General features: G+C 37.3%; 173 protein-coding genes, 3 tRNA genes, 3 rRNA genes and 1 pseudogene (2 of these 180 running past the window's edge). 125 read left to right on the plus strand and 55 right to left on the minus strand.

The window, feature by feature from the left end; translation table 11 throughout:
* Positions 1 to 88, minus strand: partial view of a hypothetical protein gene (locus SOLCA_RS23725; protein WP_014679401.1) — the 5' portion only. It extends 47 nt beyond the left edge of the window; 88 of the gene's 135 nt are visible here — the first part of the coding sequence; the start codon lies at positions 86 to 88; its stop codon lies beyond the left edge, outside the window.
* Positions 89 to 142: 54 nt separating this feature from the next.
* On the opposite strand from SOLCA_RS23725, the gene SOLCA_RS05215 reads away from it, so the two are divergent.
* Both SOLCA_RS05215 and treF read left to right on the plus strand, forming a co-directional pair.
* Positions 143 to 1,432 carry a DEAD/DEAH box helicase gene (locus tag SOLCA_RS05215; RefSeq protein WP_014679402.1) on the plus strand — a complete coding sequence of 430 codons (1,290 nt, stop codon included), beginning with the start codon at positions 143 to 145 and terminating at the stop codon, positions 1,430 to 1,432.
* A 332-nt stretch (positions 1,433 to 1,764) separates the two neighbouring features.
* Positions 1,765 to 3,324, plus strand: a complete 1,560-nt coding sequence (treF, locus tag SOLCA_RS05220; protein ID WP_157604670.1) for an alpha,alpha-trehalase TreF — start codon at positions 1,765 to 1,767, stop codon at positions 3,322 to 3,324.
* 42 nt (positions 3,325 to 3,366) lie between these two features.
* On the opposite strand, the gene SOLCA_RS05225 is transcribed toward treF, so the two are convergent.
* Positions 3,367 to 4,719, minus strand: a complete 1,353-nt coding sequence (locus SOLCA_RS05225; protein ID WP_014679404.1) for a neutral/alkaline non-lysosomal ceramidase N-terminal domain-containing protein — start codon at positions 4,717 to 4,719, stop codon at positions 3,367 to 3,369.
* Between the two features lie 362 nt (positions 4,720 to 5,081).
* On the opposite strand from SOLCA_RS05225, the gene SOLCA_RS05230 reads away from it, so the two are divergent.
* The 12 genes from SOLCA_RS05230 to SOLCA_RS05285 all read left to right on the plus strand — a co-directional run bounded on the left by SOLCA_RS05230 (position 5,082) and on the right by SOLCA_RS05285 (position 22,247).
* On the plus strand, positions 5,082 to 5,645 hold the full coding sequence (locus SOLCA_RS05230) for a GNAT family N-acetyltransferase (RefSeq protein WP_014679405.1): 564 nt from the start codon (positions 5,082 to 5,084) through the stop codon (positions 5,643 to 5,645).
* Between the two features lie 578 nt (positions 5,646 to 6,223).
* A complete protein-coding gene (locus SOLCA_RS05235) occupies positions 6,224 to 7,669 on the plus strand; it encodes a glycoside hydrolase family 30 protein (protein WP_157604515.1) in 1,446 nt (481 codons plus the stop codon).
* Positions 7,670 to 7,757: 88 nt separating this feature from the next.
* Positions 7,758 to 9,161, plus strand: a complete 1,404-nt coding sequence (locus tag SOLCA_RS05240; protein ID WP_014679407.1) for a glycoside hydrolase family 30 protein — start codon at positions 7,758 to 7,760, stop codon at positions 9,159 to 9,161.
* A gap of 6 nt (positions 9,162 to 9,167) precedes the next feature.
* Complete coding sequence (locus tag SOLCA_RS05245; RefSeq protein WP_245536752.1) at positions 9,168 to 10,934, plus strand: cellulase family glycosylhydrolase; 1,767 nt, start codon at positions 9,168 to 9,170, stop codon at positions 10,932 to 10,934.
* 360 nt (positions 10,935 to 11,294) lie between these two features.
* The gene (locus SOLCA_RS05250) at positions 11,295 to 11,498 is read left to right on the plus strand and encodes a hypothetical protein (protein ID WP_042479350.1); all 204 of its coding nucleotides are present in this window, start codon (positions 11,295 to 11,297) and stop codon (positions 11,496 to 11,498) included.
* A gap of 136 nt (positions 11,499 to 11,634) precedes the next feature.
* Positions 11,635 to 16,728: a translocation/assembly module TamB domain-containing protein gene (locus SOLCA_RS05255; RefSeq protein WP_014679409.1), complete on the plus strand. Its 5,094-nt coding sequence runs from the start codon at positions 11,635 to 11,637 to the stop codon at positions 16,726 to 16,728.
* On the plus strand, positions 16,728 to 19,040 hold the full coding sequence (tamL, locus tag SOLCA_RS05260) for a translocation and assembly module lipoprotein TamL (protein WP_014679410.1): 2,313 nt from the start codon (positions 16,728 to 16,730) through the stop codon (positions 19,038 to 19,040). Before SOLCA_RS05255 ends, tamL begins: the two co-directional genes overlap by 1 nt.
* A 70-nt stretch (positions 19,041 to 19,110) precedes the next feature.
* Positions 19,111 to 19,929 (plus strand): MlaE family ABC transporter permease, encoded by an 819-nt coding sequence (locus SOLCA_RS05265; RefSeq protein WP_014679411.1) that lies wholly within the window; start codon positions 19,111 to 19,113, stop codon positions 19,927 to 19,929.
* Positions 19,929 to 20,732, plus strand: coding sequence for an ABC transporter ATP-binding protein (locus SOLCA_RS05270; protein WP_014679412.1), 804 nt, complete (start codon positions 19,929 to 19,931; stop codon positions 20,730 to 20,732). The genes SOLCA_RS05265 and SOLCA_RS05270 overlap by 1 nt, the downstream gene beginning before the upstream one ends.
* Positions 20,725 to 21,465, plus strand: a complete 741-nt coding sequence (locus SOLCA_RS05275; RefSeq protein WP_014679413.1) for an MlaD family protein — start codon at positions 20,725 to 20,727, stop codon at positions 21,463 to 21,465. Before SOLCA_RS05270 ends, SOLCA_RS05275 begins: the two co-directional genes overlap by 8 nt.
* Positions 21,466 to 21,556: 91 nt before the next feature.
* Positions 21,557 to 21,931 carry a phage holin family protein gene (locus SOLCA_RS05280; protein ID WP_014679414.1) on the plus strand — a complete coding sequence of 125 codons (375 nt, stop codon included), beginning with the start codon at positions 21,557 to 21,559 and terminating at the stop codon, positions 21,929 to 21,931.
* A complete protein-coding gene (locus SOLCA_RS05285; protein WP_157604517.1) occupies positions 21,906 to 22,247 on the plus strand; it encodes a hypothetical protein in 342 nt (113 codons plus the stop codon). Before SOLCA_RS05280 ends, SOLCA_RS05285 begins: the two co-directional genes overlap by 26 nt.
* 250 nt (positions 22,248 to 22,497) lie before the next feature.
* On the opposite strand, the gene SOLCA_RS23045 is transcribed toward SOLCA_RS05285, so the two are convergent.
* Positions 22,498 to 22,647 carry a lmo0937 family membrane protein gene (locus SOLCA_RS23045; RefSeq protein WP_014679416.1) on the minus strand — a complete coding sequence of 50 codons (150 nt, stop codon included), beginning with the start codon at positions 22,645 to 22,647 and terminating at the stop codon, positions 22,498 to 22,500.
* A gap of 226 nt (positions 22,648 to 22,873) precedes the next feature.
* Between SOLCA_RS23045 and SOLCA_RS05290 the strand changes: the two genes are divergently transcribed.
* The 9 genes from SOLCA_RS05290 (at position 22,874) to SOLCA_RS23060 (ending at position 33,520) form a co-directional block, all read left to right on the plus strand.
* A complete protein-coding gene (locus SOLCA_RS05290) occupies positions 22,874 to 23,905 on the plus strand; it encodes a ligase-associated DNA damage response exonuclease (protein ID WP_014679417.1) in 1,032 nt (343 codons plus the stop codon).
* Positions 23,902 to 25,497, plus strand: coding sequence for an ATP-dependent DNA ligase (locus tag SOLCA_RS05295; RefSeq protein WP_014679418.1), 1,596 nt, complete (start codon positions 23,902 to 23,904; stop codon positions 25,495 to 25,497). The genes SOLCA_RS05290 and SOLCA_RS05295 overlap by 4 nt, the downstream gene beginning before the upstream one ends.
* Before the next feature lie 409 nt (positions 25,498 to 25,906).
* Positions 25,907 to 28,381 carry a ligase-associated DNA damage response DEXH box helicase gene (locus SOLCA_RS05300; RefSeq protein ID WP_014679419.1) on the plus strand — a complete coding sequence of 825 codons (2,475 nt, stop codon included), beginning with the start codon at positions 25,907 to 25,909 and terminating at the stop codon, positions 28,379 to 28,381.
* Positions 28,359 to 29,009: a ligase-associated DNA damage response endonuclease PdeM gene (pdeM, locus tag SOLCA_RS05305; protein ID WP_014679420.1), complete on the plus strand. Its 651-nt coding sequence runs from the start codon at positions 28,359 to 28,361 to the stop codon at positions 29,007 to 29,009. Before SOLCA_RS05300 ends, pdeM begins: the two co-directional genes overlap by 23 nt.
* Positions 29,010 to 29,292: 283 nt before the next feature.
* The gene (locus tag SOLCA_RS23050; RefSeq protein ID WP_157604518.1) at positions 29,293 to 29,448 is read left to right on the plus strand and encodes a lmo0937 family membrane protein; all 156 of its coding nucleotides are present in this window, start codon (positions 29,293 to 29,295) and stop codon (positions 29,446 to 29,448) included.
* A gap of 18 nt (positions 29,449 to 29,466) precedes the next feature.
* Entirely contained in the window at positions 29,467 to 29,640 is a 174-nt protein-coding gene (locus tag SOLCA_RS23055; RefSeq protein WP_014679422.1) for a hypothetical protein, read from the plus strand.
* Between the two features lie 156 nt (positions 29,641 to 29,796).
* On the plus strand, positions 29,797 to 30,894 hold the full coding sequence (locus SOLCA_RS05310) for a glycosyltransferase family 4 protein (protein WP_042479355.1): 1,098 nt from the start codon (positions 29,797 to 29,799) through the stop codon (positions 30,892 to 30,894).
* Between the two features lie 74 nt (positions 30,895 to 30,968).
* Positions 30,969 to 33,158, plus strand: coding sequence for an amylo-alpha-1,6-glucosidase (locus tag SOLCA_RS05315; RefSeq protein ID WP_014679424.1), 2,190 nt, complete (start codon positions 30,969 to 30,971; stop codon positions 33,156 to 33,158).
* Between the two features lie 218 nt (positions 33,159 to 33,376).
* Positions 33,377 to 33,520, plus strand: a complete 144-nt coding sequence (locus SOLCA_RS23060) for a hypothetical protein (protein WP_157604519.1) — start codon at positions 33,377 to 33,379, stop codon at positions 33,518 to 33,520.
* Positions 33,521 to 33,574: 54 nt separating this feature from the next.
* On the opposite strand, the gene SOLCA_RS05320 is transcribed toward SOLCA_RS23060, so the two are convergent.
* Both SOLCA_RS05320 and SOLCA_RS05325 read right to left on the minus strand, forming a co-directional pair.
* Complete coding sequence (locus SOLCA_RS05320; protein WP_014679425.1) at positions 33,575 to 34,039, minus strand: ferritin-like domain-containing protein; 465 nt, start codon at positions 34,037 to 34,039, stop codon at positions 33,575 to 33,577.
* 164 nt (positions 34,040 to 34,203) lie between these two features.
* Positions 34,204 to 35,442, minus strand: a complete 1,239-nt coding sequence (locus SOLCA_RS05325) for an MFS transporter (protein WP_014679426.1) — start codon at positions 35,440 to 35,442, stop codon at positions 34,204 to 34,206.
* A 111-nt stretch (positions 35,443 to 35,553) separates the two neighbouring features.
* Between SOLCA_RS05325 and SOLCA_RS05330 the strand changes: the two genes are divergently transcribed.
* Positions 35,554 to 36,447 (plus strand): LysR substrate-binding domain-containing protein, encoded by an 894-nt coding sequence (locus SOLCA_RS05330; protein ID WP_245536753.1) that lies wholly within the window; start codon positions 35,554 to 35,556, stop codon positions 36,445 to 36,447.
* A 10-nt stretch (positions 36,448 to 36,457) separates the two neighbouring features.
* On the opposite strand, the gene SOLCA_RS05335 is transcribed toward SOLCA_RS05330, so the two are convergent.
* Entirely contained in the window at positions 36,458 to 37,474 is a 1,017-nt protein-coding gene (locus tag SOLCA_RS05335) for a LacI family DNA-binding transcriptional regulator (protein ID WP_014679428.1), read from the minus strand.
* A gap of 805 nt (positions 37,475 to 38,279) precedes the next feature.
* Here SOLCA_RS05335 and SOLCA_RS05340 point away from each other — a divergent pair.
* The 11 genes from SOLCA_RS05340 (at position 38,280) to SOLCA_RS05390 (ending at position 55,836) form a co-directional block, all read left to right on the plus strand.
* Entirely contained in the window at positions 38,280 to 39,275 is a 996-nt protein-coding gene (locus SOLCA_RS05340) for a helix-turn-helix transcriptional regulator (protein WP_014679429.1), read from the plus strand.
* Positions 39,276 to 39,309: 34 nt separating this feature from the next.
* Positions 39,310 to 40,368: a helix-turn-helix domain-containing protein gene (locus SOLCA_RS05345; RefSeq protein ID WP_014679430.1), complete on the plus strand. Its 1,059-nt coding sequence runs from the start codon at positions 39,310 to 39,312 to the stop codon at positions 40,366 to 40,368.
* A gap of 130 nt (positions 40,369 to 40,498) precedes the next feature.
* Complete coding sequence (locus tag SOLCA_RS05350) at positions 40,499 to 41,500, plus strand: helix-turn-helix domain-containing protein (RefSeq protein ID WP_014679431.1); 1,002 nt, start codon at positions 40,499 to 40,501, stop codon at positions 41,498 to 41,500.
* A gap of 19 nt (positions 41,501 to 41,519) precedes the next feature.
* Positions 41,520 to 42,515: a helix-turn-helix transcriptional regulator gene (locus SOLCA_RS05355; RefSeq protein WP_014679432.1), complete on the plus strand. Its 996-nt coding sequence runs from the start codon at positions 41,520 to 41,522 to the stop codon at positions 42,513 to 42,515.
* 485 nt (positions 42,516 to 43,000) lie between these two features.
* Positions 43,001 to 48,091, plus strand: a complete 5,091-nt coding sequence (locus SOLCA_RS22150) for a collagen-like domain-containing protein (RefSeq protein WP_014679433.1) — start codon at positions 43,001 to 43,003, stop codon at positions 48,089 to 48,091.
* 79 nt (positions 48,092 to 48,170) lie between these two features.
* Positions 48,171 to 49,268: a hypothetical protein gene (locus SOLCA_RS05365; RefSeq protein WP_014679434.1), complete on the plus strand. Its 1,098-nt coding sequence runs from the start codon at positions 48,171 to 48,173 to the stop codon at positions 49,266 to 49,268.
* 89 nt (positions 49,269 to 49,357) lie between these two features.
* Positions 49,358 to 50,476 carry a hypothetical protein gene (locus SOLCA_RS05370; RefSeq protein WP_042479359.1) on the plus strand — a complete coding sequence of 373 codons (1,119 nt, stop codon included), beginning with the start codon at positions 49,358 to 49,360 and terminating at the stop codon, positions 50,474 to 50,476.
* Between the two features lie 56 nt (positions 50,477 to 50,532).
* A complete protein-coding gene (locus SOLCA_RS05375; RefSeq protein ID WP_014679436.1) occupies positions 50,533 to 51,618 on the plus strand; it encodes a hypothetical protein in 1,086 nt (361 codons plus the stop codon).
* Between the two features lie 46 nt (positions 51,619 to 51,664).
* Positions 51,665 to 52,879, plus strand: a complete 1,215-nt coding sequence (locus SOLCA_RS22155; protein WP_014679437.1) for a gliding motility-associated C-terminal domain-containing protein — start codon at positions 51,665 to 51,667, stop codon at positions 52,877 to 52,879.
* Positions 52,880 to 52,883: 4 nt separating this feature from the next.
* A complete protein-coding gene (locus SOLCA_RS05385; protein WP_014679438.1) occupies positions 52,884 to 53,861 on the plus strand; it encodes a PorP/SprF family type IX secretion system membrane protein in 978 nt (325 codons plus the stop codon).
* A 16-nt stretch (positions 53,862 to 53,877) separates the two neighbouring features.
* Positions 53,878 to 55,836 carry an OmpA family protein gene (locus SOLCA_RS05390; RefSeq protein ID WP_014679439.1) on the plus strand — a complete coding sequence of 653 codons (1,959 nt, stop codon included), beginning with the start codon at positions 53,878 to 53,880 and terminating at the stop codon, positions 55,834 to 55,836.
* Positions 55,837 to 55,920: 84 nt separating this feature from the next.
* On the opposite strand, the gene SOLCA_RS05395 is transcribed toward SOLCA_RS05390, so the two are convergent.
* The gene (locus tag SOLCA_RS05395; RefSeq protein WP_014679440.1) at positions 55,921 to 56,184 is read right to left on the minus strand and encodes a hypothetical protein; all 264 of its coding nucleotides are present in this window, start codon (positions 56,182 to 56,184) and stop codon (positions 55,921 to 55,923) included.
* A 254-nt stretch (positions 56,185 to 56,438) separates the two neighbouring features.
* Here SOLCA_RS05395 and SOLCA_RS05400 point away from each other — a divergent pair, with 254 nt between their 5' ends.
* From SOLCA_RS05400 to SOLCA_RS05425, 7 genes are all read left to right on the plus strand, one after another.
* Entirely contained in the window at positions 56,439 to 56,801 is a 363-nt protein-coding gene (locus SOLCA_RS05400) for a helix-turn-helix domain-containing protein (protein ID WP_014679441.1), read from the plus strand.
* Positions 56,802 to 57,275: 474 nt separating this feature from the next.
* Positions 57,276 to 57,848 (plus strand): RNA polymerase sigma factor, encoded by a 573-nt coding sequence (locus SOLCA_RS05405; protein ID WP_157604520.1) that lies wholly within the window; start codon positions 57,276 to 57,278, stop codon positions 57,846 to 57,848.
* A gap of 4 nt (positions 57,849 to 57,852) precedes the next feature.
* Positions 57,853 to 58,263 carry a hypothetical protein gene (locus tag SOLCA_RS05410; protein ID WP_014679443.1) on the plus strand — a complete coding sequence of 137 codons (411 nt, stop codon included), beginning with the start codon at positions 57,853 to 57,855 and terminating at the stop codon, positions 58,261 to 58,263.
* Positions 58,264 to 58,708: 445 nt separating this feature from the next.
* Positions 58,709 to 59,323, plus strand: a complete 615-nt coding sequence (locus tag SOLCA_RS22160; protein ID WP_014679444.1) for an outer membrane beta-barrel protein — start codon at positions 58,709 to 58,711, stop codon at positions 59,321 to 59,323.
* 127 nt (positions 59,324 to 59,450) lie between these two features.
* Complete coding sequence (locus tag SOLCA_RS05420) at positions 59,451 to 59,633, plus strand: hypothetical protein (RefSeq protein WP_014679445.1); 183 nt, start codon at positions 59,451 to 59,453, stop codon at positions 59,631 to 59,633.
* Positions 59,634 to 60,405: 772 nt separating this feature from the next.
* Positions 60,406 to 60,567: a hypothetical protein gene (locus SOLCA_RS23065; protein ID WP_014679446.1), complete on the plus strand. Its 162-nt coding sequence runs from the start codon at positions 60,406 to 60,408 to the stop codon at positions 60,565 to 60,567.
* A gap of 219 nt (positions 60,568 to 60,786) precedes the next feature.
* A complete protein-coding gene (locus SOLCA_RS05425) occupies positions 60,787 to 61,158 on the plus strand; it encodes a GreA/GreB family elongation factor (RefSeq protein WP_014679447.1) in 372 nt (123 codons plus the stop codon).
* A 66-nt stretch (positions 61,159 to 61,224) separates the two neighbouring features.
* On the opposite strand, the gene SOLCA_RS05430 is transcribed toward SOLCA_RS05425, so the two are convergent.
* Positions 61,225 to 61,677 (minus strand): transcription elongation factor, encoded by a 453-nt coding sequence (locus SOLCA_RS05430; protein ID WP_014679448.1) that lies wholly within the window; start codon positions 61,675 to 61,677, stop codon positions 61,225 to 61,227.
* A 171-nt stretch (positions 61,678 to 61,848) separates the two neighbouring features.
* Here SOLCA_RS05430 and SOLCA_RS05435 point away from each other — a divergent pair, with 171 nt between their 5' ends.
* On the plus strand, positions 61,849 to 62,769 hold the full coding sequence (locus tag SOLCA_RS05435; RefSeq protein ID WP_014679449.1) for an NAD-dependent epimerase/dehydratase family protein: 921 nt from the start codon (positions 61,849 to 61,851) through the stop codon (positions 62,767 to 62,769).
* Between the two features lie 1,238 nt (positions 62,770 to 64,007).
* On the opposite strand, the gene SOLCA_RS05440 is transcribed toward SOLCA_RS05435, so the two are convergent.
* On the minus strand, positions 64,008 to 67,088 hold the full coding sequence (locus SOLCA_RS05440) for an AAA family ATPase (protein WP_014679450.1): 3,081 nt from the start codon (positions 67,086 to 67,088) through the stop codon (positions 64,008 to 64,010).
* A gap of 82 nt (positions 67,089 to 67,170) precedes the next feature.
* Complete coding sequence (locus SOLCA_RS05445; protein WP_014679451.1) at positions 67,171 to 68,391, minus strand: metallophosphoesterase family protein; 1,221 nt, start codon at positions 68,389 to 68,391, stop codon at positions 67,171 to 67,173.
* Positions 68,392 to 68,715: 324 nt separating this feature from the next.
* On the opposite strand from SOLCA_RS05445, the gene SOLCA_RS05450 reads away from it, so the two are divergent.
* From SOLCA_RS05450 to SOLCA_RS05465, 4 genes are all read left to right on the plus strand, one after another.
* Positions 68,716 to 69,189, plus strand: coding sequence for a hypothetical protein (locus SOLCA_RS05450; RefSeq protein ID WP_014679452.1), 474 nt, complete (start codon positions 68,716 to 68,718; stop codon positions 69,187 to 69,189).
* Between the two features lie 189 nt (positions 69,190 to 69,378).
* Positions 69,379 to 70,488 (plus strand): TlpA disulfide reductase family protein, encoded by a 1,110-nt coding sequence (locus SOLCA_RS05455; protein ID WP_014679453.1) that lies wholly within the window; start codon positions 69,379 to 69,381, stop codon positions 70,486 to 70,488.
* A gap of 30 nt (positions 70,489 to 70,518) precedes the next feature.
* Entirely contained in the window at positions 70,519 to 71,643 is a 1,125-nt protein-coding gene (locus SOLCA_RS05460; protein ID WP_014679454.1) for a TlpA disulfide reductase family protein, read from the plus strand.
* Positions 71,644 to 71,856: 213 nt separating this feature from the next.
* Positions 71,857 to 72,942, plus strand: coding sequence for an aromatic ring-hydroxylating oxygenase subunit alpha (locus tag SOLCA_RS05465; protein WP_014679455.1), 1,086 nt, complete (start codon positions 71,857 to 71,859; stop codon positions 72,940 to 72,942).
* Here the strand turns inward: SOLCA_RS05465 and SOLCA_RS05470 are convergent.
* Both SOLCA_RS05470 and SOLCA_RS05475 read right to left on the minus strand, forming a co-directional pair.
* A complete protein-coding gene (locus SOLCA_RS05470; protein ID WP_014679456.1) occupies positions 72,916 to 74,232 on the minus strand; it encodes an amino acid permease in 1,317 nt (438 codons plus the stop codon). The two genes, SOLCA_RS05465 and SOLCA_RS05470, sit on opposite strands and share 27 nt — an antisense overlap.
* Before the next feature lie 57 nt (positions 74,233 to 74,289).
* A complete protein-coding gene (locus SOLCA_RS05475) occupies positions 74,290 to 75,648 on the minus strand; it encodes a hypothetical protein (protein WP_014679457.1) in 1,359 nt (452 codons plus the stop codon).
* Positions 75,649 to 75,724: 76 nt separating this feature from the next.
* Between SOLCA_RS05475 and SOLCA_RS05480 the strand changes: the two genes are divergently transcribed.
* Together SOLCA_RS05480 and SOLCA_RS05485 are read left to right on the plus strand one after the other, a co-directional pair.
* Positions 75,725 to 76,525, plus strand: a complete 801-nt coding sequence (locus tag SOLCA_RS05480; protein ID WP_014679458.1) for an ABC transporter substrate-binding protein — start codon at positions 75,725 to 75,727, stop codon at positions 76,523 to 76,525.
* Positions 76,526 to 76,579: 54 nt separating this feature from the next.
* Positions 76,580 to 76,661 (plus strand) — tRNA-Leu (locus SOLCA_RS05485).
* Positions 76,662 to 76,772: 111 nt separating this feature from the next.
* Here the strand turns inward: SOLCA_RS05485 and SOLCA_RS05490 are convergent.
* From SOLCA_RS05490 to SOLCA_RS05500, 3 genes are read right to left on the minus strand one after another with little or no spacing between them, the layout of a single operon-like run.
* Entirely contained in the window at positions 76,773 to 77,735 is a 963-nt protein-coding gene (locus tag SOLCA_RS05490) for an ISAon1 family transposase (RefSeq protein WP_456154234.1), read from the minus strand.
* A gap of 1 nt (position 77,736) precedes the next feature.
* Positions 77,737 to 78,102, minus strand: coding sequence for an ISAon1 family transposase N-terminal region protein (locus tag SOLCA_RS23425; protein WP_042479065.1), 366 nt, complete (start codon positions 78,100 to 78,102; stop codon positions 77,737 to 77,739).
* Between the two features lie 31 nt (positions 78,103 to 78,133).
* The gene (locus SOLCA_RS05500) at positions 78,134 to 78,355 is read right to left on the minus strand and encodes a hypothetical protein (protein ID WP_014679460.1); all 222 of its coding nucleotides are present in this window, start codon (positions 78,353 to 78,355) and stop codon (positions 78,134 to 78,136) included.
* Between the two features lie 117 nt (positions 78,356 to 78,472).
* Here SOLCA_RS05500 and SOLCA_RS22165 point away from each other — a divergent pair, with 117 nt between their 5' ends.
* The 16 genes and pseudogenes from SOLCA_RS22165 (at position 78,473) to SOLCA_RS05565 (ending at position 91,087) form a co-directional block, all read left to right on the plus strand.
* A complete protein-coding gene (locus SOLCA_RS22165; RefSeq protein WP_014679461.1) occupies positions 78,473 to 79,210 on the plus strand; it encodes a S24 family peptidase in 738 nt (245 codons plus the stop codon).
* A 29-nt stretch (positions 79,211 to 79,239) separates the two neighbouring features.
* Entirely contained in the window at positions 79,240 to 79,623 is a 384-nt protein-coding gene (locus SOLCA_RS05510) for a hypothetical protein (RefSeq protein WP_014679462.1), read from the plus strand.
* A 49-nt stretch (positions 79,624 to 79,672) separates the two neighbouring features.
* On the plus strand, positions 79,673 to 79,963 hold the full coding sequence (locus SOLCA_RS22170; RefSeq protein WP_014679463.1) for a PH domain-containing protein: 291 nt from the start codon (positions 79,673 to 79,675) through the stop codon (positions 79,961 to 79,963).
* Positions 79,963 to 80,214 carry an SHOCT domain-containing protein gene (locus SOLCA_RS05515; RefSeq protein ID WP_014679464.1) on the plus strand — a complete coding sequence of 84 codons (252 nt, stop codon included), beginning with the start codon at positions 79,963 to 79,965 and terminating at the stop codon, positions 80,212 to 80,214. Before SOLCA_RS22170 ends, SOLCA_RS05515 begins: the two co-directional genes overlap by 1 nt.
* A 2-nt stretch (positions 80,215 to 80,216) precedes the next feature.
* A complete protein-coding gene (locus SOLCA_RS05520) occupies positions 80,217 to 81,011 on the plus strand; it encodes a hypothetical protein (protein WP_014679465.1) in 795 nt (264 codons plus the stop codon).
* A 55-nt stretch (positions 81,012 to 81,066) separates the two neighbouring features.
* Positions 81,067 to 81,183 (plus strand): annotated as a pseudogene (locus SOLCA_RS23915) (helix-turn-helix domain-containing protein); the annotation flags it as partial.
* Between the two features lie 27 nt (positions 81,184 to 81,210).
* Positions 81,211 to 81,402 carry a hypothetical protein gene (locus tag SOLCA_RS23590; RefSeq protein WP_245536754.1) on the plus strand — a complete coding sequence of 64 codons (192 nt, stop codon included), beginning with the start codon at positions 81,211 to 81,213 and terminating at the stop codon, positions 81,400 to 81,402.
* A gap of 33 nt (positions 81,403 to 81,435) precedes the next feature.
* Positions 81,436 to 83,166, plus strand: a complete 1,731-nt coding sequence (locus SOLCA_RS05525) for an AAA family ATPase (protein WP_014679466.1) — start codon at positions 81,436 to 81,438, stop codon at positions 83,164 to 83,166.
* Positions 83,167 to 83,561: 395 nt separating this feature from the next.
* Complete coding sequence (locus SOLCA_RS05530; RefSeq protein ID WP_014679467.1) at positions 83,562 to 84,416, plus strand: hypothetical protein; 855 nt, start codon at positions 83,562 to 83,564, stop codon at positions 84,414 to 84,416.
* A gap of 4 nt (positions 84,417 to 84,420) precedes the next feature.
* Positions 84,421 to 85,323, plus strand: a complete 903-nt coding sequence (locus SOLCA_RS05535; RefSeq protein WP_014679468.1) for a hypothetical protein — start codon at positions 84,421 to 84,423, stop codon at positions 85,321 to 85,323.
* A gap of 19 nt (positions 85,324 to 85,342) precedes the next feature.
* The gene (locus tag SOLCA_RS05540; protein ID WP_014679469.1) at positions 85,343 to 86,206 is read left to right on the plus strand and encodes a hypothetical protein; all 864 of its coding nucleotides are present in this window, start codon (positions 85,343 to 85,345) and stop codon (positions 86,204 to 86,206) included.
* 45 nt (positions 86,207 to 86,251) lie between these two features.
* A complete protein-coding gene (locus SOLCA_RS05545; RefSeq protein ID WP_014679470.1) occupies positions 86,252 to 86,857 on the plus strand; it encodes a hypothetical protein in 606 nt (201 codons plus the stop codon).
* Positions 86,858 to 86,873: 16 nt separating this feature from the next.
* Positions 86,874 to 87,758, plus strand: coding sequence for a hypothetical protein (locus SOLCA_RS05550; protein ID WP_014679471.1), 885 nt, complete (start codon positions 86,874 to 86,876; stop codon positions 87,756 to 87,758).
* 187 nt (positions 87,759 to 87,945) lie between these two features.
* Positions 87,946 to 88,785: a hypothetical protein gene (locus tag SOLCA_RS05555; RefSeq protein ID WP_014679472.1), complete on the plus strand. Its 840-nt coding sequence runs from the start codon at positions 87,946 to 87,948 to the stop codon at positions 88,783 to 88,785.
* A gap of 4 nt (positions 88,786 to 88,789) precedes the next feature.
* Entirely contained in the window at positions 88,790 to 89,641 is an 852-nt protein-coding gene (locus tag SOLCA_RS05560; protein ID WP_014679473.1) for a hypothetical protein, read from the plus strand.
* A 1,014-nt stretch (positions 89,642 to 90,655) separates the two neighbouring features.
* The gene (locus tag SOLCA_RS05565) at positions 90,656 to 91,087 is read left to right on the plus strand and encodes an NIPSNAP family protein (RefSeq protein WP_157604676.1); all 432 of its coding nucleotides are present in this window, start codon (positions 90,656 to 90,658) and stop codon (positions 91,085 to 91,087) included.
* Positions 91,088 to 91,201: 114 nt separating this feature from the next.
* Here the strand turns inward: SOLCA_RS05565 and SOLCA_RS05570 are convergent, their stop codons facing one another.
* Entirely contained in the window at positions 91,202 to 92,053 is an 852-nt protein-coding gene (locus SOLCA_RS05570; protein ID WP_014679475.1) for a hypothetical protein, read from the minus strand.
* Positions 92,054 to 92,222: 169 nt separating this feature from the next.
* Here SOLCA_RS05570 and nudK point away from each other — a divergent pair, with 169 nt between their 5' ends.
* From nudK to SOLCA_RS05615, 8 genes are all read left to right on the plus strand, one after another.
* Positions 92,223 to 92,801: a GDP-mannose pyrophosphatase NudK gene (gene nudK / locus SOLCA_RS05575; RefSeq protein ID WP_014679476.1), complete on the plus strand. Its 579-nt coding sequence runs from the start codon at positions 92,223 to 92,225 to the stop codon at positions 92,799 to 92,801.
* Positions 92,798 to 93,286, plus strand: a complete 489-nt coding sequence (locus SOLCA_RS05580; RefSeq protein ID WP_014679477.1) for a DinB family protein — start codon at positions 92,798 to 92,800, stop codon at positions 93,284 to 93,286. Before nudK ends, SOLCA_RS05580 begins: the two co-directional genes overlap by 4 nt.
* 249 nt (positions 93,287 to 93,535) lie before the next feature.
* Complete coding sequence (tig, locus tag SOLCA_RS05585) at positions 93,536 to 94,882, plus strand: trigger factor (RefSeq protein WP_014679478.1); 1,347 nt, start codon at positions 93,536 to 93,538, stop codon at positions 94,880 to 94,882.
* A 283-nt stretch (positions 94,883 to 95,165) separates the two neighbouring features.
* Complete coding sequence (locus SOLCA_RS05590) at positions 95,166 to 95,873, plus strand: ATP-dependent Clp protease proteolytic subunit (RefSeq protein ID WP_014679479.1); 708 nt, start codon at positions 95,166 to 95,168, stop codon at positions 95,871 to 95,873.
* An 87-nt stretch (positions 95,874 to 95,960) separates the two neighbouring features.
* On the plus strand, positions 95,961 to 97,202 hold the full coding sequence (clpX, locus tag SOLCA_RS05595; RefSeq protein WP_014679480.1) for an ATP-dependent Clp protease ATP-binding subunit ClpX: 1,242 nt from the start codon (positions 95,961 to 95,963) through the stop codon (positions 97,200 to 97,202).
* Positions 97,203 to 97,614: 412 nt separating this feature from the next.
* Complete coding sequence (locus SOLCA_RS22175) at positions 97,615 to 100,137, plus strand: T9SS type B sorting domain-containing protein (RefSeq protein WP_169313280.1); 2,523 nt, start codon at positions 97,615 to 97,617, stop codon at positions 100,135 to 100,137.
* A 24-nt stretch (positions 100,138 to 100,161) separates the two neighbouring features.
* A complete protein-coding gene (locus SOLCA_RS22180) occupies positions 100,162 to 101,952 on the plus strand; it encodes a PorP/SprF family type IX secretion system membrane protein (protein WP_014679482.1) in 1,791 nt (596 codons plus the stop codon).
* A gap of 191 nt (positions 101,953 to 102,143) precedes the next feature.
* Positions 102,144 to 104,123 (plus strand): OmpA family protein, encoded by a 1,980-nt coding sequence (locus SOLCA_RS05615; RefSeq protein WP_014679483.1) that lies wholly within the window; start codon positions 102,144 to 102,146, stop codon positions 104,121 to 104,123.
* 92 nt (positions 104,124 to 104,215) lie between these two features.
* Here the strand turns inward: SOLCA_RS05615 and SOLCA_RS05620 are convergent, their stop codons facing one another.
* Entirely contained in the window at positions 104,216 to 106,030 is a 1,815-nt protein-coding gene (locus SOLCA_RS05620) for a glycosyltransferase (RefSeq protein ID WP_014679484.1), read from the minus strand.
* A 232-nt stretch (positions 106,031 to 106,262) separates the two neighbouring features.
* Here SOLCA_RS05620 and SOLCA_RS05625 point away from each other — a divergent pair, with 232 nt between their 5' ends.
* Positions 106,263 to 107,618, plus strand: a complete 1,356-nt coding sequence (locus tag SOLCA_RS05625) for a pyridoxal-phosphate dependent enzyme (RefSeq protein WP_014679485.1) — start codon at positions 106,263 to 106,265, stop codon at positions 107,616 to 107,618.
* Positions 107,619 to 108,270: 652 nt separating this feature from the next.
* Positions 108,271 to 108,588, plus strand: coding sequence for a hypothetical protein (locus SOLCA_RS05635; protein ID WP_042479379.1), 318 nt, complete (start codon positions 108,271 to 108,273; stop codon positions 108,586 to 108,588).
* 84 nt (positions 108,589 to 108,672) lie between these two features.
* On the opposite strand, the gene SOLCA_RS05640 is transcribed toward SOLCA_RS05635, so the two are convergent.
* The 9 genes from SOLCA_RS05640 to SOLCA_RS05680 all read right to left on the minus strand — a co-directional run bounded on the left by SOLCA_RS05640 (position 108,673) and on the right by SOLCA_RS05680 (position 120,365).
* Positions 108,673 to 109,869: an acetate/propionate family kinase gene (locus SOLCA_RS05640; RefSeq protein WP_014679488.1), complete on the minus strand. Its 1,197-nt coding sequence runs from the start codon at positions 109,867 to 109,869 to the stop codon at positions 108,673 to 108,675.
* A 134-nt stretch (positions 109,870 to 110,003) separates the two neighbouring features.
* The gene (gene pta / locus SOLCA_RS05645; protein ID WP_014679489.1) at positions 110,004 to 112,097 is read right to left on the minus strand and encodes a phosphate acetyltransferase; all 2,094 of its coding nucleotides are present in this window, start codon (positions 112,095 to 112,097) and stop codon (positions 110,004 to 110,006) included.
* Positions 112,098 to 112,270: 173 nt separating this feature from the next.
* Positions 112,271 to 113,455 carry a C1 family peptidase gene (locus SOLCA_RS05650; RefSeq protein ID WP_014679490.1) on the minus strand — a complete coding sequence of 395 codons (1,185 nt, stop codon included), beginning with the start codon at positions 113,453 to 113,455 and terminating at the stop codon, positions 112,271 to 112,273.
* Between the two features lie 509 nt (positions 113,456 to 113,964).
* On the minus strand, positions 113,965 to 114,321 hold the full coding sequence (locus tag SOLCA_RS05655) for an NADPH-dependent FMN reductase (protein ID WP_052308554.1): 357 nt from the start codon (positions 114,319 to 114,321) through the stop codon (positions 113,965 to 113,967).
* 30 nt (positions 114,322 to 114,351) lie between these two features.
* On the minus strand, positions 114,352 to 114,999 hold the full coding sequence (locus tag SOLCA_RS05660; protein WP_014679491.1) for a LysE family translocator: 648 nt from the start codon (positions 114,997 to 114,999) through the stop codon (positions 114,352 to 114,354).
* Between the two features lie 47 nt (positions 115,000 to 115,046).
* Entirely contained in the window at positions 115,047 to 116,363 is a 1,317-nt protein-coding gene (murA, locus tag SOLCA_RS05665; RefSeq protein WP_014679492.1) for a UDP-N-acetylglucosamine 1-carboxyvinyltransferase, read from the minus strand.
* Positions 116,364 to 116,423: 60 nt separating this feature from the next.
* Positions 116,424 to 117,224 (minus strand): DUF4290 domain-containing protein, encoded by an 801-nt coding sequence (locus SOLCA_RS05670; RefSeq protein WP_014679493.1) that lies wholly within the window; start codon positions 117,222 to 117,224, stop codon positions 116,424 to 116,426.
* Between the two features lie 46 nt (positions 117,225 to 117,270).
* Positions 117,271 to 119,544, minus strand: coding sequence for an ATP-dependent helicase (locus SOLCA_RS05675; protein WP_014679494.1), 2,274 nt, complete (start codon positions 119,542 to 119,544; stop codon positions 117,271 to 117,273).
* Positions 119,545 to 119,783: 239 nt separating this feature from the next.
* Complete coding sequence (locus tag SOLCA_RS05680; protein WP_014679495.1) at positions 119,784 to 120,365, minus strand: OmpA family protein; 582 nt, start codon at positions 120,363 to 120,365, stop codon at positions 119,784 to 119,786.
* 260 nt (positions 120,366 to 120,625) lie between these two features.
* Between SOLCA_RS05680 and SOLCA_RS05685 the strand changes: the two genes are divergently transcribed.
* Together SOLCA_RS05685 and SOLCA_RS05690 are read left to right on the plus strand one after the other, a co-directional pair.
* Positions 120,626 to 122,014: a dipeptidase gene (locus SOLCA_RS05685; RefSeq protein ID WP_014679496.1), complete on the plus strand. Its 1,389-nt coding sequence runs from the start codon at positions 120,626 to 120,628 to the stop codon at positions 122,012 to 122,014.
* A 437-nt stretch (positions 122,015 to 122,451) separates the two neighbouring features.
* Complete coding sequence (locus SOLCA_RS05690; protein ID WP_014679498.1) at positions 122,452 to 123,009, plus strand: RNA polymerase sigma factor; 558 nt, start codon at positions 122,452 to 122,454, stop codon at positions 123,007 to 123,009.
* Positions 123,010 to 123,053: 44 nt separating this feature from the next.
* Here the strand turns inward: SOLCA_RS05690 and SOLCA_RS22725 are convergent, their stop codons facing one another.
* Together SOLCA_RS22725 and SOLCA_RS22730 are read right to left on the minus strand one after the other, a co-directional pair.
* The gene (locus SOLCA_RS22725; RefSeq protein ID WP_081479976.1) at positions 123,054 to 123,197 is read right to left on the minus strand and encodes a helix-turn-helix domain-containing protein; all 144 of its coding nucleotides are present in this window, start codon (positions 123,195 to 123,197) and stop codon (positions 123,054 to 123,056) included.
* A gap of 76 nt (positions 123,198 to 123,273) precedes the next feature.
* The gene (locus SOLCA_RS22730) at positions 123,274 to 123,681 is read right to left on the minus strand and encodes an aldehyde dehydrogenase family protein (RefSeq protein ID WP_217166240.1); all 408 of its coding nucleotides are present in this window, start codon (positions 123,679 to 123,681) and stop codon (positions 123,274 to 123,276) included.
* A gap of 161 nt (positions 123,682 to 123,842) precedes the next feature.
* Between SOLCA_RS22730 and SOLCA_RS05700 the strand changes: the two genes are divergently transcribed.
* The 6 genes from SOLCA_RS05700 to SOLCA_RS05725 all read left to right on the plus strand — a co-directional run bounded on the left by SOLCA_RS05700 (position 123,843) and on the right by SOLCA_RS05725 (position 133,117).
* Positions 123,843 to 124,901, plus strand: a complete 1,059-nt coding sequence (locus SOLCA_RS05700) for a FecR family protein (RefSeq protein ID WP_014679499.1) — start codon at positions 123,843 to 123,845, stop codon at positions 124,899 to 124,901.
* Positions 124,902 to 124,975: 74 nt separating this feature from the next.
* On the plus strand, positions 124,976 to 128,131 hold the full coding sequence (locus SOLCA_RS05705; protein ID WP_042479388.1) for a SusC/RagA family TonB-linked outer membrane protein: 3,156 nt from the start codon (positions 124,976 to 124,978) through the stop codon (positions 128,129 to 128,131).
* 56 nt (positions 128,132 to 128,187) lie between these two features.
* On the plus strand, positions 128,188 to 129,756 hold the full coding sequence (locus SOLCA_RS05710; protein WP_014679501.1) for a RagB/SusD family nutrient uptake outer membrane protein: 1,569 nt from the start codon (positions 128,188 to 128,190) through the stop codon (positions 129,754 to 129,756).
* Between the two features lie 87 nt (positions 129,757 to 129,843).
* Positions 129,844 to 131,352 (plus strand): family 16 glycosylhydrolase, encoded by a 1,509-nt coding sequence (locus SOLCA_RS05715; protein ID WP_014679502.1) that lies wholly within the window; start codon positions 129,844 to 129,846, stop codon positions 131,350 to 131,352.
* A 421-nt stretch (positions 131,353 to 131,773) separates the two neighbouring features.
* The gene (locus tag SOLCA_RS05720; RefSeq protein ID WP_157604521.1) at positions 131,774 to 132,394 is read left to right on the plus strand and encodes a glycoside hydrolase family 25 protein; all 621 of its coding nucleotides are present in this window, start codon (positions 131,774 to 131,776) and stop codon (positions 132,392 to 132,394) included.
* A gap of 102 nt (positions 132,395 to 132,496) precedes the next feature.
* Complete coding sequence (locus SOLCA_RS05725) at positions 132,497 to 133,117, plus strand: GyrI-like domain-containing protein (protein ID WP_042479392.1); 621 nt, start codon at positions 132,497 to 132,499, stop codon at positions 133,115 to 133,117.
* Between the two features lie 373 nt (positions 133,118 to 133,490).
* Here the strand turns inward: SOLCA_RS05725 and SOLCA_RS05730 are convergent, their stop codons facing one another.
* A complete protein-coding gene (locus tag SOLCA_RS05730; protein WP_014679505.1) occupies positions 133,491 to 134,636 on the minus strand; it encodes a BamA/TamA family outer membrane protein in 1,146 nt (381 codons plus the stop codon).
* A gap of 141 nt (positions 134,637 to 134,777) precedes the next feature.
* Here SOLCA_RS05730 and SOLCA_RS05735 point away from each other — a divergent pair, with 141 nt between their 5' ends.
* The 3 genes from SOLCA_RS05735 to SOLCA_RS05745 all read left to right on the plus strand — a co-directional run bounded on the left by SOLCA_RS05735 (position 134,778) and on the right by SOLCA_RS05745 (position 137,975).
* Entirely contained in the window at positions 134,778 to 135,629 is an 852-nt protein-coding gene (locus SOLCA_RS05735) for a glycoside hydrolase family 25 protein (RefSeq protein ID WP_014679506.1), read from the plus strand.
* A gap of 532 nt (positions 135,630 to 136,161) precedes the next feature.
* Positions 136,162 to 137,046, plus strand: coding sequence for an aldo/keto reductase (locus SOLCA_RS05740; protein ID WP_014679507.1), 885 nt, complete (start codon positions 136,162 to 136,164; stop codon positions 137,044 to 137,046).
* Between the two features lie 32 nt (positions 137,047 to 137,078).
* Positions 137,079 to 137,975, plus strand: coding sequence for a diacylglycerol/lipid kinase family protein (locus SOLCA_RS05745; protein ID WP_014679508.1), 897 nt, complete (start codon positions 137,079 to 137,081; stop codon positions 137,973 to 137,975).
* Here SOLCA_RS05745 and SOLCA_RS05750 read toward each other — a convergent pair.
* Both SOLCA_RS05750 and SOLCA_RS05755 read right to left on the minus strand, forming a co-directional pair.
* Positions 137,954 to 138,994 carry a metallophosphoesterase gene (locus SOLCA_RS05750; RefSeq protein WP_014679509.1) on the minus strand — a complete coding sequence of 347 codons (1,041 nt, stop codon included), beginning with the start codon at positions 138,992 to 138,994 and terminating at the stop codon, positions 137,954 to 137,956. The genes SOLCA_RS05745 and SOLCA_RS05750 overlap by 22 nt on opposite strands.
* Entirely contained in the window at positions 138,994 to 139,779 is a 786-nt protein-coding gene (locus tag SOLCA_RS05755; RefSeq protein WP_014679510.1) for a DUF2490 domain-containing protein, read from the minus strand. The genes SOLCA_RS05750 and SOLCA_RS05755 overlap by 1 nt, the downstream gene beginning before the upstream one ends.
* A gap of 316 nt (positions 139,780 to 140,095) precedes the next feature.
* Between SOLCA_RS05755 and ald the strand changes: the two genes are divergently transcribed.
* The 4 genes from ald to SOLCA_RS05775 all read left to right on the plus strand — a co-directional run bounded on the left by ald (position 140,096) and on the right by SOLCA_RS05775 (position 146,315).
* A complete protein-coding gene (gene ald, locus SOLCA_RS05760; RefSeq protein WP_042479396.1) occupies positions 140,096 to 141,208 on the plus strand; it encodes an alanine dehydrogenase in 1,113 nt (370 codons plus the stop codon).
* A 146-nt stretch (positions 141,209 to 141,354) separates the two neighbouring features.
* Positions 141,355 to 143,325 (plus strand): TonB-dependent receptor, encoded by a 1,971-nt coding sequence (locus SOLCA_RS05765; protein ID WP_014679512.1) that lies wholly within the window; start codon positions 141,355 to 141,357, stop codon positions 143,323 to 143,325.
* 201 nt (positions 143,326 to 143,526) lie between these two features.
* Positions 143,527 to 145,569 carry a TonB-dependent receptor gene (locus SOLCA_RS05770; RefSeq protein WP_014679513.1) on the plus strand — a complete coding sequence of 681 codons (2,043 nt, stop codon included), beginning with the start codon at positions 143,527 to 143,529 and terminating at the stop codon, positions 145,567 to 145,569.
* A 197-nt stretch (positions 145,570 to 145,766) separates the two neighbouring features.
* Entirely contained in the window at positions 145,767 to 146,315 is a 549-nt protein-coding gene (locus SOLCA_RS05775) for an HdeD family acid-resistance protein (protein WP_014679514.1), read from the plus strand.
* A 139-nt stretch (positions 146,316 to 146,454) separates the two neighbouring features.
* On the opposite strand, the gene SOLCA_RS05780 is transcribed toward SOLCA_RS05775, so the two are convergent.
* From SOLCA_RS05780 to SOLCA_RS05795, 4 genes are all read right to left on the minus strand, one after another.
* Positions 146,455 to 147,204, minus strand: a complete 750-nt coding sequence (locus tag SOLCA_RS05780) for a LytR/AlgR family response regulator transcription factor (RefSeq protein ID WP_014679515.1) — start codon at positions 147,202 to 147,204, stop codon at positions 146,455 to 146,457.
* Complete coding sequence (locus SOLCA_RS05785; protein WP_014679516.1) at positions 147,182 to 148,240, minus strand: sensor histidine kinase; 1,059 nt, start codon at positions 148,238 to 148,240, stop codon at positions 147,182 to 147,184. The genes SOLCA_RS05780 and SOLCA_RS05785 overlap by 23 nt, the downstream gene beginning before the upstream one ends.
* An 80-nt stretch (positions 148,241 to 148,320) precedes the next feature.
* Positions 148,321 to 148,677, minus strand: coding sequence for a DUF4288 domain-containing protein (locus SOLCA_RS05790; protein ID WP_014679517.1), 357 nt, complete (start codon positions 148,675 to 148,677; stop codon positions 148,321 to 148,323).
* Between the two features lie 59 nt (positions 148,678 to 148,736).
* Complete coding sequence (locus tag SOLCA_RS05795; RefSeq protein ID WP_014679518.1) at positions 148,737 to 149,528, minus strand: LiaF transmembrane domain-containing protein; 792 nt, start codon at positions 149,526 to 149,528, stop codon at positions 148,737 to 148,739.
* A gap of 654 nt (positions 149,529 to 150,182) precedes the next feature.
* On the opposite strand from SOLCA_RS05795, the gene SOLCA_RS05800 reads away from it, so the two are divergent.
* Positions 150,183 to 152,207: a thioredoxin domain-containing protein gene (locus SOLCA_RS05800; RefSeq protein ID WP_014679519.1), complete on the plus strand. Its 2,025-nt coding sequence runs from the start codon at positions 150,183 to 150,185 to the stop codon at positions 152,205 to 152,207.
* A 25-nt stretch (positions 152,208 to 152,232) separates the two neighbouring features.
* Positions 152,233 to 152,835 carry an HD domain-containing protein gene (locus tag SOLCA_RS05805; protein WP_014679520.1) on the plus strand — a complete coding sequence of 201 codons (603 nt, stop codon included), beginning with the start codon at positions 152,233 to 152,235 and terminating at the stop codon, positions 152,833 to 152,835.
* Here SOLCA_RS05805 and SOLCA_RS05810 read toward each other — a convergent pair.
* Both SOLCA_RS05810 and SOLCA_RS05815 read right to left on the minus strand, forming a co-directional pair.
* Complete coding sequence (locus tag SOLCA_RS05810; RefSeq protein ID WP_014679521.1) at positions 152,832 to 153,929, minus strand: PepSY-associated TM helix domain-containing protein; 1,098 nt, start codon at positions 153,927 to 153,929, stop codon at positions 152,832 to 152,834. The two genes, SOLCA_RS05805 and SOLCA_RS05810, sit on opposite strands and share 4 nt — an antisense overlap.
* A 42-nt stretch (positions 153,930 to 153,971) precedes the next feature.
* Complete coding sequence (locus tag SOLCA_RS05815; RefSeq protein ID WP_014679522.1) at positions 153,972 to 156,128, minus strand: TonB-dependent receptor; 2,157 nt, start codon at positions 156,126 to 156,128, stop codon at positions 153,972 to 153,974.
* A 171-nt stretch (positions 156,129 to 156,299) separates the two neighbouring features.
* On the opposite strand from SOLCA_RS05815, the gene SOLCA_RS05820 reads away from it, so the two are divergent.
* From SOLCA_RS05820 to SOLCA_RS05830, 3 genes are all read left to right on the plus strand, one after another.
* Positions 156,300 to 157,937 (plus strand): acyl-CoA carboxylase subunit beta, encoded by a 1,638-nt coding sequence (locus tag SOLCA_RS05820; protein WP_014679523.1) that lies wholly within the window; start codon positions 156,300 to 156,302, stop codon positions 157,935 to 157,937.
* A 251-nt stretch (positions 157,938 to 158,188) separates the two neighbouring features.
* Positions 158,189 to 158,752, plus strand: coding sequence for a GNAT family N-acetyltransferase (locus SOLCA_RS05825; protein WP_014679524.1), 564 nt, complete (start codon positions 158,189 to 158,191; stop codon positions 158,750 to 158,752).
* A 58-nt stretch (positions 158,753 to 158,810) separates the two neighbouring features.
* Positions 158,811 to 160,100, plus strand: coding sequence for a replication-associated recombination protein A (locus SOLCA_RS05830; protein WP_014679525.1), 1,290 nt, complete (start codon positions 158,811 to 158,813; stop codon positions 160,098 to 160,100).
* Positions 160,101 to 160,126: 26 nt separating this feature from the next.
* On the opposite strand, the gene SOLCA_RS23920 is transcribed toward SOLCA_RS05830, so the two are convergent.
* Positions 160,127 to 160,603 carry a carboxypeptidase-like regulatory domain-containing protein gene (locus SOLCA_RS23920; protein ID WP_081480026.1) on the minus strand — a complete coding sequence of 159 codons (477 nt, stop codon included), beginning with the start codon at positions 160,601 to 160,603 and terminating at the stop codon, positions 160,127 to 160,129.
* A gap of 172 nt (positions 160,604 to 160,775) precedes the next feature.
* Here SOLCA_RS23920 and SOLCA_RS23730 point away from each other — a divergent pair, with 172 nt between their 5' ends.
* From SOLCA_RS23730 to SOLCA_RS05920, 18 genes are all read left to right on the plus strand, one after another.
* Positions 160,776 to 163,442 carry a collagen-like triple helix repeat-containing protein gene (locus SOLCA_RS23730; RefSeq protein WP_014679527.1) on the plus strand — a complete coding sequence of 889 codons (2,667 nt, stop codon included), beginning with the start codon at positions 160,776 to 160,778 and terminating at the stop codon, positions 163,440 to 163,442.
* A gap of 3 nt (positions 163,443 to 163,445) precedes the next feature.
* Positions 163,446 to 163,982 carry a T9SS type A sorting domain-containing protein gene (locus SOLCA_RS05845; protein ID WP_014679528.1) on the plus strand — a complete coding sequence of 179 codons (537 nt, stop codon included), beginning with the start codon at positions 163,446 to 163,448 and terminating at the stop codon, positions 163,980 to 163,982.
* A gap of 363 nt (positions 163,983 to 164,345) precedes the next feature.
* A complete protein-coding gene (topA, locus tag SOLCA_RS05850) occupies positions 164,346 to 166,730 on the plus strand; it encodes a type I DNA topoisomerase (RefSeq protein ID WP_014679529.1) in 2,385 nt (794 codons plus the stop codon).
* Positions 166,731 to 166,802: 72 nt separating this feature from the next.
* Positions 166,803 to 167,207 carry a hypothetical protein gene (locus SOLCA_RS05855; protein WP_014679530.1) on the plus strand — a complete coding sequence of 135 codons (405 nt, stop codon included), beginning with the start codon at positions 166,803 to 166,805 and terminating at the stop codon, positions 167,205 to 167,207.
* Positions 167,208 to 167,374: 167 nt separating this feature from the next.
* Entirely contained in the window at positions 167,375 to 172,954 is a 5,580-nt protein-coding gene (locus SOLCA_RS05860) for an alpha-2-macroglobulin family protein (protein WP_014679531.1), read from the plus strand.
* A gap of 110 nt (positions 172,955 to 173,064) precedes the next feature.
* The gene (locus SOLCA_RS05865; RefSeq protein WP_014679532.1) at positions 173,065 to 173,973 is read left to right on the plus strand and encodes a serine hydrolase; all 909 of its coding nucleotides are present in this window, start codon (positions 173,065 to 173,067) and stop codon (positions 173,971 to 173,973) included.
* A gap of 27 nt (positions 173,974 to 174,000) precedes the next feature.
* Entirely contained in the window at positions 174,001 to 176,412 is a 2,412-nt protein-coding gene (gene pbpC, locus SOLCA_RS05870) for a penicillin-binding protein 1C (protein WP_014679533.1), read from the plus strand.
* 108 nt (positions 176,413 to 176,520) lie between these two features.
* Positions 176,521 to 177,735: a M48 family metalloprotease gene (locus SOLCA_RS05875; protein WP_014679534.1), complete on the plus strand. Its 1,215-nt coding sequence runs from the start codon at positions 176,521 to 176,523 to the stop codon at positions 177,733 to 177,735.
* Between the two features lie 54 nt (positions 177,736 to 177,789).
* Complete coding sequence (locus SOLCA_RS05880) at positions 177,790 to 183,213, plus strand: AAA domain-containing protein (RefSeq protein ID WP_014679535.1); 5,424 nt, start codon at positions 177,790 to 177,792, stop codon at positions 183,211 to 183,213.
* 6 nt (positions 183,214 to 183,219) lie between these two features.
* Complete coding sequence (locus tag SOLCA_RS05885; RefSeq protein ID WP_014679536.1) at positions 183,220 to 183,930, plus strand: 3'-5' exonuclease; 711 nt, start codon at positions 183,220 to 183,222, stop codon at positions 183,928 to 183,930.
* 165 nt (positions 183,931 to 184,095) lie between these two features.
* Positions 184,096 to 185,853, plus strand: a complete 1,758-nt coding sequence (locus SOLCA_RS23735) for an ABC transporter ATP-binding protein (protein WP_014679537.1) — start codon at positions 184,096 to 184,098, stop codon at positions 185,851 to 185,853.
* A gap of 29 nt (positions 185,854 to 185,882) precedes the next feature.
* Positions 185,883 to 187,613, plus strand: a complete 1,731-nt coding sequence (locus SOLCA_RS05895; RefSeq protein ID WP_014679538.1) for a DUF885 domain-containing protein — start codon at positions 185,883 to 185,885, stop codon at positions 187,611 to 187,613.
* A gap of 192 nt (positions 187,614 to 187,805) precedes the next feature.
* Positions 187,806 to 188,051, plus strand: a complete 246-nt coding sequence (locus tag SOLCA_RS05900) for a type II toxin-antitoxin system HigB family toxin (RefSeq protein ID WP_456154235.1) — start codon at positions 187,806 to 187,808, stop codon at positions 188,049 to 188,051.
* 12 nt (positions 188,052 to 188,063) lie between these two features.
* Positions 188,064 to 188,198 (plus strand): hypothetical protein, encoded by a 135-nt coding sequence (locus SOLCA_RS23740; protein WP_014679539.1) that lies wholly within the window; start codon positions 188,064 to 188,066, stop codon positions 188,196 to 188,198.
* Between the two features lie 8 nt (positions 188,199 to 188,206).
* Complete coding sequence (locus SOLCA_RS05905; protein WP_014679540.1) at positions 188,207 to 188,623, plus strand: helix-turn-helix domain-containing protein; 417 nt, start codon at positions 188,207 to 188,209, stop codon at positions 188,621 to 188,623.
* A 27-nt stretch (positions 188,624 to 188,650) separates the two neighbouring features.
* Positions 188,651 to 189,133 (plus strand): DUF456 domain-containing protein, encoded by a 483-nt coding sequence (locus SOLCA_RS05910; RefSeq protein ID WP_014679541.1) that lies wholly within the window; start codon positions 188,651 to 188,653, stop codon positions 189,131 to 189,133.
* A 143-nt stretch (positions 189,134 to 189,276) separates the two neighbouring features.
* Positions 189,277 to 191,406, plus strand: coding sequence for a ribonuclease R (gene rnr / locus SOLCA_RS05915; protein ID WP_014679542.1), 2,130 nt, complete (start codon positions 189,277 to 189,279; stop codon positions 191,404 to 191,406).
* Positions 191,407 to 191,452: 46 nt separating this feature from the next.
* On the plus strand, positions 191,453 to 192,427 hold the full coding sequence (locus tag SOLCA_RS05920) for a polyprenyl synthetase family protein (protein ID WP_014679543.1): 975 nt from the start codon (positions 191,453 to 191,455) through the stop codon (positions 192,425 to 192,427).
* A gap of 23 nt (positions 192,428 to 192,450) precedes the next feature.
* Here the strand turns inward: SOLCA_RS05920 and SOLCA_RS05925 are convergent, their stop codons facing one another.
* Positions 192,451 to 192,888, minus strand: a complete 438-nt coding sequence (locus SOLCA_RS05925; RefSeq protein ID WP_014679544.1) for an EamA family transporter — start codon at positions 192,886 to 192,888, stop codon at positions 192,451 to 192,453.
* Between the two features lie 147 nt (positions 192,889 to 193,035).
* Between SOLCA_RS05925 and SOLCA_RS05930 the strand changes: the two genes are divergently transcribed.
* The 7 genes from SOLCA_RS05930 (at position 193,036) to rrf (ending at position 200,363) form a co-directional block, all read left to right on the plus strand.
* The gene (locus SOLCA_RS05930) at positions 193,036 to 193,557 is read left to right on the plus strand and encodes a TIGR00725 family protein (RefSeq protein ID WP_014679545.1); all 522 of its coding nucleotides are present in this window, start codon (positions 193,036 to 193,038) and stop codon (positions 193,555 to 193,557) included.
* Between the two features lie 92 nt (positions 193,558 to 193,649).
* A complete protein-coding gene (locus tag SOLCA_RS05935; protein ID WP_014679546.1) occupies positions 193,650 to 194,519 on the plus strand; it encodes a methylated-DNA--[protein]-cysteine S-methyltransferase in 870 nt (289 codons plus the stop codon).
* Positions 194,520 to 195,348: 829 nt separating this feature from the next.
* Positions 195,349 to 196,868 (plus strand): 16S ribosomal RNA (locus SOLCA_RS05940).
* 140 nt (positions 196,869 to 197,008) lie between these two features.
* Positions 197,009 to 197,083: transfer RNA gene (locus SOLCA_RS05945), tRNA-Ile, on the plus strand.
* Between the two features lie 12 nt (positions 197,084 to 197,095).
* Positions 197,096 to 197,172: transfer RNA gene (locus tag SOLCA_RS05950), tRNA-Ala, on the plus strand.
* Positions 197,173 to 197,305: 133 nt separating this feature from the next.
* Positions 197,306 to 200,179: ribosomal RNA gene (locus tag SOLCA_RS05955) — 23S ribosomal RNA — on the plus strand.
* A 72-nt stretch (positions 200,180 to 200,251) separates the two neighbouring features.
* A 5S ribosomal RNA gene (rrf, locus tag SOLCA_RS05960) occupies positions 200,252 to 200,363 on the plus strand.
* Together the 16S, 23S and 5S rRNA genes with 2 tRNA genes alongside form the textbook arrangement of a ribosomal RNA operon.
* A gap of 43 nt (positions 200,364 to 200,406) precedes the next feature.
* Here the strand turns inward: rrf and SOLCA_RS23070 are convergent.
* Positions 200,407 to 200,607, minus strand: coding sequence for a hypothetical protein (locus SOLCA_RS23070; RefSeq protein WP_157604522.1), 201 nt, complete (start codon positions 200,605 to 200,607; stop codon positions 200,407 to 200,409).
* Positions 200,608 to 201,718: 1,111 nt separating this feature from the next.
* On the opposite strand from SOLCA_RS23070, the gene SOLCA_RS05970 reads away from it, so the two are divergent.
* From SOLCA_RS05970 to SOLCA_RS05985, 4 genes are all read left to right on the plus strand, one after another.
* A complete protein-coding gene (locus SOLCA_RS05970) occupies positions 201,719 to 204,196 on the plus strand; it encodes a PIG-L family deacetylase (RefSeq protein ID WP_014679548.1) in 2,478 nt (825 codons plus the stop codon).
* A gap of 166 nt (positions 204,197 to 204,362) precedes the next feature.
* The gene (locus SOLCA_RS05975) at positions 204,363 to 206,081 is read left to right on the plus strand and encodes a sodium:solute symporter (RefSeq protein WP_014679549.1); all 1,719 of its coding nucleotides are present in this window, start codon (positions 204,363 to 204,365) and stop codon (positions 206,079 to 206,081) included.
* A gap of 81 nt (positions 206,082 to 206,162) precedes the next feature.
* Positions 206,163 to 207,290: a lipase family protein gene (locus SOLCA_RS05980; protein ID WP_014679550.1), complete on the plus strand. Its 1,128-nt coding sequence runs from the start codon at positions 206,163 to 206,165 to the stop codon at positions 207,288 to 207,290.
* Between the two features lie 44 nt (positions 207,291 to 207,334).
* On the plus strand, positions 207,335 to 208,285 hold the full coding sequence (locus SOLCA_RS05985; RefSeq protein ID WP_014679551.1) for a sterol desaturase family protein: 951 nt from the start codon (positions 207,335 to 207,337) through the stop codon (positions 208,283 to 208,285).
* Between the two features lie 17 nt (positions 208,286 to 208,302).
* Here the strand turns inward: SOLCA_RS05985 and SOLCA_RS05990 are convergent, their stop codons facing one another.
* From SOLCA_RS05990 to mnmA, 15 genes are all read right to left on the minus strand, one after another.
* Positions 208,303 to 209,514, minus strand: a complete 1,212-nt coding sequence (locus tag SOLCA_RS05990) for a THUMP-like domain-containing protein (RefSeq protein ID WP_014679552.1) — start codon at positions 209,512 to 209,514, stop codon at positions 208,303 to 208,305.
* 37 nt (positions 209,515 to 209,551) lie between these two features.
* Complete coding sequence (locus tag SOLCA_RS05995) at positions 209,552 to 210,226, minus strand: Dph6-related ATP pyrophosphatase (protein WP_014679553.1); 675 nt, start codon at positions 210,224 to 210,226, stop codon at positions 209,552 to 209,554.
* A gap of 80 nt (positions 210,227 to 210,306) precedes the next feature.
* Positions 210,307 to 210,588, minus strand: a complete 282-nt coding sequence (gene rpmA, locus SOLCA_RS06000) for a 50S ribosomal protein L27 (RefSeq protein WP_014679554.1) — start codon at positions 210,586 to 210,588, stop codon at positions 210,307 to 210,309.
* Between the two features lie 23 nt (positions 210,589 to 210,611).
* A complete protein-coding gene (gene rplU, locus SOLCA_RS06005) occupies positions 210,612 to 210,923 on the minus strand; it encodes a 50S ribosomal protein L21 (protein WP_014679555.1) in 312 nt (103 codons plus the stop codon).
* 89 nt (positions 210,924 to 211,012) lie between these two features.
* The gene (locus tag SOLCA_RS06010; RefSeq protein ID WP_014679556.1) at positions 211,013 to 213,343 is read right to left on the minus strand and encodes an aminotransferase class III-fold pyridoxal phosphate-dependent enzyme; all 2,331 of its coding nucleotides are present in this window, start codon (positions 213,341 to 213,343) and stop codon (positions 211,013 to 211,015) included.
* Positions 213,344 to 213,367: 24 nt separating this feature from the next.
* Positions 213,368 to 215,323 (minus strand): MGH1-like glycoside hydrolase domain-containing protein, encoded by a 1,956-nt coding sequence (locus tag SOLCA_RS06015; protein WP_014679557.1) that lies wholly within the window; start codon positions 215,321 to 215,323, stop codon positions 213,368 to 213,370.
* A gap of 8 nt (positions 215,324 to 215,331) precedes the next feature.
* Positions 215,332 to 218,499, minus strand: coding sequence for a glycoside hydrolase family 2 TIM barrel-domain containing protein (locus SOLCA_RS06020; protein ID WP_014679558.1), 3,168 nt, complete (start codon positions 218,497 to 218,499; stop codon positions 215,332 to 215,334).
* A 270-nt stretch (positions 218,500 to 218,769) separates the two neighbouring features.
* Complete coding sequence (locus SOLCA_RS06025) at positions 218,770 to 220,329, minus strand: RagB/SusD family nutrient uptake outer membrane protein (protein ID WP_014679559.1); 1,560 nt, start codon at positions 220,327 to 220,329, stop codon at positions 218,770 to 218,772.
* Positions 220,330 to 220,347: 18 nt separating this feature from the next.
* Entirely contained in the window at positions 220,348 to 223,725 is a 3,378-nt protein-coding gene (locus SOLCA_RS06030; RefSeq protein WP_014679560.1) for a TonB-dependent receptor, read from the minus strand.
* A 47-nt stretch (positions 223,726 to 223,772) separates the two neighbouring features.
* Positions 223,773 to 224,816, minus strand: a complete 1,044-nt coding sequence (locus tag SOLCA_RS06035) for a FecR family protein (RefSeq protein WP_014679561.1) — start codon at positions 224,814 to 224,816, stop codon at positions 223,773 to 223,775.
* A 62-nt stretch (positions 224,817 to 224,878) separates the two neighbouring features.
* On the minus strand, positions 224,879 to 225,466 hold the full coding sequence (locus SOLCA_RS06040) for an RNA polymerase sigma factor (protein WP_014679562.1): 588 nt from the start codon (positions 225,464 to 225,466) through the stop codon (positions 224,879 to 224,881).
* Positions 225,467 to 225,687: 221 nt separating this feature from the next.
* Entirely contained in the window at positions 225,688 to 226,176 is a 489-nt protein-coding gene (locus SOLCA_RS22190; RefSeq protein WP_014679563.1) for a hypothetical protein, read from the minus strand.
* Between the two features lie 31 nt (positions 226,177 to 226,207).
* Positions 226,208 to 227,629: a dicarboxylate/amino acid:cation symporter gene (locus SOLCA_RS06050; protein ID WP_014679564.1), complete on the minus strand. Its 1,422-nt coding sequence runs from the start codon at positions 227,627 to 227,629 to the stop codon at positions 226,208 to 226,210.
* A 324-nt stretch (positions 227,630 to 227,953) separates the two neighbouring features.
* Positions 227,954 to 228,928: a thioredoxin-disulfide reductase gene (gene trxB / locus SOLCA_RS06055; RefSeq protein ID WP_014679565.1), complete on the minus strand. Its 975-nt coding sequence runs from the start codon at positions 228,926 to 228,928 to the stop codon at positions 227,954 to 227,956.
* Between the two features lie 74 nt (positions 228,929 to 229,002).
* Positions 229,003 to 230,088 carry a tRNA 2-thiouridine(34) synthase MnmA gene (gene mnmA, locus SOLCA_RS06060; RefSeq protein ID WP_014679566.1) on the minus strand — a complete coding sequence of 362 codons (1,086 nt, stop codon included), beginning with the start codon at positions 230,086 to 230,088 and terminating at the stop codon, positions 229,003 to 229,005.
* Positions 230,089 to 230,299: 211 nt separating this feature from the next.
* Here mnmA and SOLCA_RS06065 point away from each other — a divergent pair, with 211 nt between their 5' ends.
* Positions 230,300 to 230,686, plus strand: the 5' portion of a protein-coding gene (locus SOLCA_RS06065; protein ID WP_014679567.1) for a DUF4142 domain-containing protein. It continues 177 nt past the right edge of the window; the window shows 387 of its 564 coding nt (coding positions 1–387); the start codon lies at positions 230,300 to 230,302; its stop codon lies beyond the right edge, outside the window.

Below are 230,686 nucleotides of genomic sequence, written 5' to 3' on the forward strand. Positions count from 1 at the left end.
CCACAATCAATAATTCAATATACGCCAACACATAACCCGCAACTCTCAATCCGTAACCCGCAACCCGTAATCGGTCAAAATAAATCATAGCATTACTAGCAGCAAAAACTTTACTTTTGTAATTCTCTTTAAAAACTGATCAGTGTCATTAGATAAATTAAAATTAAACAAACAACTGGTAACCGCGATGACCGAAGCGGGATTTTTGGCGCCAAAAGAAATGCAGCTGAAGGTTGTATCACGTATTATTGGCGGACAAGATGTTATTGCAATCGGTCCAGAAGGAAGCGGCAAAACCACAACCTATATTCTTGGTATTTTAATGCGTCTTAAATATGCGCATGAAGAAGCTCCACGTGCATTAGTTCTTGTTCCGGATGCCGACCGAATTGAAGCCGTAACCGATCAGTTTGCCTTGCTTAATAAAAGTAGTTTACGTGTAGTCGGCTTTTCACCTTTAGCAGGTATTCAATCGCAAATGGATGTACTTGCAGACGGCTGCGATATTGTAGTAACCACGCCCGATCGTGCCCGCGCCCTGTACATGAAATTAGGGCTGAATCTTAACCTGATTCAGACGTTTATTCTTGATGATGCCGATCTAATGATCAAGAATGGATATCAATTGCCTGTAAGCGAATTAGCAAGAAGTATTGTTAAATGCCAGCATTTAATATTTACCGAAGTGTTACATGGTAAATTGGAACAGCTGATAGAGCCGTTCATGAATTTACCTGCTACAATAGAGATTACAGAGCTAAAGGAACCGGATGTTGCCATTATTCCGCAGATTTTGTACAAAGTATTAAACTTTAAAACAAAGCTCAATTTGTTAAATCTATTGATGCGGGATGATGATTATTTTAACAAGGTTATTGTATTTGTAAATACCCGTTTAACAGCACAAAAATTATTTAAAAGTCTTGATAAACGTTTGCATGACCAGGTAGCGCTATATAAACCTATGTTCTTTGATCAGCCAGGACTAAAGTCTGTGGACGAATTCAGGGAAAGTGATGCCCGAATCTTCATCATTGCTAATGAAGATGTAGAAAAAGTAGATTTGAGTGAAATTCCGTTTATCCTGAATTTTGATCAACCGGAAGAAAAAGAAGTTTATATTTCCCGTATAATAAAAAATGAAGGAAATGCAGAAACACTGGCCATCGCTTTCGCTACTGACATTGAATTAAGTTTGATTACAAAGATTGAACAAGCAACCGGACAATTAATGGAAGAGGTAGAGCTTCCGCTTGGTCTGATTATTGAAAACAACCCTGATAAGGAAAAGGTGGCTCAGAAAAAAGCTAAAAAGGAAAAAGCCGTTGACGAGCAAAGAGGGGCAGCGTTTCACGAGAAAAAAGCAGAAAACGCTAAAACTTATAATTATAGCTCAAAAGAAAAAGCAAAAATGAAGTATAAGAAGAAGTGATAAAAGCTTAATTAGCGCTTTTTATAATTTTGGGAGTGTTAAGCATAAATTATAATATGAGCAAAAATCGCCTCGTTCAGTTCGGGAGAGATGATTTAAATACTAGCACTAACTGCGGGAGAACTGTACGTAGCGACGGCATTTTTTGCTTACTTTTTTTTGCTGAAGAAAAAAGTAAGTCTCGCTGAAAGCGACGGGAGAAGTTAATTCACCAAAACTGCATTTATTGCATTAATCGGCCATTTAAGAGTTGTTAAATCGCAACACATTGTTAGTTGCATAGCAGTAAATAAAAACAATAACTGATTATGCTAAAAAGAAACTTCACTTTCATGAAGCGCATAGAAAACCGGCTTGCTATCCGGTTATTCTTTGCGCTTTTGTTTTTTGTCTCAACAGTTGAAGCTCAATATAAACCAGATATTGAACTTAAGGAATTGTTTAAAGATGTGCAGTTGGGCAGGGTATTCAATGATTCGAAAACATTTGCTGATTGTACACCTCGTTTTGCAGTTGATTCGATCTTAAGTAGCTATCATCTTGAAAAACTGAAATCCGGATTTGATCTTAAGACTTTTGTTGAAGCGAATTTTATACTACCTGTAAAACCACAGCCATCGATAGATAAAAAAGAGTTTCCTACAATTGATGATCACATAAATGATTTATGGAAACAACTGGAACGCCCGGCAAGTAATTCGAAAGGTTCATTAATAGGGCTTCCTTATTCATACATAGTTCCGGGAGGAAGATTTGGAGAAGTGTATTACTGGGACAGCTATTTCACCATATTGGGACTAAAGCAAGCTGGAAGAAATGACCTGATCAAAAACATGATTGATAATTTCACCTACCTAATACATCAATATGGTTTTATACCTAATGGTAACCGGAGTTATTATTTGAGTCGTTCACAACCGCCTTATTTTTCAATGATGGTTGAATTGTTGGCAGAAAGTGAAGGAGATACAATTTATACACATTACCTGCCGGCATTATTAGTTGAATATAATTTTTGGATGAAAGGATCAGATCGGCTTAATTCACAAAAAAATGCGATTGATAGGGTGGTTCGGTTGTCGGATACTGAAATTCTCAACAGGTATTGGGATAATTCAGCAACTCCGCGTCCTGAGTCTTATAAAGAAGATGTAGAGACGGCAACCGGTAAGAAGAATCCTGAGCTGGTTTTCCGGAATATTAGGGCAGCTTGTGAGTCGGGTTGGGATTTTAGCGCCCGGTGGTTTAAGGATGGGTTAACGTTAGAAAGCATTCATACAACAGACATCATTCCTGTTGACCTTAATTGCCTGCTTTATATGCTGGAGAAAAATATTGCTAAAGCTTATAATTTGATGAATAATGCAAACGAATCTGGTGTCTATAATCAACGAGCAGCGAGAAGAAAAGCTGCAATCTTAAAATACTGCTGGAATGAAAAAATGGGTTTCTTTTTAGATTATGACTTTCTTGAAAGGAAGAATACAGCTATAGAATCTCTTGCCACAGTTTATCCATTATATTTTAAAATTGCCACAACAGAACAGGCCGAAAAAGTAGCCCAAAAGATAGCACAACATTTTCTTTTTCCGGGTGGACTAATTACCACTTTAAAACTTACAACTCAGCAATGGGATGCACCCAATGGATGGGCTCCATTACAATGGATGACTTATAAAGCATTAAGAAATTACTCATTTGATTCATCTGCAGATACTATCAGAAAGAGGTGGATGCATACAGTTGAAACTCAATACAAAAGTTCTGGAAAACTACTCGAAAAGTATAATGTATTATATCCTGAAATTCCGGGTGGAGGAGGAGAATATCCTTCACAAGATGGTTTCGGGTGGACTAACGGTGTATATCTGCAAATGAAATCAGAGAAGTAAGAATCTGTGTCTCCAAATAACTTTGTCAAAAAGCAGTTATAGTTAGTTCTTAGGAGAAGCCGTTTTTACTAGCATTCCATTTACCACTTCCTTAAAATACCTTCCGTTATAAGGCCCAAACCAATTCATTTCACGTGTTTCGGCGCGTACACTGTCGTAATAAACATCGGGTGTTATGTAACCCACATACGCTCCGTTGAAAGAGGTAATAAATAAGTTCTTCTTCTTCGTGGAAGCAATAGAATCAGAAGAGCTTACCATTTCTCCAGAGTAATCACATGGTGTTCCTATCCAAACTATATCACCAATTCTTAAGGAATTAATACCAGGCGATTGCTTACCCATCAGCCAATTAAATACCCATGGCCTAATTCTCAGATAGTCATTGATCCGTAATTGAGGATCCCTTAATAACAAGGGCAAATAGCTTGATGATAAATAAGATGATGTATCTGTTTTTAATTGGTAAATGTTTTGACCAATTAAGCTGTCGAGATCACTGGCAATAACTTCAGCTCTTTTGAACTCATCATACTGATTAACGGTAGGTCGCATGCTTCCTACGGCACCTGCAAAAAATCCGGCAAAGTTGCATAAGCCTTCTTTTTCCAGGTTTTTAGCCAGCATTCCCGGATAATCACAACTAATGCTATTGTTTTGCTTGGAAATACAAGTTGCATGAGCAGAATAAGTTATCAAGAATGCAGACTCATTCTTCTCATTTTCAACCTTCATTACCCTTAAGTAAGGATCTTCAGGTGCTTGTTCGCCCCATAAACGGTTGGCTACATATTCGCCAGCATTGATTTTAAGGAAGCCTATTTTACATGGAGAGGCTTTTTCAAGAGCACTTTTAACGCTTTTAACGGTCGCATCTGCAATTTTTGTAATCATTTTAGGATTTTCAGGACCGGCCATTGCTCTTCCCCCCAATCCACCTGCCCAACCTCCAGCGCTACTATGAGAATGAGTAGCACCTAAATAAATATCTTCACGGTTAAATCCTAATTTTTTCAGTGCCGGAACAATTTTTTCAGTAACCAATGGAGGTACAATCAATAGATCCATGGCTATCATAGCCACTTTTTTCTTCCCATTATCGAATACTATCGTTCTTACAAAAATACTATCATGAACCGAGTCAGCTTCATGTTTTCTGATCCCATAACCTGCAATATAAATATCAAAGTCGGGTGAAATGTTTTCTTTGCTCCAGCCACTTTTCAGGTTGTTTCCATATCCTCCGTTAACTTTTAAGTTATTTAGCGCCTTAATAGTTTTGGGGTAAAAATGGGTTTCTTCTAAAGGACGATGATCATTAACAGTTAATAGGCAAACGGCTAATAGTAAAAGTATGAATGTAACTATCGAGAGTATTTTAATGAGTTTTTTCAAGTCGAAAAGAGTGATCTTGTGTAATTACTATGAAACGCAAAGATAACTTTTATGTTTGAGCGACATAAGTCAATGGGAATATAAAAAGCCGCTAACCATTATTCACCATTTTAGTCAGCGGCCTGGCTTCTAACCTATGAGATCTTCTATGCTTTTTGTAAGTTAACGTTAGAAGAGAGCGATTAGAATAATAACAATTTACGAAAAAAAAGCGATTTTGGATGTATTGTAAGGCTAAATCCACGCCAGTTATTAAAATGTTACAAATGTCGTCTTTATCGTTAGATGATTTTGGAATAAAAGAATTTGGGTAAATTTGCCTTATTACAAAATTGAATCATTGTATTTATTATAATTGATTAATGAGCAATAACTATAGCTATCCGGAGCTAATTCAGGAAAAAACTACATTAATTCTCCACACGAAAAGGTTGATCTTAGCACCTTTTACATTGGAACTTGCTCAAGCGGTTGATGAAGGTTATTATGATGAACTTATTAAAGCCGGGTATAATTTAGGATTTGGCTGGCCTGATGAAGAAACGTTAGAGACTATCCCTAAAATCATTAAGAATATTGAGGTAGTGGGGGAGCCTACCGGATTTGAATCATGGATGATTATTAGGAAAGATAATAATTCGATTATTGGAGATATAGGATTTAAAGGTATACCAGCTGATGATGGAGTTATTGATATTGGATATGGAATCATTGAAGCAGAACGCAAAAAAGGCTTTGCGGTTGAAGCTGCTCATGCTTTGATAGAATGGGCGATAGAACAACCTCAGGTAAGGCTAATTACTGCCAAATGCCTAACCCATAATTTTGCCTCACGCAAAATACTAACACGTGTTGGCTTTATTGAAATAAAAAAAATTGATGGAATCATTTATTGGGAATGGAAGGGAAAAGGGATTAGCAAATGAGAAAAGGGATTTAGCAAATAGTACATCCTCTCAAATCCGTTGGTTGAAACCAACGGCAATGAAGTCTTTTCTAATTTGTTATCATGCAAAAACTTTATTGCCGTCAGCTTTAGCTGTATTATACTATTGTTATTTTATCATGCAAAGACTTCATTGCCGTCAGCTTCAGCTGACGGAGAGATAGATAATTCTCCTCATAAATATTATTCCTCACAAACATTACTCTTCATAAATAATTCTCCCCACAACTATTCCCATTTAATAATATCGTCAATCCATAAACTAATCTTTTCATAGTATTCAATTTATAATTCATGATTTTTTTCTGAGAGATGGGTTTATCTCTGTTTTACTTGGTGGTAATGATTAATATGTTGGTACAGAGCGATCTGTGGTGATTTTTTGCCTAACGGATAGTATTTCAGGAAAAGGTTAGTGTATATGCTACACTTTTGTTACCTTGACAATCTGATATTCTCAAAAAATCAATTTAAAATTACAGCAGTAATATCAGGTAACGACCAATTTAAGCAATGACACCTGAACTGTCGTTGTTAACACTAATTCTACTACACGTTATGAATAAAAGAGTAACTCTTGCGGCTATTTTTGCAGTAACCTGTCTTACGACGCAGGCTCAGCAAAAATTTAACTCAAATGGTAAAAAAGTAACTGTCTACACCACTGCTCAGCAAACGGATCTTCGTCTATCAGAAAACGGTAAGCTTGATTTTCAGACATTCCCTCAACCGTTGGAAACACAAGTTTTTGTATTGTTAGATCCTTCAAAGACTTTTCAAACAATTGAAGGAATTGGAGGTGCATTAACGGATGCTTCTGCGGAGACGTTTGCAAAGCTTCCTGCTGCTGTTCAAAAAGAGTTCCTAACCGCATATTACGATAAGGATAAAGGAATTGGTTATACCTTGGCACGAACCAATATTAATAGCTGTGATTTTAGTAGTGGAAGTTACACTTACGTAAAAGATAATGATACTGAATTAAAAACATTCGATATTGCTCACGATAAACAATATAAAATTCCCCTGATCAAACAAGCTACTGTAGCAGCAGGAGGTACATTAAAATTATATGTAAGTCCGTGGAGTCCACCTGCATGGATGAAAGATAATAACAATATGCTGCAAGGAGGAAAGCTACTTCCTCAATACCGACAGTCATGGGCAAACTATTTTGCAAAGTTCATCAAGGCTTATGAAGCACTAGGGATTCCTGTTTGGGGATTAACCGTTCAAAACGAACCTATGGCAAAACAGACATGGGAATCATGCATTTATACAGCAGAAGATGAACGTGATTTCATCAAAGGATATTTAGGCCCAACTTTGCATAAAGAAGGATTAGCAAGTAAAAAATTAATTGCCTGGGATCATAACCGCGACCTTATTTATCAGCGAGCAAGTACTATTTTAAATGACAAAGCTGCTGCAAAATATGTTTGGGGAATTGGGTTTCATTGGTATGAAACATGGAACGGTGGGGTAATGCAGTTTGATAATGTTAAAAAAGTGAATGAGGCCTATCCTGATAAACAGTTAATTTTTACAGAAGGATGCAAAGAGCTGTTCGATATTACGAAAGTGGACGACTGGACACTGGGTGAACGCTATGGCTATTCAATAGTTAACGACTTTAATAGTGGCACCGCTGCGTGGACAGACTGGAACGTTCTTTTGGATGAAACCGGTGGTCCTAACCATGTAAAGAACCTTTGTTTTGCACCAATTCATGCTGATACCAAAGCAGGTAAACTTATTTATACTAACGCATATTACTACTTGGGGCATTTTTCAAAATTTGTTCGTCCAGGGGCGAAACGCATTGCGAGTTCATCCAATCGTGATCAGCTGTCGACTACAGCTTTCATCAATCCTGATGGGAAAATAGCCGTAATTGTTTTAAATCGCTCAAATGACCAATTGGCTTACAATTTAGCCATAGAGGGTAAAGCAGTGGCTACAACCAGTTTACCGCATTCAATAACAACATTTGTAATCGAATAATTTTTCTTGCTATTGAGCAGGTGAAATTCATATAAGAAGTTTAATTTTTTGCATGAAAGCTATGAGGCTTTCATAGGAAGGTTCAAAAATGAAAGTAATTATTAAAGCATGTTTGGCAACCGCAGTCTTAACAAGTGTTGCAACGTTAGGTTTTAGTCAGAAGAAAGGTATTGAAAGCTGGATTACCAGCCCCGAGAAATCCATTTTGTTTGAGAAACAAAAGGAAAATGTAAGTTTTGGAAAAAATACCAATGATTATCCGACGATTGATGTAAACGCTAAACAAACCTATCAATCGATGGATGGGTTTGGTTACACTTTAACAGGAGGAAGTGCCGGACATTTTTTGAAAATGAGCCAATCTGCGCGGACAGCCTTGTTAAAAGAACTTTTTGGTACGGATGGTCATAATATTGGTACTAGTTTTCTTCGTGTAAGTATTGGAGCATCCGATTTAAATGAAAAAGTCTTTTCATATAACGATTTGGCAGCAGGAGAAACAGATCCGGCAATGAAGAAATTTGATTTAGGGCAAGATAAAAAAGATGTAATTCCGGTGCTGAAGGAAATCCTGGCTATTAATCCTAAAATTAAAATATTAGGCTCGCCATGGTCGCCACCTACATGGATGAAAACCAATAACGATACTCGCGGTGGCAGCTTAAAACCGGAATGGTATCAGGCCTATGCTTTGTACCTCGTTAAATATGTGCAGGCCATGAAAACGGAGGGAATTAATATTTATGCGATTACCGTTCAGAATGAGCCATTGCATCCGGGAAATAATCCAAGCTTGTTGATGTTAGCTCCTGACCAAGCCATCTTTGTTAAAACCGCTTTAGGCCCTGCATTTGAGAAAGCCGGAATTAAAACAAAAATTATTTTGTACGATCATAATTGTGATCGCCCAGACTATCCGATTTCTATCATGAACGATCCTGAAGCAAAAAAATATGTAGACGGATCAGCATTCCATTTGTACGGGGGTAAAATTGACGCGTTAACAGAGGTACATAATGCACACCCTGATAAAAATCTCTACTTCACGGAACAGTGGGTAGGTGCGCCAGGCAATCTGAAAGAAGAACTTGATTTTCATATAAAAGATATGATTATCGGAGCCCCTCGTAACTGGAGTCGTACAGTTTTAGAATGGAACATTTCCAATAACCCTCAAAATACACCTTATACCGACAGAGGTGGTTGCGACAGGTGCTTGGGGGCAGTAACAATTGATAATGATAAAGTGACTAGAAATCCGGCATATTATACCATCGCGCATGCAGCTAAATTTGTTCGTCCGGGATCGGTTCGTATTGCTTCAAATACATCTGAAGAACTTCCGAATGTGACCTATAAAACTCCGTCAGGAAAATATGTAGTGATAGCATACAACAATAAATCGGAGGCTCAAACATTTAATATCAGGTTTAATAATCAGATTGCTACCTTAACCCTGGATGGAAAAGCTGCCGCAACGTATGTTTGGTAACAGTTTATGAAAAAATCCTTATTCAAAATAATGGACAGCAACAAGAAACTAATGAGCATGGTATTTATCATGCTCTTTTTTATTCCTTTCTGTGGATATACCCAAGGCTTCCTGAAAGCCAATGGAAAAATCATAGTAAACGAAGGTGGTAATAAAGTAATCCTTCGAGGAATGGGTTTGGGAGGATGGATGTTACAGGAAGGCTATATGTTTCGGCTTTCCTCTTTTGGACAACAATATAAGATCAAGGAAAAAATTGAAGAACTGATCGGGAAGGAAAAAACAGAGGAATTTTACAATAAATGGCTGACTAATCACACTACAAAGGCTGATATTGATTCATTAGCTAAATGGGGATTTAACTCTGTTCGGTTACCGATGCACTACGGATTGTATACTCTTCCTATTGAAAAAGAGCCTGTAGCAGGACAGAATACATGGATTGAGAAGGGTTTTACTGTGACAGATAGCCTTTTAAGCTGGTGCAAGGCAAACAAACTTTACCTGATTCTTGATTTGCATGCCGCTCCGGGTGGACAAGGTCATGATCTTGCTATTTCCGACAGGGAGCCTGAAAAACCTTCTATTTGGGAAAGTGAAGCTAATCAGCAAAAAACCGTGGCTCTTTGGAGAAAACTTGCCGAACGTTATGCTAATGAAACATGGATAGCGGGTTATGATATAATCAATGAACCCAACTGGGGCTTTACCGATCCTAAGGATAAAATTGGCAACCTTGAAAAAGAGAATAAACCCCTCCGAAAATTATTGATTGATATCACAAGAGCAATCCGCGAGGTTGATCAAAAGCATATTATCATTATTGAAGGCAATGCTTTTGGTAATAACTACAATGGTATCATGCCTTTATGGGATAATAATTTAGTGGTGAGCTTTCATAAATATGGAAACTTCAATAATCTGGAGAGTATTCAGGGATTTCTCAATTTACAAAAGGAAAATAACATGCCACTTTGGTTAGGTGAATCTGGCGAAAACTCGAATACTTGGTTCACTGAATTGATTTCAATGGTTGAAAGTCATGATATCGGTTGGGCATGGTGGCAATTGAAAAAGATGGGTGTTAATAATCCTTTGGAAATAAAGATCACCTCCGGTTACCAGCATTTATTGGATTATTGGTCAGGAAAAGCAGCCAGACCTACACCAACTGAAGCTCTTGCCGCAATAGAAGAATTGGCTGAGAATCTGAGAATTGAACATAATATTTATCATAAGGACGTTATTGATGCGTTGTTCAGGCAAGTCAAGACTACTGAAACCAAGCCTTTTCAGCATATACTGATCAAAACAGGAACAGTCGTTAATGCGGTTGATTATGACTTGGGACGACAGCGTTTTGCCTACTATGATACCGATACGGCAAGTTATCATTATACACCCGGAGTTAATACAGTAGGTAATAAGGGGCGTTCATATAGGAATGATGGTGTCGACATTCAGAAAAGGGAAGATGGTTATTATGTTTATTCAATAGAAAGCGGCGAGTGGTTGCAATATACACTGAATGTTGAAAAAGGAGGCGTATACACTGTTAAACTAATTGTTTCTGCTGGTGTGGATAGTGGTGAAATTACCATTAATCATAACGGAATAATTGAAAAAGCCATTTCAATACCAAATACAAACGCGAGATGGACAAACGTCACTTTTAAATATATAAAATTAAAAGCCGGCAGCAATAAGCTTGTGGTAATGGCAAATAAGGGTGGTTACGATTTTAAAGGCATTCAGTTTGATCGGATAAAGTAAGTTAGATTCAGGTTTTAAACGGTAATCCTCAATTCGCGATTCGCGAATTGAAATATCGCCAGAAGTTCGCCATACTGAGGATGTTGATGTTGTAATTGAACTTGCCAGTTATGCAGATTATTCCATTTTAGATGAAAAGCTTAGAGCTATTGGATTTATTAATGATATAGAATCTGGTATAATTTGCAGATACCGGATACAGGGCATCTATCATGCCAACCACTCCCGATGCAATTGGTTTTAGTAATAAATGGTATCCAGATGGACTCAAACATGCAATCCAAAATACGCTCTTGATGAAGGTAACTAGATATCAATTTTTTCGTTGCCATATTTTATAGCAGCAAAATTAGAAGTGTATTGGAAAATGCAGAGAACTTGTTTGAAAAATTGAATGATGTCTCTGAAAAATTAAGTAGCTATTTAATAGATGAATTCAAAAAGTTACTAAATGATCCTGATTTTGAGGAAGGTTTATATGCACACTTAGAGTTTAAAACTGCCCAATTTAAAAGTCAGGAGATTATCAATATTCTATCTAAACTCATAACTGCCTCCAATTAAATAACTATTTTAGTTTGTTGAAGATTTTCTACATTCTTTAACTTTAAAGAATATGCTTTCCGGATAAAGAAGCGTTATCAGTTTTTAGCATATAATTTGCCTGAACTACCTAAAAGAATAAGCAATTTTGAAAAAAGTGTTACGCTTTCTCTTAAAAACACTGCTATGGGTTTGTGCCCTAGTTGCTTTTCTATTGCTTTTGGTTTGCTTGGTTTTGTACGTTCCTGCTGTTCAAGGTTTTGTTAAAGACAAAGCTGTGGCTTTTCTGAAAAAAAAGACCAATACAGAAATACGTATTGAAAGTATTCATCTCAAATTTCCTAAATCAATTGAACTTAAAGGTTTTTATGTTGAAGACCTGAAAAAGGATACACTGCTTTATGCCGGAAAACTGAAGGTGAATATTGGAATGTTGCAACTCTTGAATAATAAAATCGATGTCCAACATGCTTCGTTAGAAAACCTAACAGCTCACGTTTACCGTAAACTACCCGATACAGCTTTTAACTTTGCCTTTATCACCAAAGCTTTTTCTTCGGCAGATACCGCTAAGAAAGAAACCGATACTTCCGAAAGTACGCCATTAACTTTTTCACTAGGGAAGATAGAACTGAAGAATATTTACCTTACTTATGATGATGATGTTACAGGTAATGATGCCTTGCTTTATTTGGGTAAGCTGGAAACAACTATCAAAGACTTTTACCTGGAAAATCCAACCTATAGGATTGGTAAAATCCAATTAGAGAATGTTTCCGGACATTTATTTCAACGAAAAGGGTTGGAGGCAACTAAAGCAACTGAAAATGTGAAGGAGGATAATACCCCGATGCCTGAAACCGGATTAGAGAAAATTGCGCTGTCAAATATTAACCTGTTGTATAAAGATGATGTATCAGGATTGGCTTCTGCTTTAAAAGTTGGTGATTTGACTGCTGATTTCAAGGAAATAGATCTTCAAAAACAAGTCGTTAGCATCAGGGATATAGCATTGAATAACGCATCGGCAATTGTTTCTTTGGATAAAGTTGACTCAACAGAAACGAAAAAGCCGGATAAACCAGAAACTTCTACAGCGACTAATTGGCAAGTCGGAATAAATAAACTTTCGGTGAAAAACACAGCACTGAAATATGATAACAATCCGGTAAAGCCAGTAACTCAGGGCATGGATTTTAATCACTTGCAGGTAACTGGTTTGTTGATTGATGTGGACGATATTCAGTATAGTTCAAATGCAATCAGTGCAGCGATTAATAACATCTCGTTTAATGAAAAGAGTGGGATTCGATTGCAGAGGTTGTCGGCCAATGCAATGTATGATAATCAACATGCTGCATTGCATAATTTTAAACTGGTTACTAATTATACACAGATCGATAATTCATTGGAAGTTTCTTATCCTTCAATAGAAGCTGTTTCAAAAGACATTGGTTTGTTAGGAGTAAATGCAGACATCAGGAATTTGAAGTTGGGTATTCGTGATGTGCTATATTTTCAACCACAACTTGCAGCAAATCCAGATTTTAAGAAAATTATCGACCAAGTAATTGTTATAAAAGGTTCGGTAAAAGGTAAGGTTAGTGATTTAACTGTGAGGGATTTTCTTCTCAATGCCGGAACACAAACCCAACTTTCGTTAAATGCCAATATAAAAGGCATGCCCAAAGCAACAAAAGGTGTTTTTGATATTGACCTGAAACAGTTTACCACCAGTAAATCAGATATTGATCGCTTAGTTCCTGCTCATTATATATCTTCATCGGTACGAATTCCGGATAAACTTTCTTTAAGTGGAGATTTTAAGGGTTCAATGGAAAACTTTAAAACCCATCTTCAGCTGCTGACCACTTCCGGGAATGCAAAACTTAACGCATTGATGCTGAATGGAAAAGCTGAAGGAGCTGAACGCTATACTGCCCATGTTGTTCTGGATCATCTCAATGTTGGCCAATTGCTCAAAAATGAAGAAACATTAGGAAGCATATCATTAGAGGCTTCATTGGTTGGAATCGGTACCACCGTCAATACAGCTGATACGCAATTGAAAGGGATCATAAAAAGTGCCGGATTAAAAGGATATGACTATCGTAATTTAGATTTAGAGGCTTCTTTTAGAAACAAGGAATTGCAGGCTCAAGCGCAAATCGCAGATCCGAATGTGAGTTTTAATTTTAGAGGTTTGGTGAGTTTGCAGCAAAAATATCCAGCAATAAAGCTAAGCGGTATTATTGATAGCATAAATCTTACTGCATTAAACTTAAGTGATAAAAATATTAAGTTCAGAGGTGAAATTAATGCTGATTTACCTTCAGCAGATGTCGATTATTTAAATGGCCGGGTAGATCTTTTTAACTTCCTGGTGTTAAAAGAAAAACAATCGTTTCCAATTGACTCTATTCAACTGGTGGCAAAAAGCACTGCAGATAGCAACAGGATCGATCTTCAATCACCCATTATTACAGCTACACTTAAAGGAAAATACCAACTCTCAAAACTGGGAGATGCTATTGATCAAATAGTAAGTAAGTACATTAATCAGTCGTCTACAGTTGAAGCTCAAAAAGGAAAAACAGAACCCCAGATTGCTGAGCTGAATGCTGTTTTAGTATATCCTAAGTTCCTAAAAGAACTGCTTCCGTCGCTCTCTCGTTTTCAAACAGGCTATATTAAGGCCAATCTAAATTCACAGCAAGGTCAGCTAAGTGTAAATGCCAATTTCCCGATGATTACTTATAGTAATATTGCTATAGATAGTTTGAAACTTAATATAAAAACAGATTCAGCGAAGCTTTCTTATAATCTTTCGTTAGAACAATTGACTCATCCCGAAATTACTATTCATGCAACTCAGATTTCTGGCGATGCAAAAAATAATATGGCAACAATCAATTTGAGTGTCAAGGATGATAAAGATAAAGAAAAGTATTTCATGGAGGTGCAATTAAAGGCATTGAAGAGTAAATACGAGTTTGTATTGGGCAAAAAGCTATTGCTCAACTATGAAAACTGGCAAGTGTCTGAAGATAACAAGATCAACTACGCTCCCACCAGTTTAATTGTTAATAAGCTCAAAATCGCTCAGAACGAAGAATCACTAACCATTGATTCACAAGAGGGAACTGCTGGTACGCCATTAACGGTTACATTTAATCAATTTAATCTGGAAACGCTTTCTAAAATAGCTGAACAGGATAGTGCTGCTGTAAGTGGTGTTTTAAACGGGAATGCATTGATTGAAAATGTAATGAGTAGTCCTGTTTTTGTTGCGGATTTAAAGGTGGAGACGTTCAGGTTTAAATCCAGCAAGGTGGGTGATATAACTATTAAAGTAAATAATAAGCAAGCCAATGCGTATGTTGCTAATGTGAGTATAACCGGAGAAGGCAATGATGTGCAGCTGGATGGAACTTACTTCACACAACCTCAAAGCTCATTTGATTTGAATCTTGCCATTAACAAGCTCAACATGAGTTCGGTGGAGAGTTTTACTTTCGGACAGCTACGAAATGCCACCGGGACAATTAATGGAAACCTTTTGGTAAAAGGTACCGTTGATCAGCCGGATGTTAATGGATCGGTAACATTTAATCGGACCGGTTTTATCCTTTCTTATCTCAATTCTTACTTTACACTGCGTAATGAGCGTATCCAATTTGATGATCAGGGAATCAAATTTGATCAGTTTACTATTAGTGATTCTGCCAGAAATGATGCTGTAATTGATGGTTATGTATACACCAGAACGTTCCGTGATTATAAGTTCGGACTCCACGTTACAACTGATAATTTTAGGGCTTTAAATACAAAGCAAAATAACAACGACTTGTATTATGGTCCGGTTTACATTGATAGTGATATTAAAATAACCGGTACGATTGATCAGCCTAAGGTAGATGTTAACGCTAAACTTCGTGAAAAATCAATACTTACTGTTGTATTGCCAACCGGCACTCCAAGTGTTGTTGACAGAGAAGGTGTTATTGAATTTGTAGATATGGATCTTATCCGAAAGGGTATTTATTTAACCTATGAAGATCCGGATACAACCGTTGCCAGAACAACCTTTAAGGGTTTTGAGTTGAGCGCCAATATCGAAGTTGATAAAGATGCTGAACTAGTGCTCATAATTGATCAGCAAAGCGGAGATAATCTTCGTGTTAAGGGTACAGCGTTGATGAATGCCACCATGGACTTAAGTGGCAAACTAAGTCTGACTGGCACTTACCAGATCAGCGAAGGTGCTTATAATCTGTCAATTTCCGGAATCGTAAGGCGAAAATTTGATATTAAAGAAGGTAGCAGCATCACGTGGACCGGAGAGCCGACTTCAGCAAACGTTGATATAACAGCTGTTTATAAAACAGAAACCTCTGCCATGGAACTATTTGAAAGTCAGGTGGCATCAGGAACTGCCGAAGATAAAAACAAGTATAAGCAAAAGCTTCCATTCGAGGTTGAATTGTACATCAAGAATGAATTAATGCATCCTGAAATTTCCTTTGCGCTAGATATTCCTGAAGAGGAACGTACTCGTTACGCTATCAGTACCAATGTTTACAATCGTATTAAGCAGATCAACCTCGATGAGTCGGAATTAAATAAACAGGTTTTGGGGCTGTTGGTGATGAACCGATTCATCGCGTCCAATCCGTTTAGCAGCTTAGAAGGTGGGGGAAGTGGTGTAGAAGGCATAGCACGCCAAAGCGCCAGTAAATTACTGAGCCAACAACTGAATAATCTGGCCGGCGACCTCATTAAGGGAGTTGACCTGACTTTTGATTTGCAGAGTGAGGAAGACTACTCTAGTGGTCAGCTTGAAAACCGGACAGATTTAAATGTAGGTGTATCTAAGCAATTGTTTGGAGGGCGTACCACTGTGTATGTAGGAAGTAATTTTGAATTGGAAGGCGAAGAAGTTTCTAACCGTAAAACTACCAATATTGCCGGCGACGTATCTATCGAGTACCTTATTTCCAGAGATGGCAGATATAAACTGCGGGCTTATCGAAAAGATGAATATGAAAGTATTATTGAAGGCCAGGTAATTGAAACGGGACTTAGTTTTATATTAACAATGGACTATGATAAGTTTAAAGAGCTTTTTCAAAAGAGTAAAGACAAATCGAAAAAGAAAGGAAAGCGTTCGGGAAGAAAAAGAAATGAGGCTACAGAGATAAAATCAGATACATTAAAAAGTCGGCAGTCAAATTCTGGGGGTAATAACTAATGTATTTAAGGAGACATACATATCATACCATTGGTCCAGTTGCCTTAATTAAAGTTTTATTATTGCTGATGGGAGGGATACTGTTCGTTGGGTGTAGTAATACACGTTATTTGCCCAAGGGAGAAAAGCTTTTTACTGATTTGAATGTAAAGTTTGAAAAACACACTAAAAGTAAAGTAAAAACTTCCACCTTAGCGGAAATGGTGCGTCCCCAGCCTAATAGTAAAATATTAGGAATGCGGGTAAAATTATACGCCTACAACATTGCCAAAGAACCCAAAGGCAAAGGGCTCAATTATTTTTTAAAGAAGAAGTTTGGAGAACCTCCTGTTTTATTTAGCAGCGTTAACTTAAAACGTAATATCGATGTGTTAACCAATTACCTGGAAAACCAGGGCTATTTTAATGCAACTGTTAATGCGGATACAGTAGATAGACGTAAGCGGGTAACGGTTACCTTTACCGTAAACCCCGGAGACCGGTATAAAATTAAAGAAGTAGTATTTCCGAGCGATTCAGATTCATTGAATACCTATATCCGTGAAACTGCAAAACAAACGCTGCTGAAAAAAGGTGACCCATTTATTTTTGAGATTATTAAGGAAGAACGTGTTCGGATTGATGCTGAGCTTAAGGAAAAGGGATATTTCTACTTTGGTCCGGATTACCTGATTATGCAGGTCGACAGTTCTCACCGGAATAATACCGTTAACATTTATATAAAAGTAAAAAAGGATGCTCCCGACAAAGGGCTGCATACCTATCGCATTAATAATATTAATATTTTTCCGAACTATTCTGCAGATCAAGATAGTTCCGTCGATTTAAAAAATGCCACCGTATATGAGGGCTATAACATAGTTGATCCCAACAAAACGTTTAGACCCATAACCTTTGATCGTTCCATTTTCCTGGAAAAGAACAAACTTTATACACGTAAAGATCACAATCTGTCGTTAAACAGATTGGTTAACCTAGGTGCATTCAAATTTGTAAAACTGCAACTTACAGATGTCGACAGCATTTCACGCTTGCTTAACGCTGATTTCTATCTTACTCCTTCACCTAAAAGATCATTGCGTTTTGAAGTAACAGGAACCTCAAAATCTAACAGCTATGTGGGGTCCGAACTTAAAGTGGAAGCCCGTAACCGAAACTTTTTACGTGGTGCAGAGCAATTTAATTTAAGTGTTGCAGGAGGTTTTGAAACACAGGTAAACGGTAGCGCCCCGGCATTAAATTCTTATTCATTAACTACTGAAGCAAGTTTGTTTTTTCCTCGGTTTATAACACCTATTCCTAGAATTAATGAAGCGGGTGCTTTTGCACCCAAAACGAAAGTATCAGCCAGTTATCAAATCTTAACCCGACAAGAGTATTATACCCTTAATTCGGCCAGTTTAATTTTTGGCTATAACTGGAAAGAGTCGACCCGTAAAGAGCATACATTTAATCTCGTTTCTATAAGCTATGTGCAGCCGTCAAATACCACTGCAAAGTTCGATAGTTTGCTGCTAACTGATCCCACCTTGCAGACGAGCTTTATGAAGCAGTTTATTATTGGGACCAATTATAATTATATTCTTACCAATCAGTTAGAAACAAGAAGAGTTAATAATTTTTACGTGAATGCCAATATTGATCTGGCTGGTAATCTAATGGGGTTACTGATAGGTGGTAAGGAATCTGCTGAAAACCCGGGAAAGATTTTTGGCACTCCATTCTCTCAGTATGCACGGGCATATGTTGATGGTCGGTATTATTGGAACTTCCGCCCTAATGTTACCTGGGCCAATCGTATGTTTATGGGCTTTGGTTATGCTTATGGCAACTCATCGGCCATGCCTTACCTAAAACAGTTTTATAGTGGAGGTAGTAATAGCGTGCGTGGTTTCAGAGCCCGAACCTTGGGGCCGGGTACTTTTCCGCCTGAAACCGATGCTACTTTTCCTGATCAGGCTGGCGATATAAAATTTGAGTTGAATACTGAGTTAAGGGCAAAGCTGTTTAGTGTTGTCAGAGGAGCTGTTTTTGTGGATGTAGGTAATATCTGGCTGGTAAATGAGAATCCGCAAATACCCGGAGGCAAGTTCAGGGCTGGTCAATTCTTTAATGAGCTGGCTGTAAGTGCAGGCGCCGGTTTACGTATTGATGTATCTGTTTTTGTATTACGGTTTGATGGAGCTTTTCCGCTTCGTAAGCCTTATTTGCCCGATGGACAACGGTGGGTAATTGATGAAATCGATTTTGGTAGCAAGCAATGGCGAAATGATAATTTGATCTTGAATATTGCTATTGGTTATCCATTCTAACTTCATTCTACTTGCTTAAGTTGTAGGCAGTTGAGTTTGGGGGTGGTATGTTTTTTGAAACTATTACCTTATGAAACAAGTGCCTGATAATAAAGCGATAAGCACAGTTGAGATGGTCTTACAATATGTGCCGTTAACGTTTCAAAATTTCCTTACCGAACTTGGAGGTATGCTTCAGTTCACAGGGTACTTTTTGAAGAATACCTTTAAAAGGGGATTTGAATGGACGGAATTTTTACGGCAGAGCTATGAGATCGGCTACCGCTCTATTGGTTTAGTTTCTCTAACAGCCTTTATCATGGGGTTGGTTCTCACACTTCAATCACAACCTACATTATCAGATTTTGGAGCTGAATCTTGGCTTCCGGGTATGGTATCTATTTCTATCGTTCGGGAGATTGGTCCTGTAATAACTTCTTTGATTTGTGCTGGACGAGTAGCCTCCGGTATTGGGGCTGAATTAGGTAGTATGAAAGTAACAGAACAGATTGATGCCATGGAAGTTTCAGGTTCTAATCCGATGAAATACCTGGTTGTAACACGTATTTTGGCCTCTACAGTAACTATTCCTTTATTGGTCATACTTTCTGATGCGATCTCATTTGTTGGTGGTTATGTGGCGGTCAATATCAATTCAGATATGAGTGCGATTCTTTTCTTTAGCAAAGCCTTTGATTCACTTGATTTTACTGATTTAATCCCGGCCTTTATCAAAAGTGTGTTGTTCGGGTTTACCATTGGTTTTATCGGTTGTTTTAAAGGTTATAACGCCAATAGTGGTACCGAAAGCGTTGGTGCCGCCGCAAATTCTGCAGTGGTAACTTCTTCCATCTGCATATTTTTAATAGACATGATAGCGGTACAAATAACCAATGTATTGTATGCATAATGAGCAGTAGTAAGCAACATATTGAACCAAAAGTAAGTCCACAGGCGGAAGATACTCTTGAAAAAGTATTGGAGATCAAACATCTTTCAAAGTCTTTTGGAGAAAAAGTAGTGCTGAAAGACATCAATCTTGAGCTTTGGAAAGGAGAAAATTTGGTAATGTTGGGGAAATCTGGCCACGGTAAGTCGGTGTTAATCAAGTGTATAGTTGGTTTGTTGACTCCCGAAAGTGGTGTGCTTAAGGTTTTTAATCAAGAGGTAACTGACTTAAATGAAGATGAACTGCTCGCTTTAAGAAAAAGAATCGGCTTTCTGTTTCAAAATTCGGCTTTGTATGACTCCATGTCGGTTCGGGAAAATCTTGAATTTCCTTTACAGCGGCAGAAGGAGAATCTTAATAAAGAAGAAACCGATTCATTGGTCAAAGAGGTGTTGGATGCAGTAGGATTAACGGATGCAATTGATAAAATGCCGGCCGACCTATCAGGAGGGATGCGAAAGAGAGTGGCCCTTGGCAGAACGCTTATACTTAAACCGGAGATTATGCTTTATGACGAACCAACAACAGGCCTTGATCCGATCACAGCTGCTGAAATAAGTGAGCTGATACTTGAGGTGCAAAAGAAATACAACACATCTTCCATTATCATTACGCATGACCTGGCTTGTGCACGTACAACGCATAATCGTATTGTGGTGCTTAAAGAGGGTGAATGCATAGCTGAAGGGTTATTTGAAGAATTGGAAAAATCAGATGATGAATTTGTGCATTCATTTTTTGATAACGTTAGATCATATGGATAATGTAAAGAAAATAAAACTGGGCTTTTTTGTGCTTTTAACATTCCTGTTAATTGTTGTGGCTGTTTTTATGATTGGTCGTAATCAAAAGTTGTTTAGCAGTACTTTTTACGTTACAGCTTTCTACAAAAATATTGGAGGGTTACAGGTTGGCAATAATGTGAGATTTTCGGGAATTACCGTAGGTATTGTAGAACGGATAGAACTGGTAACTGATAGCACAGTGCGGGTGGACATGCAAATTGAGGAAAAAGTGAGAAAGTTTATTAAAAGGGATGCCGTTGCAAGTATAGGATCGGAAGGTTTAATGGGCGACAAAATGATCGTTATTACTCCCGGTAAAATTTCTTCGCAACCGATTCAGCCCGGAGGAAGATTGATAAGTGCAGAACCCATGGATATGGACAAAATCATCAACCAAATTGGAGATATAGCTGGAAATGCATCGCAAATTACAAATGATTTGGCGGCAATAACTGGGCAAGTCACCAAAGGAAAAGGTTCTCTTGGCCGTTTGATTTATGATGATGAAATAGCAGATGATATAAAGGGAACGATGAAGAATGTAGAAAAGGGTACTAAAGGATTTGAGGAAAATATGAATGCCCTAAAAAGTAATTTTTTACTCAGAGGATATTACAGGAAAAAGGAAAAAGAAACTCAAAAACAAAAAGAAAGAAAAGTTGATAGTCTACAGAAATCAAAAGAAAATGACAACGAAAAGAACCGGGATTGAGTCCAAAAAGTTAACCGTTATTTAGAGTCGCTCTAATAATGCTTTTTATTATAAAACGTGTTCGATAGTTTATTACCAAATCAATAATAACATGGAAGAGGAAAAAATATTTCAGTTACATAGTTTAACCGACAAATTGAAACGACAATTGGAATTGAAGATTGATCTTTTGACACTTCAGGTTAACGAAAATGTAGCCAAGGCGGCAGCAACCATTATCACAAGAGGTATTTTGATAGTAATAATGCTTTTGTTCGTGGTATTTGCTACCATAGGGCTTGCATTTTACTTAGGCACACTATATAATAGTCTATGGCAAGGTTTTTTGGTAGTGGCAGCAGGTTACCTACTAATAGGGTTAATCACTTTCTTCATAAAGGACGGTATCGTAGAAAAACCGTTGGTCAATGTGTTTATAAGAATATTATTTAAATCAAAAAATGATGAGCAGGCTAAGCAAAATTGAATCCTTGCAGGATCTCTATGAGGAACGAAAAAGATTAGAAGTGTTAAAATATCAGAATGAGCTATTGATTAAGGAAGAGTTGAACGATCTTAAACAACATATTAAGCCATTAACTAATATTTTGGGTGCATTTTCGGGTAATAAAGATGGAAAATTAAGCACAGTTGGGTTATTGGCAAAGGGTGCAAAGGCTGCCTTGCCGTTTGTAGCTTCAACTGTTATTGGAGGACCCAAAGTAGGTGTGCTAAGTGTGGCAGCTTCACTTGTTTCCAGATTGTTTCGAGGGAAATCAAAAGGCAGTAAGGAGAAAAAATAAAAGGCCGTAAAAACGACCTTTAAAAACCAATTAAAACTAAAGTGTTTAACTTTTTACTCTTCTGCTAACAGAAGAATCGAAACTACCATTCACTAAAGGAACTTACCATAAAAAAGATGGTAATGATGGCAAAAATGATAAGGTGTTTCAGCTTAAATTCGAATTCTTTTTTCTTCCTTTTCATAAGTATGGATTAAGAGTTAGAAAAAATGTCCGGTAAATAAGAACTTATTATTGAGAGCATTTTTAGTTACGGTGTTTTGTGAAACAAACTAAGAGCAACAGAAATAATCGATAAAATCAAAAGTAAGTGTATTACTTTTCCGGTACCTTCTACTGTTATTCCCAGAATCCAACCAATCAGCAAAATTGCTGCAATGAGATTTAGCGTCGTTTTCATAAATTCAAATCCTTAACAACACTATTGAAATATTTATGCCACTGCCAATAAAAAAGTATAATAAACGGTAACCGGGGGGTATTGTTGTGAAAAGCAGTATTTTATTTCGATATAAAATAAAAAAGTGTTGTGGAATTTGTTTCTCAACTGATTGCATAATAGTACGATATTCAGTACAAGGTCACGTACTTATGTATTTAAGCAGTTTAATGATCTTAGCATTGTAATGAAAAAAAACTCACTGTTAACTTTTAACTCAAAAAGCATTTATTGCCCCCAGGCAAATATTCATATAGATCCATGGGTTCCGGTCGAACGAGCCATTATAACTCATGCTCATAGTGACCATGCTAGATGGGGGTGTAAGCATTATTTGGCCCATAAAGACTCTGAAGCTATTCTGCGAATGAGGTTGGGAGAAACCATCTCAATTCAAACGGTGGAGTATGGAGAAGAATTTACGATTAATGGAGTTAAATTCTCCCTACATCCGGCCGGACATATTATTGGTTCAGCACAAGTTAGGGTTGAGCATCAGGGAAATGTTTGGGTGGCAAGTGGGGATTATAAATTACAGGACGATCATTTTTCAGCACCTTTTGAATCTGTAAAATGTAATGCCTTTATAACTGAATCGACATTTGGATTGCCGATTTATAAATGGCAACCACAACAAATGGTAATGGATGAAATAAAAGAATGGTGGCAACAAAATCGTTTACAAGGGAAAACAAGTGTGCTGATGGGGTATGCCTTGGGTAAGATGCAGCGGTTGATTAAAAATTTACAGCCTTTTGAAGCGCCTGTTTTTGCTCACGGAGCCATATTTAATGTGAATGAACGACTACGTGAAGCCGGATATGATCTTCCATTTGTTCCACTTGTTACCCCTGATATGGATAAAAGAAGGTTTAATGAGGCACTCATATTTTCAACGGGTTCTGCCATGAATTCGGGGTGGATGAAAAAGTTTGAACCTTATTCTATTGGATATTGCTCTGGATGGATGGCTATTCGTGGTGCTAAAAACAGAATGGCCATTGATCGCGGTTTTGTACTTTCAGATCATGCCGATTGGAATGATCTGAATACAGCCATTGCAGCATCTGGTGCTGAAAAAGTATTTGTAACACATGGATATACAGATGTTTTTACACGTTGGTTAAATGAGCAGGGTATTTCCGCTAAAGAGGTGAAAACGATGTATGGCGACGAACAAGAGGAAATCGCAGAAACCTTAAAGGAGCAACAGTCATGAAATTATTTACCAACCTGTTTCTTCAGCTTGATCGTACCAATAAAACGAATGAAAAAGTAGCCTTGCTTAAGGCTTATTTCCTGATAGCCCCTGATAAAGATAAATTATGGGCATTGGCACTATTTACTGGTCGTCGTCCGCCGCGAAAAGTTAAAACTACGCAGGTTCAGCACTGGGCCATGCAACAGGCAGGTATTCCTGAGTGGCTATTTCGTGAAAGTTATAATAGTGTTGGTGATTTGGCTGAAACCATTTCATTGATTTTACCCGAATCAGCATCTGTTGCAACTAAAACCATGAGCGAATGGTTTGATTATCTGTCGAAATTAAACTCAGCATCAGACGAAGAAAAGGAAAAATTGATTACAGATGCATGGAAACAACTTGGAACTTTTGAAACCTTTGTTTTCAATAAATTGCTGATGGGTAGTTTTCGGATTGGCGTTTCACAAACTTTGGTTATTAGGGCTATAGCCGAAGCTTTTGAAATAGAGCCTGCCGTTGTTGCTCATCGCATTATGGGACAATGGAATGCTTTTGAAACTTCATTTGAAGGGCTTATTCATGCTGAAAATAGTGCAGATGAATTATCCAAGCCGTATCCTTTCTATTTGGCTTATGCTATCGAAAGTGATATTGAAAATTTGGGTGCTGTCGAAGAATGGTTTGCCGAATGGAAATGGGATGGTATTCGCTCGCAATTAATCTACCGAAATAATGAATTGTACATCTGGTCGAGAGGGGAAGATCTGATGACCGACAAGTTTCCTGAGTTGCATGTGTTAAAGGATTATCTTCCGGCAAACGTAGTTATTGATGGCGAATTGGTTTGTTTTGCTAATGACAAACCACTGCCCTTTAATCTGCTTCAAACACGAATTGGGCGTAAAAACCTAACAAAGAAAATACTGACGGAGGCTCCTGTTGTAATATTGGCTTATGACCTTTTGGAGTACGAGGGGAATGATATTCGGGATAAACCTCATGCAGAACGTCGTGCATTACTTGAAACTGTAGTTCAGCAAGTAAACATGCCTTATTTATTACGATTATCGCCTTTAGTTAATTTCAATGAATGGAATGAGCTAAAGCTGTTGCACCTACAATCGCGGGAATTGGCTGCGGAAGGCTTTATGTTAAAAAGAAGGAGTGCAACTTATCAGGTTGGTCGTAAAAAAGGCGACTGGTGGAAGTGGAAAGTTGATCCATTAAGTGTTGACGCAGTATTGGTGTATGCCCAAAAAGGGCATGGAAGAAGGGCCGAGCTATATACAGATTATACATTTGCTGTTTGGGATGAAGAAGGGAAATTAATTCCATTTGCAAAAGCTTATTCCGGATTAACGGATGAAGAAATAAAAATAGTCGATCGTTTTATCAGGCAAAATACACTTGAGAAATTTGGTCCTGTTAGAACCGTAACACCTGAATTGGTTTTTGAAATTGGTTTTGAGGGTATAAATGCTTCGAGCCGACATAAATCAGGTATTGCTGTACGATTTCCCCGTATCTTAAACTGGAGAAAAGATAAACCTGTTGAAGAAGCGGATACATTAGAAAACCTTCGAAATATGCTATATCAATTTAAATAAAAAGCATTATTAGGCTGAAGCCAATAAATAAATAAATCTATTGTTCCATTCGCTAAAGCGGAACGGCAATGAAGTCTTTTTGAGACTGATAATTTAAGGGATTAGCAAAGACTTCATTGCCGTTGGCTTTAGCCAACAGAAGAGAGAATAAATAACTCTTTTTGCGACCGAAAATTTAAGGAGTTCGCAAAGACTTCATTGCCGTTGGCTTTAGCCAATAGAAGAGAGAATAAATAACTTTTTTTGAGACCGAAAATTTAAGGGGTTAGCAAAGACTTCATTGCCGTTGGCTTTAGCCTATAAAAGAGAGGATAAATAACTCTTTTTTAGACTGAAAATTTAAGGGGTTAGCAAAGACTTCATTGCCGTTGGCTTTAGCCAACGGAAGAAAATAAAAAGAAATAAGGAATTGACTAAAGGGGAGAAAATAATTAATGGTTGGTTAAAATCCAAAGAGTGGAAGTTGGCGAAATTCCAGCGGGATTCTCTTGTGGCTTATCTACAAGGAAAGAATGGATTAGTAAATGCACCCACAGGCTCAGGGAAAACATATGCCTTGTTTCTTCCAGTGCTGATTCAATACATTAATGAAAATCCGGATTATAAAACAAAAAAGAGCTCAGGTTTGCAGGTCCTCTGGATTACTCCCTTGCGAGCTTTAACCAGAGATTTGCAGCGTAATATGCAATTGGCTTGCAATGAATTAGAGATTCCATGGACAGTAGGAGTGCGTACAGGAGATATGAGCTCAAAGGAAAAGGCACTTCAAAAGAAAGAGCTTCCCCATGTTTTACTAATTACACCTGAAAGTATTCACCTACTCTTTACTCAAAAGAATAACTCACAGTTCTTTAAAAAGCTCAAAGTCGTAGTCGTAGATGAATGGCATGAATTGTTAAGCACTAAAAGAGGAGTTCAAGCAGAGTTGGCATTGGCTCATCTTCGCGCACTACAGCCTGGAGTTCAAACCTGGGGTATGTCGGCAACTATCGGAAATATAGAACAAGCACTCCAGGTAATTATAGGAATGCACAACCTGGTGGATGAAGCCATCATTATCAGGTCCGATATTGTCAAAAAAGTTGCGGTTGAATCTGTGTTGCCGGATCATATTGAGAAAATGCCTTGGGCCGGATATCTCGGAATTAATCTATTGGATAAAGTGATGCCCATAATTCACGAAAGCAGAACAACACTACTTTTTACCAATACCCGTTCACAAACTGAAATATGGTATCGAATCATGATGGAACGATACCCTGAACTAGCCGGACTAGTTGCTTTGCATCATGGTTCTTTAGATAGAGATCTTCGGAATTGGGTAGAAGAGAATCTTCATCTCGGCAAACTTAAATTAGTCATTTGTACCTCCAGCCTGGATTTAGGTGTCGATTTTCGTCCCGTTGAAACAGTAATACAAGTTGGTAGTCCTAAAAGTATATCCCGCTTTCTGCAACGTGCGGGTCGTAGCGGGCATCAACCTGGAGCTGTAAGCCGAATCTATTTTGTTCCAACCCATTCATTGGAACTAATTGAAGGAGCCTCTTTAAGAGTAGCCGTTAAAAATCAGGTACTCGAAGAACGGATTCCTATTGTTCAGGCGTTTGATGTGCTTGCACAGTTTATGGTAACCTTGGCAGTAGGTGATGGTTTTGAGGAGAAAAACCTATTTAAGGAAATCAGTTCTACTTATTCTTATCAATACATTAATAGAAATGAATGGGAGTGGCTATTAGGGTTTATTACAACAGGTAGCGCTTCTTTACTTGCCTATGATGAGTTTAAAAAAGTAGAAAAACAGGATGAAATATACCGTGTTACAGATAGGAGAGTTGCATTACGTCATCGCTTGAGCATGGGAACTATTGTCTCCGAATCATCGGTTCGTATTCAAACGCTAAATGGTAAATACATTGGTGCAGTAGAAGAAAGTTTTATTACCTGGCTTAAACCGGGAGATGTGTTTTCTTTTGCAGGAATGCATCTGGAACTAATTCGGGTGCGAGATATGACCGCTCAAGTGAGGAAAACAGTTGCAAAAAAAGCATTGGTGCCTCGTTGGGCTGGTGGACGAATTCCTCTTTCTTCTCAATTAGCTGCTTTTATACGAGAGCGATTGGATGAAGCTATTGACCATTCGGCCAAAGAACCAGAAATGAAGAAGCTCGAACCGCTGATGAGTTTGCAACAAGAGCGTTCTGCTATTCCTAATCATAACGAATTGCTAATTGAAGAATGCCAAACTACAGAAGGGTTTCATTTGTTCTTTTTCCCTTTTGAAGGCCGGTTGGTCCACGAGGGAATGGCCTCGCTTATTGCTTATCGTATTGGTCGGATAAGGCCAATTACCTTTTCGATGGCTATGAACGATTATGGTTTTGAATTGCTTTCAGATACCAAAGTAGCTATTCAGGAAATTTTGGAAGAGCATGACCTGTTTTCAGTTGACGATCTTTTAAACGATATTTACCACAGTGTTAATGCTAATGAAATGGCACGGCGTAAGTTTCGGGAAATTGCGGCTATATCAGGATTGCTGTTCCAGGGCTATCCGGGCCGGTCAGTTAAAACTAGTCATCTTCAGGCTTCATCTTCTTTATTGTTTGAAGTGATGAGGGATCATGAACCCAATAATCTTTTGCTGAAACAAGCTTATCAGGAATCGCTTGATCAGCAATTAGAAGAAAAACGGCTCAGGCAAGCATTGGAAAAAATAAGGCAACAAGAGGTCATTATTACCTATCCAGACCGACCAAGCCCGTTTTCATTTCCTATTATGGTCGACAGGCTAAGGGAAGAGATGTCGTCAGAAAAATTGGAAGATAGAGTAAATAAATTGATCGAACAGATAGAAGTACAAAGTGAGAATAACAATAAAGGATAATACTTTTCAATTATTTGCTCAAAAAGCAGCCTATTGGGTTGAACAAGAAACATTAGTAATCGGAGATTTACATATTGGCAAAGTCTTCCACTTTCGTAAAGCAGGTATTGCTGTTCCCGCACAGGCTATTCAGAATAACTTTGACCGCTTAAATGAACTTATGGAACTTTCAGCCCCACAACGGGTGATTTTTATAGGTGATCTTTTTCATAGTGATATAAATAAAGAATGGGAGTTGTTTTGCGATTGGCGGAAAAAATATAAAGAAACTGATATGCAAATTGTTTTAGGTAATCATGATCTCCTGCCTAACGATTTTTGCGAGCAATTTAATATCACCGTTCATCAAAATCCAATCACTATTTACCCGTTTACATTTTCTCATCATCCGTTTAAAAATTTTTCTCATGAAAATGAATATGTCATATCGGGTCATATACATCCCACAATTCAGCTTATCGGTAAAGCCAATCAGCGCTTAAAGCTTCCCTGTTTTTTGTTTGGAGCGCAACAAGCATTATTTCCTAGTTTCGGATATTTTACGGGCGGACATGCCATAAAACCAATGGAAAATGATAAGATAATTGCAGTTGTAAATAATGAATTGATATGGCTCCCAAATCCATAGAAAATGCTTAAATTACACAAGGAAGATACCATTAATAGTTAAGCCATTTTTGTACCATATTCATTATAAGTAAAATAACCCTGTTATAATGAAACAACATTCTTTCACCATCATATTTTTTGCTTTTTAATTAGTAATAAATCTGACATTTTTTATTTAATTCTCTAAAAGTCAACGTATTGTAGAATTAAAGCCCTTGATTTCTCTTTCAAAGCTGTTATTTTGTAGCTAAAAGATTGTGGCACAGTAATTTCACTTATTACGTGTACCAAAAAAACATATTATGAGAAATTTATTGTATGTAGTCGCAGTTATTTTAATAATAGCCTGGCTATTAGGACTTACAGTTTGGAATGCTGGTTCTATTATACACATATTACTAGCATTGGCTATCATTTCTTTCTTACTTACTTTTTTGAGATCTAATACAAATGTTTAACAGTTAAAAAATAAAGTCATGGCAACACCTCAAGGCCGAAATGCTTCACGTGATCCTAAAGGAACAATGAAGTCAACTGCTCATAAGATGATGCAGGATAAAGAAACTGATAAAATGAAAAAAGAATCAGAAAAAATGGAAAAGAGGAAAAAATCGATGAAGGAAGATCGCAAAAATAATAAAGTGAACTAAAAGTAATCGATAATAGCTTTTTTAAACAAAAAACTAAATCAAAAACCAATCTGTATAATGGTCCGCTTTATTTAACGGGCCATTATATTATTAATAGTAATAAGCGGGTATTCACTATAAAATGATTTGCCGGCTATTAACAGAAGGGAAAAAATCATGAGAATAGCTCAAATAGCACCGCTCTATGAAGCCACACCTCCGTTAAAGTATGGAGGAACCGAGCGGGTGGTTTCCTACCTAACCGAAGAATTGGTTAGGCAAGGACATGAAGTTACTTTGTTTGCCTCAGGCGATTCGATAACGAATGCAGAGCTGATCTCTTGCAGTCCGAAAAGTTTAAGAACCGACAATTCATGTATTGATCCATTGGCCAGGCATTATGTGATGCTCCAAAAAGTTGCAGAACAATCGGAGCGTTTTGATATGCTTCATTTTCATATTGATTACCTCCATTTTCCGTTTTCAGTAAATAATAACTATAAACACCTTTCCACCTTACACGGACGCCTGGATTTGCCCGATTTAAAGCCGTTATATGAACAATTTTCCTATGTTCCGGTGGTTTCAATTTCTGATCATCAACGAAAACCTTTGCCTTTTGCAGGGTGGGTAGAAACGGTATATCACGGTATTCCTGCTGATTTGCATACAATTGGAAACGGGGGAGGAAATTATCTTGCATTTTTGGGTAGAATTTCACCTGAAAAAAGAGTTGACAGAGCGATTGAAATAGCAAAACGTGTTGGCATGAAAATTAAGATCGCCGCCAAGATCGACAAGGTGGATGAAGAATATTTTAATAAGAATATTTTCCCATTACTTGATCATCCTTTAGTTGAATTTATCGGCGAAATTACCGAAATTGAGAAAAGAAATTTCTTGAGAGATGCTGTAGCTCTATTGTTTCCGATTGATTGGCCGGAACCATTTGGAATGGTAATGATTGAGTCGATGGCTGCCGGAACTCCGGTAATCGCTTTTAATAAAGGCTCTGTTCCGGAGATAATTGATAATGGGCTTACCGGGTTTATCGTCGAAAATGTTGATGATGCAGTAAAGGCAGTAAATGCTTTACCTACATTATCGAGAGCCGAGTGCCGAAAGGTATTTGAACATCGTTTCAGTGCAGAGCGGATGGCCAATCAGTATCTTAGTATTTATTGCCGATTAATAGAAAACAAGAATCCCATAAATAGAACCAACCAACAACAAATACTAAATTCCCTCAAGTCTAATATAAATGTATGCGGGTGATTGTTGAATAAATCACCTGCACGATCTCTTTCGAATTCAATATAGTGTTGCTCACCCCCCAAATCAACCTAGAAATGAGTCCAGATACAATTATTCTACTTGAAAATAAATTCTATATCTCGGCAAATTCATCCTATGCCGATGACCGGACTAAAATCTTAAATCAAACAGATACGTTTGGGATTTTTGACAGGTGGGGAGATATAAAACAATTGGGAGAAGAAGTGCAAGGTATCTACCACCAGGGGACAAGATTTATCAGCGACCTTGAGTTTAAGGTTAACAATATGCGCCCTCTATTGCTGAGTTCAGCTGTAAAAGAAGAAAATGAGTTGTTGTCGGTTGACCTTACAAATCCGGTCATATTATTTGTTGAAAAAGACAATAAATTATCAATCCCCAAAGGAGAGATTTACATAGGCAGGAGCAAATTTCTCCGTGATGGATTTTGCTATGAGACCATTACCTTGACTAACTATGGAGCTGATAAATATGAGTTTCAGGCATCTTTGAAATTTCAGGCCGACTTTAAGGATATTTTTGAAGTAAGGGGTATAAGGAGAGAAAAAAGAGGTGAAATATTTGAACTAAAACACACTGCTAATAATGAGATTATCATTAGGTATAAAGGCCTTGATAAAATCGTAAGAACTACCATAATCACTCTTAATGCAAAACCTCATGACTGGGAAAATCAAACCACGGCAATATTTCACATTAAATTAAAACCTCATCAGTCGTTTATCATTCAATACGCAATAAAGTTTATTGTTGGAGAAAAAGATTACCATCATGTAATGTCATTTGATAAGGCTCAAAATCAATTAATGGGTGATATTGACAGGTACAGGAATCTTTTTGCCTATATTACTACTTCTAATGAGCAGTTTACGCATTGGATCAATCGGTCGCTAATGGATCTGAAATCCTTACTTGCGCAAACAAAGTTTGGTGTTTATCCATATGCCGGAGTTCCATGGTATAACACGGCGTTTGGGAGAGATGGTATTATCACCGCATTGGAAACCTTATGGATAGCTCCGGATATTGCACGAGACACCTTATTGTTTTTGGCCCATAATCAGGCAAAAGTCGAAAACGCCTATCAAGATGCCGAACCAGGCAAGATTTTACATGAAACACGTGGTGGCGAATTAGTAGAATGTAATGAAATACCATTTAAACAATATTATGGCTCGGTTGATTCAACACCGTTATTTATTGTGTTATGCGGGGCCTATTATAAACGTACTGCTGATCTGGAGTTCATTAGTGAAATGTGGCCATATATTGAAAAGGCATTAATGTGGATCGATAAATATGGAGATAGCGATGATGATGGATTTGCCGAATATAGCCATAAAAGCGTAAATGGTTTATTTAATCAAGGATGGAAAGATTCTCATGATTCAATTTCACATGAAGACGGTGAGTTGGCTAATCCGCCGATTGCCTTATGTGAGGTTCAGGGATATATTTATGATGCAAAGATAAAAGCAGCAGAATTGGCATACGCTCTGGATAAAGATAAACTAGGCGAAAAATTACATAATGAAGCTACAGCGCTGAAAAAAGCATTTAATGAACGATTCTGGGATGAAGAGATGGGGTGGTTTGTATTAGCCCTGGACGGTGAAAAAAAGCCATGTAAAGTAAAATCATCGAATGCCGGACATGCGCTTTTCTCCGGTATAGCTGATAAGGACAAAGCCGAGCGTTTGGCAGCTAACCTTCTTGCAGATAAAATGTTTTCAGGATGGGGAATTCGCACCCTTGCTGCGGATGAAAAAAGATACAATCCGATGTCTTATCATAATGGGTCCGTTTGGCCCCATGATGTGGCAATTATTGCATCAGGCTTTTCGAAATATGGATTTCAACAGGAGACAATGAAATTAACAGGGGCACTATTTGATGCTTCCATTTTTATTGACCTGCAACGTTTACCTGAGCTTTTTTGTGGTTTTGCAAGGCGCAAAGGAGAGGGGCCGACAGCTTATCCTGTCGCCTGCTCGCCTCAGGCATGGGCCGTAGGTGCTGTATTTATGTTACTGGAAGCTTGCTTGCATATGGAAATCAACGCACTTGAAAAGAAGATCGTATTTAAGCGACCTATAGTGCCTGAATTTCTACATAATATCATCATAGAGAATATAAAGTTGGGCAATAAAAGGGCTTCGTTTGAGCTTCATAAATACAAACATGATGCGGGTATAACTGTAAAAGAAAAACCTTCCGATTGGGAAATTTATATCATTAAATAAACCTGGTTGTCATCTATTAAGTGAATACGTTATTGGTGTAATAAAAGGTTGATAGTAAGAGAATGGCATCGTTTTTCTATTTAATTATTTACCTATTAGTAATCATTTATGATTAAATCAAATAGTGGATTAGATGCTGGCAAGGCTGGTAATGATCAACAACGCAAATAAAAGACACTAAAGATGCTAAGATCAGGCAAGGAGAGAAAAATTATCCATTGAGTGAAGAGGAAAACCCTCAAAAGAAAAGGGAAGAAAGTGAGTTTCCCTCAAAGGAGGATCCGGAAATTGTACCTGATAAAGATCAAAACAAAGAAGATATTAAAAATATAGATCCTGACCGAGATGAAAGAACCTTTTAAGCAAAACGCCGATAGCTGCTATCGGCGTTTTTAGTAACAGATGATGTTTTAAAATTATTTTGTCGTATCCCTTAACCGCTTAATAGCATCATGGCCATGTTCAACACGTTGTTTTTGGTTTACTAAAATGGTATTTGTTGCATGATCTAGATTAAGATCCTCATCATTTTCTACTTTTTTATAAGCATCTAAAGCCATATCCTCACCGTATTCACAGTCCACCAACAGTGAATGTTTGTCGTTACCGGTAAATGCGGCTTTTACGTCCATCCACGTGCGGTAAAACTTGCCACCCATGGTGGTAGATTCCTGCGGCTTACCGTTAATCTTGAAAATTTGATCGGAAAGCTCATTGATATTTTTAGAACTGTCGAATGCTAATTGTTGAAATAATGTTTTTAAATTTTCGTCTGAAGTAAGCTCTATTGCTTTTTGATAGCCCTGAACACGATCGTTGTTAATTTTTAATAAATCGTTTAATGCAGAAACTACTAATGATTGATTTTTTACATTTTCCATGATCTTACCTAATAAGTTTAACAAATGATTGGTTTACTTAAAGAGTAGAAATATCATGCCTCTTAATAATCCTTGCTAATAGGTTGGTTTGTAAATATAAATAGTTGTAATTCATGGTTTTAATTGCTCGAACTGTAGAATGTGTGGCAATAACAGGCCGGAACTCAGGAATGAGTAAGTTTCACATTTTCAATCGGTTTGATTGATATGACACGACTCCGGTAAATCAGGTATAACCCAACGGTAATTAAAGCAATTAAACCTTCTGCCAATACCGCATAGCGAGGACCGATATGCTGAGCAAGTAAACCAATTAATAAACTTCCAATAGGAATCATTCCTTGGTACGCCATCACAAAATAACTGATAGCCCGTGCCCTCATGGCTGGTATCGAGTGTGTCTGGATATAAGTATTAATGGACGAAGTTTGCGCCATCATGCCAACACCTGCAAGTGTCATGAAAAGAAGGGCCAGTGGTAACCATCCTGATAATGATAAGAATAATAAACTGACGCCTAATATAATACAGGCTGTAATCATAATTTTGATCAGGTTTTTACTTGATTTTAAGGTGGCCATATAAATGGCGCTTAAAATAGATCCTAACCCGGCGGCACTCTCAAACCAGCTGAAGGTTTTAGCATCTCCATTAAAAATGTCCTTCGCAAAAATGGGCATTAACGTATTAAATGGAATAACAAACAAACTGCTGATTGTAAGCATTAAGATCAGGCTGCTCAATTCTTTATCGCGTGAAACATATTTAAAACCTTCTTGTAATTCATCCCAGATACTGGCTTGTGAAGTAGTATGCGGTGTTAAAGATAGTTTCATCATGGATAAGCAAATTAATACAGGCAGATAACTGAAAAAGTTAATGGCAAAGCAGAAATCTTCACCCAATGTGCTTAAAATAATACCTGCAACAGCCGGACCTGCAATACGGGCAAAATTGGTCATTGTTGAATTCAATGCGATCGCATTTGGTAAGTCATCTTTATTATCAACCATGTCAACCATCATTGATTGCCTACAGGTAACATCAAATGCATTAATGATACCTTGTGCAAGACTGAGGAGTAGGATGGTTGGAATGTTGTAAAACTTAAAGAAGATAACAGCCGCTAATGCTCCGGCTTGCAGCATCGAAACAACTTGTGTGGTTATTAAAACTTTAAACCTGTTGTGACGATCAATATAACTTCCAGCGTAAGGGGATAAAATTAAAGATGGAATAAGGCTGGCAAACGTTACGATGCCCAATAATACAGCGGAACCCGTTAGGCGGTACACTAACCAGCTTACCGCTGTTTTTTGCATCCATGTTCCAATTAGTGATATAGATTGCCCATAAACAAAAAGCTTGAAATTACGGGATTTTAATGATCGGAAAATACTCATGTAGCTTTTATTTAGAATCGACAAGGCAGTTAAGAGATTCCTTAAATCTGACCTCTACAAATTTCAGCAATATGAATACATTTGTAAAATTAATTATTTTAATGATATTGATTGATAAAAACGATTGATATGGAATTGCGTCAATTAGAATATTTTGTGCATGCAGCCGAGAAGCTACACTTTACAGAAGCTGCTGCTGCAGCATTTATTACACAGTCAACCTTGTCACAGCAAATAAAAAACCTGGAAGAAGAACTAGGAATGTTGCTATTCGACAGAATAGGTAAACAAGTAAGGCTTACAGAAGCAGGACAAGTATTTCTTTCTCATGCAAAAAAAATACTGCTGAATGTAAAAAAAGCTAAGCAAGCCATAACCGACTTAAATACATTGGTAACAGGGGAGCTTAAAATAGGAGTGTCTTATGTGTTTACTTCGCGAATTCTGCCATCATTAACGTCTTTTTCAGCAAAGTATCCCGGAATTAATATTCATTTAGAATATGGTCCTTCCGAAGAATTGGATAAAAAATTAAGAGCCTCAGAACTGGATCTTATTCTTGCATTTCATAACAAGGGAGTTGATGATAACCTTGAACTTCAACCGCTCTTTAGGTCTAATATTGTGATGGTTGTTTCAAAGAAAAACAAACTATCGGAACTTAAATCGGTCACGCTTAAAGAACTTAGTCAGTTCGAACTCATTTTACCGGCTGCAGGGTTTAGCTCAAGAGAATTCATCAATGAGGTTTTTAAAAAGAATAAAATTCAACCCAAAATAAAAATGGATGTAAATGATATGCACGCCCTTTTATCCCTGTTGAAAAACAGTGATATGGTTGGCGTAATTAATGAAAAAGCATTGGGTGGATGGGATGAACTTTCGGCCGTTCCCATTGCGAATAAAAGCCTCACTCGCCAGTCATTTATTATCTGGCAAAAGGATGTTTACAGGAAAAAAGCAGCCTTGTTATTTGCAGAAGAGCTGCTTAACAAACAAGAGTAAGTTTAATACATCAGATATGTGATGACTCCCTTTCAATAAGTATGGGTTCAAGCACTATTTGTTCAGGTGGATTATCATAATAATGATGGTCTTTATTCAACTTCAAGAATAATTTTGCAGCTTCTTCACCCATTTTAACACTTTGCTGATCTATGGTGCTTAATGATGGTGATATATATGCGCCAAAAGCTTCGTTAGCAAAACCTATAACACGTATCTCATCCGGAACCTTGATATTGTATTCTTTTAACTGCTGCATTACTCCTAAAGCTGTATAATCTTCAAATGCAAACAATCCGTCAAAATCTATCTTTTTCTCGTGCAACTGCTTAATACAATCTCTGCCTAATTCAATGGAGGGTTTGCCATAAAAAATCAGCTCTTTTTCCAAAGGACGATTATATTGTTTAAGGGCATCTTTATATCCTTTAAAACGTTCTTTAAAGCTTTTGACATTTTGATCTGCTGATATGTGCACAATTCGCTTACAGCCATTTTTTATTAGATGTTCAGCCGCTAAAAAGCCTCCCCGGTAATCATCAATTCTAACGGTGGGTACTCCTAATTCATCTACAGCCCGGTCAAATAATAGTAATGGAATATCATTCTTTTTGATCTCGTAATAATGTTGGAGATCTTTTGTGCCCATGGCAATAGAAGATATAATACCATCTACCCGCGACTGAAGGAAAGTGTCAATTCCTTTCGTTTCATGATTAGAAGATTCGCTTGATTGATATAATAGAATCGTGTAACCATTTTCGTTCATTACTGTTTCAATCCCTAAAATGATTGAATTAAAGAAGGTTGCACCCAAATTAGGAACCATTACACCAATAACATTAGAACGGCCGGAGCGAAGTGCTGAAGCCACTTTGTTTTGCTGGTAATTTAAACGTTTGGCTACTTCTCTAACAGCTTCTTTTGTGGCTGCACTTATAGAAGGATGATCATTTAAGGCACGGGCAACTGATGAGAATGTAATGTTAAGTTCCTTTGCTATGTCGTGAATCGTTACCTTTTTCAATTGCGGATAATCTAATTTGGTCAGAAAAACGGAAAGCGCATCTTTAGAAAAACTACTCTAGAACACAAATCTCAAGGATGTAATAAGCCTCGGTTTTGTGTTTTTTTCAGTAGAGTAAATTTTTTTTGCAATAAAACTAAAGAAAAATTTTGTTTTAAAAAGTTTAAGTTTAATTTTACGCCAACGTTGGCGTTAATTGTGTACTTAACACTAAGGAGTAACTAAAAATGTCAATAGTCTGGGATAGCCTGATAACATGTACAAGAGATTAAAAAAATCAAGATAAATAACCGTTGGATCCCCTCCGCGGTTGAGTAGAATAAGATTTACTGGCTGTTTTTCTATTCTACAAAATATGTATAACTGGCTGTTATATATCTTTTAGAACCTGCAATAAATCTGCAGGTTTTTTTATTTTGTAGCTTGTTCCATCTTTAGACGGTTAATCCGCTAATTGTTGTAAGTTGTACGATAAAGATTAAAAAACACCTCTTTAGTTTTAGTTTTTTACTGCATAATTTCTTCCTGTTATTCAGTTTTCATTCTATCAAAACTTCCATTTTAGCTCTGTTTTAGATTAAATTAATCGCTTATTATTTGCAAAGTTGACCTGTAAATACACTTAATTATTGTTCGAAAAGATCGTTTTACTATTCAACTTGTTTCTAGTTTTTCAATGGCTCATTCAATAGATCTATCTTAATTGCTTAAAAATCAACTTTTTGATTGTTTTTATAATATTCATGGAAAATTGCTGTCCTTAAGTTGTTGATATACAGACTCTTTTACTGTCTATCTTTACCGCATGAAAGAGGTAAAGTTTTATGTCACTTCTGATATAAGTTGGTATAGAGATTTTTCAGTAAAAATTGGAAAAGCATTAGGCTCTTCAATTACCATTTTAAATAACACAATGGCACTTCCAAAGCCGGTGGGCGATGGCCGGTTTGAGTTCTTTGAATTGGAAGAAGGCTTAGGTATCCTTAAAACATATATTAACATAAAAGACTCAGTCAAATTCAAATTATTACCTCACCAATCAAATGATTACCTCATTTTACACATTAATCTTCGACCTGGTAAATCTTATATAGTTGATGCAAAAAACAATAAGGTTCATATTGGAAAAAACTGGGATGGGGGAATATTTTGTTCAAGTTCGGGTGCACCGGTTGAAATAATACTACCCCACGATGAATGGGCTAAAAGTATAACATTGATTATACATCGAATATGGATGTTCAGACACCTAGGCACAACAAAAAATGAGTTTGAAAGCGACTTAAGCAATATTTTTTTTAGAAATGGTTGTTTACAGTGTTCTTTAGAACTGAATATAGATATACTAAAAATTGCTGAAGAAATTCAGTTTTCCAGTGTACCATCAGAATGGAAAAAAGTACAATTAAAAGGCCAGTCACTTAAACTGCTTTCTTATTACATGCTTGCGGTTTCTAATTACAGTAAGCACAAAAGGCTCGATTATAAAGATGTAATGAGAATTATTTCGTTGAAAGAAAAGATGCAGGAAACGGTTAATCAAATTTGGCCTAAAACAGAAGTAGCAGCCAAACAATGTATGATGAGCAGATCAAAGTTTTTACGGCTATTTAAAATTATTTATGATAGAAATTATTACGATTTATATCAGGATATACGAATGCAAAAAGCTGCTGAAATGCTGGAACGCGGCAGCTCTGTTGCCGAAACTAGCAGAGAGGTTGGTTTTGTAAATACAAGTCATTTTTCCAAAGTTTTTAAAGACCATTTTTTTATTGAACCAAGTCTTTACAAAAATTAACTGATAGTACACTAAATGCGGGAGATATTTTAAAATGATTGAAGTTGAGTATTACTTTAATAGTGATAAAACATGGTTTATTGATTTTGCAAACTCATTAACAGCTGCAGCTGGAATTGAAACATCAGTTGTTGATAATAAACTTCATGTATCACCTTCACTTGGAGAGGGACATTTCGAGTTTTTGGAATTGGCAGAAGGATTAGGAATAGTACGTTCTGATTTTACATTTTATGAAGATTTGAAACTAATACGAAACCCTGTAAAAGCCAATGATTATTTTTTGATACATTTTAGTTTAAGTTTAGATCAGGTTACCGTTTATGACGCGAAAGGGCAGCAGATAGACCTTGGGAATCATTTATCCAAATCGATTTTTTATTCTTCTTCAGGTTTAGGGACCGAAGTTTTGTTTCCAAGGAACAAAAGGATAAAACGTGTACTTATTTATGCTAGCAGATCCTGGATTTTAAAGCAAATCAAATTTTTTAATATTGAGCAATTGGGTGTTGAAAAAAACTATGTTCAAAATATCCCATTTCAAAGCACCTATAATCTAGATATTAATAGTTATAATACTGCCAAAGAAATATTAGAGAAAAATATTCAGCATCCGATTCATTTATTATTCTTGAAAGGTGAAGTTTTAACACTAATTTCTAATTTCTATAAAATGGCCAATGAGTCCATTGATCGGAAAAATCGATTGCTTTTAACTGAAGTTGAACGTATATCATCGATGGTAAATGAATTAATCTTAAAGATGAATATTCCCTGGCCAGAAATAGAAGTAATTGCTAAAAGTTGTCAAATGAGTAAAACAAAGTTTGCAATACTTTTTCAGGAGTTATATAGCCTAAATTATTATTCATTCTATGTTAAAAAAAGAATTGAACATGCCTGTTCATTAATTTTAGATGGTACGTTAGTTTCTGAGGCAGGCTTAAGTGTATGTTACACTAATCTTGGCCATTTTTCTAAGGTTTTCAAAAAACATGTAGGAGTAAGTCCAAGTAAAATGAATGGAAAATGCAATGCAAATTGCCAAAGCTTTTATCATTGTATGCGGGCATTGAAAAATCAAATCGATTGATGAAATCACATTTTTCAAAATTTGCACTCTTTTAAGTATTATTAATAATAAAGAATCATCCTTCTCTCGCCGGATTGTTCCTTTTGGTTTCTTTCTTTTCTTTCTTTTTCTTAACTTTTCTTTATCGAAAATGAAAAATATGAAAGAGGTTGAGTGTAATATTACTACAGAGTTAAGTTGGTTAAAAGCTTATGCATCAAATCTTTCAAAGGCTTTTAATACTCCATTTAACCTGAAAGACAATAAAGTAATTTTTCCTGACTCAGTTGGATCCGGAGAGATTGGTTTTTATGCTTTCGAAGATAATTTTGGATTGATTAGAACGAAGCTATACCTGAAAGAAAGTTTTATATTCATTCGAAATGCAGTTCTTTCAAACGATTATTCCTTAATTCATTATAATGTAAGTGCACGAAAAATCAGACTGCAAAAGCCCTCAGGCATCGAAGTTGATTATGGTAATGATTGGAATGCATCTATTCACTATTTATCTGCTGCCCATGCTGGCGGTTTTCTCTTTACAAAGGAATTGGGAATGGGTATAATAACATTGGTTATGCACCGAACATGGATTCAGCGAAACTTAAGTAAGTATTTTGTTTCGGAAGGCGAGTTGTCGACTAAGTTTTTAGATAATGAGTCGGTTGATGGTTATTTACATATTGATCTTGAATCAATGAAAATAGTAAAAAACATCTTGGCTCTTAATGACGATACAAATTGGTACGCATTTTTAATGGAGGGGTATGCCTATAAATTGCTTTCTATATTCATCAGGAGGATGATGAAGAAAGAGTTTGCCAAAGAAAAACTAAGCTATAAGGATGTGATTAGGGTAATCGACTTGAAAGAACAGTTGGAGCAAAAAATTGGTAGCCCATGGCCAAAAATCGAAATAGTTGCTGAATCATGTCATATGAGTAGATCCAAGTTTTTAAAAGTATTCAAAAGTGTTTTTGGTAAAAATTATTATGATTTGTACCAGGAATTACGGATGCAAAAGGCAGCGGAGTTGCTAATCAGTGGATTTTCAATCAGTGAAACTGCAAAAAGTGTTGGTATTGTAAATCCAAGTCATTTCGCGAAAGAGTTTAAAGGATTTTTTTATATTGATCCAAGTAGTTATAAATAAAATAGAAAGTTTTATAATTATGCAGGAAATAGAATTTTATTTTGGTACAGGGAAGAAATGGTTGTTTGATCTTATTGAAGCCATTCAAGAGAAAATTGGAAGTAAATTAGTGGTTACCAGTAATAATAATATTATTACCTGGTCTACAAAATATAGAGAAGGTAAAGCAGAGTTTATTGAATTGGAAGAAGGTCTAGGTTTAGTCAGAGCCGACTATATGCTTAATGAAACGCTTACATTTAAGCATATTCCTTCAAAAAGTAACGATTATTTTTTTATTCATTTTAGCATCAGTCTTCATCAGCCGAATATTCACACTTCGGGCGAAATCATTGAAATGGGCAATAATTTTGCCAATGCAATTGTCTATATGTCATCGGCAATATCGTTTAATATTGTTTTTCCTAAAGGCGAAAAAATAAGAACGATAATTGTTACCGTTAGTAGAAACTGGATGCTAAATAAGATTTCATCCTTAAATATTTCTACAAAGGCCCCTTTGCCAGATTATCAAGAAAATAAACCATTTCAGGGAGCTTTTAACTTAGATTTAAACTGTTACAATATAGCTCAGGAATTACTGGATACTTATTATTGGGACCCTTCTCACACTTTATATATTAAGGGGACTGTGATTAATTTGTTAGCTATTTTCTTTAATAATTTTAGCAACACACTCGGTAAAGAAGAGCGATTGTTTTTAAACGATGCGGAAAAAATAAAAAAGCAGATAGAATTATTACATGAAAATTTACATGAGCCGTGGCCAGATCTGAAAACAATTGGTGTAAATTGTAACATGGGCAAATCGAAGTTTATGTCGCTTTTTGCAAAAATTTACGGTATAAATTATTATTCATACTATTTACAAGTAAGAATGCAAAATGCCTATAATCTACTATTAAATGGATTATCGGTATCAGAGGCCGGAAGAAGTGTGGGATACACAAATTTAGGCCATTTTTCAAAAGTCTATAAAGAACATTTTGGCGTTTCTCCAAGCCTAATTTCCTAACTCAATTAAAGGAATAGAACACTTTTTATTCGCATAAAATCTCACAGCGTCTCAAATATGATTTTTGCATTTAAACGATTTGAGCGATAAAATAATCTTCTCGAATAGTCTGGTAGCATTATCAATCTCCTTCCTTTATTTAATCAGTTTAGTTGTTTTTAAGAATTATTAGTCCCTGTATTCGATTGAAGAACAGGTGGATATGTTTTGTTTGTGCACTTTATGTTTAGAGTCATTTTCAATGGAATGTCTAAAAAAAAGAAATTTTTTGAATGATTCGAACGTGTTTGCGAATAGTATGGTAGCTACGAGTTAGCTTTTTTTGTAATGCTAAATGAAATTGAAATGAGTTGATAATTAATTAGTTAAAAACGAAGAGCTCTCAGTCTACTCAAATAGGATGGATGATTGGGTTCCAGGAAGTTAATGTCTTCAACATAACTTGAACCAAGATCCTTGATTTAAAATAATATACACTAAAATTTATGACACCTTATTTAAAACGTGTTTTACTCTCTATGCTATTTTCCGGGGTAATGCTGCTAGCTAAGGCGCAAAATGGAAATGTGGGAATTGGAACCACTACTCCTAACCAAGCTGCCGTGTTAGACGTAGTTGCTCCTAACAAGGGATTACTCATTCCACGAGTTTCACTTGCTAATATCAAGGATAGAGTAACTATTCCAAATCCTGTTGAAGCTTTATTAGTATATAATACCAATAAAGACATTGCAAACGGAAATGGTTTAGGTTTTTATTATTGGAGTGGGCCAAATGGTTCGCCTGTAAATGAATGGATTTATTTAACGCCAAACGGGACTTCTTCGTCCGCTGATGGATCAAAAATCTTTAATGGATCAGGCATTCCGTCCGTTACAATAGGTAAAAACAGTGATTTATATATTGACAATAATTCAGGAAACTACTATCAAAAAGATAGTCGTGGGAATTGGAATTTAGCTGGTAACCTAAAAGGCCCTCAAGGCTTAAAAGGAGATCCGGGAGTGGTAGGTGTTCAGGGAATGGCAGGCACCAGTGGCACTCCGGGCACTCCAGGCACACCGGGAGGTCCCGGAGAAGGAGTTACCATTGTAACTAATGATTCAGGTACATGGGTGTATAACCCAACCACCAATACATGGACTAATATTAACGGTGCTCAAGGCCCGCAAGGTGAGCAAGGTTTGGTGGGAGCACAAGGCCCGCAAGGTCCTCAAGGCTTAAAAGGAGATCCGGGAGTGGTAGGTGTTCAGGGTATGGCTGGCACCAGTGGCACTCCGGGTACTCCAGGCACACCGGGAGGTCCCGGAGAAGGAGTTACCATTGTAACTAATGATTCAGGTACATGGGTGTATAACCCAACCACCAATACATGGACTAATATCAATGGCGCTAAAGGCGACAAGGGCGATAAAGGAGAAATGGGTTATGCGGGAGGTAACGGCCAACCGGGTGCAGCAGGCTTAGATGGGTCGATCAATGTGTACGTAGATCAAACCACCAACACCGTTTACGTACGTGATCCGAACAATCCGGATAACTGGATTCCGATTAACGGCGCTAAAGGTGCTAAAGGAGATAAGGGAGATAAAGGAGAAATGGGCTATGCGGGAGGTAACGGCCAACCGGGTGCAGCAGGCTTGGACGGATCGATCAACGTGTATGTAGATCAAACCACCAACACCGTTTACGTCCGTGACCCGAACAATCCGGATAACTGGATTCCGATTAACGGCGCTAAAGGTGCTAAAGGAGATAAGGGTGACAAAGGAGAAATGGGCTATGCGGGAGGTAACGGCCAACCGGGTGCAGCAGGCTTGGACGGATCGATCAACGTGTATGTAGATCAAACTACTAATACCGTTTATGTACGTGACCCGAATAATCCGGATAACTGGATTCCGATTAACGGCGCCAAAGGAGATAAGGGTGATCCGGGAGTGGTAGGTGTTCAGGGAATGGCAGGCACCAGTGGCACTCCGGGTACTCCAGGCACACCGGGAGGTCCCGGAGAAGGAGTTACCATTGTAACTAATGATTCAGGTACATGGGTGTATAACCCAACCACCAATACATGGACTAATATTAACGGTGCACAAGGCCCGCAAGGTGAGCAAGGTTTGGTGGGAGCACAAGGCCCGCAAGGTCCTCAAGGCTTAAAAGGAGATCCGGGAGTGGTAGGTGTTCAGGGTATGGCTGGCACCAGTGGCACTCCGGGTACTCCAGGCACACCGGGAGGTCCCGGAGAAGGAGTTACCATTGTAACTAATGATTCAGGTACATGGGTGTACAACCCAACCACCAATACATGGACTAATATCAATGGCGCTAAAGGCGACAAGGGCGATAAAGGAGAAATGGGTTATGCGGGAGGTAACGGCCAACCGGGTGCAGCAGGCTTAGATGGGTCGATCAATGTGTACGTAGATCAAACCACCAACACCGTTTACGTACGTGATCCGAACAATCCGGATAACTGGATTCCGATTAACGGCGCTAAAGGTGCTAAAGGAGATAAGGGAGATAAAGGAGAAATGGGCTATGCGGGAGGTAACGGCCAACCGGGTGCAGCAGGCTTGGACGGATCGATCAACGTGTATGTAGATCAAACCACCAACACCGTTTACGTCCGTGACCCGAACAATCCGGATAACTGGATTCCGATTAACGGCGCTAAAGGTGCTAAAGGAGATAAGGGTGACAAAGGAGAAATGGGCTATGCGGGAGGTAACGGCCAACCGGGTGCAGCAGGCTTGGACGGATCGATCAACGTGTATGTAGATCAAACTACTAATACCGTTTATGTACGTGACCCGAATAATCCGGATAACTGGATTCCGATTAACGGCGCCAAAGGAGATAAGGGTGATCCGGGAGTGGTAGGTGTTCAGGGAATGGCTGGCACCAGTGGCACTCCGGGTACTCCAGGCACACCGGGAGGTCCCGGAGAAGGAGTTACCATTGTAACTAATGATTCAGGTACATGGGTGTATAACCCAACCACCAATACATGGACTAATATTAACGGTGCACAAGGCCCGCAAGGTCCTCAAGGCTTAAAAGGAGATCCGGGAGTGGTAGGTGTTCAGGGAATGGCAGGCACCAGTGGCACTCCGGGTACTCCAGGCACACCGGGAGGTCCCGGAGAAGGAGTTACCATTGTAACTAATGATTCAGGTACATGGGTGTATAACCCAACCACCAATACATGGACTAATATTAACGGTGCTCAAGGCCCGCAAGGTGAGCAAGGTTTGGTGGGAGCACAAGGCCCGCAAGGTCCTCAAGGCTTAAAAGGAGATCCGGGAGTGGTAGGTGTTCAGGGAATGGCAGGCACCAGTGGCACTCCGGGTACTCCAGGCACACCGGGAGGTCCCGGAGAAGGAGTTACCATTGTAACTAATGATTCAGGTACATGGGTGTACAACCCAACCACCAATACATGGACTAATATTAACGGTGCTCAAGGCCCGCAAGGTGAGCAAGGTTTGGTGGGAGCACAAGGCCCGCAAGGTCCTCAAGGCTTAAAAGGAGATCCGGGAGTGGTAGGTGTTCAGGGAATGGCAGGCACCAGTGGCACTCCGGGCACTCCGGGCACACCGGGAGGTCCCGGAGAAGGAGTTACCATTGTAACTAATGATTCAGGTACATGGGTGTATAACCCAACCTCCAATACATGGACCAAGATTAATGGTCCTCAGGGAGAACAAGGTCCGAAAGGTATTGATGGAACAAATGGATTAGATGGTAAAGGGATCAGTGGTACTAGCATTGATGTTAATGGTAATCTGATTATTACTTATACAGATGGAACAACGACAGATGCCGGTAAAGTAGTTGGTCCGAAAGGTATTGATGGAACAAATGGATTAGATGGTAAAGGGATCAGTGGTACTAGCATTGATGTTAATGGTAATCTGATTATTACTTATACAGATGGTACAAAAACAGATGCCGGTAAAGTGATAGGACCACAGGGGCCACAAGGTGAACAAGGTCCGCAAGGTCCGGTAGGACCTCCACCAACAACAGGAGCGGGTACACTTTCTGGTGCTAATTTGATAACAGTTAGTGATGGCGCTAATGCAGTGTTTAAAAATAATACAATCAGTTTGACAGGAGGTTCAGATGGTCAGCTATTGCAGAGTGTTGGAACAACTCCAACATGGGTTGATGCCAATACTGTGGTAAAAGGTAATTCATCAGTAACCAGTCCTAAATCTACGGTAACAGTTACTGGTACAAACACAGTTCTTGGTGCTACAACAGTAGATATTACTCCTGGAAGTGGTAATACAATTATGACAACCGACGGATCTGGTAATGTAGTATGGAGTACACAGGTTCCAATAGCGATTACTGGTAATAACTCGGTAAGTAGTCCGAATGCCACTATCAATGTATCAGGAACCAATACTGTGTTAGGCGCTACTACCGTGGATATTAAGCCAGGAGCAAATAACACTATGATGATGACTAATAATAGTGGTGTAGTAACCTGGGTAGATCCGGCAACTGTTAACACCAAAGGAGATAACCTCGGTAACCACGTTGCTACTCAGAATTTAAACATGAGCGGTAACAACATAAATAATATTGCCAAAGCCAGTACTGTAAATCTTTCTGTTAGTAACGGTGCTGCTATGGGCAAGGTAGCTGTATCAGATGCTACAGGTAATATTATCTGGACAGACGCAACTGCATTACAGACGGTGGATTGGAAATTAAATGGTAATAAGAACGGAGCAGTTAAAACATTGGGGACAACGGATAATTATGATCTGCCGTTAATAACCAATAATATAGAAAGAGTCAGATTAATAACTCCTGTAACAGCTTCTGATACAGCAGAATTTAAGTTAGGTTCTGGTTCCGGTAAATACACTCGTTTATCCTTTGGCAATTTTTCTACTTCAACACCATCTGTATCACATATACGTCTCTTCAGTGGAGCATATGAGAGTATTTACGGCTTTGGAGTATCAAGCGGTCAACTTAATTATAGTTCTGGTCAGGGGTCGCACGTGTTTTATACCGGACCGTATAATGCATTATCACAAAAAATGATAATTACAAATTCAGGAAAGGTAGGAATAGGAACTTCAAATCCATCTGAATTATTAGATGTTGCAGGAGATGCTAAAATAGCTAATAAAATTACGACTCAATATGCTGCGATAACCAAAGGCTTTAATGGAGTGGGAGCAAACACAGGTTCTGTGGCAACATCTGCAGACGCAAATGGTAATGTGATTTGGAAGAATTCTCAGGATCTTGTTTTGGTAAAATATGTAAAACGAATCTCTGCCAATTATACCGTCGACTTTGCAATCGATGATGTGATATTGGTTGATGCATCCAACGGAAGCGTGTCTGTGGGAATTCCAACAACAGGGGCAGTATCCGGCAGAGTACTTACCATTAAACGTGTTGATACTTCTTCAAATTCTGTAATTATTGATTTTACTGCAGGATTCGTGGACGAAACTGATCACCTAATCAGTGTAGGGCAAAAGATAACCTACCAGATTATCGCTGAGAGTTCAACCAAATGGCAAACTATTTCAAGATTCTAAACTAAGCTGATTGAAGTGATTGCTTAGTTGTAATCGCTTCTTTTTTAGATAATTAAAATTGTTTATTTAATAGAGAAGAATGAAAATACTGCTTAAGGTAACGGTTTTTGTATTGAGTTTAGCATATAGCAGCTCGTCACTTGCTCAGGTGGGTATGGTTGCAAATAATCCGGATAAATCGGCTGTGTTGGACATGAGAGCTACTTCAAACCAAGGACTTTTAATTCCAAATGTAAATCTCAAAAGTACTACCGACAAAACGATAATTACGAATCCTGTACAAAGTTTGTTGGTTTACAATACGAATGCTGCGATAATAGGGGATGGTGCAGAAGGAGAAGGTTTTTATTTCTGGGATACCAATAGATGGGTTAAGCTGATCGCAACTAATGATACTATTGGATGGGGTTTATCGGGTAATGGGAATGTTAATTCTGATGTTCATTTTGTTGGTACGACTGATTCAAAGGATTGGATAGTTAAGACAAATAATACGGAAAGACTGCGTGTGCTTGCCGAAGGTAATATAGGTATAGGCACAAATGCACCAATCAATTCACTTCATGTTAAATCGAATTCAGATCCTGTAAGGTTAGAAGGTTTGGCAACCTCAACCGATCCATCTGACATAACACTTGTGGCTGATGGAAACGGTGTTGTTCGTAAGGCTAAGGCCGGTGCATCTTATGTGGCCTTTCTCCAATCAGCTGTTCCCCAAACTTATAAAATTACTTCATTTGGAGCCAGTTCTGCAACCAATTCTGATCCAATTACATTTACCAATGATGAGGTAAAGGTAAATACTATTGGTTCCTGGGATGGCTCTTCAGTGTTTACAGTTAATGAGAATGGTTTATATGAAGTCTATGCCAGTGCTAATTTTATCAGTGTAAATGGACCTGATGCCGATTTGAATATATCTCTTGAATTACAACAAGAGACTGGTAATGGATGGCAAACTGTTTTAGGAGCAAGGACAATATACTCTAAAAGTTGGGCCAACCTGACAATCAGCTGCCCCTTGGGAGGAATAGTAAGTTTAACTGCAGGAACAAAACTAAAACTTGTTATTCATAGAATGGGTGGAGGTATTGTTACTGGTGGCAAAGTAGGAGCTGATTGTGGTGTGCATGGTGTTACTTTTTCGAAGGTGCTGAAACTTAATAAAATAGGATAACGGCATAGAGAAGCAAATTAAAATTGCTTCAGGATGAGCCAAATTAAAGCTAAAAGATGTTCACACTTAAATTCAATAGTACAAGGTATATGAAATTTACATATGGTATAAGACTGGCAATATTATTCTTTTTTATTAATACTGCTGCTTTTGCCCAGGTCGGAATGATTTCAAATACACCGGACAGATCTGCTGCATTAGATTTGAAAGCAACTAACAAACAAGGCGTATTGATTCCTCAGGTAAATCTTAATAGTACTACGCATAAATCAGTGATTGCAGGAGGTGCACCGGTCAAAAGCTTGTTAGTCTATAATACTAATTCCGGAATTACGGGAAAAGGTGCCGCCGGTGAGGGGTTCTATTATTGGGATGCAACCATGTGGCAAAAACTGGTTACTCCGGCTGATACAACCGTTTGGAGTTTATATGGTAACAGTAATACAGATCCTTCAGTAAATTTTATCGGTACAACAAATTCAAATGATTGGATTGTGAAAACCAATAATATTGAAAGAATGCGTGTAAATGCCAATGGTAATATTGGTATGGGTGATAGTGATAATGATATTACAAATACATTGGATGTAAAAGCGCCTGCACTTCCTGTTCGGTTCGAGACATTATCGATAACCAATGCTTCTAATGCTATACCTCTTGTAGTAAATGCTTCCGGTGTTGTAAAGAAGGCTGCTGTGGGTCTTCCTCATGTAGCCTATTTGCAATCATCAACAATACAGAATCTTTCGTTTGATGCTTTTAGTATGTATTCTGGATGGTATTCTCCTGCTGTATTGAGTTTTGTAACAGGAGATATTCTCCTGAATAATATAGGCACCTGGAATGTAGCAGATAATTCATTAACAGTGACTAATGCAGGAGAGTATGATGTAACCGGAGCCTTTAATTTTTATACAGGTTCTACAGGTGGTCCAATGGCTATTAATGTAGTGATTCAAGCGTACAATACTTCTACAAGTACATGGGATGATGTGGTGGGAAGCAGAGCCATGTACAATACTAATGGGCATACACAAACTTGCAGTGTATCCGGAGTTGGGGTGTTATTAAATGGGAACACAAAAATCAGATTTGTTGCGTACAGGGGGGCAAAATTCTACGCTGTGAATAATGATGTGAAAGCGAATGTAGATCCTGCCAATGGTATCACTTATTCTAAATATTTAAAAGTTGCCCGAATACGATAATTGGAAACACGGATTTTAATTAAAAATGTAGTTGCAGCCTCTTAAATCTTGTTAACATGAAAAAAACGTTCATTTTATTAATATCCTTTATATTGTTAATCCACACTGGTTTTGCACAAGTTGGAGTAACCACCAATACACCTGATAAATCCGCTGCATTAGATATGAAAGCAATGTCGGATAAAGGTATTTTGTTGCCTAATGTTAATATCACTAAAGTGTCAGATCCGGCTCCGGTACTAGGTAATGCGCCCGTGCAGGGTTTATGGATCTACAATAACAATACAGCTGTTATCGGAACTTACTTAGGCATATCAACCAAGGGATTTTACTATTGGCAACAGAACCGTTGGAACAAAATGGCGACACCTTTAGATACAACAGGGTGGGGTAGACTAGGTAATATAGAAACAAATCCTTCGATTCATTTTATTGGTACCAGGGATGCTGCTGATTGGGTGGTGAAGACAAATAATACTGAAAGAATGCGCGTAACAGCTGCAGGTAATGTTGGGATTGGAACAAGTAATCCAACCAATCAGTTACATGTGAAAGCTGCTAGTGTGCGTTTTGAAAACCTTGAGTTAACAACAAATGATACAGATGCAGGTCTGGTGGTCGATAATATGGGTGTTGTAAAACTGTCCATATGGGGTAGTGCATACTTTCAATCTTCTGATGTTCAGGATTTACCATCATCAGCATTTAGTGCAATAAGTAATCCAGCGATTATTGATTTTTCTTCATCAGATATGCTTTTGAATACCATTGGTACCTGGAACGATTCTGATAATACCTTCAATGTTTTCTTTTCAGGAACTTACGAAATAACGGCAGAGGCAAATTTTTATGTTCAAACTGTTTCGGATGAAACAATGGGGATAAGCCTCGTTTTGCAAAAATGGAATGGAACTGCCTGGGTGAATGTCATTGGTAACAGAGATCAATATGAAGTAAACTGGTCAGGTAAAATATCTGGAGTTTATTTAACAGGTGTTCTTGCTCTTAATGATAATACTAAGCTTCGATTGGTAATTCAAAGAACAGAGGGGGGTACAGCTTCCGGAAATATAAAGATCATGAGTGATCAATCAACCGGGATTCAATATTCAAAGTTTTTCAGAATTATAAAAGTAAGTTGATCAGGAATCTATCTGGTTGCGACAATTGAAAGCTAATTCATTAAAAATGAAAACAAAACTAAAATACTTAGTAGCTGTATTAGGGAGCCTTGGTATTATTAACCATGTCTCGGCACAGTTATATATTGATAACATATTTACCACCTTGCCGCAATCAAAGGTATTTGTAGATGGAGATGTGATATACGCTGGAAATACTTCACAAAACATATCCCATCAAGGTGATTTAGAAATAAAAGGCAACTGGTATAATAATTCATCTAACGATTTGAAAGTATTTACCGATGCATCCACGGGAAAAATTATTCTTAGTGGAGCTATACAAACATTTAACGGCTTAGTTACCCGTTTTCCTGATTTACTGCTTTCAGGATCAGATAAAAAGGTCCAAAATACTTCTATTGAAATAACTCATTTACTTGAACTTACCGATAAAGAATTGGACGTAAATGGTCATACAGCATTTGTATTATCAACCAATGTTGATGCGATGAGACAAACAACCGGTTATATAAATACCAGTACATCAAAGGAAGGTTTTTTAATACGTTCAATGGATAATAGCTCCTCGTATCTGTTTCCATTAGGTAATAAAACAGACGGAGTATATCGTTATCGTCCCTTGCAGGTTAAAGCTGATAAGGCAGGTAATATAGGTTGTCAGTTTCAAAATTATCGTGCTGATAGAGACTATTACAATACTGAAGACACAAAAGAAGGGGTTAAAGGTGTCAATGAACACTTCTATCATGGTCTGATGACACAGGATGCTGATAACAAAGTAACGCTGAGTGTTCCATTTAATACTGTGGTTGATGGTGCATTTGAAAATATAACGGAATGGGATGAAGAAGCTCGAAAATGGGGCCTAGTAAAAACAACTAATCCTTCGTCTTCCAACTTTCGTACCACTACGGTTAACTTAAACACAGCAGAAAAGCTAAGTATAACCAACTCAGAAGTTTTGCCAATTGCTTTAGCAGGTCAATTTATGCCAGATCTGTTTATTCCGAATGTATTTACCCCAAATGCCGATCAAAACAATGATGACTTTGTGGTCAGGGGGTTAAAAGAAAATTACCCTGAAAATGAATTGGTAATAATTAACAGGTGGGGAAATGAAGTATTTAAAGCCACTAACTATCAGAACGATTGGAATGGTAGTGATTTGCACGAAGGGGTGTATTTCTATATTCTGAAAGTTAAACCCAAAAATGGCGGGACAAAATCCTTCACAGGATATGTACATATAATACGATAAGGAAATGAAAGAAATTAAAATAGTAATGGTTGTTGCTCTGATGCTTTTGCTAAGAAGTCCTATATGGGCTCAGCAAAATGCCCAGTTTAGTCAGTACATGTTTAATGGCTTATACATAAACCCGGCTTATGCCGGATATAAAGAGCAATTATATGCCCATTCATTCTATCGTATGCAGTGGGTTGGATTTCCTGGTGCTCCTAAAACCTTCACAATTGGAGTAGATGGTACTGCCAATAATGATAAAATGGGTTTGGGTTTAATTTTAGCGAATGATAAAATCGGATCTGCAAATTCAACTTCGGCCATGTTTAATTATGCATACAAAATACAAACAGGTGAAGATGCAAAGCTGAGTTTTGGTTTGGCGGCCGGAGCCAAAAATTATATGATTAAAGGACGTGATTTGCAAAGTACTGTTGAGTATGATCCGTCTGTTCCTGATGAAAATCTTTCAGCTTGGTTACCGGATGTAAATGCCGGGATTTATTATAGTTCAGATCGTTTATATGCCGGATTATCTGTAATGAACCTGCTATCATCCTATATAAATATAGATGCGGATAAGCGAAATTATGTTCCTAAACAAGCCCGTCATTATTTTTTAACAGCTGGAGCTCTATTTCACTTAAATGAATCATTGAGTTTAAAACCTTCATTTTTAATTAAAGAAGAGTTTAAAGGCCCTACCAATATGGATTTGAATGCTATGCTGTTGATTAATGATCGCATCTGGTTAGGAGGCTCTTATCGTACAGGAATAAACATCTGGAAGAAGAATAACTTGCAAAGCAATTTGTTAAAACAGGATGCCTTTGCCTTTCTAGCTGAAGTATATCCAACAGAACGCTTACGCATCGGTTATTCATTTGATTATGATATGACAACATTACGGACATATAATAATGGAAGTCACGAGATTTCGTTAGGATACTATTTTACCAGTTCAAAAGTACGATTGTTATCACCTCGTTACTTCTAATCGACCCCACTTTATTATGAAAAAATACATATTGATATTGACAGGATTGATTTTAATAAGTCAATCCACATTAGCGCAAACAGGAAAATCGAAAGGAGATGAGCAATATCAACTTTACAATTATTCTAAGGCAGTAGTTTACTACCAAGATGCTTATAAGGATAAAAAAAGTTACTACTTGGCACACCAGATAGCCAGTTGTTATCATTTTATGAACGACTATAAATTTGCTGAATCCTGGTTTGCCGAATCCGTTGGCTATCAGGATCATAGTCTGGAAGATGAGTTGCACTATGCAGAAGCTTTGCGGAATAACTCAAAATATGGAGAGGCTAAACAAGTATATACAACCTATGCCAAGAAGAAAAACGTAAGCTACGACGACCAAGTGATTTGGATAGGTTCCTGTGACTCGGCTTTGGTATGGATGAAAGTTCCGGAACCTTACAATGTAGTTAATCAGACTGGGGTAAATTCTCTTGGCTCGGATTGGGGATTGGTGAAGTATAAAGATCAGTTGGTTTTCTGCTCAGACGATAAGGCCAAGGTGAAAATTAGCAATGTGAACCCATTCTTATCATTGGATATTGTGCATAAAAGTCTTGATAAAGAAACCTATGGGTGGACCGGCAGAGGTTATCTGAATATTTTCACCACCAATGATGGTGACAGTGCCATTCATCCGTTGTTTAAAGATGAGGACAAACGTACCTATCATATTGGATCACCTTGTTTTAACGCAACTGGAGATGAAGTGTTTTATACTGTAACCCGTTTAGTTAAAAATCCGAAAAATAACTTTCTGGTAAATAAAGCTTATACGGTTAAATTGGAGATATTCTCACGCACCCGTTCGGCTGGAGATTGGAGTAAACCGGTTGCCTTTCCATACAACAATGCATTAGAATATTCTGTTGGTGATCCGTACATAACCCCTAATGGTAAGTATCTGTATTTTAGCTCGGATATGCCAGGCGGATTAGGAGGGACTGATATTTACTATTGTAAACGCAATTTAGATGGAGGTTGGGATGCCCCTCAAAACCTGGGAGTGGTTATTAATACTGCTGGTAATGAACGTTTTCCACGCTTTTCTGCCGACGATACATTCTATTTTTCGTCGGATGGCCGGATAGGCATGGGAGGGTTGGATATCTATGCCGCCCAAACAACTGATAAAGGCTTTGGACGACCAGTGTCGCTAAAGTACCCGATCAATTCGCCACAGGATGATTTTGCCATTTGGTTTACTGGCGATTATACAGGTTATTTATCTTCAAACCGGGACGGTGGCTTAGGGGATGATGATATTTATTTGTTTAGCTTAAAAGATATTAAGATCCGTTTGGAAGGTATAGTGGTAGATAAAAAAAGTGGACTACCACTGGAAAATGCTGTTGTTGTTCTGCAGAATGTAAGAACAGGGGAACAGTATAAATATGTAAGTGGTAAGGACGGAAAGTTTGCCTTTGAGCTAGGTCCTAAAAGTAATTATAAGATACTTGCCAGTAAAACTGATTACATGTCGGTTGGTAAAGAAGGAATTACCACAGAGGGTATCAACGAGTCTTGTACGCTAAAAGAAAGATTGGAATTGGCTTTAGATCGTATCACTAAAGATCCTATCAGAATTGAGAATATCTATTACAACTTCGATAAATGGGATTTAAGAGCCGATGCGCTTGTTGAATTGGACAAGTTGGTGAAATTGTTGAAAGAGAATCCAACGATAGAGATTGAGTTAGGTTCACATACCGACTCAAGAGGTAACGACAATTACAACCTGAAACTTTCTCAGCGTCGTGCCGAATCAGTTGTAAATTACCTGATCAAGAATGGAATAGATAAAGGTCGTTTGGTAGCCAAAGGTTACGGTGAAACTCAATTAATAAACAAATGTTCGAATGGTGTAAAATGTTCAGAAGCTGAACACCAGGCCAACAGAAGAACTGAGTTTATAATTGTAAGATATTAATTCGTATCTATCTATATTAAATGATCCGGAGCAGACTTCTGCTTCCGGATTTTCTGTTTTATTAGGGGTATTCAACTTCCAATTTTAATGCTTAATAATTTCCAATGCTTCACCTATGTCAATTCTCTTGAGAAGGGCTTCAATGTGATAATTATAAAGCTTAAGTTTTTTGAGTAGTTCAGATAAATTAATTTCTGAAGAAAGAAATAAATGTGAGATCTGATCAATTGGGGTGAGGTAAGCAATCTGATTGTTTTTGTTACTATTTAGGTACTGCTGTATGCAGCCTAAAATAATGCTCCTGCCTTCTAACAGTGCATTTAAAAGTTCTAATTGAGCGTTTGTCATAAAGATAATGCTTAGGTTAATGCCCAGTTGTTAAATCGTTCTTAAAATTCTTGCGAATTGAAACCTAATAAAATTAATACAGGTATAACTATGCCAATAGTTATAGGTATAACATTAGCTCATAAACTAATCAAAGAACTGATTTAAAAAGTACATCAATGATGTTGTGTTTTTATTGCTTTATTGTATTGTATTTTTAACTATACTACATTTTATGTTTTAAAATTAATTCATTTTTCTGGCAAAATTGTGACATGTTGAAAAATAGAGGTGAAATATTAGAAAGAGTGGTGCGTCAATCGAACATGTCTGTTGTGGCAATAGCACGTCAAATGGGAGTAGAACGCTCAACGGTTTATCGACATTTTACACTACCTGATTTAGATGCTGGTTTAATACTTAGATATTCAAAGGTTTTAAAGCATGATTTTACAGAAGAGTTTCCAGAATTATTTTCTGATTTAAAGTCCATCATAAATGAGCCCGATCCAAGTTATGGTATTACCAAAAGTTATGGGGAATTATTAAATGAAAGAGATTACTGGAAAGATAAATACATTACACTTTTAGAACGTTATAATGAGCTAATTATTAAAACGTTTTCTAATAAACATTAGCCATGTCCATTTGTTAAATATCCAATCACTATACTAGAATTAGATAAAAAAATGCCATTTATCAATTTTTACAGTTTGATCAAATTGAACAGTAAAATACCTTTTTCGAATAGTAAAATTCAGTTTTAGATTTCATATTTATATAGTTGTCCGCTTGAGCTCAAAGAGGTTTCAACTATCTATTTAATGTTTTTGCGCAAGGTTTATTTATTTAAAAAGCTGCTTTGACCCTAGCAGCTTTTTATTTTTTAGTCAAGTTGTGGTAATTGTAAGAGTTATAAGAACTAGCTGTTTACTATAATTCTATTGTTTACCGAATGCACAAATTGAGTATTTTTTTGTTCGATGTGAATAGTCGTTGTTTTTAATATCTTTCATTTTTGTAACGCGATTTAAGCTTTAAGTCAGTGTTACAGATAGTTATTGCATTTAAGCTTTAGGATATCGCATTTAATGAAAAGTGGGAGAGTTACAATGCAATCATTAGAAGAAGATTTCAAGATCATAGAAGATATAAAAAACGGCGATACAAATAAATATAAAATATTGGTTGAGAAATATGAAAGAGGACTTTTCTTTCACATTTATAAAAAAGTATTAGATAGAGATATCGCAGAAGAGTTAACGCATGAATGTTTTATCAAAGCATTTTGCAATCTGACTAAGTACAAACCGTTATTCAATTTTAACACATGGTTATACACTATTGCAACGAATCATTCATTAGACTACCTAAAAAAAGAAAAGAAGTTTCGTGCTAAATATTCGTTTCAATCACTTGCAGAAGAGTCTTTTGGAATAACGGAATTCGCTACCAATACTAATAATCCGGAACTATCATTAATTAAGAAACAATACTCAACCTTCATCCGCGAATCACTTTTTAAACTTCCGGAAATGTACAGCATTCCTTTACGTCTTCGATTCATTAAAGAATATACCTATGATGAAATATGTGCTGAACTAAACCTTAGTATGGTAATCGTTAAATCAAGAATTTTTAGAGGAAAAAGATTACTTCAGGAAAAATTAGCCTGTTTGTCTTAGCTATATGTTTTGTCCTTCAATAGCTACTATCAAGGTTAACCTGATTGGTTGGCTATTATGTGTTTTATTTAGTTGCAATAATCATTCATCATTACAGGATACCCACAATGAATCGCAAAGATCAGAATGGTGTGGTACCTATGTTGGAGTTATTACTGAAGAGAGAGGACTCGTTCGGATTAAGTTGAAACTAAGATCTAACGGATATTACACAATGGAGCAGAAGGATGTTAAAGTTAATGCCAATTGCATTATTACTTCATATGTGTGGAAAGTTGTTGATAGTAACAAAACAGTTCATCTATATAAAACTGACGATACTGAATTAAGCCGAATAAGTTATATAGATAGTTCAAAAATCGAAATCTCCTTTAACAAAGATGATAAAAGATATTTTCTTTATAAGAAACCTTAATCCTTATTATCTAATTCAACTCTAACTTAAAATCAAACAAGAGTTTAAGTCTGCATAAGAAAAATCAAAAAACACTATTCTGGTTATAAAATGTCACATTCGAACAATCAAATTACTTCTTGTTTACCCTTATTAACTTAAAAAAATCTGCTATGTATTAAGTTCAATAATTTTCTAAATTATTTTTATAGCACTTGCGTATATACCGAAGGCCGTTGTGTTTATAAAGTAGGGTCGAAAGAATGCTGGGTTATCAATGATAATTGTTACAGAATAGGAAAAGCTTTAAATGGTTTTATGGTTTGAAAACCGGTGAATAATGAAATTAATAAGACTTTCTTATGTTTAAAAATGAACAATTTGAGCTGTTTTTTAATTTTTTCGAATACTGTACTTGTTTAAATAAATGTTGATTTGTGTATAATATTTATCTAAATAAAGTAATATGAAAAAAATGTTAATCGCAGTGGGACTAGTGTTTTTTGGTTTTGCTGCAAGTGCTCAGGTATCAAAAGGGACAGTAACAGTAGGTGGTAATGTTGGATTTGGAACTTCGAAAACAAAAGATGCAGACGATAAAAGCACCACGTTTTCTATTCAACCTCAAGTTGGTTATTTTCTCAGCGATAAATTAGAAGGTTATATAAAGCTTGGATATGTGAATGATTCAAATCAAGAAATGCAAGGTACTGTTTTAGGTAAAAAGAACACTGATCAGTTTGGTGGAGGTGTCGGATTAAGAAGATACTTCATGGTGAGTGATAATGTAGCAATTTTTGCTGGTCCGGAACTGAGTTACTATTCAGGTTCAACCAAATTTGAACCCAAAGGAGGAAGCTCAGAAAAGCTTTATAATACAAATACCTTTAATGCAAATATCAATGCAGGAGTGGGAGTGTTTTTTACCAAAAATATAGGCTTAGTAGCCGGTTTGGGAGTTCTAAGTTTTGAGTCAGAAACTCATAAACCTAATGGTGGTGGTGACAAATCTACCAACACTTCATTTAATTTACTTGCCAATAATGCTCCATTTGCACTAGGAATTGTATTCCATTTTTAAAAACGAATAATAAGAAACTGAATGTTCCTTTAGGTTATATTTTGCACACGACCCTCGGTGTTCTTAAATGTCGAGGGTTATTTACAAGAATGTTTTATTCAAAAATTACAAATAATAAAAAAATATCATGGAAAAATTTAATGCTTTAAAAGCCCTTATTGTTTCGACTGAAGAAGATGCTTTTAAATTCTACACAAATGGTAACGGTGCGGCTGGAACACGAGTTAGAAAGGCAATGATGGAGGTTAAAAAACTTGCACAGGAAATCAGAAATGAAGTGACTGAAGTTAAGCACAAGAGTAAAGCCTAAGATTTCGAATAATAATCATAGTGCGCCCGGTATTAGTTAAATGATAATGCCGGGCTTTTTCTTTACTGTGTTCTTGAAATCATTAGTAGTTAATGCTTTGTTTTATAATAATTAGATGAAAAAATGAATCAAATTGACTATTGTTTTAACTATTACGAATAGTACTTAAGCTAAGATAAGTATTTATTTATAGTGATTTAATTGCGCGGTATGCAAATAAATTAAGTTTTTGTTCTTCTCTATTTTTCTTTAGAGAAGGCAATTGGTCTCATGTGGGGACGCCCATTTTAATTGGGGTCCCCACTTTTTTTGAAACCTATTATCTCTAATAAATTATCACCTCATCAAAAAAAAGCTTTTTTCTGATTTTGTGTCTTGGACTTTTTGAGGGATAAAATGTGTTATTTGAATAGTATTCTGAATGTTTATAAAGAACTTATTTTAAAACTAAAGTAATTTGGCAATTTTTTACTTTCTCTAGTAAAATTAAGTATGGCCGAATTGAGTATTTATTTGTCTTTTAGGGTTAGAGGAATTAAGATCCTTATTTAATATTTGTAATACCAATTTGTTTTAAAGAGAGCGTAGAACAATTTTGGATTTATTTTGGTTCCTTCGGTATGAACCGCCCGGTTAAATTACTAGAAGGTTTGGTTTAATTGTTAACAAAGACCGTTTCATTTATGAAACGGTCTTATTTTTGCTATCTAATTGTTACTTAAGGAATCTATTAGTACAATAAATTAACTTTAAAGTTTCCTATATTTGTAATATGTTCACACCAAGAGACATATCGTTATATTCTGTATTTTCACATGCCTATATGGTGAAAAAGGGAATTGGTGTGGCTAATTCCACGGGTAACACTTCCTTACGGAAAGAGATTGTTAATAAACTTCCTTTCTTTTCTGCCAACAAAGACTTTAATAAGTAGCCCCGAATCCGCTTCAAGATATTAACATAATTGGGTTCGGGGGCATTTGCTAACCGGCCGCATAAAATCGCTTTAATATTTTAGCTGCAAAATATCAGCTTAAGCAGTACAACTTCCGGTCTATCAAGTAAATGCATACGATCCATTATCTGAAGCATCCAAAGCAGTATATCAGATAAAAATAAATACACATAATGTTTAATTAAATTATGAATTAGTATGAAAAATTTAATTTCAATTACAGAAAAAGATCAGCGTTTGTTACTAGATGCACTAAATAAAAGTACAATGCCTTCTCATAATAGACAGAAGTTGGAAGATGAGTTGAAGAATGCCAAAATTTATAAGGAAAGCGAATTGCCGGTTGATGTTATTTGCCTTAATTCTGAAATAGAACTTTTGGAAGTTGATAATGAGAAGAAAATGAAAATAAAATTAGTTTTACCTAATGAAGCTGATATGAAAACGCAAAAAGTTTCGGTATTAGCTCCAATAGGAATTGCCTTGATTGGCTATAGAAAAGGTGATATGGTGGACTGGGAAATGCCAAATGGCCTAAAGAAATTCCAAATATTAGATGTTGCCAATTAATGGATGATTGCATCAATTTTCAATAAAAATCAAATGAGAAAGCCTGGTTAGTCCAGGCTTTTCTTATTATAAGAGTTCATTTACTTGGTAATCCTTCCCATTAAATCTGATCGAATCTCCTCTCTTTAATTTTAATAGTTTATTTCCTATAGGGGATACAGGAGAAACAGCAAAATATATTGTTCCATCAATGTCTATGGCTCCAGCACTTATGGATAGGTAGAAATTGCCATTGTTGGTGATAACAAGGCTCCCGTTTTGGGCAACTGTTGATTGTTGTTGAGGATCAATAAGCGATAATGCTTGTTTTAACTTTAATGCCTCATTTAATTGTGCCGTATTGCGGTCAATTTCTTGCTGCATCATTTCACGGGTAGTTTCGTATTTATCACCTGCACTGCTTTTGGTGTCGTCAGAAGCGGCCTCTTTTGCTGATGCAATTGCATTTTCAATGGTTTTTACTCGTTGGTCAATATAAAATTGACAAGCTTCGTATATGTGCTGTTTTATTGTATTCATGAATTACAAAGAAACGAATTGAAACTTATTTGTTCTATTTTGATTATTCACCGATTAAAATTCTAGTTCTACCGATAGAATATATGTTTTAGGCTGAAATTGGTTTTTATGAGTAACGGTTTGTCTATTTTTATCTAATCAATTCAATTCAATTCAATAGTTAATATAAAGATGGCATTACAAACAATTTTAGGGGCTGGAGGAGCAATAGGATCAGCATTAGCCAAAGAACTTCATAAATATACCAGCGATATAAGATTGGTAAGCAGAAATCCTAAAAAGGTGAATCAGTTTGATGAACTTTTTCCAGCAGATCTTTCAGATCCGAAACAGGTTGATATTGCGATTGAGGGTTCGGCTGTTGTTTACCTGGTTGTTGGATTTGAATACTCAATAAAAGTATGGCAGGAAAAGTGGCCTGTATTAATGCAAAATGTTATTGAATCATGCAAAAAACACAATGCTCGTTTGGTGTTCTTTGATAACATTTATATGTATGATAGGGAGTTTCTGAATAAAATGACTGAAGATACTCCAATTCGCCCTACAAGCAAGAAAGGGGAGGTACGAGCTAAAGTTGTACAAATGCTTACGAATGAAATCCAATCCGGAAATTTGACTGCTTTAATTGCTCGGTCTGCAGATTTTATTGGAACTAAGAATAGCGTTTTGGTTGAAATGGTTTATAAGAATTTGAAAAAGGGGAAAAGTGCCAATTGGTTTGCAGATGCTAATAAATCGCACTCTTTTACCTTTGTTGATGATGCAGCAAAGGGTACAGCTTTATTAGGAAATACACCAGATGCATATGGTGAAGTTTGGCATTTACCGACCGATAAGCATGCGCTAACAGGAAAGCAATGGGTCGAATTGTTTGCAGATGAGCTGCATGTTAAGCCTAAGCTGATGGTTATGTCAACTTGGATGATGGGGATTTTAGGGTTGTTCGTTCCAATTTTGAAGGAGTTTAAGGAGATGGTGTATCAATATGATCGTGATTATGTTTTCGATAGTTCCAAATTTAACACTCGTTTCAATTTTACGCCGACTACTCCTCAGGCTGCTGTAAAAGCTATTGCTGAAGCCATGTAATTTTATAATAAACCATATAAGACAGATAAGATCATTTAAGAAAAACTTATATCATTTATATGCCTTGCATGGTTCATAAATAATAAACCATATAAGACAGATAAGATCATTTAAGAAAAACTTATATCATTTATATGCCTTGCATGGTTCATAAATAATAAACCATATAAGACATATAAGGTCATTTAAGAAAAACTTATATTATTTATAAGCCTTGCATGATTCATAAATAATTAAACCATATAAGACAGATAAGATCATTTAAGAAAAACTTATATCATTTATATGCCTTGCATGGTTCATAAATAATAAACCATATAAGACAGATAAGATCATTTAAGAAAAACTTATATCATTTATATGCCTTGCATGGTTCATAAATAATAAACCATATAAGACAGATAAGATAAGATCATTTAAGAAAAACTTATATCATTTATATGCCTTGCATGGTTCATAAATAATAAACCATATAAGACATATAAGGTCATTTAAGAAAAACTTATATTATTTATAAGCCTTGCATGATTCATAAATAATTAAACCATATAAGACAGATAAGATCATTTAAGAAAAACTTATATCATTTATATGCCTTGCATGGTTCATAAATAATAAACCATATAAGACAGATAAGATCATTTAAGAAAAACTTATATCATTTATATGCCTTGCATGGTTCATAAATAATCAACCATATAAGACATATAAGGTCATTTAAGAAAAAAACTTATATGTTTCTTATATGCCTTATATGGTTCATAAATAATCAACCATATAAGAGATATAAGATCATTTAAGAAAAAAAACTTATATGTTTCTTATATGCCTTATATGGTTCATAAATAATCAACCATATAAGAGTTATAAGATTATTTAAGAAAAAACTTATATGCTTCTTATATGCCTTATATGGTTCATAAATAATCAGCCATATAAGAGATATAAGATTATTTAAGAAAAAACTTATATGCTTCTTATATGCCTTATATGGTTCATAAATAATCAGCCATATAAGAGATATAAGATTATTTAAGAAAAAAACTTATCTGTTTCTTATATGCCTTATATGGTTCAGAAATAATCAACCATATAAGATATATAAGATCATATAAGAAAAAAACTTATATGTTTCTTATATGCCTTATATGGTTCAGAATAATCAACCATATAAGAGATATAAGATCATTTAAGAAAAAACTTATATGTTTCTTATATGCCTTATATGGTTTAAAATACTACTCCTCCCAGCTGGCTGAAATAATACTGCCGTATTCTTCAGTGTTTTTAACCTGGAGATAAGTAGCAATTTCTTGTTGCATATCATCGACGTGAGATATTAAGCCAACAATTCGATTTTCTTTACGGAGCGATTTCAGAGTTTCGAATACATGATGCAATGAATCTTTGTCCAAAGAACCGAAGCCTTCATCCAGGAAAAAGAAATTTTGATTACCCTGGTTAAATTGTTGAATGTTATCAGCTAAAGCTAATGCAAGCGATAATGCCGCCTGAAATGTTTGTCCACCTGAAAGGGTTTTTACAGAACGAACCTGACCATTATTTAGATTGTCCCTTATGATAAAACTTTCCGTTTCTTCATTAAGTTCAAGCGACAGCTGGTTTCGGCTAAATTTCATAAATCGTTCATTAGCGGCAAAACATAAGTTTCGGAGGTATACAACCGAGATAAAGCGTTCAAAACCATTAGCTTTAAATAAACGATCAAGGATGTCCAATTGAGATTTTCGGTCTTCAAGCTGTTGTTTATCTTTTACTAGTTGAGAAATACGGGCAAGCGCTTTTTTGCCATTTTCAATACTCACTTTAAGTTCCGCAAACTGAGCAGAGGTATGATTTAACAGATCCGATAAAGTACCTAATTCTGTCTCAAGCTGTAAATACAACATTTCATTGTAAGTTTTTTGAGCTATTGACTGTTCAATGTTTTTTACACGTTCTTCAGCAACTGCAATATTTTTTTTAAACTCACTTATTTCAATTCTAAATGACGCTATATCAATATTTTTTAATAGTGTTTTTAGTACCTCATCCTCCGATAAGTTATCCGACTTTAATAAACCTGAAAAGCTTTCCTGTTTTTCGACAAGTAAAACTTTGATACTTGTAATTTGTCCACTAATGTTTTCTATAGCACCTGCAAATTGATTAATCTCTCTGCTTTTTACTTCTGACCGTTTGATTAGAGCATCTAGTTCTTGTTGAGCATCATTTAACCTATCTATTAGAAATCTAGACTCATTTTTTAGTTCTTCTGCTGTTTTAGATTCAAAATCACTTTCATTTAGAACATCAAGATTGCTAACCAATGTATTGATTGCACCCTTACTTTCAGCTAGATCGTTCTTGAGTTTTATAACCCCATTTTCATATTTTTTTAAATCCTCGTTAGCCAGGTTAAATTGTTGATCGAGTAGAGTCTGCTCTTTATCAATTTGGTCCCTTTGCAGTTCCCAATCTTTGATAGAGGCTCTCATTTCATTTATTTGTTCAGGTCTATCAGGTGAGAAATTATCATAATTAAAAGATTGCTTATGTAGCGTTACTGCTTTTTCTTTCTCATCAACAACCAAGGCAATTTCATTTTCCTGAGAAATGATATGCTCTGTGCCCTGTTGATAGCCATTTGTCTCAATTATTAACGCATTTAATGATTTGATTTGATTGTCAATTGTTTTCAAATCAGTATCCATCGATGCCAAAGCCTCGGTACTATGATGTGAAGCATATAAATTCGGATGATGAGTAGATCCACAAAGTGGACAATTATCTCCTTCTAGCAAATTTTGGGCAAACTCAGCCAGTTTTTCAAAACTTTTAACTTCGAGCTGTTGGCTCAGTACTGATGTTTTATGCGTGTCTAGTTTTTTAATTTCATTTTGAAGAGAAGTCTTAAACGGTTCAATCTCCAATGGGAATTCCAATTTATGAACAGCTAGCTTTTGTGCAAAAGTTTCAGTCAAATAGGCTCTTTCGGCTTTTCGCTGTGCAAGTTGTGAGTTGATATTACTAAGGTCAGCTGATAGCTGTAGATGTTTACCGAACCAATCGGTTAAATTGGCAAGTAATTCATGATTAGGTTTTCGTTCGTTTAACTTAGAGCGATTCGCTAATAAGGAGTCTTTTTTGTCTTTCAGCCCCTCAACTTCTTGCTGCTTATTATGAATAAGAGCTTCACCCTTTGAAATTCGTTCCTGAAGTACTTGTTCATTGGTTCTTAATTCTTTTAGCTGGGCAATCGCTACTAATTCAGCGGCCTTTTTGAGCTGCTGATCTTTATTGTCTAAAGTTTGTTTTAAAACAGCTTCTCTTGCTGTTAATTGAGATAATTCTTGTTTATGAATTTCTTGTTTTTGTTGATTGATTTTTAGCTGGTCATTAAGGTTGTTCAGTTCATGCTGTAAGCGTGTTTGCTCTTCAACAATAGCAAGGTAACGTTCTTTTGTACGTTCGAAATGCAGTAAATCTTTTTCTTTTTGAACTATTGTACTTTGTTGATCGACTAATAATGAAAGCTCTTTTCCTCTAAGAGTCAGCTCTTCCAATCGTTGTTTAAGTTCAACAAGCTCTTTCAGTACTAACTCTTTTTGTTTTTTCTCCAACTCAATCTTTTCCTTTTCGGCAGATAGAACAGTAAGTTGATTCTCTTTTTCTTGCAATTCTTCTTCAGAAATGGAACCTAAGCCAGTAAGTTCACCCTCTAAATAGGTTAATTGTGCCTTAACTTTATAGATCTTCTCTCTAGTTGTTTGCGCATAATCAAATTTATCGAGATTGAAAAGCTCCTTCATCATTTTGGTCCGCTCGGCCGGACCCAACTGGATAAACTCCTGGAACTTTCCTTGTGGAATTATCACCGTACGTTTAAAATTCTCATAAGAAATACCAATCACTTTTGATGCATCAGCAGATTCAAGTGGTTCCCAGTCGTTATTTTTCCATTGGTAAGCTTGTCGTTCAGGAGTGGGTACAAGTTGAAAGTTTTTGGTACTTCGTTTACTTTTTACAGTAAAACGATACAATAGCTGTTCAATTCCCGCTTTAAACTGAAAATCGATTAACATGGAATTAGAACGCATGTTCATCATGTTATAGGAACGGTTTTCCCGATTGTTCATCCGTTCAATATCTCCATAAAGAGCAAAAGTAATGGCCTCTAAAATGGTTGACTTTCCACTTCCCACTGCACCGAAAATGCCGAACAAATGATCTTGAGTTAATTTTTCAAAATCTACCACATGTTCATCTGCGTCTCTATATGAATAAATGCCTTTTAATGTTAATCGTACCGGAAGCATTAGTAGCTGGTTGTTTTAGTGATAATAGTTAATTGATCATGGTTCATGGTTCATAGATCATGGTTTGATGACTATAAATCATTTAGTTATCTGTCATGATTTCTCTGAATAGTGCCATTAACTCAGGTGAAGGGGCTTGATCTTTATTTTCGGATTTGAAGTATTCCACAAAGAGATCTTCAGGTTTCATGTTAAGATCTATTTGTCGTGATGACGAACCGCCACTAGTATTTTTAAATTTAATTTCTGGAATAATATTGATGATTCCTTCGTGTGTTTTATTCAGTCTTCGGCGTTCTTCAGCAGTCAGATAAGTGTCGGAAACAATGGTTACTTCCACTAATGCATCTTGGTTGTTTAGTAACCATTCTACAGCGTTATCAATTGAGTCAAATTTTGATCGCAATAAACGTTTCCCTTTTTGTAAGGGAATATTGGTTCTTTTAACCTCTTTACCAGCCTCAGCGTCAATTAATACAACAAACTTCTGTTGGTTGCTCTCATTAAAACTATAAGCAAGGGGAGAACTGCAATATACGATCGGATAAGGTCTTTTGTCAATTGTATGTCTCCTATGCAGGTGTCCTAATGCTACATATTGAAGTTCGGTAGGAAGATTTTCAGAATAAATAACCTGGGCGTTCCCTACAGCTAAAATAGATTTCTCATCATCAGGTTCTTCCGGTAACTCTTCTCCCTTTTTTGCAATGTATAGGTGGGCCGCTAAAAAATTCACCCCTTCATTATCCATGTATTTGGATGCAAGCTGCTGCCAATGCTCTTGCAAAAGCTGTCGAAGTGTTTCTTCAGGATTATCGTTACCTAAATATTTTCTTAAACGAATTTCATTGGCATAAGGCGTTAATAGCATACGAAGAGGCGCAGTATGTCCTGGAAGTTTAAATTCTGCAAATCCTGCTTCCGACCGGATTAACTCAAGTCCTGTTTCCAGTTTAAAAGGATGAATTACCGCATTGGGGTAGCCTACAAACACGATCCCGCATTCACGCGCCAACGGATCAGGCGTATTGATACGGTCGGGAGAGTCGTGATTACCTGCAATAGCAATAACTAACGTTTTACCGTTATTCGATAAACGTTTAAGCGTTTTATAGAGTAATTCTATTGATTCAACTGGCGGATTAATTGTGTCAAATAGATCGCCGGCAACAATAACAACATCTACCTGCTCATTTTTGGCAATTTCACAGATCTCATCCATTACCTCCACTTGTTCAGGGTGGCGGGCAACAAAATCTAAACGCTTGCCGAGATGCCAGTCGGCTGTATGAAGTATTTTCATTGAATACAGTTTCAAATTGCGAGTTTCCTATTTAATTTTTAGCAAATCAAGTAATGTTGGTAAACTGATTTTTGGATGTGGTTTAAATTCCCCATTATTGGTCTATTTGCCTCAAGAAAAAATAGATGGTTTGAATGCTAATTGCAATACGATAAAAAAGTATGAATTATATAGGCATTAGTAAAGTGCTGTTAACTAATAAATTAAGATTCAATTATTTACCAGTAATTAAAATTTTATATTTAAAAGTTAATTTTTTTGCCTTTCATCTATCTCCTTTGGCATTTTATTGGCATTTTTGCAGCCGAATAAAAAATATAAGGGATGAAAAAATTATTGTCGTTAACAATTATTGCGATTTTGTTTACAGTTGCATCTGCTAAAGCACAAAGTTATACAACTGCTTTAGGAGGTCGTTTAGGAAGTGAAAGTGGAATCACATTAAAACATTTTGTGAAATCAAACGGTGCTTTAGAAGGAATTTTAGGTTTTGATAATCATAGCTGGGATTTAACTGGTTTATATGAAGTACATGGAAACGCATTCAGAGAGCCAGGGTTAGATTGGTTTGTAGGTGGTGGTGCTCACATTGGTTCTTACCGTTATAAGTATAACCATAATTATTATGAAAATGAAGTAAACTTTGGTTTAGATGGTATTTTAGGCTTAGAGTACACATTCAGTGGTGCGCCAATCAATATTGGTATCGACTGGAAACCGGAATTGAATTTCACTGGTTATGAGGGTTTTTATCCTGATAACTTTGCATTGTCTATTCGTTTTACATTTGGACGATAGTTTATATAAGTTAAGTAAGAAGAGCCGCTTGAGAAATCAAAGCGGCTTTTTTTGTGGGAATGATTTATGCGCTGATTTGATCATTTTTATACTGAAATCAGTAGGTTTGGTAATGAAACGTATCGTCATAAACGTTTTACACGTTATACTGTTATAATATTATATTTTAGCCACTCAAATAACTAATTAATGAAAAATTTACTATGGATGGCCGCTGCTATGCTTGCAGTTACGGCATGTAATAAAGGCGGAAACGGATTCAAAATTGAAGGTGATATAAAAGGGTTAAACGATAACAAGAATGTATACCTGATTGCCACTAATTTTGAAGCTCAAAAATATGACACGCTATCTAAAGCAGTTAGTAAAGGCGGCAAATTTACATTAGAAGGAAAATTAGAAGCACCAGATTTTTGTGCAATAGTAATTGAAGGAGAACGTAGTGGAAGCGAATTAATGGTTGAAAATGCTAAAATCGACATTAAAGGTAGTGTTGATAGTTTGCATAAGTTAACTGTTACAGGCTCAAAATCAAACGATGAGTTTAAGAAAGCAGAGGAAATGCTGAAGAAAAGCACCGATAAGATGCAAGCTATCCAGCAGAAAGCAATGATGATGGGACAACAACCGGATGAACATCAGATGCAAGCTTTGCAAATTGAGTATATGGCTATTCAAAGCCAAATGCAAAAAGATATCCAATCATATGCTGTTAATAACCCGGGATCGTTTGTAGCGCCTGTTTTATTGGTTAATACGAATCAAACATTTGACCCGGCAGTGTTCCTGCCGATCTATAATAAGTTTACTGAAGAGGTAAAGAAAACCCCTACGGCAAAGTATTTGAAATCAAAGTTAGATCGTGAAACAAAGACAGCTGTAGGACAAAAAGCTCCTGAATTAAAAGCAAAAACTCCTGAAGGAAAAGAACTTTCATTAACGGAGGCAAGAGGTAAAGTGACGCTGATTGATTTCTGGGCATCATGGTGCGGACCTTGTCGTGCAGAAAATCCTAATGTGGTAAAGGTATATGAGAAATACCATGCGCAAGGATTTAACATTTTGGGCGTTTCTTTAGATAAAGAAGAAGGAGCCTGGAAAAAAGCCATTGCAGATGATAAACTTACCTGGAGTCATATTTCGGATTTGAAATTCTGGCAGTCTCCTTTGGCAAAGGAATATAATGTAGAGGCTATTCCTTATTCGGTTTTATTGGATAAGAATGGTGTTATTGTGGCAAAAAACTTGCGTGGTGAAGAGTTAGAGAAAAAAGTTGCTGAGTTAATGGCACAAAATTAAGTTGAAATTTAACCCTTAAAATAAACCCAAATGAAAAAGTTAATTCTAGTTGGAGCATTAGCTTTGCCACTTTTAGCTGGCAATGTATATGCTCAGTCAAAAACCGGTTTTACTCTTACCGGTGAGTTGGCAAATTTAGAGAATGGGAAAACGGTTTTCTTGTTGAGCAGAAATATGACGACCGGAAAATCTGATACTTTAGCAAAAGCAGTATCAGCAGCAGCTAAGTTTACCTTAAAAGGATCAGTAGCTAGTCCTGATCTCTATTTTTTAGGAATCCAGGATACTCGTGGCGGGGTGCCAGTTTTTTTAGAGAATAATGCGCTAACATTAAAAGGTGATGTTAAAGACCTTAAAAATGCAGTGATTACCGGCTCGAAATCACAAGATGACTATACTGCTTATGGGAAAGAAGTGAAAGGGATCAGTGAAAAACAAGCTGCTTTAGAAACTGAATATGTTCAGGCCCGAAAAGACGGCGATAAAGCAAAAATGGAAGAGATTGGAAATAAATATGATGCATTAGATGCTGAGAAAGGAAAAGTTACTGAAGCCTTTGCATCATCTCATACTCAATCGGTGGTTGCTCCATTTCTTTTACTACAAAATGTAAATGATGATAATGCTGCTGCTTTCGGTGCAATTTATGATAAATTTGCAGCGAATGTAAAAGCTACTTCATCAGGAAAAGCACTTAAAGGACGTTTAGAGCTAATGGCTAAAACAGCTGTTGGTCAGCAAGCGCCTTTATTTGCAGGTAAAACCCCTGAAGGAACAGAACTTTCATTAAAACAAGTGTTAAGCTCAGGTAAATACACAATGATTGATTTCTGGGCATCATGGTGTGGTCCTTGTCGTGCTGAAAACCCAAATGTGGTTAAATTGTACGAAAAATATCATGCTAAAGGCTTTAACATTTTAGGTGTTTCACTAGACAGAGACGGCGAAAAATGGAAAAAAGCAATTGCTGATGATAAGTTAACCTGGGGTCATATTTCAGATTTGAAATACTGGCAATCAGAATATGCAGCTATGTATGGCGTACAAGGTATTCCGGCTACGTTTTTATTAGATGCTAATGGCAAAATCGTTGGTAAAAACCTTCGTGGAGAAGAGCTAGCTAAGAAATTAGAAGAATTGCTGGGAGCAATGTAAAATATTAAAGATAAACCTTATTGAAGTCAATAACCCGTCGGGCTACCAAAAGCCAGGCGGGTTTGTTTTTTTTATAATTACTCAAGATGCCAGTATACAAACAAAGCCTTTCGTCTTTCTCAATCTAATGACATTTTCTGTCGCCCAATAACTTGTGGTTTTTCAAACTATCTTTCTCTATATTAGGCATTCAACCAGTTATCAGCCAATTGTATGGAGAAGTTATTGATCGATCAGGATATTACCACAGCGGCTACTTTACCGGCTTCATTTTATAAAAGCATTGAATACTTTGAACTTTCAAAAGAAAAAGTATTTGCAAATAGCTGGCAATTAATTGAAGCTGCGGGCAATGTGCAGCAAGCGGAAGATGTGTTTCCGTTCAATTTACTTCCCGGTTTTTTAAATGAGCCATTGGTGTTGATCCGAGATCATTCTTCCACACTTAATTGCTTTAGTAATGTGTGTACGCATCGGGGTAATTTATTAGTCCATCATCCAGGTAAATACCGAAAGCTTACCTGTAACTATCATGGACGAAGATTTAATATCGATGGAAGATTTGAATCGATGCCTGAATTTTCAGAAGCAAAAGATTTTCCAAGAGCTTGTGAAGATCTTCACAAGGTTGCTGCTATCGAATGGAATGGCTTTCCTTTTATTTCGCTTCAACCTGAATTCGATTTTAATAATGTGTTGAGCATTATGGATGAGCGGGTAGGTTTTATGCCAATCGATCAGTTTGAATTCCGTTCAGAGCTTTCGCGTGAATATTTGGTAAATGCTAACTGGGCCCTGTATTGTGATAACTACCTCGAAGGTTTTCATGTTCCTTATGTTCACCCCGACCTCAACAAAGTGCTGGACTACAAACAGTATAAAACCATTTTGTACGACTACTGTAACTTGCAGGTTGGAGTAGGAGATGATGCCGAAGAATGCTTCGATTTGCGCGAAAATCATGTTGATTATGGAAATAAAATAGCGGCCTATTATTACTGGATATTCCCTAATATGATGTTTAATTTTTATCCGTGGGGATTGAGTATCAATATTGTAAAACCACTTTCGATTAAGCAATGCAAGGTTACTTTCCTTACGTATATGTATGATGAGTCTAAGTATGACAAAGGAGCCGGAGCATTATTGGATAAGGTGGAAAGAGAAGATGAGTTTGTGGTTGAAAATGTACAGCGAGGCATTAATTCACGTTTTTATACATCAGGAAGGTTTTCACCAACACGTGAAAAAGGTGTGCATCATTTCCATCAATTACTTAGTAAGTTCTTCAATAGATAAACTTTTTCGGTAACCCCAAAAGTAAAAAGGCAGACCAAGGGCCAATAAAAGCAACCCATATAAAATGGTTTTTGGTCCTGTGCCGATAATAGCCCCAATCGAAAAGATCAGCGCAAATGCAGAAATAAAAATTAGCTGCTTATGGTTACGCCAGGTAATCGCAATGCCACGCTTTTTAAGTATAATCAATTCAGCTACTGAACAAAAAGCATAAGGAATTAATGTTGATAAAGTCGACAGCAGGATCATGTTTTGGAATTGCTGTTGCAGTGTTGCAGAATAATTGAAAAAGATCAGCAAGGTGGTTAACACACTTGAAACGATCAACCCACTGATCGGAGTCTGGTTTTTCGTTGTTCTTAAGAAAAAGGGAGGAAATACTTTTTCATTTGCCGCTGCCCACGCAACCTGTCCCTGCAATAAAATCCATCCGTTTAAAGTGCCTAAGCAAGCAATGGCAGCCGTTGCGGCAATTACATAGTAAAATGTTTGTCCCCACATAGCGTTAGCAGCATCAGAAAATGGCGAAGCTGAATTAATAATAATATGGTGAGGAAGAATGCCAATAACAGCTGTACACGATAATACAAAAACAACTGCAGAGATCAATGTTCCGGTAATTGTAGCTCGCGGAATGTTCTTTTCAGGGTTTCGGATATGTGCTGCTGGAATTGTTGCCGATTCAATCCCTAAAAACGACCACAAAGTTAAGGCCGCAGTTTCAAAAAATACATCGGGAAATTTTAGATCAAGTGGTCTGATGAAGAAGTTTTCAGGCTTAAAATATAGGAAACCGACTGTGCCGATAAGCAGAATTGGCAACAGTTTGAAAATGGTGGTAATTAGTTGAAACCTGGCTGCTTTTTGTACGCCCCGAATGTTTAACCAGGTTAATAACCATACGGTAATGATAGAGCAAATAGCTGCGATTACAGGTGATTTACCCAGTATAGGGAAGAATGGTGAAAGGTTAGACACAAAAGCGATTACAATGGCTGCATTGCCGGTCCAAACGCAAATCCAGTATCCCCAAGCTACAAAAAAGCCGGTTGTTTTTCCGAAAGCTTGTTGTGTGTAAGCATACGGACCGCCAGTTATGGGCATTAATCTACTTAAGCGGGCAAAAACGGTAGCCAGCAAAATAGCTCCAATGGTTGAAATTAACCAGCCCCATAAACTGAAATAACCGAAAACAGCGAGCGACGTTGGCAGTAGGAAAATACCGGAGCCAATCATATTACCCGTTACGAGAGCAGTTGCTTGCAGAAAACCGATTTTTTTATCCGACATCGAAGATACTTTGATTTCAAGATGAAGAATAATTTACAGTTTTCAAAATCCGGCTTCTTAGTGTACTTCGGCAGCAGTAATTGGCGGATTGGTTTTTAACGGTGCATCTATGAAGTTCTTTTTGCCGATCAGTTCAAATAATAAGTAAGCTGCCAGTAATGTGTATTCGATGCCTGTTATCCATAGATTTTCTTTAAATGGAGTAGTGGTATACGCAATATAAGTTAATGGAATTAAGCAGCTCCAAATAAGCGGAAAACGGTAATTGGTAAATAGACTTAAAGCCAATAAAGCGATGCAATACCATGGAAAAACTGCGGGCGACAATAACAGGAATGCAAATAAGGCCCACATCATGCGGGTTGGGAGCATTTCGCGTTTTTTCGAGGTGAAAAAAGTAAGGTAAAACATGGCTGCGATGAATATTCCACCGATGATTTTTCCGATCAATAACAGGTTAATACTTCCGGTAATTTTTGTCTGAATTGCTTTAATAAGGTAAAAGAAACTGGCGTTAAACGTTAACTTTTCATAATAAAGGTGAAATGTTTCTACAATATGTCTCAACTGATCGATGTTATAAACAAACGGCAATGAAAAAATAACGGCCGCAACTAAGCCTAAAAAGGCTATATCAAACGATTTTCTGAATCCAAAAGGACGTAATAATAACGGAATAAAGAGAGCTGGAAGTAGTTTTATACAAAAAGCCATCGCCATAAATAAACTGGCTATCAATGTGCGGTTGATGGTTAACAGATAGATCACCAACAAGGTAAAGAATATCATTCCTGCTTCAAAATGAAGGTTTCCGCAGAATTCCACAATGCATAATGGGTTTAAGGCATAAATAGCGATCCTATTTCGTGGAAGTTTGAATTGCTTTAATAAGGAGGCAATCATTCCCAAAGTACCTAACTCAAATAGCAAAATCGTAGCCTTCATCACTAACACACTTTTATAAATATCATTCGGAAATATGCTACAGGCTATTCCAAAGATCGACTGGCAAAAGGGTGGATAGATGGAGTAATAATTGGGCGAATTAAGCTTACTGTATAGTTCGGGTGTGATGCCCTGTAATTGAACTCCTGCCGCCAAATAACTGGCCGGACGGTGGGCAAACGGGTCAAAACCCAGCGTTAAAAGCTGTCCGTCCCACACGAAACGATAAAAATCATTAGTTAAATTTGGCAAAGCGAAAATAACCGCTACTCGTAGAATAAAGCCACTCCATAAATTGATCTTATAATTGTCTTCGTCATTGTAAAAACGCAGGATCGCAAAATAAGCTGCGAAAGAAGCGATGAACAATGAAATGAGCTGAGTACTATTCTCTCTTTGGGTAAAATAACAGAGAATGATTAGCAGTAACAATAAGATTAAATGAAGTGAGTAGGGTATCGCTTTTTTCATTAATGCAAAATTAGTACATACTTTGTGTTTTCGTACGAAAGTAGTGGGATCACTTGAAAATATAATTTAAAACAGCATGCATTCAAAGCAATTTACTGACCAAATGAACCGGATTGTTGAAATTAATTATCCACCAAAGAGAATTATTTCATTAGTGCCTTCTCAAACGGAATTGCTGTTTGATCTCGGTTTAGCTGAGGAAGTGATCGGAATAACGAAGTTTTGCATTCACCCGCATGATAAGTTTAAATCTACTACTAAAATAGGAGGTACTAAAACGCTGAATTTTGAGCAGATCAAAGAGTTGTCGCCAGATCTGATCATTGGTAACAAGGAGGAAAATGAACAGAATCAGATGGAAGAGTTGATGAGACTTTTTCCGGTATGGATGAGCGATATTAAAACGCTGGATGATTCATTGCAGATGATTGGAATGGTAGGAGAGTTAGTAGGCCGAAATGAGGAGGCGCAAAAACTACAAAGCGAAATTAAGGCAGGATTTCAACAGCTCTCGGAACTAACGACAAAAATGGAACGCAATCCTTCTGTTGCCTATTTTATTTGGAAGGATCCGTACATGGCGGCAGGCGACGAAACTTTCATAAATGACATGCTTAATCGCTGCGGAATGAAAAATATTTTTTCTGGTCGGGGCCGATACCCGGAAACCAGTTTAGAAGAGCTTCAACATTTGTCGCCGGAGCTTGTTTTGCTTTCTTCTGAACCGTATCCATTTAAGGATAAGCATGTTGCGGAAATGCGGAATTTGATACCGTCAGCACAGATTTTGTTAGTCGACGGCGAATACTTCAGTTGGTATGGAAGTCGGATAAAAGGGGCACCAAAATATTTTAAAAATATTTTCACTTTTTTTTAGGAATGTAAAATATTTTTCTACTTTTGCAGTCCCGAAACAATGATACACGGGAACGCGGAAGTGGCGTAATTGGTAGCCGCACCAGACTTAGGATCTGGCGCCGCGAGGCGTGGGGGTTCGAGTCCCTTCTTCCGCACAGGAAAATAAAAAGCAGTCCCGGTTAAACCGGGACTGCTTTTTTGTTTTTGGGGTTATTAGTCAAATTCTACCGGGTCAAGTTTAGTGGATCAGGTCCAAAATCTGTGGACTAAGCATATAATTTAGCCAGCCTGAAAAGGAAAAAATTCACATTTCCCACACCCCTGTATTGAGCTCTGAACGCTTTGATCTTGGCATTGAACGATTCGGCAGAAGCATTGGTGCTTTTGTTATCAAAGTAGTTAAGAATGTGTTGATGGTGATTAATAATTGTTCTGGAGAGGGTATTGAAAGACTTGAATCCCGATTGTTCCACCAGTTCGTTCCATTTGGCCAATCTTGCAAAAGCATATAATTTATCTGTGGTAGTACTAAAGATCCAGGATAGTTTTTGAGTGAGTTCATAGGCTTTTCTTAGATCGGGGTATTTTTCAAATAACAGGCCGGCCCTCTGGGCCTGTTCGGCAGTCCAGTTATCCTCTTTTTTATACAAGAGGTACCTGCTTCTGGCCAGCAGCTGCTTGAGCGTATCTCCATTGGAGAGAACCGGAGGGCAGTAGGTTACTTGGGCTGTTTTAGCATCTTCTATTGCTTGATTTTCTGCATCGATTGCTTGCCAGCGGTATTTAATTCTTATCTCCTGCAAGGCTTCTGTGGCCAACTGCTGCACATGAAACCGATCGATCACCCGGGTGGCATTGGGAAAACACTTCTTGGCAATCAGGCTCATGTTGCCCGCCAGGTCCAGGGTTATTTCCTGTACCTTATTGCGTTGTTTCAGCGATAGCTTTTGCAGCAAAGGGATGATCGTTTCCGACTTGGTGCCTTCCATAATGGCCACTAAAGTTCCTGCCTTCCCTTTTGCTTGCTTGTTGGTCACCACCGTATAGAGTTCTCCGTGAGACAGCGAGGTTTCATCAATCGATAGAAAAGGTCCCATATTCTGTTCAAAAACAAGTCCCTTGCGAGCATTCTCTTTGTGTTCCCAAAGGGAGTAGTCACTGAGTTTATCCCGATAATAGCGCTGTAGTTTCTTTCCGTTAACACCATAAAATGAACCGATCGTTTGCAGGCTATGTGCCTTGGTATCGGCTGATAGCTTTTAAAAAAGCGGCAAAATCCTGGGTGATTCGCGTTCCCTTGGCCACTACCTCCCAGTTACGGAAAACCACTTTATTGCTATCTAAATTCAGCCATCGGCGACGCTTCACGTGCAAGAACACCTCCCGGCCACGGAGGGGAAAATCCTGTAAAATCACTTCATCGAAAAAACCTTTGGATTGCAGCCGGTTGGACTGGTACTCCAGGGGAATACTATTGAGTTCTTCCAGGTAAATATGAATGGAGTTGGCCTGCGTTTTATGGTCAACCAGTTTGAAATAATCTGAAACACCTTCGGGAATAACCAAGTGAAGAAGGGCTTGAAAGGAATCGTGCATTATTCTTTTTTTGATCCACAAAAATCAGCTTTTAGCCTAAACTCCACAACTTTTGTTCCTGTTCCAGTTTAGTTTTAATAAATTCCGAAAAATCATCCAGGTGCTTAACTATTGTGTCGATTTCATTTTTGTTAATCGCATTTACTCCAATAGCTTCAATTGAAATTTTGGGTAGCAAAATATTTTTCTCAAGGATGTTGTACTCTACGCTTAGCTTTACTTGAGGGATTTCTGAGGTTAGTTTGTCTTTCATAACTGGTGGATAATATTTGTACTTAGGTAGGGATGTAGTATATTACCTGCTTCTAAATAATTGCTAATACAAATGTAAGTATAATATTTACACTGTCAATAATGTACTTACATATTTTTGAAAAACATTGTGTATCAGGGAGAAAAATTTAAAAGGTATCTGGAAAGAAATCGCATACCGAAAACCAAAGCTGCAAAGGACTTAAAAATATCAAGACAAAGCCTTTATCAATGGTTTGAAAGTAACGAGCTTGAACGTTCTACCGTCAATAAAATATTAACTACATATAACGAAACTGAAGAGAAAATCTTTGGTATTATTTCAAGTACATTAAATAGTACTCAGAAGACATATAACATAGAGCTTGTAGATAAAGGAAATACATTTATTAATATTGGAAATAACCAGTACTTGGTGATTATTCCGTTAATAGAAGGATCAGAGCATAAAACTTATCCTCAAAAATTCACTGATGAGAAATATTTGTCTGAATTGCCAAAACATGCATTAGTTGTAAATCAGTTAAATGATCAGAGATTTACCGCCTTTAGTGTAATTGGGAATAGTATGGATGATGGCTCTAAAGAATCTATAACAGAAGGGGATATTGTTACGGGGCGTGAAATACAACAAAGCTTGTGGACAAGCAGATTTCACATCCATAAATTTAAAGATTACATCATCGTGCATAAAGAACGTATTTTAATTAAACGCATTATTGCCCACGATGTTGATGCTGGAATAATAACATGTAAATCATTAAGTCCGGATAAAAACATCTATCCGGATTTTGATATAAAACTTGAGGAAGTGTCGCAAATATTTAATGTAGTGTCAGTGACCAATCCGCGTTAACAGAAATTCAATTTACGCAACCAAAAACTGTGAAAAAAAATCTACTTACTGCAATTGTATTAGTACCTACTTTGTTCGTTTCGTGCTGTAAAGAGGTGCAGGAAGAAACTAGAGTTGAAGACATGAGATTACAGGCATTTATTGTGTCCCAGAACTTTTGCTCGAACAGGTTGAATGCACCTTCTACTGCTGATTTTCCTATGGATACATCTTATTCGAAAATTCAGTATTTAGGTGATAGTGTATTTGTGATAAACTCTTATGTTGATTCTCAAAATTCGTTTGGAGCAATGCTTAGAGCAAATTATGACTGCAGACTAAAATTTGTCGTTGAAGAGTGGCAATTATTGAACTTTGAGTTAATTGAGAATTCAATTGATAAGAATGTAGTACCAGTGACGAATATGCGTTAAGTGATATTTATGTAAAACAATTTTATAAACATACTAACTACCTAAAATTATGTGGACATCAGAAAGAATTGACGAATTCTCAAAGTCGTTTGGGCACAAACCATTTAGTACAAAATCTGAAATGAAAGAATTGCCTAATTTGCTTAAAGCAGATGAGCAATTATTAGGCTTACTTGAAGGAAATCTGAAAGAAATTCATGGCCGTAATGTTGCAGGGCAGGGCCTTGTAATAGTTACTGACAAACGGGTTATTTTTTTTAGAAAGAGTTTTATAGGAACTGTTACGAAAGAAGAAACGCCAATAAGTAAATATCATCAGCCTCCTTTAGGAAAGGACTAATGATGTCTACCATAACCATTACAACATCAAATAATGAATCAACAGTAGAAACAGCGGATAAAGCACTTGCTCAAAAAGTTGTTGATGTAATTCAAAATGGAATCCACGGTTTTAACACTCCATCAAATACAACAAATATTCAACCTGAAGATAACTTGTCTAAGATTGAAAAGCTATTTGAACTAAAAGAAAAAGGCGTTTTAACCGAAGAAGAGTTCATTCAGCAAAAAAGCAAACTTTTGAATCAATAACAATGACTGAAGAAATAGACCCATCATACTTCTTTTTTGATTTACCAATTTACCAACCTATTATAATTACCAATAGATATGATTTTGTCGATAAATTAATCAAAGGATTTATGGATTGTTTTGAAGGCTATGATCCAAATGAGAAAAGAGATTCGACGTTTGAAATTTATCAGTCAGTATTGACATTAAAATCACATATGGACTTATTGGACTTTGGTGGGCATTTTACAACGATAGTAGCTTGTAAAAGAACAGGAGCTCTTTTCTTTTTTAGTATTTTTTGGAATCCTGAAAAAGGAGAGTTGATGAAAACTGGCCAGTATCCATCTATTGCAGATTTTCATATTCATGAAGTGAAACAATATTCAAAAGTTCTTTCAAAAGAGAGATTGAAAGAGTTTACAAAGGCAATAGGGCTGGCGGCGAATGGGGTTGGTATAGGTTCTTTTGTGTATTTAAGGAGAATTTTTGAGTATTTAATTAATGAGGCTTATGGTGAGGCTAAAGCTAAAGATCCTTCAATCGAGGGGCCCTATCAAAGAGGGAGAATGGATGATAAGATAAACTTATTGAAGGATTATCTTCCCGATTTTTTAGTAACAAATAAGAGCTTGTATTCAATTTTAAGTTTGGGTGTTCATGAATTAAGTGAAGAGGATTGCCTTAAACATTTCGATTCTCTTAGAGTTGGGATAGAGTTAATTTTGGATGAGAAGGTTGATACGTTAAAAAAACAAGAAAAGATTGCTGAAGCACAGAAAAAAATCAGTACAATTTTAGGGCTGGTTAAGAAATAGCTTAGACTATTTTTACTAATTTAATAATATGAACAACGAATGAGGCAATAGACTTAAACTCTTTCGAACCAAAAAAGAGCTTTCTCTTGCAGAGTTAGGAGAACTTATAGGGAAAAATAAATCTCAAGTTTCTAAGTATGAGAATGGAAGTTTATTAGTACCTCTAGATGTAGTTCAATACCTTCATCAACATAGAGATATGAGTTATGAGTGGTTCTTTGATGTGAAGGGAAGAATGAAAGTAACCATGGAAGAAAAGAAGAACAAAAAAGGACTTATAACAGATATTACAGAATTAGAAGCAAAGCATGTAGTGCTAGAAGCTAAAGTAAAGAACCTTGAACTTATTCTTAAAAAGCTATATGCTGATTTTTATGCAAAACAGAAATAAACATTTACCTATTTATTATTCCCTGAAACCGTAATGATTGAAAAAATAATTATTGAAAGATTTAAGAATATTTCTAAGGTTGAGTTGCCTCTATCTAATATTAATATTCTTATAGGGGCTAATAATGCTGGCAAGAGTTCCATTCTTCAAAGTATTCAATTTGCAGTCTCTATTGCTCAAACAACCTCATTAGATGAATTCAAGGAAGCTAGATGGAAATTTGGTAAGTTGTCAACCTCATTGACTGCGAATCAAATTATATATACACCTATTAGAGATATCTACTCACTTGGCCATGGTGGAACCTTATCGCAAAATGAAGGTAAAGCGATAAAAGTTACGTTTATCGAAAAGGATACACAAAATAGAGCAACCTTCTTTTTGAGAAAAGGAAGGAATAAGAACTTACATACTACGATTGAAGGTCAGGTTTTAGGGCAACAAATTCGAGACTTAGATAACCCATATTCAATATATGTTCCAGGTTTATCTGGCATACCACCATTTGAGGAATTAAGAAGCGAAGGTATAGTAAGAAGAATGGCAGCCAAAGGAGATGCAAATAATGTTTTTCGGAATATTTTGTGGCTTTTAAAACAGAATGAAATAAAATGGGCTTCCTTTCTAAAAGATTTTAATGATATTTTTCCAGATCTCTCGATCTCGATTACTTTTGATAAATTGAAAGATGAATATTTAAATGCCTCAATAAAACGAGATGAAAAAGATATTCCTATCGATGCTTTTGGCACAGGGGTCTTACAGATAATACAAACTTTAGCATACATCCATTTGTATAAGCCTAAATTACTCATTTTAGATGAACCTGATAGTCATTTACATCCCAGTAATCAACGTGTGTTGGCAGAAAAACTTAACGAAATATCTTCAATACTTAAAGTTCAAATTATCATAAGTACACATTCTCGACATTTACTAGATGCTTTTAAGGAATATGCAACTGTTAATTGGATCTCAAATGGAGCAATTAATAATCATCCATATGATTTTATTAAGGTATTGCTCGAAATAGGAGCATTGGATAAAGGTGATATTCTTAATAATGGGAATCTCAAATGTGTTGTGTTGACGGAGGATACAAAGACAAATAAACTTAAAGCGATATTAAAATCAAATAATTTTCTTCTTGAGGAAACGCAGATCTGGGCATATGACGGATGTTCAAAAATTGACACAGCCATAGTTCTTGCTGCTTTTATTAAGTCTAAAGCACCTGGGACAACAGTTCTGATTCACAGAGACAGGGACTATCTTTCAGATGATGATTGTCAAAAACTAATAGATAAAGCGACAAAAGCTAATTTAAAGCTTTTTCTTACAGTTGGAACAGATATTGAATCACATTTTTTAGATGCAAGGCATATACAGACCTTATATCCAGATCTATCAATTGAAGAAATAAATAGATTTATAGATGAAGCGACCGATCACTGCTCAACTAAATCTATTGAGTCATTTGTTAATTACATGACAAATAAGGGTTTGCAAGAGCAATATTCGGGTGGAAAGAGATTAAATGCTGGTGAAATTGCAACAACTTGTCTAACCGATTATAATGCTGATAAACTAAAATTTAGACATGGAAAAGCAGTTTATAAAGTATTTAGCAATAATTTTTTTCAGGGCAGAAACCAAAAGGATTTGATAGTAGGTTCACAATTTTTAGAAGTAAATGAATTAAGCCAAATTTCAAGGCAAATTTGGCCAGTTGCAGTAGCTGCTACCAAGACGCTTCAGACATAATTAGTCATAAAAAAAATGATGGAAGACTTGCTAATCAAGTTTAAAATCTAGGATTCATTTTAATAAAACGGACACAAGTTGGACACAAATTGAATAAATAGTGAAAAATCCAAAAGTAAATATGCCTTAATGGTATCAAAAAAAGGGTTTTTCTTTTGAATAGGTGCGGAAGAAGGGATTCTGACTTCCACACTGGAAAATAAAAAAAGCAGTCCCGGTTAAACCGGGACTGCTTTTTTGTTTGGAGTCACCAAGAGGATACCAAAACATCTTATTAGGGAATATGTTAAGAAATAATTATTATCTTTAAGTAGCTGTAATTTAATGTTTTAAATATAAAAAAGAATTAGTCTATCTATTTATTCAATTACGTTTTCTTTAAAAATCTATTCACAATGAAAAACTATACTCTCTATCTATTAATTCTATGTCTTGCTGCCATTGGATGCCAGAAAGACATAGGTGAACCTGATGCTGATCTAACAACTAAAAAAGACAAAGATTGTAAATGTAAAAAGGAACGCTACCTGCCATTAGTTTATAAACAGAGATCGGATTCTATATCTTTTTATTACAAGGATGATTTAGGCAATTTAGACCGAATAATTTGGGGGCGAGATGAATGGAGGTTTACGTACAATGGAAATAAAGAGGTTGATAACATTAAATACTATTTTATAAATCAATTGTATGCAGAATATAGGTTTTCTTATAGTAACAAAAAAGCATGTGCTTTTACTGAAATCGGCTATGTCGGTAACTACGTAGTAGATTATAAAATAAAGCGACAAAATGGACGATTAAGCGAGATATATATCAAATATGATCATAATGGAATATTCAATGATACTGCATGGTTTCATTATGATGCAAACAATGTGCTGGATCGTTACTTCGTTGGTGGACGCAATAACTATGACAAAGCGCGCTTAATTTTTAGTTTTACCACTAATGCTAACAAGTATTGGGCAAATGATATTAAAAGCAAAGAGTTGCTGTTCCTAACCGGTGTAAGAGATACACCTTGGATATTTTCAGTTGAAAATGACATAACAAATCTTTTTATAAGTGATCATCGTACAACCGAACCAGAAAGTATAGGAGAATCTTATCACAACACCATCTATAATCCATCCGGCTATCCATCATATTTTCTTAAAAAGATAGTCTATGAGAGTGATATCTCGGGAACAAGGGAGTATAGTACAGATGTTAATATTACCTATAAGAAAGTTAATTCTAATCACTAAAACTATGAAAACTTACGCTCTCTATCTGCTAATGCTATGTTTCGCTGTCATTGGATGTCAGAAAGATATAGGTGAAGATGAAATTCAATCAAAAGTAAAGGAAAACAAATGCTGTAAATGTAAGGATGTGCTTTTTTTACCGGAAGAACTCAATGTTACTGAAAGGTATGTAAGATATGGAGACACATTAACCTATGGTGTTGAGCATTATAAATTTACTTATGAAAATGATCAAGGAGATCTAAGGTCGATTATTTTAACTTATCCGGATGGTAAGAAGGATACAACATTATTTAAATATAAAAATGGCTTGTTAGATACGGTTATAGTTCTTAATACGGGACCTAACGAACTCAGCACCATTTCAAAGTTTACTTTTATAAACAATCAGATTGATACGCGGGAAGAATTTAGTTGGGATAATCAAAATACTCCTTCAAGTGATGGTACTTGGACATTTACCTGGAATGGTAATAAACTTAGTTCGTCTTTTTATAATTTTTTGGGGAAGTTACTGTTTGAATATGATCAGGATACTATTAAATCAGTTAAAACAGAAAAGACACCGGGTTATGAGTGGGCGTATGAAACTTCTTGGGGTGATAGGTATTACACCTCCAATGGAAAAAACTATTGGGCTAAAAATATTAACAACAAGGAGATTTTACAATATCGGGTACCGTTCATGGCAATTCCAAGTGAATTTGATATAACTAAAGTTGTAGCTATCATTGACAATACATATCCCAGTACACCACCTCAAAGAACAGAAGTTTATCAGTATGATAATAAGTACAATGATGCTTGTTATCCAATAGAAATTAACGAAACTCATACAGGTAGAGACGACTTTCCGTGGATAAAGCAAACCATAAAGATTAAGTACAAAAAAGTCCCATTGCATTAATCACTAAAATCTACTCACAATGAAAAACTATGCTCTCTATCTACTAATGCTATGTCTCGCTGTCATTGGATGCCAGAAAGATATAGGTGAAAATGAGGCTGATTTAACAATCAAGAAAGATAATCACTGCAAATGTAAGGTGTTGTACATTCCATTCATGGGTGAGCCAAAGTATGACACAGTGATAGTCCCTTTAGACAATGGAGGTAAGAAGTATCTAATAAATCAAGGTCGAATAATTAAGATTTATAACAAATTTAATCGGCCTGTACGTTGGGAGTATTGGGATTTATTGAAATATAATTTGGATCAAGAATGGGACTTTTATTATACAAATAACCAAATTTCCAGTTATAAGACTGCAAAATATTGGTATTCCTTGTATGATGAACTTACTATTGACAGAATTGATTATAAAGTAGTAAGAGATAAGGATAAACTAAAACATATTTATAGGAAATATAGTAGTTCTCGCGATAACACCACTATTGAGGATACTGTTTCACTTACTTATTACCCGGATAACTCTATCAAATCCTATCGCATGTATGCTGGAGCCTATTCATCTCAAAGTGAGACCTTTATAAATAATGATAAGAATTATTTCGCTAAGGATATCGAAGAATTAGAGTTAGCATTTTTAACCGGCTTAGAGTACCGTCCATATTACTTGCCTACACACAAAGATATTTCTTCTTCAGTTTATTATAATGCACAAACTACGGAGCCCTATACTCATTTTATTCGATACATTGATAAAGAATATAATGAAGCCGGCTACCCAATATTTTACCGGGAAGAAGTAGAAATTCATGAATTGGTTGATGAATATACTATGACTTTCGAAAAATCAATAACCTACAGAAAGGTTGTAAAGAAGTAAAGGCAAAGAGTAATTAAATATGAAATCTTAATAACCACAAACTCTATGAAAAACTATGATGGCTATTTGCGATATGAATATTTAATCACCTACCAAAATAATAGAATTTATAAATGTACTAAGTATGAATGGGTGAGTGGGGGACGTAAGTTTCAGCTTGAATGGACTTTAAATTGGAATAAAGATGCATTAAGTGAGGTTAGTGAAACAAATATTTTGGGGCCGAGTTATAGTTCCCTGCAGAAATATCAATATCTTAAACCTAAAGAACCCAACCAGCTAACCAGTTGGAATGTAATACATCCATGGTCTACTATTAATGTTTTGTATAATACAAACGAGAAAAACTACTGGGCGAAAGATATCAGGAATAAGGAATTGTATTTTTTGATATTCTCTGACCCTTCAGGAAATGTTGACTTTGATCAAATAATTCCCTCGCAAAAGGAAATCAATTATAGAGAATCTTTCAGACGCTCCATAGATGATAATTATGATACAATTCGTGTACTCGAGGCAGCATACAATGAACATAACTATCCTGTTCGTACAGTTAAGGAGATTTCCCATCGTTGGGAGGGTGATGGATGGGATTATTATAAATACAATTACATTACAAAAACATTCTATGAAAAAATAATTGTCAAATAATAATATAACTATCCCTATGAAAAATTATGCTCTCTATCTACTAATGCTATGTCTCGCTGTCATTGGATGCCAGAAAGATATAGGTGAACCTGATGCTGATCTAACAGCTAAGAAAGACAAGGGTTGTAAGTGTAAGGTGCTGTATTTACCTGTTACCCTAATAAGAGACCCTCTAACAGGCGACGCCACTCATGATAGTACGGTTTTTAAGTATTGTGATAAATACGGTAACTTAAGTTCAATCAAGAATTATGATATCGATTATAGGTGGCGTATAGATTCCGCCATACAATATTACTTCTTCTATAATAAGAAAAAAGAGGTTTCAAAAGTGGAATGCTATTATAAGAATAAAATCTACTTTACCATATTAGTTGAATATAAGGCAGATAAAATTTACAAATGTACCAGGTATTCAAACGATAATGCTGTAACTAACGAATGGATTTTCATTTGGAATAAGGACGTATTAAAAGAAATTAAGAATGCTACCACTTTGACTACGATTTACAACTTTGAGTATAAAAATCCTGATGATCCGGCTGAATTAGTACACTGGACTGTAGGTGAGAGTAGTACCGGAATTGAGTATTCAAATAAAAATTATTGGGCCAAAGACATTAAAAACAAGGAATTGTTATTTGTAATTGGTTTAAGACAATCGTTTCTGCCAATAAAAAAAGAAGTGCTTAATAGTGACTATTACTCCGGTGAATCTAACTGGACTAGTATGGCTGAAACTATCCGTTTAATTAGTGCAGATTATAATGAGGCAGATTACCCAACACGATCCTTTTATGAAGATATTCTTTATTATTATGGGGATATCTATTCTAGTGGAGAGCATCAGGATGTTTCATTTACTACTAAAGTCAAGTACGAAAAGGTAATTATTAAATAATCTTATGAAAGCGCTCTTTAACTGCAGACTCTATTCTGTCATATCACCTTGGAAGGTTGGTTTAATATAAATCTGAGAATTAAACCAATTACAAAATCATTATATTTAAGTAGTTGCTAATTAATGAATTAAAGCTAAGAGTTCGTCTATCTATTTATTCTATAACATTTTCTTTAATCTACTCGAAATGAAAAATTATGCGCTCTATCTACTAATTCTATGTCTTGCTGTCACCGGATGTCAGAAAGATATAGCCGAAAATGAAGTTGATCTAACAGCTAAAAAAGACAAAAACTGTAAATGTAAAAAGGAGCGTTATTTACCCGTAATGATACTTGAAAAGAGTTTAGACTTTCTTGCAACGGATACTGTTCGAATCAAATATCATGACAAAAAAGGCAATATTTCATGTGTAACCTCCAGCCAAAGAAAAGGTGCTATTAAATTTCATTATAACAACAATAACGAACTTCAAAGAGTGGATTATTATGATGACGGGTACTTTTTAATTACTAATAAAGATGGAAAACTAGATAAATGTTCTTATTATAGATCAGATAGTCCCTCGACCCCTTATTTTGATTTAATTTTTAATTCCTCTGAAAGTGATACATTGACTGTTTTGGAAAGGTATGATGACGATACGGAATATAAACCGCGGTATTTTCTTTATACTGATGTTAATCTTCCCCAAGCATTGACCTTTAGTTACACCTACAGCTCATCAGAATATGCTTATAATATAGTGAGTAACAATAAAAATAACTGGGCAAAAGACGTAAATAATAAAGAACTTTTATTTTATATCAGCATCTCTGGATTATACATTTTCCCTACCCAAAATAATATTTCTGAGTTGCAACGATATGATTTTATATTTTATAAGCAGTCTACCTATTCTAATTTTCAATATAACGATGCAAATTATCCAGTCTTCTTTAATCGTCTATTAGTAATAGCAACCGATATTGATGAGCAATATTTTAACGATCAATTTAAGATTTATTATGAGAAAGTAAACAACTAAAACTATGAAAACACACACGCTCTACCTACTAATTCTATGTTTTTCTTTCATTGGATGTCAGAAAGATATAGGTGAAACTGACGCTGAATTGGCAGCAAAAAAAGAAAAGGATTGTAAATGTAAAAAGGAACGGTATTTACCCGTGATGATAGTTGACAGCAGTTTAGATTATACTATTCCTGTTGTTGATACATTTCGTATCAAATACCATGACAACAAAGGCAATATTTCTTGCATAACTTCAAGCAGAAGTAAAGCCTCTATCAAATTTCATTATAACAGCAGTAATGAACTTCAACGTATAGATTATTATAATTACGGATATTTAATAATAACCAATAAAAACGGAAAACTTGATAAATGCTCTTTTTATAGCTCTATTATCCCAAGTGCCAATAATTTTGATTTAATTTTTAATTCCTCTGACAGTGACACCCTGACTGTTTTGGAAAGATTCTACTTCAGTGGTTTAGAATATAAAACGCGTTATTTTCTTTATGAGGATGTTAGCCTCCCTAAGGCATTGACTTCTACTTACTCTAATGACAAGCCATATGCAGACAGATATTCTTTGTTAAGTAACAGTAAAAATAACTGGGCAAAGGACATAAATAATAAAGAACTTTTGTTTTATCTCGACATTTCAGAATTAAAGGTTTTTCCTACGCAGAACAATTTCTCCGCGGTAACTCGCAATTATTTATTAACTCAATATGATTATGATTATACTGATTTTCAATATAATAATGCAAATTACCCTGTGTTCTTTAATAGGTTAGAGGTAGAAAGAAGTGATATGTATGATCTAACTTATAGGAATCAGTATAAAATATTTTATCAAAAAGTAAGTGAGTAAAAGCTGTAAGATTTTTTCAAGTTGGATTTCACTAAAAGATATAAAATGAAAAGCCCTGCGGGGTGCAGGGCCTTCAAACAATTAAACCAAACCGTCTTTAATATTTTTGAACCTTCAGATCTTTAACAATCCAGGTTATTGTTAACTAAACTATGCTTCACCAATTGGTCTATTATCAATCGGGAGTTATCTGTTATTATCAACCTTTTTGCCAGAATTTCAACTTTTGCTCCACTATCAACCTTTCTCCAGATTAATAGCTCTTTTTCTTAGCTCGATTTAACTTTGTTTATTTATTATTAAGCATTGACAGTGAGTTGTTTGTGATCAATAGAGTCGCCACTACTTCAAGAAAATTTGTAGGAACAACGTTTAAAATTAGGTGGATTGTTAATTCTTTTTAGGACGATTATTTCAATCTTGTAGTCAGTAGGTTGTATACTAATTGAGTCAGTATTGTATACATTTTTTGCTTATTAGTTTGTTTTGATGATTTACAACGAGTTATAATAAGCATAGGTTATGTTCTTAAATAAATAGTTAATAATCATATTAGTTACCGAGGTCGTTTGATTCCCGAAATTGCGAATTAAGATGTCGCTATTTACTGCCAAGGCTCCAATAATAATACAATACGTTTAGTACTATAAAGTGCACACAAATTGTGCACTTTTATAAATATTGGTACTGTAATTAGTAATTCATTTATTGTATAATCATTTGATAGTTAACCAGTTTAATGGCATGAAAATTGTATACAATTTAATGCCAGTCATTTATTACGAAGGACATACCATTTGTTAACTTACACACCCTGCACTCCCTGGCGGGGATTTTTTTTGAATAGAGCACATGTTTAAAAGCCTGATCTGTTAAGGTTATGCTTACATCTACCTATGATTTAGATTGTAGTACTTTTCTTCTCCATTATAAAATTCGCCAATAAAAACTATCTTGATTTTTATAATACATCTATAAAACAACAAATCTTCTCTGACTGTGGGTACATTCAAAATGAAATCAGGTATCAAAACTATTCTGGTCGTTAGCATATTGTTAACAGTTTTAATGGCGTTTCATAACAAAGAAACGAGCATCGAAAGTCCAATACATCAGCTTCGGATTTATCAGGTTCCTAAAGAAAATAGAATGGTTTTTCATGAGCGTTTCAGAGACCATGCTCACCGGATAATGAAAAAATATGGGTTTAACATCGTTTCAATATGGGAGTCGAATTTTAACAACAAAGTTGAGTTTGTTTACCTGTTGGAATGGAAGGACAAAAAAACCATGGAAAATGCCTGGAAAAACTTCATGGCAGATCAGGAATGGAAAGATATCAAAAAAGAATCGAGTAAAATACATGGAACTTTTGTTGAAAATATAGAAGACCGTACGCTCATGCTAACCGATTATTCGCCTCAAAAGAAATTACTGAAGGAGTGATCATAATAGCAAGATAAAAAGCAGTACCAATTGGACTGCTTTTATACTTTATTAGATGGCTACTTTTTGGCAGAAATTTAATATGGAGGTCTAACTATTTATTCAAAATTATAATTACTTATTGACTTTTATGTATGAAACACATTGTTGGCTTTCCTCAACCCATTGTTCCATTTCATCAGATACTCGGTATGTTTTACCGTAAGTTAAAGGGTAGTTAGCTTCATTATATTGTTGGTCATGATAAGTACTTTCAAAGAAGTTTTGACCATATTCTGTAAATTCGTACTTAAGGATACTTGAAATGTCGTTACTTGCGGGTACAATCTTTGGACTTGAATCTATCAATGCTAAAAAGATAATCTCTTTATTCTTAATATCTTTTGCCCAATATTTATATTCCGAGCTTTTATAGCTAAATGAATAACCGGCAGTAAGCTCTTTCTGATTGGGATCATAAAACTCGTAGCCTGCTATAGAATTATCGGAGTTATAGGAGAAAATAATGGAATCTCTATTCGTAATTTGACTGTCTTCTACTCGTCGGATAACTAGATTCTTTATTTTATCTCCATCCCATCTTATTGTATAATTATCTACGGTGTATCCTCCGGAATAATTTTTAGTCAGTTTGGTTAATTTATTCCCTGTGTATGTTAATTCATAATTATCATACAAAACGCCGTCGTCGTCCATCCATTGAAGTTTTTCTATACGATTGTTATTTCCATAAATGAAATGCACTTTCATATAAGTGTTTTCTACAATCGTAGCTAAATTTCCAGTACTATCCTTATAGGTAAAACTATATTTTGCCTCGCTATAAGTCTTTGGCAAATAAATAGTGGGACATTTATTACAATGGTCCTTCTTTTTTTCAGACGATAAAGGTGATTCATCTGTATCTTTTTGACAAGCCATAATTAGCATAGTCAATAGGATTGAATAGATAGAGAGCGTTTTCATAGGTTTTAATTTTAAAGTGTTGAATCTCAGCTACATAAAGTTAATATTAATTAGTAATATAAAAAACTGCTGACAGCCTTTATGGCTATTTTTTGTTTTGATGTTATTTATAAACCTAACAACATCCAATCAAATTAACCGTTAATAGAGTTCAATACATTTGAAAACTATGAATAACAAAGTCAATATTCTGAACACCGAAATACTTTCCGACAACTGGTATATACTTAAAAAGATAACTTATGAGTATGCCCAAAAAGACGGGAAAACCCAAGTCCAATCCAGAGAAGCTTACGATAGAGGTAATGGAGCCACCATTTTATTGTATAATCGGCCACAAAAAACTGTTATCCTAACCAGGCAGTTTAGGTTGCCGACATTTATAAATGGTAACCATTCGGGATTATTAATTGAGGCTTGTGCAGGTTTGCTTGATAAAGATAATCCGGAAGATTGTATAAGACGAGAAACGGAAGAAGAAACCGGTTATAAAATTTCAGATGTTCGGAAAATCTTCGAGGCCTATATGTCACCAGGCTCAGTTACAGAAATATTGCATTTTTTTATTGCTGAGTACTCCAAAGAGATGAAAGTAACCGATGGAGGAGGAGTAGAGCATGAAGGAGAAAATATTGAAGTTTTAGAAATTACTATCGATGAAGCGATGAAGATGATTGCTTCCGGCGAAATTAAAGACGGAAAAACAATTATGCTTCTTCAATATATAAAATTGAATAACCTTTTATGACGGTAAAAAATACTCGAACGGGTGCAGTAGGAGCATTGATGGATATTTATGAAGCGGCTATTTCAAAACTCAAGACCGTTATTGAAGATATTCCCGACGATTATTTAACTGTAATCCTTGATCCAAGTACTACCGACGAGAGTTGCAAAACAATTCAGGCAATATTAACTCATGTTGTAAGTTCGGGTTATGGTTATGCAACCAGTATTCATAATTTAAAAGGACATAACGCTAAACGTCCGGATAAAAGTTTTCACTTAACGATTGCTGAGTACACAGAAGAGTTGAACAATGTGTTTGCCTATACAGAGAACGTTTTTAAAGAAATTTCAGATGATGAATTGGAACAATTTGATGATTCCTTAAAGATAAAAGCAGGCTGGGGACAACTTTACGACATTGAACAAATGACAGAACATGCTATTGTTCACATTCTGCGTCATACACGACAAATCGCGAGAATAAAAGAGCAAAAGTTGAAATAGATTATGTCAGCTTGTTGATTGGTTCGTAGAGCCATCTCTAATGTACATTTTTAAAATATTTAGGAAAAAATAAATAAAAAACTTAGCTTTGCGCTCCCAAATTGGAGGCAGATGCGAGAGAAAGCGGTGAGGTATAATCCTTTCTTCCGCACTGAATTATCCTCCGCCTAGCGGGGGATTCTTAATTTAAAGTAATTAGTAATTGTTAAAGTGCTTAGCCAATAGGTGGCTAAAAATTCTTTTATAAAGATGAATATCACCCAAGAAAAAATCAACGACTTAGGTTCTGTAATTACCATTAACATTCAACCTGCTGACTATAAAGCGAAAGTTGAAAAGGCAATTAAAGATCAAAGTAAAAAAGCTCGTATTCCGGGCTTCCGTCCAGGTATGGTTCCTGCTGCTCACATCAAAAAAATGTACGGTAAAAGCATTTTGTTAGATGAGATCAATAACCTGCTTTCTGACTCGTTGAACAACTATATCTCTGATAACAAATTAGAAGTTTTAGGTCAGCCTCTTCCAAAAGTTGATCAGGATAGAGATTACAAATGGGATTTCGAAGATACGTTTGAGTTTAGTTATGAAGTAGGTTTAGCACCTGACTTTAAAGCTGATTTCTCATCAAAAGATAAATTCACCAAATACAAAATTTCTGCTGACGAGGAAACCATCAAAAGCCGTATGGAAAGCTTACAACGCGCTTACGGTAAAATGACCAATCCGGAAAAATCAGCAGAAGGTGATAGTATCTATGGCGAATTAGTTCAATTAGCTGAAGATGGTTTCGTACTAGAAGGCGGCATCAGCCACACTACTTCAGTTCGTATTGAATTAGTTGAAGATGCTAAAATCAAAAAATCATTGATCGGCTTGAAAAAAGACGATGTTGTTTCTTTTGATATTCAAAAAGCCTACAAAAATAACGCAACGTTAATTCACAACTTATTAAACATTTCGGAAGAAGAAGCTGCTGAAGTAAAAGGTAACTTCCAGTTAACTGTTAAAAACGTTAACCGTTTAGAAGCTGCTGAATTAAACGAAGAGTTTTTCAATAAAGTGTTCCCTGATGGTAGCGTAACTTCTGCAGATACTTTTAAAGAGTATGTGGTTAAAGAGATCGAAAGCCAAATGCAAATGAACGCTGATCGTAAATTATCAAACGATATTTACGAGTACGCTGTAGATAAGATCAAATTTGATCTTCCTAGTGATTTCTTGAAACGTTGGTTAAAAGCGACAAACGAGAAATTAACTGACGAAGAATTAGAGAAAGACTATGCAGGTTTTGAGAAAAACTTAAAATGGACGTTGATCGAAAACAAAGTAGTTCAGTCAAACAACATCGAAATCAAACCTGAAGAAGTAATTGCTTTAGCAAAAGAGCGTATTGCTGCTCAGTTTGCGATGTACAGCCCGACTCCACTTTCAGATGTACAATTAAATGAGTATACCCAAAACTTCATCTCTGATCGTGAGCGTGCCACTCAAATGTACAATGAAGTACGTAGCAACAGAGTTTTTGAATTCTTAAAAAACACTGTTGAAACAAAAGAAAAAGCAATTGACTACAAATCGTTCTTAGAATTAAAGTAAGTCGGTTTGATAAAATAGTCAAATTGTCATAATATTTAAGAAGTCTGTCATGTAAATGGCAGACTTTCTTTTTTTACGTATTCAACAAAAAAACTTCAAAAAATATTAATAGAAACATCACAAAACAGATAACCAATATTTTACAGCGCTTAATGATGAATACTGTACTGTCAGCTATTTTTTGTGTATGATATTTGATTATCTTCGTTTTGAAAGGAAAATTACGCTTTTAAAAAACCTATCGTGAAATTCCCTGTATTTATTAAAAAGAAAGAAGTAACACATGAAAGACAGAATCGATAAAAACGAATTTCGTAAATACGCTGTAAAACATCATCGTATTAATAGTTTGGCTGTTGATGGTTTTATCTCTCGTGTAGAGAATCGTAAGCTGCCAACTAACATCACTCCATACATTATTGAAGAACGTCCGATGAATGTAGCATCGATGGACGTGTTCTCTCGTTTGATGATGGATCGTATTATTTTCTTAGGTGACCCGATTTATGATGTAACAGCTAACATTGTTCAGGCACAATTGTTATTTTTGCAGTCTGTAGATGCAAAGCGTGATATTCAATTATACCTGAATAGTCCTGGAGGTTCTGTGTATGCGGGTTTAGGTATTTATGATACCATGCAATTTGTTGAACCGGATGTTGCTACCATCTGTACAGGTATGGCTGCATCAATGGGTGCTGTTTTATTGTGTGCTGGTGCTGCAGGAAAACGTGCAGGTTTAGCACATTCACGCGTAATGATTCACCAGCCAATGGGCGGTGCAGAAGGTCAGGCTTCTGATATTGAAATTACTGCTCGTGAGATCGGTAAATTGAAAAAAGAATTATACGAGATCATTGCACGTCATAGTAGTCAAACATACGAGAAAGTATGGGAATGCTCTGACCGTGATTACTGGATGATTGCTGATGAAGCAAAAGCATTTGGAATGATTGACGAAGTATTGACTTCGAACAGAGATACAAAATAATTATAAAACGATCTCAGAAAGTATAATGATGATTATAGCTAAGGCTATCAATCATCATTGTGCTTTTCTGATATCTAAATTTAGGTGATGAGTAAGAATCAAAAAGATGTACGGTGTTCTTTCTGTGGCGCATCAAAACAAGATGTAATGCTAATGATTGCCGGAATCGACGGACATATCTGTGATCGTTGTTTAGAGCAGGGATACCAGATATTGAACGAAGAAACTGCGCAAAATAAAGCAAAGAAAACCCAGCTTGAACTCAATCTTGTAAAACCATTAGAGATTAAAAAGCATCTTGACCAATATGTGATCGGTCAGGATGATGCAAAACGTGTGCTTTCAGTTGCGGTTTATAACCACTATAAACGTTTAAACCAAAAAATTGAAAAGGATGAGGTTGAGATTGAAAAATCTAACATCCTGATGGTGGGAGAAACAGGTACAGGTAAAACATTATTGGCAAAAACAATTGCTAAAATTCTGCATGTTCCTTTTTGTATTTGCGATGCTACGGTATTAACTGAAGCCGGATATGTAGGGGAGGACGTAGAAAGTATTCTTACCCGATTACTACAAGCAGCAGACTATGATGTAGCAGCAGCTGAACGTGGTATCGTGTATATTGATGAAGTAGATAAAATTGCTCGTAAAAGTGATAACCCATCGATCACTCGTGACGTTTCAGGTGAAGGTGTACAACAGGCATTATTGAAGATTTTGGAAGGAACAGTAGTGAATGTGCCACCTCAAGGCGGTCGCAAACACCCTGACCAAAAAATGATTGCTGTTAACACCAGTAATATATTGTTTATCTGTGGTGGAGCATTTGACGGTATTGAAAAGAAAATCGGTAATCGTCTTCAAACGCAGGCTATCGGTTATGGTACGAATAAACATGCCGAAAAGATCGATAAAAACAATATGCTGCAGTATATAACGCCAAAAGATTTGAAAAGCTTTGGATTGATTCCTGAGTTGATCGGTCGTGTTCCGGTGCTTACTTACCTGAACCCATTAGATCGTGATACCTTGTTATCAATTTTGGTTGAACCTAAAAACTCATTGATCAAACAGTATATTAAATTGTTCTCTTACGAGGGAATCAGACTGGAATTTGATCAGGATGTTTTAGAGTATATCGTTGATAAGGCTATGGAATTTAAATTAGGCGCCCGCGGTTTAAGATCGATATGTGAAGCGATTATGATCGATCACATGTTTGAACTTCCATCACAATCTGATGTAAAAGAACTTTCCATTTCGTTGGATTATGCTAAGGAAAAATTCGAAAAGTCGGCCAGCATGAAGAATTTAAAGGTCGCTTAGTAAATAAAAGTATACAGTTTTAAAAGGAGAAAGATTTCCACATCTTTCTCCTTTTTTTGTCTGTTAGCCCTGAAAATGCTATAAATAAGGCAATTGTCACAGGTTTTTCTTTTTGGTCATAAATTTGTTAAATGTTGATAACTTTTTTTTATTGTGAGAAAATAAATTATATTAGATATCAAATCGTAGCAATGGAATATGAATAACATTTAATATATTTGCCTAATAATAAATTTGCTTATAAAATTTCACTTTGAAAAAGCGATTTATTATAATTACCCCATCTATTTTTCCTCTCTCTAAATACTACTGACCGATGTGAATCGGCTCGGTTAGAAAATCCATTGCAAATTCGTTTTTAAATCTTTTTGTTATGGAAGAGTTTTACGTTTTAAACACCAAACCAAACCGTATGAAAATCGCTCGCAGTTTCACATCTCGGCTTGCCGTTTTTGTGAGTTGTTTGTCTTTACTGTTAACAGTAGAACGAACGACTGCATTCCCCTTGGTGCAGACTTCTGCATTAAGTATACATCAAAAGCTTTATTTTTCATTTCTATATAATTCACCATATTTTGTTGGAATAAGTAACAACACGATTAGTCAGCCCTATATTCCTGGAACATGTTCCGCTACTTTTTTTAATCCAACTATTATCGATGGAACTCCAGCTTTTCCTATAACAGGTTACAGATGGGAGAAAAGTACAACCATGGGGGCAACGTGGGTAAGTGTTGGAGCTGTTACGGAGGATTATGATCCGCCAGGTTTAACAGCAACTACTTGGTATCGTCGTATCGCAATTAACGGAACAGAAGAGTTAGCTAGTAATATAGTTAAAATCGTAATTGCTCCGGTGCCGTTAACCAAAAATTCAATTACAGCAGATCAGGATATTATTAAAGGAGTTGTACCTGCAGGTTTAATCGGTTCGCAACCTGCTGGTGGCGATGGCAAAAGCTATGAATACTTATGGGAGTTTAGCATAGATGCCCAAAGCTGGCAATCTGCTCCCGGAGTAAGTAATGCAAAAGATTATCAACCGGTAGCTTTAACAGTTACTACATTCTTTAGAAGAGTGGTTTCAATGGGGGTTTGTAACGACCTAACCAGTAATACTGTTACTATTAAGATTGTTCCTGTGAAAATATCTAATAACTCCATTATTCAACCACTTGATAACGAAAAGTGTGGAGTAGATAGTTTTAATCCGGGTGTGATTGATGGTACTGTAGCTAGTGTAACTACAGGTGCTACCTTTGTTTATCAATGGGAGCAAAGTATTGATGGAGGTAGTTCTTATACTGATATTGCTGGTGCTAGTGCTAAAAGCTACGATCCGCCTACGCTAACACAAACCACGTTCTTTAGAAGGAAAGTTATCTCAAACGGAACATCGGATACAAGTAAGCACGTATTTATCATTATTAATAATGTTGGTGTTTCCAATAATACGATTACCTCGGTTCCAGATGTTATTGCCGGTACAGCACCGGATTTAATTGTGGGCAGCGACCCTCAGCCAACTGGAGCTATCTTCGATTATAACTGGGAGCAGAGTACAGATGGGAACAACTGGACAACCGCCTTAGGAAATTCAGATAAGAGAGATTATCAACCTCCGGTTATTACAGTAGCAACACATTATAGGAGAAAAATAGGTTCAGGCGTTTGTCCAACAAGCATAAGTGAGCCCATTAAGATCAATGTGATTCAGCCGGGAGGCATTTCAAATAATAAAATTACCGCACCTCCAACTACGTCATATTGTGGATTGGCGACAGTTGATCCTGATCCGATTACCGGTACAGAAGCGAGGAACGCGATCAGTTACCAGTGGCAGAAAAAGACTACTGGTGCGTGGGCAAGCATAACTGATGCAACCGGGCAAAATTACGATCCGTCAGGATTGACCATGAAAACGGATTTTCGTCGTATTGCAATTGCGGGAATTAACAAGGATACCAGTAATGTAGTATCGTTCCTGATTACACCGGTGGCTATTGATAATAACACTATTACGTCGTCGCCACAGGTTATTCCTTCGGGTTCGATTCCGGCAATTATCGCTGGCTCACAACCAACAGGAGGTAGTGGTACTTACACATATCTATGGGAGAAAAGTGAAGGAGGACAAAATAACTGGGTTCCTGCATCAGGCATGAATAATCAAGTGAATTATCAACCACCTGCACAAAATGCAGCTGTGTATTACAGAAGGACGATAACTTCTGGTGCTTGTTCTTCAACCAGTGATAAATACCTCATTTCAATAATAACAACTGCAGATCTTACTATTAAAAAAGAGGGTGGAATAAGTGATGATGTTCAGGAGGCTGTTCAGTTTGTGATAACAGCTATTAATAAAGGTCCGCAGGATGCTATGAACATCGTAGTGCGTGACACATTATCCAACGATATTGAGTACATCTCCGCAACAACAGATGTTGGTCTAGTGGATTATGACCCTATTAAAAAGATTATTAAGTGGGAGATTGATAGGCTAAATAATCAAGAAGAAAAAACACTTAAGATAACTGCCAAACCTTTGGTTACGCACAATATTGTAAACACAGCTCATATATCTGCTCCGGTAAATGATAGTGACCTTACCAACAATAAATTCACTGCCATAATCAGAGAAGTGGTTTTCGGAATAGATGGAACTAAAATTCCGAATATGATTACTCCGAATGCTGATGGTAAAAATGACTTCTTTGTTGTTCCTCAACTCGAAAGCTTCGCTAATAATGAGCTTACCATAATGGACCGTTGGGGTAACCGTGTGTACACCGTAAAAGGTTATAAGCAGGATTGGGGAGGCGAAGGGCTTTCAGAAGGAACCTATTTCTATGTGTTAAAAATTACCGTTGGCAGTAAAGTAAAATTATATAAAGGTTTTATAACCCTAATGAGAAGTAGAATAAGTGGTTAAGAGAAAAGTGAAAGATTGAGTTTTATGAAGAAACAATTACAACTTCTTATTGCATTTTGTTTGTTGCTGTCGGCTAAAGTAATGGCCCAACAGGATGCGCAATTTAGCCAGTACATGTTTAATGGCATGTACATTAATCCGGCTTATGCAGGCTTTAAGCAAAATCTAAATATAAATGCATTTTATCGTACCCAATGGAGTGGTTTTGAAGGTGCGCCTAAAACAATGACGCTTTCTGTGGATGCTCCTATGGCTGATAATAGAATGGGGTTAGGATTCCAGGTGGCCAGTGATAAGATCGGTATTACCGATGAGTTGGCAGCTTACGGAATTTACTCTTACAGAATACCAGTAAATGACGAATCGTTTTTATCCTTTGGTTTAGGAGTAGGATTTTATCGCTTTGCATTTAAAGGTAATAACGGTATTGTATCAGACCCAACTGATCCCTTAAGTTCTGAGAACGCCTCAAGCTCTTTTAATCCGGAAGTTAAATTTGGTTTATTCTATAATACAGAGACATTTTATCTGGGAGTATCAGCAAATAACTTATTGTCTCCATATATAAAATCAGATCCGGATATCAGTACGCTTGTTCCACGTAAATCAACTCAAATTTATTTAACGTCAGGCGTGGCATTACCACTAAGCGATAATGTGGTAATGAAACCATCATTTCTGTTAAAACAGGATATTAAAGGATATTCAACACTCGACCTAAATACATTTTTCTTGTTTTACGACAGATTATGGGTAGGAGCTGCTTATCGTAGTGGTATTAAACTGATCAATAAGCAACCAAATCAGCCAACTTTTAACTCTAATGCAGCTATTTTGATGTCGGAGTTATTTCTTGGAGAAAAGTTTAGGGTAGGTTACGCCTATGATATGTCGTTAAGTGCAGTTAAAGACTTAAATGCCAGCGCTCACGAAATCTCATTGAGTTACAGCTTGGATGTAGAAAACTTGTTTCCTCCAAGTTCTCCGGCTCCTCGTATTAAAGCTGTAACTGAGCGAAATGATAACAGAGCAGCTGAAAAAGCTCAAAAACAAAAAGAGCGTGAGGTAAAAGAGGCTGCAGATAAGAAAGAGCGCGAAGCTAAAGAAGCAGCAGATAAAAAAGAACGCGAAACAAGAGAAGCTGATAAAGTAGCTAAACAAAAAGAGCGCGAAGCTAAAGAAGCCGCAGATAAAGAGGCGAAGGCTAAACAACGGGAAGCTGTTAAGGAAAAACCAAAAGCACCGGTTGTTGAACCTCCTGTTGAGAAGAAGGAAGAGCCTAAAAAAGAAGAACCTAAACCTGTTAAAGAAAAACTGGTTAAGGAGAAAAAAATTGTGAAACCTGTAGAAACTCCGAAAGAGGAAAAACCGGTTGAGGAGAAACCAGTTAAGGAGAAAAAAGAGAAGCCTGTTAAAGAGGTTAAAGAAAAACCAGTTGAAACTCCGAAAGAGGAGAAAGTAGATACGAAAGCTGCAGAGAAAGAAGCTGCAAAAGCTGCTGCGGCAGAAGCTAAAGCTCGTGAGAAGGCAGAAGCTAAAGAACGTGCAGAAGAAGAAAAACGTGAAAAAGAAGCTAAACGTGTTGAAGAGCAAAAAGAACGTGAAGCTCAGAAGGAACGTGAAAGGGCTGAAGCTAAGGAGAAAGAAGCTGAGAAAGAACGCGAACGTCTTGAAAAAGCAAAAGCGGAGCAGGCCAAAGAGGTAGAAACAGCTCAGCAAAAAGAGGAGCGTCGTCAGGCTGAAAAAGAAGAAGCTAAGCGTATTAAGAAATTAAAACGCCAAAAAGGTGCAATGGTAACACCACGATATTTCTAAGAAATCAGGGGTAAATCCCTGATTTCTATATGGATATTACCAACAATTAAATGTTAATAACTATAAAGAATTTATTGATTTACAGCTTTTTATAAATTACTTTAGATTTAATTATCTAATTTTAATTTCACATTTTGTTTGTAAAAAAAAATTATATATATATTTTGGCAATTAAATAAACCTAGGGTCATATGAAACGTTTTCTCGGAATGTTAACATTAGTAGGGTTTATCTGCAGTGCAGAACTCTCCTACGGACAAGTTGAAAAGGCTGATCAAGAATTCGAACAGCTGAGTTACTTCAGTGCTCTTGAGCTTTACAAAAAAGCATTTGAGCAAACTAAAACAGTTCCAATTCTCCAAAAAATTGTGGAGTGTTGTAAAAGAACTAATCGTTACAAAGAATGGGAATCTTGGGCTGCTAAACTAATCGCGGCTGATAACAAGAATCCTGATAATTACCTGACTTATGGTGATGCTTTGATGCGTAATGGTAAGTATACCGACGCTAAGCAAGCATACTATTTATATGGTCGTTATTCAAATGGTAAGTTATTTGAATCGCAATTCTTACAAGCTTCTTGTGATAGTGCGTTAAACCAAATGAATTCACCTATTACTACAGCTACTGTTAAAACGCTAGATGTACTAAGTACTCCTTATTCTGACTGGGGATTGACCAAATACCGTAACGGATTTGTGTTCAGTTCTGATCGTCCTTGGGAGCAAAAAACGATCGATAAAAACGAAAAGAAACTTTACGGCTGGACTGGTCGTCCTTTCTTGAAAATTTTCTATGTGGAGAGTGATCCTGAGAAAAACTCATGGGGTACTCCTACATTATTCTCAGACTTCTTTAATGGTGAGTACCACACTGCTGGTGCAGCATTCAACGAGCGTCAAAATACTGTATTCTTTACTCGTACTCGTTTTGTTAACACTCCTGAAACAGGAACTAAACCAGTTTTACGTTTAGAGATATTTATGTCTGAAGCTTGGAAAGAAGCTAAACCATTTAAATACAACTCAATTCTTAAATACTCTGTAGGTGACCCTGCTGTTACTTCTGATGGTACCCGCTTGTATTTTGTATCTGATATGCAAGGTGGTTACGGTGGTACAGATATTTACTATTGCGATATGGGTGCTGATGGCGAATGGGGTCCATTTAAAAATGCGGGTCCTGGTATCAACACTAAAGGTGATGAGCGTTTCCCTACATTAATGGGTGATAACGTTATGTTCTTCTCTTCAAATGGTCGTATCGGTATGGGTGGTCTTGATATTTATCGTGCTACTCAGGAAAAAGGTGAATGGAAAAACGTACTTCGTATGGACTACCCAATCAACTCGCCTCAAGATGACTTCAGTTTAGTTGTAACTAAAATTTCAGGTGTTCCTGAAAATGCAGATAAAATCAAATTAGAAGGTTTCTTCTCTTCAGATCGTTTCGATTCTAAAGGTGCTGATGATATTTACCAGTTTACTTGTGTTATGCCTCAGTTCCAAAAAGAGTACTACTATAAAGGTCGTACTATGAACAAAGAAACTGGATTGCCAATTACTAATGTTACTATTACTGTAACTGATCTTAGCAGCAAAGTATCAACTACGTTCAAATCAAATGATAAAGGTGATTACGAAGTTCCGTTAAAACCTAATCGTCAGTATGAGATCGTGATGAAGAAAAATAATTATTTTGCTTCAAAACAAATGTTCAATACCGGTGATAAATTACGTATGGATATGTTACAGTCTGACTTAACATTTGATCCTATCGTATTGGATCGTTCAATCCGTTTGAATAACATTTATTACGATTTCAACAAATCAACCATCACTGCTGAGTCTCAAGCTGAATTAGATAACTTAGTAGGTGTAATGAAAGAAAACCCTGAGATTATTGTTGAGTTAGGTGCTCACACTGATTCTCGCGGTGATGCTGCTGTTAACCTTGCATTATCACAAAAACGTGCTCAAGCGGTTGTTGATTATGTGGTAGGCAAAGGCATTCCTGCTACTCGTATTACAGGTAAAGGTTACGGTAAAACAAAACCACTTGTAATGTGTGAAGGTGGAAACGAGTGCAGCGAAGCAGAACATGCGTTAAATCGTCGTACTGAGTTTAAAGTAACTCGCGTTCGTACAGATATGGCAGCTGCTACAAAATAAGTCGTATAGTTAAGTTAGAATAAAAATAAAGTTCGACCTGGTTTTACTGGGTCGAACTTTTTTAGTTTATTTCTAATTGCTCTTAGTAATGTTTAAATTTCTTCAGTAACTGAATCGTCTTCGATAATTAATTGATAAGCATCTCTATAGTATTTAACCAGGTATTTCCAGTCGAAATTTTCCGATGAACTTTCTACCATATTTCGTTGTGAGATGCGTTCTCGTCGGGTTAGCTGTACAAAACTAAAAAGCATATTAGCTAATGATTCGGCGGCTTTGGTGTAATCGTTATGCCGACGGCGAACAATATAGATACCATGTGATTCCTCGCTAGGCAAATTGCTCAATACATAATCGCCAAAGCCGGAAAGATCACTTGTAACAGTAGGAATGCCACTGGCTATACATTCTAGCGGTGTGTATCCCCAGGGTTCATAGTAGCTTGGAAATACACCTAAATGGCAACCTCTGATAAATTGATGATATTCCAGGCCAAATAAAGGATTGGTAGGAGAGATAAAGTCTGGGTGATAAACGATTTTAACCCTATCATTTTTTTCGTTCACCATGTTTACACGTCGCAGATGATTTACAATCTGATCATTATGATTATCTACCAAATCATGCGTAACAATATAGGGTAGTTCGTCATTTTTCCAGCTCAACAATGTTCTACGTAAACGTAATTTCCAGTAATCATCAACAAAATCATTAAGAGCCGGCATTTTTTGATCAGGATTATAGGCAGAAGCAAGAAAAAGCTTATCGCCAACCTGTTTTCTTATCGCTGTACAGGTATCCCTAACTTCTTCCATCAGCGCACGTGAATGCAACACTTTTGAGTTGATGGAATGATACTCTTGTTTGGTAATTATGAATAAAACAACCGTAACATCAATACCTGATTTCTTCATTTTTTTATTCAGCCGGTCAATCGCATCTATCGTTAGGTCAAATCCTTTGTTCACATATTCAAATCTTCCGGAAGTAAAAAAGTAAAGCGTATTTTCAAGATCAAAAGAATAGTTATGAAAGAAATGTCCCATTACAAACTGATTGATCTTTTGCTTATACTCCACATGTAAATTTTGAAACTCATGCAAGGCCACAAAACGTTCGATGTTAATTCCATTTGGAGTAATTACATCGGGTTTTCTTCCAATCAGTATTTCACATTCAGAGCCGGTAATTTCACTTACCGTAGTAAATACATCTGCATTTTGAGCCGCACTTCGTTCAATTAGTACTTTTGATAGGCAATTGAATCTGCGAGCTTCCTTTTCCCAGTTTACACCCGGTAAAATATCATAGAATCGTGGTGTTGTAGTAGCAAGATACCTTCCTAATTGGGTGGCGTGAGTGGTAAATACCGTTTTTATCGGTAATGCATTTTTTTTGATATGCGCTATCGGTGTGCCTACCATCCATTCATGAAAATGTGCATGAATTTTTTTGGTTGTAGTGCCAGGTTGGGCGAGTTGTTCCAGTAATTGTTTTACAGTTTCTCCAAACGCAATGGTTTGGTCAACTAATTCATCAAAACTGGAAGTATCGATTTTGTGATTTTCCCAAAGGAAATATTTGACCTCATGTAATCGGCTGTAGATAGGAGCAAAATTGATCAGGATAACTTTAGGTTTGCCGGATACCAGCCAATAGCCATAATGAACCTCAAAACCAAGTTTTTGCATTTTTAGTACGGCACGTCCAAAAGCATCATTGTATTTGTCGGTAGGTTCAAACTCTGCAGGCATTTTTCCTGGGAACATAGGCCCGATCAGGCAATAATTATCGCCCCATATATCAACCATTGCAGGAGCCTTAGAACGAATAACCGTATAAATGCCCCCAACCTGGTTACATACTTCCCAAGCGATTTCGACTAAAAGTTTCTTCTCTAGCTGCATTATAAATAGGCTGTGTTTTAATGTTCGTAACTAATCGTGTTTATGTGCTGCTTTTATGCAGTGTGCTTCTTAAATGCAGATGATTATGTTTTTTGAAATTTATCATTTAATAATGCTATATCAAAATGATATTTCACTTTCGTATGCTTTATTATACCTTTTTCCGCACCATAAATCTGTGAACTTTTAAGTATTTTCGTGGTTTAAGAATACAAAAACATCCAAAGAGAGAATGAAGTATTACAATAATATATTAGAAACTATTGGGAATACGCCAATGGTTAAACTCAATAAATTGGTTGAAGATATTCCGGCTACTATTTTGGCCAAAGTGGAAACATTTAACCCGGGTAATTCGATTAAAGACCGTATGGCTTTAAAGATGATTGAAGATGCAGAGAAGGAAGGGAAACTAAAGCCTGGTTATACCATTATTGAAGGCACTTCCGGTAATACCGGTATGGGATTGGCTATTGCAGCCATCATTAAAGGATATAAATGTATTTTCACTACAACTGATAAGCAATCAAAAGAAAAGGTGGATGCATTGAAAGCTTTTGGTGCAGAAGTTATTGTTTGTCCGACTAACGTTGATCCGGAAGATCCTCGCTCTTATTATTCAGTTTCATCGCGTCTAGTGAAAGAAACACCAAATTCATGGAAGGCTAATCAATATGATAATCTTTCCAATTCTCAAGCGCATTATGAGCAAACCGGTCCTGAAATTTGGGAGCAAACGGAAGGAAAGATTACTCACCTGGTTGTTGGAGTTGGAACAGGCGGTACAATATGTGGTACTGGCCGATATTTAAAAGAAAAGAATCCGAATATTAAAGTTTGGGGAATTGATACGTATGGTTCGGTTTTCAAAAAGTATAAGGAAACTGGTGTATTTGATAAAAATGAGATTTACCCTTATATAACTGAAGGTATAGGTGAAGATTTCTTGCCTGAGAACGTGGATATGGAGGTAATTGATCTGTTTGAAAAAGTAACGGATAAAGATGCCGCAATCTACACTAGAGAAATTGTAAAAAAAGAAGGGATTTTTGTTGGGAATTCTGCAGGTGCAGCTATAGCTGGTATAAAGCAATTAAAAGACAAACTAACTAAAGACGATGTTGTGGTAGTAATTTTCCATGATCACGGTACTCGGTATTTGGGCAAAATGTTCAATGATGACTGGATGCGTGAGCGTGGATTCTTGCAAGAAGAGTTTATAACCGCAAAAGATTTAGTTAAGGATCATCCGGCTGCTTTGGTAACAATTGGTTCTGGTGAGCCCGTTTCTAATGCTATTGAGAAAATGAAAAAATATGGTATTTCTCAAATCCCGGTTAAACGTGATGGTGAGTTTGCTGGTGTTTTAGATGAAAGTCATTTATTCCGTTTAATGGTAGGAGATAATCTAACTGCTAATAAATTAATTGAGGATGTAATGTTACCGGCTTTACCGGAAGTTAGCGGAGATGACTCTATTAAAAAGGTAACTAAACACATTAGTCACGGACACAGAGCTGTTTTGGTTAAGCTGGATGATGGGTCTTATCATATCATTACTCAGCAGGATATTATCACTCATATATAGTAAACTGATAGATGAAAACAAAAAATCCCGGGCTAATTAGTCCGGGATTTTTTGTTTCACCGGAGGGGAATAGGCTTAGTAGCATATTGGGTCGAAAACATAAGCCTCGGATGGCGCGAAACAAGTTTTCAGTTTAGTTTCACTCCATCCGGAGTTAAATTTTCAAATCTTTTTATTTCTATTAAGGTTAAACTTCTCCGAAGTTTCTCCTTAAAAATGAAATTATCTCCTTTTGTCAACAACTTTTTTGTGTTCTGTTTAGCGTGTTTGTTGCCTTTTTCAATATAAATTAATTGATAATAAGGTTGTTGGTTTCTTATTGCCAGCAAAAAGTGTTATTTCTTGTAACGATTTGTAATTACTGATACTTACTCAGTAATAAAAAGAGAAAAAATAAAACTTCACCTTATAATCGAGAAATATGAAAACTAACGAATTAAGTAATAATGCCATTGTTAACATTGATACTACTTATCCATCGGATTCATTGAGAAAATTAAAGACATTAATCGGTACTGAGATATTAATTCAAGTCTTAAGAACCATTGCAATAGGTATATTTCATTTATAATTGGTATTGACTCTCGTTTGTATATGCACTATTATGCAATCTACGTCCCTTTCTTTATCATTTGTGTTTTTTTTATCAAGTATGAATTCTTTTCTGAAAGACATACCACCACTGTTACTGCAAGAGAACGGACTGAATATTAATGAGGTAGTTAAGAGATATTCTCGGTTATGCACTAACTTTTCAAACTTTATTATTCCTTTCCTGGCAATTGCAGTCTTTTTCATTAGAGTTAACGCTATCTACAATGGTAATCTGGAAGACTCATTTGCATCTTTATCACGTGAGCAATGGGTTTTATGGGGAGGATTGATGGTATTTATTAGCGGGGTAATGGCTGTGGGAACCTATTATTGGCTACAAGGCACCTACAATAAAATAATGAGCTGGGATTGGTAGTAGTAGTAGTAACAAGAATAGTTCAACCCCAGACTCATAGTAACCAAAAAAGTCCTGAAGAGCCACACTCCAGGACTTTCTCAGTTAATGAAGTAATTTATGACATTGCTGGGCAATTTCCAGCTCTTCGTTTGTTGGAATAACTAAAACTTTAACTTTCGAATCAACGGCATTTATCTCGCGAATTCCTTTTTCACGTTTTAAGTTCTTTTCTTCATCCAGCTGTATACCTAAGTATTCCAGATTGCTGATAGAAAGTTTACGGGTTAGGGCATCATTTTCTCCCACACCGGCTGTAAACACGATAGCATCAAGTCCGTTTAAAACTGCAGTAAAAGTGCCAATATATTTACGAATGCGATAAGTATACATATCATACGCCAGTTGAGCATCTTTACTGCCTTTTTGTAGTTCAGCCGTAATGTCACGCATATCACTGTGTCCGGTTAAACCCACCATGCCGCTTTTCTTATTTAAAATGGTATTCACTTGGTCGAGGTCATATCCCAATTGATTTACAAGATGAAAGATCACCGATTGATCAATGTCTCCACAACGAGTACCCATAATTAATCCATTCATAGGGCCAAGTCCCATGCTATTGTCAACACATTTTCCTGAATCAACAGCCGCCATACTACAACCATTACCAAGGTGAATGGTGATAACCTTCGCATCTTTTTTATTCAGGTACGTTGCTGCTTGTTCAGAAACATATTTATGACTGGTACCATGAAATCCATAAGCCCTTATTCCGTGTGTATAATAGAATTCATTAGGAATTGCATATCGGAAAGCTACTTCAGGCATTGTTTGATGAAATGCAGTATCAAATACAGCAACTTGTTTAGCTTTTTTAAAGATTTTCTCAGCTACATCAATCCCTAAATAGTTGGCGGGATTATGAAGAGGAGCAAGAGGGAATAACTTTTTGATTTGTTCTTTAACTGCAGGAGAGATAATGGTCGTTACCGCAAACTGCTCTCCTCCATGAACTACACGGTGTCCCACCACTTCAATTTCATCCGTGTCATGAATAACACCGATTTTAGGATCAGTTAACAAAGCATTTACTTCTTGTAAGCCAATTGCATGATCTAAAATATCTAGGTTCTTAATGGTAACCTCATCGGTGCCATCTGTAAATACTTTATGTGTTATGATTGAGTCAGATAAGCCGATACGTTCCACCAATCCACTGCAGATTGTTTTTGCTGCAGGCATTTCAAATAATTGATATTTAATGGAACTGCTTCCTGAGTTTATTACGAATATTTTCATTCTATTGTTTTACGTCTAACTTTTTGGTTCTTAGCTATTAGCCGTTAGCTATTGGCCTTTGTTTTAGTTTTCAGTGAATAGCATTTAAGCCTCTAGCTTCTAAAAGCTAATTGCTAAAGGCTAATAGCTATTGACTATTCTTGTGCCTGAATTGCAGTGATTACAACGGTGTTAAATATATCATCAACAGTACATCCACGACTTAAGTCATTTACGGGTTTATTTAAACCTTGTAACATAGGACCTATTGCCAATGCGCCAGTTTCTCGTTGTACCGCTTTATAAGTGTTATTTCCTGTATTCAGATCAGGGAAAATTAACACACTAGCTTGTCCAGCCACATCAGAGTTAGGCATCTTTTGTTTTCCAACAGTTGGATCAACAGCTGCATCATATTGAATCGGACCTTCAATTTTGAGATCAGGTCGTTTTTCTTTAACAATCTCGGTTGCTTTACGAACCTTTTCAACCTCTTCTCCTTGTCCCGATGTTCCTGAAGAGTACGAAAGCATGGCGATTTTAGGTTCAATGCCAAACATTAAACTACTTTCCGCAGAAGAAATAGCAATTTCCGATAGTTGTTCAGCCGTAGGGTTTGGATTTACGGCGCAATCGCCAAAAACAGAAACGCGATCTGGTAAACACATGAAGAAAACAGAAGAAACAACTGAAACTCCGGGTTTCGTTTTTACGAATTGTAAAGCCGGACGAATAGTATGCTGAGTGGTGTGAACGGCACCTGAAACCATACCGTCTGCCAAGCCTTTATACACCATCATCGTTCCGAAATAAGAAACATCACTCATCATATCCCGGGCCATATCCATGTTTACGCCTTTTTCTTTGCGCAGGTCGAAGAACGTTTCGACGAAATCCTGAAAATGTTCAGATTCTGTAGGCTTAACGATATTGAACTTATTAATATCTACACTAAGCGCTAAACGCTTAACAGCTGCCTGAATGTCATCTTTATTTCCAATAACAGTAAGGTCCACAATATCCTGATTAACCAAACGGGCTGCAGCAGTCAAAATACGATCATCATTACCTTCTGGCAATACAATATGTTTACGAGCTTTCTTAGCACGTTTAACCAGTTGATATTGGAACATCCGAGGGGTAATGCCTTCAGGTTCAAATGTGATGATACGCTGATCAAGTTCTTTTGTATCTACATAACGCTCAAAAGTATTGATTGCCAATTCAATTTTTGTGGTATTATCCGGGTATATTCTTGATCGAACAGAACCGATAAGATTGGTCGTTTCAAAAGTTCCTTTTTCTGTAGCAATGATTGGAACTTTTGAATCCAGGCCTTCAATCAGATCTAATACAGGTTCATCGGGTAATAAGTCTCCGGTAAGCACCAATCCGGCAACTGGCGGATAATTTTTAGAAATATTGGCCTGCAGTGCACTGATAATAATATCGGCACGATCACCAGGGGTAACCACCATAGTATTTTCCCTTAAACGTGTAAGGAAATTACGAAGCATCATAGCACCTACAATCGCATTATCAACCTGGTTAGTCAGTTTATTTTCACCGAATAATAATTTACCCTTCAATGTTTCGAAAATCTCCTGCATGGTAGGATTACTCAACTCTTTTATACCCGGAATAACTGATTTTATAGTTCTTGCAGGTAAATTTTCTTTGAGTAGGGTGGTGAGTTCAAAAGCTTGGGTAGAGTCAATTTTGTTAGCTATAACCCCTAAAACCTGAACCTCCTTGTCGTTAAAACTATTGTGAGCGGTTCGCATAGCACCCGAAACCTCGTGGATTGTTTTTTCTTCACCCGAAAGAACAATAATAACAGGTACACCTAGATTTTTAGCTATTGATACGTTTAAATCGAATTCAAAAGCTGTTCCTTCCCCAATGAAGTCAGAACCTTCTATCAATACAAAATCATAACTCTCTTCCAGTATCTTATACTTACGGATAATAGCATCAATAATATCCGCCTCCTTATTCATGTTAATAAGGTGAAAAACCTCACTCCGGGTAAATGCATAAGAAGCAGTATAGTCCTGTTCAAGTTCAAAATAGCGTATTATCGTCTGGATCGTACTGTCTTTCTTTAGTTTAACAGGATCGTCATCAACAATTGGCTTAAAATAGGCGATCCTTTTGGCTTTGCTCGAGAGCATGTTCATCAGGCCCAATGCAACTACTGATTTCCCACTATAAGGTTCAGAAGTAGCAATGTAAATAGCATTTGTCATAAAAGTATTTAAAGGTTTTTGAGAGTTTTAAGGCTCTTTTTTTACTGGAAATTGAAGATAGGCAAAAAAATACTGTCGACAAATGACTGGTATCAGGTTTTATTAGAAACAAAAAACTCCCCGGTGTTTTCCGGGGAGTTTCGGTCGATTTTTCGTGTAGTTGTAAAAAAATCTTACAAACCCAATTTCTTTTTAATGTCTGAAGGTATACCGTCTTTGTGTAATAAAAAGGCAGTAGTCTTGTATTTTACAAACTCTTTGGTTACGTACAAATATCCTTTATAGTCGTTCGTTTCTCCCCAAGAGTTTTTAACAATGTAGTATTCTTTTCCGTTTTGATCTTTTGCCAAACCGGTAATTTGCATACCATGATCATCGGTAGTATTATAGTTGTCAAATGCAGCCTGACGAAGTTCCTCTGTGATGATCATTTCTTCTCTAGGACCGTTGAACATCGTTCCTTTTTCATCAGCAGTCATCTCTTCAAATTTCTTAGCAGGAACATATGCAACACCATTTTTCCAGCTAAAACCTTTTTCACTTACATCAGTAGCCCATGCAACAGTAAACCCTTTTTTAACTGCATTATCAATAATATTGATCATGTCATCCATTTTAACGTTGTAAACCTGATCCAATGACCAGTTATCAGGTACCATTAACAGCATTTTTTCATAATATGGTTTGTTAATGAAAGATGATAATTCAACATAATCTTTTGGATTAATGCCAACTCTCTCTTTAGCGAACGATTGCGGAGTATATGTTTTTCCTTCATAAGTGAAAGTTGCTGGAACTTCACCTAAATAAGAATCAATAACAGCAGTATAAGCTTTTTTCCAGTTTGGAGTTAATTCACCATTCGGGTTTTTAACGACCGCCTGTAAAACAGCTTCGGTAATGGCTGCCATTTCTTTGAACTGATTTTTCTTAGTGCCATAATTTAAACCGGTATAAACGTCTTGTGGCAGAGCTCCATACTGGGCATACATATTTATAACGTCATGGCATGCACCTCCGTCACCTAGGCTGATTGCTCCATGCATACGCACGTAATTAACACCTTTTTCAATGTAAGCATTTCTTGCGGTGAAGATCTCTGCTAAATCTACCGGCTTTTTACCCAAACGAATCATTTCTGATTCAAGAAATGAGTTAGTAGAATAACTCCAACAAGTGCCTGAACTACCTTGATTTTTAACTGAAGTAGCTTCTGCATTCGTTACAGTAGTAAAATTGAAGCCTTCTTTACTGCTTGCACTTTGATTGTTCTCTAAACTTTTGATCAGGTTATCCTGGGCATTTACGGCTGTAGCCAGGGCAATGAGAGGTACAACAAGAAAATATTTAACGTTCATATACAGTGATTGAGTTTTTTGAAAGCGCCAAATATAAGAATTAAGCAATGGGAGCAAAGGACAATAACTCTTTGTAACTGATTTATTTCAGTTGGCAACGGAGGTTTAACAAAAAGGAAAATTATTTATTCAGAAAGCTAATAAGACCTACTATGTTTATTCTTTTCGTGCAGGATCTTTGATTATTCTGTAGACAAATAACGTAACAATAAAAATTTCGGAAGCAAGCAAAGCAATATAAAGCATGGCGCGTAAAATTTAGAGAATGCGAAACTAATACTTTTGCTTGTTTTTAAAATAGTTGTTGATAAGTTGTTGATAGGTTGTTGTTTAGGAGATTTATTTGGTGCAAAGTTTATTTTATTGCGATTAGTGATTTTAACAAATCTTTTAATTGCTCTTTTAGTTCCGGATTGTTAATTTCTCCTGTGGAATTTAATTTTGATCTAATAAAAGAAATAAGCAATGTTACAGAATCCGGTGTTTTTGTTGACAAGGCACTCAGAATATTAAGAAGGGCAGCGTGTCCCTTTCTCTCCTTGGGAGGAAGCCGTAATTAAGGCAACTGGTTTTTCTACAAATTCACCAGACGATACGGTCCAATCGATTGCGTTTTTTAAAGCTCCGGGAACGCCAAAAGCATATTCTGGTGTGCAAATTAATAGTACATCAGCTTCCTTGATTGCCCTTTTAAAATGTAGAACAGCTTGCGGAACCTCATCGCTATCATCAAATGCAGAAATAGCTGCTAATTTATCGTAAACCTGAAAATCTACATGCTCGGGAGTTATTGTTGAAATAAAATCTAAGATCTTGTTGGATGAAGAATTATTTCGGAGACTTCCGGGAATTGCTAAGATTTTCATAAACAGAATGTTTGTTTTTGTTGGTAGTTCTTAGATGAGATGCTTGTACCTAAGACCAAAAACTACTAACTGAATAAGTCCTAATACAATAAATACCCAACCGATTGCTTTATTAATATTTCCGTTCACCAACTTATTGATTCGCTCTTTTTTCCAGTGGGCCACACCGGCGAACAGCATTAATAATCCTAGTGCTCCGGCAGCTGCACCAAATACAAACAATGATTTTTCCATCTTATTATCCAGGGAAAAAACATGAATACTTGTATTATAGATTAAAACAGTACTCCAGAACGGTAATAGTAAAGGATTAACAATTGAAAGCATAAAACCTTTCATAAAGTCGCCAAATAAAGTACTTGGATACTCTTGTGGTTCTGTGTTTTCAGGTTCTTTATATTTAATGATTTTGAAAATACCCAACCCTAATAGGAGAGGAACCATAAAAAAGCCTGCATAGGTAAAGAATGAACTTTTAGCATCGATCAGACTTGTTCCGGCAACAGCAATTAAAGCGTATAGAATTTCAGGTAAGCAACCACCTATTGAAACCCAAAACGCTGCTTTGAAGTTTTTATTGACAGATGTTTGTATTACCGTAAGATTTACCGGCCCTAACTGTAAAGAGCCGATAAAACTTGCGACAAATGCAATTGCAAAAATATATAGTTGCTCCATTGATGATTAAAAATTATCTGCAAGAGCAATATTAGCAGTAGAAAAAATTATTCATTTACGGTAATACGTTTAATATCAGCACCAAGGGCTTGTAATCGTACATCGATATCTTGGTAACCACGATCAATTTGCTCGATGTTGAATATGGTGCTTTTGCCTTCGGCTGATAAAGCTGCAATAAGCAATGAAACTCCGGCACGAATATCAGGTGAGGTCATTGAAATACCACGCAACTGATTGCGGCGACCTAAACCTATAACATTTGCTCTGTGCGGATCACAAAGTATGATCTGAGCTCCCATGTCAATCAGTTTATCTACGAAGAATAAACGGCTTTCGAACATTTTCTGGTGGATCAGCACGCTTCCTTTTGCCTGAGTAGCAACTACCAATACAATACTTAATAAGTCGGGAGTGAAGCCTGGCCAAGGAGCATCAGCTATTGTTAAAATAGAACCGTCGATAAATGTTTCAATTTCGTATACCTCTTGCGAAGGAATAAAAATATCGTCACCTCTGCGTTCTAATTTGATACCTAAACGTTTGAATACCTCCGGAATAACACCTAACTCCTCGTAGGCTACATTTTTGATGGTAATTTCAGACTTTGTCATGGCGGCTAAACCGATAAAACTACCAATTTCAATCATATCAGGCAGCATGCGGTGTTCGGTTCCTCCTAATTTTTCAACTCCTTCAATGGTTAATAAATTAGAACCAATACCTGAAATTTTTGCACCCATTCTGTTCAACATTTTACAAAGTTGTTGCAAATAGGGCTCACATGCGGCATTATAGATGGTTGTTGTTCCTTTTGCTAAAACTGCAGCCATAACTACGTTTGCAGTTCCGGTTACAGAAGCTTCATCTAACAACATATAGGTTCCTTTAAGATCACTTGCGTCAACACTGAAGAAATGATCAACCGGATTATAATTAAATTTTGCTCCCAGTTTTTCAAAACCAAGGAAGTGAGTATCTAAACGACGGCGTCCGATTTTGTCGCCACCTGGCTTAGGGATATAAGCTTTTCCAAAACGAGCCAATAATGGTCCTACGATCATTACTGAACCGCGTAAAGCACCACCTTTTTTCTTAAACTTGTCAGAGTTTAGGTATTCAAGATCGATGTTTTTAGCCTCAAAAGTATAAGTGTCTTTTGAAATACGTTCAACATTAACGCCTAAATCTTTTAATAAATCGATCAGTTTATTTACATCCACAATGTCAGGGATGTTAGAAATTGTGATCTTTTCTTCAGTTAAAAGAACGGCTGAAATGATTTGCAACGCTTCGTTCTTAGCGCCTTGCGGCGTAATTTCTCCTTTAAGTTTTTTTCCTCCAATTATTTCAAAAGCACTCATCTGTGTTGTATCTCAGGATTATTTAAGTATCGATTATGTTGTGCGAAAAAGTAGTTTTAGTTAGCGTTGTGGGGGACGTTTGTTGTACTGTTGTCTGCTATGTCCACGGTCGTTTCTGTCGCCACCTCTATCATTTCTGTCACCACCACGGTCATTTCTATCACCACCTCTACTATATCCACCAGAAGAAGATGAGCGTTTATAGTCTTTATAGTCGCTACGATGATCTTTTGACATTTTTTCACGAGCCTCGCGTGTATCGCGGTTACTGGTTTGACGAGCAATTGCACGGAAGTCCATTTTGCTTAATGCAACTGCAGCTTCCTGAACATCTAACTCGTTTTTAGATAGCTCCGTCAGGTCAGTGATGATAGTCTCGTCACTTACTGTGTCTTTATTCCATCCGATATACGACATTTTCATAAAGCTTGCCAATGAATTAACAAACTGGCTTTTGCGTTCTGAATCAGGCAAGACACGAGCCTTATCAATCATATACTCAAGCGTTTTGCCGTAATGTTTGTATTTTATATGGTTAGAAGGATATTTTAACGGGTGTGGTTTTGCATAAATAGATTCTTTTGATGGCACCGGAAATGGTGACTCTACATCTAATGCAAAATCAGAGATAATGAACAAGTGATCCCATAATTTATGTTTAAAATCAGTGACATCACGTAAATGTGGGTTTAATTGCCCCATTAACTCAATCACCGCTTGCGCATATTTATTACGTTCTTCTTTGTCTTCCAAAGTTAAAACGTAGTTGATCATGTTCTGAACGTTACGTCCATACTCGGCCATTAACAAGCGCGGACGTGTTGTGTTATAATCGAATGGCTTTTGGTTGTCTTTTGACATGTAGTGGTGTGTTTACGTTCAAGCCTTTTTACAGGGCAATTCTTTTTTAAGATACAATCCTTAGTTTGGCAAATTTAAGTAAAAGCTGCTTTTGTCCAAGCTCCTTAAAGAATATAGTTGCTTTAATATCTGGTTTTTTACCTTCTAAGTTAATTACTTTACCGAAACCAAATCTTTCGTGCTCTACTTCCATGCCAACTTGCAAATCTGAAGTATCGCTAGGGGCAAATCCTTCCGTCGGAATGTGGGCCTTTGCCAACAATTGAGTCGTTTTCACTTTAGCAGTGATCTTTGGTTTTGAAGCAAATTCAGTAAAACCTTTTCGCTCATCTCCGAAATCAACCGATAAACTCGACTCTTTTTGTTGTTTCGCCGGGTTAAAGTCGAGATCAAGGAATTTTGGATCTATTTCATCCAAAAATCTGCTTGGCTCCGAATTGTTTAAGGTACCAAATTTAAACCTACTTGTTGCATAAGTAAGGGTAAGTTTTTTTTCAGCACGCGTAGTGGCCACATAAAACAAGCGACGTTCTTCTTCAAGATCTTGTCGTGAGTTTAAGGACATTTGAGAAGGGAAGAGGTTTTCTTCCAAACCAACTATATAAACATGTGGAAACTCCAATCCTTTTGAGGAGTGAATGGTCATTAAAGAAACTGTGTTTTTTTCTTCCTCTTCAGACTTTTCATCACCGGTTAACAAAGCTACATCCATCAAAAACTGGCTGATACTTCTGTCCTCAATGTCTTCACGCTCACTAAACTCCTTTATACCATTCAATAATTCCTGGATGTTTTCATACCTGCTTAACCCTTCAATCGACTTATCTGCATGTAAATCACGCAAAATTCCCGATTGTTTAGCAATATGTTCGGCAACATCATAAGCAGTATTGTTTTTTGCTAATGCCTGGAAACTGCGGATCATAGTGGCAAAGTTCATGATGTTTTCAACACCTCGGCCACTAACGTATAAATGGATATTGGACACAATTTCCCATAATGGCAGATTCTTTTCATCGGCCAAAACAATAATTTTATCCAAGCTGGTTTTACCAATTCCTCTAACTGGATAATTTATAACTCGTTTTAATGCTTCTTCATCATTCGGGTTAACAGTCAAACGGAAATAGGCGATCAGATCTTTGATCTCTTTCCGTTGATAGAAAGACATGCCACCATAAATTTTATAAGGAACATTTAACTTACGTAATGCTTCCTCCAATGAACGGGACTGAGCATTGGTACGGTATAAGATCGCAAAGCCGTGATAATCCAGGTTTTTAATCGTGCGTTCCTGCAATATGGATTCCGCCACGATTTTTCCTTCCTCATTATCACTAAATGCACGTATCACTTTAATTTTTTCACCAGTTTCATTCTCAGAGAATACATTTTTCTCTAACTGGTTGGTGTTATTTTTAATGATACTATTAGCAATATTTACGATGTTCTGTGTAGAACGATAATTCTGTTCTAATTTGAACACATTCAACTCAGGATAGTCTTTTTCAAAGTTCAGAATGTTTTCAATATTGGCCCCGCGAAATGCATAAATACTTTGAGCATCATCACCCACCACACAAATATTTCGGTTAACCGCAGCAAGTTTTTTAACAATGATGTACTGAGAAAAGTTGGTATCTTGATACTCATCCACCATAATATATTTGAACTTATGCTGGTATTTATTTAACACATCAGGATATTGTTTCAGGAGAATATTGGTTTTAAAAAGCAAGTCGTCAAAATCCATAGCACCTGCTTTGTAACAACGTTGTGCATAAATTTCGTACAACTCACCCATTTTACCTCTGCCCGAAGAGAAGTCGTCAGCCTGAATAGTTTCATTTTTCTTGTACTCGGCAACCGAAATCAGGTTATTCTTTGCAGATGAAATGCGATTAAGTACAAAATTTACATTATATAATTTATCATCGAGTTGCTGCTCCTTAATAATCGCTCGCAACAAACTTTTACTATCGTCTGTGTCGTAAATGGTGAAATTACTTGGATAACCCAGTTTATCCGCTTCTACACGTAAAATTCTAGCAAATATAGAGTGGAAAGTACCCATCCATATATTTCTGGCGTCGGGACCCACAATAGCTGAAATACGTTCGCGCATTTCTCTTGCGGCCTTATTAGTAAATGTAAGGGCTAAAATATTAAACGGATCTACACCTTTATTTATCAGATGCGCTATCCTATAAGTAATCACTCGAGTTTTACCCGAACCCGCACCGGCAATAATCATTAATGGTCCTTCAGTACATTCAACAGCACTACGTTGGGTAGGGTTTAATTTATCTAAGTAACTCAATGTATAGTAAGTTATTAAGTATGGTAATTATCCTGAAAAAGCTAGACAATTCTAATCTTTGTCGTAACCAGAATTGCTGATAACAACTTTTGAATAAAGCTACAAAGTTCAGGATTTTTAGCCTGCTAAGTTAAGGATTTTTTTATTTTCAGCGTTAAGCAACACCTGCAAACTTCTTTAAAAGAGACTTCTCCTAACTAATTTTCTGTGTATAGTTATGGCTTTGCAGTTTAAACTAATTATTGGGTTCTAGCCTCTGCTTCTTCTTTTAATCCGTAATCTACGGTAATCCAAATGACAACCCGACGGTTTTTGGCTTTTCCTTCCTCATTATTATTAGAGGCAACAGGTTGTGTGTCTCCAACACCGTATGCATTCATACGTTTTTCTTCAATTCCGTTAAGACTTAAAAAATGCTTTACCTCTTCAGCCCGTTTATAAGATAATGAAAGATTATAATCATCATTACCGGTATCATCGGTATGGCCTTGAATAATATTATAGGTCTTTGAATATTTTTTCAGGATGATCACCAATTTTTTAACTGATGATTCGGCTTGAGGCTTGAGAGTATATTGGTTGTGATCAAAAAAGATCTCGTTGGTAAATGTAACCTTAATAGAATCGCCAACACGTTCCACTTTACTATCCTTTACTGCACGCTGAATTTCAAAAGCCTCTTTATCCATGTATTTTTTAATATACGTATCAGGCGTTGTTTTATGATTTTTGGTAGAATTACATGAATTAAGAAGAAATACGACAGTAAAAAGAGTAAGTAAGAAAAAAATGCTTTTGGGCTTCTTCAGAAGACTTATCATAAAGTGTTAATATTCAAGGCTGCAAACAAACCTACGTCATTTGTATCAAAAAACAACATTTTTGGTAAAAATGTTGTTATGTGAATATAATATTCTTAATAGTTAATATTTATGACTATAAATATCTATTATTAGGGTTTGGTCACAAAACCTTACATTTATTCCAAAAACAAATAACTTTGAACTTCAACGAAAAAAATACTTAACATTCATTCCATATTTATATATTTCTTTATTCCTTTGCCACAAATTCTAATTTCATGGAAACCATCAAGAACTATATTGAAGCTAACAAACAGCGTTTCTTAGACGAATTGTTTGATATTCTACGCTTCCCTTCAGTAAGTGCTGATCCTCAATATAAAGAATCAGTATTAAAAACTGCAGATTATATTAAAGCTCGTTTAATTGATGCAGGTGCAGACAAAGTTGAAGTTTGCCCTACAGCAGGTTATCCGATTGTTTATGGTGAGAAAATTATCGACCCGTCATTGCCAACAGTGGTGGTGTATGGTCATTATGATGTTCAGCCGGCAGATCCGCTTGAATTATGGCATACTCCTCCATTCGAGCCTACTGTAAAAATTACTGAAGAACATCCTGAAGGCGCTATTTATGCACGCGGTGCATGTGACGATAAAGGTCAGATGTACATGCATGTAAAGGCATTTGAGTTGATGATGAAAACCAACACCTTGCCTTGTAACGTTAAATTCATGATCGAGGGAGAGGAAGAAGTTGGTTCATCAAATCTTGCAACGTTTGTTAAAGCAAACAAAGAGCGTTTAAAAGGTGATGTGGTATTAATTTCTGATACTTCGATGATCGCTAATGATGTACCGTCAATTGAATGCGGTTTACGTGGTTTAGCTTATATGGAAGTTGAAGTTGTTGGTCCGAACCGCGACTTACACTCTGGTGTTTACGGTGGAGCTGTGGCTAATCCGGCAACTATTTTAGCTAAAATGATCGCTTCATTGCATGATGAAAATAATCATATTACCATTCCGGGTTTTTACGATAAAGTGATTGAGCTTTCGGATGCTGAACGTGCAGAAATGGCGAAACAACCTTTCAGTGAAGAAGCTTATAAAAAAGACCTGAACATTGATGAGGTTTGGGGTGAAAAAGGTTATACTTCGATTGAAAGAACTTCAATACGTCCTACATTAGAAGTAAACGGGATTTGGAGTGGTTACATTGGTGAAGGTGCTAAGACGGTATTGCCTTCAAAAGCAAACGCCAAAATCTCAATGCGCTTAGTTCCGGGACAAAATTCAGATGAGATTTCAGATTTGTTCAAAGCTCACTTTGAGAAAATCGCTCCTAAATATGTTAAAGTAAAAGTTTCGGCTCATCACGGTGGTGAACCAGTAGTAACTCCTACTGATTCTGTTCCATTTAAAGCTGCAAGCAAAGCAATGGAAGAAAGTTTTGGTAAAAAACCAATCCCTACACGTGGTGGCGGAAGTATTCCTATAGTTGCTTTATTTGAAAAAGAATTAGGCTTAAAATCAGTATTGATGGGCTTTGGCTTGGATTCAGATGCATTGCACTCTCCTAACGAGAAATACGGTTTATTTAACTATTATAAAGGAATTGAAACTATTCCATTGTTCTTTAAACACTATGCTGAAATGACCAAATAATAACTTGTAAATAGTAATTTAAAACAAAAGGCAGCTACTTGGCTGCCTTTTGTTTTAAATATGTTACTGCGTTTTAATGGTAAGCTTAAAGTAAATTGTTTGTTTTGTAATACTTTATAGTTCATTTTACACGAGGTTAAGAATTTATTTATCTGCAACAATGTGAGTATTGCATTATTCAGTTGGTAGTTAACCCATCAATAGTGCAAATCCCGCCTTGTACAGTTCGGGAATGCGGATTTAAATTCTGGCACTAACTGCGGGAGAACTGTACGCAGTGGCGGCGTTTTTTGCTTACTTTTTTTCGCTGCAGAAAAAAAGTAAGTCTCGCGGAAAGCGACTAAAGAAAATAAAGCACTGTCTAACGTTAAAATTTTACATTTTGTAAGGGATTTATAAAGAATTATTATTCGCCCTGGAATTAGTTTGCTGACCGTATGGATTTAATTTCTTTAGTTAAGGCAGGAGAGCTTTCTGCTTTTAAAAAAGTGTATGCGAAATTTCATGAGAAGCTTTATTTCTTTGTTTTAAAGCAAACCAACTCCGCTTATTTAGCCGAAGAAGTAGTTCAGTTGACATTCATTAAATTATGGGAAAGGCGAGAGCAACTTTCTGATGATTACCTGCTTTCAGTTCAAGTGTTCAGGATTGCACGAACGGTAATGATTGATGAACTGAGAAAGCAAACAACCATCCGTAAAGGAATGGAAAACATCCTGGCCGAACAAAAAGAAGAACCTGTAACTCCTTTAGCAGAATCAATTACTTATAAAGAGGCCCTTGCTTCTATAGATAAGGCAATTGAATATTTGCCTCCAAAAAGAAGAGAAATTTTTAAGCTAAGCCGCTACGAAGGATATAGCCATAAAAAGATTGCTGAACTTCTTTCTATTTCTCCGAAAACTGTTGAAAATCAGATCTCTCAGGCTCTTAAGCAGCTTCGTGAGAATATTTCAGACCCTCTTGCAATTGTACTGTTGATATTTATTTGTTAAGAAGATCATTAATTGCAAAAGTTGCTTACAAAACATTTTCATAGTTAGGAATTTGCATTTTGTAATGAACTTGGCAACATTCCAAATTCTTTCTTAAATGCAAATGAGAAATGGGAAAGGTTTTCAAAACCTAAGTTTAAATAAATATCGGAAACACAATGCTTCATCCTTTGGTAAAGTATTTTCATTTTTTTTCTGCTTTGCAGCCATATTCCCGGCTAAAATCGCATAAGATGTTATCGTCAAAATGTATGGACAACGATTTCATTTCTCCACATTTGATTGTCCCACAATTTTTTCAAAGTCAAAGTGTTTAAGCGTCTCAATGTTGGTTGTGAAAGCAGATAGGGTAAATTGTAGACTCATTTTACAAAATTGGAGTGTACCTCCGTATTCTTTCACCATTACGGCTACTAATTCATTCTCTCGTTTTTTTACGGCTTCGTATAGCTTTTCAAGATAAACAATGCGTTCTTCTTTGGTTGTTTTTGAAAATGTTTTGAAAGTCTCTTTAGCAGCTGCTATTGCAGTTTTTGTATCTGCTTCATCGCCTAATGTAACCTCGCCAATCTTTTTATTTGTGGAAGGATTAATAAGATCGAATATTTCTGTTCCATGCGACGAGACGAATTCGCCATTGATGTAAATTTGATTTATGGGTATTATTTTTATTGAATTTTGATACTACAAAGTTCTGATGAAATTCGAAGCTCAGGTTTACTTATGACTCAAATTTGGTTTGTTGTATGGCTCTTTTTGAAAGGATATAATCTTTTTTGAAAAAAAATTAGTGGTCGGATAGGGGATGCTTCATTTTAATACGTATTAGAGGTATGAAGATCAGTAAAGCCTTAGTAGGTCGATATCTTAAAGGTGAATGTTCTGTTGAAGAAGCTCAGCAGCTGAGTGATTATTTTAATGATAATCCTGAGAAGCTAGAACACTTTTTGTCCGAAAAAGAATGGGAAGCATTTGTTTCTGATGAAAAGATCACTCCTGAGCTATCATCTGGAATCTGGAACTCAATTCTGCAAAAAATCGAGATTCCTGTTAAGCGATCGTACACACTTAGATATGTTGGTGCTGTTGCCGCGTCAATTGTATTGCTGCTTGCAATTAGCTGGCTGTTTATGACAAGCAGAAATGATGTTCAGCCTAAAATGACTAATGTTAGCAAAGTTCCAAAAACTGAACTTTTGGATGATACCATTCGATATGCCAATACTTCAACCCAAACAAAGGTTGTCAATTTGCCTGATGGTTCAATTGTTTCATTATCTCCTGACAGTAAGCTGTCCTATCATGAAGCATCAGTTTACAGGAATGTAAACCTGACTGGAGAGGCCACATTTAATGTTGCAAAAGATAAGTCCAGACCATTTACTGTTTTTGCCGGAAAGCTGGCAACTACAGCACTGGGAACCGTTTTTAAAGTAACAGCTTACAGTTTGTCTGTAAATACCAAGGTACGGCTGATCGAAGGAAAAGTAGTGGTAAAACCAGATGAAGCATTGAGAAAGAAAGGAGTAAAGGATGTTTATTTAGAGCCTGGTAATGAATTATTGCTGGATAATGAAAAGCAGATTGCCCAGGTTTATGATTATAGTAAAACCATCAATAAAAATAAAGTTATCCAAGTTCGGGCAGGTGAAACAGTGATTGAACAGAATAGCATTGTGTTTTACAACCAGCCGCTCCTTACTGTATTTAAAGTCCTGGAAGATAAGTATGAGATAAAAATTAGCTGTAATGTTAAAAAGGTGGCAAGGAACACGTTTACAGGAAGATTTGAAACGGATAAAGAGTCATTGGACGATTTCCTGAATACGATAGCCACACTTAATAATTTAAAAGTGACCCATTCTGAAAATGAATTCTTAATAACTCAATAGCAAAGCATCCTATTGTAAGTTAACTGCTGTAAAAACAGCAGGTTGGAGATGTATTGCCTCAAAAAACCAGTATTATGATTATAAAAAACTACTTAAACAATCTTAAGACAAGCATGCTGCTGTCATTTTTGATGATAAGTATGCTTGTGCAATCAGCAACAGCACAAACAACGCCAAGCGTTAAGGGTGTGGTTAAAGACGATTTGGGCGTGCTCGCTGGCGTGTCAGTAATTGCCGAAAACAAGTCAGCCAACTTTAAACAAGTTTCGGTGGCGAATGAAAACGGGGTATTCACGTTCGCAAAACTCCCTGCAGGAGAAGGTTACTCATTCACATTTTCCTTTGTAGGTTATGAAACACAAACACTTTCTGGGTATACCATAAAAGATGGCAGTACAGTTTCTCTCGCTGTAACGATGAAAGAATCTGTAACGTCATTAAACCAGGTGGTTGTAATTGGTTATGGAACACAGAAAAAAGAGAAAACCGTAACTGCAATTTCTTCAGTAGGTCAGGATTTTATTAATAAACAACAAGTTCCGCGTATTGAACAGGCTTTGCAGGGAAGTACTCCCGGAGTAATGGTATTAGGTGCAACCGGACAACCAGGTGAAAAGCCGATGATCCGTATTCGCGGTACAGGAACCAATCAAAACCCTGATCCATTATATGTAGTAGACGGGTTTCCGGTGGAAAGTATTGAGTACCTGAACCCTGGCGATATTGATCGTATCGACATTTTGAAAGATGCTGCTTCATCAGCCATTTATGGTTCAAGAGGTGCGAATGGTGTTGTATTAGTAACTACTAAAACCGGTAAAAAAGGCGAGACATCCATTACATATGATGGTTATTATGGTATTCAGAATAACTGGCGATCGGTTCCGGTGTTAAACGCTACACAGTATGCAGAAATGATGAACGAAGGTGCATTAAATGCAAAACAACCAATTAAGTATGCAGATCCTTCAGCATTTGGAAATGGTACTAACTGGCAAGATGCTGTGTTCAATAAAAACGCACCAGTTACCAATCATCAGCTTTCTGTAACGGGTGGAACTGATAAGGCAAATTACATTACATCGTTTTCTTATTTCTCGCAACAAGGCATTGTTGGAGGTGATAAATCAAAGTTTGATCGTTACACACTTCGATTCAATGGTGATCAGAAAGTGAAAGATTTCCTGAAAATAGGAGCTAATATCAACTATACTTTTTCGGAGAATAAAGGTATCAGCAGTAATGCTGCTTACGGAGGTGTTTTAAATAATGCAATTAACCTTGATCCAATTACGCCTGTATATGAAACAGATCCGGTGAAACTTGCCGGATATCCGGCTGCTGCTGTGGTTGGAAAAAACGGAATTTATGGTATATCTAATATCCTGTTGGATGGTCCTACCAATCCGCTTGCAGGTATTGAAATTGCCAATGCGTACAATAAAACTGATAAATTATTGAGTAATGCATATGCAGAGCTGAATATCTGGAAAGGTTTGAAATTCAAATCTTCATTTGGTATAGATTTAAGCAATTATTCGAACAAAAATTATAGTCCAGTTTATTTCATGAATAGTGCTTCGAAAAGAGATATCTCATCAGTAGCACAATCCTATTACAGAAATTATACCTGGCAGATCGAAAACGTGTTGTCGTACAGCGAAACATTTGGTAAACATACTTTTGGTGCGGTATTGGGCCAGTCGGCATTAAAGCAAACTGTTGAAAACATGGGTGGCTCAAGGTTAAACCTGTTAACCAATGATCCGGACATGTCATACATTGATTTAGCTGCTGATATAAACTCGGCTAAAGTAAATGGCGGAGCTTATAATCGTGCGCTTGCATCATATTTTGGTAGAATTAACTACGATTATGATGGCAAGTACTTGTTGTCTGGATCGATCAGACGTGATGGTTCATCACGTTTCGGACGTAATAATCCATATGCAACATTCCCTTCAGTATCAGGAGGCTGGGTAATATCAAGAGAAAGTTTCTTTAATGTAAAGGCTATCAATTCATTAAAGCTTCGTGCTTCATGGGGACAAAACGGTAATGAAAATATTGGTACTAACGTATATCCTTGGGCTGCCGGAGTGCAATTTGGCAATGGTTACACCTTTGTAAATTCTAGCGGTGCTGAATATTACTATAATGGTGCTGCCTTAGGTCCGATTCCAAATCCGGATTTGAGATGGGAAACATCTGAGCAAACAGATATCGGAATGGATATCGAATTCCTGAATGGTAAATTCTCATTCTCGGCGGATTACTATGTTAAGAACACTAAAGACTTATTATTCAATCCTTCAATTCCTGCAATTGTCGGATTCACTGCTCCTTACGTAAACGGAGGTTCTGTAAGCAACAAGGGTGTTGAACTAGGTTTAGGTTACCGTTCATCCATTACATCCGACTGGAAAATTAGTGCTAACCTGAACGTATCGTATAACAAAAACGAGGTTACCGCCATTAACACCGCATCACAATCGGTTGCCGGAAGTGGATTTATCGGTGTAGGTTCAGTAAACCGTATGGAAGTAGGAATGCCAATTGGTTATTTCTGGGGTTTCAAAACCGTTGGATTATTTCAAAATCAGGCAGAGGTTGATGCTTATGTAAATGCTGACGGTAAAAAGTTACTTCCTAATGCAGTTCCGGGCGATATCAGATTCCTTGATTTAAATGGTGATGGAGCAATCAATGATAAGGATAAAACGATGATCGGTAATCCGAATCCTGATTTTACTACAGGTTTAAATATTACTACCAACTACAAACAATTTGATCTGAGTGTATTCGTGATCGGTATGTTTGGTCAAGACCTGATCAATGGCATCTATCGCTATGATATCAGAGAGGCGAACATGCCTTCAAGTTACCTCGACAGATGGACTGGTGAAGGTTCTACTGCCAAATATCCTCGTTTTACATTCGATGATAAAAACGGAAACCGTAACCGCATGTCGGATATCTATGTGGAGAAAGGTGATTTCATACGCTTTAAAAACGTTCAGTTGGGTTATACATTACCAAATCGCCTTGCTAACAAAGCTAAATTCAGTAATGTGAGAGTTTACTTGGCTGCCGACAACTTATTTACCATTACTAACTACAGTGGTTTTGATCCCGAAATCGGTGCAACCAATCCATTAAGTATTGGGATTGACCAAGGGGTATATCCACAAGCCCGTACATTCAGATTAGGCATCAGTGCTAAGTTGTAATCGAGTATTTAACTAAATAGTACAGAGGTAGTTGTTGTAATTAAATTGAATTAAAGATGAAAAAAATAAGATCAGTTCGATATTTCATATTAACACTTTCAATAGTGATGTTGGCCGGTTGCCAGAAATCGTTCCTGGAACTGGATCCGCCTTCGCAAATAGTGGAAAGTAATTTCTATCGTAATGAAAATGAAGCTACACAAGCTTTAGCAGGAGTTTATCATGTTTTGCAATGGGGACAATGGTTAGGGTTTCACCCAAGCCATGCCTGGAGCGAAGCTGCTTCTGATGATGCATATTCAGGTGGTGGTAGCCAGAGTGACGGGGTTGGTATAAAAGCCTTAGATCAGCTAAGAACAGTAACATTAGGTGAGCAAACTTACCGTGGTTTATGGATGATTTACTATAACGGTATTGCCAGAGCTAACGTGTTCTTGTCTAAAATTGAAAAAGTTTCAGCTTCTGAAGCTTTTAAAAAACAAGCAATTGCTGAAGCAAAATTCCTTAGAGCATATTTCTATTTTGAATTGGCAAGATGGTATGAAAATGTACCATTGGTAACCGTTCCATTATCAGATCCATCTCAATACAATCAACCTCAGGCTACTCCTGAAGCTGTTTTTAATCAGATAGCGAAAGACCTTGAAGAAGCAATTTCGGGTTTGCCAAGACAATCATTAAAACAAACTGGTGCACGTGCTACTCAATGGGCAGCAAAGGCATTAATGGCAAGAGTATACTTATTCTATAATGGTGTTTATAATAAAGACATGAATGCCGGAGCTGTTGTGGTGAATAAAGAGCTTGTAAGAACCTACCTTGAAGATGTTATTACTGCAGGTGGTTTTGTGCTTACACCAAATTTCGCCGACATCTTCAGGAAAAGTAATGAATTAGGTTTGGAATCAGTTTGGGAAATATCGTTCAGTGATACTAATCCGGCATCAGGTGTAGATAATCAGCGTGCAGGACAAGGTAACTTTAGTGTTCACATGTTTGCTCCACGTGGTATTACCGATCCTACTTATACAGCAGGATGGAGTTATAGTCCGATTACTGAATCCTTATATGCGGAGTTTGAAGTAGATGATCCTCGTCGTGATGAGACCGTTTTATACGGCTCTCAGTTCTCAAAAATCACCAAAAGCTGGCAGTATACAGGGTATTTTAATAAAAAGTACAGTACCCATTCAGAGTATAAAGCAACAACCGGAATTTCTGATGCAAACTGGGGGAACAACTATAGAGCAATCCGTTATTCGGATGTATTGTTAATGGCTGCTGAATTATGGCTTAATACCGATCAGGGCAAAGCAAATCAGTATTTAAAAATGGTTCGTGATCGTGTTAAACTACCGGAAACACCCGCAACAGTTGAAACCATTCGCCATGAACGCAGAGTAGAGTTAGCCGGTGAAGGCATCAGATACTGGGACTTATTAAGATACGGTCTACCTTATGCAAAACAAAAGATCGATGAATCAAGCTTAAGAGGAGCTCAGTATGACGGAGATCAAAGTCGATTTAATATGAATTGGGATGTTAGTAAACGCGGTCGTTTGCCAATCCCTCAGGTTGAAATTGATATATCTAAAGGTGTGTTAAAACAAAATGAGGGATATTAATCAACAATTAAATTAAGTCTGATAAGGTCATTTTGAGTACGCCTCAAAATGACCTTATTTATTTATTAGAATTATATTTATCCGAATATGAAATATTTATTTCTGTTATTTACAATCTCTGTATTATCATTTGAGTGCATGGCACAAAAGAATGAATGGAATAACAACCAGGTTATTGCTCACAGAGGCGCATGGAAAAAGAATAATTTACCTGAAAACTCGGTAGCCGCTTTAAAGGAGGCGATCAGGCTTAAATGTTTCGGTGCTGAGTTTGATGTACACATGACAGCTGATGAGGTTTTGGTGGTTAATCATGATCCCGATTATTTAGGTATCAGGATAGAAACGTCCACCTATAAACAACTTAAGTCGAAAAAGCTGCCTAACGGAGAGCAGATCCCGACAGTAGAGAAATTCCTCAAAGAGGGAATGAAGCAACACGGAACTAAACTCATTCTTGAAATTAAGCCTTCTGTAATTAGTCAGGAGAGGACCTTAGCCCTTACAACCAAGGTTGTCGAAATGGTCAAAAAGTTAAAAGCCCAGGAATGGGTAGAGTACATCAGCTTTAATTATGATGCATTAAAGCAAGTGCTTGCCTTACAACCTGATGCGAAAGTCTATTATTTAAATGGAGAGGCATCTCCTGAAAAGCTAAAGCAGGATGGTTTTGCCGGAGCTGATTATCATTTCTCTGTTTTTCAAAAAAATGACTGGTTGAAAAATCTTAACGAGTTAGGTTTAGTGATCAATGCGTGGACGGTTAACAAGGCGGAAGACATGCAATGGCTTTTGGCTCATAAGGCTGATTTTATAACAACCAATGAGCCTGAATTGCTTTTTGAGGTAATCAAAAATACTCCTACTGCAAATGGCTGGGTGTTAAAATGGGCTGATGAGTTTAATCAAAACGGCTTGCCTGATGAAACTAAATGGACTTATGATATTGGAGGTGATGGCTGGGGTAACAATGAGCTTCAATATTATACATCAGCCGATACCAATAATACCGTTGTTAAAAATGGTAGGTTAACTATTATCGCCCAAAATGAAACCAAAGAAAATTCTCAATATACATCAGCTCGCTTATTAACTAAGAATAAATTCGATTTTAAGTACAGTAGGGTTGAGGCTCGTATTAAACTACCAAAAGGAAAAGGGCTGTGGCCTGCATTTTGGATGCTTCCTACTGATTGGAAGTACGGAGGATGGCCCAAAAGCGGAGAGATTGACATTATGGAGCATGTGGGGTATGAGCCTGACAGTGTTTATGGCAGTATTCATACCGAAAGGTTTAATCATATCAAAAATACACAGGTTACAAAAGGTGTCAGTATAGCTAATCCTTATAGCGATTTTCATGTGTATGCTGTTGAGTGGACGGCTAACGCTATTGATTTTATTATTGATGGTAGTAAGTATTTAAGCTTCTCAAACAGTAAAACCTCAAGTGATGAATGGCCTTTTGATCAGAATTTTCATGTGATTCTTAATACTGCAGTTGGTGGAAACTGGGGTGGCAAATATGGTGTAGACCCGGATGTTTTTCCGGCTGCAATGGAGGTTGATTATGTGAGGGTTTACACAAAAGAATAATAAAACCACTTGTAGAACAAAATAAAAAGCAAGCCTCTAAAATCGGATTAAACTGATTAAGAGGCATTTTTAATTGTAATGAATTAGCAAAACATCACAAATTTTATTTCTGTACTTAAATTATTGAAACCATAGTTCAGGATATAAAGTATAAATTAATAATCAACGTTATTCGACCAAACCAAAACCTGACGTTGGTTCTTACATGTTAATACGAGTTTATGAACCTTTTATCCAAAGGATAGGAAGCCGTGTGCGTATTTTTTGGACAGTAACCATAACCCTTTTAATTTTTTTAATCGCCGTTCCCAAACATTCTGAACCTATCGGGAATCAAAAACAGCTCTCATTTCTAACACCAAGGTTAATTACATTAATTCAATATCGGCTAACAGGCAATTTCGGTATCCATATTCCTACCATGTATTCAGTTCATGGTATTGATATTTCTCGTTATCAGCAGAAGATCAACTGGACAAAGCTTAAGGCTGTTGACCACGAGGGGGTTTCGGTTTCTTTCATTTATATAAAGGCAACAGAAGGCCTTGATGCGCTTGATCCGATGTTTGCCACCAATTGGCAGGAAAGTAGGAAGGCTGGCTTTTTAAGAGGTGCTTATCATTATTTTAAACCCAAAAAGCCAGGGAAGGAGCAGGCTGAATTTTTCCTTAAGAATGTTCAGCACTTGCCAGGTGATCTTCCTCCGGTAATTGATGTGGAAGAACGTGGTAAGATGCCATTAAAACAGTTTCATAGTAATCTTAAAAGTATGATTACTGCTATTGAGGATGAAGTAGGCGTAAAGCCGGTTATTTATACAAGCCTTCGTTTTTACCAGGATTTTATAAAACCGAAATTTCCTGATTATCCCTGTTGGATAGCCAATTATCATCATCCTAAGTTGTTATTTACTGATGAAAAATGGACGCTATGGCAACATTCTGATAAGGGAAAGATCGATGGAATTATAGGTAGGGTCGATTTTAATACGTTTAATGGTTCTTTGACTGATCTTAAGAAAATGTGTGTAAAAGATTTGTAAGCTTTTTTTCATAGTAAACATAAATTGGTTCAAGGTTCTGCTGTTGACATACTGTTGTCATTCAGCAGGACTTTTTTTGTATGCATACAAAAAAATTACACAATGAAAATCGATTTAACAAAAGAACACAAGCAGTATTACGCTGCTAAAAACACTCCTGAAATTATTGAGATAGCACCTGCACAATTTCTTTCAATAGAGGGAAAGGGTGATCCTTCTGCCCAAGAATATGCTGACCTATTACAGGCTTTGTACGCAACAGCTTATGCTGTTAAATTTATTTATAAAGGATTGGAAAAAGATTTTGTAGTAGCAAAACTTGAAGGTTTATGGTGGTTCGATGAAAATAAATACAGTGGTTTTGGCATTTCAGATGCTCCTCAGAAGATTCCAAGAAATGAATGGAGTTATCGTATGTTGATCCGAGTGCCCGACTTTGTTACAGATGTATCTCTAAAGAAAGCAGTAGAAACGGTTACAAGTAAAAAGGGAATAGCATTAGCCTCATCTGTTGAATTATTTAAAATGAACGAAGGTAAATCAGTTCAAATGCTACATATTGGTCCGTTTAGCAAGGAACCTGAAACGCTGCAAATAATGAATCAGTTTATGCAAGAAAAGAAGCTACAACGAAATGGATTACATCATGAAATTTATCTTTCCGATTTCAGAAAAACGCCTGAAGAGAAACTGAAGACGATATTGAGGGAGCCGGTGAGGTAGTTTTTTTAGTCCGGAGTCGTGAGTCAGGAGTCGTGAGTCAGGAGTTCGGAGCGTTTATGGATAGATTATAGTTCATGGATAGTTCATGGTTCATGGTTCATGGATCATAGTGCTTTTTTAGTCCATGGTCCATAGTCCATAGACCATGGTCAATTATATAACGGTAATAAATAATTATTGATAAGAGCTATTGTCTATAGTACTAGACCTAATAACTTAACTTCAATCATAAAATGTTAGAGATTGTACTTTAGGCATAGTGGTTTGTATTATCATCATGCTAATTACTATGGTCCATGGACTATGGTCTATGGACCCAAATAACACATCACGCAAATCGCCATGAACTATGATCAATGAACTATACGCTCAACTAAAATGCCTCATTAAACGCGAAATAAGTTCCCGATTCACGGGCCATTCCGTTGGGTTTGTTGCCCCAGGCGAAATCTACGCGCAGGCACATACGGGCTTTCGGATTAAACATATACCTGGCACCAAAGCCGTAAGTGGGTTTTACATCTTTCCATTCGAACTGTTGATTCATGAACACATTTCCCATTCCGGCAAATCCGGCTAGGGTTATGCGGGATAAAGAAAACAATCCGGTGTCCTTTCGATCTAGAAATGGGGTATAGCGATATTCAGATTGTAAAACCGAGTAATTTTGTCCAAGGTATCGTCCGTTATAATAACCACGCATTAAATTTGCACTTCCTAATTGTGCGAGACTATAAAAAGGGATCGTATTTCCTTGTACGGAGCTGAAATACCCTTGAAATCCAATAAACTGATTTTTGGTAACAGGTCTAAAGATTCGTCCGTCGAATGTAAACTGGTTTGTACTGTATTTGCCTGAACCAATAGTATGTACATTGATAATTCTTAGAAAATAGCCCTTATGTGTTTGATTTTCATAATCACGAGTGTCATACGTTACAACGCCTCCAAGGAAAATATCATTTCCTCCATGTTTTCCTTCTAACGTCGAATTTTCTAATGGCTTTGTGGAACTTAGGTCTGTAAATCGGGCCGACTGATACATGGAGCCAATTCCTGTAAAGAGGTTCTTCGTCACTTTTCGTTCTACAAAAGCAAGTAAATTTTTGCGGTTGGAGTTAATCTTGGGAAACTCACCATCAGGTAATGCGCCGGCGCCGTAAAAGTATACAGGGTAATCAATAAAACTGAAATTGGCATAAATGTGCCACTTGTTACCTTCTGTATAAAGGTTATTCAGCAAATTGATCATTGTTTGTTTATTTACCGTATATGAATTGTAAGAATAAACATAAGAAGGTCGCGTAATCGTTTTATCGCCTAAATGATAGGATAAAATTGCTCCTGCACCAAACTCAAATTTGGTTACCGGTGATACTCCTATTACAGGAAAAGCGATGAATTGAAAGTTCTTTTTGGTAGTTGGAGTTTTGAGCGAGGATGAGTCAGTTTGAGCGAGAGATAAAGTTGTGAGAGAGGTAAATAGAGCTAAAAAAACGTAAAAGAGTCTGGCTTTCATGTATTGCGAAAATTTGCCAAATCTAAGGTATAAGGAGATGTTTATAGTTGTTTAAACATTTTATGACATTGATATTACAAATGAAATTTTAGCTATGTTATAAGTACTAACAAATTTTATCTTTGCTGCCGAAATAAGCGTATGGCCACACGTAAAAGCAGCTCAACTCGTACATCTTCAAAAAAAAGAACCCAAGGAATCCCTATTCGTTATTTCTGGTGGAAAGTCAGTGGATTTTTATTCCTAATGTGCTTTATTGTATTCTATGCTCCAATTGTTAAAACTTTCCTTACTATTAAAGAAGCTGTATCGGGGGAGTTTACAGATTTCCGCTACACTCATGTAGATTCCTACGGAATTAAAATTCCCAAGCGTTTTAAAGTCCACGGCATTGATGTTTCTAAGTACCAGGATCGCATCGATTGGAAAAAAGTAAAAGCCATGCAGGATGAGGGTGTAAAAATCGATTTTGTATTTATAAAAGCTACTGAAGGTCAGTTTAACATCGATCCGCAATTTCAACGCAACTGGCGACAAAGTAAAAAGGAGGGTATGATCCGAGGTGCATATCATTATTTTAAGCCTCGTAAGTCAGGTAAGTGGCAAGCTGCTTTATTTTTGCAGACTGTAACCTATGAATCAGGAGACTTACCTCCTGTTATTGATATTGAAGAAACCGGACGATTGGAACCCGAAGAATTGCGTGAAAATCTTCGTGAATGGTTGGAAGTAGTTGAGAAAAAAGTAGGAGAGAAGCCCATCATTTATACCGGCTATAAATTCTACGAAGATTACCTGAAAGGCTATTTTGATGAATATCCTTATTGGATCGCTCATTACTATCAATCGAAACTCAAAATCACTGACGATACTAAATGGAGTTTCTGGCAACATTCAGATATCGGCAAAGTCGACGGAATCCGACAACCGGTAGACTTTAACGTCTATAACGGAAATCTTGAGGATTTGAAAGATTTGTGCCTGGAGTTTTAGTTTGTTGGTTCATGGTTCATAGGGCTTGTATATTGTGATATTTGGTCCATGGTCCATAGTCCATAGACCATGGTGACTTGCTTGCTGTATTAAAAGGACCATCTACAATTGTCCTTATACTATTGATCGTGAACTATTGTCTCCTGTTCTTGTCTCTTTTAATCCTACATTTTTAAAGGGAAATAACCAAGTTTTACTATGGACTATGGACCATGGTCTATGGACAAAATTATCGCGCTATACAAGCACCATGAACCATGAACTAAAAATCACGACACAATTTCCGATATATAAAAATCTATGGACTATGGACCATGGTCTATGGACAAAACTATCGCGCTATGCAAGCACCATGAACCATGATCTATGAACCATGAACTAATCATAAACCCAAAAGATTCGCGACTTCCGACTCCCGACTCAAGACTAAAAAACTTGTCCTTTTCTTCAGATATGTGTATTATCGCTTTTCAGAACCGAATGATGATAACAGATATCTGATATTTAAAAAGCAACACAAATCGATTATTGAATGAAACAAGTTTATCTAAGTGATTCCGGGCCTAAAGTTTCAGCGGCTATCTATGGTTTTTGGCGTTGGGGAACGGAAGGGGATGTTAGTGCGCAAGCTCTTGAAGAAATTGTTGACCATTGTATAGGTCTGGGTATTAATACATTTGATCATGCTGATGGTTATGGCGACCATAGTTGTGAGGAATTATTCGGCAAAGTGATGAAGTCGAAATCCGTTAAACGCAATGAAATCGTCCTGTTTACTAAATGTGGCATTATAAAGAAAGGGAGTTACGGAGCACGTATCGATCATATTAATTCTTCTGCAGAACATGTTCGAAGAAGCGTTGAAGCCTCATTAAAGAATCTTCAGACAGATTATATTGATATCTTTTTATTAGATCATCTTGATGAAATTTCTCCACTTGAAGAAACAGTAAATACTGTTCAACAACTTATAGAAGCAGGAAAGATCAAGCATTTTGGCGTAGCAAATCTTACTGCAGCTCAACATCAGCTGGTATCTTCCTATCTGCGTATTCCTGTTGTTACCAGTCATATAGAGTTAAACCTTTTAAATACTTCTGCAATAACTGACGGTAGATTTGATTTTATACGACAACAATACAGTAAGCCATTAGCTTGGTCGCCTTTAGCAGGAGGCAAAATTTTAAATGGTACTGATGCAAAAGTGCTTAAAGTGCGTGCAAAACTTGAAGAGATAGCTCAAAAATATAATGCTAACGTTGAAGAAACAGCAGTTGCATGGTTAGTGCGCATGGGTGCATTGCCAATTATTGGGGCGTTAAACAAACAACGTATCACTAATGCAGCCAGAGCATTTGAAATAGAAATGGAACACGAAGATTGGTACGATCTTTATCAAACAACATTATCATTATAAGTTGGAATTGATTTTGAAGTCCTTTGTGCAACATGAAAAAGGTATTATTTGTTATAAATCCTTTAGCAGGAGGAACTGATAAATCTGTCTTAACCGATCTGATTAACTCAGCCAATGACGAAGGGCGATTTTTATCGTCGATTTATTTAACAACCGGGAAAGAAGATAAGCAGTTGATCCTGACACTTATTGTGTCTTTTCAGCCTGATATTATTGCTATTGCTGGCGGTGATGGTACTTTAGTGATGGTTGCTGAAATAATGATGAAAAGTTCTGTAAAGCTGGCCATTATACCAATGGGCTCAGCAAACGGGATGGCTAAAGAACTGGGAATTTCGACTGATATTGAAATAGCATTTAACTTAATTACAGCAGGTCGTGAGTTAACCATCGACCTGCTTTCTATTAATAACATAATTTGTCTGCATTTGGCTGATGTAGGGTTGAATGCACGCGTAGTAAGAAGATTTGAACGGGACCCTAATCGCGGCTTATGGACTTACGGCAAATATGTTCTTCGTGAGTTATCCTTGTTGAGGCGAAATCGATTTTATATTGAAGCTGATGGTGTAAAGTTTAGGAGAAGCGCTGTCTCAATGATTTTTGCAAATGCATCCCGTTATGGAACAGGGGCAGTAATCAATCCGGTTGGAAGCTTAACAGATGGTAAATTTGAGTTGTGTATTATTAAACAATTATCCTTTTTACATTTTCTGAACCTGGTATGGAAATCTTTTTTTGGAAGGATTAGTGATTCCGATCAGGTTGAAATCATTAGTGCAGGTAAAGCCTCACTCAAAGCCAGGAGAAAAATCTTGCTTCAGTCCGATGGAGAAGTAATTGGAAAGGTTAAAAACATTGTTATAGAAGTTATTCCATCGGCGGTTTCCATTTTAGTACCACCGACTTACCTTAATTCTTCTTCGTAAAATAACTGACCTTTTTCATATTTGGAATTGATTGCCCAGCATTGACATTCAACTTTTTGATTTTCTAATTTTAACTTAAAAAAACCTCTCTTTGCTGCTCCGAAACGCAAATATTTCCCTGATTGCACCACATATTTAACCTTACTCCCAGAACCACTCACAATAAAATGATTACTGTTTTTTTCGATATACTGTAAGTTGTGCTCATGTCCGCAAGCATAAATTAATCCCGGATAACGTTTAAAAATAAGCTTAAGTTTAGCTCTCAATCGTCGATAACGAGGATGAGTAATATCTTCTCTTGCTCCATACAACTTACGATACAAAGGAAGTAACGAGCCAATTAATGGTAAAGGGAGCCAAGCATTTTTTTTATAGATAGTCAGCGGAAATAGGTGATGACGCAATTTATAACGCCCTCCATGTACCGAGTAACTATAAACCGGGGTATGACCAACAACCAGTAGTTGCTTATGTTTATTCTGATATAGCACATTATTGAGTTGTGCAAAGAACTGTTGTTCATTATCTACACAACAACCATATTGTTTGCCTGCCGGTCTAAATCCATCCTGCAGCCACCATTGAGTATTGATCACAATTACAGCTAGCTGATCATTAACATCAATAACTGTTGGTCCGGGACAACCAGAAAGCGGCTGATAAATATGCTTATCCTCAAACAGTTTTTGAATATATTTTTCTTGTCGAAGTACATACTCGTAACCGTTTGGCTTTCCTTTATTCCAATCGTGATTGCCGGAAATGAATAGTTTTTTTCCTTTAAAGTCTTTTAGTAAGGTATGATAATAGTTTAATACTTTTTCGGCATGTTTTCGCATGGAGTCGTGCTCGGGAGGCAATCCCTTTGGGTAAATTAAATCACCCAAAAAAATGACCAGGCTGTTTTCATTTGAGGGCAACTGCTCCTTAAATAAACGTAGCACCGGGTCAGTGCCATCAGTTCTGATTTCACCTGTATCACCAATTAAAACTACTTCAAAAGCATTACTTACCATTAGTTGCCACTTTCATGTTGAAGATGAGGTGTTGTATTTTTATTGGAAACATCAAGTGTATAATAGAAAAATAGACGCATTGTATTATTACTATCGTACACATTACCACTGGATTTCTGTTGATAGACATTCATGTAACCAAAATCAAAATTCAGAGATTTAGTAACGCGTTGCTTTATTCCAATAAAGAAACGATTCTGATCCATGGAATTATATACAACCTGCTTGCCAAAATTGAGCAAAATTTCATCGGCGACCATTAGCGCCGGAAGTTTTTCAGCATTCTCACCTTTAAAAACAGGAATTGTTGCACTTAACAGGTACCGAACCCGATTGGTAAATTTGGTGCCCGTTTTAACATCATTCGTTAATTGCTCTTGCCAGCGTTGTTCAACCCTTAAACGTTGCATTAATCCAATGGAAGATAGTTTTTGAGTTAACAGGAACTCTGTATAAAAACGATTTTCATCCTGCCAATTGCTCATTCCTTCCGGAGGAGTTAGCCAAAGATGGGCATAACCGGCAGCCACTCTGAAATTCGGTTTTATATAATAACCAATACCTGCGCGGGCAAACCAGAAATTAGTTTCAGCCATAAAATCCTGTCGTCGGTTATGTAAGTCGGCCAGAAATACCCAATGGTCGCTAACTTTTATTACATTGTTAATGGAAAACCAACTCATGGAATTATGATTAACCACTTTTTGAGTTTGAGCAGAGGCGGTTAATGCTGTGATAGTTAGTAAGATAGAATAGGGTAGTTTTTTTATAAAGTTACAAAGCATAAGTAAGAGCTGTTAGAGTTTACTTAAAAATACTAAAGCAAATTAAGATATGATTGAGGGTAGAAATAAAGACCAGAATCACGCGTTTTTTAGAGATTTTTTAGTATGAAAACTTCGTTAAACCAATGATTTTTAGAAAGAACCAATAGCTTCAAAATCGCGTTATGCAGATATTAATTTTTTGTAAAAAAGAAAATACAAAATAACATTTTAAGCTTTGTAATCACTTCAAAATGATAGTGTTTTCTTCATTTTTATTAGATAATGCTGAATTAAATTGAACATTTTTGTGACCTGTAATAACCTTAATCGTATTATGATCGTCGGATTACCAAAAGAAATTAAAAACAACGAAAACCGTGTAGCTCTTACACCCGGGGGGGTAACCGAGCTGGTAAAAAACGGACACACTGTGTACGTTCAAACTTCAGCAGGTAGCGGAAGCGGTTTTAGTGACGAAGAATACACTGCAGCAGGTGCTACTGTTCTTCCTACAATCGAAGAAGTTTACGCAATCGCAGAAATGATCGTGAAGGTAAAAGAGCCGATCGAATCTGAATATAAATTAATTAAAGAAAATCAGTTAGTATTTACATACTTCCACTTTGCTTCACATGAGCCTTTAACAAAAGCAATGATTGAAAGCAAAGCAGTTTGTTTAGCATACGAAACTGTTGAGAAAAAAGATCGTTCATTGCCATTATTGGTTCCAATGAGCGAAGTTGCCGGCCGTATGGCTGTGCAAAAAGGTGCTAACTACCTTGAAAAACCATTAGGTGGTCGCGGTGTGTTATTAGGTGGTGTTGCCGGTGTTGCTCCTGCTAAGGTGTTAATCTTAGGTGGTGGTATTGTTGGTACAGAAGCTGCTAAAATGGCTGCCGGTTTAGGTGCCGATGTAACCATTATGGATATCAGCTTACCTCGTTTACGTTATTTGTCAGATATTTTACCTGCAAACGTAAAAACGGTAATGTCTAACTCTTATAACATTTCACAGGCCATCAAATCATCAAACCTGATCATCGGTTCGGTATTGATTCCTGGTGCAAAAGCTCCTCACTTGATCACCCGCAACATGTTAAAAGAAATGCAGCCTGGTACTGTATTAGTTGACGTTGCTGTTGACCAAGGTGGATGTATTGAAACTTGTAAACCTACAACACACGAAAACCCAACCTTCGTAATTGACGGTGTAGTTCATTACTGCGTGGCTAACATGCCAGGTGCAGTTCCTTACACTTCAACGCTGGCATTAACAAACGCTACTTTACCTTACGTTATCAAATTAGCAAACAAAGGTTGGGTAGATGCTTGTCAGAATGACGAAGAATTACGCAAAGGTTTAAATGTGATCAATGGTCATATTGTTTACAAACCAGTTGCGGAAGCTTTCGGTATGGGTTATACACCTGTAGAAAACTACTTGTAATAGTGAACAATCAATAAATTTTTCTTCATAGATAGTGGATTAGGCGGCTCCGGGGACGGGGTCGCTTTTTTTATGTTATTGTTACACAGGATTTTTAATATCAATCCTAATTAAAGTTACATTCGCCAATCGAATTTAATTTAACTATGAAAAAGATTATTTTAACTATAAGTTATTTATTGGTTGGCTGTTATTTTACTTATGCTCAGGAAGCCGTTCCTGGAGATTCATTACAAATCAATAATCAACCGGTAATCGTCATCAAAGGAGAGGACTTACAAAAGTTTCCTTCTGGTGACTTAATGATTGCATTAGAAGGCAGAGTCCCTGGTTTTGATTCGTTTAATCAATCACAAAGTGATTTCTTGTTTATAATTGACGGCATCTATTCTAATAATGTAAACAGTATTTCCACTAGTGAAATAGAAGAAATAAAATTTTACAAAGGGGGATTAATAGCTAAAGATGGTATTTACTCGTCAACAAATGGGACTTTCGTTGTTACCACCAAAAGAAGTCATTATAACCAGCCTCTAACTACAACTTTTTTACTTCAGGGAGGTAGCAATAACGAATCGGGTAACAGCAGTTATTTTTCTCAGAATTATCAGGTTGGTGTGCACAAAGGATATAAAATAATGAAGTACGGAGCCGGACTTAGTTACTCAAGCAATTATCAAGGTGGCTTAACAAATGTTGATCAATATATCCTTAATGCTAATCTAGATGTAAAACCACTTCAATGGTTAGAAACAGGTGTTCATGTAAACTATAATCCCAATAATTTTAGTGATTCGCCTTCATCGCAATTAGAAGGAAATATTAAACAACTCAATGGCGATTTCTATTTTACCGTCAAGCCTATGAAGGGTTTAAGCAATACATTTACAATCGCAAAGAGTAAACTTAGTTATAAGTATGATCTTATTTATTCTGGAGTTACTACTGAATACATAAATTACTATTCAGCAAACCAAAATGATAATTCGATTACATTTTATGATAATAAACTAAATTACGAATACGGGTTCTTCAAGAACCATCTAATAGTGGGTGCTAGTTTAACTTATAACAGGATAAAACAAGGTTTTTCAAGCGAAATGACTTACAATAGAATCGATGAATATAATCAGCCAACTTTTTCTATTTCAGTTCAAAAAATTGACCGGTCAGTTCAGTCCTACATGGGAGGTTTGTCATTTAACGTTAATAACTGGCTGATTCTTGAAGGGGGATTTCGTATTGATGAGCCAAGTTTTGCAAGTGTTAAACATGTAAAATCACCATATGGCGCATTAACAATTGATTATAAGAACATTCTTTTTAAACAAAGCAATACAATCTCATCCGGTACTTTAAATATTGCTTTTAGTAAGCGTTCTAAGCTTATTGCAACAAATGGCTTAAGCAGTTCAATAGGTTTTACCAATGGTGTATTTCCGACCGAACCTGGTCCATTGGATAATAAGGTATTTAGTTTGTCGGCAAGCATAGGATTGTTGAAAAATTGTGTTTTAATTAATGGGGATTGGACAGACAATACCACTTCAACATTTTTTCCAAATTATCTTTCTTCTTCTAATCCATTCTCTGCTCACGAGATCAATACTAAATCCTGGAGATTATGGCTTAATTCTGAGATTTATAAATCAACTGATTTTTCCTGGAGCATGGGCATTAATTTTAGTAATCAAAAGAATAAGCTAATTCTTTCGGAAGGGAACCAAAATACTTCTCCAACAGGAGGACTTGCAATTGTAACAACCGAAGATGATGATCAGTCGTACAATAAAGTGTTATTAGGAGGAATTCAGCAAGGTATTCGTTTTAAAAAATTATCCCTTGAAATGAATGGATCCGTTTGTTTTAACAGGGATGCGTTGAATGCTTCTGTTTATCAAGTGCCTGGAAGACAGCCTATAATTAATGAATTTAAAAATTATCAGTACTTCGCAATCAATTATATGGCGTTGGGTTATTCACTTGGTAATGTATCCAAATACGTGAAAAACTCGTCACTATACCTGGTAGGAAGAAATTTAATAAGTACAACAGAGAACCAACTTTATACTAACATACCAAAATATGTTGGTTTAAGTTTAAAAGTTGAATTGTAAGAGTTTATTGTGTTTAGTCGGAGAGGGTTATTCAACTTCACTAATCAAGTTATTTTTTTAAGAGAGGGCTCTGCATCAGCAGGGTCTTTTTAGTTAATAATGTTTTTCATTGTTATATAGTTTATGGAACCATACTTAAATATTAATTTTTTTTCTTTTAATAAAGCATTTTAAAAAATAATTTTGCTCAAATTATTTTTAATGAAAAACATTCTACTCGTTTTAAGCTTGTTACTCTCAAGCTTTTCTCTTTATGCGCAATATTCCAATGATTCTTCAAAAGTGAAACTTCAAAAACCGATTGTAGTTGTAAAAGGAGATGACCTACAGAAATTTCCGTCAAACAACCTATTGGAGGCCCTAGAAGGGCGAATTCCGGGGTACGATTCTTTTTCTCATACTGCAAATGATTTTTTGTTTATAGTTGATGGTATATATACTACTAACATTAATAGTATTAACATTAATGAAATATCGGAGATTAGCTTTTATAGGGGAGGATTTACCGGATCTGATGGCATTTATGCTTCCTCTGCCGGAACTTTTGTTATTAGAACAAAGAGAGCTGAATATGAGCAGCCGTTAACCACAACTTTTTTAGTCCAGGCTGGCAATGATAATCCAACCAACCAAACTGATAATTATCTCTCTCAAAGCTGCCTGTTTGGTGTTCATAAAGGATATTCTATGCTTAAATATGGCTTCGGTCTTAATTATTCAACTATGTATAATAATGGATCTTTTGCTAATGATAATACATTTAAAGTAAACGCTAATATTGACATAAAGCCTTTAAAATGGATAGAAACGGGGCTTTACATCAATTTTAATCCGAACAAAATTAATCAAAATGAACCTTTAACAAAGAGTTCATTAGCTTTCAAACATTCAGAAAAAAGTAATTTTCTGAATGGCAATTTTTATTTAACAGTTAATCCCCTGAAAGGATTAATAAACACATTTACTGTAGCTAAGTATAAATCATCATCCGATATTAACAGAACCATATATAGTGCCACTTCAGATAACGTTTCACTTTTTGATGGTCACCATGATAATGCTATAATGTTTTATAATAATAAATTAAGTTATAAAAAGGGCTGGGTTAATGATAAACTAAAGTTCGGTGCCGATTTCATTTACAATAGGATAGTTCAAAATTCAGATAAAGAGGAAAATTTTAGTTATAACTCGACGAATGGTTTCTCAACATTGGATACCTATAATTTGAATGAATCATTCATTGGAGAGTTGACTCTTAATTTAAATGACATGTTATTATTGGAAGGCGGCTATAGATTGGACAAAATGGGGAGTATATCTGTTGGCGACAACATTATTGAATCTCCTTATGCTTCAGTTACGTTTGAATTGCAAAAAGCATTATATAAAAATAGCGAGGTCATATCTTCCACAAAGTTTAATATTGCTTTCAGTAAACGGCAAGGTACAGTTAGAAATTATGAGACTTTTTATTCAACAGGATATAGACCCGATCTTTTACCTTCAGTATCCGATCCATTGGGTAATAAAGTATATAGCTTTTCAACTACTGTTGGACTTTGGAATGATCGTGTTGTTTTTAGTGGAGATTGGTTTAATTGTAAGCATTCTACTCATATTCCAATAGATATGTCATATATGAGTGTTAATATGATTATAATGCATCCTACTGAGCTCGAAACTAATGGGTGGAGAATTTGGTTAAATACAGATATTGTTAGGTCTTCTGATTTTTTATGGAAAGCCGGAGTGAATTTTAACAAACAAAAAAGTAAAGCTGATTTGCAAACTAAAATGGTTAGTCCAGTAATTAGAAATACTAATTTTATTTATAATCCGAATAAGGAAAAAACTTACTTGGGATTATTGCAGCCAATTTTTGACGATTTCTATCAGGGAGTTGAATATGGTGGAATTCAAAATAATATATCTTATAAGAATTTATCTTTAGAAATAAACGGATCATTCTGTTTAAATAAAAAATCATTTGTTCCGTCACTAACTCCAAGTTCTACAGTAATTAATGACTTGGTTGTTAGTAATTATGAGTTGATTGACTATAATTCATTTGTGCTGAATTATATGGCTGTTGGGTATAGTTTAAACAGATCGGTTCTTAAATATGTTAATGATGCCGGTTTATTTTTAGTTGCTAAGAACATCTTAGAAATGAATAATCGTGACAATCTATATATCAGGTCTCCAAAATATTTAGGGGTAGCACTTAAAGTTATTTTATAAGAAAAAAAAGGGCACAGTAATAGTCTGTATTGCAGTGCCTTTTTTAAATTAATTCATTAAAAAATGCCTGTTCTGAATAATTTCTTCCTAAAATTCTAATAGAGTTTATTTGTTTATCTACCTTATCAATGCTTATATTTAAGTAAATGTTGCTAAAATTCTAATATCTAACTATTAACTAATCTAAAAACACTCTCATGTTACACTCTCTCGTTCGCAATTGGTGGGTCATTCTGTTAAGAGGATTTATAGCTTTAGTTTATGGAATAATTGCTTTTATATGGCCTGGTATTACATTGATCACCCTTTTATATTTTCTTGGATTTTATTTGATTGCTGACGGTCTGTTGGGCTTGTTTACGGTGATTTCAAGCTGGGGGCATCGTGAAGATAAATGGATATTAGTATTGGATGGTTTATTGAGTTTGGGGGTTGGCCTAATTGCACTAAGATCGCCAATAGAAGCTGGAATTGCAATTATCTTTATTGTAGGATTTTGGGCAATTCTAGGCGGAATAACCAAAATCGCATTTGCTATACATGTTCGTAGTGAAATAAAAGGAGAGGGATGGATTGCTTTTAGTGGAGTATTGTCGATTCTTTTGGGATTCTTTCTAATGGCAAATCCTTTGGCTGGATCCGTAAGCCTGATTTGGCTTATCGCCTCCTTTTCTATCGTCATCGGTTTTATTTGGATTGTCACCGCTTTTAGAGTCCGATCGTTTGGCAGACGTTTGAGGTATTAGCTATTAGCCATTAGCAGTTAGCTTTTAGCTAGTAGGAGCTAATGACTAACTGCTTATAGCTAACAGCTAAACTAATTAACCATTAGCCTTTAGTTAGGATAAGTGCTAATAACTAAAAGCTAATAGCTAACCGCTAAAACTACATATTCAAAGCCTCTTTCAGTTTAAGATAGCCGCTTTTACTTACCGGAATTTGAATTCCCGATTTTAGCACAGCTAAGTGAGAGTCTTTATCGTATAAATCAATTCTTACAATTTGATTTAAGTTGATGATGTATGAACGATGGATACGAACAAAATGCTGTGTATCTAACGTTTGTTCGAAGAAACTCATTGTTTTATTCTTCAAAAATGCACCTTCAGAAGTTTGAATCTTTACGTAATCATCCGAAGCTTCTAAGTACTGAATCTCATTTGTTGGGATGATCTTTATTTTTCCTTCCGCTTTTACTACCACACGGTTATTTTGCGAAGGACTAGCGGCCATGCTTTCGATAACGTTTTGTGTTGATGCCACCTGCTCTGTGGTATTATTAGTGCGCGATTGAAGCCATTTGGTTATTGCTTTATCAAAACGATCTTTTGAAAAGGGCTTCAATAAGTAATCTATTGCATTTGCTTCAAAAGCTTTGATCGCATATTCGTCAAATGCGGTGGTAAATATGATGGAAGGCGGACAATCTAATAATTCCAGCATTTCAAAACCGTTGATTTTAGGCATTTGAATATCCAAAAATATAAGATCAGGTTTATGCATGCCGATTGCCTTTACACCTTCAAAGCCATCATTACACTCTTGAATGATTTCAATATCGGTATAATCTTTTAAGTATTCTTTTACAATGGACCTTGCTAAAGGTTCATCGTCAATTAATATCGCTTTGATCATTGGTTTGTGGAATTTTTAAGGTTGTACTGAAAATGTTGTTCTCAGCACGGGTTTCTAAAAGGTCGTTTCTGCCAAAAAGCAAATACAAACGTCTGATTATCGAACTTAAACCAAAACCCGTTCCTTGCGGAATATTTGTCTGTGCGTCAAATGGGTTTTTTACATTTATTTCGAGTTCGTTATTGACGTTTTTACCAACTTTTATACTAATCTCTACTTCCTCAGTTGTATCGTAAAGTCCAAACTTTATAGCATTCTCTACAATCGGTTGCAATAACATTGGAGGTAACTTCATAAGTTTAGCATCATCTGTTATTTCAATAATTGTTTTAAGACGATGACTAAATCTCACTTTCTCTATCTCAAGGTACAATTTAAGGTATTGGATCTCCTCTTCTGCTGTGATCCATTGATTTTCTTCCTTTTTTAGCGTTCCTCTTAAAAAATCTGAAAGCTGTTGGATCATGGTTCTGGCTTCTTCAGGTTTAACAACCACCAAAGCACTGATAGAATTTAAACTGTTAAACAAGAAGTGAGGCTGTAGTTGTTGTCTTAATTTAAACAATTCAGCTTCCCGCGCCAGTTTCTCCGTTGATTCATGTACGCGCATATGTTCTTCCTGTTCTTCTTTTTTATACCATAACAAGCTTAAAATTGCCACCCAACCCACAATAAGAAATCCGATACAAAATCGTAGGCCTAATGAGTTAGAAAGGAATTTTAAGTATTCAGGTTGATCGTATAATGTTTGTGTTAAACTCACATTACTCAGAAAAAGCCATAATCCGGTAATCGATATTGTTTCTCCCAAGGTAAACAACACTTTACCTTCAGGTCTGTAGAAAACGAAAATATAGCTGATCAGTGCACAAGCACCAGCTAAAAAAAGGTTAAAAATAATACTGTCTGTCGCCGAGATCCACCAGTTAAACCCAAATGTGAAATTAAGTATAATCGTATGGAGCACAGCCCAAACAATCCACGAAGAAACGAAGACCATTAAGAATGATCTGTTTTTTAAAGGATAAGTGGCCATAAGTGGTTAATGGTTGATGGATCATAGTTCATAGAAATCTTTATTACCTATGAACTATGATCTATTAACCAGTTGCTTGATTAAATATAATGCTCTAATTGAATAAGTTGTCGTCTTACTTTTCTTGCTCTGATTCTTAAATCATCCAGATATTCTGTGGCACTGTCGGTTTCAACAATTTGAGAATATACTTCAGATTTATCACTTACAGATTGAATTTTATCGAGGGCAACTACATCAATAAATCGCCAGTTAACAAGTTCTTTTTTTACATTCAAGAAAGTAGTTTGTTGATCTAAACCCACTTCCTTAGCTTTAGAGAGCGCAGCTGAAAAATCTGCCGCTTGTATCAATCTCAATTGTTCGTCAAATTGAGGCTGATGATTACCTTCTCCTGATTGGATCTGGTAAACAAGTTTTGCAATAAACCATTCCATAGTAGTTATCAGTTAAATTGTCAGTGAAAAAGCGTTTAATAAAGCCGTAGTAGTATCAGTTAATAACTTTTAATATCGATACCACCAAATACACATGTGCCTTTAATAATCAGTATTTTAGAAGGAGCGTCACTGGCTGGCATAATCGGACGTTTGTCGTTAACTCCACCGAATACGCTTACAGTTTCCACTTTAACTTCCCAATTGGCAGGTACAAGTAATTTGGTTCCACCAAATACATTCTCGATATCCATATAAATGGTACCTTCAAAATCTGCCTGGGTAAGGTTAAGATCAACTCCTCCAAAAACAGAGCTGATTTTTCCTCCTTTAAAGTTTTTGGATAGAACAGTACGTTTAGATCCACCGAAAACATTGGTAATATCTATTACATCTTCGTCAGAAACACTTTCTGTAACACAATCATAGAACTCCTTGTTCCTTTTTGATCGAATCATCACAAATACACCCAAAAGAATAATTCCGGTAGGAACAGCATAACGCTGAAATTCGGCTGGTAAAATGCTATTATTGATCATCAGGAAGTAAGTACCGATAAGGATAGGGATGATCCAGCCTCCGCCTCTGAAATTATGTTTAGCGCCAACAAAGAGTCCGACAGCAATTAATAACGTATACCATTTGAAAATATAGTCGGGGATTAAAGCTGAGTCAATCTGATTAAGTAAATAAATCACACCAATTGCAACCAAAACAAGTCCGCCTAAAACATTATTAGGACGACCGTATTTTTGCATATGTCTTCTTCTGCGTTCTTGAAATCTATCTTCAAAGTTCGGTTCCATATTTTTATATTCTTTATATTCTTGTTTATAATCTTGATTTTCCATGATCCAAAAGTAGCAGAGATGTTTAATTGTCCAAATGCATTCCCGATGATAGTTATATAAGTCTCGGTGAATAGTAGGATTTGATCGGTGAAATATACCTCACCCTAAATCCCTCTCCTAAAGGAGAGGGACTTTTGAGACAGTGCAAGCTTGCTGTTTTCAGACGCTTTAGAAGATTTCTTAACTGCGGAATTTCGACTATGAAATCTTATCGAACACATATTCCGAGCGCTCCCTTCTCCTTAAGGAGAAGGGCCGGGGATGAGGTGAGCTTACTGTTTCAGACGTTTGAGAAGATTTCTTAACTACTGAATTTCGACTACGAAATTTTATCGAAATATACCTCACCCTAAATCCCTCTCCTTAAGGAGAGGGACTTTTGAGACAGTGCAAGCTTGCTGTTTCAGAAGTTTGAGATGATTTCTTAACTACGAAATTTCGACTATTAAATTTATGGAAATATACCTCACCCTAAATCCCTCTCCTTAAGGAGAGGGACTTTTGAGATAGTGCAAGCTTGCTGTTTTCAGACGTTTGAGAAGATTTCTTAACCAAGGAATTTCGACTATGAAATTTATCGAACACATATTCCGAGCGCTCCCTTCTCCTTAAGGAGAAGGGCCGGGGATGAGGTAAAAAGCTTATATTCGTATTATGCAAACACACACCAATAGTCTTATTCATGAGACCTCGCCTTATTTACTTCAACATGCGCATAATCCGGTAAACTGGTATCCATGGGGAGCGGAAGCCCTGCAAAAAGCTAAAGATGAAAACAAACTTATATTGGTAAGCGTAGGCTATTCGGCATGCCATTGGTGTCATGTGATGGAGCATGAATCATTTGAAGATGAGCAGGTGGCGTCAATCATGAATGAACACTTTGTTTGTATAAAAGTTGACAGAGAAGAGCGACCCGATATAGACCAGGTTTACATGAATGCCGTTCAGTTAATGACCGGCGGGGGAGGGTGGCCATTAAACTGTTTTTGTTTGCCTGATCAACGCCCTTTTTATGGAGGTACCTATTTCAGGAAGCAAGATTGGATGCGATTGCTTAATGATCTGCAAGCGTTTTTTGTTAACAAACCCAAAGAAGCCGAGGAGTATGCCGATCGCTTGCACAAAGGAATCAAACAGTCGGATGTGGTTGGTTTTGTTGCTGAACAGAAAGAGTATTCAGTTAATACCCTAAAAGAGATCGTAGACCCATGGACCCGTTATTTTGATTATTCTGACGGTGGATATAATCGTGCACCAAAGTTTCCATTGCCAAATAATTTTCAGTTTTTGTTAAGATATGCACGATTGGCAAAAGATCAGGCTTCAAATGTAATTACGCGTTTAACGCTTGATAAAATGGCCTATGGTGGTATTTATGATCAGCTAGGTGGTGGTTTTGCAAGGTATTCAGTTGATTCTGTATGGCTGGTGCCACATTTTGAAAAGATGTTGTATGATAATGGTCAGTTGGTAAGTTTATATGCTGAGGCCTATCAATACAGTGGTTCTCTTCTGTATAAGAATGTGGTAGCGGAGACGCTTGAGTTTATCAGGCGTGAGCTTACTTCACCTGAAGGGGGCTTTTATTCAGCTTTGGATGCGGATAGTGAAGGTGTTGAGGGCAAATTTTATTGCTGGACAAGAGACGAGTTGAAAGGCATTTTGAGTGATGATGAAGAGATTTTTAGTACTTACTATAACGTAACGGAAGAAGGTAATTGGGAAGAAACTAATATTCTTCACCGAAAGGAAGATGATAAGGTAATTGCGAATGCGCATGGTTTATCAGAGGATGAGTTAACAGTGATAATCGATCGCTGTAAGGCAAAGTTGATGAAAGTTCGTGAACACAGGGTTCGCCCCGGACTTGACGATAAAATCCTGACCTCGTGGAATGGAATTATGCTAAAAGGCTATATTGATGCTTACAGGGTTTTTAGAGTAGATGAATATCTTCAAACAGCTTTAACCAACGCCTCGTTTTTACTTGAAAACCTGAAACAAGCCGATGGCTCGTGGAAACGTAATTATAAAAATGGTAATGCTACGATCAATGCTTTTTTGGATGATTATGTATTAGTGGCAGAAGCTTTTATAGAATTATACCAGGCTACTTTCGATGAGCAATGGCTTGCTGAGGCAAAAGCTATAGTTGATTACTGTATCGAACATTTTTATGATCAACAATCAGGAATGTTTTATTATACCTCAAATACCGATGAGCAATTAATAACCCGAAAGTTTGAGCTCATGGATTCGGTTATTCCTTCATCTAATTCAGTGCTTGCCAGAGTATTGTTAAAAATTGGTACCTATTATCAGCAGGAGAACTATCTTGAATTAACTGCGCAAATGCTAACGAATATTAGCGAGCATATTAAGAAATATGCATCATCTTATTCGAACTGGGCATTGTTAATGTTGGAGCGTGTATTTCCTTTTTATGAGGTCGCCATTACCGGAAGTGACTGGCAAATTAAAACAAAAGAACTCGATCAGTACTATATTCCTAATAAACTCGTTCTTGGAGGAGCGAATGGAACACTACCATTACTCGAAGGTAAAATGTCCACTGAAACGAAGATCTATGTGTGTGTAAACCGTACCTGCCAGTTACCGGTTACGGAAGTAATCGAAGCAGTCGGACAAATGAAAGAGGATTTTCCACTCGTTTAATTCAATTTAAACTGGTTTACAATTTATGCTAACACTCGATTTAGGAAGACAAACATTTGGCGATAACATTAATGTAAATAATGTTTTGAGCAGAGCAGAAGTCAATGAATTACTAAACAGTTGGGTAAAAAATGATCGTTTATTACTCCATATGAATCAAGTGGGTTACCTCATGAGGCAGTGGGCATTGGAGCAGGAAGGGTTATCTGAAGATGAAGCGTGGAAGTGGGAGATGGCTGGCTTGCTACATGATGCCGATTGGGATCAGTGGCCCGACCAACATTGTCGTTTAATTATCGAAGAGCTTGAAAAAAGAGCGGTTGATCCTGAAATTATTCATGCAATTGCTTCGCATGGGCCGTTGTACTTTGGTGTGGAACCGGTAAGCAGAATGGATAAAATGCTTTATGCATTGGATGAACTTTCGGGTTTGGTCCACGCTTACTCATTAATGCGGCCCGAAAGATACGCAGGCATGGAGCTGAAAGGAGTAAAAAAGCGATTGAAGGAAAAGAGTTTTGCTGCAAATGTTTCAAGAGATGATATTCAGGATGCTTGTGAAAGAGCATTCCTGCAACTAGATGATCTGATCCAATTTATTATTAAACATCAGGGAAACGTTAATTAAGCGGATACACTGTAGTTAGGGCTCTTTTTAGGAGCCTTTTTCATTCTGATAGTCCACAACAAAAAGCCAGTAATAGAAAGTAGTGGAATACTTAACCCTGCAAAGCAATATAAAATCTTTATTGGCAAACCGCCATACTCACCAAAATGTAATGGTTTAATTATTTCATTGAACTTATCGCCGAATGGTTTGGTTGCAATCGAATTAAGTTTATCCATTTTTCCCGATGCTAATTCAACCTGTATCTTATTGGCATAATGAGAATATAGAAAGAAATCGCCTGGTAAACTTCCCCCAATTTGCATGGTTTTACTACCGGATGGCACTCGGATAAAATTAGGCTGATAATTAGGATATTGATCTTTTATACTGGCTAATACCTCATCTACAGTAATGTTTATCGTTATTTCCTTTGATGCAATCTCTTTTTTAGTTTTCTTTTTTGCTGAAGGAAAAGCTATCGAATAACTAATAAGTACACCTGTAACCGCCAGAATTAAGTTTAACAATAAACTCCAGACACCGATTGTACGATGCAACGATGATGAAAGCGTTTGCTTGTTCTTTCGATTGATTCTGGACTTGAATTGTAAGACTTTTAAAATGGATTTACGGTAAATAACAAACCCTGTAATGATTGATAAGATGAATAAAATACCGGTAATAAGTACAACAACCTTACCCGTTTGTCCAGCATGAAGATTGTAATGAAGATTCAACATCCAAACAATTATCGTGTTGTTGCTATTGATTCTTTTCAGTATTTCTCCGGTAACAGGATGGGTATAGATGCCCAGTCGCTCTTTGGGTGTACGAATACTAAAACAAAGACTTTCGTTTTCTTTCGGTGTTACATTCGTTAGCCTGATTTCAGCTCCCTGGTATTCTTTTCTAAGTTTTTTGAAAGAGGTGTCGATATTTAATTGTGCAGGATTATAGTGCACTATGGGAGGCTGTAACTGGGCACGGTCAATCTCCTCTCTGAAAACCAAAACAGAACCGCTAAGTCCAATGATCAACAAGACAAGGCCTGAAATCAGGCCTGCCAGTTGATGTATCTTAAAAATATTTTTAGTTACCGCTCTTTTCGACATTCTTATAAATGATTTTCGTAGCTAATCAACCCTGCTATTCAGTTAAAATGAATAGCTTAAAGAAAGGTTATAACGTGTTCCATTTGATTGAGTATAATAATCATCACGACCGTAGAATTGTGCATACGGAGTATAGTAAGCCTTGTTTAACAGGTTTTCGATACCTAATGACAGTCTGAGGTCTTTGTTAACACTGTAAGAACCGTTTAAGTTGAAGATGTTATAAGCATTAACCGGACCTTCTCCTAAGTTATAAGCGCCGGTCTTAGTTTTTTCAAAACGATCACGATTTCCTGAACGAACCCAATATAGACTTAGATCTAAAGCATTAATTGGTTTATAATTGATGTAAGCAGTTAATTTTGAAGGAGGAATACGTAATCCTGATAAATAATTATCTCTATCGTCAAATTCTTTATCATTATTAGTATCGATCTTACCTTCAGTATAAGAGTAGGAAGCTCCGGCTTTTACTTTTGAAGAAATGTAAGCATCAGCCACCAACTCAAAACCATAAACGCGTTCTGCTGCACGTTGAGGAACAAACCATCCGTTTTCCTGTACTAAATTGGCTCCTAATTTAGAAGTACTGATATATCCAACAGCCTCAAAATTAAAAATACCAACACGGCTGTTAAATCCTGCTTCATAATTGTTAGCAATAACAGGTTTGGTATTTAATTGTTCCACTGTATTTTCTTTTGCAGCTCGCAACGTACGACCTAAGTCGTAAATAGAAAATCCTTGTGAAAAACTAACATATGGCGTAAAAAACTGATATTTTGCCAATCGTAGACCGAAATTGAAGGTAAGTGGATTGTATACCAGTTTGCCCCCTCTAACTGCAATACTAACTGCATTATTAGGTCCTGTCGCCAATGTATTATAATCCTGAATTTTTACACTAAGGTTTTCATAACGAACTCCTGCCTTAAAAACAAGATACTCGAAAAAGTAAGTTTTTACCTGTAAGTAGGGAGCTAATGAAAAAGCATTCATGTTCGGAACCCAAACACGTCCGTCTAATAAACGTTGTGAGGTAACATCATTCAACACATCGCCACCGTAGATAATATCACCTCTGAAATTAGGAGAGAAGGCATATGGAGTTACAAAGTTTAAACGAAGTCCCTTTTTATCAGAGTTTACCTTTGACTGTCCCCCGTTGTAGAAGCTTTCTGAGTAGCCAAAAGTAGTTTCAAACTTCTGCATGTACATCGAATAGTTGAAGTCCGTATTGCCAAAAATGTTTTTCTTGGTAAATTGTAAAGCAGCATTATGGTTAAATGGAGTTCCTTCCCCATCTGTTTTACGCATACCCGGAACACCAATCGTTGGTCTTTCTCCATATTTACCTAGTTGTACAATATAATCAGACTTTTGCTCACTCCTGAAAAAGTTATACATCAGTTCAAGACGGCTTTCGTCAGAAAGATTGTAGCCAACTTTAGCAAAACCATTGAATGTATTAGTTTCACCCAAACCAAAGTCGGGACTTATAACATTTCCTTCAGCATCTTTTAGTACACCGGTTCTTTCAAAACTAAAGTTGGTTGTATAATCAATGTTTTTACCGTTGCCAAACAAAAGCTGGTTTAAACGATAACCGTAAGTATCTTTTGCATTTTTAAGTTGTCCGCTACCACCAATGGTAGTTCTGCCGCCAAATTTTTGTTCTGATGGTTTTCTGGTGATATAATTGATTAAACCACCATCTGCACCGTTACCATATATTGAAGTTGCTCCTTTTACTACTTCGATTTTTTCGATTGCAGATGGATCAATAGAGCGCATTTCTCTTGATGCTGCACGTAAAGGAGTTGATTGAGGGATACCGTCGATTAACACAAGAGCATTACGCCCACGCAAAGTTTGTCCTGTACTATAGGAAGTATTAGTTGCCAAAGCTAAACCTGGAACGGTCCAGCCCATTACATTCGTTATATTAGAATTGATGGTGGCTTGAGTAGCAATTTCTTTTGCATTAAGAACAGTAATAGTAACTGGAGTTTCGCTTTTAGTTTCCTTGGTTCTTCCTGCTGATACAACAATTTCATCTAATTGACGCTCCATTTCCTTATCAACTTTTGAGCTGTCTGCTTTAGAAGTTGATTTTGCTTTAGAGGGTTTATTTTGAGCTTGTACGGCTCCGGAAAGTGTTACACAAATAGCTAAAGCGGAAAGTATATATTTAGTCATTTTTATTTGGACTGATTTTAAAGTGCTGCAAAAGTATAAATATCTATTTTGTTTAGAATTATTTTAAATAATAAGTTTTCAACATTTCTGTTACAAATAAATTGGCTGACATAACAATGGATAATTGTACAGGAATGAGTATTTTTCGTCATCAATTAATCAATTTGCCTTATGTATGAGAATCAAATAGAAACAAGCAGAAACGAAGACATTAATAAACAGCTGCTTTATGAACTAAATACCCGATGGAAAAAAATAAAGGAGGGTGGCGGTCAAAAGTCAGCAGCTAAACAAAAAGAAAAGGGCAAATTGCTTGCACGCGAGCGAATTGCATATTTAATTGACCCAACTACTGAGTTTACTGAATTTGGTTCTTTTGCAGCTTACGATATGTATCAGGCTGAAGGAGGATGTCCTGCGGCTGGAGTAATTACAGGCTTGGGTTATGTGTCAGGGAAGTTGTGTGTAATTGTTGCCAATGATGCTACAGTAAAAGCTGGTGCATGGTTTCCAATGACCGCAAAAAAGAATTTACGTGCTCAGGAAATAGCCATGGAAAACCGTTTGCCTATTATTTACCTGGTAGACAGCGCAGGCGTTTATTTGCCAATGCAGGATGAAATTTTCCCTGATAAAGAACATTTCGGACGCATATTTAGAAATAATGCAATTATGTCGTCGATAGGCATTGTTCAAATTGCAGCAATTATGGGTTCTTGTGTAGCAGGGGGGGCTTATTTGCCGATTATGAGTGATGAAGCGTTAATTGTTAATGGTACAGGATCTGTTTTCTTAGCCGGTTCCTACCTGGTTAAATCTGCCATTGGTGAAGATATTGATAATGAAACATTAGGTGGAGCAACTACGCATTCTGAAATATCAGGAGTTACGGATTACAAATGCGAGGATGACAATGACTGTTTGGATAAAATCCGTTCTATAGTGGATAAAATGGGTGATAATCCGAAAGCAGGATTTAGTCGCATTGAGGCTAAAGTACCATCTAAGGATGAAAATGAAATCTATGGTATACTTCCCGACAGTCGTGATAAACCATTTGATATGTTGGATATTATTCATCGTTTGGTAGATAACTCTGAATTTGATGAATATAAGGAGTTGTATGGGAAATCAATTTTATGCGGTTATGCACGTATTGATGGCTGGGCTGTAGGAATAATTGCCAATCAACGCAAAGTGGTTAAATCTAAAAAAGGAGAGATGCAGTTCGGTGGAGTAATTTACTCTGATTCAGCGGATAAGTCTACTCGTTTTATCATGAACTGTAATCAAAAGAAAATCCCCTTGGTGTTTTTGCAAGATGTAACGGGTTTTATGGTTGGTTCACGTTCGGAACAAGGTGGTATTATTAAAGATGGGGCCAAAATGGTTAATGCAGTGGCAAATTCAGTGGTCCCTAAATTCACGGTCGTTATTGGTAATTCATACGGAGCTGGTAATTATGCGATGTGTGGCAAAGCTTATGATCCTCGTTTTATTGCGGCCTGGCCTAGTGCAAAAATTGCCGTTATGGGCGGTTCGCAGGCTGCAAAAACATTATTGCAAATTCAGGAATCTTCAATGAAGGCAAGGGGCGAAGAAATAACAGACGAGAAAGAACAGCAATTATTAAAGGAAATTACAGATCGCTATAACAGTCAAACTACTCCATATTATGCAGCAGCTCGTTTATGGGTAGATGAGATCATTGATCCGTTATCGACTCGCAAATGGATCTCCACAGGAATTGAAGCCGCTAACCATGCTCCGATTGAGAAGCAATTTAATGTTGGGGTGTTGCAGGTGTGATAAAATTACGGGAGTTATGGGTTGCGGGTTTCGAGTTACGTGTTATGAGTTACATATTTCGAGTTGCTTATAGCAAATTGTAATATATTTCAAGTTTCAAATTATTTGTGCATGTAGTTTTTAAATTCAAAATTATTCATACAAATCGAAAATTAATTAATAACATATAATCCGCAACCCATAACTCGAAACCCGTAACTCAAAACTCGCAACCCATAACTCGAAACCCGTAACCCGCAATTAAAAACCAAATGAACGACCTGGAATTTCAAGAACTAACGATCAAAAACTGGTTTCAGTTTGAAAAGCTTATGGGAGAAAAGGGTGGATGCGGTGGATGTTGGTGTATGGCTTTTCGATTACCTACCAAAGAGTTTAATGAGTATAAATACGATGGTAACAAAGCTTTGATGCATGATTTAGTAAAAGAACAGAAGCCAACTGGTTTGCTTGCTTTTTATGATGAAGAACCTATTGGATGGCTTGCACTAGCTCCACGTGAAGATTATATCAAAATTGAAAAATCAAGATCGCTTATTCGGGTAGATGACAAACCTGTTTGGTCCATATCTTGTTTCTTTGTTAGAAAAGAATATCGTAGAGAAGGAATATCCAAAGCGTTGATCAAAGGTGCTATCGATTTTGCCAGAGCGAAAAATATAAAAACTTTAGAAGCTTATCCAGCCTTGCCCTATGCAGAAAAAATGCCTGATGCTTTTCTTTGGGTGGGACTCTTGAGTAGTTTCTTAGCAAACGGCTTCCAAATTGTTAAACAAAATGGAAAAAGTCGTGCTATTGTGAGATTAGATGTTTAGATTTGTTTCCTAAATTTATTAGCATTTTAGTATTATTGCTAAATAAATTAAAGTTGTTATGATGGATACCAATTCTATACAGCCTTTAGCGGAGCGCCTTCGACCTAAAACTTTAGATGATTATATCAGCCAGTCACATTTGGTAGGAAATGGAGGTGTGTTGCGTAAAATGATAGAAATGGATTCATTTCCATCAATGATCTTTTGGGGCCCTCCCGGAACAGGTAAAACAACCCTAGCTTTAATTATTGCCAATACAGCCAAACGCCCATTTTATCAGTTAAGTGCAATTAACTCGGGAGTAAAAGATGTGCGCGAAGTTATTGATAAGGCATCTGCAGGAAGAGGGATATTTGCACAGCGACCAATTTTATTTATTGATGAAATACATCGTTTTAGCAAGTCGCAGCAAGATTCACTACTTGGCGCAGTTGAAAAAGGCCTGGTTACATTGATCGGAGCAACAACTGAAAATCCGAGTTTCGAAGTTATTCCGGCTTTATTATCTCGTTGTCAGGTGTATGTACTTAATCACTTCACTAAGGCCGATCTTGACCAATTATTGAAAAAAGCCATCTCAACAGATGAATTTCTGCAACAAAGGGAAATTGAATTAAACGAAACGGACGCTTTAATTAGAATTTCGGGAGGAGATGCCCGAAAACTCTTAAATACACTTGAACTTGTGGTAGCCGGAATCCCTGATAGATCAATAAAAATTACCAATGAATTGGTGGCTTCAATGGCACAAAAGAATGGTGCTTTTTATGATAAGTCGGGTGAGCAACATTATGATATTATATCAGCTTTTATAAAATCGATCAGAGGGAGTGATCCTAATGGTGCTGTTTATTGGTTAGCCCGTATGATTGAAGGGGGGGAGGACCTGAAATTTATTGCTCGACGCCTATTGATATCTGCTTCAGAAGATATCGGGAATGCTAACCCCACAGCATTAGTGATCGCCAATAATACCTTTCAGGCTGTTCAAACCATTGGTTATCCTGAAAGCAGAATACTATTAAGCCAATGTGCTGTTTATTTGGCTACTTCTCCCAAAAGTAATGCATCTTACATGGCTATTAACAAGGCCATTCAGTTGGTTAAACAAACAGGCGACCTTCCGGTACCGCTGCATTTGCGTAATGCTCCAACCAAATTAATGAAGGAACTTAATTATGGTAAAGACTACCTGTATTCCCATGATTATGAAGGGAATTTTGTTAACCAGGAATTCTTGCCTGACGAATTAAGTGGCGAAAAAATTTATGAGCCTGGAGCCAATTCGAAAGAAGAGCAATATCGTCAATGGTTAAAAGCGCGATGGAAAGGTAAGTACGATTACTAATATTCAGTATTTAATGCAATACCTCCTTATACAGTGGCATCAAGCTTTAGCTCAATAAATAGGGGATTGTTTAATTCATTGGATTTAAGCTTTTTTATCGTTTCCTGAAATCCTAAGAAATTTACTGTTAGCGTAATTTTCTTTTTGTTAATTAAGCGGGTAGGAATTTCAAGCCTGAAGTTTCCATCTTTATCCGAATAAGTCTTTACATCAGTTCCTTTAATGGAAATTACCGCCCCCTGTACACTTTCATTGTCCTGTTTATAAAGTACTCTTCCGGTTATTACTTTAATACTATCGGATATGTTGATGGAAATTTCTTGTGTGTTATACGAAGTGATTTTTATTTTTTCACTCCAACTAGTTGCTCCTTTAGCATTATTTATTAAACCCAGTGAAAGTAATAACGAACTAAAAAAAACTTTTAATCCGGAGTAAAATGTAATTGGTTTTATGGATGAAGAATTAATTTTTAACCGTAAATCTTTTCTTTTGGTGGCAATTTATTGTTAAATTTATTATGCGTCTGGTTAATTAAACTTTAAGTTGACGTTCTACAACATCCTATTATAGTGCACTTTTTTTATTACCGAGCCAACATCCAAAAGCAGATAAACCTCTATAAAGTTTGAATCTTTCGCTCAATTCTTGGTGATAATTTATTTAGCAGCTGAAATGAAATTAAAGATTTACGCGCCTCTGATAATTTTGTTGCTAAATTCTGTCAACTTGCTAGCTCAAAGTGGTTTAACTGGTTTTAATTACCAAACCATTATCAGAAATGCTTCAGGAACTCCATTAGCTAATCAAACGGTAACGATGCGTTTTAGCATCCAGAGCGGTTCAGGTTCCGGAACTGTTGAGTATGCCGAATCTCAATCTCTTACAACTAATCAATTTGGATTGGTCACACATGTTGTCGGGCGGGGGACGGCTATTTCAGGCCGGTTCTCCGAAATTAAATGGAGTAATGCCAATCAATACATTAAAGTTGAGGTTGATTTAAACAATGGGACTAATTTCACCACTTTAGGTACCATTGAATTAGTCGCAGTTCCTTATGCATTATTTTCATTGGGAGGAAACTCGACCTCTTTACATAATGAATTGGATAAGGAGTCAACTGTTTACCAACAGGGCCCGAAAGGTGATAAAGGCGACAAAGGTGAAAAAGGAGATACGGGTCCTGGCTGTATAACTGGTGCTCAAGGTCCTACTGGTGCTCAGGGACCTGTCGGTGAAAAAGGAGAAACAGGAGCTGTTGGACCTGTTGGCTCAATAGGAGAAACAGGTGCGCAAGGCCCTATTGGTCCTCAGGGAAAACAAGGTGAAACTGGTCCTGTCGGTCCGGAAGGCCCAACCGGTCCTCCCGGAATTCAAGGCCCAGAAGGTGCACAAGGACCTAAAGGCGATAAAGGTGATACAGGTATTCAAGGGCAGGTCGGCCCTAAAGGTAATACGGGGCCTCAAGGTCCAACCGGAGCACAGGGACCTCAAGGTATTGCTGGTCCTCCAGGAGATTGTACAACTGTTGTAGGGCCTCCGGGTCCGGAAGGCCCTGCAGGAGCAACTGGTCCACAAGGCCCAGCCGGTCAGAAGGGTGATACGGGAGCTCAGGGACCAGCTGGTGAAACAGGAGCAATAGGTCCGCAAGGACCGGCTGGTCCTGCCGGTTCAATTGAGGGAACTACTGCATCTGGCGATTTAAGTGGAACTTATCCCGGACCTTCAGTAATAAAACTTCAGGGATTTGCAGTTGCCAGCACAACCCCAGCTAATGGTCAAGTGCTGAAATGGAACGGAAGTGCATGGTCACCAGCTACCGAGAGCAACGGTTCTGCCTTTGCCCTTCCGTTTTCTCAAGGTTATAACGGGTCAGGAAATGCTTTTGAATTAACCCATAAAGGTAATGGTAAAGCTATAGTTGGCTTCAATTCCGGTACAGGTTCTGCCGGATTCTTCCAAATTACCGGAACTGGTAACAGCTCAAATGCATTAACCGGTATGACAAACGGTACTGGCTTTGCCGGTTATTTTCAAGGCTCCAATGCACTATTTACTGTTGGAGCTTTACGGTTTACCGGATTGGGCGAAGCAGCCGGAAAGGTACTTATGTCGGATGCAAATGGAAATGCAACATGGAGCACTGTTGATGGTACTGTTGGTCCTCCAGGCCCTCAGGGTCCACAAGGCCCTGCTGGTCCAAAAGGAGATTCCGGAGCAACTGGAGCAACAGGTCTTCAGGGAGATGCAGGTCCTATCGGTTTAACCGGAGCAACCGGTCCTTCAGGTCCAGTTGGTCCAAAGGGAGATCCAGGAGCAACTGGTCCGGCAGGTCCTTCCGGACCCCAAGGGCCTCAAGGTCCTGCTGGAAGTATTCAGGATGCTCCAGCAAGTGGCGATTTAAGTGGCAATTATCCCTCTCCAACAGTGGTTGGTTTACAAAACAGACCAATAGCTACTACAGCCCCTACAAATGGTCAACTATTAAAGTGGAATGGTACGGCATGGGCTCCAGCTACAGAATCAGGCGGATCAGGATTTTCAATTCCATTTTCAGCGAGTACCAATGTAACCGGTAATGCTTTTGAGATCACGCATTCTGCAAATGGAAAGGCTATTGTCGGCTTTAATAGTGGCGTTGGTAATGCTGGTCATTTTCAAATTGTAAATGAAAATAATACAGCTAATGCGCTAACGGGTATTACAAACGGAAAAGGTATTGGTGTTTATGGTGAAGCTTCAGCAGCAGGTACTGCGGCTTCCTTTAAAGCCATTGCTATTGGTGGGAAAGCTTTAGTTACAGAGGGTTCGATTCAACTTAAAGGACAAGGCGCCACTGCCGGCTATGTATTAACATCAGATTCAATTGGTAATGCTACCTGGCAGGTTTCCCAGGGTGGTGGAGTTGGCGGACCTAAAGTGGGTTTCGAAGCAGTTCCTCCAACTGATACTGCCAAGTTAATCGCCATTCCTACCAATAAATTGTATTCGCTAAAATTTAATAAGGAAAGCTATGATGATGGTGGTGTTTATGACACCTCTGGTGTATTTACTGCTCCTGTGGCGGGTGTTTACCACTTTGATGTGGCCGTTGCCGTGGATGCAACTTCATTTGCCGGATTGTCTACATTAAAACTCAATATAAACGGGAATTCGCACAGGGAAGCACTTAATCCTTCAAGGAATTCAGGTACTGTTACCTTAAACATAAGTACTAATCTAAAACTGGCAAAAGGTGATAAGGTTACTTTAGCTTTATTCTTACAGGCTGAAGAAACAACCAGAAATCTTTATTGGGGTAGTAGGTATAGTTATTTTGCAGGTAATCAGGTTTATTAGGCTATGAAAAAGTACGTATATATAGGGATGTTGCTTTTTATAGCTTTTGGTGTAAAGGCGCAGGTCGAAGTTAGTAGCCCGGGCTCAGCTAATACATTGGTTAAAATGGACAGACAGGTAGTTGCCAGTGGAGGTGGTTATTGTGTTACTTCCCAAGGAGTAAGTTTTCAGCATTGTTTCGGCGAAGTGATAGTTCAGAGTCTAATTCAGCCCAACCAACTACTAACGCAAGGATTTGAGCAGCCCCACTTATTAATTAACCGTTTTTCAGAAATAACAAAATCAAAAACATTTGAATTAATACTTTATCCTAATCCTACTTCTTATCTCACTAAAGTAAAATTTGTACTAAAGCAGCCTGCAAAAGTTAAAGTGGTAGTGATGGATGGTTTAGGGCGAATTTTAAATTCTTTTTCAAAAAATTATGAATTGGGAGCAGTTGAAATTCCAATTGATGTAAAACACCTGGCAATAGGAGGGTATTATGTTCAAGTTTATATCAATAATGAAAAATATGAACGTAAATTATTAATTGAATAAAATAATTAATGATCAAGATAATGGTAGCATAGTATTTTATCCAATTAAATGTAGAATAAAAGCAAAGTGATGGTTATGATTTGTTCAGTGTCTTAGCCAGAGTTAAAAAAAAGGTTTGTTTGAAACCTTTGATAATCAAAGGAATGATGTTTAAATTTAATAGTATGTTAAGAGCAGAAGATAGGCTTAACCGCTTTGGCATAATAATGGCGGATTGGCGAAGAACGTTAAACACTTCCATCCAAAACCATACTATTTAGGTAGAAAAAGTAATGCTTTTTGGGAATTGTTAAACAATTCCCTTTTTTATTGTTTTATGTATTTTTAAGAATTTGCGTTTATTTGCGAAAAATTTGAGTTTCTATGGCTAAAAATTTATTGATTGTTGAGTCACCGGCAAAAGCCAAAACCATCGAAGGGTATTTGGGCAAGGATTTTATGGTTAAGTCCAGCTTTGGCCATATACGCGACTTAGCTAAAGGTGATGATGCCATTGATGTAAATAACGACTTTGCCCAGAAATATGAAGTTCCGGAAGATAAACGCGCGGTTGTTTCTGAGTTAAAGAAATTAGCCAAAGATGCTGAGATGGTATGGCTGGCATCCGATGAAGATCGCGAAGGAGAAGCAATTTCATGGCATTTGTTGCAAACCTTAGGGTTGGATGAATCCAAAACTAAACGTATTGTTTTTCATGAGATTACTAAACCGGCGATTTTAAAAGCGATTGAAAATCCTCGCTCAATTGATTACGGACTGGTTCACGCACAACAAGCCCGACGTGTGTTGGATCGTTTGGTTGGTTTTGAGCTTTCTCCAATCCTTTGGAAAAAAGTAAAACCTTCTTTATCTGCCGGACGTGTTCAATCAGTAGCTGTACGCTTAATCGTTGAACGCGAACGTGAAATAAATCACTTTAATGCTGAAGCTCAATTTAAAATAACAGCGCTTTTCAGCACTGACGGTAAGAAGGTTAATTTAAAAGCTGAATTACCTCAACGTTTTAAAACTGCTGCTGAAGGCGAAAAATTTCTGACAGATTGCTTAGGTGCCAACTTCAAAGTGAACTCTTTGGAGGTAAAACCTGCAAAAAGAACTCCGGCTCCTCCTTTTACCACTTCGACATTGCAACAGGAGGCCTCCCGCAAATTAGGTTTTTCGGTAAGCAGAACGATGCAAGTTGCTCAACGTTTGTATGAGGCCGGAAAGATCACTTACATGCGTACCGACTCGGTAAACCTTTCGGATACCGCATTAAATTCAGCTGAAAAAGAAATCAGAACAGCTTATGGCGATCAATATCACCATTTAAGAAAATATAAAACGAAATCATCAGGGGCTCAAGAGGCTCACGAAGCGATTCGTCCTACTTATTTCAATGATCATACAATCGACGGTGAACCTGCAGAGCGTCGTTTATATGAATTAATTTGGAAACGTGCTATCGCCTCTCAAATGAGCGATGCAGCTTTTGAACGTACAAATGTTAAAATTGGCATTTCATCACGTACAGAAGAGTTTCAGGCGCAAGGTGAAGTGTTAAAGTTTGATGGCTTCCTGAAAGTTTATATGGAGTCTCATGATGATGAGGATGATGTAAATGATGAAGATACTTCAATTCTTCCTCCATTAACAAAAGGTCAGGCGCTTGAACTTAAGGAAATGACCGCTGCTGAACGTTTTTCTCGTCCCGCAGCAAGATATACAGAGGCAAGTTTGGTAAAGAAATTAGAAGAATTAGGCATTGGCCGTCCTTCTACCTATGCACCAACTATTTCTACCATCCAAAAACGCGGTTATGTTATTAAAGAGGATCGTGAAGGAAAACAGCGTCAATATCAGTTGTTTATCTTAAAAGATGGTAAGATTGAAAAGAAAACTGAGTCTGAAACATACGGAAATGAAAAAGCCAAGTTGTTTCCAAGTGATATCGGTGCTTTAGTAAATGATTTCCTTGTACAGCATTTTGAAAATGTTGTCGATTATAATTTCACAGCTTCTGTAGAAAAAGAGTTTGACGAAATTGCTCAGGGTATGAAAGAATGGACGGAAATGATCCACTCATTCTATACACCTTTTCATCAGGATGTTGAAAAAACGATTCAGACTGCAGACCGTGTCCGCGCAGATCGTGATTTAGGTATCGATCCTGAATCTGGTAAACGTGTTTCCGTACGCATGGGCCGCTACGGGCCTTTTGTTCAGATTGGTGAAACTGATGATGAAGAGAAGCCGCGTTATGCAAGCTTGAAGGCTGGTCAAATGATCGAGACTATTTCTTTTGATGAAGCATTGGATCTATTCAAATTGCCTAAGAAAGTTGGAATTTTCGAAGATAAAGAAATGACAGTAGCCATTGGTCGTTTCGGACCTTATATTCGTCATAATAATGCGTTTTATTCGTTAACGAAAGAAGACGATCCGTTTACTATTGATGAAGCTCGTTCTATTGAGCTCATTTTAGCCAAACGCGAAAAAGACGCTAATAAATTGATCAAATCATTTGATGAGGATGAAAATGTAAAAGTGTTAAATGGCCGGTGGGGACCGTATATTGCTTTCGGAAAGCAGAACGTTAAAATCCCTAAAGGCACAGATCCTGCATCATTAACATATGCTGAGTGTAAAGAATTAGCTGAAAAAGATGCTTCAGCAGAAAAAGCCGGAACAAAGAAGAAGGTTCCTGCTAAAGCAGCGGCAGCTAAGAAAGCACCAGCCAAAAAGACCGTAGCAAAAGCGAAAAAATAATTAGTTCATAGTTCATAGCAAATGGTTCATAAAAATCTGCTATGAACTATGAACCATTAACCATGAACTAAAATGAAAAAAGATCTTCCTGAAAATAAAGTTACCGATGTGGCGATGGCTGTGGCATTAGAAAATGAAAGTGCCGAAAGCAGGGTCTGGAATGTGTATCTGTTAAACCTGAAAGATCAGCCGTTAGAAACTGTCTTAATAAATTCCAAAGGTTATGGAAAGCACAACGGTAAAGATGTTAAAACCTCAGTTCTTCGTCATATTGTAGGTGAAGTTGGTGCAAATATGTTTGCAAAGATTGAAGCCATTGATGAGCAGGTATTTGGCTTAACGAATGAGTATTGGTTGAGCTTCTACCAAAATGGAGTTATTTACGATAAGAAGTTTATTTTCTTGCCTGAAAGTATTATTGACGACAACTTTGTTAAACTACCACTGATCGGAAAAGTGGGAGTTATGATCAAATAATAGGTTAACAATTTATTAAGAATGCGCTTCATTAGTTATCTGATGAGGCGCATTCTTTTTTATGTGCTATAAAGGAATTATAGTTTATGTATTAACTTTTTTGATGTAGCATTAATTATTTTTTACTATTCGTTTTTTTTATCACTTTTAAGGCATATTCTAAATATATGTCTACACTTCATACCTTTCGTCCGAGTCGAAAAAGACTCTTTAGCGCTATCTATACATCATTGTTAATTGTGGTTATTGGTTTTGTGGGAATTACTTCTTGTAAAAAGAAGCTTCAGGAGCCAGATAAAGCGTTTGGCCAGTACATAGAAGCATATACCTCTGGTTTGGTTTCGCGTCAAAGTCCAATAAGGATTCAGTTAGCTGTACAAACAGAAACCTTACATGCAGCAGAAGAACCGCTTGCTGATGGAATATTTTCCATTTCTCCCTCTGTTGATGGGAAAGCATACTGGGTAGACGCTCGTACCATTGAGTTTCGTCCGGATGAAACCATGAAAGCGGATCAATTGTATGAAGTTAAATTTAAGCTGGGCAAGATTACGGAGGTTCCAGATCAGTTTTCGACATTCGAGTTTAGTTTTTCTACATTAAAACCATCTTTTTCAATAGATTATAATGGGTTTGTGTCCATTGATAATTCATTGGAATGGATGAGCTACTCTGGTATAATTGCTACTGCAGATGGGGAAGATCCGGAAAAGGTAGAACAAATGATCACTGCTAATTTGGGTGGTAGAAAAATCAGCTTAAAATGGACACATGAGAATGATTTGCGTGTGCACAAGTTTGTTGTCGACAGTTTACACAGATCTAGTACCGCTCAGCAACTGGTTATTTCAGGTTCCGGACAACCGCTGAATGTTGATAAAAAGATTGATAAAAGGGTAGAACTGCCGGCTGTAGGTGATTTTAAAGTGTTAGAAGTTAGAGCTGTAAATGAACCTGATCAATACATTCTTATTCAGTTTTCCGATCCGGTGTCCATCAGTCAAGATCTCGAAGGCTTAATTGCCGTAGAGCAAGTGTCTGATTTACGCTTTACCATTACAGGTAGTGAAGTTAAAGTGTATGCACCTGATCATCTGAACGAAAATTATACAGTCAGAATAGCACCGGGAATTAAAAACATAATTGAAAAAGAATTACCTGCTCCATTGTCGGCAACGGTATTTTTTGAAAACCGCTATCCGAGTGTAGAAATCCCCGGTAATGGAGCCATCTTGCCAACAGGTGGTAAGTTAGTAATGCCATTTTTTGCTACTAACTTAAAAGCCGTTGATGTTACGATTATTAAAATCTACGAAAATAATATCCCTCAGTATTTGCAGGATAACAATCTGAATAGCGAATCATCTTACAATCTGAGGAGAGTTGGAAAACCTGTTGTTCAAAAAACAATCAGGCTAGATGTAGATAGAGGGGTGCAATTGCAAAAGAAAAACAGGTTTGCTCTTGATCTTGATAAACTTATCAGGACTGAACCGGGCGCAATTTATCGTATCACTATCGGATTCCGTAAAGAGTATTCATTATATAATTGTTCAGAAGCTGATACCGAAGAAAATGCAGCAAGTGAACGAGAGTACTATGGTGAAAAAATAGATGAAGATGACGAATTCTGGAGTCGTTATGACTCCTATTACCCTTATGGTTATAGTTGGGACGAACGGGAAGATCCATGTAAGTTTTCTTTCTACAATAAACAAAAATGGGCTGTTCGAAATGTATTAGCATCAAATCTGGGAATTATCGCCAAACGTGGAAATGATAACAACATGTTTGTGGCTATTACGGATCTCTTAACAACAAAATCTGTTGAAGGTGCCGAAATTCAGTTATTGGACTATCAACGCCAGGTTTTAGCATCGGGAAAAACGGATGCAGACGGTTGGGCTCGTTTCGACCTTCCTCGTCAACCATTTATATTATTAGCAAAAAGTGGGGTACAACGTGGTTATCTGCGTTTGGATGATGGAAGTTCGTTACCAATCAGCAAATTCAATTTAGGAGGAGAAGAGATTCAAAAAGGAATAAAAGGGTTTATTTACGGCGAACGTGGTGTTTGGCGCCCTGGTGATTCAATTTTTGTAAGTTTCATTCTGGAAGATAAAGAAAACAAGCTACCCCAGGGACACCCAGTAAGTTTTGAGTTGTATAATCCTAAGGGGCAGCTATACAAACGAATTGTTCAAACCAAAAATGTAAATGGTTTTTATGCATTTCCTACCGTTACTGAGGCAAATTCTCCAACAGGAAACTGGCAGGCAAAAATTAAAGTAGGCGGGGCAACGTTTCAGAAAACGATTCGTATTGAAACAATTATGCCGAATCGATTAAAAATAAACTTGGATTTCGGTGGAAGAAAAGAACTAAGTAAAGGACAAAATCCGACCGGACAATTAAATGCACGTTGGCTCTTCGGTGGAACAGCTCATAGCTTAAAAGCCAAAGTTGATGTTTCTTTGTCTTCAATTACTACCGCTTTTAAAGGTTTAGGTGAATATAATTTTGAAGATCCGGCTACTTCCTTCTCTACAGAGAATAAAACCATTTTTGACGGCCAACTGGATGATAATGGTAATGCCACTGTTCAGGCCAACATTTCAGCTGATAAAAATGCACCCGGAATGCTTAATGCGAATTTTCTTGTAAAGGTTTTTGAACCGGGAGGAAATTTTAGCATCGATAATTTCAGTATGCCATATCATGTATATAATTCATATGTTGGGATAAAAGTTCCGGAAGGTGATAAATACACCGGTATGTTGCCAACAGGAAGAGATAACCTGATTTCTATAGCGAACGTAACCACGTCCGGGGCATTAATTGGTGGTCAGCGTCAGGTTGAAGTGGAAGTCTTTAAAATCCAATGGAAATGGTGGTGGGATGAAACCAGTGATAACTTTAGCAATTTTACACAGGATGAATATAATAAGTTCATTAAAAGAGAAGCAGTAACCCTTCAAAATGGTCGAGGTAACTGGAATTTACGAGTAACTGATAATGATTGGGGCAGATACCTGGTTAGAATCAGGGATTTGCAAAGCGGCCATGTTACAGGTCAGATTGTTTACCTTGATAATCCTTATTGGAGTTCACGTTCTGATGGCAGCGGAACGACAGCTGCAACGATGTTAACATTTACCAGTGATAAGGAAAAATACAATGTAGGTGAAGATGTTAAACTAACGATTCCATCAGCACAAGGTGGTCGTGCGTTGGTAAGTATTGAATCGGGAAGTCGTGTGGTGAAAACCTATTGGGTAAATGCAGAAAAAGGAGAGACAAAGTTCAGCTTTAAAGCAGAAAGCAACATGTCGCCAAATGTGTTTGTCAATGTAACGCTATTGCAGCCCCATTCACAAACGATTAACGATAAACCAATAAGAATGTACGGTGCTATTCCGGTTACCATAGAGGATAAAAACACCATTTTAAAACCGATTTTAAAAATACCGACAAGTATTCGTCCCGAAAGTGTGGTCAATTTTTCTGTTTCGGAAGCCACAGGTAAAGACATGACTTATACGGTAGCCCTGGTTGATGAAGGTTTATTAGATATCACCAGGTTTAAAACGCCGGATCCATATTCATCATTTTATGCCCGCGAAGCTTTGGGGGTAAAAACATGGGATTTGTTCGATAATGTTATTGGAGCATGGGGAGGTGAGCTGGAACGTATTTTAAGTATCGGTGGTGATCAAAGTGGAGGAAAAGCTGCAGCTGCAAACCGTGCCAATCGCTTTAAACCTGTGGTTAAATTCCTGGGTCCTTTTACCTTAAAAGGGAAAGGTGTTAATAATCACAGCATCAAACTACCTCCGTATATTGGATCGGTACGTGTAATGGTAATTGCCGGTAATAAAGGAGCCTACGGATTCGCAGAGCAACCTGTTGCAGTTAAAAAGCCATTAATGCTGTTAAGTACAATGCCAAGAGTATTAAGTCCGGGCGAAGAGTTTAAGCTTCCTGTAAGCGTTTTTGCAATGGAAAATACGATTAAAAATGCATCGGTAACCTTACAAACAAACCCATATCTAGAAGTCATTGGTTCTAAAACGCAATCGGTTGCATTTAATCAACCTGGAGAAAAGCTGGTTTATTTTGATGTAAGAGTTAAACAAACTATAGGAATCGCTAAAGTTAAACTGACAGCCCAAAGTGGAGGAGAAAAAGCAGACGACGATGTTGAAATTGATGTTCGAAATCCAAATAATGTAATAACGAGAGTACAACAAGCAACGGTTTTACCAGGAAAATCTGCATCATTACCGGTTCAGCTGATTGGTATGGCAGGAACTTCAAGAGGGACACTTGAAGTATCGAGAATTCCGGCTATTAACTTGGCTAAACGGTTGAATTACCTGATTCGTTATCCGCACGGTTGTGTTGAACAAATCACTTCTGCTGTTTTTCCACAATTGGCTTTAAATCAATTAGTGGATCTTTCTGATAAACAAAAAGCTGAAATAGATAGAAACGTAAAAGTTGTAATAAACAGGTATAAAGAATACCAAACAACAGATGGAGGGTTTGGTTATTGGCCAGGCGCTACGCAAGCAGATGAGTGGGGAACCAATTATGCCGGCCATTTATTACTGGAAGCTCAGGAGCGAGGTTATGCATTACCGTCGTCGATGCTTCAGCAATGGAAAAAATTCCAGAAGAGCAAAGCGGTATCATGGACTCCAAGTACCGATAATTTTTATGGAGGTGATCTTTCACAATCGTACCGGTTATATTTATTGGCCTTAGCCAAAGCACCGGAAATCGGAGCGATGAATCGTTTGAAAACATTTAAGTATTTATCAGTAGAAGCCAAATGGAGACTGGCGGCTGCTTATCAGTTGGCTGGTCAGGAAGAAACAGCCAAAGCCATGATTCATGGTTTAGGAACTTCAGTTAAAAAGCAGAATCAGTTGGGAGGAACGTATGGCTCTGACCTGCGTGACGAGGCAATGATCCTTGAAGTGTTGTCACTAATGAATGAACGACAAAAAGCAGCTTCTCTGTTGCAAAGTGTAGCGGCCCGCTTATCGCAGGATGAATGGTACAGTACGCAAACAACAGCTTATTCATTAATTGCTATTGCCGAATATTGTGGTGCTAATACCGGAAAAACGAGTTATGCTTATCAGGCGAATGGTACCAAGGGATCCGTAAACTCTTCAGCATCGGTTTCTCAGTTAAATCTAACCAGAAATGGTGCGGCAACTGTTCAAAATTCAGGATCGAACGTGCTTTATGTTAGGGTTATTACCAGCGGGCAACCACAAGTTGGAGAACCTGTTGAGGCTTTTGAAAACTCGGAGGCACTAAAAATGGACTTAACGTATAAAACGTTGGATGGTAAACCGTTGGATATTACTAAGCTGGAACAGGGAACGGACTTTGTCGCTGAAATAACCGTCACTAATCCGGGTAAACGAGGTAATTATGAAAATTTAGCCTTATCGCAATTATTCCCTTCAGGTTGGCAGATTATCAATACCCGTTTATCGAATAATGAAAATCAGTTTAATTCATCCGCTTCAACCTATAAGGATATAAAGGACGATAAAGTATATACTTATTTTGATTTGCCTTCAAACAGGGCTGTAACGTATCATGTCTTACTAAATGCTTCCTACCTGGGTAAATTTTATTTGCCTGCAACCAATTGTGAAGCTATGTATGACGCGAAGATCAGTTCAGGATCGAAATCGGAATGGGTGGAAGTAATTCCGGCGAGATAAGACCTCACCCCAGCCCTCTCCTAAAGGAGAGGGAGCGCTCGCATTGCAGGACTCCCTCGCCTTTAGGAGAGGGTCGGGGTGAGGTAAACACTTATAAATAAACTTTACAAATGAAAAAACTGTTAGTTATTATTTGCGCTTTCTTTTATTGCACGGTTTCATCGGCACAAAATGTCGATAAAAAGTTAAATGGTGAGTTGCAGGAATTGGTGAAAGGTTTTAACGGAACAGTTGGTATCTACGTGAAGAACCTTAAGACCGGGAAAACTGCCGCATTTAATGCGGATACTATTTTTCCTACGGCCAGTATGATCAAAGTGCCAATTACCATTGGTTTATTCAATAAGATCAACAAAGGTGAGCTAAAGTATGATTCAGTTCTTACCTATAAAGATTCGTTGTTGTATGAAGGAGAAGATATTCTTGGTTCATTCAAAAACAATGAAAAAGTAGCCCTTAGTAAGGTTGCAATGCTGATGATTACAACCAGTGATAATACAGCAAGTTTATGGTGTCAATCGATGGCCGGGAAAGGGACTACTATAAATGAATGGCTGGGAACTAACGGATTTCAATACACAAGAGTCAATTCGCGCACGCCTGGTAGAGAAGCGAATCGTAAACTATATGGTTGGGGACAAACCACTCCTCTTGAGATGGCGGAATTGCTGGTTAGAATCAGGCGAAATGAGGTGATTAGTCCTGCCATTAGTGAACGGATTTATAGAAACCTTATCCGTATTTATTTTGACGGTGAGGCATTGTCACAAATTCCTCCTTATATTCAAGTGGCCTCAAAGCAAGGAGCCGTTGACCAGTCGCGTTCAGAAGTTGTGTTGGTAAATGCGCCGCATGGCGATTATGTATTCTGTATTATCACTAAAAATCAGAAAGATGAAAGTTGGCACGCTAACAATGAGGGTTATGTGTTGATCAGAAAACTATCAGCTTTACTTTGGAATTACTTTGAACCAAATTATGGCTGGAAACCGGCAGAGGGCAGTGAGAAGTTTTATTAATAAGTTGAATATCAATAGCATTGAAAAGTGATTAGGAAAAGTGTTTTTTGGGTGTATGATAAATTGAGGAGATTATCTGTAGTAAAGAAAATAACACTTGCAGTTTTAATCGGTTTGTTGTTTTGGTTCATCTTCTTGCTTCCTAAGCAATTGTTCCAAACGCCAACAAGTTTTGTTATTGAAGATAGCCACGGCGAATTAATGGGGGCTGCAATTGCCAGTGACGGACAATGGCGGTTTCCTGCTAATGAAAATGTCCCAGAAAAGTTTACCAAATGCATTGCCGTTTTTGAGGATAAAAGGTACTTTCACCATTTAGGGGTTGATCCATTAGCATTTAGCCGGGCAATCCGGCAAAACCTGCGCTCCGGAAAAGTGGTTAGCGGAGGTAGTACCCTTACGATGCAGGTAATCCGACTTTCCAGAAACAAGCCAAGAACCATATGGCAGAAGTTCATTGAAATGATTTATGCATTTCGGTTAGAACTATCCTTTTCTAAAAATGAAATATTAAGTCTGTATGCCGCCAATGCTCCTTTTGGAACAAATGTGGTTGGACTTGATGCAGCTGCATGGCGTTATTATGGACGTTCAGCAGATTTATTAAGTTGGGGAGAGATGGCTACTTTGGCAGTATTACCAAACAGTCCCTCGTTAGTGCACCCCGGAAGAAACAGGTTAACCTTACAAACTAAGCGTAATAAGTTACTGGATAAGTTGGTTGCTGAAAATGTAATTGATCAAAATACAGCCGATCTGGCTAAACTCGAACCAATTCCTGATCAACCTTATGCATTGCCACGTTTTGCTCCTCATTTGTTGGATCGGTTTAGGAAAGATTATCAACGAACGCCCGGGCAATTTCATCAAACAAGTATTCGTACCACCATTCAATTACAGCTGCAACAAAAGGTGGTTGAAATATTAAATCGTCACCATACCTATTTTAAAGCAAATAGCATTGATAATGCAGCTGCATTGGTTTTAGACGTTGAAACAGGGAATGCATTAGCTTATGTAGGTAATGTAAGCGATTCAGGAAATGAAAGTGATGTAGATGTTATTCCGGCTCCCCGTAGCCCAGGAAGTACGTTAAAACCATTGTTATATGCCTCCTTACTTTCAGAAGGAGCTATTCTGCCCAACACATTAGTTGCTGATATTCCCACGCAAATAGCAGGATATACGCCAGAAAATTACGATTTGGGTTATGATGGTGCCGTTCCGGCTTCGAGAGCATTAGCGCGATCATTGAATATTCCCGCGGTTAAAATGCTGCAGAATTACCGGGTAGAACGGTTTTATGATAAGCTGAAAAAACTAGGGGTAACCACACTTAAACAGCCGTCGGGTCATTATGGACTCTCACTCATTTTGGGTGGTGGTGAAAATTCAATGTGGGAACTTGCCGGAATTTATGCCGGATTAACCCGCATTTTAAATCATCAATCACGCGATAATGGGAAATATGCTCCCGAAGATATTCATTCTCCACTTTACTATCGTAATGCAAATGACTCTGCTGATGAGAAGGATCTTCAGGTTGCAGGTATATTGGATGCAGGAGCTATTTGGGCTACGTTTAATGCAATGGAAGAAGTAATGAGGCCAGGTGAAGAGCAATTATGGCAACAGTTTTCTTCTACCCAACGCGTGGCTTGGAAAACCGGAACAAGTTTTGGATTTAGGGATGGATGGGCTATCGGTTTAACTCCCAAATATGTGGTCGCAGTTTGGGTGGGTAATGCCGATGGAGAGGGTAGGCCCGGACTTACGGGTATTGCTGCCGCTGCGCCGGTGATGTTTGATATTTTTAAGTTATTACCTTCTTCTCCATGGTTCGAACCGCCTTATGATAAATTAAGGAAACTTCCTGTTTGCAGATTGAGCGGCTATAAAGCAAGTAAATTATGTGAGCTGGTAGATTCTGTTTGGGTTCCTAAAGCGGGTATAAATACCCCAACTTGTCCTTATCATCAGTTGGTGCATTTAGACAGAACCGGTCAGTTTCGGGTTAATTCTAACTGTGAACCTCCTGAAGTAATGCAAAATAAATCGTGGTTTGTACTCCCTCCGGCAATGGAATGGTATTATAAATCAAAAAACCAATTTTACAGACCATTACCTCCCTACAGGTCGGATTGTGCGGCAGCAATGGAGCAGGGTGCTGTGATGGAACTGATTTATCCTAAATCCGGAGCAAAGATTTATGTTCCAAGAGAAATGGATGGAAGTAGGGGTAAAACCATTTTTTCTGTGGCACATAGAAACCCTGATAGTCAGATTTATTGGCATATTGATGATAAATTTGTGGAAACCACCAAGAGTTTTCATCAAATAGCAGTAAATCCGGCACCGGGGAGACATACACTTACACTGGTTGATGAGAACGGTGAAAGATTGGAGTCGTGGTTTATTACGTTGGAAAAAGAGCAATAATTTTAATGCTTTAAACGCTTCAGTTTTTGCAAAAAGGACTTATTATTGCTGATTATATTTTTAATTAACAGTTTATTGTTAAGTGTTTGATTTTAATTGTACCTACTTATGCTAACAGCATTATCCTATCATTTAAAGGTTCGGGATTATTTTAAGCAACAGTCAAAAACCTGGACTTTCTTTAGGGAAGCAAAAAACAAAGAGGAGCAGTTAAAGGAGTTTAAAACTCAGTTGTTAAAGAGTTCCTATAAATACAATGCCGAGACCGATTCGTTGATTTATGATAAGGTTAATTTCGCAAAACAGCAGTTAGGTTTAGATCATCTGCCTGTAACTGTTTATCAGGCCGAATTTTCCGATGAAAGAAATGCCAGTATTATTTATGTTGATAATGAGGCTCATATAGTTTTTAGTGGTGCTATTACCAAATTGTTGAATGATGAAGAACTCCTGGCAATAATAGCGCACGAGCTTACTCATGTGAAGTTGTTTCAATTGTTCGATGGTGAATTGGAAATTGCCAATCGGATTATCAATGCAATTGCTAATAATTACAACAGTGATCCGGCTTATTTTGAAACTGCCCGGTTATTTAAGCTGTACACCGAAATTTTTTGCGACAGAGGGTCTTACACTGTTGTTCAAAACAGAGCCCCGATCATTACTGCGTTGGTGAAGATAGCTACTGGTGTTGAAAGTGTAAATGCTGACAGTTTTCTGAAACAAGCTGATGAAATATTTCAGCTCAATGATCTTACAAAAGCAGATACATTCTCTCACCCTGAGAATTTTATCAGGGCAAAAGCATTACAATTATGGCATGAGCAAAAAGAAGGAGCAGAGGTTGCTATCAGCCGGATTATCGAAGGACAAACGGATCTGGATAAGCTCGATATTTTTAAGCAAGTTGAGTTAGCCAATTTCACCCGGAAATTTTTACAGTTATTCCTTAAGCCTAAATGGTTTCAATCTTCTACCATCATTGCTTTGGCGAGGCAATATTTCGCTGATTTTAGCCTGGATGAAAATGCCGTGCTTAATGAATCGATATTAGCCATAACCGACACTAAAAATATCAGCATAAAAGAGTATTTAAGTTACGTACTTTTTGATTTTTCATCTGCTGATGGGTCATTGGAAGAAATTCCTCGTGGATGGGCATTCCAATTTTCAGAAGATCTGCAATTAAGAGATGAATTTGAATCAATTGTAAAGAAAGAACTGAAAATGAGTGATAAAAAAATGCAGCTTTATAAGCTGGAAGTGTTAAAGGCTTATTATGAAGTAAAAGAAAACGAAGGCGAACAGATCTACTCTGAATAGTTGTTTCGTTATGCTTATCCCATCAATCCAATCATTAATATTAAGAATTTCGCTTTGCAAATAACATTTAAAGAGTTTTTAAACACCGCTTTTGATCAAGGCAATTATACAACGGATGATGTAATTGCATTTTTAACTCCATTAATGGAAGAGGTCCTTTCTTTTCATGAAGAGAAAAAAGTAGCAAGCTTTGAAAGAGAGCGTTCCTTATTTATCAATAATAACGTACTGGATATTGATGAAAACTTTGCGCACCCAAGTGTATTAGCTCCTGATAAAATCAATTTATTATGGCAGAGATTACGTTCTCCGCATTTTGCTATAACAGGTGAGTCAAAATTTGATACCGATGTTGATTCGGGTGCGACCAAAGTAGAAGATCTGCATATTAAATGGAATTCGAATGAGGAATTAACTCATCCGGCTTACATAGCAGGTTATAATTCTTATGAGATCATTTCCGGACATCATGATGGGCTAACAGATATTTTCTGCCTGGGGTTGCTGTTAGCAAGTATCTCTATGGGGCTTAATTTTTATATAGAGGACGATCTGCGGACTTTTGTTCAATACCGTACAAACCCCATTCAATATAATAATCGCATACATCCTACAGTAGGCGCATTAATCACTCAAATGACTGAGTTAGATCGCGCAAAACGTACTCAGGATTTATACAACATCATTAATGTATTACAAAACTACCGGGATTATGATTTTGAAAAGCAAACTGATCTAAGCAATACAGCTGGTTGGGTAAATAAAGAACTCACGGAAAGAAGCCAGTTTATTTTACAGAAACTCAGAAAAAGGTTATTTGATACAAGCCGTAGAAACCGGTTGTTGTATTACAAGCCTAATATGCGTTTTGTAAACCTGACGATTAGCAGCGTTCCGAAAGTGTTGCATTATCAAAGCATCAACCCCGAACTTTTATTTACCTGGAATAAAGAAATTTCCGGTAGAATAAAAGGCATGAAAGATATTGTGCTTAATAAATACCTGCGCTTTGATGATCATCTGTATTTATTGTCTTCCTTAGACAAAATAAGAACGGAGTCGTTAAAAGATGTACGCGAGTTTGGCTTTAGTCAGTTAAAACTGGTGGTTGCATTTTTGAATTGGCATAACTTAAAAGAAAACCCGAATGAGCGTATTCAAAGTCCTTTATTGCTATTACCGGTAACGCTAAAACGAAATAAGAAATTAAAGGAAGATCTTTATGTGATGAGTGTTGAGGATAATGTGGCAGAGGTGAATCCGGTTCTGGCTAATCTTTTAAAAGATTTATACGATATAAAACTTCCTGAATTTGTCGACTTGGATGAAATGAGTCCCGAAGAGTTTTATAACTCTTTAAAGGTTCAGATTGATGCAGCCAAACAGGGTATTATTTTAAATTTTATTGATAAGCCACGAATAAAATTGATACACAGTGTGGCACGTCAAACTATCAATAATTATGCAAAAAGGCTCAGAAAGAATAGCAATTTCAGTAGTTACAAAGACATCGATTATAGCTATAACGATGAAAACTATAAGCCTTTGGGTCTTGAAATATTCAGACAACGAGTAGAGCCAACTCCTTCTTATCTGGAATTTCTGATCAATGAAGATATTGAGCTTTCTTCTTATAATCTTACAGGTGATAATGATAAGCACCGGACTTTATACACCCTAACTGAAAGTGAGAATAATCCTTACAGCTGGGACGTGGATGTATGCAATATGGTATTGGGAAATTTCAATTACAAGAAGATGAGTCTTGTAAGAGATTATACCTCCATCATCGACGAGAATATTCAGCATAAGGTGTTTGATAATTTGTTCAGTAATGAGCCCAAACAGTATAAGGATGCTGAATTTGATCTGAATAATCCGACCGATTGGTACCATGTAATAACAGCTGACCCAACTCAAACCAAAGCGATATTACAAAGTCGTTCTGGCGAAAGTTATGTGATACAAGGTCCTCCAGGCACGGGAAAGAGTCAAACGATTACCAATCTTATTGCTGATTTTGTAGCCCATGGTAAGCACGTTTTATTTGTTTGCGAAAAGAGAGCAGCATTGGATGTGGTTTTTGCCCGTTTAAAACAAAAAGGGTTAGATGAGTTGTGTTGTTATATTCACGATAGTCAGACAGATAAACGAAGTTTTATTAAAAATCTGAATGCCACCTATGAAGATTTTATTAAAAAGCGCCTGGACCTTAAAATGGTTTCTACCAAGCGTAATGTTTTATTGCAACAGCTAAGTATTGAGATTGATAAATTAAAGGTTTTTCATTCTTCAAATGCTGAAAATTATGCTGAAGCCGATCTTTCTGTAAGAGAATTGATTGGGAAAGTAATTACATTAAAACCTCATTTAATACCAGTTTCGGATCAGCAGGATGAAATGTTGCCTCCTTATAAATACTGGAATGAATTTGGTGAAGATATTCAACAATTAAGTACTGCCTTAGAGGAAATTGATGCAGAACCTCAATTTGCCGATCATCCATTCAGTAAAATTAACGACGATTTATTTTTATGGGAAAACACCTATTCGGCAATCGATCAGTTAATTGCTCATATTAAGTCGGCCTTTGAGCAAATTAACAAGGTATTAAAAACCAATAATATCCCTGTTGAATTTGAAGGTATAAAACAGTTGTCTGGTTTAATTGAAGAAGCCGTTTCATTAAATCTTTTTGCCGACACGGATAATCTGGCGCTTGTTGATAATAGCAGTGAGAAATCAAAACAATTTAATGAACAGATAAAACTGTTGAACAAGGAACAGCAGGTTTATCAGCAGTTCCAGGAAAAAAATGAGAATTGGATTAATAAGTTCAAGAGCAGAGATGTTGAAGCCGCTTTAGTAATTGCAGAAAAAAATGAAGGTTTTTTCTTTTCATTCCTAAACGGTTCATGGCGTTCGCTAAAAAAACAAATTCAACAAAGCTATGACCTTACTAAGCATCAGGTTAAACCATCGTATAAGCAGGTTTTACAGTTGCTGCAACAAGAGTATCAGACTGCCCGAGAAATTAAGCGAATTAAAGAAACGATTGAAGACAAGTATAACCTTAAAAATGTGGAGGAATCGTTTAAGGAGCTTGAATTATTACGCAGTAAACATGATAATCAACTTATAATTTACCTGGTTGAAACGGGAAACACAGAATTAGTTAAGCAATTAAGCAGACTAAATAATACCTTTCATCAACTTGAGATAAATCTCCGACAATGTTTAGCTAACTATGAAAACAATAACCTAAGTGAGCTTCATGATGATTTAGACAATATAATGGCAAATGCTCATGCCATAAAAGACTTGCTCCCTGCATTACGCACATTTAGCAAACTGCCTTACCATATAAAGCTGGTATTACGTGAGATTCCGCTCACACCATTACAAGCCCAGGCAGTTATTGCTCATAAAACGTTGCAAATGTATTACAGGTCGCATCGGTCATTTGAGAAAATTGATTATCATGAAATCAATCAAACGGTAATTAAAATCAGAAAAAGCTATAAGCAATTATTAAAACTTAATGCAGATTACATAAAAGCATCGATCAGAAGTAATTTTCTTGAGCATTATGAATTAAGTAACATGGCTGTAAGCCAGCTGGATCAAACTCAAAGACAAATCAAGAAAAATTATAGCGAAGGGCGGAAAATACTGGAAAATGAATTTAGTAAAAGCATGCGCTTTAAAAGTATTCGTGAGTTGAGTGCAAAAGAAAGTGGGATTGTGTTAAAGGATATTAAGCCTGTATGGCTGATGAGTCCACTGAGTGTTAGTGATAGCTTGCCGGTTGATAATACATTCTTTGATGTGGTGATTTTCGATGAGGCCAGCCAGATTACACTTGAACAGGGAGTCCCTGCTTTGTATCGTTCATCTCAAACAATCATTGTGGGTGATGATAAGCAAATGCCTCCAACAAATTTCTTTACGGCAAAAGCAGAAGATCCGGATGACCTTGAGAAAAATGTAAATGACGAAGATGATGAATTGTTAAGCAATGAAGCCGATAGTATCCTAGTGCAGGGTGCGCGTAAGCTGCATAGCACCATGTTAAGCTGGCATTACAGAAGTAAATTTGAAACCTTGATCAGTTACAGTAATCATGCGTTTTACGATGCAGGGCTGCTAACCATCCCCGACAAAACTATTCATCATACTGAAAAAAGAAAGTTAGAAGTTACCAAGCCAGAAGAGGCTACCATAAACGCTGACGCTCTATTTGATCGAAGCATGAGTTTCCATCACCTGTCTAATAGTGTGTATGAAAAGAGAGGAAACATTGCCGAGGCAACTTACATCGCAAATTTGGTAAGAGAACTTTTAAAGAGGAAAGTAAATGATAGTATTGGTATTGTAGCTTTTAGTCAGGAACAGCAACACATAATTGAAGACGCCTTAACAGCTCTTGCAAAAACGGATAAAAAGTTTGAACAGGATCTTGAGGATGCTTATAATCGGGTTGAAGACGAGCAACATGTAGGTTTATTCGTCAAAAACCTTGAAAATGTTCAGGGTGATGAGCGTGATATTATTATAATGAGTGTTTGCTATGGCTTTGATAACAAGCGAAAAATGCTCATGAATTTCGGTCCCGTAAATAAAAAAGGTGGAGAAAAACGTTTAAATGTAATATTTAGTCGTGCCAAAAAACACATGGCCATTATTAGCAGCATTAAGCATTCAGTCATTACCAATGATTATAATGAGGGTGCAAATTACTTTAAACGCTTTTTGCATTATGCAGAAGCTGTAAGTGATGGAAATATGCAGCTTGCACGAACCATTTTAAATGGTCTCCAAATTAATAAGCACCAAGAGAATGGTCTTCTAAAAACCGATGTAATTATTCAGCAGCTCAAAGCTATTTTGCAAAAAAGGGGCTATGAAGTGATGGAAAATGTGGGCCAATCAATGTTCAAATGCTCATTGGCTATTAAAGCAAATCCCAATGATACTACCTATGCCTTAGGATTATTGGTTGATGATGACAGTCATTATGAAAACAAAAATATGCTGGAGCAATATTTTCAACGACCTGAGGTGTTGCAAGCCTGTGGATGGAAAATAATGCCAGTTTATGCTAAAGATTGGCTAAATGACCATGAGAGTGTAATTGAATCCATTATTAAGAAACTCTCATTAGCTGAAGAGGAGCAAACAGAGGAAGAAGTTGATGGCTTTTTGATTGAAGAAGAAGTTGAATTGCCACTTCTTGGAAAACCAAGCTTAGGTACTCCATACGATCACTTGGTTTTTGATCGGATCGTTTGTATAAATGATCAAAGTAATAAGTTTTGGGAAGCTGCTGTCGATAAGAATAAATTAGTGGTTCGTTTTGGGAAAATAGGGAGTAAGGGTCAACTACAAATTAAAACGTATATTAATACTTTAGAAGCAGAAGAAGCAAAGCTATCAATGTTAATGGCAAAAAAATCACAAGGTTATACAGCTGAATAATTTTCCATGTTAAGTCATATTTCACTTTCTCAGATTATCTTTCTCGATATAGAAACGGTTCCGCTACAGCCGGATTTTCTAACGCTGAATGAGGAGTTTCAGCATTTATGGGAATTAAAGTCTGGGAATTTTAGAAAGGATGATCAATCTGCCGCTGATGTATATACCCGTGCAGGTATTTTCGCAGAGTTTGGGAAAATAATCTGCATTACCATAGGTCGCATAACCGAGGAAAATGACGATTATGGTTTCAGGTTGAAGTCGTTTTATGGTGACGATGAAAGGACAATCTTAAATGATTTTGCAGCTGTTTTAAGAAAGCAAAAGCGTGACAAGCTGCTTTGTGCCCATAACGGAAGAGAGTTTGATTATCCGTTTTTATCAAGAAGAATGCTTATTAATGGCATCGAGCTTCCTCCATTGCTGGACATTGCCGGAAAACGTCCTTGGGAAATCAATCACCTGGACACAATGGAGCTCTGGAAGTTTGGGGATTATAAAAACTATACCTCTTTACGTTTACTCGCAGCAGTGCTTAATATTCCAACACCTAAAGATGATATCGATGGAAGCCAGGTTGGAGCCGTATATTGGGAAGATCATGACCTTGAGCGTATTAAAACTTATTGCGAAAAGGATGTTTTAACCGTAGCCCAGATTATTTTAAGGTTTAAAGGAAAAGCCTTAATACTCGACGAAAATGTGGCCAGGGTTTAAAATTATGCCCGACTAACAAATCCTTGTGGCCGAATTCACTCCATTTCAATTGTTTTTAGCACAACTTCAGTAAGCTCACCATCAACAATTGCTATAAAAAAGCAAGTTTTAATACTTGCCAGTCAAACTAGCACAAATTAATGTTAGAATTACTATTTTGCAGGCATGTCTGAAACTATTCTGCAAGTAAAAGAGCTTTCCACACGTTTTAAAACCGAAGATGGCTGGGTTACAGCCGTTCAACATATAAATTTCTCTTTAAATAAGGGGGAAGTGATTGGAATTGTGGGTGAGTCTGGATCCGGTAAATCCGTTACTTCTTTGTCGATCATGCAATTGATTGAACGATCAAATGGTAAGAATGATGGAGAAATATTATATACTGAAAATGGCAATACCGTTGATCTTTTAAAACTTTCTGAAGAGGAAATCCGAAATTACAGGGGTAATAAGATTGCTATGATCTTTCAGGAGCCGATGACATCCTTAAATCCGGTATATACCTTAGGCGATCAGGTAGCTGAAGCAATCCGTTTGCACCAGAAAGTAGATAAAGAAACTGCACGTAAAAAAACAATAGAACTATTTAACGAGGTTCAACTGCCACGGGCTGAACAATTATTCGACTCATATCCTCATCAAGTTTCAGGCGGACAAAAACAACGCGTTATGATCGCGATGGCCCTGTCGTGCAATCCACAGCTATTAATCGCAGATGAACCAACAACCGCATTAGATGTTACGGTGCAGAAAACAATTATAGAACTGCTCCGCAAACTGAAGAATGATCGTGGAATGAGTATGATCTTTATTTCGCATGATTTAGGATTGGTTTCAGAAATATCTGACAAGGTAGTAGTTATGTATAAAGGTCAGATAATGGAACAGGGAAATGCTGAACAGGTGTTTTCGAATCCGCACCATCCTTATACAAAAGGGTTGCTTGCTTGTCGCCCTTCCGCCAATCTTAATCTGAAAAAACTCCCAACAGTTACAGATTTTATGCAGGTACAAGAAGACGGGAGTATTAAAGAAACTTCACTCGATCTTGATAAGGTAAATCAACAATTTGGCTTTAAAGTTGGAGAAAAGGAAAAACGTCTGTCTGAAATTTACTCACGTGAGCCATTATTAAAATTAAACAGTGTTAAAACCTGGTTTCCTATAAAAAAAGGGATTTTTAGTAAGGCGAAGGAATATGTAAAAGCAGTTGATGATATCACTTTTAACGTATATCCCGGAGAAACATTAGGCTTGGTAGGAGAATCTGGGTGTGGTAAAACTACATTGGGAAGGAGCATCTTACGATTGGTTGAGCCTACCGGAGGAGAAATCCTGTTTAATGGAGAAAATATGCGTGATCTTTCTGCCAATAGGATGCGAGAGCTGAGAAAAGATGTACAGATTATCTTCCAGGATCCATATTCATCATTAAACCCCAGGTTAACGGTTGGCAATTCCATTATGGAGCCTATGCAGGTACATAAGGTGTTTAAGAATGATAAAGAACAAAAAGACAGGGTAATGGAGTTACTTCGTAGAGTAAACCTTAAAGAAGAACATTTTAATCGGTACCCGCATGAATTCTCAGGAGGGCAACGTCAGCGAATCTGTATTGCCAGGGCGCTTGCACTTAATCCAAAGTTTATCATCTGTGACGAATCGGTTTCGGCATTGGATGTTTCTGTACAAGCACAGGTACTGAACTTATTAGTCGAATTACGAGAAGAGTTTAACCTGACTTACATTTTTATTTCACATGATCTTTCAGTAGTTCGATTTATTTCAGACAGAATGGTAGTCATGAATAAGGGAAGAATTGAAGAAATGGGAGATGCCGATCAAGTCTATAATCATCCTCAACAAGAATATACCAAACGTTTAATCGATGCAATTCCAAAAGGTAAAATGTTGAGTGTATAAATACCGAATCAATCGCATAAACCAATAATATGAAGAAAATTATACCATTGTTTTTAACCGGTGCTGTAATAGCATCTTGTCAAAGCAACAAAGACACGTCAAATGCTGATGGAGCTTTTGATGGTTATAAGAACAGATTTATTGAAAACTATTGGTCCGTTTACCCAGATTATGCAACCAATGTAGGTTTCCATAAATACGATAGCGTTTTAAAAGTTCCTGATTTAATCTATCAAAAACAACAGCTTGATTTTGCTGCAGCCAACCTTGATTCTCTCAAATCGTTTGATCTCGAAAAACTTTCGGATGCTAATAAAACGGATTTTCACTTGATTGAAAATCAATTGAAAAGCATTCAATTTGGAATCAATGAACTTAAATCGGGAGAATGGGATCCATCAAACTATAATATATGTGGAGTATTCTCCTATATGCTAAGTGAAAAGTATGAAGGACTTAATAGTCGTTTAAAAAGTATTTCTCTTAAACTGGCAAATGTTCCTGCCTATTACGAGGCGGCAAAAAATAATATTAAAAATCCGACAAAGGAACATACTTCCCTTGCAATTGAGCAAAATATTGGAGGATCAGTAGTCTTTGAAAAAGATCTGTTAGATTCGGTAAACAAATCGGGCTTAACAGCTGATGAAAAAGCACAGTTAATTAGTCGTTCAAAAGCAGCTTTTACAGCAGTAAAAAATTATGCGGATTGGTTAAAGCAATTTAAAAATGAGACTCCACGTAGTTTCAGATTAGGAGCAGCGCTTTACCAGAAGAAATTTAACTACGAAATTCAATCTGCTTATACAGCTGATGAGATTTATGAAATCGCTTCAAAACGCAAAATTGAAATCCACGCAGAAATGGCTAAGTTAACAGAACAACTTTGGCCTAAGTATTTTGGTTCTACAGCAAAACCTTCTGATAAACTGGTAATGATCCGAAAAATGATCGATACATTATCTGTTCATCATGTTAAATCGGAAGAATTTCAATCATCAATCGAAAAACAGATCCCGGAACTGGAAGCTTTTGTTAAGCAAAAAGATTTGTTATACATCGACCCATCAAAACCTCTTGTGGTTCGTAAAGAGCCAGCCTACATGGCCGGAGTTGCAGGTGCTTCAATCAGCGCTCCAGGTCCTTACGATAAAGGTGGAAATACTTATTATAATGTAGGTAGTTTAGAAGGGTGGCCAAAAGATAAGGCTGAAAGTTACTTGCGAGAATATAATCACTACATTTTACAGATATTAAATATTCACGAAGCCATCCCCGGACATTATACACAGTTAGTTTATGCCAATCAATCGCCAAGTATCATTAAGTCCGTATTTGGAAATGGAGCTATGGTTGAAGGCTGGGCTGTTTATGCCGAACGTATGATGCTCGAAGCCGGATATGGAAATAATGAACCGGAAATGTGGCTGATGTACTATAAATGGCATTTACGTACACTCTGTAATACCTTGCTCGATTATAATGTTCATGTAAAAAATCAGACTGAACAAGATGCTGTTAAATTTTTGACCAACGAAGCTTTTCAGCAACAAGCGGAGGCAGAAGGTAAATGGAAAAGGGTAAGCGTTACACAGGTTCAGCTAACCTCTTATTTTACAGGTTTTACAGAGATATTCAATCTTCGCGAAGAACTCAAAAAGATAGAAGGTGATAAGTTCAACCTTAAGCAGTTTCATGAAAAGTTCTTAAGTTATGGCAGTGCACCTGTTAAGTATATCAAAGAGTTAATTGAAAAATAAACATATTAAAGAGCAAAGAATCCTTAGTTTCTATCTAAGGATTTTTTGTTATTGGCTGCTAATGTAAAGATTAATTTTATTAGAATTGTAAATACCTATGAGACTTATTGGGAAAAGCAAACTTCATAAACGGAAGGGTAAAAACATTGGAAATAAGTTGTTATGCTCAGAAATTGATGACTTATTGCATGTATTGAAGACAATAATTGGAAGAATGGAATTGAATTAAAAAAAGTGAGAAAAGATGCCGATTGTGTACATCACGAAGGATTTTATTTATTTGATATCTTAGTTCATAGAGTGATGATTCTTTTGGAGTTTGGTGATGATGGAGAGGCTTCGGTAGTTTGGATTGGAAACCATCAAGACTACGAAAGAATTTTTAAAAACAATAAAAAAACCATTGAAAAACGGTTGAAAGAAAATGACTATATATAACTAATAAAAGATATGAAAACTCATTTTGATATTGAAGAATTTGTAAAAAGAGGAAAGATTGAAAACGAGTTAGATTTAGAAAGGGCTTTAATTGCAGATCGAAAACTGAGGAACCTTGCTAAAGAAAATTCATATTTGAATTGTTAAGAAAGAAATTGAGAGATATAATTGAAAGTTATGAAAACTCAAATTGGAATAATGTTAATAGCATAGATAATGAAAAAATAGAAGAAAGTGATATAGCAGAGTTAATTGCTGAAAAGGAACGAGTTTTTATCAACAAAAGAAAAGAATTAATAAAAGAGAAACTCAAAGGTTTAAATATAAGTCAACAAGAATTGGGTCAAATTTTAGGACATAAAAGCAAAACTCATATGTCGGAATTAATGAATGGAATAAGCCCATTTTCTCTTAAAGATCTGATCATAATAAATTATCTTTTAAAGATTGATATGAATGATTTAGTCCCAGTCTTTCTTTCAAAGAAAGAACAGATGAGAATTAGAACAACTATTGAAAGTCTTAATAAATCTAATTTGAGGCTAATAAAAGCAGATTTCTCTTTGGTTTAACAACGTATAAAGAACGACTTAACTCAAATGGACATTCTGCTTATTGCATTAGGTTTAACTTGTATAATCGTAGGTTTTCTTGGCAGTTTTCTGCCGGTTTTGCCTGGCCCCCCATTAAGTTGGGCTGGATTGTTATTACTCCATTTTACCACAAAGGTTGACTACAGCATTCAATTTTTGGTGATCACTGCCATTGTAGTAATTATTGTAAGCATAATGGATTACTATATTCCAATTTGGGGAACAAAAAAATATGGAGGTACCGTCTACGGACAAAAAGGAGCAACGGTTGGTTTAATAGTAGGTATTTTCACTGGTCCTTGGGGGATTATTCTGGGCCCTTTTGTAGGAGCCGTTGTTGGCGAATTAATTCATGATAATAGAGACTTTCAAAAAGCCCTAAAATCCGGCTTCGGCGCCTTTTTAGGTTTTCTTGCAGGCACCCTAATGAAAATCATAATTTGTATTGTATTTGCCTATTACTTCATCAGCGCATGGATTACAGGCTAATCAGTGAAGTGGATAAATCGGTGTAATCCAAAAAAAATCGGTGTAATCATAAAAAAAATCAGTGTAATCCTAAAAGATAATCTGAGTAATCCCCGAGCAATCGGTGTAATCATAAAAAGTAATCAAATTTTGTATCTTCGTGCATGGCGAAAAAAACAATGAAAGGATTGCGCCAGGTATTTACGCAGTTAGTAGTAAATATTCTATCGCAGAATCCTAACCAAGCGCTTAATTATAAGCAAGTAAGCGCCAAACTAAATGTAAGCGATAACGAATCGCGAAAAGTAATTTTAGAAGTGCTGAGAGATGAGGTGAAAAGAGGAACGTTGAGTGAACCTACCCCTGGGAAATTTCAGATAAAATCACTAAAAGTTTATATAACTGGTAAAATTGATATGGCAGCCTCTGGCTCGGCTTATGTCATTTCACCCGAAATGGATCAGGATGTATACATCGCTCCCCGCAGAATCCGTAATGCTTTACATGGAGATACCGTAAAAGTATTTGTATTTGCGAAAAACAATGGACGTAATCCTGAAGGTGAGGTTGTAGAAATTCTGGACCGTGCTAAATGGGAGTTTACCGGACTGGTTACCGTTGAAGGAAAATTTGGATTCCTTGTACCCGATGATCGCAAAATGTTGCACGATATCTTTATTCCACAACATGCATTGAAAAATGTGAAAGATGGAGATAAGGCTGTGGCTCGTATAACTGATTGGCCTCAAGGAGCAAAGAATCCAATTGGCGAAATTGTTGAAGTATTGGGAAGGCCAGGTGAGAATAATACTGAAATGAATGCTATTCTCGCTGACTATGGTTTCCCGATTAAATTTCCGGCTAAAGTGGAAGATGAAGCAAATTCTTTATTAGATGTAATTACTCAGGAAGAGATTGCCAAGCGTCGCGACTTTAGAAATATTACCACTTTTACGATCGATCCAATTGACGCAAAAGACTTTGATGATGCCATCTCATTCCGCAAATTGGATACTGGAAATTATGAGATTGGGGTTCACATCGCAGATGTATCGCATTACATATTGCCTGATACTATTTTGGATAAAGAAGCTTTGGAGCGTGGTACATCCGTTTATTTAGTGGATCGTGTGATCCCAATGTTACCAGAACGGTTATCAAATGGAGTCTGTTCACTGCGTCCAAATGAGGAAAAATTGACGTTTTCAGCAGTTTTTGAGATAGACGAGCAGGCCAATATTCTCAGCGAATGGTTTGGACGTACTGTTATCAATTCCGATAGACGATTTACTTATGAAGAAGCTCAGGAAGTGTTGGAAGGGAAATCAAGTGAATATGCTGATGAATTATTGATGCTTAATAAGATCGCATATGTTCTCCGCGATCAGCGCTATAAAACTGGGGCTATTAACTTTGAAACAACAGAAGTTAAGTTTAGGCTTGATGAAACCGGAAAGCCGATTGGTGTTTATGTGAAAGAACGTAAGGATGCTCATAAGCTTATCGAAGATTTTATGCTGCTTGCTAATCGAAAAGTGGCAGAGTTCGTTGCTAAAATGGGACCTAAAAAACGATCGTATACATTTGTTTACCGTGTTCACGATGCACCCGATGAAACGATGTTGACGAAATTTTCGGAATTTGCTGCCCGTTTCGGTTATAAGATCAACATGAAAAGTCATAAAGAGATTTCAAAATCGCTCAATTTCTTAATGGATGATGTAACTGGAAAAAAGGAACAGAACGTATTAACGCAACTAGCCATTCGAGCAATGGCTAAAGCTATTTATACGACTAAAAAGAGCAGTCACTACGGATTAGCATTTGATTATTATACACACTTTACTTCTCCTATTCGTCGTTACCCAGATGTATTGTCACATCGACTATTGGCGCATTACCTTGCGAAAGGTAAACCTGCCAATGCTGATCAATATGAGAAAATGTGTGAACATTCATCGCAAATGGAAAAACGGGCTGCTGAGGCTGAACGTGCATCTATAAAATATAAACAGGCCGAATACTTGCAGAATAATGTGGGTGAGGAATTTGACGGAATTGTTTCTGGAGTTACCGAGTGGGGCATGTATGTAGAAATAGTCGAGAATAAGTGCGAAGGAATGATCCGTTTGCGCGATATGAACGATGATTTTTATGTACTGGATGAAGCAAACTATTGTATTATCGGTCAACGTAAAAAGAAAAAATATCAATTAGGAGACACCGTTCGAATCAAAGTTAAATCTGTCAATCTGGTGAAACGCCAGATAGATTTTACAATGGTTACACAGTAAAATCCGATATTTGCGGTTTATATAAATAATAGCGATTCTATTTTTAATGTTATCTATAAAACAATTACAGGAAATAATTACCAACGAGATTGATCAGTTACAACTGCCGGAGTATCCTGCAGAATTGTATGAGCCAATCCGTTATTTATTGAATTTAGGTGGAAAAAGAATGCGTCCGGTGCTTACCCTTATGGGCTGTAATCTTTTTTCTGATGGTATTCAGGGTGCAATAAAACCAGCTCTGGCAGTTGAGGTATTTCACAACTTTACATTGGTGCACGACGATATTATGGATAATGCACCAATCCGTAGAGGGAAAGCTACTGTCCATGAAAAATGGGATGCAAACAGCGCGATCCTTTCCGGCGATGTAATGATGGTGAATGCTTATGAGTTATTAATGCAAGTTCCTGACTCAAAATTGCGTGATTTGTTAACGATCTTTAATAAAACTGCGATTGAAGTTTGTGAAGGTCAGCAAATTGACATGAATTTTGAAAGTCGTGAGTATGTAGGCGTTAATGAATACCTGGAAATGATCGGGCTTAAAACAGCCGTTTTATTAGGGTGTTCATTGCAAATCGGTGCATTAATAGGTAATGCAACAACGGAAGAGGCTGAACATTTATACCAATTTGGTAAAAACTTAGGTATTGCATTTCAGTTACAGGATGATATTTTAGATGTATTCGGTGAACCTGAGAAGTTTGGAAAAATGGTAGGAGGTGATATTATTGCCAATAAGAAAACTTTCTTGCTGATTAAAGCACATGAATTGGCTCAGGGAGAAAATAAAGCAAATCTTGAAAGGTGGCTAACTACAAAAGTGTTTAAAACTGAGGATAAGGTGAAGGCAGTTACTGAAATTTATGACCAATTAAATATTCGGAAGCTGGCTGAAATTGAAATGCAGCATTTTGCAGAAAAAGCCCTGTTTCATATTAACCAGATTTCTCTAAGTGAATCACGTAAGCAACCTTTGGTAGAGTTTGCAGAACAATTAATGGTTCGTGAACACTAATCAATAAAATACTTCCGGGGGACTTAATGTCCTCCGGAATTTAATGAAAGTAACACTACTCCTCCAATAATTAATAGTGTCCCTAAACCTTGAATCAAGGTTAACTGCTCCCTTAATACCAGAATTCCTAAAATTGCGGCCACCGCAACAGATCCTCCAATGATTACCGGTGTTGCAACTGATGCCGGAGTACCTTTGCCAAATACGAAAAAGGTCAATACCTCAGCCAGCCCAACAAAAAATCCGGCAAGGCAAGAGTATAGAACTCCTTTGGATGAAATTTCAATTTCCTGGTTTTTGAATTTTATATAGATCAATAAAATTATTCCACATAAGGCAGCAACAACTTGTAATATTACAGCACCAGCAACCTGATTAATACTTCCGGATGCTACTTTAATAAAGAAGTTATATAAGCCGAAACAAAATGCGCAACAGATCGCTAAAATGAGCCAATTCATAGTATAATCAGTTATTAGAATCGGCAAAGATAAAAACAGAAACTTTATACAGAATTTTGTTGCTGTAAATAACCACAAACTAAGACTTTCATATTAGTTGATTTTTTGGCATTTTAGCGCCACCAAAAAAATATTTATATCCCGCTTATGAATGCAAGTAGAGTTCAGGCCACAGTTATTGGAGATTCAGATGCAGAGCCTGAAGCGCTTACCGCTGCTGAAGCTGTTGGTGCTATTTTAGCCCGTTTGGGTGTTACTGTTGTAACAGGCGGACGTGGTGGGATTATGGAAGCTGCCAGTAAAGGTGCTGCTGAGGCGGGCGGGTTAACCGTTGGTGTTTTACCATTTGAAGATAGTTCGAAAGCGAATTCATGGTGTAAAGTTGTAATCCCAACCGGATTGGGTCATGCACGTAATTATGTGAATATTTTATGTGGTGATTTTATCATCGTGATAGGAGGGGGAGCAGGAACACTTTCTGAAATGTGTTTTGCCTGGATTCAAAACAAACCTATTTTTGCGCTTAAGGCTTTTGGAGGGTATGCTCAGGAGTTTGCAGGAAAGCAACTTGACTCACTTCGTCCTGATGTAGTTATATCCTGCGAGAACCTTAGAGAACTTGAAAAAAAGATTGGTGACTGGTTGCACCTTGATAATATCTTAAACTAAACCCGTAATACGTTGTTGTCAAAATAACAACGCAAGAAACGGGTTGTACTCCATTCAGTCTCGAATTATCTTCGTATAAAAATAATATTTATATGAACTTCTCTCAGCAAGAAATCAACTATTATAGGATAGAAAAGGCTATAAAGTACCTGGAAGAGCACTTCTTGGAACAACCCAATCTGGATGAGTTAGCTGAAAAGCTAGGTTTAAGCTCGTTTCATTTTCAAAGAATGTTCACCGAATACTCAGGAATTAGCCCTAAACGATTTTTACAGTACCTCACTTCTGATTATCTGAAAGGAAAACTTTCCGAAACTCAAAATCTTATCCATGCGGCAGAGGAAGCAGGTTTATCCAGCCAATCTAGGGTTTATGATTTATTCGTAACGCTCGAAGCTGTAACGCCACAGGAATATAAAACTAAAGGGGATGGATTAGAGATTAGTTACGGTTTCCATTCAACGCCATTTGGTCGTTGTTTAATAGGAATTACAACTAGAGGTGTTTGTTGGTTATCCTTTATTAATGATGAAGAGGATTTACCGGAGCTTTCAAAACTACATTCTCATTGGGAGAAGTCGGTTATTATAAAAGATGAGAAAGCAACCGCTGTGTATATCGAAAAGATATTCTCTAATTCAAAAGCAGATGATTCAAAACTTAACGTATTAGTTAAAGGAACAAATTTTCAGGTAAAAGTATGGGATGCCCTTTTGAACCTTCATCCTGGAGATCTGGTAACATACCAGCATATTGCTAATCAAATTGGAAATCCTAAAGCATTGCAAGCCGTAGGTTCAGCAGTGGGAGCAAATTCATTGGCCTACCTTATTCCATGTCACCGCGTAATTCGTAAAGAAGGTAAACTTGGTGAATATCGTTGGGGCAGCGGAAGAAAGAAAGTAATCATTGCCTATGAACAAACAAATGCAGAAACAGTATTTAATAATGAGATAAATTAAAATAGAAATATATCCGGTTGAGAAGAAAATTCAAAAGAACCTTTCTTATTCAAAAACTACAAAGGCAATGTTAAGCGTAGTTTTGATAAAAGAAAGGTTTTTCTGTTTTTAACTATTAACCCCGAAAAAGCACTCCTTTCCCCAGTGGTGCTCTCCCTTCTCCTTGAGGAGAAGGGTCGGGGATGAGGTTGAAATAAACTTTTTAGTACAGTTTATCAGGCAGTTAGTAAAAGGTGGTAAAAATAGTTTAGAAATAGTTTGGCGGGAGGATGAATTTTTCTACTTTTGCACTCCCGAAACGGATGGTACGGGGCAAGGTTGAAAGGGTGTAAGGGGCGGAAGTTTCGCAAGAAACGGAGCTTGGACAAAGGGAAAGAGAGGGAGGAGAAAAAGTTAAAAAACTTTTTGGAGAAGTGAAAAAGAGTGTTACCTTTGCAGCCCGCTAGAGAGGGAGAGAAAACATTGAAAAGAGGGTAAAGGAGCTTGAAAAGGCAAAAAAAATAAAAAAAATATTTTTTTGAAAATTAAAAAAGATGTTTACCTTTGCAACCCCAAACAGACGGAAGGTCGGTTTGAAAACTGAAAAAAAGAAAGCGGGATAAAAGGAAAACGGTCGCAAGACTGGACAGGTTCGACTCCTGGGATATCCACGAAAGTTAACCAAAAGGGTTAACAACAAGTTCTTTGAAGAGATGAGAAATAGCGCAGCGCGAGCAGGTAGCAATACCTGGTCAAGCTAAGAATAACTGTCAATCCAAGAGACAATCCCGAAATTAAAAATCGGGACCTTTTCCGTAGCGATACGGAAATAGGAACAAACTTAAAGTATACAACGGAGAGTTTGATCCTGGCTCAGGATGAACGCTAGCGGCAGGCCTAATACATGCAAGTCGAACGAGATTAGAGACTTCGGTTTCTATGAAAGTGGCGCACGGGTGCGTAACACGTATGCAACCTACCTTCAATTGGGGGATAGCCTTCCGAAAGGGAGATTAATACCGCATAAGATATCAGAATGGCATCATTTAGATATTAAAACTTTGGTGATTGAAGATGGGCATGCGTTGCATTAGCTAGTTGGTAAGGTAACGGCTTACCAAGGCTACGATGCATAGGGGATCTGAGAGGATGGTCCCCCACACTGGTACTGAGATACGGACCAGACTCCTACGGGAGGCAGCAGTAAGGAATATTGGTCAATGGACGGAAGTCTGAACCAGCCATGCCGCGTGCAGGAAGACGGCCCTATGGGTTGTAAACTGCTTTTGTCGGGGAATAAACCTAGATACGTGTATTTAGTTGAAGGTACCCGAAGAATAAGGATCGGCTAACTCCGTGCCAGCAGCCGCGGTAATACGGAGGATCCAAGCGTTATCCGGATTTATTGGGTTTAAAGGGTGCGTAGGCGGTAAATTAAGTCAGAGGTGAAAGCCTGCAGCTCAACTGTAGAACTGCCTTTGATACTGGTTTACTTGAGTACAGATGAAGTGGGCGGAATGTGACAAGTAGCGGTGAAATGCATAGATATGTCACAGAACACCGATTGCGAAGGCAGCTCACTAAAGTGTAACTGACGCTGAGGCACGAAAGCGTGGGGATCAAACAGGATTAGATACCCTGGTAGTCCACGCCCTAAACGATGATTACTCGCTGTCGGCGATATACAGTCGGCGGCTAAGCGAAAGCGTTAAGTAATCCACCTGGGGAGTACGGTCGCAAGATTGAAACTCAAAGGAATTGACGGGGGCCCGCACAAGCGGAGGAGCATGTGGTTTAATTCGATGATACGCGAGGAACCTTACCCGGGCTTGAAAGTTAGTGAATGATTTAGAAATAGATCAGTCAGCAATGACACGAAACTAGGTGCTGCATGGCTGTCGTCAGCTCGTGCCGTGAGGTGTTGGGTTAAGTCCCGCAACGAGCGCAACCCCTATGATTAGTTGCCAGCATTAAGATGGGGACTCTAATCAGACTGCCTACGCAAGTAGAGAGGAAGGCGGGGACGACGTCAAGTCATCATGGCCCTTACGTCCGGGGCTACACACGTGCTACAATGGATGGTACAGAGGGCTGCGACCTAGTAATAGGAAGCCAATCTCAAAAAGCCATTCACAGTTCGGATTGAGGTCTGCAACTCGACCTCATGAAGTTGGATTCGCTAGTAATCGCGTATCAGCAATGACGCGGTGAATACGTTCCCGGGCCTTGTACACACCGCCCGTCAAGCCATGAAAGCCGGGGGTGCCTAAAGACTGTAGCCGCAAGGAGCGGTTTAGGGCAAAACTGGTAATTAGGGCTAAGTCGTAACAAGGTAGCCGTACCGGAAGGTGCGGCTGGAATACCTCCTTTCTAGAGAAGGATAGCAGTTAAAAAAATAGCTGCTGCGCTATGAAAATCTCATTTCAAAAATAATCACAAGAGAAAAACCCAAGTACCGGTAGGAAGGGTAGATTGATCAGCAAAGCCTACTGCCTACAGGAACAAGAAAGAGTCCCGTAGCTCAGTTTGGTTAGAGCACTACACTGATAATGTAGGGGTCAGCAGTTCAAGTCTGCTCGGGACTACAAAACGATCTTGGGGAATTAGCTCAGCTGGCTAGAGCACCTGCCTTGCACGCAGGGGGTCAACGGTTCGAATCCGTTATTCTCCACCAAGACCGTCATTCAAAGGAATGACAAACGGTCAAGAAGTTCTTTGACATATTGAAAGAAGTTACCTGTAAGAAGGTAAACGAGCAACAGATAGAATTAATTCTATAATGTAAGCATAAGACGCAAGTCTTAGTAAAGAAAGTTACTAAGGGCGCACGGGGGATGCCTTGGCTCTCAGAGGCGAAGAAGGACGTGATAAGCTGCGATAAGCATCGGGGATTGGCAAATACGAATTGATCCGGTGATTTCCGAATGGGGAAACCTGATTATCTGAAGGATAATCGTAAAAAACGCAAACGCGCTGAACTGAAACATCTAAGTAGGCGTAGGAAGAGAAAACAATAGTGATTTCGTAAGTAGTGGCGAGCGAACGCGAAAGAGCCCAAACCAGTAATGTTACGGCATTACTGGGGTTGTAGGACAGTGCTGTGGACTATAAGATTGAACTGGAATGCTTTGGGAAGAGCAACCATAGGACGTGACAGTCGTGTACAGGCAAGATCTTATTACCTAACTGTATCCTGAGTACCGCGAGGTCGGAGACGCCTTGTGGGAATCTGCCAGCACCATCTGGTAAGGCTAAATACTACTGAGAGACCGATAGTGAACAAGTACTGTGAAGGAAAGGTGAAAAGAACCCCGAACAGGGGAGTGCAATAGAACCTGAAACCGTGCGCTTACAAGCGGTCGGAGCATCGAAAGGTGTGACGGCGTGCCTTTTGCATAATGAGCCTACGAGTTACTTCTCACTGGCAAGGTTAAGTTATTAAGTAACGGAGCCGAAGCGAAAGCGAGTCTGAATAGGGCGCATAGTCAGTGGGAGTAGACGCGAAACCTTGTGATCTACCCTTGAGCAGGATGAAGTTGCAGTAACATGTAATGGAGGTCCGAACCGGTTTACGTTGAAAAGTATTCGGATGACTTGAGGGTAGGGGTGAAAGGCTAATCAAACTGGGAAATAGCTCGTACTCTCCGAAATGTTTTTAGGAACAGCCTGGCGGTTGAGTGTGCTAGAGGTAGAGCTACTAATTGGATGCGGGGGAGTCAAATCCTACCAAATCCAGATAAACTCCGAATGCTAGACACATATACGCTGGAGTGAGGCTTTGGGTGCTAAGGTCCAAGGCCGAGAGGGAAAGAACCCAGACCATCAGCTAAGGTCCCCAAATTTACACTAAGTTGAACTAACGGGGTCCGATTGCACAGACAGCTAGGATGTTGGCTTGGAAGCAGCCATTCATTTAAAGAGTGCGTAACAGCTCACTAGTCGAGCGATCGGGCATGGATAATAATCGGGCATCAAGTGTAATACCGAAGCTATGGATAATACTCTGTATTATGGTAGGAGAGCATTCTAACAACGGCGAAGGTGTACCGTAAGGTATGCTGGAGTGGTTAGAAAAGCAAATGTAGGCATAAGTAACGATAAAGCAGGCGAGAAACCTGCTCACCGAAAGACTAAGGTTTCCTGATCAACGCTAATCGGATCAGGGTTAGTCGGGGCCTAAGGTGTAGCCGAAAGGCGAAGCCGATGGACAATTGGTTAATATTCCAATACTATCTTGTATTGTGACGGGGAGACGCAGTGGTGAAAGATCCGCGAACTGACGGAATAGTTCGTTAAAGGGCGTAACTATAGGGCTGGTAGGCAAATCCGCCGGCTTTGGTGAAACCTGAAAGTACCGCAAGCCTACGGGTGCGTGGATAGTGATCCTAAAGGCTGCCGAGAAAATCCTCTAAACTTCAGATACAAGATACCCGTACCGTAAACCGACACAGGTAGTCGAGGAGAGAATCCTAAGGTGCTCGAGTGAATCATGGCTAAGGAACTCGGCAAAATGGCCCTGTAACTTCGGGAGAAGGGGCGCCCCTTAACGGGGGCCGCAGTGAAAAGGCCCAGGCGACTGTTTAACAAAAACACATGGCTTTGCAAAATCGCAAGATGAAGTATAAGGCCTGACACCTGCCCGGTGCTGGAAGGTTAAGAGGGGATGTTAGTCGCAAGGCGAAGCATTGAATCGAAGCCCCAGTAAACGGCGGCCGTAACTATAACGGTCCTAAGGTAGCGAAATTCCTTGTCGGGTAAGTTCCGACCTGCACGAATGGTGTAACGATCTGGGCGCTGTCTCAGCCATGAGCTCGGTGAAATTGTGGTATCGGTGAAGACGCCGGTTACCCGCAACGGGACGGAAAGACCCCATGCACCTTCACTACAACTTAACATTGATATCGGATACAGGATGTGTAGGATAGGTGGGAGACTGTGAGCCGGATTCGCTAGGATTCGGGGAGTCAACGTTGAAATACCACCCTTTCTGTATTTGGTGTCTAACCCTGCTGAAGCGGGGGACATTGTTTGGTGGGTAGTTTGACTGGGGTGGTCGCCTCCAAAAGAGTAACGGAGGCTTTCAAAGGTATGCTCAGTACGCTTGGTAACCGTACGTGGAGTGCAATAGCAAAAGCATGCTTGACTGTGAGGCCCACAAGCCGATCAGGTACGAAAGTAGGATATAGTGATCCGGTGGTTCTGCATGGAAGGGCCATCGCTCAAAGGATAAAAGGTACGCTGGGGATAACAGGCTGATCTCCCCCAAGAGCTCATATCGACGGGGAGGTTTGGCACCTCGATGTCGGCTCGTCACATCCTGGGGCTGGAGAAGGTCCCAAGGGTTCGGCTGTTCGCCGATTAAAGTGGCACGCGAGCTGGGTTCAGAACGTCGCGAGACAGTTCGGTCCCTATCTGTTGTGGGCGTAGGATATTTGAGTGGACCTGACCTTAGTACGAGAGGACCGGGTTGGACGAACCGCTAGTGAATCAGTTATGACGCCAGTTGTACAGCTGAGTAGCTACGTTCGGTCGAGATAAGCGCTGAAAGCATCTAAGTGCGAAACTCACCACAAGATGAGATATCCATACAGGATCGTGGAAGATGACCACGTTGATAGGCTACAGATGTAAAGGTGGTAACATCAAAGTCGAGTAGTACTAATCATCCGAAACTTTCTGCAAAGAAAGCCTCGTTTACTTTCTGCGGTAGTAACTTCTTTCAAAAATATGTCTAAAAGAGATTCAAAAGATATTCAGGTGCCTATATCGGCGGTGTCCACCTCTTCCCATTCCGAACAGAGAAGTTAAGCCCGCCAGAGCCGATGGTACTGCCGTAACAGGTGGGAGAGTAGGTCGGTGCCGATTTTTATACAAGCCCGTTGGTGAATAACCAATGGGCTTTGTTTGTTTACAGCCCAACCAATTGGTAGTAAACTACACGGTGGATCGGTTCCCTTTGGGTAGTTATTGGTTTTGTACCTAAAGGCACAACAAAGCTGAATAAATGACTATACCTACCGAGCTGTTGCACCTGATGGCGCAATGCCTGAAACGACGTAAGACCGTCAGGTATAAAGGTATCCTGTCCGGAAATGAATTGTCCAGGCATTTACATTTAGTCAACAGATTCTTCGTGCCTCAGGATGACACACCGTTGGGTCCATTGTGCTAATTAAAATTTATGTAGAAGATTGCTCCAGCGGAGCAAACATCGGTAGCCATGACACATCCCAAAAACAATTGTGCCGTTAGGTACAAAACAGTAGCCGGTTCGGTAATGAACTGTCCAGCCATACGCATTTAGTCAACGGATCCTGTGTGCCTCAGGATGACACACGGTTGATCGATTGTGCTAGTTAAGTAGTTCCTTAGTTGATACTTTAACGTAAGGAAAGTTCCAGCGGAGCAAAACATCGGTAGCAATGACGTCCAAAAAGCGGTTGTGTCATCAGAATTATTATTATTCTTCTATATAAAAATAATCTTCAATTAAACGTTTAATGATAAGTATTGGAATAACTATTAAGAAGGAAATCCAGACTGTAGGTTGATTGTTTAAAGTTTTAAGTAATTCCTTCGTTAAAAATAGAATTGAAACTAAACAAGAGAATCCATATAAAAGATATTTCCAATCAAAAATCCCTTCTTTTATAATCAGGAGTATGGAGCTTCTGTTTTCAATTTCAAGTTTTAAAACTTTGCCCTTGCCGAATACTATATAGACACAATCGTTTGAATTTATGTTAAACCTTTTTTCTTCAGATGAGTAAAATGCATATTTCTTGTTATTAATAATAACATGTGCGGGTCTGTTCTTTAGAAAATAGTTGTTTTGTCGTTTTATTATGATTTGACAATCATTTATCATGTGTAGTGCTTTTATGAATTAAGCTTTATTTATTATAACCGGCAATATAGGCTTTTGCCGCTTTGTCGGGTTTGATGTATCATTGCTGAATCGTTTTTTATCAGTAATAATATATCTTCAATGAACTCTATTTGGTTGTACTCCTCTTCTTTTTATACATCACATAAATAGATAATTGTGCATAGAATATGTTTTTCATTACTATTCTATAAGCATACAAATTGCATTGTATCTTTTTTACTATTAGAAATACAATATAGTTACAAGTTAAGTGTAACTACATTTTTAAAGACTTTAATTAGAGCTACATCAAATTTTAATCTATCTTAGTTCCCCCTAACTAACCATAATAATGAAGAAAGCATTCGTTTTTTTATCAATTATTTTATTTCCATTCATTGGTTTGCGTGCTCAGCAACCTAAGGTTTACAGCTCTTCTGAAATTTTACTTGCACTGAAAAAGCTGAATACATTTGGTTCTGCACTTTACGTGGCTGCTCATCCAGATGATGAAAATACACGGTTGATTGCATGGTTAGCTAATGAAAAGAATGTTAGGACTGGGTATTTATCAATGACTCGTGGTGATGGTGGGCAAAATCTTATTGGTGATCAACAAGGGGAATTGTTAGGGTTGATCAGAACACAGGAATTGTTGGCTGCCCGAAGAGTTGACGGTGCTGAACAGTTTTTTACAAGAGCAAACGACTTTGGTTTTTCGAAGAATCCTGAGGAGACATTTAAAATTTGGAATAAAGACTCCATCCTGGCTGATGTAGTTTGGACAATCAGGAAATTTCGTCCGGATGTTATCATAACACGGTTCGCTACTGATGGAAGTGGAGGACATGGTCATCATACAGCTTCAGCTATTTTGGCGGAAGAAGCATTTACAGCTGCAGCAGATCCTAACCGTTTTCCTGAACAATTAAAGTATGTACAACCTTGGCAAGCAAAGCGGTTGCTTTATAATAATGCATCTCGTTTTTGGAATCCTAATGCGGATATGACTGGGAATGTTGCTGTAGAGGTGGGTTCTTATAATGCAATGCTTGGAAAATCTTATGGTGAGTTAGCTGCTGAAAGCAGAAGCATGCATAAGAGTCAGGGATTTGGGTCGGCTAAAACTCGGGGTTCTGTAACTGAGTATTTCAAGAATATTAAAGGATATGCAGCTGAAAAGGATATTTTCGACGGTATTGAACTTTCGGCTAATCATGTTGCCGGTGCTGAAAGCTTTATGCAATGGTCGAAGAAAGCACAGGATGAATTTTTAGCTGATGAACCGGGGACAGTTATTCCTGATTTATTGAATGCTTATAAGGCTTTAGATTCTATTCAAGACTCTTACTGGAAAAATCAAAAAAGGAAAGAACTTGAAAATGTATTGTTAGCTTGTTCAGGAATATACCTGGAAGCTACTGCATCTGATTATTATGTGGCTCCGGGGGATGTTTTGAAAGTGGCTGTTTCTGCAATCAATCGCTCTGAGGCTTCAATCGTACTTGAAAAAGTAATATTGCCGCAAGGTTCAAATAGCTCGCCTCAGAAAAACTTAGAAAAAGATCAACTTTATAAAGAAGATAAATCATTGACTCTGGATACAAAAATTGCCTATAGTAATCCTTATTGGTTGACAGAGAAGCATTCGGAAGGGCTATTTCGTGTTAATGACCCTTTACTTATTGGATTAGCTGAAGCTCCAGAACCTATTGAAGCTCAATTTGTACTGTCTTATCAGGGCCAAATTATTTCAATTAGTAAACCTGTTGTGTATAAGTGGGTTGATCCTGTTGACGGAGAATTATATAGACCCGTTGAAGTTACGCCTCCGGTTATGGTAAATCTTGATGCTAAGTCGTATATTTTCCCTAATGGGCAATCAAAAAAAATACGTGTATTAATAAAAGCAGGTAAAGATAACTGTTCTGGTTCTGCATCGCTTGAAGTACCAGCCGGTTGGAAAGTTTCACCTGCATCTATTCCTTTCTCTTTTAAAAAGAAAGGTGAAGAGCTGGCCGTAGAGTTTAATATTACGCCATCCTCAGAAAATGCAACAGTAGGAGTAAAGGCACATGCAACTGTTGATGGTCAAATTTACGGCAAAGGTTTACAGGTAATTGAATATAAACATATTCCTACTCAAACTTTATTTCCGGACGCAGAAGCAAAGCTTGTTAGATTTAACATTAATCATAAATCAAAAACTATCGGTTATATAAAAGGTGCAGGTGATGATGTGCCCCGTAGTTTAGAACAAATAGGTTATGAGGTAAAGATGTTAAATGATGGGATGCTCAGTAACGGAGTTGATCTATCAGTTTATGATGCCATTGTAATTGGAGTTCGCGCTTATAATACCAATGAACGCATGAAGTTTTATTATAATAAACTGATGGATTATGTTAAAAACGGAGGTAATCTTATTGTTCAATACAATACCAATAATTTTCTGGGCGGTGTGAAGTCAGAGATAGGTCCTTATCCGTTTACGATTTCCCGCGATAGGGTTACCGATGAGAATGCTGAGGTTCGTTTTGAATTACCCAAACATAAAGTGTTAAACACTCCTAATAAGATAGGAGCAGATGATTTTAAGAACTGGATACAGGAAAGAGGTATTTATTTCGCTGGTGATTGGGATAAAAATTATGAAACTCCGTTTAGCCTAAATGATCCTAACGAAAACTCTTCTAAAGGCAGTACGCTTATCGCAAAATACGGGAAAGGGCATTTTGTATATACGGGTTTGGTATTCTTTAGGGAATTGCCTGCAGGTGTTCCGGGAGCATATCGCTTATTCGTGAATATGATTGAACTTGGTAAATAAGACTTTGTAAAGGCATACGTTTAATAGACTTGTGCCTTTGTTATTCTATTTGTATAAGGATGAATGATCAGTCATTAGTCAAGAAATGGAATCGTCTATACTTTTTAGTAATAGCATTCCTATTAGTTGAAATCATTTTATTTTATTACCTGACCAGTTACTTTTCATGAGGCAACTTGATTGGCTTGTTCTGATTTTAACTCTTTCATTTATCGTTTTTTATGGTCTTTGGAAGAGTCGGAAAAACAGGGATACTGAGACCTACCTTCGTGCGAATACATCTCCTTGGTATATGGTGGGGCTTACCATTATGGCTACTCAGGCCAGTGCTGTAACTTTTCTATCGGCACCTGGACAAGCATATACCGATGGGATGCGCTTTGTACAGTATTATTTTGGTTTACCATTAGCGATGTTGGTATTGTGTCTTACGGCTGTTCCTATTTATCATCGACTTAAAGTTTATACTGCTTATGAATACCTAGAGGGGCGTTTTGACCTGAAAACACGTTCATTAGCCGCATTTCTGTTTTTAGTTCAGAGAGGACTGGGAACCGGTATTACTGTTTTTGCTCCAAGTATTATTCTTTCTTCCATTTTTGGATGGAATATCTATGTAACCAATTTTGTGATTTGTGCAGTAGTTGTTATTTACACTGTAAGCGGTGGAATAAGAGCGGTTAATTATACCCAGATGGGACAAATGACCATTATTCTGTCGGGTATGCTCATTGCGGGAATTTTAATTGCTTCACTTTTACCTAAAGAGGTAGGTTTTACAGATGCGTTAAAACTTGGTGGGAAACTAGGTCACATGAATATTATCGATCTGAAATTCGACCTTAATAACAAATACAATATTTGGTCGGGTATTTTGGGCGGTTTCTTTTTAGCACTATCGTATTTTGGAACAGATCAATCTCAAGTTGCTCGTTATTTAACGGCTAAAGATACTACCGAAAGCAGGTTAGGTTTGTTGTTTAATGGCATGGTTAAGATTCCTATGCAGTTTGGTATTCTATTAATAGGGGTATTATTATTGATATTTTACCAATTTCATGAAACACCAGTATTTTTTAATAATGTAGAAATAGAAAAGCTTGAAAAAAGTAAATATGCTGTTGACCTAAAGCAAATAGAAAGTAAGCATTCCGTCTTATTTCAACAAAAGAAAGAGCATGCCGAAGCAATGGTAACCGCTTTAAAGGCCAATGATGAAGCATCGATAGGAAAACTTCAGCATTCATTGAGAACAGATCAGGAGCAATTAAAAGCTGTTCGCACTGATCTTAAAAACCTGATGATCAAAAATGATGAATCAGCAAATACTGAAGATGTTAATTATATATTTCTGTGGTTTGTGAACAATCATTTTCCGGTTGGTATGGTAGGATTGCTAATTGCTGTAATTCTTGCTGCATCGATGTCATCCTCATCTTCTGCATTGCAGGCTTTAGCATCTACATCAGTTATCGATATTTATAAGAGAAGTGTCCGTCCTGATCAAAATGATGCACATTATTTATCGGCATCAAGATGGGCTACAATTATATGGGGCTTTTTAGTAATGTTGGTTGCTGGTTTGGCTACTCGATTAGGAAGTTTGATAGAAGCTGTTAACGTTTTAGGATCATTGTTTTATGGTGCTATTCTTGGTATTTTTATGGTAGCCTTTTTTATGAAATGGATTAAAGGAACTGCCGTTTTCTATGCTGCTCTAATTACCCAAATATTGGTATTGCTAGGATACTCATTTACAAATATTTCCTTTTTATGGTATAATTTAATTGGCTGTTTACTTGTGATGTTTATATCTCCTGTTCTTCAGTTAATTATTCCAGTTCATGATGAGAAAAGTGTAATGTCTTCAACAGATAATCGCTGATAATTTGCCGGATTTTTGTAAAAGCTTTTTAACTTAAGGAGAGAAAGTGCTAATACTGGAATAAATCTTATCTAAATCATAATGAAAAAAATAGTGCGCTCAGTTTTCATTGGACTGCTCTTTATTAATTTGTCATTTGCTTCTGCACAGCTTAAACCCGGATTTGATGCAGCTGAATATGCCGGATTACTAACTTTGCGGTTTGATTCTTTAGCTATTGGTTACCAGGTTCACGTTACCCCGTCGCTTTCTTATAAATTATTATACCAATCTCCTGAAGTTGGCTTGTTCAATAAATGTGATTTCTGGCTTCGGAATGATAATGTGGTAATAATAAATATCCGTGGAACAATCAATAAAACAGAATCGTGGCTGGAGAATTTTTATTCGGCAATGATTCCAGCAACCGGGCAACTACAGTTGAATGACAGTACATTGTTTAACTATAAACTTGCTGAACGCACTGATGCTTATATTCATGTAGGCTGGACAATTGGAATAGCACATTTGGCTCCAATAATCGTAAGTGAGCTTAATAAATTGTATAAGTCAGGGTATAAAGAAGTGATCATTTTTGGTCACAGCCAGGGGGGAGCTATCGCTTATTTAACGCGTTCTTATTTGCAATACTTACCCGCAACTCAGCTTCCTAAAGATATTATTTATAAAACGTATTGTAGTGCAGCACCCAAACCAGGTAATCTGTATTATGCTTATGATTTTGATTTTATTACGCGTGATGGCTGGGCTTTACGGGTTGTAAATACGGCCGACTGGGTTCCCGAAACTCCATTAACGGTTCAAACTTTATCTGATATGAATCAGGCAAATCCTGTAGTAGATTACAAAAACTCTATTCAGTCAATGTCGTGGTTGGTACGTATGTATGTTAATTCAGCTTATAAAAAGATGGACCGTACAGCAGATAAGGGAGTTAAGTATTATCAAAAATACTTAGGCAACATGGTTTTCAAACAGGTGAAGAAAACATTGCCTCAGCTGAAAGAACCTGCCTATGCCCCAAGTAATTATTATTTACCTGCGGGTACTCAAGTGGTACTAATGGCAGATTCTGCTTATTATCAAAATTTTAAGTTTACAGGTAAGAACGTATTTGTAAACCATATGTACGAACCGTACCTGTATCTATTGAATAAATATTATCCTGCGAATCAGTTCGTTGGTCAGAAAAAAGCTATTGACAATTAAGAAAATTATAGTAGATTTCACTTCCAATTTGTGTATAAACTTATATGAAGAATCTTATTGTAATGGCTATACCCGGCTTTGTCATTTTATTGATAGCCGAGCTAGTTGTGGCTTACCTGCAAAAAAAACATGATGAATACTTTGATGCAAAAGATACTGCAAGCAGCTTATCAATGGGCATCGGAAATGTTATTATAGGGTTTATCAGTAAAGCAATCATTCCTGTAGCATTAGCATTTGTATACGATTTCAGGTTTTTTACTTTCCCTGAACACGGATGGTGGCCATGGATGGCATGGGTACTTTGTTTCTTTGCCGACGATTTTTCTTATTATTGGTTTCACCGTACCAGTCATAGTGTGCGATATTTCTGGGCATCGCACGTAGTACATCATTCTTCTCAAAAATATAATCTTGGTACAGCTTTAAGGCAAACCTGGACCGGTAATTTATCAGGCTCATGGTTGTTTTGGCTTTGGATGCCTTTAGTTGGATTTACCCCGACAATGATTACCACAATGATGGCTATTAGTTTGTTATATCAGTTTTGGATTCATACGGAGATCATTAAAAAAATGCCAAAACTAATAGAGTTTATATTTAATACACCGTCTCATCACCGTGTTCATCATGCTTCTGATGTTAAGTATTTAGACCGTAATCATGCTGGTATTTTAATTATTTGGGATCGAATGTTTGGCACTTTTGTAGAAGAAGAAGAACATCCAACTTATGGATTAACTAAAAATATTGAAACCCATAATCCTTTTATTATTGCATTTAATGAATGGGGGGCAGTAATAAAAGATATTTGGAACGCACCTACATTTAGGGCCAAGATGGGTTATTTGTTTGGACCTCCGGGATGGAGTCATGACGGGAGTCGTAAAACATCAGCTCAGCTTCGGGCAGAATTACGACAACTAGCTTCGGATCAGGTAAAGACTAATACGACTAATGATCCCATTGTTAAGCCAACAACTGAATTAGTATAAAAAGGAGAAGAGAACCACTAGGTTCTCTTTTCTGTTATAATGACTTTGTATTTGCCTTCTGTCGTTTTAGTGAAAAAGAGGTAGGTACCTCCTCCATCAGCAATGTTCAGGATTTTTCTGATTTCATCAACCGACACTGGAAAATTACGTTTAGTGATATTAGCCTTAGTGACTCCTTTTTGTTTTAGTGTTTTCTTAAGTGTTTTAGGTTGATAATCAAGTGTTTCAATGATTCTGAAAACTCTTCCAGGAAATTCATCCAGCTGATCCATATCGGTATAGTAAAAACCATCTTCTTGATCAGAACTTGCAGCTAAAAAGCCAAAGTATTTATTCAATAGTTGATTACAGGTGCGACTTTTGTAAAAGGCAACATCTGGTTCAAGTAAGTATCCGGAGAAGGTAGTTACCGGAGTAAGGTCAATTATTGGATGGTCTTTTTCAAAAATAAACCGTTGCTCTTTCCCTTTTCTATTGAGCAGTATAACATCGGATTGAACACTCTTGGGGTTCTCAAAATCAAATTCAAGCAATATTTCCTTACATTCATTATCTACTGAAACTACAGCTAAGTTGCTAAGGTTAGCAAATCTTCTCCAAGCTTCAGTATTATCAAAAAGAGGAGAGGCCTTTACTACTAATTTGCGGCAAAGTTGTGCTGTAACAGGAAGAATTTCATAGAGATCAGGCGAACAATCCTCAAATAAGAATACACGGTTTTTAGTGTCGTCTCGACGTGCCGGATCTACGAATATGAGATCAAACTTTTCTCCTTTGTAATCAGCAAGAAATGCTTCAGCCGCCTGATTAATCAGTTCAACATTAGTTGCACCAAGTAGCTTAAAGTTGTATCTAGTAATGTTTGCCAATACTGGAGACAATTCAAGACTAGTTACTTTGTTGAACTTCTTCGAGAAATAGAAGCTGTCGACACCCAATCCGGCTGTCAGATCAAGGCATATATTTCCGGAATAGTCTTTTAAGGCTGCTGCGGCTTCACTGCTTGATTGTTCATAAGATAAAGGCGGAATAATGCACAAGGCCTGATAGTAGGAAGGAAGCTTTAAGCGGGCACGTTGCAGGTATTTTAGCTGCGTGGAAATACTATTTACAGGAAGGTGGGCTGATTTGTAAGATAAAGCAAATTTTAAAGGATCCGAACTGATGTTTTTACGAATCAGATCGCGGGCTTCGGTACTTGTCAAAAGTTCAAATTCTTCCTGTGTCATTTGTAATGTTGAGAAAGTTGGTAGAAAGTATACTGTTTTATTTATCCCTTAGCGTAATTTCATCTATTTGAAGATAATAAAAGTCAGATTTAGCTTCTATATGACTTTCCTGGATAACCATTGTTTTATTAAAAATAGGACCGTCTAGAACCAATGTATGGTATTCACCTTGTTCACCACAAATATCAATTCCCTTCAGTTCACGGAACATCGATAATTGATCAATTTTAGAAGGATTGATCCGATCTCCGACCCAGCTGCTGGTAAACCAAGGTTTGCGAACCAATGAGAAAATAACCCTGAAATCTTCGTTGGGAATTCTGTTGATAAGTTCCATTCGATCAATTTGCCAAAGGGGCGTATAGACTTCCATTCCCACCGCTTCACTACGTTCTTTAATCCAGCTGGGAAAGTTGTTCACTTCATCAATATCACCACTGATCAATAACTCTATTCCCAGGTCATTTTTAAGATTTTGAATTGCATCCTCATAGCCCTCTTTAAAAGGCTCGTTTATCTCCACTATTTTATGAGGTATACCTAATGCTTCGGACTGGAGTTTTAGGATTGGAAGGGGATGAGCTAGAAAATCAGCATTCTTTGATGGGGCAAACGTAATCAGGTAATGAACAGGAATATTTTCTTTCAACGCTTGATGTAATGCGAGGACACAATCTTTCCCTCCCGTCCATAATATTGCTGCTGATGTCATTCGTAAATTTATTGCAAAGTAGTTCAACAAAAAAGCCTTTGGCAAAGGTACCAAAGGCTTTTCTATAATTTAAACGTTCATTAGTTTTTTGCTTCAGAAGCAGGAGCTTCGAAAGGAATAACTGAAACGTATGATTTGTCGTTTCTTTTCTTTTTGAAAACAACTGTACCATCAACTAATGCAAACAAAGTATGGTCTTTACCGATACCTACGTTTTTATCAGGATTGTGTTGTGTACCACGCTGACGAACGATGATGTTACCTGCGATAGCAGTTTGACCACCAAAAATTTTAACGCCAAGACGTTTACTGTGTGATTCGCGACCGTTCTTCGAACTACCGGCCCCTTTCTTATGTGCCATTTCTTAAATTCCTTTCTTAATGATTAGAATACAATGTTTTCGATCTGAATTTTGGTGAACGACTGACGGTGTCCGTTTTTGCGTTTGTAACCTTTACGACGTTTTTTCTTGAAAACGATCACTTTATCACCTTTTAAGTGAGATAAGATTTTTGCTGTTACCTTTGAACCAGAAACGTTTGGAGCACCAACAGAGATTTTGTCACCGTTAGCCACAAGCAAAACATCGCCAAATTCAATACTAGCGCCCTCATCTCCTTGTAAACGATGTACAAAGATCTGCTGGTCTTTTGCAACTTTGAATTGTTGCCCTGCTATATTTACTATTGCGTACATGATGAAATAAATAATTTATTTAAACGAGGTGCAAAAATAGAAAATACTAATGACAATTGAAAGTTAGTTTCTGAAAAATGTTAAATAGTTTAGCATTCTTGATTCTTTCCTTCATTCAAATTCATTTCCACTAATACCTCATCCAGATTTCTTACCAGCGCATCTGCATTATCATGGTTAAAAACCATTGGCGGCTTAATTTTTAATACGTTGTATAAGGGTCCGTCTGTACTGAGCAGAAATCCGCGTTCTTTCATTTTTTCTACAATTTCATCTATCTCAGGTACAGCAGGTTCAAGGGTTTCTTTATTTCTGATCAGTTCGGCACCTACAAACAAACCATAACCCCGAACATCACCTATAATTGGATGCTTCTCTTTAAGTGATGATAAACCAGCCATCAAATAATTTCCGGTTTCTAACGCATGTTGCTGCATTTCTTCTGATTGAATGGTGGTTAATACAGCAATTCCGGTTGTCATAGAAACCGGATTTCCTCCGAATGTATTAAAATATTCCATTCCGTTGTTAAATGCTTCAGCGATCTCGGTAGTAGTTACAACTGCTGCCAATGGATGACCGTTGCCAATCGGCTTCCCTAAAACCACCATATCCGGCACCACATTCTGTAGTTCAAAACCCCAGAATTTTTCACCAACACGTCCAAATCCAACCTGAACTTCATCCGCAATACATACTCCACCTGCTGATCTGACGTATTTGTAAACTTCTTCAAGGTAGTTTTCAGGTAAAGGGATTTGTCCACCTACTCCTAAAAGTGTTTCACAAATGAAAGCAGCCGGGGCTTTATCCTCTTTTTCGAGTTTTTCAATCAGCTGTTGAACGCTTTTTGCGTACTGGGCTCCTGCATCTTTATCCTCATAACGATATTCACCACGGTACAGGTCCGGATTTTGAGCTTTATGAATATGTGGTGGCTGACCAAAGCCACCTTTACCATCAAATTTATAGGGGCTTAATTCCATGGCTACAGTTGATGTACCATGGTAAGCATGATCCAATACAATTACATCCTTTTGTTTAGTAAAATGACGGCTCATCCGGATGGCAAGATCGTTGGCTTCGCTACCTGAATTGGTAAAAAAACAAACATTCAACGATGGTGGCAGCGTTGCACAAAGCATTTTTGCATAGTTGGTTAGATTGTCATTTAGGTAACGGGTATTGGTATTGAGCGTTGCAATTTGTTGTTGCATAGCTTTTACCACAGTTGGATGACAATGGCCTACATGACTTACATTGTTTACACAATCAATATAGGTTCTTCCTTTATCATCATAAAGGTATTGGAAAGCTCCTTTAATAATTTTGAGTTTCTTTTTGTAGCTGATACTAAGGTTTCGTCCAATGAGTTCTTTACGCTCTTTTAACAACGTAGCGTAATCATCGTCCTGCTTAATGATCGGAGTATATCCACAAGCTATCCGCAGTTCATTTTCAACTAATACAGGATTTGTTTTAATCAGTTTGAACAACAAATCCCATGCAGGTCGTTCAGTTATAAAATGATGTTGATTATCGCTTTGCAACGAGGCGTTATAAGCAGATTTGGTTACACTTATACAAAGGCGTGCACAAATAAGGTAATATAGAACTTCAATTTCTGTTTCTGTTAACGGATTTTCATGATGGTAACCTTTAACTACATTAGCCGCCACCATAACCGGATTTTCTTTATCCAGCATGGCATAAGTACAGGCAATTGCCACGTTGTTAATAACCTGCGAAAATACCATGTCACCAAAATCAATCAAACCGACGATCGAATTGCCACTTACCAGTACATTATAATCATTGGCGTCATTGTGAATAACTGCCGTCCGTAATGAAGGTAATTTGGGCAGGACTTCCATCTCAAATTGTAGCAGAAAATAATCAGCAATCCGGCGTTTCTCATGATCCTTAATATAATGCAGGTCTTTTCTTGCATCCAGTGCATTACGGATATCCCATTCATAATACCTGTTTATCGATGGGTGAAAAAATCCGGCAAGCGCACTGTCCATTTTTCCCAGGAATATACCAAGATCGACTTGCAATTCATTACTATGCTGTTGCTCCTCTACCCAAAAATTACCGTGAAGGAAATTTAATATCCTTAGATAATATTGATTTCCATTTAAGGTAATTGCAGTTAAAGATTGCGCCGTTCTGTTGGGTATAACCTGTTGAAATTTATTGGCAATACCTGATTGCGACAGGTGGTCAAGGATTTTAATCTGAGCCTCTAAAAAATGATAATCGTGTGCATCGGTTGATATTTTACCAATAAACTGCCCTCCGGATTCATCAGTAAGTAAGAAATTCTGCTCGTCATAACCATTTAAAGTTTTTGCTTTAACAATTAAATTATAATGCTGTGCAACGAGTTGCTCTATATTTTGTTCAGTGAAGCTCATGAGTTGTTTCTAATTAGTGCTTTTTTACTCCCACAGTAACATAAGAATGTGTGCTGCAGACCAGCTAAAGTTAAGTGCATTTAATCCTTTTCCGGTCATCGGATGATAGTTTTCCCGAAGCGGTTGATCTGTTAATAAACCGTCCGCATTATTGAAAAGCTTTAGGGCAAGTTCATCCGCTTCTTTAGTAAAGCCATATTTCTTTAATCCTGTAACACCAAAATAAAACTGATCCAGCCAAACGGGGCCTCGCCAATAACCTTTTAAAGGAGCAAACTCACTGCGAGTTACATCAAGTGTAGGCAGGGGAACCTTCGTGTTGAAAACGGATGGGTTAACCATACAGGTCATTACATTTTCAGCTTGATTTTTACTTGCAATGTATGTCCAAAGAGGAATCCATGCTTCAGGTCCTTTAATCTTTACTTTTTCTTCTGAGAGCATCTGGTCAAAATAATAACCTTCTGCACTATCATAGAATTTTTGGTTGATCAATTCTTTTAACCGTTGTGCACTTTGAGTAAAGGCTAAATGCTCATCATTTTTGCCCAATAGTTGAGCCATTTTTGAGAGCATGAATTTTTCAAGATATAGGTAGGCATTCAGGTCTACAGATTCCTGGTTTAGCGACCATGCATTGTCGCTATTTTTTAACATTTGTGCCTTGTCAAAACGAACAGCATTATCCATTCCGCTTTCCCATGCTGCAGCAATGCGGGTGCCATCGCAAGAGCCATATTCACATAAACCATTTTGATTATTATCCCTGTTTTTGTACCACCAATTATGGTAAGCAATAAGTTTAGGATACATTTCTTTCACAAAAGCTTCGTCTTTGGTTTTAAGATAGATTTCCCAAACAGCCCATGCAGCCAGTGGAGGTTTGGTATCACGCCAATTATTTTCCTTTTTATCTGAATAGATACAGTCTGCAACCATACCTTCTGCATTTTGATAGTCGAACATTGACCGCATACTTGATTTCGCTAATTCTGGTTGAAACGATGCTAATGCAACGGCATGTTTCCAACTATCCCAAGCCCAGAAACCATAGAAACCATCATACGAAGCGGACGGAAAGACGCCGTCATGTTTCAAATCTTTCGATGCACTTCTCCAGTTGGTAATCAAGGTTGTTATTGATTTAACAGCCAATTGTTTATACTCTTTTTTTTGAAGCCATTGACTGTTAGTTTTAAAATAACTGGTTAAATAGACATTCCACCGTTGCTTATTCTTCACTAATAGCTGGTCAAATTGAAAGTGATCTGTATCGGGTTTATACAAGTTCTTATCAGGATAAAATGCTTGTTGTTGAACCATTGAGTACTCACTATTAACAGGAATAGTAACTTTAGTTTTGCTGGTTGAATATCCTTTTTTGTTCGTGATGATTTTTATGTATTGATTATCAAATTTTATAGCGAATAAATGGTCTTTTTGTTCAATCAGCAACCGATTGCCCTCTGCTTTTATGAGGGTATTGTTTAATAACACATTTCCGTTCCACCAAATTTCAAGTACTCGTTTTTGTTTTCCGGAATTGCGAATCTTTGTTTGAATGAGTGCTTTCCTATCCGATTGAAAAATCAATCGAAGTTCAATTGTTAGATCAGATAAACTATACTGTTGTGTTAGCAGTCCCGGTAAATAATTAAACTCAACTTTTGCATTTGCTAATGGGAGCTCATTCCCATTTTCGGCAACATGTAACAAGGAGATGGCCGGGCTCAGCCATTTGCCACTCATATCCATTAGTAATGGACCGGTAAAACCTCCATAGCAATCTTTTGAAGTCGGTTGTGCATAGGCGTGCCATGCTCCCAGGTCGGAAAAAAAGGAGTGTTCTACATTTGCTGTATCAGTTATGGAGGTATGAACATCCAGAAAATTTACAAACTGGCTGCGATCGATATGCTGACCGTCAACAAAACCAATTTGCAGGTAAAATAGAAGGAGCAAGCCTGTTAGTTTCTTCATATAATATTTTAATTAGAATTGGAGTGATAGGTCTCCTTTGCTAACTCAACACTGTTTTTTGTATGATCAAATGGACGAAGCGTAAATTCAAAGCTATAGTTTTGAAAAGGCAGGGTATAGGCTGCATGTGTTTTTGCGCCCCAGCTGTTATCTCCGCCAACACCCATTTGCATATAGTCAATATTCCACCAGATAAGGTCCTCATCTTCCATAGAACCTCCGTGCACATTTTTGCGTTTACTATGGTCGAAGTCCATTTTCTGCATATCGAAATGCAAAACGCCTGTATTAATAACAGAACTTCCGATAGCCATTATCCCCTGACCCGATGAATTACTTAATGCCATCCAACGAACATCGGTTCTATTTCCACTTTCCTGAGCCCTTGGGTAAGGATGGAATAATTTTGAGGCAGACATTTCGTAGATATCGATAGCTGCTGCATAGTTGCGGTCGTTATAGTTATCAAAAGGACCTCGGCCCAACCATTTAACGGTTTCAAACTCTTTATTCAGTATTAACCTTAACCCAAATCGAGGAAGTTCCGGAAATGTTCTCTCCCCAGCAATAAAACTGGCTTTCACCGTAACGTCACCATTTGAATTAATCAGGTAACTGATCTTTGATTGGGATGCAACATCCGCTAAATCATACACAGCATCTACCTGAATTAATCGTTTAGTTAGTTGTTTAGCGGCTATACCACTTAATTTAGCATTACTTCCCGCATTTTTCCAAACAGCACATCTCACTTGCAAACTATTGCCAATATCATTATCAGTAACGGCTCTCCAGAAATTTAGTTGTATATCCTCTTTTAATAATGAGACACCCTTGAATTTGAAGTCGCTCAAATTTCCGGTGGTTTTATTGAACACTAAAGAGAGATCATTATTGCTAATTGCAATAGACGACGCATTTTCATTTAATAACAGAGGAGTGGATGTTGCAGGATTAATTTTCTCTTTTTCTTTAATAACAGGGAGTTTAAACTGTTCCCAGGCTATCACATGATCTTTACTAAAAAAAACATTTTCATGTTTTGGGAATGCTTCCATCCACAAAAAGTATTCAGTTCCCGGAGTAGGAGTGATTTTAGGCAAATCAACTGTAATAACAGTATCCTGATGAGGCTCCAGATCGATTACAGGTAAAGTTCCCTGTCCAATTACTTTACCATCAGCCTTTATTTTCCATTTTAGGTCGTACTCTTTAAGATTGGTAAAATCAAAACGATTGGTGATACTGATCTGATTTGCGGCAAAATCAACTGATTCGAAATGAATGTTTTGATAGACTTTTTTTACTTCATAGGCTTGCGGATGTGGGGTCCGGTCGGCTGCAAACATACCATCTGCGCAGAAACTGGTGTCGCTGGTTACCCCAACTGTACCTAAGTCACTGCCAAACGCCCAAATGTCGCGACCATTTTCATCTTTACGTTTAAAGGTTTGATCAGAGAAGTCCCAAATAAAACCACCTTGTAATTGGCGATACATATAAATCAGGTCCCAGTCGTCTTTTAAGTTTCCACCACTGTTGCCCATCATATGTGCGTATTCACACTGAATTAACGGACGAGTACGGATATCCCTGACATATTCCTGCATGATATGCAAGGATTTATACATCGGACAAAAAATATCTGAATAAGGTAATTCACGCGCCTCTTCGTATTGAACCGGGCGGGTTTTGTCGCGTTGTTTAGTCCAGTTGTAGGTAGCTATAAAGTTATCACCAAACCGACTTTCATTACCAAGCGACCAGGTTATAATGCTACAAAAGTTTTTATCGCGTTCAACCATTCGCTTTGTGCGGTCAAGATAGGCCGCCTTCCATTCGGGTTTATCAGATAAGGTTTTTAATGGATGAAAATCCATACCATCACACTCAACATTAGCTTCATCAATCAGGTAAATTCCATATTTGTCGCAGAGTTCATACCATTCTTCACGGTTAGGATAATGGCTGTTACGAACGGCGTTGATATTGAATTGTTTTAAAACCTTAATATCATTGATCATGCTTTCAACCGTGATTACCTTTCCGGTGATCATATCATGCTCATGACGGTTAGTTCCTTTTATTTTGATGGCCACTCCGTTTACAAGAAATAACCCATGTTTTATTTCAACCTTTCTGAAACCTATTCTATGAGCTATAGATTCAATGATTTTGCCCGATTTGCCTTTATGGTTAATGATTAAGGTGTATAAATTTGGGGTTTCTGCATTCCATTTTCTTACGTTTGGAAGAATCGATTCAAAAAGGAAATCTTTTGAATTTGTTTTTTTTGAAGCAGCGTAAATGGGTTTCATCCCGTTGGCGTCATCCAATAACTTTACTTCGATAAACTCACCATTTTCTGACTGTAATGGCTGGCGATTTAAATTAACGCTTAATTTGAATACACCTTGCAAGTAATCCGAATTTAAGTCGGCCTGTACAAAGAAATCAAAAATAGAAAGCTTTGGACGGGCTATTAATTCAACATTTCGTTCAATGCCGCTTAATTTCCACATGTCTTGACCTTCAAGGTAAGTGCCGTCAGAAAAACGAAAAACCTGTACAGAAACGGTGTTTTCTCCTTTACGCAGGTATTGAGTGATGTTAAATTCCGCAGGAGTTTTACTGTCTTTACTTAAACCAACATAATGCCCGTTGATCCATAAGTAAAAAAAAGAATTAACTGAACCTAAACGAATGAAAATATCCTTTCCGTTCCAATTGGCGGGTACATTAAAAGAGCGTTTATAAGAACCAACTGGGTTATAATCTTCCGGAACAAAAGGAGGATTGGGCTTTATCGGGTATTCAACATCCGTAAAAATAAACTTATCGAAACCTTCCACTTGCCAATTGGCAGGAACTTTAATGTTGTCCCAGTTATCAGTGTTATAATCATCTTTGAAAAATGTCGCAGGTCGTTGAGCCGGATTTTCAGCCAGTTTAAATTTCCATTGCCCATTTAATGATTTTACAAAGGGAGAAGGAGTATCATTTATAGCCGATTGCTCATTTTCCTTTGTAACAAACCAAGCATGAGGAGCTACTGTATTTTGAGATACAAGTTCAGGGTTTTCCCAATCGTTTTTCTTCGACTGGGAAAACCCTTGAGATTGAATCAGGCCAAAGGTGAAGAGGAGTAAAATAGATATTGATTTCTTGATCTTCATTTCAGTTTAAGTTAAGTGAATGGTAAGAGAAACCCTAACCCCTAAAGGGGGATTCTGACAGTGCTAACTTTGTTTTTGTAGTCACTTGGCTAAATCTTTACCTTCAAGAATTTCTAACTCGAGTGATAAGAAATCCTTATTACTCAAGTTAGAAATTGGTAAAGGGTTTAGATATTAGTTCCCTTTTAGGGGTTAGTAGGGGTATTTCCCTGTGCGCTGTCATTCTTCTACTCCTTTCCCTTCATGAGGGGAAAGGAGTATGTTAAAACATTACCAGTTCTTAGCCTGATGAATATTAGGATTCTTGCTTATTTCAGCAAATGGAACCGGATAGATATCGTGTTTTCCATTGATGAAATTGTTAGCAAACTCGTGATTATGGTTTGTCAAAACCGTTTTAATAGGTTCCGGGGCTGATTTGCTACGTGCCCAACGGTAAAGGTCGGCCCAACGGATACCAAATTCCATTGATAATTCACAAGGACGCTCATGATGGCGAATCTGTTCTCTTAATTGAGCAGTACTCAAGGCCACTAAAGGAGCAGCTTTGGCACGCTCACGAACACGATTTACAACTGTTAATGCCTCAGCGGTTAGTCCACGCTCATTCAGTGCCTCAGCGTGCATCAACAGAACATCAGCAAAACGCATTAGGTGTATATTAACACCTGTATAATTTTTATTATCAGCTAAATCAGCTGGATAGGCATATTTTTTAAAGAATACATGATAGTTTAACCCATCTTTTACATCCGAATACTTCATTTCAACTCCCTGTTCATTTACAACAGGTGCTTTAGAATTAGGATCATCGAAGAATAAGGTCGCATAAACACGATCGCTGTACGTACCATTGTCGGTTTTATCTTTCATAAACTCGCTTTCGAGATAAGGAGAAGGGTAAAACAACTCCCAACCATTCAAGGCATAAGACGAAACTTCCCAGGCAATTGGGTTGCGGGCATCAAAACTGTTGGTTCTGTCGGCGCTGAACTGAATTTCAAACAAGGATTCCTTGTTGTTTTCAAAAGCTCCGTTAAAGTTATCACCATAGTTAGCCATCAGGTCATATTTTCCACTGTTAATCACACCTGCAAATTCGGTGTTGGCATTCTCGAATTTTTCCTGGAATAGGTATGCTTTCCCCAGATAGGCCTGAGCTGTATATTTAGTAGCTCTACCCACCTCATTTCCGGCACGACTTTCCGGCAGAAATTGTACACCTTCTTTAAAGTCGCTTTCTATTTGGTTCCAGATGTCTTCTTCTTTTGCTTCAGACGGGTAAAAATCAATTTCTTCTTTTTGGACTTTAGTGATTAAAGGAATGTTTTTGAAATAATTAATCAGGGTGAAATAATAATAGCCTCTCAGGAATTTGGCTTCAGCAATCATCATTTTCTTTTCCTCATCTGATAAACCATTTTGTGCATTACCCGAAACATTAGGAATATTTTCAATACACTGGTTTGCACGACTTATTCCGGCAAAGCAAGAATGCCAAAGATTTGTAAACGTGGATTCATCAGTGGTGTAGGTATACGAATGAAGCGACTTTCCATAACCTTCTGCTTTGTTATTGATGATCTCATCCGATTTATAAGTGGATGAAATATAAAGTTCCTCAAACCAAGTCCATTTGTCTCCACCTGCCGATCGTAATGCGGCATAGGTCGATAAAATTCCCTGTTCTGCATGTTCTTTGGTTTTCCAGAAGGAACTTCCTGATAGGTCTTTTTTATTTTCTTTATCCAGAAAATCCTTTTCGCAAGCGGTGGAAGTAAAAACCAACGCAGCTGTGATTATATATAAATGTTTCTTTAACGTTTTCATATTACTGGTGTTGATTTGTTAAAAGTCGAATGATAAACCTGCGAAGAAGCTCCGTGAAAGAGGATAGAGACCTCTGTCAACTCCACGGGCAAACGTCGAATAATTAACAATTCCCGGATCATAACCTGTGTATTTAGTAATGGTAAACACATTAGTAGCTCCGGCATATATTCTAAGACTATTCAGTTGTGGCAGCTTAACCTTATATCCGATCTGGATGCTTTTTAAACGGAAGTAAGAACCATTTTCAAGGAAACGATCAGAAGGAAGGCTGTTGTTGCCATTTGGGTCCTGAACTGTAGTACGTGGAATATCTGAATTAGGGTTTTCCGGAGTCCATGCATCTAGCAAATCTGTAGACTTATTATGAATGGTATTCTGATACATCAGGCGTTTTGCACCGTTGTAAATTTTGTTACCCTGTGCACCCTGAAATAGCATGCTCATATCGAAACGTCCCAAACTTAAGTTTGCGGTTAGGCCGTATTCGAACTTAGGTAAACCACTTCCCATAAAGATGCGATCGTCATCATTTAATTCGCCATCGCCATTGGTATCAACAAATTTCACATCACCAAGCTGGGCATTAGGCTGATAGGCTTTAACAGCATCTAAATCTTGTTGGGTTTTAATTACTCCTGCCGTTTTATATAAATAGAATCGTCCGATTTCTCCACCTACTTCTGTTCTGGTAGTAGGGAAGTTGTTGAAATCCATATAACCGTCAGTGAAAGATTCACCTGCGAAACCAAGTTTAGTCACCTTGTTGCGGTTCAAGGTAAAGTTTCCGGTTACGTCAAATTTTAGTTTTCCTGCAGTGCCTCTGTATGAAAGAGCCATGTCAATACCCTTGTTCTCCATTTCAGCTGCATTTTTGTATGGATTAAACAACAGACCTCCACTTAAAGGAAGCGGAACTGTAACCAACATGTCGCTGGTGCGGGTTTTAAATACGTCAACTACAAATGTTAGTTTTTCATTCAACACTGAAAGATCCACTCCGGCGTTAAAAGTGGCTGATTCTTCCCATTTAATATCAGGGGCTGAAGCAGAAGTTACAATACCGCCAGTAAAGATTTTCTGGCGAATTCCGGTTCCTAAAGGATAGTTCACTGCATCATTACCTGCATTAATAACAGGAGGCAGGTATTGATAATTTGGAATGCTCTGATTTCCTAAAGTTCCGTAACCGGCACGGATCTTCAGGTCGTTAATTACTGATGATTGGAAGAATTTTTCGCTGCTAACTCTCCATGCTCCTGAAAACGAATAAAAAGTTCCATACTTGTAGCTTGGTGCAAAGCGTGAGGATCCGTCAACACGGACAGTTGCTGCCAGTAAATACTTGTCATTGTAGGCATAATTGGCTCTTGCAAACCATGAAATCAGTGAGCTTTCAACCAGTGTACCTCCAGAAGATTTATCTCCCAAACCCGAATTTAATGCCCACAGATCGTTTGATGGCAGGTCATTATTACTGCCTGATAGTGAACGCAGGCGATCGCTTTCCTGAGAATATCCTGCAAGAGCATTCAGCGCATGAACATTATTAAATGTTTTATTGAAAGTTAACACAGCATTCAAGATGCTGCGATTGTATTTACTTCTTCCTTCATATAACTGGGCATTAGGGTTTTGAACTTTTGCACCCATGTAATAAGTAGGAATATGCGAATAGGCATAGCTGTCGTCGAGATTAATACCATATTGCAAACGGAATGATAATGGTTGAAGGATTTGATATTCACCATAAATATTCCCTATTAATGAGGTACGTTGCTCCGAATTGTCTACCAACGTCTGAATACCTACCGGATTGGTGGCATCGATCATTTCTGTTCCGATTCTGCCTCCGAAACCACCGTCATTTTCAGAATTGTATACAGGAAACTGAGGAACACGGTTAATCATTTCATAGATTAACGGATAACCTGCATTTTGTTGGTTTGCGGTACTTTCATTAGAACCTTCCAGCATGCGTCGGTCTGATGAAAGAAAAGTCATCGACTCGCCAAATTTGAATTTTCCTTTGGTGATATCTGTGTTTACCTGTACGTTATATTTCTGAAAATTAGTGTTGATTACAATACCTTTCTGATCGTATCTGCCCAATGATACATTCATTTTAAGATCCTTTGACCCGCCCGAAAGACTTAAATCGATTTTGCTTTCCGGTGCGGCCTGAAAAAATTCATCCTGCCAGTCGGTATTCGGGTAAGCTTGTGTTTGACCGTTGCCATCTACATAAGTATTGCTTGCAGTGTAATCAAGTGGGGCTTCTCCATCATTCTTTTGCGTCTGCAACATGATCTGATTGTATTGCGACTGGTTGGTAATGGGTAAACGTTTTGAAAGCTGGTTTACTCCATAGTAAGAATTGACATTGACTTTTATTTTTCCGTCTGTGCCTCGCTTGGTAGTTACCTGGATTACACCGTTTGAAGCTCTTGAACCGTAAATAGTAGCTGCAGAGGCATCTTTAAGTACATCAATCGATTGAATATCATTCGGATTTACAGAATTGATATCACCCGGAATACCATCGATCACATACAAAGGATCATTGTTTCCGATCGTACTTAATCCGCGAACTCTGATAATAGGAGCAGCGCCGGGATCTCCGGAACCTGGTGCCACCATAACACCTGCTGCTTGTCCCTGAAGCATGGTACCCACATCGCCGCCAGTGAGTTTTTCCATGTTTTTAACATTAACACTTGAAACTGCACCTACAACATCGCGTTTGCGTTGTGTACCATAACCTACTACAACTACTTCTTCAAGTCCTTTTGCTTCGGTTTTTAACTTGATCACAAGCTCTTTACGTCCGTTTACTGCAACTTCCTGAGTTTCAAAACCAATAAAAGAAGCAATAATGGTTGCATTTGACGGAACATGATTCAGCGTAAACTCTCCATTTCCGTTGGTGCTGGTGCCAATGCCGGTGTTCTTGACAGATATATTAACGCCGGGAAGTTCCTCGCCCTGATCTGACACTACTTTTCCCTTTATGTTTATATTGTCCTTTGGGTCGTTTCCCGATGCCTTGGTCTGCGGACGGAGCATAACGATATCCTTGTCATACTTGATTTCAAGGTTAGTTTGTTTGACGATCTCATTAAGTAATTCTTCAACAGTTCGTTCTTTGGAAACAATAGTTACTTTTCCTGCATTGGTAAGATCGTTGCTGTTGAAAGAGATCTTAACAGAGGTTTTTGATTTTATCTGATTTATAGCACTGACCACCTCAGTATCTTTAAATCCGATGGTTATCTTTTGTTGCAGTTCAGGAGCATTCTGGGCTTGTGCTCCCATTGCAATCATAAATCCGGAAAGAAGTGCAAGCACATGCCGTACCAGCTTTCCCGATAAGGATAGGGTAAATTTTTCATTCATAATAAAAGGGATAGATTGGATATGTTTTAAAATTGGTTGCTAGTTTATTAGTTTTTATTTCTTAATGTGATCGTGTTATTTTTTACTTCATAATTAAGGTGGGTAACATAAGCTATCGCAGCAAGCACCTCTTCAGGTTTCTTATTAAGAAATTCACCGTTAAAGCGTACTGATTTTTTTACATTGGCAGGAGGGACGATCTTCACCCCGTACCAATATTCAAGCTGTGAAGCTATTTGTTCTACAGATGCATCTTTAAAGATCAGCTTGCCTTCTTTCCAGTTGTTTTCGGCAATCAGGTCAAATGATTGCTTGCGTAAATCCGGACTATCGGCGTTCAGGTAAACAGCTTCTCCCGGATGAAGAATAACTTCCATTTTAGATTCATCCTTTAGCTGTTGAGAAACGCGTACTTTCCCTTCCAGAAGTGAAACTTTAAGTTGCTGGTCAAAGTCGTACTGGCGTACTTTAAATGAAGTTCCTAATGCCTGTACTTTTAGATTACCGGCTGCAACAATAAATGGTTTTTCCTTGTTATGGGCAACATCAAACAATGCTTCTCCTTTAAGGTTCACTTCTCGTTTTTGCGCATTAAAGTTGTCGGAAATGCTGATGCTTGAGTTTGAGTTAAGTATTACTGAAGTTCCATCAGGCAGTTTAACAGTTTTGCGCTCGCCTTTAGCTGATGCGTAAGTCGTAAAATGTGCGGTTGCAGTAGAATATGTTTTGGCTGAAAACTCGCGGACGAGCCAGATGCCGCCGATGGAAAGAACCACGATGGCGGCAATAGTGGCTACTCGTTGAATTATATTGATTGGCTTAAGTTGGATTGAACGTTTTTGCGAATTTCTATTAATCTCCCATATGGCTTGCTGTAGCTTACCTAGTTCTTCTTTTTTCTCGGTTTCCGATAATTGAATGGACATAGAAACAAACAAAGACTTTGCTTCTGAAAATTCTGCTTGTTTCTCCGGATGGTTCTTGATCCATTCTTCCCAAAAGGCAATATCACTTTCATTGCTTTTAAAGCAATAATTAATGAAAGAGTCGTTGGTTAGAAAATCTTCAACAGTATAACGTTCAAATTGCATATTCTTTGTTTTTAGTAAAGAGTATGTCCGACGAAATTTTTACCAAGAAAATTCTAACTTTTTTAAAATAATTTTTGGTCAGATAAAATCCAGCAGATTATTATTGGTAAAGTAACCTCCTGACGCATCAGGCTAATGGCTGCATGAATGGTGTTATAGATTGTTCTTACAGAAATAGAGGTACGCTCGGCAATTTCTTCATAACTCAATTGCTCAAAGAAACGTAAGCGGATTAATTCTTTTTGCCTTGCAGTGAGTTTATTGATCGCAGCTTCTATGCGTTGCTTTCTTTCATAATCTTGTTCACGGTCAATAAGCAATTGTTCATATGAACTCACTTCTGGCTCCACAGGCAATGTGTCGTAGGTTTCAAGGGTTCTTTTGTTGATAGCTTTTATCAATCTGCGTTTATAGCTAATGAAAATATAATGTTGTATCTGACGGATGTCTTCTAGTTTTTCACGCTTGATCCAAAGGTCAACAAAGATGCCGTTAATATGTTCTTTTACGACTTCACGGTCATGGCTTAATCGCAGTCCGAAACGAAATAGTTTATCATAGGAAATCTGGTACAAACGATAAAAGGCCCGTTCATTACCAAGTTGTACCTCATTCCATAGCCAATTATATTCCTCGTTGTTATCCTGCATAGCTTAAATAATAGACCGGTTTTTATATCAAATTTCTGAAGAATATAATTGTATATAATTTGAAGGTACAAAGTTGAATGAAAGAAGTGAAATGCTGTTGAAAATAAAATTGAATTTTATCTCATTAGTGGAATGAGAAATGGAAATGAGTTTCACATTGATATAATAAAAAAAGGTCCGTCGCAGATTAACCGGACGGACCTTCTATTACAATTTGAAACTTATTTAGTTTCGCTTTCTTCAATTTTGGTTTCTATGAACTTCTTAAGTTCTCTTACACGCTCCATGTATTGTGGTTTCTGCATTGCTTTATCATCCCAAACAATACTCTTGCATTTTTTTTGATAACACATGTTAATGAAATAGCGAGGAGTTGTAGCTTCCGGTCCGCCAATCATTTGGTCAGGCATATCAAAAAACATCTGGTCCCACATTTTCTGGTGGATCTCTTTGATTGTGGCTTCAGGTAAAACCACTTTTTCAGTAATTAAAGAATCCTGTTCATTACGGTATTTTAGCAACTGTGTCTTCGAATTATAATCGTAAGCCACTTTATCACCGATTGAAGCTTTTACCTCGATATGGTCAAATTCTACAATTTTATAGTGGGCCTTCATAAAGTAGGCCGTATAATAATAATATACCATGTAGATCAAAAATGATCCGACGATCATGGTCAATAAATAAATCTTTTTAAATCTGTCACTCATTTTCCTTTAATATATAACCGTATGCTTAGTATTAATGTTCGCTTACCTTTTCGAGTTCTACATCATCATCAATCGGCTCGCCTAATTCACCTTCCCATTTACTTACCACAGCCGTTGCGATACTGTTACCAACCACATTTGTAGCCGAACGTCCCATATCTAATAACGGATCAATTCCTAATAACAATGCAAGACCAGCCTCCGGAATGTTAAATGTTGCTATAGTTCCCGCGATAACCACTAATGAAGCTCTTGGAACCCCGGCAATTCCCTTACTGGTTAGCATCAATATTAACAACATTGTCATTTGTTGCTCAAATGAAAGATGAATGCCATACGACTGTGCAATGAATAATGAAGCAAAAGTCATGTACATCATCGACCCGTCAAGGTTGAAGGAATAGCCTAATGGAAGCACAAAGCTTACAATTTTGTTTTTACAGCCAAAACGCTCAAGCTGTTCCATGGTTTTAGGGTAGGCAGCTTCACTACTTGCTGTACTAAATGCCAATAAAATAGGCTCTTTAAGTCGGCCGATAAGGTTGAAAGAGCGTTTGCCTAAAATGGTTGAACCGATTAAGGTTAATATCAACCATAAGAGTAGCAAGCCTCCGTAAAACTCAACGATGAAGATGGCATAGGTTGATAAAATACCTAAGCCCTGTTTTGCAATAATGGCGGTCATGGCTCCGAAAACTGCAAATGGAGCGAAGTTCATTACATAACCGGTAACTTTTAATATAACATGGGCAACTGCATCAAACAATTTGATAACAATTTTTCCCTGCTCACCAATAGCAGCTGTTGCAACACCAAAGAATAAGGCAAATACAACGATTTGCAAGATCTCATTGGTAGCCATTGATTCAATTACACTTTTAGGGAATACGTGTGCAATAAAGTCTCTGAAACTCAATGCTGCTTTTTGTATACCTGTGCTTGTATGACTGTCGGGCAGTGGAAGGTTCATTGCTTCTCCCGGGCGGAAGACGTTTACCAATATCATTCCTAATACCAGCGAAAGTAAACTTGCGCTAAGGAACCATAATAAGGTCTTTCCGCCAATACGGCCAACAGCCCTGATGTCACCCAATTTTGCCACACCCACAATAAGCGTGGTAAGTACCAACGGAGCAACGATCATTTTTATCAATCGCAGGAAAATGTCACTTAAAACGGTAAACATTTCAAGTTTTTTCTCGCGCGCTTTATCATTTTCTGATTTACTTTTTTGAGCAGTTACAATCTCAGCTTTTAATTGCTTGTAGTCAGCTGAGGTACTATCAGTAACGGTAGTCAGCTTTTTTTCAGCCTGTTCGATTTGGGCTGTGGCTTTTATAATACCGTCATTATAAGTATGGATGTAGGAAATGTTTAGCACATAACCCAATACAATGCCCAAAATGAGGGCAATAAAAATATAAAGGGTTAGTCTGTTTTTCTTCTGCTTCATAGAAAAGGATAAATTGATAAACCGCAAAACTAATAAAAAGAATGAGCCTACATAGCGTGTGCAATAGGTTGTAATCAGTTTTCTTTTAAAACAATGATTATAGTTTGTTGGTAATAACCGGAATATGTTATCGGACTCTTATTATTGGTCATACATTCTTATATGTTGGGCTCTTTTGGTCAGACGACAAATCTTTTCTTTATTGTTCTGCAGATGTAATGAACGCTTAGTTCTTAAGGTAAGAATTTATCTTGAAAGAGGAGAGAGGTGAAAACGAAAAGGCCATCAATACGATGGCCTCTCAATAGTATAAAATAAACTAAATTAGTTGCTTAAATCTTCTGCATATACAGAGCTATGCTCTTTTGCTGCAATATAACGTTCAGCATCTAATGCTGCCATACAGCCTGAACCTGCAGCAGTAACAGCTTGACGATAAATATGGTCTTGTACGTCGCCGGCTGCAAAAACACCTTCAACATTTGTTTTAGTGCTGCCAGGTTGTGTAATGATATAACCGTTTTCATCCATATCAAGCCAACCTTTGAATACATCTGTATTCGGTTTGTGGCCGATAGCAACAAAGAAACCGGTAATATCAATTGTTTTTTCTTCTCCGGTTTCGTTATTAACGATAAGTGCACCTGTTACATTTTGTCCATCACCTAAGATCTCTTTTGTTTCAGAGTGATATAAAACTTCAATGTTTGGCGTATTTAATACGCGGTGTTGCATTGCTTTTGAAGCACGCATTTCACCTTTACGCACGATCATGTATACTTTTTGACAAAGTTTGGCAAGGTAAGTTGCTTCTTCAGCTGCGGTATCACCTGCACCAACAATTGCTACATCTTGTTTACGGAAGAAAAATCCATCGCAAACAGCGCATGCAGAAACGCCAAAACCATTATACTTCTGTTCCGATGGTAATCCCAGCCATTTTGCAGAAGCTCCTGTTGAAATAATTACTGCATCAGCAGTTACAGTTTTGCCATCATCCAATGTTACTTTGTGAGGTAACGATGAAAAATCAACGGCAGTTACGATTCCGAAACGTACTTCTGTGCCAAAACGCTCAGCTTGTTTCTTGAAGTCTTCCATCATTTCCGGACCTTGAGTTCCTTCAGGATAACCTGGAAAATTCTCAACTTCAGTAGTGGTGGTTAACTGTCCTCCCGGTTGAAGCCCGGTGTACATAACAGGTTTAAGATCTGCGCGAGCTGCGTAAATTGCCGCTGTATAACCTGCAGGACCCGATCCGATGATCAGGGTGTGAATGTGTTCTACTTCGTTCGACATTTTTGTTCTTTCTCTTTATTATGTTTAGGTTATTGATTGGTTACTAAATCTAAGCTATAAGTTAATACCTTTAATTAGCAAAGGAATCCTCCGCCAATTAAATCATTTCCTTCATAGAATACAGCTGATTGTCCCGGCGCAATAGCCGATACCGAATGATCAAAATTCACTTTGATCAAATCACCGTCCTGGACAATAGTACTCATTGTACCTGAATCTTTATACCTGATTTTTGTAACAGCTTCGATAGGCTGATTAATAGAATCGTATTTGATCAGATTGTGATTTCTTACAAACGCCTGAGCGCTTTTTAAATCTTCTTCCTTTCCTAAAACAACGGTATTGGTTTCGGGTATAATGCGGGTAACAAATACCGGTTCTCCCAATGCAATACCTAATCCTTTACGCTGACCAATAGTGTAAAATGGGTATCCTTTATGTTTTCCAACTTTTCTTCCGTCTGTTAACACAAAATCGCCACCATCAACACGCGATTCTAAATCTGGGACGCGGTGTTTCAGGAAAGAACGGTAATCATTATCAGGAACAAAACAGATCTCATAACTTTCACTTTTGTTAGCCAAATCTACCTGACCCATATCCATTGCCATTTGGCGAATTTCTGTTTTCTTAAAGCCTCCTAATGGAAGTTTAGTTCTGCTTAAGTTATATTGAGAAACACCCCAAAGTACATAGGATTGATCTTTATTGTCATCCAGACCTTTGGAAACGACATAACGGTTATTTTCTTGGCGGATCTGAGCATAATGTCCGGTAGCAATAAACTCACAATCCAGTTTATCTGCACGTTTCATCAACGCTTCCCACTTAATGTGTGTATTACACAATACACATGGATTAGGTGTGCGTCCGGCAAGGTATTCATCAACAAAATTGTCGATAACAAAATTGCCAAACTCATCACGGATATCTAATATATAATGGGGAAATCCATATTCAACGGCTAAAGAGCGAGCATCGTTTATAGAATCCAAGCTACAACAGCCTGTTTCTTTTGATGATGAACCGGAAGATGCATAATCCCAGGTCTTCATGGTGAGGCCAATAACTTCATAGCCTTGCTCATGAAGCATAATAGAGGCTACTGAACTATCGATGCCTCCACTCATTGCCACTAAAATTCTTCCGTGTTTACTCATATTTTTTAAACCGCAAAGATAGGCATTTGGTTTTTGCTATGAAATCATTTATGCGTCAGGCAATGGTAAAATTGTAGGGTAGAGTAGGCAAGGTTAATAGGTGTATGGTTTAAATGCCCTCTTTAGGTGAGAATTAAATAAATGGCATTGTTTTATCTATTAGTTGTTGTAACAATTTATTTAATGGACGCTCAACAATAACATACAAGCTATGAGATTAAACTATCAACTTGTTTTACTTGGTTTGATAATTTTACCCGGAATTATTTCATGTAATTCAAATGAGAAAGCAGAGAAAAATGTGACAGTAAATGAAATGGAAATTCCTCATATTAAGAGAGATGCTGATTTTGTGGTAAAAGCATTAAATATGGGAATGTTCGAAGTTCAGGCAGCGCAGTTAGCTGAAAAAAAGGCTTCTACAAAAGAATTGAAAGTATTGGCAGCAAAGGTAGAATCTGAACATTCAAAAGTTAACGAACAACTTGCAATTCTTGCTACTGAGAAAAATATAACCGCACCTGATTCAATCACTAATGATATGCAAGATAAAGTAATGAAGCTGTCTCAACTTAAAGGCGAAGACTTTGATAAAGAA

Source organism: Solitalea canadensis DSM 3403, from assembly GCF_000242635.2.
Lineage (GTDB): Bacteria > Bacteroidota > Bacteroidia > Sphingobacteriales > Sphingobacteriaceae > Solitalea > Solitalea canadensis.

Bases quoted from the DNA above. Each gene is read 5' to 3' on its own strand.
- treF (WP_157604670.1), top strand. From the start codon at position 1,765: ATGAAGCGCATAGAAAACCGGCTTGCTATCCGGTTATTCTTTGCGCTT.
- SOLCA_RS05230 (WP_014679405.1), top strand. From the start codon at position 5,082: ATGAGCAATAACTATAGCTATCCGGAGCTAATTCAGGAAAAAACTACA.
- SOLCA_RS05235 (WP_157604515.1), top strand. From the start codon at position 6,224: ATGAATAAAAGAGTAACTCTTGCGGCTATTTTTGCAGTAACCTGTCTT.
- SOLCA_RS05240 (WP_014679407.1), top strand. From the start codon at position 7,758: ATGAAAGTAATTATTAAAGCATGTTTGGCAACCGCAGTCTTAACAAGT.
- SOLCA_RS05245 (WP_245536752.1), top strand. From the start codon at position 9,168: ATGAAAAAATCCTTATTCAAAATAATGGACAGCAACAAGAAACTAATG.
- tamL (WP_014679410.1), top strand. From the start codon at position 16,728: ATGTATTTAAGGAGACATACATATCATACCATTGGTCCAGTTGCCTTA.
- SOLCA_RS05265 (WP_014679411.1), top strand. From the start codon at position 19,111: ATGAAACAAGTGCCTGATAATAAAGCGATAAGCACAGTTGAGATGGTC.
- SOLCA_RS05270 (WP_014679412.1), top strand. From the start codon at position 19,929: ATGAGCAGTAGTAAGCAACATATTGAACCAAAAGTAAGTCCACAGGCG.
- SOLCA_RS05275 (WP_014679413.1), top strand. From the start codon at position 20,725: ATGGATAATGTAAAGAAAATAAAACTGGGCTTTTTTGTGCTTTTAACA.
- SOLCA_RS05280 (WP_014679414.1), top strand. From the start codon at position 21,557: ATGGAAGAGGAAAAAATATTTCAGTTACATAGTTTAACCGACAAATTG.
- SOLCA_RS05285 (WP_157604517.1), top strand. From the start codon at position 21,906: ATGATGAGCAGGCTAAGCAAAATTGAATCCTTGCAGGATCTCTATGAG.
- SOLCA_RS23045 (WP_014679416.1), bottom strand. From the start codon at position 22,647: ATGAAAACGACGCTAAATCTCATTGCAGCAATTTTGCTGATTGGTTGG.
- SOLCA_RS05290 (WP_014679417.1), top strand. From the start codon at position 22,874: ATGAAAAAAAACTCACTGTTAACTTTTAACTCAAAAAGCATTTATTGC.
- SOLCA_RS05295 (WP_014679418.1), top strand. From the start codon at position 23,902: ATGAAATTATTTACCAACCTGTTTCTTCAGCTTGATCGTACCAATAAA.
- SOLCA_RS23050 (WP_157604518.1), top strand. From the start codon at position 29,293: ATGAGAAATTTATTGTATGTAGTCGCAGTTATTTTAATAATAGCCTGG.
- SOLCA_RS23055 (WP_014679422.1), top strand. From the start codon at position 29,467: ATGGCAACACCTCAAGGCCGAAATGCTTCACGTGATCCTAAAGGAACA.
- SOLCA_RS05310 (WP_042479355.1), top strand. From the start codon at position 29,797: ATGAGAATAGCTCAAATAGCACCGCTCTATGAAGCCACACCTCCGTTA.
- SOLCA_RS05315 (WP_014679424.1), top strand. From the start codon at position 30,969: ATGAGTCCAGATACAATTATTCTACTTGAAAATAAATTCTATATCTCG.
- SOLCA_RS05320 (WP_014679425.1), bottom strand. From the start codon at position 34,039: ATGGAAAATGTAAAAAATCAATCATTAGTAGTTTCTGCATTAAACGAT.
- SOLCA_RS05325 (WP_014679426.1), bottom strand. From the start codon at position 35,442: ATGAGTATTTTCCGATCATTAAAATCCCGTAATTTCAAGCTTTTTGTT.
- SOLCA_RS05340 (WP_014679429.1), top strand. From the start codon at position 38,280: ATGAAAGAGGTAAAGTTTTATGTCACTTCTGATATAAGTTGGTATAGA.
- SOLCA_RS05345 (WP_014679430.1), top strand. From the start codon at position 39,310: ATGATTGAAGTTGAGTATTACTTTAATAGTGATAAAACATGGTTTATT.
- SOLCA_RS05350 (WP_014679431.1), top strand. From the start codon at position 40,499: ATGAAAAATATGAAAGAGGTTGAGTGTAATATTACTACAGAGTTAAGT.
- SOLCA_RS05355 (WP_014679432.1), top strand. From the start codon at position 41,520: ATGCAGGAAATAGAATTTTATTTTGGTACAGGGAAGAAATGGTTGTTT.
- SOLCA_RS22150 (WP_014679433.1), top strand. From the start codon at position 43,001: ATGACACCTTATTTAAAACGTGTTTTACTCTCTATGCTATTTTCCGGG.
- SOLCA_RS05365 (WP_014679434.1), top strand. From the start codon at position 48,171: ATGAAAATACTGCTTAAGGTAACGGTTTTTGTATTGAGTTTAGCATAT.
- SOLCA_RS05370 (WP_042479359.1), top strand. From the start codon at position 49,358: ATGAAATTTACATATGGTATAAGACTGGCAATATTATTCTTTTTTATT.
- SOLCA_RS05375 (WP_014679436.1), top strand. From the start codon at position 50,533: ATGAAAAAAACGTTCATTTTATTAATATCCTTTATATTGTTAATCCAC.
- SOLCA_RS22155 (WP_014679437.1), top strand. From the start codon at position 51,665: ATGAAAACAAAACTAAAATACTTAGTAGCTGTATTAGGGAGCCTTGGT.
- SOLCA_RS05385 (WP_014679438.1), top strand. From the start codon at position 52,884: ATGAAAGAAATTAAAATAGTAATGGTTGTTGCTCTGATGCTTTTGCTA.
- SOLCA_RS05390 (WP_014679439.1), top strand. From the start codon at position 53,878: ATGAAAAAATACATATTGATATTGACAGGATTGATTTTAATAAGTCAA.
- SOLCA_RS05395 (WP_014679440.1), bottom strand. From the start codon at position 56,184: ATGACAAACGCTCAATTAGAACTTTTAAATGCACTGTTAGAAGGCAGG.
- SOLCA_RS05400 (WP_014679441.1), top strand. From the start codon at position 56,439: ATGTTGAAAAATAGAGGTGAAATATTAGAAAGAGTGGTGCGTCAATCG.
- SOLCA_RS05405 (WP_157604520.1), top strand. From the start codon at position 57,276: ATGCAATCATTAGAAGAAGATTTCAAGATCATAGAAGATATAAAAAAC.
- SOLCA_RS05410 (WP_014679443.1), top strand. From the start codon at position 57,853: ATGTTTTGTCCTTCAATAGCTACTATCAAGGTTAACCTGATTGGTTGG.
- SOLCA_RS22160 (WP_014679444.1), top strand. From the start codon at position 58,709: ATGAAAAAAATGTTAATCGCAGTGGGACTAGTGTTTTTTGGTTTTGCT.
- SOLCA_RS05420 (WP_014679445.1), top strand. From the start codon at position 59,451: ATGGAAAAATTTAATGCTTTAAAAGCCCTTATTGTTTCGACTGAAGAA.
- SOLCA_RS23065 (WP_014679446.1), top strand. From the start codon at position 60,406: ATGTTCACACCAAGAGACATATCGTTATATTCTGTATTTTCACATGCC.
- SOLCA_RS05425 (WP_014679447.1), top strand. From the start codon at position 60,787: ATGAAAAATTTAATTTCAATTACAGAAAAAGATCAGCGTTTGTTACTA.
- SOLCA_RS05430 (WP_014679448.1), bottom strand. From the start codon at position 61,677: ATGAATACAATAAAACAGCACATATACGAAGCTTGTCAATTTTATATT.
- SOLCA_RS05435 (WP_014679449.1), top strand. From the start codon at position 61,849: ATGGCATTACAAACAATTTTAGGGGCTGGAGGAGCAATAGGATCAGCA.
- SOLCA_RS05440 (WP_014679450.1), bottom strand. From the start codon at position 67,088: ATGCTTCCGGTACGATTAACATTAAAAGGCATTTATTCATATAGAGAC.
- SOLCA_RS05445 (WP_014679451.1), bottom strand. From the start codon at position 68,391: ATGAAAATACTTCATACAGCCGACTGGCATCTCGGCAAGCGTTTAGAT.
- SOLCA_RS05450 (WP_014679452.1), top strand. From the start codon at position 68,716: ATGAAAAAATTATTGTCGTTAACAATTATTGCGATTTTGTTTACAGTT.
- SOLCA_RS05455 (WP_014679453.1), top strand. From the start codon at position 69,379: ATGAAAAATTTACTATGGATGGCCGCTGCTATGCTTGCAGTTACGGCA.
- SOLCA_RS05460 (WP_014679454.1), top strand. From the start codon at position 70,519: ATGAAAAAGTTAATTCTAGTTGGAGCATTAGCTTTGCCACTTTTAGCT.
- SOLCA_RS05465 (WP_014679455.1), top strand. From the start codon at position 71,857: ATGGAGAAGTTATTGATCGATCAGGATATTACCACAGCGGCTACTTTA.
- SOLCA_RS05470 (WP_014679456.1), bottom strand. From the start codon at position 74,232: ATGTCGGATAAAAAAATCGGTTTTCTGCAAGCAACTGCTCTCGTAACG.
- SOLCA_RS05475 (WP_014679457.1), bottom strand. From the start codon at position 75,648: ATGAAAAAAGCGATACCCTACTCACTTCATTTAATCTTATTGTTACTG.
- SOLCA_RS05480 (WP_014679458.1), top strand. From the start codon at position 75,725: ATGCATTCAAAGCAATTTACTGACCAAATGAACCGGATTGTTGAAATT.
- SOLCA_RS23425 (WP_042479065.1), bottom strand. From the start codon at position 78,102: ATGCACGATTCCTTTCAAGCCCTTCTTCACTTGGTTATTCCCGAAGGT.
- SOLCA_RS05500 (WP_014679460.1), bottom strand. From the start codon at position 78,355: ATGAAAGACAAACTAACCTCAGAAATCCCTCAAGTAAAGCTAAGCGTA.
- SOLCA_RS22170 (WP_014679463.1), top strand. From the start codon at position 79,673: ATGTGGACATCAGAAAGAATTGACGAATTCTCAAAGTCGTTTGGGCAC.
- SOLCA_RS05515 (WP_014679464.1), top strand. From the start codon at position 79,963: ATGATGTCTACCATAACCATTACAACATCAAATAATGAATCAACAGTA.
- SOLCA_RS05520 (WP_014679465.1), top strand. From the start codon at position 80,217: ATGACTGAAGAAATAGACCCATCATACTTCTTTTTTGATTTACCAATT.
- SOLCA_RS23590 (WP_245536754.1), top strand. From the start codon at position 81,211: ATGAGTTATGAGTGGTTCTTTGATGTGAAGGGAAGAATGAAAGTAACC.
- SOLCA_RS05525 (WP_014679466.1), top strand. From the start codon at position 81,436: ATGATTGAAAAAATAATTATTGAAAGATTTAAGAATATTTCTAAGGTT.
- SOLCA_RS05530 (WP_014679467.1), top strand. From the start codon at position 83,562: ATGAAAAACTATACTCTCTATCTATTAATTCTATGTCTTGCTGCCATT.
- SOLCA_RS05535 (WP_014679468.1), top strand. From the start codon at position 84,421: ATGAAAACTTACGCTCTCTATCTGCTAATGCTATGTTTCGCTGTCATT.
- SOLCA_RS05540 (WP_014679469.1), top strand. From the start codon at position 85,343: ATGAAAAACTATGCTCTCTATCTACTAATGCTATGTCTCGCTGTCATT.
- SOLCA_RS05545 (WP_014679470.1), top strand. From the start codon at position 86,252: ATGAAAAACTATGATGGCTATTTGCGATATGAATATTTAATCACCTAC.
- SOLCA_RS05550 (WP_014679471.1), top strand. From the start codon at position 86,874: ATGAAAAATTATGCTCTCTATCTACTAATGCTATGTCTCGCTGTCATT.
- SOLCA_RS05555 (WP_014679472.1), top strand. From the start codon at position 87,946: ATGAAAAATTATGCGCTCTATCTACTAATTCTATGTCTTGCTGTCACC.
- SOLCA_RS05560 (WP_014679473.1), top strand. From the start codon at position 88,790: ATGAAAACACACACGCTCTACCTACTAATTCTATGTTTTTCTTTCATT.
- SOLCA_RS05565 (WP_157604676.1), top strand. From the start codon at position 90,656: ATGAAATCAGGTATCAAAACTATTCTGGTCGTTAGCATATTGTTAACA.
- SOLCA_RS05570 (WP_014679475.1), bottom strand. From the start codon at position 92,053: ATGAAAACGCTCTCTATCTATTCAATCCTATTGACTATGCTAATTATG.
- nudK (WP_014679476.1), top strand. From the start codon at position 92,223: ATGAATAACAAAGTCAATATTCTGAACACCGAAATACTTTCCGACAAC.
- SOLCA_RS05580 (WP_014679477.1), top strand. From the start codon at position 92,798: ATGACGGTAAAAAATACTCGAACGGGTGCAGTAGGAGCATTGATGGAT.
- tig (WP_014679478.1), top strand. From the start codon at position 93,536: ATGAATATCACCCAAGAAAAAATCAACGACTTAGGTTCTGTAATTACC.
- SOLCA_RS05590 (WP_014679479.1), top strand. From the start codon at position 95,166: ATGAAAGACAGAATCGATAAAAACGAATTTCGTAAATACGCTGTAAAA.
- clpX (WP_014679480.1), top strand. From the start codon at position 95,961: ATGAGTAAGAATCAAAAAGATGTACGGTGTTCTTTCTGTGGCGCATCA.
- SOLCA_RS22175 (WP_169313280.1), top strand. From the start codon at position 97,615: ATGAAAATCGCTCGCAGTTTCACATCTCGGCTTGCCGTTTTTGTGAGT.
- SOLCA_RS22180 (WP_014679482.1), top strand. From the start codon at position 100,162: ATGAAGAAACAATTACAACTTCTTATTGCATTTTGTTTGTTGCTGTCG.
- SOLCA_RS05615 (WP_014679483.1), top strand. From the start codon at position 102,144: ATGAAACGTTTTCTCGGAATGTTAACATTAGTAGGGTTTATCTGCAGT.
- SOLCA_RS05620 (WP_014679484.1), bottom strand. From the start codon at position 106,030: ATGCAGCTAGAGAAGAAACTTTTAGTCGAAATCGCTTGGGAAGTATGT.
- SOLCA_RS05625 (WP_014679485.1), top strand. From the start codon at position 106,263: ATGAAGTATTACAATAATATATTAGAAACTATTGGGAATACGCCAATG.
- SOLCA_RS05635 (WP_042479379.1), top strand. From the start codon at position 108,271: ATGAATTCTTTTCTGAAAGACATACCACCACTGTTACTGCAAGAGAAC.
- SOLCA_RS05640 (WP_014679488.1), bottom strand. From the start codon at position 109,869: ATGAAAATATTCGTAATAAACTCAGGAAGCAGTTCCATTAAATATCAA.
- pta (WP_014679489.1), bottom strand. From the start codon at position 112,097: ATGACAAATGCTATTTACATTGCTACTTCTGAACCTTATAGTGGGAAA.
- SOLCA_RS05650 (WP_014679490.1), bottom strand. From the start codon at position 113,455: ATGAACGTTAAATATTTTCTTGTTGTACCTCTCATTGCCCTGGCTACA.
- SOLCA_RS05655 (WP_052308554.1), bottom strand. From the start codon at position 114,321: ATGAAAATCTTAGCAATTCCCGGAAGTCTCCGAAATAATTCTTCATCC.
- SOLCA_RS05660 (WP_014679491.1), bottom strand. From the start codon at position 114,999: ATGGAGCAACTATATATTTTTGCAATTGCATTTGTCGCAAGTTTTATC.
- murA (WP_014679492.1), bottom strand. From the start codon at position 116,363: ATGAGTGCTTTTGAAATAATTGGAGGAAAAAAACTTAAAGGAGAAATT.
- SOLCA_RS05670 (WP_014679493.1), bottom strand. From the start codon at position 117,224: ATGTCAAAAGACAACCAAAAGCCATTCGATTATAACACAACACGTCCG.
- SOLCA_RS05680 (WP_014679495.1), bottom strand. From the start codon at position 120,365: ATGATAAGTCTTCTGAAGAAGCCCAAAAGCATTTTTTTCTTACTTACT.
- SOLCA_RS05685 (WP_014679496.1), top strand. From the start codon at position 120,626: ATGGAAACCATCAAGAACTATATTGAAGCTAACAAACAGCGTTTCTTA.
- SOLCA_RS05690 (WP_014679498.1), top strand. From the start codon at position 122,452: ATGGATTTAATTTCTTTAGTTAAGGCAGGAGAGCTTTCTGCTTTTAAA.
- SOLCA_RS22725 (WP_081479976.1), bottom strand. From the start codon at position 123,197: ATGAAAATACTTTACCAAAGGATGAAGCATTGTGTTTCCGATATTTAT.
- SOLCA_RS05700 (WP_014679499.1), top strand. From the start codon at position 123,843: ATGAAGATCAGTAAAGCCTTAGTAGGTCGATATCTTAAAGGTGAATGT.
- SOLCA_RS05705 (WP_042479388.1), top strand. From the start codon at position 124,976: ATGATTATAAAAAACTACTTAAACAATCTTAAGACAAGCATGCTGCTG.
- SOLCA_RS05710 (WP_014679501.1), top strand. From the start codon at position 128,188: ATGAAAAAAATAAGATCAGTTCGATATTTCATATTAACACTTTCAATA.
- SOLCA_RS05715 (WP_014679502.1), top strand. From the start codon at position 129,844: ATGAAATATTTATTTCTGTTATTTACAATCTCTGTATTATCATTTGAG.
- SOLCA_RS05720 (WP_157604521.1), top strand. From the start codon at position 131,774: ATGTATTCAGTTCATGGTATTGATATTTCTCGTTATCAGCAGAAGATC.
- SOLCA_RS05725 (WP_042479392.1), top strand. From the start codon at position 132,497: ATGAAAATCGATTTAACAAAAGAACACAAGCAGTATTACGCTGCTAAA.
- SOLCA_RS05730 (WP_014679505.1), bottom strand. From the start codon at position 134,636: ATGAAAGCCAGACTCTTTTACGTTTTTTTAGCTCTATTTACCTCTCTC.
- SOLCA_RS05735 (WP_014679506.1), top strand. From the start codon at position 134,778: ATGGCCACACGTAAAAGCAGCTCAACTCGTACATCTTCAAAAAAAAGA.
- SOLCA_RS05740 (WP_014679507.1), top strand. From the start codon at position 136,162: ATGAAACAAGTTTATCTAAGTGATTCCGGGCCTAAAGTTTCAGCGGCT.
- SOLCA_RS05745 (WP_014679508.1), top strand. From the start codon at position 137,079: ATGAAAAAGGTATTATTTGTTATAAATCCTTTAGCAGGAGGAACTGAT.
- SOLCA_RS05750 (WP_014679509.1), bottom strand. From the start codon at position 138,994: ATGGTAAGTAATGCTTTTGAAGTAGTTTTAATTGGTGATACAGGTGAA.
- SOLCA_RS05755 (WP_014679510.1), bottom strand. From the start codon at position 139,779: ATGCTTTGTAACTTTATAAAAAAACTACCCTATTCTATCTTACTAACT.
- ald (WP_042479396.1), top strand. From the start codon at position 140,096: ATGATCGTCGGATTACCAAAAGAAATTAAAAACAACGAAAACCGTGTA.
- SOLCA_RS05765 (WP_014679512.1), top strand. From the start codon at position 141,355: ATGAAAAAGATTATTTTAACTATAAGTTATTTATTGGTTGGCTGTTAT.
- SOLCA_RS05770 (WP_014679513.1), top strand. From the start codon at position 143,527: ATGAAAAACATTCTACTCGTTTTAAGCTTGTTACTCTCAAGCTTTTCT.
- SOLCA_RS05775 (WP_014679514.1), top strand. From the start codon at position 145,767: ATGTTACACTCTCTCGTTCGCAATTGGTGGGTCATTCTGTTAAGAGGA.
- SOLCA_RS05780 (WP_014679515.1), bottom strand. From the start codon at position 147,204: ATGATCAAAGCGATATTAATTGACGATGAACCTTTAGCAAGGTCCATT.
- SOLCA_RS05785 (WP_014679516.1), bottom strand. From the start codon at position 148,240: ATGGCCACTTATCCTTTAAAAAACAGATCATTCTTAATGGTCTTCGTT.
- SOLCA_RS05790 (WP_014679517.1), bottom strand. From the start codon at position 148,677: ATGGAATGGTTTATTGCAAAACTTGTTTACCAGATCCAATCAGGAGAA.
- SOLCA_RS05795 (WP_014679518.1), bottom strand. From the start codon at position 149,528: ATGGAAAATCAAGATTATAAACAAGAATATAAAGAATATAAAAATATG.
- SOLCA_RS05800 (WP_014679519.1), top strand. From the start codon at position 150,183: ATGCAAACACACACCAATAGTCTTATTCATGAGACCTCGCCTTATTTA.
- SOLCA_RS05805 (WP_014679520.1), top strand. From the start codon at position 152,233: ATGCTAACACTCGATTTAGGAAGACAAACATTTGGCGATAACATTAAT.
- SOLCA_RS05810 (WP_014679521.1), bottom strand. From the start codon at position 153,929: ATGTCGAAAAGAGCGGTAACTAAAAATATTTTTAAGATACATCAACTG.
- SOLCA_RS05815 (WP_014679522.1), bottom strand. From the start codon at position 156,128: ATGACTAAATATATACTTTCCGCTTTAGCTATTTGTGTAACACTTTCC.
- SOLCA_RS05820 (WP_014679523.1), top strand. From the start codon at position 156,300: ATGTATGAGAATCAAATAGAAACAAGCAGAAACGAAGACATTAATAAA.
- SOLCA_RS05825 (WP_014679524.1), top strand. From the start codon at position 158,189: ATGAACGACCTGGAATTTCAAGAACTAACGATCAAAAACTGGTTTCAG.
- SOLCA_RS05830 (WP_014679525.1), top strand. From the start codon at position 158,811: ATGATGGATACCAATTCTATACAGCCTTTAGCGGAGCGCCTTCGACCT.
- SOLCA_RS23730 (WP_014679527.1), top strand. From the start codon at position 160,776: ATGAAATTAAAGATTTACGCGCCTCTGATAATTTTGTTGCTAAATTCT.
- SOLCA_RS05845 (WP_014679528.1), top strand. From the start codon at position 163,446: ATGAAAAAGTACGTATATATAGGGATGTTGCTTTTTATAGCTTTTGGT.
- topA (WP_014679529.1), top strand. From the start codon at position 164,346: ATGGCTAAAAATTTATTGATTGTTGAGTCACCGGCAAAAGCCAAAACC.
- SOLCA_RS05855 (WP_014679530.1), top strand. From the start codon at position 166,803: ATGAAAAAAGATCTTCCTGAAAATAAAGTTACCGATGTGGCGATGGCT.
- SOLCA_RS05860 (WP_014679531.1), top strand. From the start codon at position 167,375: ATGTCTACACTTCATACCTTTCGTCCGAGTCGAAAAAGACTCTTTAGC.
- SOLCA_RS05865 (WP_014679532.1), top strand. From the start codon at position 173,065: ATGAAAAAACTGTTAGTTATTATTTGCGCTTTCTTTTATTGCACGGTT.
- SOLCA_RS05875 (WP_014679534.1), top strand. From the start codon at position 176,521: ATGCTAACAGCATTATCCTATCATTTAAAGGTTCGGGATTATTTTAAG.
- SOLCA_RS05885 (WP_014679536.1), top strand. From the start codon at position 183,220: ATGTTAAGTCATATTTCACTTTCTCAGATTATCTTTCTCGATATAGAA.
- SOLCA_RS23735 (WP_014679537.1), top strand. From the start codon at position 184,096: ATGTCTGAAACTATTCTGCAAGTAAAAGAGCTTTCCACACGTTTTAAA.
- SOLCA_RS05895 (WP_014679538.1), top strand. From the start codon at position 185,883: ATGAAGAAAATTATACCATTGTTTTTAACCGGTGCTGTAATAGCATCT.
- SOLCA_RS23740 (WP_014679539.1), top strand. From the start codon at position 188,064: ATGAAAACTCATTTTGATATTGAAGAATTTGTAAAAAGAGGAAAGATT.
- SOLCA_RS05910 (WP_014679541.1), top strand. From the start codon at position 188,651: ATGGACATTCTGCTTATTGCATTAGGTTTAACTTGTATAATCGTAGGT.
- rnr (WP_014679542.1), top strand. From the start codon at position 189,277: ATGGCGAAAAAAACAATGAAAGGATTGCGCCAGGTATTTACGCAGTTA.
- SOLCA_RS05920 (WP_014679543.1), top strand. From the start codon at position 191,453: ATGTTATCTATAAAACAATTACAGGAAATAATTACCAACGAGATTGAT.
- SOLCA_RS05925 (WP_014679544.1), bottom strand. From the start codon at position 192,888: ATGAATTGGCTCATTTTAGCGATCTGTTGCGCATTTTGTTTCGGCTTA.
- SOLCA_RS05930 (WP_014679545.1), top strand. From the start codon at position 193,036: ATGAATGCAAGTAGAGTTCAGGCCACAGTTATTGGAGATTCAGATGCA.
- SOLCA_RS05935 (WP_014679546.1), top strand. From the start codon at position 193,650: ATGAACTTCTCTCAGCAAGAAATCAACTATTATAGGATAGAAAAGGCT.
- SOLCA_RS23070 (WP_157604522.1), bottom strand. From the start codon at position 200,607: ATGCCTGGACAATTCATTTCCGGACAGGATACCTTTATACCTGACGGT.
- SOLCA_RS05970 (WP_014679548.1), top strand. From the start codon at position 201,719: ATGAAGAAAGCATTCGTTTTTTTATCAATTATTTTATTTCCATTCATT.
- SOLCA_RS05975 (WP_014679549.1), top strand. From the start codon at position 204,363: ATGAGGCAACTTGATTGGCTTGTTCTGATTTTAACTCTTTCATTTATC.
- SOLCA_RS05980 (WP_014679550.1), top strand. From the start codon at position 206,163: ATGAAAAAAATAGTGCGCTCAGTTTTCATTGGACTGCTCTTTATTAAT.
- SOLCA_RS05985 (WP_014679551.1), top strand. From the start codon at position 207,335: ATGAAGAATCTTATTGTAATGGCTATACCCGGCTTTGTCATTTTATTG.
- SOLCA_RS05990 (WP_014679552.1), bottom strand. From the start codon at position 209,514: ATGACACAGGAAGAATTTGAACTTTTGACAAGTACCGAAGCCCGCGAT.
- SOLCA_RS05995 (WP_014679553.1), bottom strand. From the start codon at position 210,226: ATGACATCAGCAGCAATATTATGGACGGGAGGGAAAGATTGTGTCCTC.
- rpmA (WP_014679554.1), bottom strand. From the start codon at position 210,588: ATGGCACATAAGAAAGGGGCCGGTAGTTCGAAGAACGGTCGCGAATCA.
- rplU (WP_014679555.1), bottom strand. From the start codon at position 210,923: ATGTACGCAATAGTAAATATAGCAGGGCAACAATTCAAAGTTGCAAAA.
- SOLCA_RS06010 (WP_014679556.1), bottom strand. From the start codon at position 213,343: ATGAGCTTCACTGAACAAAATATAGAGCAACTCGTTGCACAGCATTAT.
- SOLCA_RS06015 (WP_014679557.1), bottom strand. From the start codon at position 215,323: ATGAAGAAACTAACAGGCTTGCTCCTTCTATTTTACCTGCAAATTGGT.
- SOLCA_RS06020 (WP_014679558.1), bottom strand. From the start codon at position 218,499: ATGAAGATCAAGAAATCAATATCTATTTTACTCCTCTTCACCTTTGGC.
- SOLCA_RS06025 (WP_014679559.1), bottom strand. From the start codon at position 220,329: ATGAAAACGTTAAAGAAACATTTATATATAATCACAGCTGCGTTGGTT.
- SOLCA_RS06030 (WP_014679560.1), bottom strand. From the start codon at position 223,725: ATGAATGAAAAATTTACCCTATCCTTATCGGGAAAGCTGGTACGGCAT.
- SOLCA_RS06035 (WP_014679561.1), bottom strand. From the start codon at position 224,816: ATGCAATTTGAACGTTATACTGTTGAAGATTTTCTAACCAACGACTCT.
- SOLCA_RS06040 (WP_014679562.1), bottom strand. From the start codon at position 225,466: ATGCAGGATAACAACGAGGAATATAATTGGCTATGGAATGAGGTACAA.
- SOLCA_RS22190 (WP_014679563.1), bottom strand. From the start codon at position 226,176: ATGAGTGACAGATTTAAAAAGATTTATTTATTGACCATGATCGTCGGA.
- SOLCA_RS06050 (WP_014679564.1), bottom strand. From the start codon at position 227,629: ATGAAGCAGAAGAAAAACAGACTAACCCTTTATATTTTTATTGCCCTC.
- trxB (WP_014679565.1), bottom strand. From the start codon at position 228,928: ATGTCGAACGAAGTAGAACACATTCACACCCTGATCATCGGATCGGGT.
- mnmA (WP_014679566.1), bottom strand. From the start codon at position 230,088: ATGAGTAAACACGGAAGAATTTTAGTGGCAATGAGTGGAGGCATCGAT.